We start from the raw sequence: 212,711 nt of genomic DNA, 5'->3' as shown, positions 1-212,711 counted from the left end.
TGGTCGTGGAGCGGCCCAGCCTACGGCACCTGGCCCGCTTCGGTTCAAGGAAATTGCACTTCAGGGTTGAATCCGCCGGGTTCAGCACAAGTGCAGCACCCCTACACCCCACTACCTTTCATGAAACATCAGAGTTCCAAAATGTCACTGGTGTCGAAATCACAATCACTGACATGGTGAAAGGCAGTCACCGAGTCCAGTTCGTGGACAGCTCAGAGGTGTTTGAGGTTCAGGAAGCGAAAGCACCACTGAGAATAAGAATTACTGAAAATAATTCTGAATATTTGAAAATGGAACTCTTCAGCCTAGTAGACGGGAAATGGACTGTCGTTAGCGATACAAATGTAGGCAAGGCATCAACGCAAATCCTGACGCGATACGGTGTAGTTCTTAACTTCTACACACATGGCGCCTGACCATCAACCCAATGAAGCGATGGCGCAATTACACCAAAGGGCATTGCTTCACCATGAAGCACAGCCGCTGTCCATGACGGTCTTCAGCGACAGCTTCGAGTAAGGGCGGCCGCGCGTGGCGCCGTATGCGTCACGCGCACCCTGCGAGGATGTCCTACCAGTCCAGCGCCAGACTCACCGCCAAGCTGCGGCCGGGGCGGGTGTAGAAGCCGATGGCCTCGTCGTCGGCTTCCACGCCGCGCACGCCGGACCAGTCCCAGTAGCGCCGGTCGGCCAGGTTCAGCAGGCCGGCATTGAGCCGGATGCCGGGGCGCAGTTCGGCCCAGACGTAGGCGTCCATGCGCAGATAGCCCGGCGGGGCGAATTGTTCGATCGTGGTGTGGTCGATGCGGTCCTTGCCTTGCACCGTCACGGCGGCCATTTCCGCGCCCCAGCGGCCGGAGCCGGCCTCGTAGCGCAGCCCCAGCGTGATGCGGGCCGGATCAACACTGTTCAGGGGCTGCTCGCGGCGCAGGTCATCACCTTCGGACCAGCTGCCGGCGGCATGCAGTTGCCAGCCTTCCAGCGTCGGCGAAAGCGCATCCAGATACCACAGCAGATCCGCTTCCACGCCGCGGATACGGGCGCGGTCGCGGTTCACCGACTGGAACACCAGGGTGCGCGTGACCGGATCAATGCCGAGATTGGCGCGCGATTCGATCAGGTCGCGGTAACGGTTTTCGTAGATCGAAACGCTGGCGCGCAGGTTGTCGCCGATATGGCGCCAGCCCAGTTCGAACCCATGGCTGCTTTCCGGGCGCAGGTCCGGGTTGGCGCGTACTTCGTAATTGAACACCGGCAGCAGCAGGCCGATGTTGACGTCACCAAACGGCGGCGCGCGGAAACCCCGCGCGTACTGCGCGAACAGGCTGTGCCCGCCGCCCAGGGTCCAGCGCAGCGCCAGCCGTGGCGTGACCCGGCTTTCGTCCACATCGACCGGGTTGTTGTCGGGGAAATCCTCCAGGAAGACCGCATCCGGATGCGCGCGCAGCCGGTACCACTCGGCGCGCACGCCGGGAATCAGCGCCAGACGCGGGCTGAACTGGATTTCGTCCTGCCAGAACAGCGCCAGGCTGTCGGCATCGGTATTGGGGAAGTCACGCACCGGCAGCGGCTCGCCCAGCACTACGGTGGTGGTGGCGCCACTGGCCAGATCGGTTTCCAGCCCGTCGCGCAGGCCCTCGTAGCGTTGCAGCGTCAGATCGATGCCGAACACCTGCCAATGATCGCCCCACGAGGTTTCCTGGCGCGACTGGCCCAGCAGGTTCAGGCCGACCGCATCGGCCTGGTATTCGAACCGGCGCCAGCGCAGCGATTCGTACGGCGTGGCGGCATCCGGCAGGCGGTACTGGTCGCTGTCCTGCTGCACCCAGGTGTCCTGCACATAGAGCTGGGCGCTGAGCGAATCCAGCCAGGCACGCTGCGGACGCCATTCGCCGGACAGGCTGATACGGTCGCGTTCCTGCCGGTCATCGGCGTCCAGCTGGTAGGTGGTGGCATAGCGGCCGGCACCAAAACGCAGCGAATTGACCGCGGTCTGGCGTGATTCGCGGCTGCTGTCGGCAGTCAGCACATAGCGCCCGGCATCGCCGGCATCATTCACCAGCTTGGCCAGCAGGCTGCGGCGCCGGTAATCGGCCGGATTGGGGCCGTCGGCCTCGCGCCAGGCACGGTTGTCGGCTTCGTGCCCGCTGCGCTGCCCGGCCACGACCATGCCCTGCCAGCGGCCGCTGCGGTCTGCACCGGCCCAGCTGCCGGCCAGTAAATGGCTCTCATCAAGCCCGTCATATCCCACGCGCAGGCCGAAATGATGTGCATCGCCGCTGCGCGCCAGCAGATCGGCCGGATCGCGCGTGGTGAACGCGACCACGCCGGCCAGCGCATCGCTGCCGTACAGCGTGGAGGCCGGGCCGCGCAGGATTTCGACCCGTTCGACCGCCTCCAGATCGACCAGATCCCGTCCGGCCGAGGCGAACTGGCCGATAGTGTAGGCATCGGCCAGCGGGATGCCATCGACCAGGACCCGCACCCGGTTGCCTTCCAGCCCACGGATCGAAAACCCGCGCGCGCCGAAGCGGTGTGCTTCGCCGGCAACACCGACACCGGGCACATAGCGCACCAGCCCGTCCAGGTTGTGCACCAGACGGCGATCCAGCTCTTCCCGTTCCACCTGCGCCACGCTGGCCACCACCTGGCTCAACGGTTCGGCCGCACGGCTGGCAACGACCACGACCGCATCCAGCACGGTCGGATCGGTGCTGCCTTCGGCATCGGCATGGGTTTCGGCGCTGGCGGGCTGCCAGGACAGGCTGAGGAAAAAAAGGACGGCTGCTGCAAGTAGGCGCGGTTTCATGGGGCTCGGACTCGGGGAACGCGGGAGGGATTCTGATAGGCTAGAAGTCTGGCCAGCGGCACCGGAAACGGCATTGACCTCGATCAACCGCGCCAGGTTGATTTAGATCATGGCAGGGATTTTCCACGGTACGGACAATCCTGTCGAAAGGTCAGAACCTTTTACCACCTCCAACCCGAGCAGGCATCCGACATGAAACGGACCACCCACTTGATCATCACCGCCCTGGCCCTTTGTGCCGGCATGGGTCTGGCGGCTTCCGCCAGCGCCCAGGAAAGCAAGGGCCAGGCCACCTATCTGCAGAACTGCGCCGCCTGCCACCAGCCGGATGGCAAGGGTCTGACCGGCGCCTTCCCACCACTGGCCGCTTCCGACTGGCTGGAAGACAAAAGCCCGGCCGATGTCGCCACCACGGTGCTGACCGGCCTGCAGGGTGAAATGGTCGTCAACAACCAGACCTACAACAGCGTGATGCCGGCCCAGACCCACCTGAGCGATGCGGAAATCGCCGAAACCATCACCTACGTGCTCAACAGCTGGGGCAACCCGGGCGGCAGCATTACGGCCGAGGAAGTCACCGCGCTGCGTGCCGCGCTGGCGGCGCCGACCGACCCGGCCCAGGGCGAACTGCATCCGGGCACCAGCCAGGCCCAGGTCGCCTATGAGGGTGCGCCCACCCTGCTCAGCGGGACGGCGGTCAAGCAGGTCCGCACCCCGGGCGCACCGGACATGACCGAAGAGGAGTTTGCACGGGCCGGAGAAATCTTCTTCCAGCGCTGTGCCGGCTGCCACGGCGTGCTGCGCAAGGGCGCCACCGGCAAGCCGCTGACGCCGGACCTGACCCAGCCACGCGGTACGGAATACCTTAAGGCGCTGATCAACTTCGGCTCACCCGGCGGCATGCCCAACTTCGGCACCGGCGGTGAGCTGAGCAGCGACGAAGTCGACCTGATGGCGCGCTTCCTGCAGCACACCCCACCCAACCCGCCGGAATGGGGACTGGCCGAAATGCGTGACAGCTGGAAGGTGCTGATCCCGGAAAGCGAACGCCCGACCCGCCAGATGAACACGTGGGATCTGGACAACATCTTCGCGGTGACGCTGCGTGATGCCGGCGAAATCGCGCTGATCGACGGCGACAGCAAGAAGATCATCAACATCATCAAGACCGGCTACGCGGTGCACATCTCGCGCGTCTCGCATTCGGGCCGCTACATCTACACCATCGGCCGCGACGGCAAGATCGACCTGATCGACCTGTGGCTGAAGGTTCCCGACCGCGTCGCCGAGATCAAGATCGGCCTGGAAGCACGCTCGGTGGAAACCTCCAAGTTCAAGGGTTTCGAGGACAAGCTGGCCGTGGCCGGCGCCTACTGGCCGCCGCAGTACGTGATCATGGACGGCCCCTCGCTGGAGCCGCTGAAAGTGGTCTCGACCCGCGGCATGACCGTGGACACGCAGGAATACCATCCCGAGCCGCGCGTGGCCGCGATCGTGGCCAGCCACGAGCACCCCGAGTTCATCATCAACGTCAAGGAAACCGGCCACATCCTGCTGGTGGACTATTCGGACCTGAACTCGCTCAAGACCACCACGCTGGAAGCCGCGCGCTACCTGCATGACGGTGGCTGGGACGCGAGCAAGCGCTACTTCCTGACGGCGGCCAACAACAGCGACAAGATCGCCGTGGTCGACTCGCGCGAGCAGAAGATGGCCGCCCTGATCGATGTGGAAAAGATCCCGCATCCGGGCCGTGGCGCCAACTTCACCCATCCCGAATACGGCCCGGTGTGGGCGACCTCGGCGCTGGGCAACGAGAACATCACGCTGATCGCCACCGATCCGGAAAACCACCCGCAGCACGCCTGGAAGGCGGTGGAAGTGCTGAAGGGCCAGGGTGGCGGCTCGCTGTTCGTCAAGACCCATCCGAACTCCACCAACCTGTGGGTCGACACCACGCTCAACCCGGACGCGGGCATGAGCCAGTCGATCGCGGTGTTCGACGTCAACAACCTCGACAAGGGCTTTGAAGTGCTGCCGATCGCCGAATGGGCCAACCTCGGCGAAGGCCCCAAGCGCGTGGTGCAGCCCGAGTACAACAAGGCCGGCGACGAAGTCTGGTTCTCGGTCTGGAACGGCAAGGACCAGCGCTCGGCCATCGTCGTGGTGGATGACAAGACCCGCAAGCTGAAGGCGGTGCTCGACGACGAACGCCTGGTCACCCCGACCGGCAAGTTCAACGTCTACAACACGGTCAAGGACGTCTACTGACCGCAGTTGCACGACGGGGCGGAGGCTACGGCTTCCGCCCCCTTTTTTTGTGTTGTCGCCGTCCGTGGCGGCAACCCCTCCTGGGCCATCGCTGACGCAACGTCAAGAACACGCTCCTGCTGCTCTTTGTTGCTGCCTTCCATCGCAGTGACAGCTGGTTTGTCCGCACCCGGATGCCACAACGGCAACCCAGGCCCGCAATGAAGCACTCTCATCTGCGGCCGCACCGCCGCAGCACTCCAACCATATGCACGGATCATGCGTTCCACTTGGTCGCAATGAACGCGGCTGCCAGCGGTCCGCCCTACTTCCCTTCCGACTCGGCTGCGAAGGCTGGTCTGGGCGGGTTCGATAGCTAGTGTTTCTCGCGACAGGAGCAGCGCAGGATGCGCCTCATTTCCGCACCAGGGCACGACACAAAGCAAGTACCGGAGTCGGCCTGACGTCGGCGCTTGACGATGATCAAGTTGCATGTCCGCGGATGCGCGCAGACTGAAACCACATTCATCCTGATATCGCCAGACCGGATTTCCCCTTCACCGCCACTTGCCAGGAGATGTCATGTACACGCTTCCCTTTCCGCGTCCGCACCGGCCCGGTTCCGCGCCCGGCGCGGGTGTCGTCCTCACGCTGGCGCTACTGCTGGCCTTGCCCGTTACCGCCCAAGCGGATCAGGGCTGGAACACCAGTGGCGACCTCCGCTTCGGCTATGTCAGCTCCGAAACCCGGCCCCGCAGTGGTACTAACTCCGATGCCGACAGCTTCCGTATCCGCGCGCGCTTCCGAATCGCCGGAGAGATGGGCGGCAACTGGCGTGCCAGCGCACGCGCAGCCGCACGGCTGGACACTGGACAGAGCAAGGATGAGTTCTGGCTGCGCACCTATGCGCCCACGGTTGCAGGACTTGAAAACGGCCAGGGCACAATCGATGAGGCCTATCTGGAATACCGCCCGGCCCAGTCGTCCTGGAGCCTGCGCATGGGTCGCTTCCAGGCTGCGTTCGGCATCAACGACATCATGAAGAAATCGCTGGACCAGAACGACAGCAGCAACTTCGACATCAGTTGGACCGACGGCCTCTGGTGGCAGTGGCGTGGGAACGACTGGACCACGCATGTGATCGCGCGCCACAACGATCGTCGCGGGCCCACCGGCACGCTGCGTCGGCCGCTGGATTTCACCGATAACGGTTCGCGTATCGGCCTGTTCGCGGCGGCGGAATCCAGGACTGCCATCGGCCCCGTGGTGCAGCGCATGGTCACGCTGACCTGGCTGCCATCGGCACTGCGCCCGAACGGCCTTGCCGATCCGGCGCTGCAGGACTACCTGGCGGTCACCGCCAAGGCGGCCGCCGAATGGCCGCTGGGTCAAGGAGGCACGACCTTCCGCCTCGGCGGCGAGCTCGGCCTGGCAGTCGACACGCCGCGCCGCGAGGCGATGAACACCGGCAGCGGCGACACCGATGCACTGTCCTGGCAAACGTCCTTCAGCTTCATGGACGTCCTGCCCGAGCACGACATCGGCATCGTCTACGGCCGCATCGCCGATGGCTGGCTGGTGTCGAGCGACTTCCGCCCCAACGATGAACTGCTGGAGGTGCGCTGGGTTTGGCAGGCAACACCAGCTTGGCAACTCGACGCGCGAATCCGCCGTCGCCAGGAAATCGACCTGTCCACGAGCGCCGCCCGCCCGCGTCGAGACGACGACCTGTACTTGCGCGCGACCTGGCGGTTCTGACCGGCAGCACCGCTCCGCGTGATGCAGCACAATGGAAAGATGGAAAGTACCCGTAGACCGGCTGCCCCCACGCCGGACCTGAGGAAATACGCCTGGCTGGCAATCGGCGCCGCCGTGCTGACGGTGCTGCTGAAGGCCAGCGCCTGGGCCATCACCGGCTCGGTGGGTCTGCTGTCAGATGCGGCCGAATCGATGGTCAATCTGGTGGCCGCCATCGTCGCGCTGGTTTCGCTGACCATCGCCGCCCGGCCGCCGGACGCCGGTCACCACTTCGGCCACACCAAGGCGGAATATTTCTCCGCCGCGCTGGAAGGGATCATGGTGTTCGTCGCGGCGGCGTCGATCATCTATCTGGCCATCGAGCGCCTGATCCATCCCCGTCCGCTGGAATCACTCGGCATCGGCCTGGCCATTTCGATGGTGGCCGCGGTGCTCAACGGCATCGTCGGGCGGATCCTGATCACGGTCGGTACCCGCCACCGCTCCATCACCCTGCGCGCCGACGGCAAGCACCTGATGACCGATGTCTACACCTCGGTCGGAGTGGTGATCGGCCTTGCACTGGCGTGGTTCACCGGCTGGAACTGGATGGACCCGGTGGTCGCGATCCTGGTGGGCCTGAACATCCTGGTCACCGGCTACAAGCTGATTTCCGAATCCACCGCCGGCCTGATGGACGCCTCGCTGTCGCCGGAAGACAACGCCCGGATCCAGGCCATCCTGGATGCCCATGCCAAACCGGGCGTGATCGGATTTCACGCTGTGCGCACACGCGAATCCGGCGCCCGCCAGTTCATGGAAATGCACATGCTGGTGCCCGGCGACTGGACCGTGCAGCGCGGCCACGATGCGATGGAAAACCTGATCGAAGAGATCGTGGCCCAGTTCCCGTCGATCCACGTGACCGGGCATCTGGAACCCATCGCCGATCCGCGCAGTTACGAGGACATGACGCTGTAGCAAGGCGCCTACGTTTTCTGCGCCGCCAACCGGAGCAGACACTCTGCCGCAGGCACGGCAATTCAGTACTGCATGTCGCCATGCCGACGCGGTGGCACGCACGCAGCCGGGGAAATCCGGTTTCTGCGCGCCTGCGCCGCCAACCTTCAGTACGCCGCATGCGGCAGTGACAGAACCGGCATTCATTCGCGCCCAGCCGCCACGACTTCCCCGCCGGCAGCAAGAAAACCTCCGGCCTCCCTCCCATCATTCCGGGCCATCGGAAAGCCGGCCCCGACGATGCCGCGCCACCAGCCTCCATGCAGCACGGTTGAGCCGTTTGCTGCACAGCAATACACTGACACGCCCCTTCCTGCCGCAGATTCGCCGATGCACGCGCATCCGGGCGATGGCCGGCACGTGTCCCGGAGCCTCCATGTCCATCATCTATCCGCCGCTGCGCGAGCAGTGGTTCGGCAATGTTCGCGGCGACATCCTGTCCGGCATCCTGGTCGCACTGGCGCTGATCCCCGAAGCGATCGCGTTCTCAATCATCGCCGGCGTTGATCCGAAGGTGGGCCTGTACGCCTCGTTCTGCATAGCCGTGGTCACCGCCATCGCCGGCGGTCGACCTGGCATGATTTCCGCCGCCACCGGCGCGATGGCGCTGGTGATGGTCGGCCTGGTACGCGACCACGGCCTGCAATACTTGCTGGCCGCCACCATCCTGGCCGGCGTGCTGCAGATTCTTGCCGGCGCGTTGCGGCTCAATACCCTGATGCGCTTCGTCTCGCGCTCGGTGGTGGTCGGCTTCGTCAACGCGCTGGCAATCCTGATCTTCCTGGCCCAGCTGCCGGAGCTGATCGGCATGCCGTTCGCGGTCTACGCGGTGTGCGCGGCCGGGCTGGCGATCATCTACCTGCTGCCACTGCTCACGCGCGCGGTGCCGTCGCCGTTGGTGGCGCTGATCGTGCTGACCGGGGTCAGCCTCTGGTTGGGCCTGGACATCCGCACCGTCGGCGACATGGGCGAACTGCCGGACACGCTGCCGGTGTTCCTGTTCCCGGACATCCCGCTGACGCTGGAAACACTGAAGATCATCCTGCCGGTCTCGGCCACGCTGGCGGTGGTCGGCCTGCTGGAGTCGCTGATGACCGCGCAGATCGTCGAGGACATGACCGACACCCCCACCAACCGCCGCCGCGAGTGCGCCGGGCAAGGCGCAGCCAACATCGTCGCCGGCCTGTTCGGCGGCATGGCCGGCTGCGCGATGATCGGGCAATCAGTGATCAACGTCAGCTCCGGCGGACGCGGTCGGCTGTCGTGTTTCGTGGCCGGCGTGGTGCTGTTGCTGCTGGTGGTCTACGCCTCGGACTGGGTCTCGAAGATCCCGATGGCGGCGCTGGTGGCGGTGATGATCATGGTCAGCATCGGCACCTTCCACTGGAAGAGCTTCATCGAGTTCAAGACCCACCCCAAGACCGCCAACCTGATCATGCTCGGCACCGTCATCGTCACCGTCGCGACCGGCGACCTGGCCAAAGGCGTGCTGACCGGTGTGCTGTTGACGGCGCTGTCCTTCACCCGCCGCGTCAGCGCGATGCTGCATGTCGAACACGAGGATGCCGAAGACGGCAGCCAGCGCATCTATCGGGTCAGGGGCCAGGTGTTCTTCGCCTGCGCGGTGCAGTTCACCAACAGCTTCGATTATCTGCACGCGCCGGCGCGCGTGGTCATCGACCTGACCGAAGCGCACTTCTGGGACACTACCGCCGTCGCCGCGCTGGACCGGGTGGTGCTGAAGCTGCGCAAGCACGGCACCCAGGTCCAGGTGATCGGTCTGAACCGCGCCAGCCAGTCGCTGGTCGACAAGCTCGGCACGCACGGGGAACAGGCACCGGGTTGACGCGCCTGCCCGGCACAAGCTGATTCAGGTCATGGCATCGCCGTGATGACGGGAGGACACTTGCGCCATGGCTACTCCAACCTCTACCCCGCCCCCGGTTTCCCTCCCTGCGATCCTGGCCGCCGCGCCGCACCGGTTGCTGTTCTTCATCGGTGCGTTGAACGTGCTGGCGGCGATGATCTGGTGGACGTTCTGGCTGTTTGATCCGATGCCGATGCCGGTGAACTGGGTACTGGGCGGCTGGCTGCACGGTTTCATCATCCAGTACCAGATGCTGCCCAGCTTCATGTTCGGTTTTTTGATCACGGTGTTCCCGCGCTGGATGGGGCAGCCGGAGCCCACGCGCTGGCATTATGTGCCGGTCGGGCTGGGGCTGCTGCTGGGTCAGGCGCTGTGTCTGTACGCGGCGTTTTCCGGCAGTTTGCTGGCGCTGCATCTGGGCGTGATTTCCACGCTGATGGGTTGGGGCCAGGGGCTGATGGTGCTGGGCCTGGGCGTGTGGCGCAACCGTTTCAAGACCTGGCATGCGGTCAGCTGCCTGGCCGCGCTGCTGCTGGGTTTCGTGGCGCTGGCACTGTTCATTGCCTATCTGCACACACTGGATCTGCGTTTTGGAAATGCGGCGATCAAACTCGGCGCGTTCGGCGTGCTGCTGCCGATCTACGCCACGGTGGCGCACCGGATGTTCCCGTTCTTCGCCGGCAATGTGGTCGCCGGCTATCGTGCGTGGAGGCCGATGTGGCTGCTGGCGGCACAATGGCCGCTGTGGCTCGGGCATGTGCTGCTGGAATTGACGCATCTGACCGCATGGCTGTGGCTGGTCGATCTGCCATTGCTGCTGCTGGCACTGCTGTGCCTGTGGCGCTGGTGGCCGCGCGGGCGCATGCCGGCGCTGCTGCGGGTGCTGTTCGTGGGCTACGCCTGGTTGCCTGTGGCGATGGTGCTGTACGTGGTGCAGAGCCTGTGGCTGTTGCTGGGCGGTGAACTGGTGCTGGGGCGCGCGCCGCTGCATGCGCTGGGCATCGGGCTGTTCGGCAGCCTGCTGGTGGCGATGGTGACGCGCGTGACCCAGGGCCATTCGGGCCGGCCGCTGGTGCTGGGCGGGGTCGCGCTGTTCGCCTTCCTCGGCATCCAGGTGGTGGCGGTGGTGCGGATCGTGTCCGAACTGCTGGTCTCGCCCTATCCGGGTTTCCAGCTGGCGGCGCTGGGCTGGCTGCTGGCCTTCACGCCGTGGGTGCTGCGTTCGGCCTGGATCTATCTGCGGCCACGCGCCGATGGTGCACGGGGATAAACGGCAATGATGGAGTTCTACCCACAGATCAAGGCGGTGCACGTGTACTGCGTGCTGCTCAGCGTGGCGCTGTTCTCGCTGCGCGGGTTGGCGATGATCGCCGGGCAGCGCTGGCCGCGCGCCAATCCGGTGCGCTGGCTGAGCTGGAGCATCGACACCACGCTGCTGACCGCAGCCCTGATGCTGGCCGCGATCCTGCCCGGCGCGCTGTTCGCCAATCATTGGCTGACGGTGAAGCTGGTGTTCCTGGTGGTCTATGTCGTACTCGGGCACCGCTGCCTGTCGGCCAGCACGTCGAAGCGGACGCGGCCGCTGTGGTTCATCGCCGCGCTGGCCTGCTACGGCTTCATGTACAGCGTGGCGCGCAGCCATCACCCGGCCGGCATCTTCTGGTCGCTGCTGGCCTGAGTGCGCGGCGGCCGGCGTGACGCCGGACACACCCAATGTTGCCCTGCCACTTGCCCCTCCCGGCACCTGGGCGCAGGATGGCGCCCGCAGGACGGTCGGCGGGCACCATCGCAATGCCGCCCACCTCCTGCCGGAGCCCACTGTGGCGGGACATTCCATGACGGAGGCATTCAATGAACATGAAACGGGGAGTCGGGCTGGCGCTGCTGGTCATCGGCGCGGTATTGGTCTACTTCGGCCTACAATCCACCGAATCACTGAGCGAAAGAGTGGTGGAAGGCGTCACCGGGCGCTACAGCGACGGCACCATGACCTATCTGATCGGCGGGGCCGCAGCGGCCGCCGTGGGCCTGGCTTTGCTGGTGTTCGGCAAGGGCCGCTGAACGGCCATTCCCCTCCGGCCGCTGCCCGGTGCCTGCCCTTGCCGCCACCGGGCAGCGGTTTCCGCTACTGCAGCTGAACGTCTTTGTTGCGATGCCGCAGCGCGGTTTCTACACTTCCGCACTTGACCCGCCCCACCGCTCCCGGAGCCGACCGTGCAACTGAACGTCCTCAAGGCCAAGATCCATCGCGCCAGCGTCACCCATGCCGAGCTTCACTACGAAGGCTCCTGCGCGATCGACGGCACCCTGCTGGATGCCAGCGGCATCCGCGAGTACGAGCAGATCCACATCTACGACGTCAACAACGGCGAACGTTTCGTCACCTACGCGATCCGGGCCGAAGAAGGCAGCGGCATCATCTCGGTGAACGGCGCGGCGGCACACAAGGCCGATGTCGGCGATCTGGTCATCATCTGCGCCTATGGCGTCATCGATGAGGCCGCGATGGCCGAACACCTGCCCACCCTGGTCTACGTGGATGCGCAGAACCGCATCACCCACACCAAGCACAGCATCCCGATCCAGGCCGCCTGACAGCGTCGCACCACGCCCGGCACACCGCCATGTACCCGCACTTCTCCTCACCCGCGCTTTGACATTTGCCCGGCCAGGCGGGGAAACCCGGCCCGGCCGGTAGCCTTTCACGGCGCCACCCGGGACAATGGCCAGCTGGAATTCCCTGCCCGGAGTACAGCCTCATGAACCGTGTTTCGCTGAGCCGCTTCCTGATCGAAGCGCAACGCAGCCCGTCCCCCATCAATGCCGACCTGCGCCTGCTGATCGAAGTCGTCGCGCGCGCCTGCAAGGCCATCTCGCTGGCGGTGAACAAGGGCGCGCTGGGCAATGTGCTGGGCGAGGCCGGCAGCGAAAACGTACAGGGCGAGGCGCAGAAGAAACTCGACGTGCTGTCCAACGAAATCCTGCTGGACGCGAACGAATGGGGCGGCCATCTGGCGGCGCTGGCATCCGAGGAAATGGACGACCCGCACCTGATCCCGAACCGCTACCCGAAGGGCAACTACCTGCTGGTGTTCGATCCGCTGGACGGAAGTTCCAACATCGATGTCAACGTCTCGATCGGCACGATCTTCTCGGTGCTGCGCTGCCCCGAAGGCGTCACCGACCCCAGCGCCGATGATTTCCTCCAGCCCGGCACGCGGCAGGTCGCGGCCGGCTACACCGTCTACGGCCCGAGCACGATTCTGGTGCTGACCCTGGGCAATGGCGTGCACCAGTTCACCCTGGACCGGGAAATCGGCAGCTTCGTGCTGACCCAGAGCGATCTGCGGATTCCCGAAGACACCTCCGAGTTCGCCATCAACATGAGCAACCAGCGCCACTGGGAAGCGCCGGTGCAGCGCTACATCGCCGAACTGCTGGCCGGGCGCGAAGGCCCGCGCGGGCGCGATTTCAACATGCGCTGGGTGGCCTCGATGGTCGCCGATGTACACCGCATCCTGACCCGTGGCGGCATTTTCATGTACCCGTTGGACGCCAAATGCCGCGACAAGGGCGGCAAGCTGCGCCTGCTGTACGAGGCCAACCCAATGGGCTTCATCGTGGAACAGGCCGGCGGCGCGGCCAGCACCGGGCGCGAACGCATCATGGAGGTACAGCCGCATACGCTGCACCAGCGCATCCCGGTGATCCTGGGTTCGAAGAACGAAGTCGAACGCGTCGCGGCCTATCACGCCGAAGGCTGAGCCGGGCTGTCGCGTGTTCCGCCGCCTGCACGGACGCCGTGCGGGCTGTGGAAAGATCACCCATGCTGCATGGCAGCAATTCCCGCATGTCACCGCACAAACGCCTGAACATTGCCGGAAAACGGCCGCAGCGCCGTTTTTCAAGCGCGGCTGAAGCCGGGGGTCGTGGGTTGTTTCACATCCTCGACGTTGGTCGAACTGAAATTGACCGGAAAAGGGCTTGACGCCGGGGATTCGGGCATAGACTCTGAAATTGCCGCAGTGCAATACGACCAGACACGGATCCTCCGCTCATGACCCAGCCCACCCTTCAGGCCTTTCTGGACGCCGTCGCCCGGCGCGATCCCAACCAGTTCGAATTCCAGCAGGCCGTGCGCGAGGTCATGGAAAGCCTGTGGCCCTTCATCGAGAAGAACCCGCAATACCGCGAGCACGGCCTGCTCGAACGGCTGGTGGAACCGGACCGCATCGTCCAGTTCCGCGTGGCCTGGGTCGATGATGCCGGCCACACCCGGATCAACCGCGCCTGGCGCGTGCAGCACAGCGCCGCGATCGGCCCGTACAAGGGCGGCATGCGCTTCCACCCGTCGGTGAACCTGTCGATCCTGAAATTCCTGGCCTTCGAGCAGACCTTCAAGAACGCCCTGACCACGCTGCCGATGGGTGGCGGCAAGGGCGGCTCGGATTTCGACCCGAAGGGCAAGAGCGACGGCGAGGTGATGCGTTTCTGCCAGGCGCTGATGTTCGAACTGCACCGCCATCTGGGGCCGGATACCGACGTGCCGGCCGGCGACATCGGCGTGGGCGCGCGCGAAGTGGGTTTCATGGCCGGCATGATGAAGAAGCTCAGCAACCACGCCGCCTGCGTCTTCACCGGCAAAGGGCTGGCCTACGGCGGCAGCCTGATGCGACCGGAAGCCACCGGCTTTGGCACGGTCTATTTCGTCGAACAGATGCTGCACCACGCGCGCCGCCAGACGCACGGCGCGCGCGTGCTGATTTCAGGCGCGGGCAACGTCGCGCAATACGCCGCGATCAAGGTGCTGGAACTGGGCGGCAAGGTGCTGACACTGTCCGATTCCGGCGGCACGCTGTACGCCCCCGACGGCTATGACGATGCCGCACTGGCCGAGGTGATGGAACTGAAAAACGCCCGCCGTGGCCGCCTCGCCGAACTGGCCGGCGACGCCCGCTTCCAGTATCTGGAAGGCAAGCGCCCCTGGCACATCCCGGCCGAGATCGCCCTGCCCTGCGCCACCCAGAACGAACTGGACCACGCCGACGCCTGCCTGCTGGTGGCCAATGGCGTGGTCTGCGTGGCCGAAGGTGCCAACATGCCCAGCACGCTGGAAGCGGTGGACGTGTTCCAGCACGCCGGCGTGCTGTACGCGCCGGGCAAGGCCAGCAACGCCGGCGGCGTCTCCACTTCCGGATTGGAAATGAGTCAGAACGCACTGCGCCTGTCCTGGACCCACGCCGAAGTCGACACCCGCCTGCATGCGATCATGAAGGAGATCCACGCCTTGTGCGTGCGCCACGGCAAGCGCGAGGATGGCAGCGTCAACTACGTGCAGGGCGCCAACATCGCCGGCTTCGTCAAGGTCGCCGACGCCATGCTGGCGCAGGGCGTGTGCTGAGCAGCCCTTCCATTTATTCGCGGCACCAAACCGTGGCCGCCACCCTTGCAGCGAGATTCCCGTGAACCTGATCCACACCCCCGTATCGCTCGGCGAACTGGCCGACAAGATCACCATCCTGCAGATCAAGGCCGAACGCATCGCCCAACCCGAACGCGTGGCGCACGTGCGCACCGAACTGGACGGCCTGCTGCCGCTGTGGGCCGGCGCCATCGTCGGCAAACCGGAACTGGAAGCGGTCAAGGACGAACTGAAAACCATCAACGCCCGCATGTGGGACATCCAGGACGGCCTGCGCGAACGCGAGAAAACCGGCACCTTCGACGACGAATTCATCCGCCTGGCGCGCGCCGTGATGACCACCAACGCCGCCCGCGTCAAACTCAAGAACGACATCAACCACCGCGCCGGCTCGGCCTTCATCGAGGAAAAACAGTACAAGGCGGAACCGGGAAACTGATTCAGCGGTAGGCCGCGCACAGCAAGGCGGTGGGTGTCACTTGGCTGCCGCTGCACCCAATGCACCCTTCTAGCTGCCCCGCACCGATGCATGCAAACCCTGTTGCGCCACCAGAAGAAACAGCCTACAAGCTGTAAATGGTGAATACAGTCACGGGTTTGTATTTATGAACCAATACACCGTCCACACGGCAGAGCAACTGCTCGCCTGCTGAAAGCCTTTCGCAAGGAAAGCGGGCTGACCCAGACACAGCTCGCAGCCAGCCTCGGGATCACGCAGCAGACACTGTCCGCACTCGAACGCAACGCTTGGAAGATGAGCGCCGAACGGCTGCTTCACCTGCTGAGCTTCCTTGGCGTGGAGATGGTGCTGCAAGCCAAACAAACTCCGCCCCACGACGCCTCCGGTAACGGAGCCAGCGGATGGTGACCGCCCGCACACAAAGGCCTTCACGCCGGGAAACGCTGGGCCTGTGGATGAACGGTGAGTTCGTCGGCACCTGGTGGATCGGGTCCGGCTCTGAGGATGTACTCGAATACCACGCGGACTGGAGAGCCTCCCCGCAAGGCCGCCCGCTGTCGCTCTCGCTACCGTTCACCCCGGGAACCACAACACATCGTGGTGAAGTGGTCCGGGCGTACTTCGACAACCTGTTGCCGGATAGTCAGGACATCCGTGCCCGGGCCGCAAGCCGTTTTCGCGCCCGCTCCACCGACGCTTTCGACCTGCTGGCGCAGATCGGACGGGATTGTGTCGGCGCATTGCAGATCCTGCCGGATGGCATGACACCGGAAAACGTGGGCACCGTGGAGGCAACGCCCCTGGCCGAACACGAGATCGCCGCCATCCTGCGAGGCACCGTGGCAACTCCCGCCTTAGGGAAGGTCTGAACAAGGCGTCATTCCGGCGAAAGCCGGAATCCAGATCTTCGGAAAGTTATTGGAAAATCTGGATCCTGGCTTTCGCCGGGATGACGTTATGAGGCTTGATCAGAGTTTCCTTAACAAGCAGATTCGCCCACGGGCGGAAAGATGCACCAAACCCGAAGGGCGACCTCGTGTCGGCCTTTGTCTTTTCTAGCGCATGCCAGTCTCACAGGATGAGACAACGATCCAATCCAGCAAAAAGCCTGGGCGACTTAATCGATACGAATCTGCAGCATCAAGCCGGAGCGCTGAATCGGGCAATGCTCCACAACCCACTGCATGGCCCGAATTTTTGCGGATGCGTGAATTGAGGTGTCACGTTCTCAGCCACCACCCATTCCCTCCACCATCCTCTCCGCCAATCTCCCATGCCGCAGCAGCGGAGTGGCCAGCGCTTGAGCTGTCGATGCCGGCACGCTCCACAGTTCCAGTGATTGCCGGGCACGCGAAAGTGCGGTGTAGAGGGTCTGGCGCACCAGCAGCGGGGAGTCCGGGGCCGGTGGCAGCAGTACCGCGACGTGGTCGTATTCGGAACCCTGGCTTTTATGCACGGTCAGCGCGAAGGCGTCCTCGTGTGGCGGCAGGGTGTAGGGGTCGAACAGGCGCAATGGCGGAGGCGCATCCGTGTGTTCGGAAGCCTGCGATGCGGCATCGGGTGGGCGTTCGAAGGCCACGCGCAGCAGGGTGTCGCCGTTGTTGTTCAACACCGGCACGCAGATCCCGACATCGCCGTTGTAGAGCCGGGCGGCCGGGTCGTTGCGGGTGATGATGACGGCGCGGCCCGGATACCAGTCGCGTCCGGCCCAGGCTGAAAGCGCATCCCATTGACGCAGCCGTGCGGCGATCAGCGCGTTGGCCTGCACCGCACCGAACGCGCCTTCACGCAGTGCACACAGCAGTTGTTGCCGGCCCAGCGTCTCCAGGCGCGACAGCAGCGCCGGATCGTCCGCCGCCAGCGGTGTGGTGATGTCCACGTCCGCCAGCACCTGTTGCAGGCTGCGACCCCATGTCGCGAGGCGGCGGCGCAGCGCTGCCACATCGGCCACGTGGCACATCTTCGCTGCCGGTCGACCGTTGCGGGCGGTGTGGGTGGCGGCCGCAGCGACGGCGGTATCGAAGGCCTCTGCATCGCCGCGCCGGACCGCTTCGTTGATCGGCACCAGCGTGATGTCGGCGCGGAAGCAGTGTGCGAGGCGCACCAGATCGCCGCGCGGATCGGTTTCCAGTGCGCGCACGATGTCCATCATGATCGAACCTGTGCCGACCGAGGTGAGCTGGTCGGCATCGCCCACCAGCACCAGCACCGCGTCCTCGCGCAGCGCGTCCAGCAGCGCGCGCAGCAGGCCCAGATCCAGCATCGAAGCCTCGTCCACCACCACGATGTCGGCCGGCAGCGGCTCATCGGCGCGGAAGGCGAATCCGCCGTGGCGTCCGCGACTGCCGAGCAACCGGTGCACGGTGCCCGATTCGGTGCCGAGCACGGCATCCAGATGCCTCTGCCAGGAGTCGGAGACAGGCTCTTCGCCGCCGCGCAGGCGTTCGGCACCTTCGCGCAGCGAGCCGCTGAGACGCTGCGCGGCCTTGCCTGTGGGCGCCGCGATGCGGATCTGCGGCAGGCCGCCGTGGCGCGCTTCGTGTTCGCGTGAAAGCCCCAGCAGCATGCGCAGCACGGTGGTGGTCTTGCCGGTGCCGGGGCCGCCGGTCAGCACCATCAGCGCACGTCCGGGTGCCTGCCGCACGGCGGCGCGCTGGCGTTCCTCCTCGTCCGTCCAGCTGCCGTTGAACAGTGCACGCAATTCATCATCGTGCAGCGGGCGAACCGGCTCCGACGCGGCCTGCCGCCGCCGTGCCAGCGCGCGCGCCACCGCGACTTCGGAACGGTGATTGCGCCGCAGATAGAAATGTCCGCCTTCCAGCACGAAGGGGCAATGCTGCGTGCCGTCGGCATCGCCCGGCGCAACCAGTGCGCTTTGCTCCAGAGCGGCACGCACCTGTGTGGCCACATCCGGATCCGCGTTTTCCGCCACTGTGGCCAGTTCCAGTGCGCTGTGGCCCTGGCCTTCGGCATGGCTGGCCCAGGCGGCGGTGTGGGCGGTGAGCGGATCGCCGCCGTGCGCCAGCACCCAGCGCCAAACCGCGCGATCCAGTTCGCGCCATTCCTCCGGCAAAGGGGATGACGGGGAAGGTTCGTGGAAACCGAAGTGTTCTCCAGCAACGTGCGTCTTCATGCTGCCTCCTGCCAGCGTGCGCCAAGGACGTTCTGCACCGCATCCAGCAGCGCGTCGCCGAAGCGATGCCGCCAGACGCCGCAGGGCGTGCCGTCCGGCAGTTGCAGCCCGACGGCGCGGACGAACAGGTACCAGCAGTCGCCCAGATGCTGTTCGCGGCAATAGTCCGTACCTAGCCTTTCGCGCAGATGGCGCTCCACCGCGACTGCGTACAGCAGCGCCTGGAAGCGGTAGCCGGTGCTGGCCATCTTGTTTTCCAGCGCGGCCGGCGCGTAGTCCTCAAGGCAGGCGCGCGCGCCGCTGGCGAGCTGGTTGCTCTTGTAGTCGAGCACGTGGAAGCGGCCATCGTGGGCGAATATCAGGTCGATCTTGCCGTTCATCAGGCCGGCCAGAATCTGCTCGCGCGGCGGCACCAGACCGGCTTCGCCATGCGCTTCGCAGGCCAGCCGCAGGGCGCGCAGGCTGGCACCATCAAGCACGTAGTTGAACTCCATTTCGGCACGCATCTCGTGTGCCGCAAGTGCGGCCAGACACGGCCCGCCAGCACCTGAGAGGCGGGTATCGAGCACGCTCTGCAGACGGGTTGTAAGGGCGGCGGCAAGGTCTTCGACATCGCCTTCGCGCGGGCGCACACCGTAGCGCTCCAGCGCCGCCCGCACATGGCCGGGCTGGGCATCGAGTGATAGCCCGGGCACACGGTCTTCGAAGATGGCATGCACCGCGTTGCCGAAGTCCGCACCGCCGATCATCGACAGGCTGTCCAGTTCGCGATGGAAGGTGCAGCTCGACGGGGTGGCCGGAAGTTCGTCCGGCAGGCTGTCCGCATCGTGTGTTTCATGCGGCGCGATCCGTTCAACCACAGCCTCGTCCGCCGCCGCCTCGTCCTCGCCGCCGATATGCGACTGGCCAGCACCGCTGAGCGTGGTGAAGCTGTGCCGCATCGGCAGCGGGCCGCGCGGCGCGGGTGGCAGCGGGCGCACGCTGCGCTGTTCGCCCGATGGCCGGGGTGGAATCCAGCGCAGTTCATCGTGTGCATCCCAGCCTTCGTGACGGGCGATGGTCGTCGGTTCGGCATCAGCATCGGGTGCGAGTGCGGCAAGGTCCAGCGTGTTCAGCGGTGCATCCGCAGGGCGTTTGACATCCGAAGACAAGGTCAGCACATGGCAGGCATGGATGGCGCGGGTCAACACCACGTACAGCATGCGGAAACGCTCCTCGAATTCCTGCTGTTTGACCCGTTCCTTGCCCGGCCCTTCCATCAGGTATTTGCGACCATCCTCGGGATCGGACAGCAGATGCGGCATGCTGCCAGCCTTATGGAATCGTTTGTGGTTCCACATCAGCGGCAGGAACACGACGCCGAATTCCAACCCCTTGCTGACGTGCAGGGTCATCAAGCGGACCCGTTCGGCATCCGATTCCAGTCGCAGTGCGCGCGTATCGGCGGCATCGGCATCATCGGCTCCGCCGTCCATCTGGTCGGCGAACCAGGCCATCAGCCGCTCGCCGCCGCCGCAGTCTTCCCAGGCTTCCTGCAGCAGTTCGCCCAGATGGCGCAGATCGGTCAGCATGCGCTCGCCGTCCACGCTTTGAAGCAGTCGCGCGGCCTGTTCCTCCAGCAGGCTGCCGACCACCGCCAGCGGCCCGCGCGTGCCCAGCAGTGCATGCAATGCGTGGAAGCGCGCGACCTTGCGGTCCCAGGCAGCGGCGTCATCGCGCAGTTGCTGGATCTCGCGCAGGCTGGCACCGAACAGGCGCGTGACCAGCGCCGCGCGCAGGCTGCCCGGATCGCCGGCATGCAGCACCGCGTGCAGCACCAGACGCAGATCGCGCGCGGTATCGGTATCGAACACGCTGGCCCGCGACACCGCCACGCAGGGCACGCCGCGCGCCTTCAGCAGCGCGCCCAGCCGGGCGATCTGGGCATGGCCGGGCAACAGCACCGCGATATCACCCGGCCGCAATGGCTTGCCATCAATGCGGTAACCGTTTTCCGACAGCGCCCATACGATCTGCCCGGCGCAGGTGTGCAGCGCGTGATCGGTGAGGTCGACGATGCCCTCGAGCGATGTCAGTTCATGCAGCACCAGCGCTTGTTCGACCGGCGCGCCATTGCTCGCATGTTGCAAGGGCTTCGCATCGCGGCGGCCGCTGGCCTGCACCGGCTCGTAACTGATCGAGGTGTTCGATTCTTTCGGCCCCAGGCGTGTGCCGGTGGCGGCGTAGAAAGCATTGACCGCCGCGACGTAAGCGCGGCTGGAACGGTGGTTGGTGTCCAGCGTCAGGCGGTCCTCGTCTGGCACGGCATCGCGCGCGCGCTCGTAGGCCTGCACATCGCCGCCACGGAAACGGTAGATCGACTGTTTCGGGTCGCCGATCATCACCAGCCGCCCGCGCGGCTTGCCTTCCGCATCGCGGTAGATCGCATCGAGGATGCCGAACTGCACCGGATCGGTATCCTGGAATTCGTCCACCAGCGCCACCGGCCACGCCGCGAACAAGGCATCGGCCAATGCCCGCCGGCCTTCGCGCGGCTCCAATGCGGCACGCACGCTGTGCAGCAACTGGTCAAAGGTGGACTGGTTGGCGGCATCCAGTCGCGACTGCATCGCGTGTTGGCACCAGTGCTGGGCGGCGGTGAGGAACTTTCGAAGCGGCAGGCTGCTGGCGAGATCCAGCGTGTGCGGTGGTATCGCATGAGCGATTCGCGTTGATTGTTCAACCAGACGCATCACCTCGGGGTGTGTCTTGCCGGGGCCGTTGACGCCTTTCATCCCGGTTGCTTCAGACAGCCCGGAGAGATGATCGACCAGCACCTGAGCCAAGCCATCGAAGGGCGCCTCCAGTGCATCAACCAATGCGATCCATGCTTTCTGGAGCTTGCCGCCGGCACGCAGCAGGCCCGGCTGATCCAGAACCGCGCGCAACGCGGCGCGCCAGCCGGAAACCTCGCCAACCACATCCTGCAGCGCAGCGATGACGGTCTCCGGCGACGACGCCTCCACCACCACATCCGGCTGCATCAGCACCGGCAGGTATTTGTCCAATTGGGCGCGGCTGACATCCGCTTCACGCGCCAAGGTGACCAGTTCATCCTCATCATCGCCCTGGCTGATGACCCGCCACAGGTCGTTCGCCAGCGCGGCCTGCAAGGTCTTGCCGTCGATCATGTCGCGCCCGTTGAACAGCGCGCCGGCGGCGAACGGGTGATCGGCGAGGATGCGCGAGCACAGCGAATGCAGCGTGGAAATCGGTGCGGCGTCGAAACCGGTCAGGGCCGCCTGCAGGCGCTGCACGTCGGTCTTCAGCACAGCGGCATCCGTGCGCCAGCGCTTGCGCAGCCAGGCGCGGTCGGTGGCTTCATCAGGCGCAGCCTCGATGCCCTGCCCTGCACCATGTGCGGCAGCTTCGGCCAGCGCCCACTGCAATTTGCTGCGCAGCCGCTCGGACAGTTCGGCGGCGGCGGCATTGGTGAAGGTGCTGACGATGATCTGCTGCGGTACGCGCTGTTCTTCCAGCAACAGGCGCAGGTACAGCGCGCTGATGGTCCAGGTCTTGCCGGTGCCGGCGCTGGCTTCGACCAGACTGCGGCCGGCGCCCGCCAGGGTCAGCGTGGTCCAGTTTGCGGGCGTGCTCATGCCTTGGCCTCCTGCGTGTTGGTGTCCGGATCGTCATGCTGTGGCGGCAGAAACGTATCCAGCCGGATCAGTTCATTGATGGTGCGGGCTTCATGCGCCAGCGCTGCCAGCGCCTTTCCTTCGGCATCGCTGTCGGCATCGCCGAAGACCAGATCGCCTTCCAGCATCGCGGCGTAGCCGGGGGCGTAATCGCGTTCGCCCACGCCGCCAAAATCCCTGACCCAGACACTGCGTACCGCCGATGCAATCGCCTCCTCGTTTTTCGCGTTGACCGCACTCCAGCCGGCTTTTGGATGGAAATACGAGCCGCCCTGCCGCGCGATATCCCAGCAGCGGACCAGTCCGCGCAGGCGGCGGCGCAGTTCGGCCTGCAATGCGGCGCGGGCCGGCGCATCGGCCTGGCAGTAGTGTTCATCCCAGGCATTGATGCGCTGCGCCAGATCGGGCTCGCCCTCGGCCAGCATCGTCAGGCGCACCGGCATTGCGTTCTGCGCGTAATGCAGGCGCAGCAGCGCCCAGTGCAGAAAGGCGGGAATCCGGTCCTTGAAGTCCAGATCGCCGGCACTCTTCAGCCGGGTTTTTTCATCGCCGGATTTGGGATAGGCGAACACCAGCTGCACGCCGCCGCCCTCAGGCATCGGAAACACATTGCGCACCTGGCCGCTGATGCGTTGCGGTGCATCGCCCTGCCCGTCTTCGTCATCCTCGCCCGGCAACCGCAGGGCCACATCCACCCGCAGCGTCTGCGCGGCAGTAGCCGAGGACACGGCAAAGCGTCGGCTTTCCTGTGCCTGCGCCCACAGCGCCTGCACCGCCTCGGCCTCGGCGGCCCATTGCACTTGTCCGGCCTCACCCAGCGGCAGCACGCCGCCATGCGCGACCCACGCCGGCGGCAATCCGTCCCACACCCAGTCCGGGTCGGCACATTTGCGCGGCAGCACATGCTGCAAAAAGACCCGGCGCGCGACCGTGTGGATGGCCGAAATGCCATCCTTCGGCTCATCCTCGGGCAGGCGCACGTTGCCGTCGAGGGCATCCAGCGACAGGCGCAGATGATCCCGCAGCAGCGCTCTGGCCGGATCGCGGAAATGGTTTTCCAGCGCGCGCAGCGGCACCGGATCGGGCAGCGGCTCGTGCAATGGCAGCGGCGCTTCGCGCAGGCCCGGCAGCGATTTGTCACCTGCGCCCCACATGCCGCCGAACGCCTGCGAATACGAGTACAGCGCCGGCTGGCCGGCATCGAAATAGCGCGCATCGAAAGGTTGCAGCGGATGCCGCACGATCCATGGCCGCAGCGCGTCCTCGTCGCCGGGCGTGATGCCGGCATGGTGTTCCAGTTCGGCCAGAAGTTCGGCCAGCGGCGCGGCCGGATTGCGCGGTTTGCCGTCGCGCACGCCCTGGCCAAGGAAGGACAGGTGCAGGCGCTTGCGCGCCGACATCACGGTTTCCAGGAACAGATAGCGGTCATCGCCGGGCACGTCACGATCACCGACCCGGCGGATGCGCGCCATCAGGTCGATGCCGCCATCGGAAGGCCGGCGCGGAAACGCGCCTTCGTCCAGACCCAGCACGCAGACCACGTCGAACGGGATCGCGCGCTGCGGCACCATGCCGCAGAAGGTCACACCACCCATCAGGAAGCGCTGGTGTTCCGGCGCGCCGGCGAGGGCTTCCTGCAACAGCTCGCGCACCACCGCAAGGCGCAGCAGCGGCTGCTCGTCGTTGACCGCCGGTTCGCCTGCGAGATTGGCGATGGCGCGGTGGATCACCGACAGCGCGGCGCGTGCATCGGTATCGGTGGGGTCGATCCGCATCAGCGCATCCACGCGTTCGCGCAGCAGCCGCGACCAGTCGGCGGCGGACTGTTCGACCTGGGCCAGATCGCGCCAGGCCTGCAACTGGCGCAGCAGATGGTCGAGGCTGCCGAGTGCGGCCGCGCCGGGGCCTTCGATGCCGCCCATCGGCAGTAGTTGGGTGCCATCGGGAAGCTGCACCGCGTCGGGGTCTTCCGCGCCCGGCACATCGGCCATCAGATAACCGGCCAGCATCCGGTCCAGCGCCCACGCGAAACTGAATTCGGGCCGCGCCGGCAGCGACAGCGCGCCCTTGTGCGCACCATCCAGCGCCCACGCGACGCGGCTGTTGCCGAGCCATTCGACCAGCGTGTCGGCCGCATCGGCATCCAGCGACAGCGCGCGGCGCACCTCGTCCACGGCCAGCAGATCGACCACTTCCGGTGCGGTGATGCGTGCTGCGCCGATCCCCAGCAAGGTGGTGAACACGGTGAACGACGGGTGGCTGCGCGCCACCGGCACATCGGCCAGGTGATACGGCAGCAGACGTTCGCGGGCCGAACCCGGTTCGCCGAACACGGCCGGGATCAGTGGCAGATAGGCCTGGATGTCCGGCGCCATCACCACGATGTCGCCGGCGCGCACGCCTTCGTGTTCGATCGCATCCAGCAGCGCATCGCGCAGCACTTCCAGTTCGCGCTGGCGGGTATGGCAGGCGTGTACGCGCAGGCTGGGATCGCGGCTGACGGACGTGTCCGTCACGTCTTCGGCCATCAGTTCGGGCTGCAACTGGCGGATGCTGTATTGCAGCCGTTGCAGGCGGTTTTCCGGCGGCGTGCCGGCCTCGTCCTGCCAGTGGCGGATGTCCTCGCGCAGTTCACCTTCGACCAGCGCTGCAAAAAAGTGCTGGCCCATGCGGCCCCAGCGCGCCAGCAGCGGGTGGCCCTGCTCGTGCCAGTCGAGCGCGTCCGGGTCTTCCAGCCGGGCGCGCTCGGTGGCGGTGAAGTCCTGCCACTTGGACGTTTCCGGCAACTGCCACTGTCCTTCCCGCTGGGCGCGATACAGGCCGCCCCAGTATTCGCGGCAGGGATCGGGCACATACAGGAACACCGCCGCGCTGCGCGCATACATCCGCAATACCGACAGTTCCGCCGGCGGCAGGTGCGCCAGCCCGAACACGTGCAGCGGCGGCAGCGCGACATCCGGTGCCGCCAGCTTCGTCGCCAGCTCACCGACGAGACGGCCGCGATGTTCGCCGAGCCGGCCGACGATGGCCTTCCACAATGGCGCAAGGCAGGCGCGTTCCAGATCGCGCAATGCGTCATCGGAAACCTGCGCCGTCGCGAAAAGCGGCTTGCCGGCTTCCCAGGCATCGAGCCAGTCGCCGCGGTAGACCAGATATTGTGAAAACACCCGCGCCAGCCGGTCCGCGAGCTGGAAACGCCGCAGTGCCCGTTCGTCCGTACTGCTGCCGCCTTGCAGATAGGCCAGCACGCGCGTATCGGCGATGCCGTGTGCTTCAGGCCGGCCGAGCATGTGGTGCAGAGTCCAGCGCAGGTGTCCGCGCCGGTACTGCGGCAATGCCACCGCACGTTCGCCCAGCAATTGCCGCGACAAGCCATCCAGCCAGCTGCTGGGCAGCAGCACATCGAGATTGGCGACGATGCGGCCGCTGCCGACCTTGCGCGCCAGCGCGCCGGTCAACCACTGCTTCATGCCCGGATGCGCCGCCACCACGGTCTGCGGCACGAGCGGATTCTGCGGCCGGGTTTCGTGCAGCAGCACCTGCAACGGTTCCAGCAGCGATTCCAGACGGCTGGCCCGCAGCAGGGTCAGGCCGGTGACGGTGGCATCGGTATCCAATACTTCATCCCCTATGTGGTGGTGCGGCTGGTACGGGCCGGAGGGTGCATGGCGCGATCAGGACGGCAGTATCCGTGCCGGTTGTCTCACCAGATGAGATTGTAGGCTGGCGACCGCATGCGCCTGCGACCGGCACTGGTCCGCTGTCACCGCATCGCCACCGGGCGCAACACCTGCACAAGAACAGGCTGAAAGCCACCCGCAACTGAAGTGCGGGCCTCGTCCAGCGGCCACCTGCATGTATTGATGCGACAATCAGGCAATGGACACCCGACCGGTCGAAGCCCCACTCCATCCGCGCCTGTTCCGGATCATCGCTTCCGGTGAAACCGTTTCCCGTGACAGGCAGCGGCCGTCATGAGCGCACAACTGGTCGATGCCTTCGGGCGGCGCTTCCCCTATCTGCGCCTGTCGCTGACCGAGGTCTGCAACTACCGGTGCAGCTATTGCCTGCCCAACGGCTATGCCGCCGATGGCCGGCCGCGCTTTCTGGAGCAGGACGAGATCGCCCGGCTGTTGCGCGCCTTCGCCGCGCTGGGCATGCGCAAGGTGCGCCTGACCGGCGGCGAACCCAGCGTGCGCAAGGATCTGCCATCGATCATCGAGACCGCAGCGGCCACGCCCGGTATCGAAAAGATCGCGCTCACCAGCAACGGCTGGAAGCTGCTGGACACGGTCGAAACCTGGCGGGCGGCGGGCCTGACCGCACTCAATGTGAGCCTGGATTCGCTTGATGCCGACCGTTTCCACGCCATCACCGGGCACATGCTGTTCGACAAGGTGTTCCAGGGCGTGGAGCGCGCGCTGACGCTGGGTTTCGATTCGGTCAAGCTCAATGCGGTGCTGATGCGCGGCGTCAACGACGACGAGTTGCCGGGCTGGTTCGACTACCTGCGCGAGCGCGACACCGCGATACGCTTCATCGAGCTGATGCAGACCGGCGACAACGCCGAGTTCTTCGCCCGCCACCATGTGCGTACCGAAGCGCTGGAACAGCAACTGCTCGACAGCGGCTGGGTGCTGCGCGAACGCGCGCCCGATGCCGGTCCGGCGCGCGAATACACCCACCCGGACTATCGCGGCCGGATCGGCATCATCGCGCCCTATTCGCGCGATTTCTGCACCGGCTGCAACCGCTTGCGGGTCACTGCGCGCGGTGATCTGAGGCTGTGCCTGTTCGGCAATTTCGGCACCCCGCTGCGACCGCTGCTCCAGTCCGACGACAGCCACGACGAACTGACCGCACGCATCGCCACCCAACTCGGCCTCAAGGCCGCCGGCCACGGCCTGCATCAGGGCGATACCGGCCTGACCCCGCACCTGGCATCGATCGGAGGATGAATCACCCCATGAGCACGGAACCTGCCGCCTTCCACATGGCCGACATCCGCAGCAAACGGCCCACGCGCCGGCGCGCGGTGGCGGTGGGCGAACTGCTGGCCGGGCCGCTGGCCTGGCCGATGATCGTCGAGCGCCGGCTGCCCAAGGGCGATGCGCTGGTCATGGCCGAAATCGCCGGCCTTCAGGGCGCCAAACAGGCCTCGGCGCTGATGCCGCTGTGCCATCCGCTGCCGCTGGAGCTGGTGCGCGTGCGCTGCGAGCCGATTCCCGAACGCCATGCCATCCGGGTCTATTGCGAATGCGCCACCGAGGCCCGCACCGGGGTGGAGATGGAAGCCCTGGCGGGCGCCAACGCTGCGCTGCTGACGCTGTACGACCTGAGCAAACCGGTGGAACCGGCACTGACGATCAGCGGCATCCGGCTGCTGTTCAAGGAAGGCGGCAAGAGCGGCCTGTGGCTCCATCCCGACGGCATGAGCGATGCCGAACGCGCGCATTACCGCCCGCGCGGGCCGGAACGCCTGGACGGCGTGCCCTGCGCGGTGCTCACCCTCAGCGACCGCGCCAGCCACGGCGAATACGAAGACCGCTCCGGGCCGGTACTGCACGACGGCCTGCGCGCGCTCGGCGCCGAACTGCGTGAAACCGACGTGCTGCCCGACGGCATCGAGCCACTGGCAACAAGGCTGCGGGCACTGGCCGCCGGCGGCGTGCGTCTGTGCCTGTGTACCGGCGGCACCGGCCTTGGCGCGCACGACCAGACCCCCGAAGCGCTGCGCCAGGTCGCCACGCGCCGGGTCGATGGCCTGGCGGAAATGATCCGCAGCCAAAGCGCCCTGCATACGCCGCTGGCCTGGCTGAGCCGGGCCGAAGCGGTGCTGGTGGACGACATGCTGGTACTGGCGCTGCCCGGCAGCCCACGTGCCGCCAGCCAAAGCATGAACATCCTGGCCCCGGTACTGGCGCACGCGCTGGCGATGATCGACGGAAAGCCGCACCCATGACCGCCTACTTCCAGGCGCTGGACACCATCGTCGGCCAGTGCACGCCACTGCCGGCCGAACGTATTCCGGCCTCCGACAGCCTCGGGCGGATTCTGGCCAGCGCCGTACTCAGTCCCGAAGACCTGCCGCCTTTCGCCAACTCGGCGATGGACGGCTTTGCACTGTACGCCGGCACGCAAACCCTGGCGGCCGGTACCGAATTCACGGTGGAAGGCAGCTGCGCCGCCGGCGATGGACAGGTGCGGGGTGGCGATGGCGCCTGGGAAATCATGACCGGCGCGCGGATGCCCGACGGCCTGGACACGATCGTGCCGGTGGAACAGGTCGACGTGCTGCAACACGATGCGCAGGGCCAGGCACAACGGATCCGGCTGAAGGCCGAAGTCAGGCCGGACCAGCACCTGCGCAAGCGCGGCGAAGACGTGCAGCGCGGGGAACAGGTGGCCGCACCGGGCCAGATGCTGCGCGCCGCGCATCTGGCGCTGCTGGCCGCGCTGGGCGTGGCGGCAGTGGATGTCGTCCGGCAACCCCGCGTGGCCGTGATCAACACCGGGCGCGAACTGGTCACTGATCCGGCACAAGCGCTGCAACCGGGCCAGATCCGTGAAAGCAACAGCCCGTTGCTGGCCGCACAACTGGCCGCAGCCGGTGCCGACGTGGTGTGGCAGCAGGTGGTCGGCGATGAGCCGCAGGAATTTAAGGCCGCCGTGCAGGCGGCACTGGCTGCGGGTGCGGAAGTGCTGGTCAGCACCGGCGCGGTGTCGATGGGTCGCTACGATTTCGTACCCGACACCCTGCGCGCGCTGGGCGCTAGGATCCATTTCCACAAGGTACGCATCCGGCCCGGCAAACCGCTGCTGTTCGCCACGCTGCCCGGTGGGCAGCTGTATTTCGGACTGCCCGGCAATCCGGCCTCCAGTGCGGTCGGGCTGCGGTTTTTCGTCGAACCTGCGCTGCGCAGGATGCTGGGGCTGGCGCCGGAGCAACCATTGCGGGTGCCGCTGACCACCCCGGCCGGCAAGCCGGTGCCGCTGCGCCGGTTCCTGAAGGCCCGCCTGACCTGCGACGGGCAGGGACAGCTGCAGGCGCAGGTATTGTCCGGCCAGGAATCGTTCAAGATCGCGCCGCTGCTGCGCAGCAATGCCTGGGTGGCGATCGATGAGGATGCCGGCGCAGTGCCGCTGGGCGCGCTGGTGGAAGTCCATGCCACCGGGCACCTGCAAGGGCTGCAACCGGAACTGTTGCTGGAGTGATGGCGTGATGAAGGTTGAAGTGAGTCTGTTCGGCGCATTCCGCGACCACGAGCCCGGCGCACAGGTGGTGCTGGAGCTGCCCGAAGGTGCACGGGTGGCCGAACTGCGCGCCGCCCTGCTCGACTATGCGCAGGCGCATTGGCCGGCGTTCCGTCCCGGCCTGTTGCAGCGTTCGGCGTTCGCCAGCGAAACCACCGTGCTGCGCGACAACGAACTATTGCCGGCCGATGGCCGCATGGCAGTGCTGCCGCCGGTGAGCGGAGGATGAGCATGTCCGGACAATCCACACATCATTGCGCGGTGGTCGATGCGGCGCAGGGAAAACTTGATCCGGCGGCGGCCATCGAATTCGTCTCCGATCCGGGTTTTGGCGGCATCGACATGTTCATCGGACGGATACGCAACCTCAATCACGGCAAGGTCGTCACCGGCATCAGCTACGACATGTTCGAGCCGCTGGCGCTGGCCGGCTTCCGCGCGATTGCCGAGCAGGTGCAGGCCGAGTTCGGCCCGCAGCTCAAGCTCTACATCGCCCATGCCAAGGGTCGGCTGGCGGTCGGTGATCTGGCGGTGGTGATCGCCGCCGGCACGCCGCACCGCGACGAAGCCTTCCGCGCCTGCCGCCAGGTGATCGAAGCGGTCAAGCACACCAGCCCGATCTGGAAGCAGGAACACTACGAGGACGGCGACAGCATCTGGAGCGAAGGCTGCTCGCTGTGCGAACCCCAGAATGCCGAAGACACCGCAGCGGCGCATCACGGGCATGAGCATCACTGACGCAGGCTGCACGGATGCAGGTTGGACCGGCGTGGTGCTGGCCGGTGGCCGCTCCTCGCGCATGGGCCGCGACAAGGCCCTGCTGCTGTGGCAGGGACAACCTCTGCTGCAACACATGCAATCGCTGCTGCAACAGGCCGGCGCGACGCGGGTCGTGATCAGCGGCGACTACCCCGGTTTTGATGCGATTCCCGACCAGACCAGTGAACTCGGCCCGCTCGGCGGCATCGCCAGCATCGCCTCAGCCCTGCCCGACGGCGTGCTGCTGCTGGTGCCGGTCGACATGCCGCTGCTGACGCCTCCGCTGCTGGCATCACTGGTCGCCGTCGAGGGCCGCTGCGTTTGCCATCCCGGCCACATTCTGCCGCTGCGCCTGCACCTGGACGACCACACCCGCGCATGGTTGCAACACGCCACGCAATTGCCGCAACGCGAACGCTCGGTACGCGCGATGCACGCCGCACTGGGAGGAATCCACGCCACGCTTCCAACCGATGGCGAACGCCAACTGGTCAACTGCAACACGCCCGATGAATGGGCTGGGCTGGCGGGTGAAGGCGCAGGTCACGGCTGAAGCCCGCAGCGTCTTCCACGGCGATGCGGCCGGCTTCAGATGACTGCGCCTTGGATGACTGAATGTTGGGGTTCGCATCCGCTCACCACCAACCTATGGGCGGATCGCGGTGGGGTGGTTATCGGCAGCCCTGACCGCGATGGGGGTTCTCTGCGACGCTTCGGCGCGACGCGGGCTGACGCAAGGAAACCCGCCACAACATTCGAAGGCACGGAGTCTGAGGCAAGTCGCATAGGTCGTGGTGAGCATCGCGAACCGCGACGGCGGGATGTTCGACGGCGCCAATATCTGGCGGCCGCGGCGGATGAGCCTCCCGGGCTTCGGATATCAGGCTCGCATCCGCCCAAGGGCCACCTCAACCCGCCACATCCCAGCCGATGAACGCCCAGCGCCGTGCCGGCAGCAGTACCGGGTCGGTATCGGCAATCTGATCGAACCAGCTGCGCAGACGCCTGCTTTCCTCTTCGTCCAATTCGCCCAGCGACCAGTTCACCAGCCGCAGCAACTGGCCGAAATCCCGCACCGGTTCCGGCTCGCCGCTCTGGATATAGTCGAGCCGGGGATGGATGCCCATCGCATGCAGAATGTTGATGGCGTAGATGTAATCCGGTGCGCCGACGGGATTCCGGCCCAGCAGCTGCGGGATTCGCGCATCCAGACGCTGGTTGCCCACGCGCTGGGTCAGGTAGACACGCTTGGCGGCCTTGGCGTTGAGCCGGACCAGCGCGGCGGCCAGATCCGCCACCTGGGTGGAACGCGAGGCGATCGCGATATCGCACACCGGAACATCCCGCCAATCGTCCTCCCAGGCGCACAGCCGTGCATCGATATTGCCGATGCCGCGTGCCTTCGCGTTTTCACGCAAGGCGCGGAGCATGCCGGAACTGAAATCCAGCGCGACCACCCGTTCCAGACGCTGCGCCAACGGCAATGCCAATGCACCCCAACCACAGCCGACATCGAGCACGCTGCGGCAATCGCTCAAGTCCATGCGCGCCAGGAACGCTTCGACGTAATCGCTGTGCGCCAGCGCATCCTTCGCCTTCGCGGCACGCGCATCCCACTGCGCAGCGGTCTTGCCCGAGCGGCCCGCCGCGGCCAGGTGCTCGCGGTACAGCTGGCCGAAATCGATGGCGTCGATGCCCATCAGCCGTTGTTCCGCGCGCGCTGCGCCGACCACTGTTCGAACCACGCCTGCAAGGCCTGTATCCGTGGCGGCAGTTCGGTACCGGTGCCGCCGGTGAAGCTGCGCCACTCTTCCAGATAGCGCGGGTTGATCACCGCCAGCACCGGGATCGAATCGGACAACAGCTCCAGCATCTCCGCGACCAACCCGCCGCCACTGGCTTCCAGCGTGCCGAAGCGGTTGACCATGACCAGATCCGCCCCCTCGGCACGCGCGCGGCGCAGCACGGCGCTGGCATCGGCCACGGCGGAAGGGCTCACGAGGCAGCCGCGCGCATTGGCTCCGCGCGGGTTCGAGATGTCGTAGCGGATGTTTTCATCGTCCAGATCGATGACCACCATCGGCCGGGGTTGGCCCGGTACGCGCGGTGGCTGGATCAGGCCGCGAACACGCCGACCGGACTGGCGCAGACTGGCCGCGAAGCGGGCCAGCAACGCATCGGCATCTTCGCTCCCATCCTGGACGACAACCGCGAAGGGCAGCTTGTTGCTGGTCGCCGCAGTGGGCGGGGCGGAAACGGAATCGGGCATGTCGGCAGGCAGGATATGAAGACGAGTGGATGGCGCGCAGCGGCATGGCACAGCCCCGGAGCCGGCCATGCGCGCATGCGGCTTCCCAGTGTAGCGGGACCGCTTGCCGTGCCAGCGTGGATGCCGGGCGTTACTGGGAGTCTGCTTGCCGGTGTCCGTCTTGCCGCGTAGCCTCGTTGCGGTGAACAGGAAACAGGACAACCGCCCCTCCATCGCAGGCTCGGCCACGCGCTCCATCGAACGCTGGCGCAACGGCGTGATGCAGCCGTTGCACGATCACGTTGCCGAGGAGGTTCCGGTCGCCTTCGTCTACAACGACACGCCGTTCGCGGTGATGATGGCCACGCCCGCGGATCTGGAGGATTTCGCGACCGGCTTTGCCTTGAGCGAGGGTATTGTCGAGCACGCCGCCGAAGTCGTGGTCGAAAGCATCGAACACCTGCTGGAAGGCATCGAAATCCGCCTGCGGATTCCCGAATCCCGCGCGCAGGCGCTGGAAAGCAGGCGACGCAGCATGAGCGGCCGCAGCGGCTGCGGCATCTGCGGCAGCGAACTGCTGGAGTCGGCACTGCGCAACCCAGCCCCGGTTTGCGCCGATATCCGCATCGACACCACCGCGCTGCAACACGCCCTGCGCGGCTTGCGTGCCGGGCAGAAGATCAATGCACTGACCGGCGCCACCCATGCCGCCGGCTGGGCCAGCCTGGAGGGCGAACTGCAACTGGTGCGCGAGGATGTGGGCCGCCACAACGCGCTCGACAAACTGATCGGCGCGATGCAGATGGCAGGGTTGCGGCCAGAGGAAGGCTTCCTCGTGGTCACCAGCCGCGCCAGCTACGAAATGGCGATGAAGGCCGCCAGTGTTGGCATCGCGCTGATGGCGGCGATCTCCGCCCCGACCGCATTGGCGATCTCGCTGGCGCAGCGCTGCCAGCTCACCCTGATCGGTTTCGCGCGCGACGATGGCCACGCCGTCTACACCCATGCGCAACGGCTGCTGCCAGCTTCCGCCGCGCCCGCCAACCGGAGTGAAACACCATGAGCCGCAGCCTGGTACGACCTTATGCTGGCCCCGCCGGCGGCTGGGATTCACTGAAAAGCGTGATCGCGCACCTGGGCGAGCAGGACATCCGGATCAAGGGCGCGCGCACCCTGCTGCACGCCAACCAGCCCGATGGTTTCGACTGCCCCGGCTGCGCCTGGCCGGACCGGGACCACACCTCCACCTTCGAGTTCTGCGAAAACGGCGCCAAGGCCGTCGCCGCTGAGGCCACAAGCCACCGCGCCGGCCCGGAATTGTTCGAGAAATACAGTGTCACGCGGCTTTCCGGCTACAGCGACCACTGGCTCGAACAACAAGGCCGGCTCACCCACCCGATGCGTTACGACGCCGCCAGCGACCACTACCTGCCGGTGAGCTGGGACGACGCCTTCGCGCTCATCGCCGAACATCTCAACGCCCTGGATTCACCCGACGAGGCGATCTTCTACACCTCCGGGCGCACCTCCAACGAAGCCGCCTTCCTGTACCAGTTGTTCGTGCGCCGCTACGGCACCAACAATTTTCCGGACTGCTCCAATATGTGCCACGAGTCTTCCGGCAGCGCGATGAAGAAGCAGATCGGCGTCGGCAAGGGCACGGTGTCGCTGCACGATTTCGAGAAGGCCGATGCGATCCTCATCTTCGGCCAGAACCCCGGCACCAATCACCCGCGCATGCTGGGCGAACTGCGCGATGCGGCAAAGCGCGGCTGCCGCATCGTCTCGTTCAATCCGCTGCGCGAGCGCGGACTGGAGCGCTTTGCCGATCCGCAGGACAAGCTGGAAATGGCGCGGCGCGGTTCGACCCGGATTTCCTCGGACTATCTGCAAGTGAAGATCGGCGGCGATCTGGCGGCGGTCAAGGGCATGATCAAGCATGTGCTCGAACGCGATGCCGAGGCCATTGCGCGCGGCGAAACCTCGCTGCTGGATCGGGACTTCATCGACCGCCACACCGCCGGCTTCGATGCCTTCGCCGCCGATGTGCATGCCGAAGACTGGGACACCATCGTCGAAGAATCCGGCCTCACCCAAGCGCAGATCCGCCATGCCGGCGACATCTACCTGCGCGCCGGACGCGTGATCGCCTGCTGGGGCATGGGCATCACCCAGCACAAACACTCGGTCGCCACGATCAACATGATCGTCAATCTGCTGTTGTTGCGCGGCAACCTTGGCCGTGAAGGCGCGGGTGCCTGCCCGGTACGCGGGCACAGCAATGTGCAGGGCGACCGCACGATGATGATCTGGGAAAAGCCGCCGGCGGCGTTCCTGGACCGGCTGCAACAGGTGTTCGGCTTCGAGCCGCCGCGCCGCGAAGGCTACGACACCATCGGTGCCATCGAAGCGATGCTCGACGGCCGCGCCAAGGTGTTCTTCGGCATGGGCGGCAATTTCGCCATCGCTACGCCGGACAGCGATGCCACCGCACGCGGGCTGCGGCGCTGCGATCTCACCGTCAACGTCACCACCAAACTCAACCGCAGTCATTTGATCCACGGCCGCGAGGCGCTGATCCTACCCTGCCTTGGGCGCACCGAAATCGACATGCAGGCCAGCGGCCCGCAAGCGGTGACGGTGGAGGATTCGATGAGCATGGTGCACCTGTCCTCGGGAATAAATCCGCCGGCTTCCGATGAACTGCTGTCCGAACCGGCGATCGTCGCGCGGCTGGCACAGGCCACCCTGATGGCACCGGCGCATCCGGATGTGGCGGCCGGACGCACTTCGCCCGATACAGGCGATGGGAAAGAAGACGCCGCAAAAAGCAGGCCCGGCGATATCCCGTGGTTGTGGCTGGTCGAGGATTACGACCGCATCCGCGACCTGATCGCAAAGACCTTCGACGATTTCCACGACTTCAACCAGCGCGTGCGGGTCCCGGGCGGGTTCCGCCTGCCCAACGCCGCAGGCGAACGGCGCTGGCTCACGCCCGAGGGCAAGGCCCAATTCATCGCCGCACCCGTGCCCACCGGCAACCCGATCCATCGCGCCCGCCAGAACGCCACGCAGCCGGTTTTCACACTGGCCACGATCCGTTCGCATGACCAGTACAACACTACGGTGTACGGTCTCAACGACCGTTATCGCGGTGTGTTCGGCGAGCGCCGCGTGCTGTTCATCCATGCCGGTGACATCGCCGCACTGGGCATGAAGGCCGGTGAGCGGGTGGATCTGGAAAGCCTCGGCGAGGATGGTGTGAAGCGCGTGGCGCGTCACTTCCTGCTGGTGGAATACGACATCCCGCGCGGTTGCCTGGCCGCGTATTACCCGGAAACCAACCCGCTGGTGCCGCTCTCCAGCTACGCCGATGAATCGCGTACGCCCACCTCCAAATCGGTGCCGGTGATCATCACGCCGCACGCCGCGGATGCCACCCGCGCGCTCCATTCCCGCGACATCCCCGCACGTGTCGACTGATGCCGCTCTCATCGCCGCGCTGCTCGCGCAACTGGCTCAGGCACCGGAAGGCGCCTCGCTGCCGCGCCTGTGCAAGCGTCTGGACGTGCGCATGAGCGTATTGCTGCGCACCCTGGCCTGGATCGGCGACGAGCATGTCGGCGGTGTGCGCGGGCCGGGCTGGGTGCGCACCCGCGAAGAAGGCGCACGCACGCTGGCGATACTGACCGCAGCCGGCCGCACGGTGGTGGACGGGTTGAAGACCGAAAACGGCGACATCGCTTGAGCGGCGGCGGCCTTCAGACTTTCTAGCGGACCCGGATGGCGGAAGGGAGTGGGAGTCGAACCCACCCGGGACAGGCTCGCTGCCCCAACAGGATTTGAAGTCCAGCCGCCCCACCGGAGACGATTCCCTTCCATTCGTGGCCGCGCGTCATCCGCTTCGGCCGACCCAGTTTGCCCGCTGGAAGCCCAGCTTGCCATCACCTGTTCCACACCCGGATGACGGCGTCTGCCATCATCGGGCAACGGCGTAGGGTGGCATCCGCCGTGCGTCAGAACAGGATCAATATTTCTGCGCCCGGCCCGGCGCCGGCTGGGCCGCTCGCGACCGGCTTCATGTGTCGATCTGTCACCTGTGGAATGACGTCACTCAGACACGCACCCGCCCTTCGGCCAGCTGCACCACCTGCTGGCCGAACATCCTCACATCCTCGGGGTCGTGGCTGATCAGCAGCAGCGGGATGCCGGTGTTGTCCAATACCGTTTCCAGTTCCTGCCGCAGAAGACCGCGCAAATCACGATCCAGCGCAGCGAAGGGTTCGTCCAGCAGCAGCGCCTGCGGCTGCGTCACCAGCGCCCGCGCCAAGGCCACGCGCTGCCGTTGTCCACCGGAAATCTGCGCCGGCAGGGAGTCGGCGAGATGGTCGATGCGGAAAGTCTGAAGCCACTGCTCCACCGCCTCGATGCGGGTGCCGCGCCGCGCATTCAGGCAGCGCTTGTTCAGACCGAAACCGACGTTCTGGCGCACATTCAAGTGCGGGAACAGCGCATAGTCCTGGAACACGTAGCCGATCCGGCGTTGCTGCGGCGGCAGCTCGATGTTCGCGCCGGCATCGAACAACGTCTGCCCATGCATCCGGATCGTGCCGCGCTCCGGGCGCAGCAATCCGGCGATGGCCTTCAGTGTCAGGCTCTTGCCCGCGCCGGAAGGGCCGAACAGCACCACGCGCGGCTGGGTGCAGGCCAGCGCCACCTGCAAGCGGAACTCGCGGCCGGCGGCGCGCAACTGACGCTCGATGTCCATTTCAAGCCACATCGTGCCTGCTCCCGCCAGAACGGCCGGCCAGTCGCGCCGCCAGCAGCAACACCGCGATGCAGACCAGCGAGGACACCAGCACCAGCAGGTTGGCGCGGCCATCGTTGCCGGCCTGCACCGCTTCGTAGATGGCGATGGACAGGGTCTGGGTCTGCCCCGGAATGCTGCCGGCCACCATGATGGTGGCGCCGAATTCGCCCATCGCGCGTGCGAATGCCAGCAGCAGGCCGGCAAGAATGCCGCGCCAGGCCAGCGGCAGGCTCACCCGGAAAAACAGTGCCACCTCGGATACGCCCAGGGTGCGCGCAGCCTGCTCCAGTTGCCGGTCAACGCCCTCGAACGCGGCACGCGCCGGCTTGAACACCAGCGGGAACGAGGCCACCGCCGCCGCGATCACCGCCGCCTGCCAGGTGAACACCAGATTGATGCCGAAGCTGTCCTGCAACCACGCTCCCAGCGGCCCGTTGCGACCCACCAGCACCAGCAGGTAATAGCCCAGCACCGTGGGCGGCAACACCAGTGGCAGGGTGAATACGGTATCCAGCAATTCACGGCCAGGAAAACGGCGTCGCGCCAGCAGCGCGCCGAACGCAACACCGAGCACGAGGTTGATCGCGGTGGCCCAGCCGGCCACCTTCAGCGACAACCACAGCGCGCTCCAGTCCAGATCCAGCATCGGATTAAGGATTGCCGAAACCGTGGCTGCGCAGGATGGTCTGACCCTGTTCCGAACGCACGAAGGCGATGAAGCGCCGCGCCTCCTCCGGCTCGCGGCTGGCCGCCACCATCGCCAGCGGATAGTGGATGCCGCCTTCGACCGGCACCTGAAACGCCGGCCGCACATGTTCGCGCACGGTGTGCGCATCGGTGGCATAGACGAAGCCGGCATCCACCTCGCCGCGCGTCACGTAGTTCAGCGCCTGACGCACGTTCTGGGTCAGGATCGCGCGCGATTGCAGCGCCTCCCACAGCCCGGCCTGTTCCAGCGCACCCTTCGCATAGCGGCCCGCCGGCACGCTGTCCGGATGACCGATGGCCACGCGCTTGAACCCGTCTCCGGTCAGTTCGTCCAACGCGGCCGGTACTGCTGTCGACGCCAGCGGCACCACCAGCCACAGGCTGTTGCTGGCGAACACGTGTCGCGTCTGCGGATCGATCAGGCCGTCGTGCTGCGCCCTGTCCATCGTGGCCTCGTCGGCGGAAGCCAGCACATCCACCGGCGCACCGCGCGCAATCTGCTGCAGCAGCACCCCGGACGCGGCAAGATTCAGATGCACCTGCGTGCCCGGATGCGCGTCCTGATAGGCACTCGCGATCTCGCGAAAACTCTCGGTCAGACTGGCGGCAGCGGAAACCGTCAGTTCGGCAGCAGCGGCCGGAAGCGCCAGCAGCACTGACAACAGCACCCAGAACCTTTTCATTTCACGATGACTCCCGAACAGCCCTGCGCCGGACTGCGCAGAAGCCGGTTACCGCGCTGGCGACCTGCCTGTGATTTCCTGCCGACCATCCGGCGGAACCGGGATTGCGTTGGCGCATTCCAGAACCTGATCCGCCGCCCTCGTTGCCGGCCCTGCCAAACACTCGGGAGCCAGGAATTTCCAAGCGATCATCATGGCAAAAAACCATGCCTGCCGCGAACGCGGCTGCCGGTATTGCCGACACGTCCCTGCCCCTTTCGGGGAGCACTTTCACCTTGCGTGCGTTGACCTTCACGGCTGAACCCGTCTGCGCCAGCAACACCGTGTATGCCACAGACCCGTGAGCCGGAATGAGCGGACCCGGAGCATCCCGAAGCGCCCTACCCATCAAACAAATCGCGCCGATGCGGGTTGATGCGGCGCAGATCGCCACGGCGCAGGGTGAGGCCGAGGCCGTCGAAGAAATCGAGGATCTGGATGGCGACCTTGCGGCCGTTGTCCATGCAATCGCGGAAGGCGGCAGCACCGAACCAGCCGTCATCGCTGCCGGCAGCCAGGTCTTTTGCGAAGCCGGCCATTTCGCGCACCACCTCGCGGGCGAAGAAGTGGTCGTGGGCGACCTGGTAGACCAAGCCCTGACGTTGCACCAATTTCAATATCCGGCGGATATCGCGTTCGTCGATGTCAAATTCATGAGCGAAATCGCGCACGCGCGGCGGGCGGAAACGGCCTTCGCCCAGCAGCCCGGGCTGGATCCGTTGCCAGACGAGAGCGTCGGCTTCGGCAAGCTGCACGACATGACCGGGCAGGCGCACGAAGGCACCATCCAGCACGATATGTCCAGCGTCGGCCTGTTGCTGCAGGAAGGCGAGGAAGGCGGGCTTGGTCAGACGCGGTTGCAGCAGCAAGCGCAGCTTTTCGCGCCCCAGACCGGCCAGATCGGGATGGGTTTCGTGGAAGTCGGCGAGCGTTGTACCCAGTTGCGTTTCCAACTCGGCCAAGTGCGCGACGGAAACGGCCAGTTCCTCGATCATCACTGCATTGCATTGCGCGCACAGGGCCGGGCCATCGTCCTGATCCAGCGCGCGATCACGCAGGAAAGCGGGCATGTCCACCGGCGCGACCGCCAGCAGGCCGGCCAGCGCGGTGGCAGGGTCGGTGTTGCGTGCCGCTTGCAGCCAGGCCAGCCGTTCCGGCGTGCCGCGCTTGCGCGCCGGGGCGCGCAGGTCGATGAAATGGCCGCCGCCGATACTGCGGCTGGCCGAGGTGTCGCGTAGTACGAAGCGGTCACCGACGCTGGCCGCGATCGGCCTTTCCAGCACGATCTGCACCAGCCCGGCCTGCCCCGGCTTCAGTTCGCCGGCCAGCGGCACGACCCGCGCCGGCACTTCGACCGCATGGCTGTGCAGATGCACCGGGAACCAAGTGGTGACCGGTTTGTTCTCGCTTCCCAGCACCCGCAGCACGGCATCGATACGGTCACTGGGCGCGTGCAGTGGCGGTGTCAGAATCAGGTCGCCGCGATGGATCGCATCCTTGCCGACGCCCTCGCCGGCCAGATTCAGGGCGCAGCGCTGGCCGGCCACGCCGGTATCGGACTTGAGGTTCTGTGCATGGATGCCGCGCACCCGCGCCGGCAAGCCGAGCGGGCTGATCATCACGCCGTCACCAACCGCAACCTTGCCCGACAGCACCGTGCCGGTGACCACGGTGCCGGTACCGGCCAGGGTGAAGCTGCGATCCACCGCGAAGCGGAACGGCCCGCTGGCTGCACGCGCCGGCAACTGTTGCGCAGCGCGGACCAGGGCGGCACGCAGCGCGTCGATGCCTTCGCCGGTGGTCGCCGATACCGGCATGATCGGCGCATCGGCCAATCCGGTGCCGGCCAGCGCTGCACGGATCTGCGCCTGCACCTGCGCACGCCGCCCGGAATCGGCGAGATCGGCCTTGGTCATCGCCACGATGCCGCCCGACAGGCCGAGCAGGTCGAGGATGGCCAGATGTTCCAGCGTCTGCGGCATTACTCCGTCGTCGGCGGCGACCACCAGCAGCGCGAAATCGATGCCGCCGGCACCGGCCAGCATGGTGCGCACCAGCCGTTCGTGGCCGGGCACATCCACGAAACCGGTGATGCCGCCTCCGCCAAGATCGGCATAGGCGAAACCCAGTTCGATGGTGATGCCGCGCGCCTTCTCCTCGCTCAGGCGGTCGCCGGCAATACCGGTCAGTGCCTTCACCAGCGCAGTTTTGCCGTGGTCGATATGGCCGGCGGTGCCGATGATCATGGGGCTGGTGTCCTGTTGCCGGTCAAATGTTGGCCAATGCTCCCGATCAGATGCTGGCAGCCGTCGGCTCCGCGCCGGTGGCGCTTGAGCCGACCTGCATTTTCCCGGTTTCCGGTGCGTACATCACAGGTCGGTTCAAGCCGCGTAGCGGTGGAACCCACATTTTGACCGGCATTCGTGTGATACCGGATGCCTGTCACGGTGTCAGCGCGCGCAGTGCGTCGAGCAGGGTCGCGTCGTCGTCGAGACAGCGCAGATCGAGGATCAGTGCGCCGTCGCGGATGTGGCCGATGACGGGCGTCGGCAGTGTGCGCAGCTGTGCCGAAAGACGGTCCGGCGCATCACCGCCTCCGCCGCTCAGGCGCAATCCGGCACTGGCAATGGTATCGACCGGCAATGCGCCGGAACCGGCCTGGCTGCGGCATTCGCAGACACTCACGCTGAAGCCATGCGCCGCCAGCAGCGCGCCCACCTGCGGTGCCAGACGTTCAGCCTGAGCCGCGATATCGGCCTGGCTGCGAGCCAGATGGCGCAATGTCGGCAGACGCTGCGTGAGCCGGTCCGGATCGCGGTACAGATGCAGTGTCGCTTCCAGCGCGGCGAGGCGGATCTTGTCCAGCCGCAGCGCGCGTTTGAGCGGGTTGCGGTTGATCGCCTCGACCAGTTCACGGCGACCGACGATGAAACCGGCCTGCGGCCCGCCGAGCAGCTTGTCGCCGGAGAAGGTCACCAGACCGGCGCCCTCGGCCACCGCTTCGGCCACGGTCGGCTCGCGGCGTAGGCCGTAGCGCGAAAGATCCAGCAGCGAGCCGGAGCCCAGATCATTGAGCAACGGCACGCCACCCTTGTGCGCAATCCTCGCCAGTTCCGGCGCGGGCACTTCGGCAGTGAAGCCTTCGATCCGGTAGTTGGACGTGTGCACCTTCAGGATCAGGCCGGTATCGGGGCCGAGTGCGGCTGTGTAATCGCGCGCATGGGTGCGGTTGGTGGTGCCGACTTCGACCAGTGTGACGCCGGCGCGGGCCATGATCTCGGGCAGCCGGAAGGCGCCGCCGATCTCGATCAGTTCGCCACGCGAGACGATGGTTTCGCGCCCGAGGCCGAAGGTGTTGAGCACCAGCAGCACCGCCGCGGCATTGTTGTTGACCACGGTGGCGTCTTCGGCGCCGGTCAACTCGCACAGCAGGCCGCGCAGGTGGTCGTCGCGCTCGCCGCGACCACCGCTGTCAAGATCGAACTCCAGCGCCAACGGATTGGCCATCGCGGCGGTTGCGGCCTGGCATGCCGCGTCGGCCAGCAGCGCGCGGCCCAGATTGGTGTGCAGCACGGTGCCCGTCAGGTTCAATACCGGCCGCAGCGACGCGCGCGCGGCAGCGGCCAGATCCTGTTGCAGCAGTGCCGGCAGCGCCACCGCTAGGGCATCGCCGTCTTCGCCAGCACGGATGGCTTCGCGCATGTGCTGCAGCCGGGCTCGCACGGCCTTCACCACCGCGCTGTGTCCGTGTGTCCGTACCAGCGCCTGCCCTGCTTCCGAGACAAGCACCTGATCGACGCTGGGCAGGTTGCGGAAGCCGGCCATCAGTATCCGACGATGAAGGGGTTGAAGCTGCCGCGCGTGAAGTCGGTATCGCGCATCAGCATGTCCAGACCGAGGCTGCCGACGTCGTCGGCGACCGGGTCCAGACTGGCATTCCTGACCTGGTAGAAGATCTTCACCCAGGACTTGCACTCGTTGCACAGCTCGGCCTTGACCGTGGCGTCATCGGTGCCGACCGAGCGGTAGCTGATGCCCTTGGTCGAGCCGCAGCACAGGCATTTGACCCGCACCTCGTTCCAGCGCGTGGCGCAGCAGCCGCAACTGGCGTAGCGGATGTTTTCGATGCCCTGCATGCCCATTACCGACGAGGTTGCCGGGCGGCCGCCGCAGGCCGGGCATACGCCAACAGACACCGGCACCAGTATCTCGGGATCAAGCGTTGCGGCCAGCCGTGACAGGTGCACCTGCACCGCCGCTGCAACGAAAAGGTGTGCAGCGGGAGCCTCGGTGGAAATGTTGTCTGCCAGCACGTTGCCGAGCAGCCATTGCCGGGTTTCGGTATCGGCACCGCGCACCGCGTCCAGCGCTTCCCGCGCGGCTGCGGGCATGTCCAGTTCCGCCGCGCCTTCCAGCAGCGCGTGCAGGGTATCGGCCAGGCCTGCGTCGTCGGCAAGCAGGCTGCGATTGATCGGCGGCATGCCGGCGCCAAGCGCCTTGGCGACCTGGTCCGCTGGCAATGGTTCCAGCGCCGGCAGGGTCGCGGCCAGGCGCGCTTGCAGGCGTGACAATTCGGCCAGGAAGCTCAGGTACGGTGCCAGTTCATTGCTTTCAGCCAGAAAGGCGAAACGGCGCGCGCGCGCCTGGAACAGCTTCACCGGCTCGGGCAGAAATGCCAGCGGCGGTTTCGGCACGCCGCCGATGAGGGTGGGGTCGGGTTGCAGATCTTCCATCATGACCTCGCCAATACACGAAAAACGCGGGCATCGTTCAGGACAACGATCCGGCATTGCCGGGTGCGGCCGGTTCGTCGAAGAAGGGGGATTCGTTGACGATGCCGCCCGCCGTGTCCGGCCACATGACCGGACACGGCCGACGGGAGTCATTCTGCGGGGCGGGTGGTGCCGCGTCCAGCCAGCTCGCGCAGCCACTTGCGATGGTGGCGGAACGCCCAGCCGCCGGTGACGGTGCCCCGGGTCATCGCCCGGATCGTGCCGCGGGTCCAGATCGCCGCGTAGACATGGATGACGAACACCAGGACCGAGCAGAACGCCGCCGCGGCATGGACGATCACCGCCACCCGGCGCGCCGGGATCGACGCCAGCCCCGGTGCAAAATCACGCCAGAGCGGAATGTACTGTTCCCAGATGATCACACCGCTCACGACCATGATCAGGATCAACCCGGCCATTGCCCAGAACACCAGCTTCTGGCCGGCGTTGTACTTGCCCAGTTCCGGCAGGTTTTCCTCGTTGCCGCGGATCACATCGCCGATCTTCCGGCTCCATTCGGCATCCTCGCGCACCGGCAGGTTGAGTCGCCACATCTGCACGAACAGGCCGAAGAAGCTGACCACCAGCACCAGGCCGATGATCGGATGCAGCCAGCGTGTGGTCTGGCCGCCGCCGAACAGGCCGGTCAGCCAGTACAGCGAAGGATGGAAGAACGCGAAGCCGGAAAGCAGCAGCAGGATCATGCAGGCAGCGGTGATCCAGTGGTTGATCCGGGTAAAGCCGCGATAACGATGCACCACCACCGGCTTTCGGCTGACCAGTTCGTCACCGGGCATCGAATGGATACGATTCTCCCTAGCCATTTTCTTGCTGGGCCGGCTCATGGCGTGTTCCTGCCGTCATTTGCACCCGATGCCTCGTCGCCGTCCGCATCCGCCTGGCTGGCGACCAGTGCTTCGGCTTCCTGCTCCTCCTGCGCACTGACCTTGTTGGCGCGCGCGAACAGCCCGTGCAGCGCGGCACCGGCCACGGCGGCGCCGGCGGCAAGCAGGCCTACGGTCTTGGCCGGGCCCTTCCAGGCTTCCACCGCTGGCGAGATTTGCGGATCGTCCGGCAGGCCGGCATACAGCGACGGCTTGTCGGCATGGTGCAGCACGTACATCACGTGGGTGCCGCCGACGCCCTGCGGATCGTACAGCCCGGCGTTGTTGTAGCCGCGCGACTTGAGATCCTCGATCCGGCCTTCCGCCTTGGCGATCATGTCCTCCTTGGGGCCGAAGCTGATGCACTCGGTCGGGCAGGCCTTGGCGCAGGCCGGACCCTGCCCCACCGCTACCCGGTCCGAGCACAGCGTGCACTTCTTCGACACGTGCGCGGTCTTGTGGATGCGCGGAATGTTGAACGGGCAGCCGGTGACGCAGTAGCCGCAACCGATGCAGTTGTCGGAAATGAAATCGACGATGCCGTTGGAGTACTGCACGATCGCGCCCGGCGCCGGGCAGGCCTTGAGGCAGCCCGGATCCGCACAATGCATGCAGCCGTCCTTGCGGATCAGCCATTCGAGGTCGCCGCTGTCCGGGTTCTCGTACTCGGTGTACCGCATCAGCGTGAACATGTCCGGAGTGAGATCGTGCGGGTTCTCGTAGACCCCGACGTTTTCCTCGATCTCCGGATGGGTGTCATTCCATTCGATGCAGGCGGTCTGGCAGGCCTTGCAACCGATGCACTTGGACACATCGATCAGCTTGGCGACCTGGGTCAGCTGCCGCTCGGGCGGCGGCAGGCTGGGTGTGGCCGAGGCCTTGACCACATCGCTGGCCAGCAGGTTGGAAGCCAGCGGCTGGACCGGCGGATTGGCCGCCGCCGTCATCGGCTGGGGGGCACGTTCGACACTCATACCGGCACCTCCTGCTGTGCTGCACGCTCGATATTGACCAGATAGGCCTTGAACTCGGGCGTGTTGATGTTGGCATCACCGACGAACGGGCCCAGCGAGTTGGAGCCGAAGCCCTTGCGTGCCGCACCCTTGAAACCCCAATGGATCGGGATGCCGACCACGTGCACGGTCTTGCCGTCGCAGATCAGCGGACGGATGCGCTTGGTCACAACCGCCTTGGCCCAGATCTGGTTGCGGGAGGACCAGACCCGCACGCGGTCACCCTTGGCGATGCCACGCTCGGCGGCAAGCTCCTCGCTGATCTCCACGAAGAACTCGGGCTGGTTCACCGCATTCACGCGATTGTGCTTGGTCCAGTAGTGGAAATGCTCGGTCAGCCGGTACGAGGTGGCCACGCACGGGAACTGGTCGCTGGTGCCCAGCCCGGCCAGATCGTCCGGGAAGATCCGGGCCACCGGGTTGCCGCGCATCCTGCGGTTGAACGGATTCTCGACCGGGCTTTCGAACGGCTCCATGTGCGTGGGGAACGGCCCGTCGCGCATCAGCTTGCGCGAGAAGAAGCGGCTGCTGCCCTCCGGGTTCATGATGAACGGGCCGACCTCATGCGGATGGGCGGTGGGCGCAATGTCCGGCACATCAGGCCCGACCCAGCGTTCGCCGTTCCATTCGACCAGCACCCGGGAAGGATCCCAGGGTTTGCCGTCGATATCGCAGGAGGCGCGGTTGTACAGCACCCGGCGATTGGCCGGCCATACGAACGCCCAGTTGGCGTGCACGCCCATGCCACTGGGGTCGCTGTTGTCGCGCCGCGCCATCATGTTGCCGTCCTCGGTCCAGCAGCCGGTGTAGATCCAGCAGCCGGCCATCGTCGAACCATCGGCGCGCAACTGGCCGAAGCCGGACAGTTGCTCACCCTTGGCCACCAGCAGCCTGGATGGATCGGCCGGATCGTACAGATCCTCCAGCGCGCGTCCGTTCAGTTCACGCGCCAGCTCGCTGGCATGCGGATGCAGTGGATCCTCGTATTCCCAGGCCAGGTTGAGGATCGGCTCGGGGCACACGCCGCCTTCTTCCTGGTACAGCTTGCGCACGCGCTGGAAGATGTTGGCCATGATCTCGTTGTCGGTCTTGGCCTTGCCCGGTGGCGTCGCGCCGGCCCAGTGCCATTGCAGCGCACGGCCCGAGCTCACCGTGGCGCCCTCGTCCTCGGCGAAGCAGGTGGTGGGAAGTTCCAGCACCTCGGTCTGGATCGAGGCGGTATCCACGTCGTTATAGATACCGTGGTTTTCCCAGAACGCGGCGGTTTCGGTTTCCAGCGGATCCATAACCACGATCAGCTTCACCTTCGAGAAGGCTTCGGTCAGCTTGGCCCGGTTGGGGAACGCGAGCAGCGGGTTGAAGCCCTGGAAGAAGTAGATGTTGATCTTGTCTTCGGTCGCCATATGGAACATGCGCATGGCGTCGTATTCAGGCACGTCGAGCTTGGGCAGCCAGTCGTAGCCCCAGTCGTTCTCGGCCGTCGCATGCTCGCCCCACAACGACTTCATGAAACTGACGAAGAATTTGTTGTAGTTCTGCCAGTAGCTCATCTGGTTCGGGCGCAACGGCTTGTTGCCCCGGGTCGAGATGTAGCTGTCGAAATCGGGCTCGCTTTCCTTCGGGATCGCCAGGTAGCCGGGGATCAGGTTCGACATCAGGCCGACGTCGGTCAGGCCCTGGATGTTGGAATGCCCACGCAACGCGTTCATGCCGCCGCCGGGCACACCGATGTTGCCCAGCAGCAGCTGCAGCATGGCCATGCCACGGATGTTCTGCGCACCCTTGGAATGCTGGGTCCAGCCGAGCGCGTACATCGAGGTCATCGTCTTCGTCGGGGAAGACGTTTCGCCGATCATTTCGCAGATCCTGAGGAAGCGGTCCTTCGGCGTGCCGCAGATGTTCTCGACGAATTCCGGCGTGTAGACATCGACGTGCTCGCGCAGCAGGTTCCACACGCAGCGCGGGTGTTCCATCGATGGATCGGTCAGGACGTAGCCGTCTTCACCGAACTGGTATTCCCAGCTTTCCTGGTTGTAGTTGCGGTTTTCCTCGTCATAGCCGGTGAACAGGCCGTCCTGCCAGCCGAAGTCCTCGCGCACCAGATACGAGGCATTGGTGTAGTTGCGCACGTACTGCCACTGCACCTTGTCGTTTTCCATGCACCAGCGGATCACCCCCATCAGGAAGGCGATGTCCGAGCCGGGACGGATCGGTGCGTAATAGTCGGCCACGGCAGCCGAGCGGTTGAAGCGCGGATCGACCACGATCAACTTGGCGCCACGGTTGTTCTTGGCTTCAGTTACCCACTTGAAACCACACGGGTGTGCTTCGGCGGCATTGCCGCCCATGATGATGACGAGGTCTGTGTTGCCGATGTCCGTCCATGAGTTGGTCATCGCGCCACGGCCAAAAGTTGGGCCCAAACTGGACACCGTGGGGCCGTGTCAAACCCTCGCCTGGTTGTCGAATCCGACAATTCCCATCGAGCGCACGGCCTTCCAGGTCAGCCATGCGGTTTCATTGGTGGTCGCCGACGCCGCCAGGAAGCCGGTCGAAGTCCAGCGGTTGACCGTCACGCCTTCCTCATTGCGCTCAATAAGGTTGGCATCGCGGTCGTCCTTGAGGGCGCGGGCGATCTTGTCGAAAGCCTCGTCCCAGGAGATCTCCTCGAACCGGTCAGAACCCGGACGGCGGATGCGCGGATGGGTCAGGCGGGTTTCGGCCTTGACGTAATCCTTGAGCGCCGCGCCCTTCGGGCAAAGCGTGCCACGGTTGGTCGGGTGATCCGCATCGCCTTCGATATGGATCAACTCAGCGTGCTCACCGGCGTTCAGATCGCCGCGCGAATACATGATGACGCCGCAGGCTACCGAGCAGTAGGTGCAGATGTTGCGGGTTTCGGTGGTGGTGGCGAGCTTGAATTCGCGCACATGGGCGGCGGTGGCAGCCTCGGCCGCTCCGAAACCCATCGCGCCAAGCGTGGTCGCTGCCGCCCCCGCGCCTGTCAGCTTCAAAAAGCTGCGGCGGGAAAGGTCCAGATTCATATCCAAGGTCTCCTCGGGCGTGCCTGTCGATGAGAGAGGTGCGTAGCGGCATGGTCCGCTGCACGCCCGTGTCCGTCAAGTTGGCGGGCTTCGACCAAAGTCTCACAAGCGGTCACCGGGCCTTTCCGCCCTGCTCCGCGTGTGGTCTCGCAGTTAAAGTGGAAATCTCCGACACAACAGCTATCAGGACTGCGCACCGTGACCGACGCCACCCGCGAACCCCGACTGACCTCACTGGCCCACGGTGGCGGCTGCGGCTGCAAGATTGCGCCCGGCGTGCTGGAGGACATCCTGCGCGGCATTGCCAGCCTGCCGGTGCCGCCGGACCTGCTGGTCGGTACCGAAACCTCGGACGATGCGGCGGTCTACCGCCTCAACGACCACCAGGCCATCGTCGCCACCACCGATTTCTTCATGCCGGTGGTGGACGATCCCGGCGACTTCGGACGGATCGCCGCCACCAATGCGATCAGCGACATCTATGCGATGGGCGGCACCCCTATCTTCGCGCTGGCGCTGGTCGGCATGCCGATCAATACGCTTTCGACCGCGACCATCGGCCGCATCCTCGATGGCGGCGCGCAGGCCTGCCGCAATGCCGGCATCCCGATCGCCGGCGGCCACTCGATCGATTCGGTCGAACCGATCTACGGCCTGGCCGCCATCGGCCTGCTCGACCCGGCCCACCTCAAGCGCAATGCCGGCGCGCAGCCCGGCGACCTGCTGGTGCTGGGCAAACCGCTCGGAGTCGGTATCTTCTCGGCAGCATTGAAAAAGGAAGCGCTGGACGCCGCCGGCTATGCGCGGATGATCGACTCCACCACCCGCCTGAACACGCCCGGCCCCGACCTGGCGCGATTGCCTGGCGTGCACGCGATGACCGACGTGACCGGCTTCGGCCTCGGCGGTCATGCCTGGGAAATGGCACGCGCATCCGGCCGCACACTGCATATCGATTGGCCGGCGGTGCCGCTGCTGGATGGCGCGCGAGCACTGGCCGACGCCGGATTCATCACCGGCGCCTCAGGCCGCAACTGGGCCAGCTATGGCACGCATATCCAGCTCGACGAACAGATCTCGGACATCGACCGCGCCCTGCTGTGCGACCCGCAAACCAGCGGCGGCCTGCTGGTGTCCTGCGCTGCGGACAGCCTCGACGAGGTGCTGGCGATCTTCCGCCGCCACGACTTCACCTCGGCCAGCGTCATCGGCAGGGTCGAAGCGGGCGAACCGGGTGTGGTGCTGACGGCCTGAGTCGGCAACACGACAGTGCGGCCGCGCGTTACGCGCCCCAGAGTGACCTGTGCGGACAGTGCTTCCTCATGGAAGAAGATGGGCACGACATCGCGATGCATGCGTAGGTCACTACAAACGACCGTATGAAATCACGGGACCCGAAATGGGCACGGGATGGGCACGAAATGGGCACGGTGCCCATTTCATGCTCTCCGGACGCTGCTCTCAGCGGAGAAAAACCAAAAAAAAGCCCATGAAATTCATGGGCTTGAAGATGGTGCCGGAACGCATTACGAATGCGGCACACGAATGATGCATGAAGATGTACTAATCGACATCACGTGACCTCATGTACCATGGTCAACAACTTAGACAGATAGGCGAATCTCATTCCGTTAGTACTTTTACGTATCTTAATTCATCATGAAATGTACTAGCCATACGCATCTGACCTGTCTACTATCATCAGCACCTGACCTACGCACACCAAGGTGCGACCACCATGGCACTCAAGGATCTAGGCCCTGCCTACATCGCACGCAGCGTGGCCGTAGCTCGGGGACTGAGCGATGAGCAGCACCAGTTGCTATGCCGATCACTCCAGTGCTTTCCAGTCCCTCGTGCTGACCACATCCCACTCTTGTTACACGCCATTTTGCGCCTAGCCGATGCGGTGCGTTGGTCGGGCGAGTTGCTCCCCAATAGCACGCTAGTCGAGCCCTTACGGGAGCTATTGGCTGCGATCGAGCGACACGACGGCCTATCACCACAGATTCGCCATGCGCGATACAACCGCCTTCGTTCGGAACTGGTAGGCGACTTCTTGCTATCGGCCACGTTGTGCAAGATTGATAGCTTTTCGCCGCATCGAGCTAGCCTTGACGCACTCCGCCTCGCTCTCGTCGCATGCACTTGGTTTTGGGCTAGCAGCGGCCAACCACGCGTATCCGCCGTAGCCGCGCTCGCCAGCGCCATCCGAGGCGCAACGAGGTCCGGCCTTGATCAAATGACATCCGATGGCCTTGCGGACGCTCGCAGCCTAGACGAGTTCATCCGTGCCTCATCCTCCATCTCAACCGGCAGCCATGCGGTGCTTCGCAAGGTTTGGCATGACCATTTCGAGCCCACTCTGCGCAAGGCATCCGCCGAATCAAAACCAACCCCGTCAGCCATACCGGATGCGCCGAAACCCAGAGGCAACCCAAAGCGCAAGACCAGTGAACCAGGTCCATTCGGCACATCAGAAGGTGACAATAATTTTCAGATCGTGTCGATCACACGCACGCCGCGTGGCGACACCCTTCCCCGCCCCACATCTGCGCCAAAGCTGTTGCCTGATGAGCCGGCCGACGAACTTACACCGCCGCTCACGCTGGCTGCGCTATCAAAGCGGCCTCGCGACCCAGACGCTCTAGCTGTCGCGATTTTTCAAGCGCAGCAGGCAACCCGCAGCAACAACCACCTTTTGTGCCCGGAGCATCCATCGGCCTTGCCCCTGGCAACCTACGCTCAAGTGATTGATGCCTGCATTAGCATCTGCAGCGATCCGAATGCAGCGCCTGATCTACGGCTCGGCAGTACCGCGCTCTTGGTGCAGGGACTCATGGGCCGCACAACAGCGACTCTTCCCGCAGTGGTCACTGTCCACGACGCAGATGCCCGCCATGACCCATACCGAATTGAGTGGCTCTCAGCCGCGGCAGGCGCCATACGTCTATCCACGTACTGGCAGGTGCCAAGGCCTAGCACCCTCCCTAGCTACTATCGGCCGACACCCGAGCAAGCGCAGCACCTTGAACCTGTGCAGGCGGACTTCACCCTGCAATTGATCCCGCCACTGCGTGACGCACTGATCGCCGCTGAGCCCGAACTCGCATCATTCGCCAGCACTTCGTCGCTGGACCTAGACGCAGCTGCGAGACTAGCTGCCAGCCATATACGCGTGCAGACCGGCCTATCCTTCACGCCCGGACGCTTACGCAACAGCCTCGCCCCACACCTAGTCGATTTTTGCGGAGATGTGGCGGTCGCCCAACTCCTCTGTGCGGACACCCTAGGACTTTCCACTGCACCGTTAGCCTACTACGCCCCACGCAAAGCAGCCTTGCGTGAAATCTTTTGGGGATACCAGACCACACTGCTTGGAACCAACTTCCCAAGACCTAGCTTGCCAACCGACGATGAGCGCATCGGCTCGCACCTTTTAGCCTCTACGGGCACAGCTCGTGGCATGGCACGAGCCGTTCCTTCCATCTTGCACCAAGGCATCGCCAATCTCATTGCAAGGGGCCGCGTCAGCGATGTGCACACGGCATTGGTGAACCAGCTAGCCGGCATGCTCGTTGCGGTAGCAACCCACCGCCCAACCGAGGCGCTCTTCAATCTCACCATTCACGACATCTGGATCGATGGAAATGTCGGAGCCGCCTTGTTCGCGGACAAGATCATCGATGCGGCCCATGACCCAAGATTGGTTGCTTTACCTCCGACACTGTGTCGACAACTTGAGGCTTACTTGGAGCACCTTTTCGGACTTGGTGAGCAATTTCCTGAATTGCGCCAGCATGTCCAGCACACCCTTGAGGGCACTGCACCACTGCTCTTTGCCGTAACGAAAGATCTACAGCCTGCGACTCTTGACTTGGGGCGGTGGAAGCAGTCGCTGCCTGCTGCTTGGCGTGATTTGCCTCTCAACTGGGGGCGTCATTGGGTGCGCACCCATGCGATCGAACAGGGTATCCACCCAGCGCTGGTCAGCATGCAGATGGGCCACTTGGAAGCAGTTGGCTACCCGTTTTCCGGATCGAGCCCGAGCGACCCCTGGGCATTTGTGGATGAAGTCGCCCATCAATGGGATCGCCTAGCAGCAATGCAGGGCTGGCGGGTAGTACAAGGTGCAGATTGCCAAGAAGCTTGGAAGGCGCGGATGCTGACGCCCCTCCGACCCTGGGCGGACACAATCACCCAAGCCGAAGCAAGACAGCGCACTATGAGCCAGCAATGGCGTGAAGTAATGCGTTCCCGCTTGCGAGCAATCCGCACAGAGGCGCTCGCCCACGTCCAAACCGATCCTGAGCTTGTCGCTGCAGGCATCATCGACCGGTACGCGGACAAGAGTCGCCGCACCCCACACGCCCTAACGCGGGCAGATTTCGAGCGTATCCGCAACCGCGTCTACGCAGACAGCGCAGTGGATACTGCCTGTGCAATTGCACGCGCGGACGCGGTATGCCGCATCGCTCGCGTTGTGAACCGACGTACTGGGCAGCAAGCCGAGACACCCGGCCCCATTGTCGAGGTTCGTCGTCCTTTGGACAACGCATTCATCCCCGGCATGGGTGAGGCCATGCGCCAAATCTATGCGCTACGTGGCCACTTTGGTACCACCAAGCCCGCCACCCAGGGTTGGCGCGACTTGAACAGCGCGTGCAGCCATGTTGCGCTTGCGATGATCATCTTTGGCCGGATCGAGTCACCATCCATGGTTCGGGGTGCCATTGTGCGGCGAGGGAGGCTGCGGCGTTCGGCGCGCCTCCAAGATCTCATCCTCGTACCTTTCGGTGATGCACCACACGAAGTAATCGCACTGCGTGGAGTTGCGGCCATTGCCTTCGCGCGTCTCGCCTTCCGCTACAAGGATCAGACAACTCCCGAGTGGTCGGTGGTGGACCAGTATCTGTTCAATCTCCTGCCATCGTGGGCTGTTGCCGGTCATGCGCCGCAAGGCAACAAGGTGCTGTCCGCTTTGTGTGAGACAGTCAGCGTCACAAATCGATTCGAACTGTCTCCTGCCGCCCGCTTGTCAATGCGCGAACATGGCGGCTCCACCTCCGCCAGCCAGATCGAGCAGCTCGCCTACATCGACCAAGATGCACCCGGGACGATTGACCGCTCCGAGGAGGCATCCGAGCCTGAGACTGCTTGCAATAGCGCCTCTCCCCCATCGGACCGCCGAGGCAATGCACGTACGCAGTACCTACGCCTGTGCGGCATCCTTCCTTCCCCAGAGCGCGATGCGATCCTGCCTGCCACACAAGAGCTGATTTCCGGAGCCAATGCCAACACTCCCGCCGCTCGTGCCAAGGTTGCAGCTGAGATCAATGCTCAACTGCAATGGAGTAATCCACAGAACTGCCTTCATCCCATCGTTAGAGCGCTGGCTGGCTGGACGCTCGACATGTTTGAACACGGGACTGCCCGCCGCACACGGCCCGCCATCTCAACCGTCCGCACCTACTTAACCCGCATCGGAGGAGTGCTGGTCAGTCTTCTAGGCAAAGCATCCACAGCCAACCTAGACGAGACAGCGCTCGAAGAGGCCTACCTGACTGTTATCGAAAGCAAGCCCGAATTGCAGCACGTTGCGGCGGCCGCCCTCTTGTCCTTTCACGCGTACGCAGTTCGGTGGCACGGGTTTCCAGAGCTGGACCTTTCCGAAATCCGGCTCTACCTCGGCAAGGACGCCGATGCATTGGCCGACGCGCGTCTGATCACACCTCAAGAGAGAGCTGAGATACTCAAGCGACTGGTCACGCAAGCACAGACAACCCACTCCCGCGACCCGGACAGCGCCAGATTGAGCCGACTTGCCGCGTATGCCATGCCACTGATAGCCCATGGTGGCTTGCGTCGGGGCGAGGCCTTCGGAATCCAGTTGCGTGATGTGGCCAAGGAGGGTGGAGACCTTGCCATTCACGTGCGGCCCAACCGGTCCCGAGCACTTAAGACATTGTCCGCACGGCGCGTTGTCAGACTTTCCAGTTCGATGGCACAACCGATGAACAACGACCTGTTCGACTGGGCTCAAACGGAGCGCAAACGCATCACAGGTAAGCGCGTGGAGTCAGCCTTTGTCTTTGCCCCTCGCCAACTGCCCCATGGCACCGATGCCTGGGCAGAGCTGCAGACCAATTGTCTGGAGGTATGCCGGGAAGTAACTGGGCTCCGACGGCCTCGACTGCATCACTTTCGCCACCTTGTCGCGATGCAGCTTGTAACGCCCATCTTCCTTCATAGCTTTGATCAGGACACCCTAGGACCAGAGACATTTCCCTCATTGTGCACTCCCATCAGCGGGTCGCTCGCACTGCCCCGCGACCTTCAGCGCCAAGTCATTAAACTTGGCCATGCAAGTCCCAGCACTACCCTGAAATCGTACTACCACCTACCGTGGCTGCTTGCCTCCCGCATAGACCGTCGAGACATCGATAGGTATCTCAACGTCCCAACCTTGGCGACGCTGATGGGACTATCGAGGCATGCGCTCTACGCGACCTCGAAGCGCAACCCAGAAAGAGCGCCCGCTTTAGCATGGCTCGATGTACAACTCGCGCCGAGAAGTCCGGGGACGATGACTCAATCGCAGCACCTAGCACCTGAGCCAGCAGCCGATGATGGGCCGGTCCTCCTGCGTACTAACTGGACGGCAGAGTCTCTTGGTCAATTGCTAACGGACGTCCACCACACGGGCTCCCTCGAACAGGCCCTCTTGGTTGCTGGAGGTGACCCAAACGATGCTGATGCGATCCGAAAAGGGCTCGCACCCATCGAAAACCGCTTGGGCAGGCGCCTCCTGAATGAGCACAGATTTGTCAGCGATCCAAGCAAACCCCGGCGCAGGTTGAAGCGCCTCAAGGCTGGCAAGAGTCTGGAGGTATTGTGGGACTGGTACGACAAAGACAGTACAGGGGTACGTAAGATCCTGATTGATATCGCGGCAGCGTGCGACCGCTATGGACTGCGGCACCATGGCGATCGCTTGGTAATCCCAGGACAAACTGATGCACTCCGCTCCATCCTTCTCCGCGCTGGCATCAGTGCCGCCCAAATTGTCGACGATGTCGACGACAGCGGTACCAACTATGTCCGACTGCTTAGACCCAACGTCGAGCACGCGGACAACTTGCGCTACCTCGGCCTTGAGCTAAAGCGTGTACTGGCCGTCATCAGGCTTGCATCCCGGATCATGATCAGGACTGATTGACCTGACGGCACCGGACCACCGCAACACCGGCTTGTATCGCTGCAACACCATCTGTGTCTCGAGATTCGGCCAGTCACGTAGTGACAAACGGAGGTCGGCACTGTCATCGGCCACTTGTCGCCAAGCGATAGCGTGTGCTATACGAAAACCAGCGCAGCATGATCCGTCACCTCTCTTGCAGGTACACGCCATGCGCCTGCCCCCAGAGGCGATAAGTCTGGGATTATTACTCGGCACCTATCCGTAGCGCCGAGCTCCAGCAATGCTGGATATCAGCAGTCCGTCACCGATCGGTGATGGACTGCGTCGGCAACCACGTTGCCGATTAAAAAAATCGCGAGCCCCCACTCGTGTCGCCAGCACTGCGACATTGAGATAACCAAGTACGACCTTGCTGGGGGCGCTCGTGACGGGCGGACTTGCCCCAATCGCATGTAGCTGTAAGTCACTGCCGCAGTGGACCGCTGCGTGCGCCTCAAGATCTAGGGCAGATGCCGATCATCAGCCCCCCCCCACCCACCCAAAGCCCCTCCCTTATCCAGCGAAGGCATACGCGCGTCGCCGCAGGCGGTGTACCTCCAACCATGTGTCGCAGATCGACGGCCCTCATCCATTACCCATGTGGAGAATCGAAAATGCATAAAATCTATCCACTCGATGCAAATCACCTACAGGATTCGCAGCACAACATGATCGCCGTGGCATCCGTAGCACCAACACGCGATCAGCGACCGCCTGCATCTTACCGAGATTGGCGGCAAGCGCTGACATCAACACATGCTATGGGCCAGCTCATCACCATTTTTTTCGGCCACCACTTGGGTGATGTCTATTACGTGAGCAGCGACCGGGTGCTAATTTTGACCCGTGCCGATCTATTAACCCCAGCCCCGATAGGGGCCGTATGCACGATACTCGATGGCTTTCAAAAATGGGCGCGAGCGAGACTAATTACCGTTACAGGGGATAGCTCCGACACAACCGATAACGATGGAAACCATTTCGCTATAGCACAACAGGTCGCAGCGCAGCTGGCCCACCAACATGGGATTACCACGATGGATGCGGCAACTATAGACACCAACTACATCGCATGGACAAAAAAGTGCGCACGAACCAGTAGCTATCAAATCACGGGGGGCACCGCGAAAGGACCACTGCTTACAGTTACGATGCCAGCACGCAACCAGCTGTTCCCCTCACTGATGGAAATTATTCCCGGCACCTGCTCCCCCCCGGATAAAAGATTCGCACAGAGCGTCCAACGAGGGAAGCTGATCATCCTGCGGTCCGGCAAAGTGGTATTTATTCCCAATGATGCATATAACAACCGAATCCAACCCGGCGACATACTGACTTACTCCGACGCAGACTCTCGCAACATCGGCACTTGTCGAATAATCACCGATTAAGGACAAAATGGACCAGAAAAAAATGAAAGGAAAGATTGAAATTCGCCTGAAAGGCCTTTCGATTCCAGCAGATCATGGCTTGATCACGAGCACGGAACTCGCTCGCTTGGCTGCCATGACTCCAATGGATATCATCCCAAAACTTAACCGCGCATACCCTTGCGCAAAAATCTGGATTGACAGTGGTCCCGATGCCACAGGCCCCATCTTTGCCGCTGGCTACGCGACAGTCTCATTTAAAGTGCTGACGAATAAACCACACGATCTGGATCAGATTCTCGCCAAGATCAGAAGAGAGACAAACTCCGAGGCCTCCTACTTCCCCGACGAGCTGAACTCCTCGACCCAAGCGCAAGCTGACTCTCTTGAGCGAAAGGCTCCGATCATGGACGTCGACCTCGGGGTGGCGGAGAACCATGCAGCGGAGCCAAGCGTACACTCGTGCGTTACGCTCAATTACACAACACAACCTGCGGAAACCGACCAACCAACAACACCAAAATCGACGCAGCATCCACGCCAGAAGCATGCGGAATCAGAGCCCAACACTCCACCGAGCACCCCCCAGAGACTCACCATCGAGACGAAAAGCCCAACTATCAATTCAGAATTATACTCAGATAACTTGAATAACGGATTACAAATCCAGCGCCCCATGTCCGCCCCATCCCTCTCGGGAACTGAAGACGCTAAGAATACTTCGAGCCTCGTACTGACAGCAGAGACATCTCCACGAGTAATTAGTGAACTTGTAGATCAGTGCTATGACGCTGTACTAATACAGCCCAGCAGCAGATCGCAGGCACCAATTATCGCCACCAGCAACGCCCTCCCAGAGATAAACTCACTTACGCCTGATGACGATGTGAGTATCTTGGCAGCGAGTTCTTCCGCATCTAGGCGACCGGTTGAAATAATTAGAAGGCTTAAAACTATCTAAAAGCAAGTACGGAATGAGGGCAGAACCAGACCAACCAATCTCCGGCCGAGTATTTCTAAAAATACACCAGTCGCGCAAACACCCCTAACAGCGACCTGATTAGCCCCATCCCTCAGCCGGCCGTCTCAGGATATGAGACGCCGCTGCGAGACGATGCCCCCGCCGAACACGCAGGAGGAGGGACATGGGCATCAATGTCGTGCAGTTCCAACACGGGTTGTCGATGAACGAGTTCATCCAACGCTATGGCACCGAGGCCAAGTGCTACCGGGCCTTGTATCAGTGGCGTTGGCCGCAGGGGTTTCGTTGCCCGAAGTGCGAGGGCCGAACCCGCTCGCGCTTCCGGCGTGGAGCGACGGTGTACTACCAATGCCGCGCCTGTCGCCATCAGACCACGCTGACCAGCGGCACCTTGCTCGCCTCCACCCGATTGCCGCTGACCACGTGGTTTCAGGCGATCTACCTGCTCACTGCGACCAAGACCAACATGGCGGCGCTGGAGCTCATGCGCCACCTGGGGGTGAACTACAAGGCCGCCTGGCGGCTCAAGCACAAGATCATGCAGGCCATGTTGGAGCGGGAAGAACCCAGGAAACTCAAGGGTTTCGTACAGATCGACGACGCCTACCTGGGCGGTGAGCGCAACGGTGGCAAGCCCGGGCGCGGATCGGAGAACAAGCAGCCCTTCCTCATCGCCGTACAGACGGACGAGAACCTAGAATACCCCGTCTTCGCCGTGATCGAACCTGTGAAGGCGTTCGACAACGCGTCGCTCCGGGACTGGATCGAGCGCCGGCTGGAACCGGAATGCGAGGTATATACCGATGGCCTGGCCTGTTTCCGGCAACTGGAAGAAGCCGGGCACGCACACACCACATTGGTCACCGGCGGTGGTCGCGCCGCGACGCAGGCCAAAGGCGCGTGTTGGGCGAATGTGGTGCTGGCCAACGCCAAGCGTGCCATCAGCGGCGTGTACCACGCGGTGCGTCAGGCCAAGTACGCGCGTCGCTACCTGGCCGAAGCTGCGTATCGCTTCAACCGCAGATTCCGCCTGCGCGACATGCTGCCACGGCTGGCGACGGCGCTGACGCGCTGCAAGCCTTGTCCGGAGCGGGTTCTGCGCTTGGCGAACAACTTTCATGGCTGAGGGATGGGGCTAATCAGGAGCCCTTATACCGCCCTACGCCACCAACCGATGCTCGTAGTACGGGTGCTGTCGGTCATCAAAGATCGCGTACAGCGCATCCAGGTTGGCCGGGTCCGGGTTCAGCCAGGCATCCACGTGCTCGGGCTTGATGTTGATGATGGTGCGGTCGTGCCCGGCAGCGGCGACTTCGGGTTCGGGCGCATCGGTGATCGCCGCGAACGAGTAGAGGTCGGGTTCTTCACCCTTCGGATCTCTCCACTGTGACCAGAGACAGGCGATCAGCATCGGCTCGCCGGTGCGTGGGGTGAAGGCCAGGACCTTGTTCTGCCCCTCCACTTCGACGTTCTCGAAGAACACGTCCGCGATTAGCAGGCCATGGGTGTGGCCGAACTGGTGCTTCCAGAAGCCTTTCAGATTGTCCCTGCGAGCGTTGTACGTGCCCGGGTAGCGCTTGTCGTAGCTGGAAGGTTTGCCTGCTGGGCGGCACTGGTAGCGCATTGGGCGTATCACACGCTGGCCGCCTTCGCTGACAAGTACATGGCAATAGTGGCCGGGGAAGATGCGGGTATCCGAAGGCATGGGTTCAGTGCGCTTGAGTGTGGCGATCCGGGCTTTGGCCTGGTCCACTTTGTTGCCACCGATGCGCACATCCTCCTGCGCCTTCTTCGTTATCCGGATCTTCAGTGTCCGCTCGGCATCTGCCACGCGGCGACGCTGGCGGAACATCTCCTGCTCCAGCGCTGTGACCTCGATTGCATCCCACTGTCGTATCAGGTCGGCGATCTCGGTCGGACCATCGCGCAGGAAGCCGATCTCCATCGCACGCGGAACCCTTGGGCGTCTGTCTCCGTCACCTGGGCCGCTTGCCTGCCAGAACAGACGCACGTAGTCCTTGATGTCCATGCTGGCGCCTGTCGTGCGCTGGAACTTCTTGTGCTCGGCGTGGACCTGGGCTGAGTAGCACATGGGCATGACTCCGGGTGCTGGGGGAGTTCTACGTTACCCGAAAGGGCTTGCGCCTTGGCTTTCGCGAGCCACGTGACGAACCTGTCGTCAGCGTCAGGCCTGTTCCGAGCTAGGAGGGTTCCTCGCCAGCAATGGCCTGGTCGAATACAGCTTGGTGTCCGCACGCGACCCGGGATACGGAGCGCTGGGTGCCTTCTCTACTGGAGCGGTGGTGACCTGTCCCATGGCTTCCAAGGCCTGGGTCATCCACGCCTCGACAAAACCGGCCTGCCGGTCTCCCTGCGCGTGTGCCCGGCGCGCATCGGCAAGCAAGGCAAGCATCTCGTCACGTTGACACAAAGACAGCAGGGTCGGGTCCATGGTCGGCTCCAGTGATCAGGGTCTGGGGCCATCATCTTCTTCATGGATGAGATTGGGCATCGGGGATGGTGGGAACGGCGGGTAGGAAAACTCTTAGCGGGGGCAAGAGAACGCTGGTAGTGTGCCGAGGCGGGGTCAGCACAACACCCTCATGCCCCGGCCGTACGCCTTGCGGGCGTGTGCCTAGGCTGGTGCAAGGTAGATCCGGCCTCGCACTTCTCATCACTTTCCTTTGCGCGTCTCAGCTTCTGAGACGGGACTGCCGGAGCATCTGCGTCATGACCATTGATGCCCACACTCACCCCGGTGCGGTCGCCCTGCTTCTAGGCAAAGCGCGCATTGACCCCCGACAAGTACGTCTACCCATCAGTGGGATCAGGGCCGCCTTGGGCTTTCCGTCACCGACGGAAGACTTCCAAGACGACGGCATTGATCTCAACGAATTGCTGATCAGCAACGCGCCGGCAACCTTTTTCTATCGGGCCGAGGGCGATTCCATGATGCTGGCGGGGATCTGTGATGGTGACATCCTGATTGTGGATCGTTCGGTGGAAGTACGAAGCGGTCAGCTGGTTCTGGCGACATGGGAGGGCAACCAACCCACATGCAAGCTTCTGAAGGTGGTTGGTGGCCGTATGGAGCTTCATTCGCGTAATCCTGACTACGCGAAGATCGTTCTGCCGGCGGAGACGGAGGTAGAGATGTTTGCCGTCACCGGTGTGGTCCGCATGCTTCATCCGCACCGGAAGCAGCCGAGGTAGTCGCGTGTACGCACTGGTGGATGGCAACAACTTCTACGCGAGCTGCGAACGGGTATTCCAGCCGGAGCTTCGTGGGCGGCCACTTGTTGTGTTGAGCAACAATGACGGCTGCTGTATTGCCCGCACCAATGAAGCCAAGGCGCTCGGTGTCCGAATGGGACAGCCGCTCCATCAGATTCCACAGGCCGTACGCAAGCAGCTAAGCATCCGGTCTGCCAACTTCACGCTGTACGGTGACATGAGTTCAAGGGTCGTGGCGATCCTTCGTGAAGCAGCGCCGCGTGTAGAGGTGTACTCGGTGGACGAGTCTTTCCTCGACCTTGCCGGCATCCAGGAGCGTGATGTTTTTGTGCGTGATCTCCGCAACCGGATCCATCGATGGACGGGGATCCCCAATTGCATTGGGGTTGGACCTACGAAGACGCTGGCCAAACTGGCGAACAAAGTCGCCAAGTCGGGTACAGGTGTGTTCGATGTGTCGGACCCCGTCCGATACGAGCAAGCACTGTCCACGTTTCCGGTAGGCGATGTTTGGGGCGTGGGGCCGAAGACTGCCGCCAAGTTGCACCAAATGGGCATCCAGACCGCGATGGATCTGCGTGATGCGCCACTGGACACCATCCAGTCGTGTTTGGGAGTGACGTTGGTGCGAACCGTGCGCGAATTGCAGGGGAAGCAGTGCATCAGCTTTGAAGAGGTTGAGGCCGATCGCCAACAGATCATGGTGAGCAGGACGTTTGGCACCCAAGTGGATTGCCCTGAGTCGATCGCACAGGCCTTGGCCACGTTTGCCACCCGAGCGTCGGAAAAGCTCCGATCGAGGGGGTTGGTTGCGGCTGCCATGGGGGTATTCGCCAGTACTGATGTATTCCGGGCTGAGCAACGCCAACATCACGCTCAACGCACAGTGAACCTGTACCTCCCGACCTCGGACACGCGACTGATCCTTACCTCACTTCGGGAGATCCTGCGGGGGCGCTTCCTTCGCCCAGGGTATGCGTACCGCAAGGCGGGTGTCTGGCTGATGGACTTGGCGCGTCCCGATAGCCTGCAAGGCGATCTCTTCTCACAGCCTACGGCAGGCGATGACCGGCTGATGGCGACGGTGGACATGATCAATCGCCGCTACGGGAGGGGTACAGCTGGCTTCGCTGCAAGTGCGCGGAAGACGGTTCCGACATGGGCGATGCGGCAAGAGCACCTGTCTTCTAGGTACACGACTTGTGTGGCTGAGTTGCCGGTAGCCAGGTGCTGAGGAATGGCTGGCAATCTACAACGAGCGACGTACCGGCGGGTTCTACCCCGAAATCACGGACGGTTGTGAGAGAGTGGAAAACTACAGATCTTGCCTTGCGACCCTTCGTCGGTGAACCCCTGGCTTGGTTAGGCGGCCACGCTTGGAAGGATCCGACTGACTCATTTAGTGCGCCGACACCTGCAGAACGCATCCAGCAACTTGGCTTCGGCCGGCATTTGGCAGGGCTTCCAGCACCCAGTGACAACCAAGCGGTTCCACAGTGGTGCTGTTGTTGGTCGAGGCTCTGATGGCACCTTAGATGGCGCCAGATGGTATCGCGCCGCCCAAACGGGTTCACAGTGAACCCGTTTGTGGTCGGAAGACCGTAGATTTTGGGTGCGCTGACTGGGTTCGTGTAGAGCAGACGGCGCACAGTGGGTGCTGTTAGTCCTCGCGGGGCGCACTTTGCGAGGGCTGGCAGCACGCTGGCGGCACCCAATGCGATCAGCGTTGAGTGACGCTGTTGCGAATCACGCCGGTTTGTCAAACGAATCCGCCATTTACTGCACTTTCCCAAGCCTCCTTCAGCTTCTGCAGGCGAAAACCCTTAAAACCAAAGCTATGTGCAATTGCAGCACGCTCCACAAGCTCCTTCTCTCCGGGCGAAAGTACGCCCTGCTCCATCTCCCAAGCAATCAAACGCTTCCATGTTCCATCAGCCCATAAGCCATATGCTTTCTGTGGCCATGAGACTGCCTTAACCTCTCTCGCGGCTTGCTTCTTGGCACGGGCCACGAACTCATCGCTGAGCACGATATCGGACTCTTGTATCCGGACCCAGCAAGCTTCTCTCTTGGCCCATTCTGTAACGAGTCGATTGCGAACCTGCTCCGCCGGGATGTCCTGAAGATAGGGCACAACCTCTTGGGCAACGCGAAGAGCCTCCTCCATAAAGTAGCTTGGGGCTGTTTGTACTCTCCATGCAGCTTCGAAGTCCATTGCACGACTAACCCCACTGAGTCGGTCAGCAATGAGGGCGATCGTATAGGTGACAACCTGTCGAAGCATGGAACCTGGATACCAGTCTTGGCTTGGTACCGCGCCATCCAAGGCACGCGTAAGAATGGCCTTACCAACAACAGACTTATAGTATTCATTGTCGAAAGCCTCCGGGGCCTTGGACCACTGGTCACCAATCATTTTTGCGAATGCAGCTGTATTCTTCTGTGCACCTGCGCATACGCTGTGAGGTACCGAACTCCACGTCACCTCATAACGTGCGATGTCCGTTTTCGTGACCCTCTGCTTGCGTGGATGAATAAGTTCCCAAGCCTTGGCTGCAAGTCCCCTCTTTCGCTTCAGCTCTACGTTGTAGCTACCTTGGGTCCGCTCAAAGAACCAGTAGCTTTCGACATCGCCCGCCTTAGCTGGGGGAGCCAATACTTGGCGGGAAATTGTCTCGATTCGCTTGAAGTATGGATGTCCTGCGAACAAATCGGAGGCTGATACAGCATTCTGCGCATTGGCAAAGCGCGCGATATCATGCACGGCCTCTTCAAAGCCCTCTTCAGGAAGCTGAGACAGCTTCATCTGCACAGACACTTGATCGAGTGGGTACCCAGCCTTTCTTGCCCAGTAAAGGGAGGCAGTGGTTTGGCCTCCATTGACAACCTGAAAATCAGTGGCCGAAGTGATCATGGTTAGCCCCGAATTGTTTGTCTCCAGTTCCAAGCCAGAAACGGTCGCCGTCAATCCGTTGTTGTAAGCGAAGAACATCGATGGGTTCTCCCGTAAAGTCTGACGAATACCCTTGTTGACCTTTCGCCCCTCACCTAAGAAGGCTCGAACGTTCTGTTCAAGGATTCGGCCGCCAAATCGGTCATAGAGACTGGCGAGGACGTTGCCAGGCATTACGCAAAGAAACGACTGGTACTCAGCACCCTCCGACAAAGCCGGCAACGCGGGGATCCCGGCCCCATACTCCTCAGAGAAGTTTATCGTGATCGCTTCCCGCCCAGAATTAGACATGTCGGCACGGGAGAGTCGTGCGATGTCCCAGATCTGAACTTCGATATCGTTGGCGCCAAGCTTGGGAGCTTGGATCCGCCCCAGCTTTGTTCCGATCGGTCGATCGGAGACAACGTAGATCTTGGCCTTAGTGAGTAGATCGTTCGAGAAGCTGAAAATCTCACGGGAGAGGGAATGCGCCTCATGGCTCTCATCCCAAAGGGATGCCACATCGCCGTAAACACTCCCTTGCAGAAAATTGTGAACTTGATCGATGAGGCTTCTCAGTTCGTCAGTCCTAAGCGGTTCGGGCTCTTCGGCACCGGAGTAGCTTGCAACGATCAGACTAAGTACGCCATCAGCTTCGGAAAGACTGTAGCCATCCAGCCTGACCTCGGACCGCTTCCACCATGCATGTGCCCTACAAAGACCGTAGTCAGTGAACTCTTCACCTGTCTGAAGGATTTCGCAGGCGCGCTCAATGAAACGGGTACGCTCATAGTCCGAAGCCGTGACGGCACCTGCTTGGATTTCGACCAAAAGATCGGCACGATAACGCTGAATCTCTTCTTCCATAGTCCCGCCCCCTAGCGGTTTTCAACCATCTCTGACAAGTCGACAGCGAATGATCCGAGCGATTGCAATCCAAGGACGTAGCTCCCGTCGATGATCCTAGGATCAGCCTCAGAGCGCGTGAACCGAGGAAAGCCATCGGTTACGACAAACGCAGAGATCGAATGGATGGCGAATTTATGGCGGTCATAGAGACGCGACGCAACGTAACCCCATTCAGCAAGCTTTCGCCGGGCATCCTCGAAGACTTGGCTTCCGCATGCCTCGGCATCATCAAGCAGCCCGATCACGAAATCGTTAAGCGACTTCCCACCATCCGCTTCACTGGCTGGAAGTAATTCGACCACAACGAGCCCAAGACCACCACTCTGGACCTCGAGTTGATCAAGTGATGAGATTCGCACTTGATTCCTAGCGCCAGCCACGCGGCTCTTGACTTCGATGGCGCAGCCATCGAGCACGAAGTCTTGGGCGTGTCGCATTGGCGCAACCCAAGCCGCAAGCGCAGACTCGAGCCCAAGCCTTCCGGCGAGTGGACCATGAAGCAGGGCCAGCTCGCCGACAAGGCCGCGCATCTCCTCATCGGACAGCTCATTCCCTTTGGCCAAGCCGAAGAGTGACTGCCAACGACGCAAACGACTGAACAGCCTCAGCGCCGATGTGCCCCGGTCTTCCGATTCGCCGGAGTAGGCCAACACGTCCTCACACAGCCTTAGGAATACGTCTCGATCCTCAGGCACCCGCAAGTGAAGGGAAACAGCGGCAGTCTGATCCGGCTCCTCACGAACAGCGATTCCAAGCCCCCTGAGCTTCGGAAGTTCAGCAGGCAAGCTGTCCAATGGCACCTGCTTCACAAGCAATGCCGGTGAGCCATCTGGATGGATCATCCAGAAGGTGGCGAGCGGATGTCCCACCACGGCGCGCCGACCTACCCATTCGCCTCCTTGGGGCGAGAGGGTGGTCCAGGGGTCACTCTTGGCTTTCGTCGTCATCATCGTCCCCCTCCGCATCCGGGTCGCCGTACATCTCACGGAATGCAATCACATTCGCGGTGTAGACCACCTTCTGCTCCACCTGTCCTTCCTGCAGCCCCGGGAAGCTGATTCCGTAGGCGGCGTGCCGCTCCGACTTCGGCGCATTCCCTTGCTGATGATCCACCTGCATATCCAGAAGGTGGATCATCAGCAAGGGGCGCTGGCGCACCTCACGATACATCCGGTCAGGAATACTCGCGTCTCCCTTTTCCGAACGCCAAGCCTCCTCGACGGCCTTCCGCTGACTGGGCGTCAACCCAGCCGCTTCCTGACCACGTGACGCAACACGGCGCTTGTTCTTCGAGACCGAAAGAGCAGTGTGCGCTCCCGCACCTCGCACATTCGCGGCGCGCCCCTGGAGGCCGACCTTGATGCCCGCGATATCGATCGTACTCGCCTCATCGGCACGAGAATTCGACGCCACCAAGACGTCCCACAGCTCGAACCCCCGCTTCTTCGCATAGTCGATGAGGGGAGTTGCGGCCATCTCCGGATTCCCCGGCGGCAGCACGAAGCCACCGATGAACTCCAGCACCTGATCCTGAGGCACGTCTTGGAATACTGTGGACGCCTTTGGACTAGGATCCTCCCGAAGAGGCAGGCGCGGAAGACCTAATTCGGCGAGACGCCGGATGAAGGCCCCGGCACGCTTCCAGTTACCTCCCACCGCTTCACCACGCGCGACAACAAGGGACGATTCGACAAGCCTAGCCGCCAAGCCTACCTTGCGCACGATCTCCTTGGCAGTGCGCATCTTGTTGCGCGCCGTCACGATGAGTGACCCCGGATGAGAACGCACAGCAAGGCCAAAGTCGATCGGCCGGAGTCCGTAACGCTCCATCTTGGCGATCTCGTCGCGAAGCTCCTCGCTGGCCGAAGCTATGTAGGCATACCAATCGAACGCATCGAACTTGATAAATAGCCTACAAAGGTCCTTGTAACCATCGCGATAGCCGAACCAACGCCCCATCTGAAGAAGCGTGTCATACATCTGAGTGTTTCTCAGGAAGTAGCTGACCGTCAGCCCTTCGAGCGTGAATCCTCGGGATAGCGAGTTTCCGCCCACAGCTATTACGTTCAGGCCTATATCCGCATATCTCCGATAGTCCAACGTGCCTGGACCCGATCTGGCATTAACCTCAACCACATGCACACTGGCCGCAGCCTGATGCAAGGCCTTCTGAATGCTCCCCCAAGACTCGTCAGTTGACAGTTCGTAATGCTCCAACCAAGACTCATGCAGCGACTTCATGATCGGATCACGAAGGGCGACGCTCTCTGAAAGCCGATGCCTGTTTTCAATGGCCGCCGCGACAGTATCCATACGCTGGCTGATCAAGGAAGCCACGCGACCCTGCACCCCGGTGAAGCGCGACACGTTCACCAGCATGGAGTGATGCTTGCCTCCCTGTCCACGTAGGATCCTTATCGCCTTGGATACCAGAAAGCAATTGATTGCATCCTCTAAGCTCTCTGGGAGCGAGTGGATCTGCACATCGATCTTGTGCTTTACCGGTAGCCACTCCTCGGCATCCTCTAGAATGACAGACAAGTTTTGAGCTGACTCCTTGTCGTCAAGGAAATAATCCATGGCGCCCACATAATTTGAAGGGGCGTCAAGACCTATGATGAAGTCCCTCGGAAACAGATCCTCCTTGTGCAGCTCGTCATCATTCTCCGGATCAACGAAGATGTTGGCGAATGGGGTCGCAGTGAACCCGATATATGTATTCCTTGTCGAGCTTGCAAGAAGCTGCCGGATAAGTGAGTTAATCGTATTGGGAAGACTGGGGTCCTTGGATGTGTTGATCGACGCATTGTCCGCCTCGTCGTCAATCACCAATATCGGCATGGTAAGCAAATCACCAGAGGAACTTGTGCTTCGCAACCAGTCAATGAGATTGGTGAGAATGGACTTGTTCTTTTTGATGACAAAAATTGCGGGATCTGAGAGACTATTGATCGAAATGCCAAGTCCATCTGCACGAGGCTTGGTAAAGTCATATGCGCGGCTCGTATAGGCAACCGCACTGAAGGACTGGTTGATGTTTCCAACCCCGAGCCAAGTGGCGTTGGTATTGCGGCCAAGCAGCTGATCCGAGTCACGCCCGACAAATCCCTCGTCGATTCGCTCCTGTGTCTGAGAACGCAAATTGCTGTACATCCCGGCGATAAGGATGATGAGCTTGTAGCCTGCGTCGGCCGCCTTGTTGATCAGTCCAATGTAGTTGGCGGTCTTTCCGCTTTGGACGTGTCCTACAACAAGCCCACGGCGACTCCATGCACCCTCCTCAACTGGATTTCCGGCCAAGTCGAGGGTTCTGTCTGAAATCTCATCAATCCGATCCACCACACGCTTTGGAAAGCCGGAGTGGACTCGCAGAAGGTCGTTGTAGCGGCGCCAGTACTTGAAGTTAATTTCGTGGCGTCGACCGTCAAGCCATGGTTTGTGACCGACACCTACGATGGCATGGGCGGGCCCGAGCCTAACCATGAACTCGTGCTCGAGCTGCTCTACTACTGCGTTGATCTGAGCTTGTGATGCCTTTTCGGGAAGTAGGGGCGGGCCCGCGTAGCGCTCGACCAGCTCTCGAACCTCTTCACGGGATTTGATGTCACTTGTGGACATGCCTGTCCGCGCAAACGCAAGGAGTACGTCTTGGGTCATGCGATCCTCACTGATCTTCAATATCTCGATACTTCTCTACGATTTCCCGCACCCGGCTGTCATCCTTGAACGGCACAGCACCCTTGATCTGGTTGTAGATGATCCCCGGAAGACGATCACTGTTCGGAGCCAAGACATCCATGTAGTCCAGAAGCAGCCGCTCCAGTTCCATCTCGTCAAGATTGCTCTGACGAACATTCTGAGGATGCGAACCGACGTCCGAGAACATCGCCTCGAGGGGAAGGCTTGCCTCGATCACCGCTAGGATCGATTCGACTTTCGAGAAATCCTCATCAGCTGCCCGGACTCCTTCGATTAGGGGATGTGTCCGATTGATCACATAACGGATATGTCCACGCTCCTCAATTCGGTCCCACATAGGAAGGGTCGCATCCTGAACTTGCTTGCGCCCGCGGTATGTGTACGGACGCTTGGCACTTTGCGTCATCCGCTCCACCAGCGGCCGGAGCCTTGATCTCACTGCTAACGGCGGGCGAATCCTCGATTTTCGGACGTCCACGCCCCAGAAGGAGTCCAACGATGTCGGAACATCCACACGAACGCGCAACAGCTTCGACATCTCCGACCGTTTGCCAAGGCCAAGCCAGGTGCCGCCGCTGATCAGCCTCTTCGCCCGGTAAATGTAGAGGCCTTGGGTCTCCGCCAAGGTCGAGCCGAGCGCCATTTTCTCTAGCTGGGAGGGTGTCAGCCTAGAGTGGTGTGGCAACGTGAATGCCTGTGCTGTGATCTGCGAATCACCAGCCTTGAGACGAGCGACTTCATGGCTGTCCGAAGTCGGGGACATATGGAGCGCGAATGGGTCGGCAGCCTCGATAGGGTAACCATTGATCGAGATCTCGATCGGCTCCAGATCGATGTCAAATGGCTCGGGCCTGATGTATCGATGGAAGATGAGGGCCAGATGTCGGCGTGCTTCCGCGAAGAGTTCATTCAACGCCACTGACAATCTGGTCGGGGAAGGATCCTCGGAATCGAGTCGATCAAGCGCTTGCCAGAGCACGAGCGTTCCTGTCGGCGGGAGCGATTCGATACCGGGAAGCTCTTCTATTTCACGGGGATCCAGCCTCTGAAGCAGCCATTCGTCAGCTTCCACAACACGGTCAAGATCCCACCGGCGCCCGTGTGCTTCACCATCCTTGCGACTGACAACCGTGAGCCTTCTGCACTGGGAGAACGACGCAGTCTTCAGGCCAAGACCGAAGCGCCCCAGATCCCCCTCTTCCCTAGAAGCTAGTGGACTCTTGCTTCCATGCCGCATCGCGGCAGTCAGCTCGTCTGCCCCCATCCCATGGCCGTCGTCAACGATTGCCATGTACGGCTGATTCTCGGCATCCAAGCCGTTGAGGATCTCGATTCTTCTGGCGCTTGCCGAGATGCTGTTGTCTAGGATATCCGCAAGGGCGCTGTCGAATGAATAGCCGATATCGCGCATCGACTCCAACAGCGTTCCTGCGCTTGGACGCAGTATCAACTCACGTTCTTGATTCACCATGCGATCCGCCCCCTACGGGATCACTTGACAGGATATTCCACACGACACCCGCAATCTGCCGGGCTATCACAGGCGGAACGGCGTTGCCAACCTGCACATACTGCTGCGTCCTGTTGCCAAGGAACAGGTAGTCGTCCGGGAAGGTCTGCAATCTCGCAGCTTCACGGACGGTTAGGCTGCGGCATTGCGACGGATCCCAATGAATGAATGCGTGGCCATCCTTGGAGAGGTGGCTGGTAACCGTATTGGATGGCTTGCCGCGCACCTGCACGCGGAAACGGTCTGCAAAGGCTCCCGTCTCCCAGTTGACGTGGTCGGGTGCCAGACGACTCGGAAACTCGCTGCTTTTCGGGGAGCGCTCGAAGCTCTCCGCAAAGGCCGCGCAAAACATGTACCGCCCAAGATCCGATTTCATATGGCCACGGGTTTCATGGTTCAGAACGACCGACTGTGCCGGTGATTTCAAGCTCTCAGCAAGCACACTTGTCTCACTGGTGTATCTGATGGCACGTCGAGGCAGCTTGTGATCTGGACTTAGGTTTTTTAAACGCTTGGAAACATCCGGGTGACTATTGCGGATGAGCTTCTCGACCCGGTCCCGCTCGGATTCCATCGCTTTCCGCCACTTTTCGGGGTCGTCCGCCTGACGGCTGAGCCCGCTTCGGAGCTTCGGCAGGCCTGCGAGCGCAGTCGCGATGGAGATCCTTTTGCCTTGGACGACGGCAAGTCCAGGGATAGTGCCGATTCCCGGATGCATCACGTCCTCGCGTACGCCCATGATGATGACCCTGTGGCGCGCCTGCGGTACTCCGTGATTCTCGCAGCGGATGATGAAGCCGGCCGGATCCTTGGCGACGAGTTGGGAGGTTCTCTCCCCTTCATTCACATGGATGGGGAGCAATACATAGCGCTGTCGACTTGTGCCTTGGTGGGGCGATGAGGCGAGTGCTGCGGATGGATCTTCGAGATCGCGCATGATGGCGCCAAACATCTCGCGATTCCCAACCTTCGAGGTAAGGATACCCTTGACGTTCTCCATAATGAATACGGCAGGCGCGAATTTAGCCAAGATTCCGAGGTACTGTTTGTACAGGAAATGCCGAGTATCGCCTTTCGTCCTGAACCCTTTGACGTTCTTCTGCCGCGCCCGCCCCACCAATGAGTACGCTTGACAGGGCGGTCCACCGATCAGGATCAGCTCGTCGTACTTGCTTCGCTCCGCGGCAATCCTGTCATTCAGGATCCGGTTGTGCTGCTCTTCGCCCAGAGTGAGGTTCAATGCCTCACGCTCAGCCTCCTCCCAAAAAGCTTTCCACTTACCGCTGCTAAAGTGGGATGCTGGAGATCCATTTTTTCCTCTCGCGACCAGCTCCAGATAGGCGAGATACTCTGGCGGAACCCGCCCTTCCTCACGCGTCAACAGGCGATAGAAGGCACGCAGACGGAGCGTCGAGTGTGCTGAAGGCTCCATCTCAGCGGAAACGGCAAGCTCGAATGGATGGCGGCCGGAGCCAATGGAAGTCTCGAAACTGCTGAACCCTTCGCCAAGGCCGCCCGGGCCCGCAAAGATGTCGATCACACCTATCCTGCATTTTTTATGCCTATGTGTTGCAGACAAGACTTAATTCTTCGTGTTGGTTGATGTGATGAGCACAGAGCTGGTCAGTTTTTGACCAGTCAGGCCGTAATCGACAAGTATATCGCCAGCCGCCTCAGGCTGCCTGTGGCCAAGGCAAAAACTAGGCACTTGATCCACTGCCTAGAACTGTATCAGCATGTCATCGAGATGAGGCGCCCGCTCCGTCACCACCAACTCCCGCGTCAACTCGCAACTCATCTGATCAAAGCCCTTGACGATTGCACGGATGGCCAAGGGGTATGGATTGTCACGCGGGCACCGCCTCCCACCCAGAACCTCCTCCATCAAAGCGCCGAGTAGTGGATCTTCGCTTCTGAGGGCAGCCAAGGCGGGCTGCAGGTAGTACAGGCCCCGTTCTCCGTGCTTCCTGAAGTCAGTTGGGTTCCGAAGTGCTTGATCTAAGCACCAAGGCTTGCCGTAGTCGTGCAAGAGGCCATACACAACACCGAGCTCTCGCCAAAACTGCGGGAGTCTCGTGGCGCTGGCAATACTGTCGGCTACCTCCAGACTATGTTCGGCCAGACCACCTGGGTATGCATGGTGGTAGCCGTTGGATGCTGGACAGGTCCAGAACTTCAGATGCACTTCTGGAGCAAGCAAAGCTGAGGCAGCAAAATTACGAAGCGAGGTAGCTGACAGACCATCGATCAGACCTGAGACTTCCTCCACTACACCCGGCACCGGACATAGAGTGTCAGGCAAGAGGTCCTGAAGCTTGTGGCAAGAGCGCGGATTGAAGCCCAGCAAAAGATCTTCACCTGAGTAAGTGCCATTGAGCAACAAGCTGACATCACCCACCCGGGCAAGGGGGCTCTTACCGGGCAGATCAATCCAGCTCAGCACTTGGTGCACTCCACCTCTATGGACGATGCGACAGACTCGATCAGACCCGGCTTCGGAAGCATCCAGTGGCTGGACAAACCCAGGTCGTGGCTGGACCAAGCATTCAATTGATGTCATCGACATAGCGAGCTCCTTTTCCGTCAGGCGATCTGGCGCGCAAGGGCGAGCAAGGCCGCAAGCTGATCGGGAGAGATTTTGTGGAGCAGGCTCTGATTGTCCGTTGCTCGGGCGTCGTCCTCTGCAGACGGAGAGGCGTCTGACGTGAGTTCACTTGACTGGCTGTCCTGTGACGAGGCCAAGTCGGATGCCTTGTGCGGCAGATCAGTTCCGATACGGCTATGGACCAGGCCGGCGAAAGCCTGCCCATCGTTCCGCGTGAGGTTTGGTACAAAGCGCGAGTAGACTTTGAACAGCATCTCGGTGGTTGAGTGACCCAGCATTCGAGCGATCCACTCCGGGCTCTCGCCGGCTGCCAACATCAACGTCGCGGCGGTATGACGCGTCTGATACGGGCGACGCTTTTTGAAGCCGAGGTAGCGCAGCAGTGGGTACCAGACTCGGTTGCTGAAGTTGTTTGTGTCGATCGGGTTCCCAGCCGAAGTGGTGAACACCCACTCACATCCCTGCTGCCGCTCGATCAACCGGTTCTCGATGGCCGTGCGCACCATGGGGAGCATGGCGATGTCACGCCATGAAGACTCACTCTTGAGAGCCTCCTGCTGTTCACCTCCAACCAAGGATTCGCGAACAAGGATCAGGTTGCGCTCGAGGTCAACGTGCTTCCATTGGAGACCGTTGATCTCTCCTGAGCGCATGCCTGTGAAAAAGCGCACCGTAAGGTAGTCCCGGTAGTCACTTCGTACCGTGTCGAGGATGCGCTGAACTTCTTCCAAGCTAAAGGGCTGAACCTCGGTCCGCGCTTGGCGCAGGGGCTTGATTCCACGGAAAGCAGGCACGAACTCGTGACGGTCGGCGGCCTCGTTCAGAACTTGGCGCAAAAAGCACATGATCTTGTTGATCCGAGCCGCGCTCAGCGTTTCCGACTTGCGTCCTGGACGCTTGGACAGCATGGCCCGGAATGCCATCACGTCGGCTTTTGTGATGATGTGGACTGGATGCTTTCCGAAGAATGGGAGCAGATCATTGTCCAGCACCGCGCGTACATCCTTGCAATGCGACTGCCTCCACTGAGGTGACATCTCCACGAACCAAAGATGAGCGAACTCAGCAAAGCTCGGAGTGTTGGGCTGCTGCAACGACGCGTCGTTCCCCTTAGCCGAAGCAGACACGTGAGGCGTCGAACTTGCGGACGAGTGCTCCAATTTCGGGCTGCTTGGGAAGTACAACGCGTACTCGAAGACGCCTTGATCAATGTCCTTCTGGATACGTCGCGCCAAAGCTTCCACACGCTTGCGATGCGTTGGCGTGTCGTTGAGGGCCGTCAGCTCGCGGTAACGCACCCCCCGATAACGGAAGTCGATCATCAACAGGCCACTGTCGGCCCGGGTACGAACACTAGCCATGGGCAACACCTCCGTTGGCCATCGGAATCAACCCAGCCTTGGGAAGCGAACTGACCATGGACGCCGGTGCTACTTCGGCCGAGGCCTTGCCGATGTCCTGCTGGATGGTCTCCCAGATGAAGAGCAGCTTCCGTCCGCCGAAGGGTCGGATGTAGTGGATGCCCTCCAGAAGGACCGAGTCCTTCAGTCGGTTGCGGATGGTCCGTGCGTCATAATGAATACGCTCGGAAAGTTGCTCTGTAGTGAGGTAGGTCTGACTCATAAACGAAGCTCCTGGATGCGATACAGATGGTTGCGAATCGAGTACGATTCACAACCCTCTTGTACCGCTCAAGCCTCATCCGGAAAGTTAGACCATGTTTTGTATCATCAACGATTCATACTCTATTCATTCGCCATGATCCGATTCAAATTGCGTGAGCGCATCGCCGACAAAGAGTTCCGCGAAGGTCGGCGCATCACCTTGGTAGAGGTTGCCGAAGCCACAGGCACAGGCCGCATCACCCTGTCGCGCATGCTTAAGCGCGGGGCAGTCATGCGTACCGATACGCTGGACAGGCTATGTGCCTACTTCGAGTGCGACCTGGACGACCTAGCTGAGTACCTGCCAGACGAAAGCTCACCCGACCCCTGACGAAGGGCCACCAATGCCTTCTATCAGGCTGGGCTCAGATGCACGATCAGCGCTCTGCCTGGGTGGTGGATGGGCACGAAATTGCGGTGTATGCGTAGGTCATTTTCAAACGACCGTATGAAATCACGGGACCCGAAATGGGCACGGGATGGGCACGAAATGGGCACGGTGCCCATTTCATGCTCTCCGGACGCTGCTCTCAGCGGAGAAAAACCAAAAAAAAGCCCATGAAATTCATGGGCTTGAAGATGGTGCCGGAAATAGGAATCGAACCTACGACCTACGCATTACGAATGCGCCGCTCTACCAACTGAGCTATTCCGGCGTAGCCGCGTATTGTAGGGCCGCCTGTGGGGCCGGTCAATCGACCAGGGTCAGGCGCAGCTCCTTGGGCAGCGCGAACACCATGCTTTCCACCTCGCCATCCAGTTCCTGCACCGAGTGCGAGCCGAGGCTGTCCAGACGCGCCAGCACGCCCTGCACCAGCACGTCCGGGGCCGAGGCGCCGGCGGTGACGCCGATGCGTTGCTTGCCGGTGAGCCACTCCGGGTGGATGTCGGCGGCATCGTCGATCAGATAGGCCTCGACGCCATCGCGTTGCGCCAGTTCGCGCAGGCGGTTGGAGTTGGAGCTGTTGGCCGAACCGACCACCAGCACCAGATCGCACTGCCGTGCCAGTTCGCGCACCGCGTCCTGGCGGTTCTGGGTGGCGTAGCAGATATCGTCGTGGCGTGGCCCCTGGATCGCCGGAAAGCGCGCGCGCAAGGCGGCGATCACAGCGCGGGTGTCGTCCACCGAGAGCGTGGTCTGCGTGGTGTATGCCACATTCTCCGGCTGCGCCAGCTGCAGGTGCGCGACATCCTCCACGTTTTCCACCAGATGGATATCTCCGGTGCCGGCTTCACGCCGCCACTGCCCCATCGTGCCTTCCACTTCCGGATGGCCGGCATGGCCGATCAGGATCACGTCGCGGCCGGCGCGGCAGTGGCGCGAGACTTCCATGTGCACCTTGGTGACCAGCGGGCAGGTGGCGTCGAACACCTTCAGGCCGCGACGCTGGGCTTCGGCACGCACCGCCTGCGAGACGCCATGCGCGCTGAAGATCACGGTGGCGTCGTCCGGCACTTCGTCCAGCTCCTCGACGAACACCGCGCCGCGCTGCTTCAGGTCATCGACGACGAAACGGTTGTGCACCACCTCGTGCCGCACATAGATCGGCGCGCCGAAGTTCTCGATCGCGCGCTTGACGATCTCGATCGCGCGGTCGACACCGGCACAGAAACCACGGGGATTGGCGAGAAGGACGTTCATGGTGCTCGGGAATGGGGATTCGGGATTGGGAAGTGGTTGAAAAGCAGGCTATCGGAACCCGAAGCCACCTCGGACTGTACCGGAAGCCGGCTTTACGATTCCCGATTCCCGGCTCCCGACTCCCGTGCACCCAAAACTCCCGCCAGCGCAATGCCGATGGCACCGACCACGATGGCCGAATCGGCGATGTTGAACGCCGGCCAGTGGCGTGCGCCCAGGTAGAAGTCGATGAAGTCGATGACGTGGCCGTGGATCAGGCGGTCGATCAGGTTGCCGATCGCGCCGCCGATCACCAGCGCATAGGGTGCGGCCTGGCGCCAGTCGCCGCGCGGGATGCGGTACAGCCACCACGTCAGAAGGCCACTGATGCCGACCGCCAGCACGGCGAAGAACCAGCGCTGCCAGCCGGAAGCGTCGGACAGGAAACTGAAGGCCGCGCCGGGGTTGTAGACCAGGGTCCAGTTCAACAGACCATCTATCACCGGCACCGACTGGTGCAGCGCCAGATGGCGCAGCGCCAGCACCTTGGTCCAGGCATCCAGCGAAATCACCAGCCCGGAAAGCGCAAGCCACGGCAGTGCGTTCGGGCCACGCAAGGTAACCGGCGTGGCGCGGGTATCATGCTCAGAAATGGCGGCGGTCCTCGCCAGCGCCATCGACGTTGACGATGCAGCGCCCGCACAGTTCCGGATGGTCGGCGTGCTGGCCGACACTCGGGCTGTAGTGCCAGCAACGCACGCACTTGGCCGCATCAGTGGCCTGCGCCACGATCCAGGCATCCATGTCTTCGACCTTCACCGCATCGGCAGGTCGCGCGTCGGCCGGCAGCAGGTTCAGCTGCGAAGTGATGAAGAAGAAGCACAGCTCGCCCGACACCGCTTGCAGGCGTTGCAGCAGCGACGGCTCCAGATACAGCGCCACTTCGGCGGCCAGCGAAGCACCGATCGCACCGCTGGCGCGCATCGGTTCCAGCACCGAGGTGACCGCTTCGCGCAGTTCCAGCAACGCGTCGAAATCGGCCGCCGACAGCGCCGCATCGGCAGGCAACCTGCCGATGTCCTGCCGCGTGGTGGCCAGCAGCACGCTCTCCTCGCGCTCGCCCGGCAGATGCTGCCAGGCCTCTTCGGCGGTGAAGCTCAGGATCGGCGCGATCAGGCGCGTCAACGCATCGGCGATGCGGAACATCGCGCTCTGCGCACTGCGCCGGCCGCGCGAATTTTCCTGCATCGTGTAGAGCCGGTCCTTGGTCACGTCCAGATAGATCGAGCCCAGATCGACGGTGCAGAAGTTGTTCAGCGCCTGCACGATGGCGGGGAAGTCGTAGCGTTCGTAGGCCGCCATGATCGTGGCCTGCAGATCGGCCATGCGCTGCACCGCCCACTGGTCCAGCAACAGCAGCTCGGTGTTCGGCAGCAACTGGGTTTCAGGGTCGAATCCATGCAAATTGCCGAGCAGGAAGCGCAGCGTGTTGCGGATGCGGCGATAGGCATCGGCATTGCGCTTCAGGATCGTCTGCGACAGCGACATCTCGTTGCGGTAGTCGGTGCTGGCGATCCACAGGCGCAGGATGTCGGCACCCAGCGTCTTGAGGATTTCCTGCGGCTCGATGCCGTTGCCCAGCGATTTGGACATCTTGCGGCCATGCTCATCGACGGTGAAACCGTGCGTGAGCACCTGCCGGTAGGGGGCGGCGCGATCCATCGCGATGGCGGTCAGCAGCGAACTCTGGAACCAGCCGCGATGCTGGTCCGAACCTTCCAGATACAGATCGGCCGGCTTGCCCAGCCCACGCGCGGCGAGCACGCCTTCATGCGTGACGCCCGAATCGAACCAGACATCGAGGATGTCGGTGACCTTTTCGTAGTGTTCGGCTTCATCGCCCAGCCAGTCGGCCGGATCCAGCGCATACCAGGCATCGATGCCTTCGGCTTCCACCAGATCCGCGGCGCGCTGCATCAGCGCCACGGTGTCGGGGTGCGGCTCGCCAGTGATGCGATGCGCGAACAGGGCGATCGGCACACCCCAGGTCCGCTGCCGGCTGATGCACCAGTCAGGCCGGCCTTCCACCATCGAACGGATGCGCGCTTCGCCCCATTCCGGGAACCAGCCACCGGCCTTGCCGATATCGGCAATCGCCTGCATCGCATCACTGCGCAGCCCGGCCTTGTCCATCGAAATGAACCACTGCGGCGTGGCGCGGAACGCCACCGGCGTGCGGTGCCGCCAGCAGTGCGGATAGCTGTGCTGGATCTTCTCGAACGCCAGCAACTGGCCGTTGTCGCGCAGCAGGTCGACGACGGCATCGTTGGCCTTCCAGATGAACTGGCCTTCGAAGATCGGCGTGCCCGGCAGATAGACACCGTTGCCGCCGACAGGATTGATCTGCGCCGCGCTGTAGGCATCGAGCAGGCCGTATTTCTGGCCGACGACGAAGTCTTCCTGACCATGACCGGGCGCGGTGTGGACCGCGCCGGTGCCGTCCTCGGCCGAAACATGGTCGCCGACGATGATCGGCACCTGGCGCTCGTCGTAGAACGGGTGTTGCAGCGGCTGGTTTTCCAGTGCTGTGCCGGTGGTTCGCGCCACGACCTGCGGTGCCTCGATGCCGTAACGCGTGGCGGCGGCTTCGACCAGATCGGCGGCCAGTACCAACCACAGCGGACGCCCCTCACGCGTTGCGCCGCGCACCAGCGCGTACTCCAGTTCCGGCCCGAGCGAGACTGCCAGCGAGGCCGGCAGCGTCCACGGCGTCGTGGTCCAGATCGGCACCGCAACGATGGCATCGGCGGGAAGATCGGTCACGCCGAACTTCGCCACCAGCGCGGTCGGATCGACCGCGTCATAGGCCACATCCACCGCCGACGAGGTCTTGTCGGCATATTCGATCTCGGCCTCGGCCAGCGCCGAGCCGCAGTCAAAGCACCAGTGCACCGGCTTCACGCCGCGCGCCAGATGACCGTTCCCGACGATCTTCGCCAGCGCGCGCAGTTCGGCCGCCTCGAAGCTGCGATCCAGGGTGCGATACGGATTGTCCCAGTCGCCGATCACGCCCAGGCGCTTGAAGTCGGCGCGCTGCAGGTCGATCTGCGCGTTCGCGTATTCGCGGCATTTTTCGCGGAAGGCCACCGCATCCAGCTTGACGCCGACCTTGCCGTGCTTTTTCTCCACCGCCAGTTCGATCGGCAGACCGTGGCAGTCCCAGCCGGGCACATACGGCGCATCGAAGCCGGCCAGCGAGCGCGACTTGACGATGATGTCCTTCAGGATCTTGTTGACCGCATGGCCCAGATGGATCGCGCCGTTGGCATAGGGCGGGCCGTCATGCAGCACGAAGCGCGGCTTGCCGGCGCGTTCGCTGCGCAGGCGCGCGTGGACATCGAGCTTCTGCCACTTTTCCAGCGTCGCAGGCTCGCGCTTGGGCAGGTCGCCGCGCATCGGGAAATCGGTGGCGGGCAGATGGATGGTGGCTTTGTAGTCGCGACTCACGGGCAGGCCTGCTCAGAATGCGGGTGGAAAAATGGAAAGCGCCGCCGCATCCCGCACGGCGGCCGCCCTGCTCTGCCCGCCATGCGGACCACCACCGGCACCGGCGTTGCGCGCACTGCCCGCCGCACATGGGCGAACGCCCTGTGCTTCACAGGACCGTCGGAAACAGTGACCGGCAGGTCACGATGCAGGATGCCAGACAAGCAGTCCGGAATATTCGGATCGCGGGCTGAAGGCAACGCCAGATTATAGCCATGGCGGCCCTGTTCCCGTAGTGGTTGGCGGGCTTCGGCTGTCACTCCTGGTGTCCAGGCCGCCGGCCACCGTGCATCCTGATGCAACGCCGCCAGGTACGGAAGCGACAGCAACACGGCCAGCCGTGCGTCAGGCCGTGCCGCAGTTCACAGTTCGTGCCCGTGCAGCGGCGGTGCCGCGTGGCTATGATCGTGGACGGTGGCACGGCTTGCACAAGGAGCCGCTTCACTTCCTGCATCCCCCCTACAATTCAGGAATCCTGTGTCAATGAAACTCCAAACCTTCACCCTGCCACTCATCATGGCCGTGGTCTTGACTCTTCTGGTCCCGCTCACCGGCCACGCCGCCGAGAAGAAGTGGGAATTCGCGATCGATTCGGCCGCCGAGTTCGAAGCCCAGGCCGTAGAGATCCGCAAGGAAATGCAGGACGGGCGTTACTCGCACCTGGCCGAACGCGACCGCGCGGCGGTCGATTCCGACCTGAACCGGGTCACCCGCCTGCTGATCAAGCGTGACGAAAACAATTCCAAGCTCGCCAAGCGTGACGAGGTGGAACTGATGAACGCACAGGAACGCATCAACGCCATCCTGATCGACAACGACGCGGACCGCATCATCTGCAAGCTGGAAGCCAAGGTCGGCACCCGCATGAAGTCCAAGAACTGCCTGACCGTGCGGGAATGGGCGATGGTCCAGTCCGCCGCCGACCGCACCGCGCGCGACATGCGGCATGCTGGTGGCGGGCTACCGCAACTTGGGCATGACCAGTGACACGGATCCACAAGCCGTAACCAGATCAGCCCTGGCTACCGCATTTCACGGCACCTCCCGCACAGCGGTGAGGTGCCGTCACGCGGTGCAGGCCGTTGCCAGTGAGCGCGCGACCCAGCCTTGATCCACCGCAATGGCTTCGTACCCTGCTTGCAAGCGCCCGGCGCCCGAGCCCTGGACCGCTCAGGACGAAGACTGCTGGAGTGAGGCCACCGCTGCCGCACCCAGCACGCGGCGCGCGTCATCGGCATCACGGTGGATCTGCTCGACCATCGTTTCCAGATCATCGAACTTCAGTTCCTCGCGCAGCTTGGCGACGAACTCCACTTCGATGCGACGCCCGTAAAGATCGCCTTCGAAATCAAACAGGTGGGCTTCCAGCAACGGCTCGCGGCCGTTTACCGTGGGCCGCGTGCCAAGACTGGAAACACTCGGCCACGGTGCGTCACCTACACCATGCACGCGGGTGGCATAGATGCCGCTGAGCGCGGGCCGCTTGCCACCGAATCGCAGGTTGGCGGTCGGATAGCCCAGCTGTCGCCCGAGTTGCGCGCCGCGCACCACGCGCCCGGCGATCGCATAGGGCCGGCCCAGCAGGCGTGCGGCCATGTCCAGTTCGCCGTCGACCAGCGCCTGGCGGATGCAGGAACTGGATACACGCTCGCCCTCCAGCATCACATCCTCGATGCCGTGGGTGCTGAATCCGGCGCTGGCGCCAACTTCACGCAGCAATTCCGGATCGCCGGCACGCTTGTGGCCAAAGCGGAAATCGCGCCCGACCCAGACTTCCCGCGCCGCCAGCCGCTGAATCAGCACGCGCTGGATGAACATCTCCGGCGCCATCGCCGTCATCGCGGCGTTGAAGCGCAGCAGGCCGATGACATCGGCACCCAGCCCGACCAGCCCTTCGACCTTGCCGCGTGGCAGCACCAGACGCGGCGGCTTTTCCCCGCGTGCGAAGAACTCGCGCGGCAGCGGCTCGAAACTCAGCACCGCCAGCGGCAGTCCACGATTTTTTGCCGCCTCGGCTGCCGCCCGGATCAACGCCTGATGGCCCAGATGCAGACCATCGAAAGCACCGATGCAGACCACGCTGCCCTGCGGGCACAGCGCGGGGCCGTCGATATCGCGGAAAAGTCGGGGAGCGGAGCCGGAACCGGTCACGGGTGGTCGTCGTGGATAGAGGACGGAAAGGAACGCCGCAGTATAGCGCTCCCCGCACCGCGCCTACGCGGCATGGCGCAGTTCGCGCACCCGCCACCCCAGCGCCAGCAGCACCGCGCCATAGGTCAGCGCACCCACGCCGATCGTGCCCAGCAGCCAGAGCCAGCGCGCCAGGCCGGACAATGCGCGCCAGTCCCACGGCCCATGCCGCAGCGCCAGCAGCATCACCACCATCGCAGCCCCGGCCAGCGCGATGCGCAGCAACACCCTTCCCCAGCCCGGCGCCGGTTGCCAGACGCCGGCACGGCGCACATAACGCCACAGCAGCACCGCGTTGGCGATGCCGGCCAACGCCGTCGCAGCCGCGATGCCGGCGTGCGCACCCGGCACTTCGTACCACCAAAGTGGCGTGGTGATCACCACGATCAGGCTGATATTGAGCACCACGGTGATGATCGCCGCGCGCATCGGGGTCTTGGTGTCCTGGCGTGCGTAGAACGCCGGCGCCAGCACCTTGGTCAGCATGAAGGCCGGGATCGCCAGACTCATCGCCGACAGGCTCAGCGCAGTCATCGCGCTGGCTCGGGCGTCGAATTCGCCGCGCTGGTAGATCGTCGCGGTCAGCGGTTCGGCCAGTGCCAGCAGGCCCAGCGCCGCCGGCACCGCACCCAGCAGCACGGTGCGCAGGCCCCAGTCGAGCGACGCACTGAAACCGGCGGCGTCGGTATCGGCATGGCGGCGCGACAGGTGCGGCAGGATCACTGTGCCCAGCGCGACGCCGAACAGCCCCAGCGGCAGTTCCACCAGCCGATCCGAGTAGTACAGATAGGCGCGGCTGCCTTCCACCAGCAGCGACGCGAAGATCGTGCCCACGATCAGGTTCAACTGCGCCACCGACGAGGAAAACAGCGTCGGCAGCATCAGTGTGAACACCCGCCGCACGCCCGGATGCCGGAAATCCAGCCGCAGCCGCGGGAACAGGCCGACCCGCCGCAGCGCCGGCCACAGCACCAGCATCTGGATCACGCCAGCGGCCAGCACACCCCAGGCCAGCGCCATGATCGGCCGCTCCAGATGCGAGGCCAGCCACAGCATCGCCGTGATCACCGCCAGGTTGTGCAACACTGGTGTCAGCGCCGGCAACGCAAAACGCTGGAAGCTGTTCAGCACACCGCCGGCAAAGGCCGTCATCGAGACGAAGAACAGGTACGGGAACACGATCCGCAGCATGTCCCCGGTCAGCGCCAGCTTGCCCGGTTCGGCCGCGAAACCCGGCGCCATCAGCATCGCGATCCACGCCGCCGCCAGCATTCCCACGCCGGTCACCAGCAGCAGCACCGCGCACAGCGCACCGGCGACATGGTCCACGAACGAACGCAGCGCCTGCTCATCTCCTTTCTGGCGCAGTTCCGACAGCACCGGCACGAAAGCCGAGGCGAACGAGCCTTCGGCGAAGATGCGGCGCAAATAGTTCGGCACCTGGTACGCCACGGTGAACGCATCCACCAGATTGCCGGCACCAAACAGCCGGGCCTGGAGCACGTCGCGCGCAAACCCGGCCAGGCGCGAGAGCAGCGTCATCGCCCCGAACACCGCAGTGGAGCGGAACAGGCCGCTTTCGCGTGTCATCGCGCACCTGCCAATTGACTTGACATCAGCAAATATCCATAATTGGCGGTCTTTCCCCCGATTCTGCCACCCGAATTCCCAGGAGCACTCCCTTGGCCAACATCAAGTCCTCGAAGAAGCGCGCTCGCCAGGCCGTCGTTCGCAATGCGCGCAACGCCAGCCAGCGCTCGATGCTGCGCACATCCGTGAAGAAAGTCCTCAAGGCCATCCAGGCCAATGACGCCACCGGCGCGCAGGAAGCCTACAAGATCGCCGAGCCGATCCTCGACCGCTATTCCGCCCGCGGCCTGATCCACAAGAACAAGGCCGCTCGTCACAAGAGCCGCCTGACCGCGCGCATCCGCGCGATCGCCGCCGCCTGACCGGCGCGACGCAGCATCGGGAACCCTGACAGGGCCGGCTTTTGCCGGCCTTGTTTTTGCCTGAAGGAAAAGGCGATCCGCGGGCCGAACCGGGGCCAGCCACTGACATTCGAGCCGCAACGGGCTTAGACCGCCGGGAAATCGGCGAGCCGTGGTCATCCGGGAATCACTGGTCATCGGGAAATCACACCGCTCCGGATAGTTGCGCGCACCCGGCCGCCTGCGTTCCGATACCAGACCCGTCCAGTTCGGGCGGAAATCGCGCATCGGCACAGCGTGTCGTTTCAGATCGGACGCAGGATTGACGACAGTCCGGACGCGATTCAGCGCGCGTCGTCTTCATCCGGCCCGGATGCCTCGGGCCCGTCCTGTGCCGGCTGCTCCGCTTGCACCTCCGGCACCTGGGTCGGCGCCGCTTCGGCAACAGCCTGGACTTCGCGGGCTTCAGCCCGGATCGTGTCCAATGCTTCCATCAGACGCAGGCACACCGCACGTGTTCCCTCCTTGGCGATCGCCGAGATCGCGAACGCAGGCGCCTCCCACTCCAGCGCAGCCAGCACCGCTGCCACCCGCTCCTCGCGCTCGTCTTCGGGCAGCAGGTCGATCTTGTTGAGCAACAGCCAGCGCGGCTTTTCCAGCAGCGCCGGATCAAAACGCGCCAGTTCGCCTTCGATCGTGCGCACTTCGGCAACGATGGTTTCAACCGGGTCGCAGTCCATTTCGAACGGTGCCGCGTCCACCACATGCAACAGGATGCGGGTGCGCTGCACGTGTTTGAGGAAGGTCACGCCCAGCCCGGCGCCCTCGGCCGCGCCTTCGATCAGGCCCGGGATGTCGGCCACCACGAAGCTGCGGTCACGCTCGATGCTGACCACGCCCAGGCTCGGATACAGCGTCGTGAACGGGTAATCGGCCACGCGCGGCGTCGCGGCGGAAACCGCGCGGATGAAGGTGCTCTTGCCGGCATTGGGAAAGCCCAGCATGCCCACATCGGCCAATAATTTGAGTTCCAGCCGCAGCTCGCGCTCATCGCCCTCGGTACCGGGCGTTGCACGACGCGGCGCGCGGTTGGTGGAACTCTTGAAGTGCATATTCCCCAAGCCACCGCGGCCGCCCTGCGCGACCTTGAAGCGCTGACCATGACGCACCAGATCGACGATGACCTCCTCGGTTGCGAGGTTGGTCACCACGGTCCCGACCGGCACCCGGATTTCCAGATCCTGACCGCCCTTGCCGTACATCTGGCGGCCCATGCCGTCCTGGCCGCGCTCGGCACGGAAACGGCGCTCGTGGCGGAAGTCGACCAGGGTGTTGAGGTTCTCGTCGGCCACCAGCCAGACGCTGCCGCCGTTGCCGCCATCACCACCATCCGGGCCGCCCTTCGGGATGAATTTCTCGCGCCGGAAGCTGACGCAGCCGTTGCCGCCGTTGCCGGCCTTTACCAGGATGTCTGCTTCGTCTACGAGTTTCATGGGGGCGGGGAATCGGAAATGGGAAATCGGGATTGGGACAAGCGTAGCGTGACGGCAGTGGAAACGGCACGGGACGGGGAAGCAGGGATCACAGCGTTCTTCGGGCACACCTTCTGCTTCGACCCGCCTCCCCTACCGTGAGTGGGAAGCAAATCCACGATTCCCGTCCCGCAAAAAACAAAACCCCGCCGAAGCGGGGCCTTGTGATGCGATCAGGCGATGGATCAGGCCGAAACCACACTGACCGTGCGACGGCTGTTCGGGCCCTTGGTCGAGAATTCGACCGTGCCATCGACCAGCGCGAACAGCGTGTGATCGCGGCCCAGGCCCACGCCCGGACCCGGATGGAACTGGGTGCCGCGCTGACGCACGATGATGTTGCCGGCCTCGATGGCCTGGCCACCGTAGATCTTCACGCCCAGATACTTGGGATTGGAATCGCGACCATTGCGGGTACTGCCGCCTGCCTTTTTATGTGCCATGACTGATGTCTCCTGCTACGTGATCAGCCGGCGATGCCGGTGATCTGGATTTCGGTGTAGTGCTGACGGTGGCCCATCTGCTTGCGATGGTGCTTGCGGCGGCGGAACTTGATGATGCGGATCTTGTCCGCGCGGCCGTGCGCCTTGACCGTGGCACTGACCTTCACGCCGGACAGATCGCCAACGCGCACATCCTCGCCGGTGCCCACGAGCAGCACCTGGTCGAAATCGACCGTGGCGCCGACTTCGGCGTCCAGCTTTTCGACCCGCAGCGTCTCACCTTCCATCACGCGATACTGCTTGCCACCAGTCACGATGACTGCATACGACATATCGATACCTCTGTAGTTATTCTGGGATATGCCCACCCGGCCAGCCGCAGGACCACACAGCACCGGATGGCGTCATCCCGGCACCGGACAGCCGGAAGATCGGCCACTGGCACGGGAAGACCGCCAATTTTCGCGCAAACGATGGGCCGCGTCAAACATCCCGGCAGCAACAGATGGTGCCGGCAAGCCCGTTTCCCTGCCCGGCCCTGAACGGATGCGCGCCGGCGCACTGCTAAAATCGCCGGTCGGCTTCAACAGGCTCCTGCATGGACACCATCCGCCTTCGCGGCGCGCGCACGCACAACCTCAAGAACATCGATCTGGAACTGCCGCGCGACCGGCTGATCGTGATCACCGGCCTGTCCGGCTCGGGCAAGTCCTCGCTGGCGTTCGACACGATCTACGCCGAAGGCCAGCGGCGCTATGTCGAATCGCTGTCCTCGTACGCGCGCCAGTTCCTCTCGGTGATGGAAAAGCCGGATCTGGACCATATCGAGGGGCTGTCGCCGGCGATCTCGATCGAGCAGAAATCCACCTCGCACAACCCGCGCTCCACGGTCGGCACGATCACCGAGGTCTACGACTATCTGCGGTTGCTGTACGCGCGGGTCGGCACGCCGCGCTGTCCGGAACATGATTTTGCGCTCGAAGCACAGACCGTCAGCCAGATGGTCGATGCGACCCTGGCACTGGATCCCGAGCGACGCTGGATGCTGCTGGCGTCGGTGATCCGAGAGCGCAAGGGCGAACACGTGCAGGTGTTCGAGCAACTGCGTGCGCAGGGGCTGGTGCGTGCGCGCGTTGATGGCGACGTGATCGAGCTGGACGATCCGCCCAAGCTGGCGCTGCGCGTCAAGCACACGATCGAAGCGGTGATCGACCGCTTCCGCCCGCGCGAGGACATCAAGCAGCGCCTGGCCGAATCCTTCGAGACGGCATTGCGCCTGGGCGATGGCCTGGCGCGCGTGGTCGACATGGACGATCCGCAGGCGCCGGAGCATCTGTTCTCCTCGCGCTATTCCTGCCCGGTCTGCGATTACGCGCTGCCGGAACTGGAACCGCGGTTGTTCTCGTTCAATGCGCCGATGGGTGCCTGCCCGAGCTGCGATGGTCTGGGCGTGAGCCAGTATTTCGATCCGGACCGGGTCGTCACGCATCCCGAACTGAGCCTGGCGGCCGGTGCGATCCGCGGCTGGGACCGGCGCAGTCACTACTACTTCCAGCTGATCGCCTCGCTTGCGCGGCACTACGACTTCGATATCGATACGCCGTGGCAGGAGCTGTCCAAAACAGCGCGCGAAGCGGTGCTGCACGGCAGCGGCAAGGATGCCATCGCGTTCACCCACATCACCGAGGCCGGCGGCCGCAGCCAGCGCAAGCATCGCTTCGAAGGCATCCTTCCGAACTTGGAGCGGCGCTATCGCGAAACCGAATCCTCGCAGGTGCGCGAGGAGCTTTCGCGCTTCATCAGCAACCGTCCCTGCCCGGAGTGCGAAGGCCAGCGCCTGAACCGCGCTGCACGCCATGTCTGGGTCGGCGACAGCACGCTACCGGCGCTGACCGCATTGCCAATCGACGCGGCCGACCGCTGGTTCGGCACGCTTGAACTGGACGGTTGGCGCGGCGAGATCGCGCAGCGCATCGTCAAGGAAATCCGCGAACGGCTGCGCTTCCTGGTCGATGTCGGGCTGGATTACCTGACCTTGGACCGCCAGGCCGACTCGCTCTCCGGCGGCGAAGCCCAGCGCATCCGGCTGGCCAGCCAGATCGGCGCGGGGCTGGTCGGCGTGATGTATGTGCTCGACGAGCCTTCCATCGGCCTGCATCAGCGCGACAACGAACGCCTGCTCGGCACGCTGACGCGGCTGCGCGATCTGGGCAATACCGTGATCGTGGTGGAACACGACGAAGACGCGATCCGGCTGGCCGACCACATCGTGGACATCGGCCCGGGTGCCGGCGTGCACGGTGGCGAGGTCGTGGCGCAGGGCCGGCTGGCCGACATCATCGCCAGCGAACGTTCGATCACCGGCCAGTTCTTTTCCGGCAAGCGTGGCATCGCGCTGCCACCCGAACGCAAGACGCCGCAGCCGGACCAGTGGCTGCACCTGCGCGGTGCGCACGGCAACAATCTGAAGGACGTGGATCTGGCGATTCCCGCCGGCCTGTTCACCTGCGTCACCGGTGTTTCCGGCTCGGGCAAGTCGACCCTGATCAACAGCACGCTGCACCCGATCGCCGCAGCCCAGCTCAATGGCGCCTCGACCCAGCCTTCACCCTATCGCGCGGTCGAGGGCATGGAACTGTTCGACAAGGTGGTCGACATCAACCAGGCGCCGATCGGCCGCACTCCGCGCAGCAACCCTGCCACCTATACCGGCCTGTTCACGCCGCTGCGCGAGCTGTTCGCGCAAATGCCCGAGGCGCGCGCGCGCGGCTACACGCCGGGGCGCTTCAGCTTCAACGTCAAGGGCGGGCGCTGCGAAGCCTGTCAGGGCGATGGCCTGATCAAGGTCGAGATGCACTTCCTGCCTGATGTCTACGTGCCCTGCGATGTCTGCGGCGGCAAGCGCTACAACCGCGAGACGCTGGACATCACCTACAAGGGCCACACCATCCACGATGTGCTGGATATGACGGTGGAGGATGCCTTCACGCTGTTCCAGCCGGTGCCGTCGATCGCCCGCAAGCTGGAAACACTGATACAGGTGGGCCTGTCCTACATCAAGCTCGGGCAGCCGGCGACCACACTTTCCGGCGGCGAAGCGCAGCGCGTGAAACTGTCCAAGGAGCTGTCGCGGCGCGACACCGGGCGCACACTCTACATCCTGGACGAGCCCACCACGGGCCTGCATTTCCACGACATCGAACAACTGCTCGCGGTCCTGCACCGCCTGCGCGATGACGGCAACACCGTGATCGTCATCGAACACAATCTGGACGTCATCAAGACCGCCGACTGGATCGTTGATCTTGGTCCGGAAGGCGGCCATCGCGGCGGCACCATCCTGGTCGCCGGCACCCCGGAAACCGTCGCCGCCACACCCGATTCGCACACCGGCCGCTTCCTCATGCCGCTGCTGCAACCCGCCGAACAAAAACGGAAAACCGCATGAGCCACACCACTTCACCGCCGTCCGCCTTCCAGTACCGCATCCCGGTGCGCTGGGGCGATCTGGACGCCTTCAATCACGTCAACAACGCCAACTACCTGCGCTATCTGGAAGAAGCCCGGGTGCAGTGGCTGCACACCCTGGCCGATGACTGGGGCGAAGTGACCGCAGCGCCGGTGATGGCTGCGGTGCAATTGAACTACCGCATGCCGATCAGCTGGCCGGGCGACGTCATCGTCACCCAATCTATCGCGCGCGTCGGCAGCACCAGCCTGACCATCGCCAACCGCATCGAATCGGCCGACGGCAGCGTGCTGCATGCCGATGGCGAAGTCGTGCTGGTCTGGATTGATCGTGCCAGCGGTCAGCCGGTACCGCTGCCCGATGTACTGCGCGCGGCGGGCAAGCAATAGCGCAGCCAACCGGCCGCGTGATTACAACGCCGCCGGCAGCACGCCGCGTTTGCGCACGATCAGCATCGCCAGTTCCAGCGATTGCTCGTAGTTCAGCCGCGGATCGACGGTGGAGCGGTAGGCGCGGGCCAGATCGGTTTCGGTCAGATCACGGGCGCCGCCAAGACATTCGGTGACGTTCTCGCCGGTCAGTTCCAGATGCACGCCGCCCAGGCGGGTGCCGGCGGCGGCGTGCAGGTCGAAGCCCAGCTCCAGCTCGCCCAGGATGTTCTCGAAACGCCGCGTCTTGACCCCGGCGTTGGTGCTTTCGGTGTTGCCATGCATCGGATCGGCCACCCACAGCACACGCCGGCCTTCACGTTTGACCACTTCCAGCAGCGGCGGCAGGCCCTTTTCGATATTGGCGCGGCCCATGCGATGGATCAGCGTCAGACGGCCGGGTTCATTGTCGGGGTCGAGGCGGTCGATCAGTTCGATCAGCTGGTCGGGCGTGACCGACGGCCCCACCTTGACCGCGATCGGGTTGCGCAGGCCGCGCATGTACTCGACATGCGCCCCATCGATTGCTGCGGTGCGCAAACCGATCCACGGGAAATGCGTGGACAGGTTGAACCAGCCCCACTGACGCGGCACCTGCCGGGTCAGGCATTCCTCGTAGGGCAGCAGCAGGGCCTCGTGCGAGGTGAAGAAATCGACCCGGTTGAGGTTGTGGATCGAGGTTCCCGAAAGCGTTTCCATGAAACGCACGCCGTCACCAATCGCGCTGATCATGTACTGGTAATCAGCTGCGCGCGGCGAATGCCGCATCCAGTCCAGATCCCAGTATTCGGGGTGATGCAGGTCGGCAAAGCCGCCTTCGATCAGCGCACGGACGAAGTTCATCGTCAGTGCCGAACGCGCGTGACCCTTGATCATGCGGCGCGGGTCGGGCTCGCGCGCTTCGGCCGTGAAAGACGGCGCGTTGACCAGATCACCGCGATAGCATGGCAATGTGACGCCATCGCGGGTTTCGGTATCGGCCGACCGCGGCTTGGCGTACTGCCCGGCGAAACGGCCCACGCGTACCACCGGCAGGCGCAGGCCGTGCACCAGCACCACGCTCATCTGCAGCAGCACCTTGAGCCGGTTGGAGATCAGCCCGGATTCGCAATCGGCGAAGCTCTCGGCACAATCGCCGCCCTGCAGCAGAAAGCGCTTGCCTTCCTGCGCTTCGGCCAGCTGCCGCTTGAGTTCGAAGATTTCCCACGAGGTGACCAGCGGCGGCAACGTCGCCAGTTCCGCCTTGGCTGCTTCAAGCGCCGCCTGGTCGCGATAACCGGGCTGCTGCAGTGCCGTACGTGATTGCCAGGACGTCGGAGACCAGTCGTCGGGCTGGCGAACGGGTTCAGGGCGGAATTCTGGAGCACTCATGCGGACGGCCGAAAATGATGCGGTGCACGATAATGCCACAGCACGCTGGCGGCTGCGCGTCTTCCCGTGTTCCCCTGCCCGCCCGGATCAGCGCCGGCGAAACCCGGCCCAGAGTGCGCCCGCGCCCAGCAACACATAGCAGATCAGCGTCCACGCCGGCATCGACAGGCCAACAAAGCTCCAGTCCACATTGGCGCATTCACCCGAACCGGTGAACACCATCGACAAGGTCTTGCTCAACGGAAACGCCTCCATCATGTACTCCAGCCCCGGGCCGCAGGCCGGCACATCGCCCGGCGGCAGACTCTGCAGCCAGACGTGGCGCCCGGCGATCCCGACCCCGACCATCGACACCAGAAACACCAGCACCCCATACACCTTGCGCCCCCAGCCCCTCGGTCCATGCAAGGCGCCAAGCAGAAACACCGCGCCCATCACCATGAACACCACACGCTGGAAGATGCACAGCGGACACGGGTCCAGGAACATCCGGTACTGCGCATACAACGCATAGCCCAGCAAGCCGGCACAGACCAGCACACCAGCAAGAAACTGCACACGGAACGACCAGGACAACGGATTCATCGGCACACTCGGAATTGAAGAAGGAAACGACCGCTGTTTGGACCCTGGCGGCGGGCAAAAGTGCCGCAGCGTCGTGGGCTTCCGCTCACAGCATGAAACGCAGGTCGAACACGTTCCACGCCAGCCAGCCCGACAGCACGATCCACCCCACCAGTGTAACCCGCTCGGCCCACGCCGCCTCCGGCCGCCGCAGCGCCAGGAACAATACGAAAGGCACAAGAGTGTAGCGCGTCTCGATCATCCACGAGGCGCCCACAAACAACAGCGAAAACGGCAACCACAACCAGCCCTGTGGCACGACATGGCGCTGGAACAGCAGGCCGCACAGGCCCGCCGTCGCCAACCCGCCGAACACCCACCAGGCCGCGCCACCAGTGGCAACCAGTTGCAGCCACTGGTTGCGCAAAATGTTGTCGGGGTTGAGGTTGTAGGGATGGCTGACCTTGAACAGCAGCACATACAATCCGAACGCGGCCAGCGGCAACAGCCGGAACCACCAGCATCCAGGCTGTCGCGCGCTCGTGACCAGACGCCTCCACCCGCCGCCATCTGCAACGGGAAGAGCAGCGCAGCGAGGGCTGCCAGATACACCGGATTGCCCGCATCCAGCCGCAGATCCGGATGGACGGCCCGGCTTTGTGCGGTCGAGTACGAGATCGAGCCATTCCACGCCCAGTACGCGAGGAAGCACAGCGTGGCCAACACATAGGGCCAGACAATCACGGATATCGAAGCGGCCCACTGGCCCCAGGCCCGGATCGAACCGCGATCAACCGCCCAGAGTCGTGCCACCCGGACCAGGGCCGGCCAGGCGGCCAGAACGGCGAGGAACACCACCCACAACACATGGTTCTGCCGCATCGCCATCGACGCCAGCAACAGCAACGCCGAAGTGCGATGCCGTGCATGGATCGTCGCCAGCAATGCTGCCAGCAGGAACATCAGCGCCGGCACATCGGTATAGGCCATGTAGCCATAGACGAACATCACCGGCAGGAAGAAGAACTGAGCGCTGGCGCGCTGCGCATCGGCCGGATGCAGGCGCAGCCGGATGCGATGGAACAGCAGCACGCAAACCACAAGCATCAAGGCGGTGACCACCCGCATCGGACCCAGTGCATCGCTTCCGAACGACCACAGCAACCCGGTCAGAAGCCAGTGGTAACCGGGCACATTCGTCAATGCGTCGGCGTAGACCCGGTAGTCGCCGTTGAGGAAGCGTTTGACCTGGGACCAGTGCACCACGTCGTCGAGAATGGGCGTACCCGGCAACACCAGCGCAAGCATCGCCAGCCAGACAACGCCAAGCGCGAGCCATCCGGACAACATGCGATTGCGGGTACTCATGGAAGCCATGGCCTAGAGCATGAAGTTGAGGTCGAACACATTCCACGCCAGCCAGCCCGACAGCACGATCCACCCCGCCAGTGTAACCCGCTCGGCCCACGCCGCCTCCGGCCGCCGCAGCGCCAGGAACAATACGAAAGGCACAAGGGTGTAGCGCGTCTCGATCATCCACGAGGCGCCCACGAACAACAGCGAGAACGGCAACCACAACCAGCCCTGTGGCACCACGTACCGGGCAAAGAGCAGGCCCACGCTGGCCCAGGCTGCTGCCAACCCGAACCCCCATCGCACCCAGGCATCGGTGGCCACCAGTTGCAGCCACTGGTTGCGCAGCGATACGCCCATCGGCCGGTTGTAGGGATGATCAACCTGGAACTGCCAGCCATACACAAACAGGACGACCAGCGGAACCAGCAGCCAAAGCCAACCCTGGCCGGAGCGCAAGCGCCTGATGGCACGCCCCCATCCGGCGGCCATGTGGAATGGAAACAGCATCGCCGCCAGCACCATCAGGAAGAAGGGGTTGCCGACATGCCAGCTCAGGTCCGGATGCGCCTTGGCCTGCGCACTGGAATAGGAAATCGAGCCATTCCAGAACCAGTAGCCCAGGAAGATAGCCACGCAGGCCAGATAGGGCCAGCCGATCACTGCCAGCTTTCGCCACTGTCGCCAGCTTTGCCAGCCACTGGCAGCAAGCACCGGCCAGGCCGCGTACAGCGCGAGGAACGCGGCCCACAGCACCTGGTTTTGCCGCATTGCCATCGAGCCGAGCAACAGCACTGCCGACAGTTTGTGCCGGCCCAGGATCGTGGCCAGCAATGCACCCAGCAGGAAGGCCAGTGCCGGCACATCGGTATAGGCCAGCCAGCCATAGACCAGCAGCACCGGCAGAAAGAACAACTGCGCAGTCGAGCGCAACGCATCCTCGGGATGCAATCGCTGCCGGATGCGGTACATCACCAGCAGGCATGCCAGCACGAACAATCCACCCACGGCCCGGATCCAGCCGATCGCATCGACCCCGATGGGCCACAGCAACGCAGTTACCAGCCAGTGATAACCCGGCACATTGGTCAGCCATTCATCGAAAACACGGAAGTCTCCGTGCAGGAAAAGCTGGATCTGCGGGGCATGCACGGCCTCATCACCGATCAGCGGCGCCGGCATCGCATACAGCAGCATCGCCAGCCAGGCCAGCGCCAGGGCAAACCCGCCAAGGATGCTGCGATGCTCAGGGGACGGAAGCTGCGTCATGGCTGGGCGTGGCAAGCCTCGCCATCCACGCTCATGCGGAAATACTTGTGCGACAGCTCCTGCTTGGGCTGGTCCCACTCACGCGTTTCCAGCCAATGGTTGATGGTCGCCACGTCGTACCAGTCCTTCGACCTGTGTGGATAACGGTTTAAGTAATCGTTTGCATAGAAGGCGAAGAACCCCAGCGCCAGCGACATCACCAGCAGCGGGGCCGCCTGCGGAAAGCGCTGCCGCAACTGTTCGACGCCCAGCAGTGCGGCAAGCAGGAAAGCCGGTGCGGCCAGCAGCGCCCGCAGTGCGTGCGGAGGCAACTGCCAGGTCAGTGCAGCCGGCAGCAGGCCGATCGGAATCAGCAGCAACACCCGGATCTCGGCATTCAACCGCCCACGCAGTGCCAGAAACACCAACGCCGCCAGCCCCAATGCTTCGGCCGGGCCGATCAGTCCGCCATAGCCGGTGCTGTGACGCAGGTTGGCGTCGCCCTGCAGCAACCAGAAGCGTGGGTCCAGATGCAGCGCGAAATTACGCAATGCAATACCGGGCACATCCCACAGCGATGCTCCGGTTTGTTCCAGATGGTACGAACTCCAGACCGCCAGGTAGTTGCTGCGGAACCAGAAATCCATATCGCCAATGGTATCCAGCAACGGCAGCAAACCCACGGCACCGCCACCGACAAGTGCCGCCCACTCGCGCCAGCCCCAGGAACGGAACGGCACCAACATCGCCAGCAGCGAGAGCGGAACAGCGACGCGGAAAGGTGGATAACCCAGCATCGCCAGGCTGGAGAACACGCCCAACCAGAACAGCATCGCAGGTGTACGTTCCCGGTACCAGCGGCACCAGCAGGCAAGCGCCACGCACCACATCGCCACCGCAAAAATCGGATCCCAATACACCCGGGAAAGCTGGAACAACCACGGCGAAGCAACCACCACGATCGCCGCCATCCCCCAGGGCAGCACGCCCCAGGGCACGCCCCTGCCCTGCCAGGCCTTCGCCGCAAACATCACGGCGATCAGGCCCAGCAGCCCCATCGTTGCGGCAAGCGCGCGGAACGCCGCGGGTGAATCCCCGAATACGTGGATCCAGCCTGCCGAAAGCCACAGGGTGACGGGCGTGACATAACCTGCGGCCAGCACCGGCGCAAACAGGCTGAAGCCCCCATCGGCGGCCAGTCCGGTTTCAGCCACGCACATCGCCTGCGCCGCGATCGCGGCCTCATCCAGATAGAAACCCGGCGGGGCACGATCCAGTGCATAAAAGCGCAGGCCCGCGAGCAGCAGGACGCACAGTCCAAGCAAGGCCGCAAGCACGAGCTGCAAAGGTCGTGAACGTCGCTCGTGATGCACGTCGGGGGAAGGCCTGCCTGAAGATCGCTTTATGCTAGCCCATACGACACAGGCCCCGGCATCTGCTGCGCGGGGCCTGTGGCATGTAACGTTGCAGGGCGGGACGGATTATTCGTCGTCGGCCGCCGTCTCGGCGCTGACACGCGGGCGATCCACCAGTTCGACATAGGCCATCGGCGCATTGTCGCCATCGCGGAAACCGCACTTGAGGATGCGCAGGTAGCCGCCCGGACGCGATTGGTAACGCGGTCCGAGTTCGACGAACAGCTTGCCGACCGCTTCCTTGTCGCGCAGGCGCGCAAAGGCCAGACGGCGGTTGGCCACGCCATCGACCTTGCCGATGGTGATCAGCGGCTCGGCCACGCGGCGCAGTTCCTTGGCCTTGGGCAGGGTGGTCTTGATCAGCTCGTGCTTGATCAACGAGGCCGCCATGTTGCGGAACATCGCTTCGCGGTGTGAGCTGGTGCGGTTGAACTTGCGACCGGATTTCTGGTGGCGCATGGTGATTGATCCTGTAAAGGTTGAAGCGGCTCTTTGCTGAAGCCTTCCTGGCGCAACATTGTTGGTCTTGTGGTGCCGATCCGGTCATCCATGTCCGGACCTGATGGCCGCAGGCGGACGGAGCCGCCTGCCTGCATGCCCGGTCTTAGCCGAGCATGCCCTGCTGGAGACCGGCCGGCGGCCAGTTTTCCAGTTTCATGCCGAGGGACAGGCCGCGCTGTGCCAGCACTTCCTTGATCTCGGTCAGCGACTTCTTGCCCAGGTTCGGGGTCTTCAGCAGTTCGACCTCGGTACGCTGGATCAGGTCACCGATGTAGTAGATATTCTCGGCCTTCAGGCAGTTGGCCGAACGCACCGTCAGCTCAAGATCGTCGATCGGACGCAACAGCACCGGATCGATGCCGGCGGTGCTGGGCTGCTTGGTGGTGCTGCGCTCGCGCTGGGTGAAGTCACCGAACACCGAGAGCTGATCGGTCAGGATGTCGGCTGCGGTACGTACCGCTTCCTCCGCATCGATCGTGCCATTGGTTTCAATGTTCAGCACCAGCTTGTCCAGGTCGGTGCGCTGTTCGACGCGAGCACTTTCCACGTCGTATGCGACCTGGCGCACCGGGGAGAACGAGGCATCCAGCACCAGCTTGCCGATGGCGCGGGTTTCCTCATCCGGACGGCGGCGGGCCGAAGCCGGCTGATAGCCGAAACCACGCTCGATCTTAAGCCGCATGCTCAGCGCGGTGTCCTTGGTCAGGTGGCAGATCAGGTGGTCCGGGTTCAGGATTTCGACATTGTGGTCAACCTGGATGTCACCTGCGGTGACCACGCCCGGGCCCTGCTTTTCCAGCGTCAGCACGGTCTGATCGACATTGTGCATGCGGATCGCCACGTCCTTGAGGTTCAGCAGGACTTCGAGCACGTCTTCCTGCAGGCCTTCGACCGTGGTGTACTCGTGCAGCACGCCGTCGATTTCGACTTCCGTCACGGCAAAGCCGGGGATCGAGGACAGCAGCACGCGACGCAGGGCGTTGCCAAGGGTATGGCCATAACCACGCTCGAGCGGCTCGATGATGACCCTGGCCCGGTTCGGGCCGAGGGTTTCGATGTTCGGGCCGCGCGGACGCAGCACCTGGGTAGCGGTAACTGACATTGCGCTTACTCCGATTACTTCGAGTACAGCTCGATGATGAGCGCCTCGTTGATGTCCGAGGGAAGGTCGGCGCGATCTGGCACCGCCTTGAACAGGCCGCTGAACTTCTTCGCGTCCACTTCGACCCAGTGCGGGGACAGATCCATTTCCTGCGACAGGGTCAGGGCTTCCTGCACCCGCAGCTGGCGCTGGCCACGCTCGGTCAGGGCGATCGCATCACCCGGACGCACCTGGTAGGACGGCAGGTTGACGATCTGGCCATTAACGGTCACACCGCGATGCGACACCAGCTGGCGTGCGGAAGGACGGGTGACGGCAAAGCCCATGCGGTAGACGACGTTGTCCAGACGGGTTTCCAGCAACTGCATCAGGTTGTCGCCGGTGTTGCCCTTCTTGGTGCTGGCCTTCTTGTAGTAGTTGCGGAACTGGCGCTCCAGCAGGCCGTAGATGCGCTTGACCTTCTGCTTTTCACGCAGCTGCAAGGCATAGTCCGACAGCTTGCCGCGCTTGGCGACCGCACCGTGCTGGCCGGGCTTCTGCTCCAGCTTGCACTTGGAATCCAGCGCACGCGCCGGGCTCTTGAGGGAAAGATCCGCGCCCTCGCGACGTGCGAGTTTGCAGGTAGGTCCAATATAACGTGCCATGGTATCGGCCTCCTTTAGACGCGGCGCTTCTTCGGCGGACGGCACCCGTTGTGCGGGATCGGCGTCACGTCGATGATGTTGGTGATCTTGTAGCCGACGTTGTTCAGCGAACGAACGGCGGACTCACGGCCCGGACCCGGGCCCTTGATCTGCACTTCCAGCGTCTTCAGACCGTAGTCCAACGCCGCCTTGCCGGCGCGCTCGGCGGCAACCTGCGCCGCGAACGGGGTGGACTTGCGCGAACCGCGGAAACCGGCGCCACCAGAGGTAGCCCAGGAAAGCGCGTTGCCCTGGCGGTCGGTAATGGTGACGATCGTGTTGTTGAAGGACGCATGCACATGCGCGATGCCGTCGGTAATGACGCGACGGATCTTCTTCTTCGGCTGTTTGGCCTGCTTGTTCATGTCTGGTCCTTACTTCCTGATCGCCTTGCGCGGACCCTTGCGGGTGCGGGCATTGGTCTTGGTGCGCTGGCCACGCATCGGCAGGCCACGACGATGACGCAGGCCGCGGTAGCAGCCCAGGTCCATCAGACGCTTGATGTTGATGCCGATTTCGCGGCGCAGGTCGCCCTCGACGATGTACTTGCCGACTTCGGCACGCAGGCGCTCGACGTCGCCCTCGGTGAGGTCACGAATCTTGATGCTGGATTCCACGCCAGCTGCTTGGCAGACAAGCTTGGAACGGGTTCGGCCAATGCCGTAGATGCTCTGCAACCCGACCCAGACATGCTTCTGGACAGGAAGGTTTACGCCCGCAATGCGCGCCATTACGCGTTCTCCGATGATTTCGTTGCTGTTTCCAGCCCAGTGAGCCGGAAATGATAACATGGCTTCGGGTTGTCATAAAGCCCAGATGCGAAACACGGCATCAGGACCCGGCCCGGGGAGTGTGCCCGGGCTCCAGCGACAGAACCGATCCTTGCCTGTCCGATACATCTGGACGGCGCACGCGCTACTCCCGCGCGGGCATGGGACCGGCCTTATCCGCGCGCGAAGCCGCCGCGCGAACCGCTCTTCAGATTGGACTTCTTCATCAGGCTCTCATACTGATGCGACATCAGATGGGCCTGGATCTGCGCGGTGAAGTCCATCACCACGACGACCACGATCAGCAGCGAGGTGCCGCCGAAATAGAACGGTACCGCCCACGCCATGCGCATGAACTCGGGCAGCAGACACACCGCCACCAGATAAAGCGCACCCCAGCCCGTGAGCCGGGTCAGCACACCATCGATGTAGTCGGCGGTGGCCTTGCCCGGACGGATGCCCGGGATCAGCGCGCCCGACTTCTTCAGGTTGTCGGCGGTTTCCTGCGAGTTGAACACCAGCGCGGTATAGAAGAACGTGAAACCCACGATCATCAGCGCATACAGCACCAGGTGCAGCGGCTCGCCCGGGGCCAGCGCTGCGGACAGGTTCTGCAGCCAGCGGGTTTCGCTGCCTTGAGCGAACCAGCTGGATGCGGTAGCTGGGAACATGATGATCGACGAGGCGAAGATCACCGGGATCACGCCGGACATGTTGAGCTTGAGCGGCAGGTGCGAGCTCTGGTTCATGTAGGCCTGGCGGCCGCCCTGGCGCCGCGCATAGTTCACCGTGATGCGGCGCTGGCCCATCTCCACGAACACCACGAACGCGGTGATCGCCAGCACCAGCACGAACACGGTCAATACCGCGAACGCACTCAGCTCGCCATTGCGGGTCAGCTCCAGCGTGCCGATCACGGCACTGGGCAGGCCGGCCACGATGCCGGCGAAGATGATCAGCGAGATGCCATTGCCGACACCGCGTTCGGTCACCTGCTCACCCAGCCACATCAGGAACATGGTACCGGCGGTCAGCGATATCACCGCCGTGAACAGGAAGCCCGGGCCCGGCGCCATCACGATGTCCATGCCGGTGCCACCGCCCTGCGACTGCAGCGCATAGGCCACGCCGTAGGACTGGAACACCGCCAGCAGGATCGTGCCGATACGGGTGTACTGGGTGATCTTGCGACGCCCGGATTCGCCTTCCTTCTTCAGTGCCTGGAGGCTCGGGAAAATCTGCGACGCCATCTGCACGATGATCGACGCGGAAATGTAGGGCATCACGTTCAACGCGAACAGGCTGAAACGCTCCAGCGCACCACCGGAGAACATGTTGAACATGTCCACGATGGTGCCCTGCTGCTGCTCCATGAAACGCAGCATCGCCTCCGAGTCCACGCCCGGCACCGGAAGATAGGTGCCAAGGCGGTAGATGATCAATGCGCCGAGCACGAACAGCAGGCGCTGGCGAAGTTCGGTGAACTTGCCAGAACCCACCAGGGCGGCGGCTGCTTTCGATGCCTGCGACAAGGGATTACTCCTCGATGCTGCCGCCGGCCGCCTCGATGGCGGCCCGCGCGCCTGCGGTCACTGCGATGCCCTTGAGCACGACCTTCTTGTCGATACCGCCCTTCAGGACGATCTTGGCGTACTTGGCGGTGGACGGAACCAGCTTGGCCGCACGCAGCGCAGCGAAATCGATCGTTTCCACATCCACCAGGGCCAGCTTGTAGAGCAGCACTTCGGCGGTTTCGTGCTTGATGCGCGAACGGAACCCGACCTTCGGCAGGCGCCGCTGCAGCGGCATCTGGCCGCCTTCGAAACCGGCCTTGATCTTGCCCTTGCCGCTGCGGGCGAACGAACCCTTGTGGCCACGGCCAGCGGTCTTGCCGAGGCCGGAGCCGATACCGCGGCCAACGCGGGTGCGTTCGCGGCGGGCGCCATCTGCTGGCTTGAGTGTATTAAGACGCATGGTGCGGACTCCTTGGATTACTGCTCAACGCGGACCAGGTAATACACCTGGTTGATCAGGCCGCGTACGGACGGGTTGTCCGGCAGCTCGCGCACATCATTAAGCTTGTTCAGGCCCAGCGCCTTCACCGACAGGCGGTGACGCTGCTGGGTGCCGGCCAGGCTCTTGACCAGACGGACCTTGACGGTCTTGGCGTTATCAGACATGGCTCAGTTCCTCCACGCTCTTGCCGCGCTTGGCCGCGACCTGGGCTGGCGACTGTACCGCCGACAGGCCCTTGATCGTGGCACGCACCAGATTGATCGGGTTACGCGAACCCACGGCCTTGGCCAGGATGTCCGTGACGCCGGCCGCTTCCAGCACGGCGCGCATCGCGCCACCGGCAATCACGCCGGTACCTTCGGAAGCCGGCTGCATGAACACGCGCGCGGCGCCGTGGTTGGCCTTGACCGGGTACCAGATGGTGCCGTTTTTCAGGTTGACGTCGACCAGACCGCGGCGTGCCGCTTCCATCGACTTCTGGATCGCGACCGGCACTTCACGCGCCTTGCCGTAACCGAAGCCCACCTTGCCATTGCCGTCGCCCACCACCGTCAATGCGGTGAAGGTGAACTGGCGGCCGCCCTTGACGGTCTTGGAGACGCGGTTGACAGCAACCAGCTTCTCCAGCATGCCGTCGCCGTTGTCGCGATCGTTCGTGCTCATGTGAATGTTTCCGTTGTTCAGTGATTACGGCTGTTGCCGCTTGTAGTTGTGGACTAACGCGCTGGGCGGACCCCGCCCATGAAACACCGGACAGGACAAGGTCCTGCCCGGAAATGCATCAGAACTTCAGGCCGGCCTCACGTGCCGCATCGGCCAACACCTGGATGCGACCATGATAGCGGTAACCGGAGCGGTCGAACGCGACCGACTCGATACCGGCCGCCTTGGCCTGCTCGGCGATCACGCGGCCGACCTTCGCGGCGGCGTCCCTGTTCTTGGTGCTGCCAAGGCCTTCCTTGACGGAAGTCTGCAGCGTGGAGGCCGATGCCAGCACCTTGGAACCATCGGCGGTGAAAACCTGGGCGTACAGATGCTGGCCGGTGCGCAGCACCGACAGACGCGGGACGCCGAGCTTGCGGATATGCGAACGCGTGGACTTGGCGCGGCGCAGACGAGCGATATTCTTGTTCATGACTGACCTTGAAAAGCTGAAGGGAGCGGATTTCCAGGAACACCGGAAGGTTCCGGTGAACCTGTAGAAGCGCTTAGGCCTTCTTGGCTTCCTTGATGTTGATCTTCTCGCCGGAATAACGCACGCCCTTGCCCTTGTAGGGCTCCGGCGGACGGAATGCACGGATCTTGGCGGCGACCTCGCCCACCTGCTGCTTGTCGGCACCCTTGACCAGGATCTCGGTCTGGGTCGGGACCTCGATGGTGATGCCCTCGGGTGCCGAGAACACGACCGGATGCGAGAAGCCCAGCGACAGGTTCAGATCCTTGCCCTGCATCGCAGCGCGGTAACCCACGCCGACCAGTTCCAGCTTGCGCTCGAACCCTTCACTGACACCGGTCACCATGTTGGCGATCAGGGTGCGGATGGTGCCGCTCAGCGCGACATGTTCAGGGCCGGCGGGCTGCATCGTCAGCTCGCTGTTCTCCACCTTCACATCGACGCCGGCAGGCTGGGCCACACTAAGAGTGCCCTTGGCGCCCTTGACGGTGAAACGACCGTCATCGGACTTGAACTCGACGCCTTTGGGGAGGACGACCGGCTTCTTGGCAATACGTGACATCGTCGGTTCCTCTTGGATCAGGCGACCAGGCAGATGACTTCGCCGCCCACACCCGCAGCGCGGGCCTGGTGGTCGGTCATGATGCCCTTGGACGTGGAAATGATGGCGATACCCAGGCCGCCGAGCACCTTCGGCAGATCGTTCTTGCCGCGGTAGGCGCGCAGGCTGGAACGCGAGGCGCGCTGCAGACGCTCGATCACGGGCTTGCCCTGGTAGTACTTGAGCGCGATTTCCAGCTCCGGCTTGGGGCCGGGATTGATGACGCGCGCGTCGGTAATATAGCCCTCGTCCTTCAGGACGTTGGCGATCGCCAGCTTGACCTTGGAAGAAGGCATCTTCACCGTGGTCTTGCCAACCGCTGCTGCGTTCTTGATACGCACCAGCATGTCGGCGATGGGATCAGTCATGCTCATTGTGTGTCACCTGTTGTGAGTAGCACCGATATCCGTAGATATGCGATTGGGGATTGTGGGATCGGGGATTCGTGAAAAGAACGCAGGAACAGCGGAAGGCTTTCGCTCTGCCCAATCCTGAATTTCGAATCCCGAATCCCTGCTTTTTACCAGCTGGCCTTGCGCAGGCCCGGCACATCGCCACGCATCGTGGCTTCGCGCAGCTTGTTGCGACCAAGACCGAACTTGCGGTAGACGCCACGCGGACGACCGGTCAGCTCGCAGCGGTTGCGCTGGCGCACCGGAGATGCGTCACGCGGCATCTTCTGCAGGCCGGCCTGGGCCTCCATCTTCTCGTCATAGGACGAGTTCGGGTTGGCGATGATCTTCTTCAGCTCGGCACGCTTGGCGGCGTACTTCTTAGCCAGCTTCTCGCGCTTGATTTCGCGATTCAGCATGCAGGTCTTGGCCATTGCGGTTCCTTGGGAATCAGTTGCGGAACGGGAAACCGTAGGCCTCAAGCAGGGCCTTGGCTTCTTCGTCGGTACGGGCGGTGGTGCTGATCGCGATATCCATGCCGCGGATCGCATCGATCTGGTCGAAGTCGATCTCGGGGAAGATGATCTGCTCCTTCACGCCCATATTGTAGTTGCCACGGCCGTCAAACGCACGCCCGGAGACACCACGGAAATCGCGCACGCGTGGCAGCGAGACGTTGACCAGACGGTCGAAGAACTCGTACATACGGTCGCGGCGCAGGGTGACCTTGCAGCCGATCGGCCAGCCGTCACGGATCTTGAACGAGGCCACGGAAACACGGGCCTTGGTCACGATCGGCCTCTGGCCGGCGATCTTGGCCATATCGGCGACGGCGTTCTCAAGCACCTTCTTGTTGCCCACCGCCTCGCCCACGCCCATGTTCAGCGTGATTTTGGACAGGCGCGGCACCTGCATGATGTTCTTGTAGCCAAAGCGCTCCATGAGCTTCGGGACTACCTGTTCCTTGTAGATCTTCTCAAGCCGGTTCATTGCAGCATTCCTCAGGCGTCGACCGCCTCATTGCTCGAGCGGAACACCCGGATACGGCGCCCATCCTCAAGCGTCTTGACACCAACGCGCTCGCCCTTGCCCGTCTTGGGGTTGAACACCTGCACGTTGGAAATATGGATCGAAGCTTCGCGCTCGATGATGCCGCCAGGCTGGTTGGCCTGCGGATTCGGCTTGGTGTGGCGCTTGACCAGATTGACGTTCGAAACGAACACCCGGTCGCCGGCTACACGAATCACGTCGCCCCGCTGGCCCTTGTTCTTGCCTGTGATGACGACCACCTGGTCGCCCTTGCGAATTCGGTTCATGACTTTCCTCGTCTACGCCTTACAGCACTTCAGGCGCGAGCGAGACGATCTTCATGAACTTCTCGCCACGCAGCTCACGTGTGACAGGTCCGAAGATGCGCGTGCCGATCGGCTCGTGCTTGTTGTTGAGCAGCACCACGGCATTGCCGTCGAAGCGGATCAGCGAACCATCGGCACGGCGCACGCCCTTGCGGGTACGCACCACGACCGCGTCGTAGACCTCGCCCTTCTTGACCTTGCCGCGCGGGATCGCGTCCTTGACGCTGACCTTGATGATGTCGCCGATACCGGCGTAGCGACGCTTGGAGCCGCCGAGCACCTTGATGCACATCAGCTCCTTGGCACCGGAGTTGTCTGCCGCATCGAGGAAGGATTGCATCTGGATCATGGCTGTTTCCTCCCAGGCTCAAACAGAGGCGCGCGAGACAATCTCGACCACGCGCCAGTTCTTGGTCTTGGACTGAGGACGGGTTTCCACCAGGCGCACGATGTCGCCTTCCTGGCAGCTGCCGTCCTCGTCATGGGCATGCAGCTTGGTGCTGCGCTTGATGTACTTGCCGTACAGCGAATGCTTGACCTGCCGCTCGACCAGGACGGTGACCGTCTTCTGCATCTTGTTGCTGACCACGCGGCCTTCGACCGTGCGTTTGATTTCAGTATTGTCGTTCATGTCCGGCGCCTTACTTGTTGGTGCCCAGCAGGGTCTTGATGCGGGCGATATCACGCCGAACATTGCGTACCTGATGGGTCTGGGTCAGCTGACCCGCACCCTTCTGCATGCGCAGGTTGAACTGCTCACGGCGCAATTCCAGCAACTGGGCAGAAAGGTCCGCAGAGGACTTGCCACGCAATTGTTTGATGTTCATTAGCGCACCGTCCGGGTTACAAAGGTGGTCTGCACCGAGAGCTTGGCGGCCGCCAGGCGGAACGCCTCGCGCGCAGCGTCTTCCGACACGCCCTCGATTTCATACAGCATGCGGCCAGGCTGGATCGGCGCGACCCAGTACTCGACCGGGCCCTTGCCCTTGCCCATACGCACTTCGATCGGCTTCTTGCTGATCGGCTTGTCCGGGAAGACGCGGATCCAAAGCTTGCCGCCGCGCTTGACGTGACGGCTGATCGTGCGGCGGGCCGCCTCGATCTGGCGCGCGGTCAATTCGCCACGGGTGGTGGCCTTGAGACCGAACTCGCCGAAGCTGACGGCGGCGCCGCTCCAGCTCAGGCCTTCATTGCGGCCCTTCTGGACCTTCCTGTATTTGGTTCGCTTGGGTTGCAGCATGGCTCATCCCTCACTTAGGCGACCGCGGGGCGCGTTCACTGCGCTCCGGACGGTCGTCCGTCTTTTCCTGGGCAATCTGGGTGTAATCGAACACCTCGCCCTTGTAGATCCAGACCTTGACACCGATGATGCCGTAGGTGGTGTTTGCTTCGGCAAAGCCGTAGTCGATGTCGGCACGCAGCGTGTGCAACGGCACGCGACCTTCGCGGTACCACTCCGAACGTGCGATTTCGGCACCGTTGAGGCGTCCGGCAACATTGACCCGGATGCCCAGGCCGCCCAGGCGCATCGCATTGCCGACCGCTCGTTTCATTGCGCGGCGGAACATGATGCGGCGCTCCAGCTGCTGCGCGATCGACTCGGCAACCAGCTGTGCGTCGAGCTCGGGCTTGCGCACTTCAGCCACGTTGATGTGGACGGGCACGCCCATCATCTTCGAGACGTCCTTGCGCAGCTTCTCGATATCCTCGCCCTTCTTGCCGATCACCACGCCCGGGCGGGCGGTGTGGATCGTGACACGTGCGGTCTTGGCCGGACGCTCGATCTGGATGCGGCTGATGCCGGCCTGCGCCAGCTTCTTGCGCAACATCTCGCGCACCTTCAGGTCCGCGGCCAGGTACTCGGCGTATTCACGCTTGTTTGCGTACCACTTGGAGTTCCAGTCCTTGGCGATGCCAAGACGGATTCCAGTCGGATGAACTTTGTGACCCATGGGAATTCCTGCGTCCGGTTACTTGGCCGTACCAACGACCACGGTGATGTGGCTGGTACGCTTGAGAATGCGCGAGCCACGGCCCTTGGCACGAGCGCGGAAACGCTTCAGCGTCGCGCCCTCGTCCACGAAGATGCGGGTGACCTTGAGCTCGTCGACATCGGCGCCGTCGTTGTTTTCGGCATTGGAGACCGCCGAAAGCAGGACCTTGCGGACCACGTGAGCCGCCTTCTTATCGCTGAACTGCAGCAGATCACTGGCGCGACCCACCGGCAGACCACGCACCTGGTCAGCGACCAGACGCACCTTCTGTGCGGAGATGCGCGCACCGCGCAGGATGGCTTGAGTTTCCATCGTCATGCTCCTCACTTGGACTTCTTGTCGCCGCTGTGTCCCTTGAACGTGCGGGTCACCGCGAACTCGCCGAGCTTGTGCCCGACCATGTTCTCGTTGATCAGCACGGGGACGTGCAGCCTGCCGTTGTGCACGGCGATGGTGAAACCCACCATCTCCGGCAACACCATCGAACGACGCGACCAGGTCTTGATCGGCCTCTTGCTGTTGGTGGCCGATGCCGCCTCGACCTTCTTGAGAAGGTGCAGGTCGACAAACGGGCCTTTCTTGAGTGAACGTGCCATGGCCTGATCCTGTTACTTGCGACGGCGCACGATGAGATGCTCGGTGCGCTTGTTGTTGCGGGTCTTGTAGCCCTTGGTCGGGACGCCCCAGGGAGTGACCGGATGCCGGCCACCGGAGGTACGGCCTTCACCACCGCCGTGCGGATGGTCGACCGGGTTCATCACCACGCCGCGAACCGAAGGACGGATACCGAGCCAACGGTTGGCGCCGGCCTTGCCGACCTTGCGCAGGCTGTGCTCGGAATTGCCGACTTCACCGATGGTGGCGCGGCAATCGGCCGGCACCTTGCGCATTTCGCCGGAACGAAGACGCAGCGTGGCGTAGCCCTGCTCACGCGCCACCAGCTGCGCCGAAGCGCCGGCCGAACGCGCGATCTGCGCCTTCTTGCCGGGACGCATCTCGATGCAATGCACCGTGCTGCCGACCGGAATGTTGCGCAGCGGCAAGGTATTGCCGGTCTTGATCGGCGCGTCGCGACCGGCCATCAGCTGGTCACCGACCGAAATGCCCTTGGGCGCGATGATGTAACGGCGTTCGCCGTCGGCGTAGCACAGCAGCGCGATGTGCGCGGTGCGGTTGGGATCGTATTCGATCCGCTCCACACGCGCCGGAATGCCTTCCTTGTCACGCTTGAAGTCGACGATGCGATAGTGCTGCTTGTGGCCACCACCGCGATGACGCGTGGTGATGCGGCCGGCGTTGTTGCGACCACCGGTGCGGCTCTGCGGCTCCAGCAAGGGTGCATATGGTGCCCCCTTGTGCAGATCCGGATTGACGACGCTGACCTTGGCGCGGCGGCCAGGCGAGGTCGGCTTGTGCTTGATCAATGCCATGGCGTGTACCTCAGGGCTTGGCCATCACGTCAATGCTCTGGCCCTCGGCCAGCTTGACGTAGGCTTTGCGCCAGTCGCCACGGCGGCCGGCACGGAAACGGAAGGTCTTGCGCTTGCCCTTCACGGTAAGCAGGTTGACGTCCTCGACCTTGACATCAAACAGCGTTTCCACTGCTTCCTTGACGTCGGCCTTGGTTGCCACCTGGGAAACCTCGAACACGTACTGGTTCGAGACTTCCTGAAGGCGCGCGGTTTTTTCGGAGATGTGCGGAGCGCGCAGCACGTCCAGAATCTTTTCACTGCTCATGCCAGCCACTCCTCGATCTTCTTGAGCGCCTCGACGGTGATGACGACGCTGTCGGCACCTACCAGCGAAACCGGATCCAGGCCCTGCACATCACGCACCTGGACATACGGAATATTGCGTGCGGCCAGGTACAGCGACGGATCGGCATCTTCGGTGACGATCAGCGGGCGCTTCTGCACATCCAGCTCCGCCAGACGCGCAGCCAGTGCCTTGGTCTTGTGGGTTTCGACGGCAAAACCGTCCACCACCTTGACCCGACCCTGACGCACCAGCTCGGACAGGATCGAGCTGATCGCGGCGCGGTACATCTTGCGGTTGACCTTCTGCGCGAAGCTGCGTGGCTTGGCCGCGAAAGTCGCACCACCGCCGACGAAGATCGGAGCCGTCAGCGCGCCGTGACGCGCACCGCCGCCCTTCTGTTTCTTGGACTTCTTGGTCGTGCCGCTGACTTCCGAGCGCGTCTTCTGCGCCTTGGTGCCGGCACGGGCGGCGTTGCGGTAGGCAACGACCACCTGATGCACCAGATCCTGGCTGAACGCGCGACCGAAGATCTCGTCGGAGACCGCCAGCGTGTCCTTGCTGTTGTTGATGGCAAGTTCCATTGTCATGCTCCCTTGCTCGACGGACGCACGATCACTTCACCGCCGGGCGCACCAGGCACCGCACCCTTGATCGCGATCAGGCCACGCTCGGCGTCGACCTTGACCACTTCCAGGCCCTGCGTGCTCTGCCTCACCGAGCCCATGTGGCCGGCCATCTTCTTGCCCGGGTAAACACGACCCGGGGTCTGACGCTGGCCGAGCGAACCGGGCGAGCGATGCGACAGCGAGTTGCCGTGGGTGGCGTCGCCCATGGTGAAGTTCCAGCGCTTGATGGTGCCCTGGAAGCCCTTGCCCTTGGTCGTGCCCTGCACGTCCACGGACTGCCCGACTTCAAAGATGTCGGCGCGGATCTCGCCACCCACCTCGTAGCCGTCCAGCGCATCCACGCGGAACTCCCACAAGCCACGACCTGCCTCGACCTTGGCCTTGGCATAGTGGCCGGCAAGCGGCTTGTTGATCAGCGCGGCACGCTTGCTGCCGGCGGTGACCTGGACGGCCTGGTAGCCGTCCGATTCCTGGGTCTTGATCTGGACGATGCGGTTAGGCGTCGCCTCGATCAGGGTCACCGGCACGGACTGGCCGTTCTCGGTGAAGATTCTGCTCATGCCGCACTTGCGGCCTACGATCCCGATGCTCATGGTGCTTGCCTCAGTACAACTTGATCTGGACGTCGACGCCGGCCGCGAGCTCGAGCTTCATCAAGGCATCCACGGTCTTGTCGTTCGGATCGACGATGTCGAGCACGCGCTTGTGCGTGCGGGTCTCATACTGGTCGCGTGCGTCCTTGTCGACGTGCGGCGACACCAGGATGGTGTAACGCTCAATCTTGGTCGGCAGCGGGATGGGGCCGCGCACCTGCGCGCCAGTCCGCTTGGCCGTTTCGACGATTTCGCTCGCAGAACGGTCGATCAAACGATGATCGAACGCCTTGAGCCGAATCCGAATCTTCTGGTCCGCCATGACCTATCCTTGAATGTCTTGAAAGAACGCCAGGGGCGGAAGCGAAAGTTCCGCCCCCCGTTGGGTTGATGACGCTTACTTGATGACCTTCGCCACCACGCCGGCGCCGACGGTGCGGCCACCTTCGCGGATAGCGAAACGCAGACCTTCGTCCATCGCGATCGGTGCGATCAGCGTCACCGTCATCTTCACGTTGTCGCCGGGCATCACCATCTCGACGCCTTCCGGCAACTCGCACGCACCGGTCACGTCCGTGGTGCGGAAGTAGAACTGCGGACGGTAGCCACGCAGGAACGGCGTGTGACGACCACCCTCGTCCTTGCTCAGCACGTACACCTCGGCTTCGAACTCGGTGTGAGGGTTGATCGAACCGGGCTTGGCCAGCACCTGGCCACGCTCCACGTCGTCGCGCTTGGTGCCGCGAAGAAGCAGCCCGGCATTATCACCTGCCTGACCCTGATCAAGCAACTTGCGGAACATCTCGATGCCCGTCACCGTGGTCTTCACGGTCGGACGGATGCCGACGATTTCCACTTCGTCACCCACCTTGATGATGCCGCGCTCGATACGACCGGTCACCACGGTGCCGCGGCCGGAGATCGAGAACACGTCTTCCACCGGCATCAGGAAGGTCTTGTCCACGTCACGCTGCGGCTCGGGAATCCAGGTATCCAGCGCGTCGACCAGCTTCAGGATCGCCGGCACGCCGATCTCGGACTGGTCGCCCTCCAGCGCCTTCAGTGCCGAACCGGACACGATCGGGGTGTCGTCGCCCGGGAAGTCGTACTTGGAGAGCAGCTCGCGCACTTCCATTTCGACCAGTTCCAGCAGTTCGGCATCGTCCACCATGTCGGCCTTGTTCAGGAACACGACGATGTACGGCACGCCAACCTGACGCGACAGCAGGATGTGCTCGCGGGTCTGCGGCATCGGGCCGTCGGCAGCCGAGCACACCAGGATCGCACCATCCATCTGCGCGGCACCGGTGATCATGTTCTTGACGTAGTCGGCGTGTCCCGGGCAATCCACGTGGGCGTAGTGACGGGTCGGGGATTCGTATTCCACGTGCGAGGTGGAGATCGTGATGCCGCGCGCCTTTTCTTCCGGCGCCTTGTCGATCGCGCTGTAGTCGCGGAATTCGCCGCCGAAACGCTCGGCTCCCACCTTCGTCAGTGCCGCCGTCAGCGTCGTCTTGCCGTGGTCCACGTGACCGATCGTGCCCACGTTCACGTGCGGCTTGGTGCGCTCGAACTTACCCTTGGCCATGATTGCTAAACCTCAAATTGTTAACTGGTTGATAACTTGCCTGACTGAACCGGAATATTCGGATCAGCCCTTCTTGATGACCTGCTCGGCGATGTTCGCCGGCGCTTCCGCGTAGTGGTCGAATTCCATCGTGTAGGTCGCACGCCCCTGCGACATCGAGCGCAGGCTGGTGGCGTAACCGAACATCTCGCCCAGCGGAACCATCGCGTTGATGATCTTGCCCGAGGGGCTGTCGTCCTGACCCTGCAGGATGCCGCGACGGCGGCTGACGTCGCCCATCACGTCGCCCAGATAATCCTCCGGACTGACGATTTCGACCTTCATCATCGGCTCCAGCAAAACCGGATCGGCCTTTGCGAAGCCCTGCTTGAATGCCATCGATGCTGCCAGCTTGAACGCCATTTCCGACGAGTCGACATCGTGGTACGAGCCGAACACCAGCTTGACCTTCACACCCACAACCGGGAAGCCAGCCAGCGGACCACTGGTGATGGTCTCGCGTATGCCCTTCTCGACCGACGGAATGAATTCCTTCGGAATCACGCCACCGGTGATGTCGTTGATGAACAGGAAGTCATCCTTGATCTCGGACGCATACTTTTCGCGGTCTTCGGCAGTGATCGGAGACATCTCGATCACGACATGGCCGTACTGGCCCTTGCCGCCAGACTGCTTGGCATGCTTGTAGTCGGACTTCACGTCGTGCGAACGGATCGTTTCGCGATAGGCCACCTGCGGCTTGCCGACATTGGCCTCGACATTGAATTCGCGCTTCATGCGATCAACGATGATGTCCAGGTGCAACTCGCCCATGCCGGCGATGATGGTCTGGCCGGACTCCTCGTCGGTACGGACGCGGAACGAAGGATCTTCCTGCGCCAGACGGCCCAGCGCGATGCCCATCTTTTCCTGATCGGACTTGGTCTTGGGCTCCACCGCCATTGAGATGACGGGCTCCGGGAAGACCATGCGCTCGAGCACGATCGGAGCATCCAGCGCGCACAGGGTGTCACCGGTGGTGACATCCTTCAGCCCCACCGCCGAGGCGATGTCGCCGGCCAGCACTTCCTTGATCTCTTCGCGGTTGTTGGAGTGCATCTGCAACAGACGGCCGATGCGCTCCTTCTTGCCTTTGACCGAGTTCAGCACCTGGTCGCCGGCATTCAGGGAGCCCGAATAGACGCGGAAGAAGGTCAGCGAACCCACGAATGGGTCGGTGATGATCTTGAACGCCAGCGCAGAGAACGGCGCCTTGTCGTCGGATTCGCGCGTCATCTCCTTGGATTCGTCATCCACGTCGACGCCCTTGACCGCAGGCACATCGACCGGCGACGGCAGCAGGCTGACCACGCCATCGAGCATGGCCTGGACGCCCTTGTTCTTGAACGCGGTACCACAGTACATCGGCACGATTTCGGTGCGCAGGGTGCGCTCACGCAGACCGTTGATGATTTCCTCTTCGGACAGATCACCCTCGTTGAGGTACTTGTCCATCAGCTCTTCGCTGGCTTCGGCGGCGGACTCGACCATGTAGGCGCGCGCCTCCTTGGCCTGCTCGACGAGGTCGGCCGGGATGTCGCGATACTCGAACGTCGTGCCCTGGGTAGCCGAATCCCAGTGGATCGCTTTCATCTTGATCAGGTCGACCACACCTTCGAAGTTGTCTTCGGCACCGATCGGCACCTGCATCGGCACCGGCGCGGCACCCAGGCGGGTCTTGAGCTGGTCACGCACCTTCAGGAAGTTGGCACCAGTGCGGTCCATCTTGTTGACGAACGCGATGCGCGGCACATGGTACTTGTTGGCCTGGCGCCACACCGTCTCGGACTGCGGCTGCACGCCACCGACCGCACACAGCACGAACACCGCACCATCGAGCACACGCAGCGAGCGCTCCACTTCAATCGTGAAGTCGACGTGCCCCGGGGTATCGATGATGTTGAAGCGATGCTCCGGCAGATCCTTGTTCATGCCGCGCCAGAAAGCGGTCGTCGCCGCCGACTGGATCGTGATGCCGCGTTCCTGCTCCTGCTCCATCCAGTCCATCGTGGCCGAGCCGTCATGCGTCTCGCCCAGCTTGTGGTTCTTGCCGGTGTAGAACAGGATGCGCTCGGACGTAGTGGTCTTGCCGGCATCGATGTGGGCCATGATGCCGAAGTTGCGATAGCGCTCGATGGGAGTGGTACGTGCCACGGGATATTCCTTGTATTACCAGCGGTAGTGGGCGAACGCCTTGTTCGCTTCCGCCATGCGGTGGGTTTCTTCACGCTTCTTGACGGCGCCGCCGCGGCTCTCGGCCGCATCCAGCAATTCACCAGCCAGCTTGCGCGGCATCGAGTTCTCGCCACGCTTGCGCGCGGACTCGATCACCCAGCGCATCGCCAAGGCGACGCGGCGGGAGGAGCGAACTTCGACGGGAACCTGGTAGGTGGCACCACCGACGCGGCGGGACTTGACCTCGACCGCTGGAGCGACGTTGCCCAACGCCTTCTCGACCAGTTCGAGCGGGTTGGCATTCTTCTCGCCGATGACATCCATTGCGCCATAGACGATCTTCTCAGCAATGGATTTCTTGCCGCTCTGCATCACCATGTTGATGAAACGGGCAACCGTCTGGCTGTCGTGCTTTGGATCGGACAAGATCGAACGGGTACCGGGCGAACCTTTACGGGACATGTGCGCACCTGAATTTGAAAAGAACTTGCGGAAACGGTGTTGCAGCGACCGCCAGCACGGCGGCCACACCAGACATCACTTCGGACGCTTGGCACCATACTTGGAGCGGGCCTGGCGACGCTTGGCGACACCGGAGGCATCAAGCGAACCACGCACGGTGTGGTAACGCACACCCGGCAGATCCTTGACGCGGCCACCACGAACCAGAACCACGGAGTGCTCCTGCAGGTTGTGGCCTTCGCCACCGATGTAGGAGATCACTTCGAAGCCATTGGTCAGGCGGACCTTGGCCACCTTGCGCAGAGCCGAGTTCGGCTTCTTCGGCGTGGTGGTGTAGACACGGGTACAGACGCCACGACGCTGCGGACACTCTTCCAGCGCCGGCGAGGCACTCTTGTAGGTCTTGGGACTGCGCGGCTTGCGAACCAGCTGATTGATCGTCGCCATTAGCGAAAAACCTTATATGAAGCAAAGGCGAGCCGTATACGGCCCGCCAAGACGGGGAAGTATAAATCAGACGAGCACGTGCCGTCAACGCGTGACGGCGTGTACTCCTGGCATTCCATGGCCCGAACACGAGGCGCATCCTGCGCCTCTTTTCGTTATGTCATCACCGGGAATCCCTCCCGGGCGAGCGATCAGTCGCCGACGGCTTCACCTGCGGTTTCAGCCGGAGCCGAAGCCGTGCGAAGAGCATCCAGATCGGATTCACTCAACTGAGCCCCGCTGCGGCGCTTGCTGTGGTAGGCAAGACCCGTACCTGCGGGAATCAAGCGGCCAACGATAACATTTTCCTTCAGACCGCGCAAGCTGTCGCGTGTGCCACGTACCGCAGCCTCGGTCAGCACACGGGTGGTTTCCTGGAAGGAGGCGGCCGAGATGAACGATTCGGTTGCCAGTGAGGCCTTGGTGATGCCCAGCAGCACCGGGGCGTACTGGATCGGCAGCTCGTTGCGGGCCAACAACTTCTCGTTGTCCTCGATCACGCGCTGACGCTCGGCCTGCTCACCGCGCAGGTAGTTGCTGTCGCCCTTGTCGACGACTTCAACCTTGCGCAGCATCTGGCGAATGATCGTCTCGATGTGCTTGTCGTTGATCTTCACGCCCTGCAGGCGGTAGACGTCCTGGATTTCCTTGGTCAGGTAGGAGGCCAGCTGCTCCACGCCCAGCAGGCGAAGGATGTCCTGTGGATTGGGCTCGCCATCGACCACGGTGTCGCCCTTGGTCACGCGCTCGCCTTCGAACACGATGATCTGGCGATACTTGGGAATCAGCTCCTCGTGCTCGTTGCCACCCTCGTCATCGGTAATGACCAGGCGCTGCTTGCCCTTGGTCTCCTTGCCGAAGCTGACGATGCCGGAAATCTCGGCAAGGATCGCCGGATCCTTCGGCTTGCGCGCCTCGAAAAGGTCGGCCACGCGCGGCAGACCACCGGTGATGTCGCGGGTCTTGGAGGCTTCCTGCGGAATGCGCGCCACCACGTCACCGACTTCCACTGCTGCGCCGTTCTGCAGCGTCAGCACCGCACGCGGCGGCAGCAGGTACTGCGCCGGCAGGTCGGTGCCTGGGATGGTGCAGTCGTTGCCATCGGCATCGACGATGCGCACGATCGGGCGCAGGTCCTTGCCGGCCGAGCCGCGACGCTTCGGATCGGTGACCTCGACGCTGGCCAGGCCGGTCAGCTCGTCGGTCTTCTCGATGATCGTGATGCCTTCGACGAAATCGATGAAGCGCACGAAACCAGCCACTTCCGACACGATCGGGTGGTTGTGCGGATCCCAGTTGGCCACGGTCTGACCAGCCTTGACGTCGTCGCCGTCCTTGGCGTTGAGCACCGCACCATAGGGCAGCTTGTAGCGCTCGCGCTCACGGCCCTGGGTATCGAGCACCGAGATTTCACCCGAGCGCGACACCGCCACCAGGTGGCCGGCATTGTGCGCAACGGTCTTGAGGTTGTTGAACTTCACCGTACCGGTGGTGCGCACCGAAACGCTGTCCACCGCAGCGGCACGCGAAGCGGCACCACCGATGTGGAAGGTACGCATCGTCAGCTGCGTGCCCGGCTCACCGATCGACTGCGCGGCGATGACACCCACCGCTTCGCCCTTGTTGACCAGATGGCCACGGGCCAGGTCGCGGCCGTAGCACAGCGCGCAGACGCCGAAGCTGGATTCGCAGGTGATGGTGGAGCGCACCTTCACCGACTGCACGCCGGAGTCCTCCAGCCGTGCGACCAGGCGTTCGTCCAGCAGCGTATTGCGGGTGACGATCGGATCCTCGTCATTGCCGGGAGCGTAGACGTCTTCGGCCACAACGCGGCCGAGCACACGGTCACGCAGCGGCTCGACGATGTCGCTGCCTTCCACGATCGGGGTCATGGTCAGGCCATTCACGGTCTGGCAGTCGTCTTCGGTGATGACCACGTCCTGGGCCACGTCCACCAGACGGCGGGTCAGGTAACCGGAGTTGGCGGTCTTCAGTGCGGTATCGGCCAGGCCCTTGCGCGCGCCGTGGGTCGAGTTGAAGTACTGCTGCACGTCGAGGCCCTCGCGGAAGTTCGCGATGATCGGGGTCTCGATGATGGAGCCGTCCGGCTTGGCCATCAGGCCGCGCATGCCGGCCAGCTGGCGGATCTGGGCCGCCGAACCACGCGCGCCGGAATCGGCCATGATGTAGAGCGAGTTCATCGACTTCTGGTCGACCTGCCTGCCTTCGGCGTCGGTCACCTGCTCGGTGCCGATGCCCTTCATCATCGCCGCGGCGATCTGTTCGTTGGTGCGCGACCAGATGTCCACAACCTTGTTGTAACGCTCGCCGGCGGTCACCAGGCCGGAGGCGTACTGCTGCTGGATTTCCAGCACTTCGGCTTCGGCTGTGGCCAGGATGTCCTTCTTTTCGTCCGGGATCAGCATGTCGTCGATACCGATCGACACGCCGGCACGGGTGGCGTAGCGGAAGCCGGTGTACATCAGCTTGTCGGCGAAGATCACCGACTCCTTGAGGCCCAGGATGCGGTAGCACTCGTTGATCAGGCCGCTGATGGCCTTCTTCTTCAGCTCGGTGTTGATCAGCTCGAAAGGCAGGCCTTCGGGCAGGATCTCGGCCAGCAGCGCGCGCCCGACCGTGGTGTCCACGATCGTGTTCATGTTGACCAGCTCGCCGTTTTCATCCTTTTCGGTGTGCGGGATGCGCACCTTGATCGCGGCATGCAGTTCGACCACGCGGTTGTCGTAGGCGCGCTTCACCTCGGACAGGTTGGCGAACACCATGCCCTCGCCCTTCTTGTTGATGAGCTGGCGGGTCATGTAATACAGGCCCAGCACCACGTCCTGCGATGGCACGATGATCGGCTCGCCGTTGGCCGGCGACAGGATGTTGTTGGTGGACATCATCAACGCGCGCGCTTCCAGCTGGGCTTCCAGTGAGAGCGGCACGTGCACGGCCATCTGGTCGCCGTCGAAGTCGGCGTTGAAGGCGGTACACACCAGCGGATGCAGCTGGATGGCCTTGCCTTCCACCAGCACCGGCTCGAACGCCTGGATGCCGAGGCGGTGCAGGGTCGGGGCGCGGTTCAGCAGCACCGGGTGCTCGCGGATGACTTCTTCCAGGATGTCCCAGACTTCGGCTTCTTCGCGCTCGACCAGCTTCTTGGCGGCCTTGATCGTCGTGGCCAGGCCGCGGCGCTGCAGCTTGGAGAAGATGAATGGCTTGAACAGCTCCAGTGCCATCTTCTTCGGCAGGCCACACTCGTGCAGGCGCAGGGTCGGGCCGACCACGATGACCGAACGGCCCGAGTAGTCGACGCGCTTGCCGAGCAGGTTCTGGCGGAAGCGGCCCTGCTTGCCCTTGATCATGTCGGCAAGGGACTTCAGCGGGCGCTTGTTGGTGCCGGTGATGGCACGGCCGCGACGGCCGTTGTCCAGCAGCGCGTCAACCGACTCCTGCAGCATGCGCTTTTCGTTGCGCACGATGATGTCCGGCGCCGACAGTTCCAGCAGGCGCTTGAGGCGGTTGTTGCGGTTGATGACGCGGCGGTACAGATCGTTCAGATCGGAGGTGGCGAAGCGGCCACCGTCCAGCGGCACCAGCGGGCGCAGGTCCGGCGGCAGCACGGGCAGCACGGTCATGACCATGTACTCGGGGCGGTTACCGGATTCCAGGAACGCCTCGACCAGCTTGATGCGCTTGGATAGACGCTTGAGTTTGGTTTCGCTGTTGGTGCTGGCAATGTCTTCCTTGAGTTGCAGCAGTTCGGCGTTCAGGTCGATCGACTTGAGCAGCTCGAACACGGCTTCGGCGCCCATGCGCGCGTCGAACTCGTCGCCGTGGTCCTGTACCGCCTGCAGATACTGTTCTTCGGTCAGCAGCTGGCCGCGCTCCAGTTCCAGCACGGTGCGCGGATCGATCACCACATAGGCTTCGAAGTACAGGATGCGCTCGATGTCGCGCAGCGTCATGTCCAGCATCAGGCCGATGCGCGACGGCAGCGACTTCAGGAACCAGATGTGCGCCACCGGCGTGGCCAGTTCGATATGCGCCATGCGCTCGCGCCGCACCTTGGCCAGGGTGACCTCGGTGCCGCACTTTTCACACACCACGCCACGGTGCTTCATACGCTTGTACTTGCCGCACAGGCATTCGTAGTCCTTCACCGGACCGAAAATCGCGGCACAGAACAGGCCGTCGCGCTCGGGTTTGAAGGTGCGGTAGTTGATCGTCTCCGGCTTCTTGACCTCGCCATAGGACCAGGAACGGATCAGGTCCGGCGAAGACAGGCCGATGCGGATGCCGTCGAAGTCCAGCGTCTGGCGCTGAGGATTGAACAGGTTGAGCAGATCTTTCATGACTTTCTCCGGGAATTGGGAGTCGAGAATCGGGAATGGTCAGAAGCGGGGAGCCGGGAGGTCAGGGTGGTCACCGCGCGCTGCGCGCGGCCACGATTCCCGGCTCCCGATTCCCCATTCCCTGCCCTCAGTTCTCTTCCAGCTCGATGTTGATCGCCAGCGAGCGGATTTCCTTGACCAGCACGTTGAACGATTCGGGCATGCCCGCCGTCATTTCGTGATTGCCGTCGACGATGTTCTTGTACATCTGGTTGCGGCCCTGCACGTCGTCGGACTTCACCGTCAGCATTTCCTGCAGGGTGTAGGCCGCGCCGTAGGCCTCCAGTGCCCAGACTTCCATCTCGCCGAAACGCTGGCCGCCGAACTGCGCCTTGCCGCCCAGCGGCTGCTGGGTGACGAGCGAGTACGGGCCGGTCGAGCGCGCGTGCATCTTGTCGTCGACCAGATGGTTCAGCTTGAGCATGTACATGTAGCCGACCGTGACCTTGCGGTCGAAGGCTTCGCCGGTGCGGCCGTCGTACAGCGTGGCCTGGCCGGATTCGGGCAGATCGGCCAGACGCAGCATGGCCTTGATCTCCGACTCCTCGGCACCGTCGAACACTGGCGTGGCCATCGGCACACCGTGGGTCAGGTTGCGCGCCAGGGTGTCGACCTCGGCATCGGACAGCTGTGCCAGATCTTCACGCTTATCGCCACGGACACCCAGATCGTGGTTGTAGATTTCGTCCAGGAAACCACGCACTTCGGCGATGTTGCGCTGCTCGTCGAGCATCCGCTGGATCTTCTCGCCCAAGCCCTTGGCGGCCCAGCCCAGATGCGTTTCCAGCACCTGCCCGATGTTCATGCGGCTCGGCACGCCGAGCGGGTTCAGCACGATGTCGACCGAGCGGCCGTCTTCCATGAACGGCATGTCCTCGACCGGCTTGATCATCGAGACCACACCCTTGTTGCCGTGACGGCCAGCCATCTTGTCGCCCGGTTGGATACGACGCTTCACGGCCAGGAACACCTTGACCATCTTCAGCACGCCTGGCGCCAGGTCGTCACCGGCGGTGATCTTGGCGCGCTTGTCGGCGAAGCGTTTCTCGAATTCCTTCTTGTGCGCCTCGATCTGCTTCTGCGCGTTCTCGATCGCTTCGGCCGCATCCTCGTCCTTCATCCGGATCGAGAACCACTCGTCCTTCTTCAGGCTGTCCAGATAGCTGTCGGTGATCTCGGACTTCTTCAGGCCGACCGGACCACCGTTGGCCATGCGGCCGACGATCTGCGAGCGCAGACGGTCGAAAATGGCGCCTTCCAGGATGCGGAACTGATCGTCGAAGTCCTTCTTGACGCGCTTGATCTCCATGTCTTCGATCTGGCGCGCACGCTTGTCCTTCTCGATACCGTCGCGGGTAAAGACCTGCACGTCGATGACGGTGCCGTCCATGCCCGGCGGCACGCGCAGCGAGCTGTCCTTAACGTCGGACGCCTTTTCGCCGAAGATCGCGCGCAAGAGCTTTTCTTCCGGAGTCAGCTGGGCCTCGCCCTTGGGCGTGACCTTGCCGACCAGGATGTCGCCGGCCTGCACTTCGGCGCCGATGTAGACCACGCCGGATTCGTCCAGGCGGTTCAGCGCCTGCTCGGAGACGTTCGGGATGTCGGCCGAGATTTCCTCCGGACCCAGCTTGGTGTCGCGCGCAACGCAGGTCAGCTCCTCGATGTGGATCGTGGTGTAGCGATCCTCGGTGACCACGCGCTCGGACAGCAGGATGGAGTCTTCGAAGTTGTAGCCGTTCCACGGCATGAACGCGACCAGCATGTTCTGACCCAGCGCCAGTTCACCGATGTCGGTGGACGGGCCGTCAGCCAGCACGTCGCCACGCGCCACTTCGTCGCCCACATTCACCAGCGGGCGCTGGTTGATGCAGGTGTTCTGGTTGGAGCGGGTGTACTTGGTCAGCGTGTAGATATCCACGCCGGCGTCGTTCTCGCCCACTTCGTCCTCGTGCGCACGCACTACGATGCGGCCGGCGTCGACCTGGTCGACCACGCCACCGCGCAGGGCGATCGCGTTGACGCCGGAGTCGCGCGCCACATAGCGCTCCATGCCGGTACCCACCAGCGGAGTCTGGGCACGCAGCGTCGGCACCGCCTGGCGCTGCATGTTGGCGCCCATCAGTGCGCGGTTGGCGTCGTCGTGCTCGATGAACGGCACCAGCGCCGCCGCAACCGACACGGTCTGCATCGGCGAGACGTCCATATAGCGGATTTCGCTTGCGGCACGCAGCAGCGATTCACCCTGGAAACGACAAGGCACGAAGGCATCGACGAAGCCGCCTTCGGGCGTCAGCAGCGAGTTGGCCTGCGCCACCGGGTACTCGGCCTCTTCGATCGCCGACAGGTATTCGATCTGGTCGGTGACCTTGCCGTCCACCACCTTGCGGTACGGGGTTTCCAGGAAACCGTACTTGTTGGTGCGGGCGTACACGGCCAACGAGTTGATCAGGCCGATGTTCGGGCCTTCCGGGGTTTCGATGGTGCAGACGCGACCGTAATGGGTCGGGTGCACGTCGCGCACTTCGAAGCCGGCGCGTTCGCGGGTCAGGCCGCCCGGGCCGAGCGCCGAGACGCGGCGCTTGTGGGTGACCTCCGACAGCGGGTTGTTCTGGTCCATGAACTGCGACAGCTGCGAGGAGCCAAAGAACTCCTTGACCGCCGCCGCGACCGGCTTGGCGTTGATCAGTTCCTGCGGAGTCAGGCCTTCGGATTCGGCCAGCGACAGGCGCTCACGCACCGCGCGTTCAACGCGGACCAGGCCGACGCGGAAGGTGTTCTCGGCCATCTCGCCGACCGAACGCACGCGACGGTTGCCCAGGTGGTCGATGTCATCGACGATGCCCTTGCCGTTGCGGATGTCGATCAGCACCTTCAGCACGGCCAGGATGTCTTCGTTGTCCAGGACGCCCGAGCCTTCCACTTCCTTGCGACCGACGCGACGGTTGAACTTCATCCGGCCCACGCCGGACAGGTCGTAACGGTCGAAGCTGAAGAACAGGTTCTGGAACAGGTTCTGTGCGGCATCCTTGGTGGGCGGCTCGCCCGGACGCATCATGCGGTAGATCTCGACCAGTGCTTCCAGCGGGGTGCGGGTCGGGTCGATGCGCAGCGTGTTGGAAATGTACGGACCACGATCCAGGTCGTTGACCCACAGCGTAGCGAGGCTTTCCACACCGGCCTTGCGCAGCAGTTCCAACTGCTCTTCGGTCAGTTCATCGTTGGCCTGGGCCAGCACTTCGCCGGTCTTGGCGTCGACGATGTCGTGCGCCAGGATGCGGCCAACCAGGTATTCATCCGGCACTTCCAGCGTCTTGATGCCCGACTGGTCCAGCTGCTTGACGTGGCGCGCGGTGATGCGCTTGCCGGCCTCGACGATGACCTTGTCACCGGCCACCACGTCGAAGTTCAGGGTTTCGCCGCGCAGACGCTCGGCCACCAGCGCCAGCTCGGCGCCTTCCTTGAGCAGGTTGAACTGGTTGGTCTCATAGAAGATCTCCAGCATCTGCTCGTTGGTGTAGTTCAGCGCACGCAGCAGGATCGTCACCGGCAGTTTGCGGCGACGGTCGATACGGGTGAACAGCGCGTCCTTCGGGTCGAACTCGAAGTCCAGCCAGGAACCGCGGTAGGGAATGATACGGGCGCTGTACAGCAGCTTGCCCGAGCTGTGCGTCTTGCCGCGGTCGTGGTCGAAGAACACGCCGGGCGAGCGGTGCAGCTGGGAAACAATGACGCGCTCGGTGCCGTTGATGATGAAGGTGCCGTTGTCGGTCATGAGCGGCATTTCGCCCATGTAGACCTCCTGCTCCTTCACATACTTGACCGCCTTGTTGCTGGCCGGGCTGTCCTTGTCGTAGATCACCAGGCGCACGGTCACGCGCAGCGGCGCGCCATAGGACAGGCCCCGGTTGCGGCATTCGCGCTCGTCGAACGGCGGCTCCCCGAGTTTGTAGCTGACATATTCCAGTGCCGCATTGCCGCTGTAGCTGGAAATCGGGAATACCGACTTCAGCGCGGCGTGCAGGCCTCGCTCATCGCGCTGGGCCGGCGCGATGTGCTCCTGGAGAAATTCACGATAGGAATCGACCTGGATTGCGAGCAGATAGGGCACCCCGAGAATCGAGGGACGCTTGCTGAAATCCTTGCGGATGCGCTTCTTTTCGGTGAACGAGTAGGTCATGATCGGGTACCGCCTCGACGTTGCTGCCGGCATGGGGCCGGCGGGAAAAAAACGGAATGCCTGATAACAGGGCCTGAGGATTGGGTCCGGCGCAGGACGCCTGGTTCAGTTCGGACCGGACAAGGCACCGGCGCCAATCCTCAAACCCTTGCAGCTACTAACGGACAAAGCCCGGGGGCTTTCGCCCCCAGGCTTCAGGCTTTGGCCGAAGCAGACAAACGACGCAAGGCGCCGCTTACTTGACTTCGACGGTGGCGCCAGCCGCTTCGAGATCTTTCTTGAACTTGTCGGCTTCTTCCTTGCTGACGCCTTCCTTCAGGACGCCGCCAGCTTCGGTCAGATCCTTGGCTTCCTTCAGGCCCAGACCGGTGATGGCACGCACGGCCTTGATGACGTCGACCTTCTTGTCGCCAGCGGACTTGAGCACGATGTTGAACTCGGTCTGCTCTTCAGCGGCAGGGCCGGCAGCGGCAGGACCGGCAGCCACGGCAACCGGGGCAGCGGCGGACACGCCAAACTTTTCTTCGATCGCCTTGACCAGGTCCATCACTTCGAGGAGGGACTTCTCGGCGATGGCGTCGACGATCTGTTCGTTGGACAGGGACATGTTGATTTACCTATTGGTGAGTTTCTGGGATGCGGCAGAAACCGCAGTTGTGTGATTAGGCCGTCTCGGCTTCGGCAGCAGCGGGGGCTTCTTCGCCACCACCCTGCTTGTCGGCCACCGCCTTGACCGCACGGGCGAACATGCTCGCCGGTTCGGCCAGCAGACGCGCCAGCATGGCCAGGGCCTGCTCGCGGGTCGGCAGCGATGCCAGCACGTCGACATGACTGGCCGGGTACATCTCGCCGCCCACGGCGACGACCTTCGGCTGCAGTTTGTCGTTGCCCTTGGCGAATTCCTTGATCAGGCGTCCGGCAGCGCCGGGCTCCTCGGTCGAGAATGCATACAGCAGTGGACCGACGAGTGCGTCCTTGACGCATTCGTATTCGGTACCGGCAATGGCGCGCGAGGCCAGGGTGTTCTTGACAACTTTCAGGAACACACCGGTTTCACGAGCCTTCTTGCGCATCGCGGTCATTTGTTCGACCGTGGTGCCCTTGTACTCGACAGCGATCAGGGAGTGGGCCTTGGCGGCGACGTCGGCCAGTTCGGCGACGACTTCCTTCTTCTGGGACAGATTGAGAGCCATAACACTCCTCCTGGTGAACTCCGCTCGCGGCTCCTGCCGCTCGCGGTCCTTGTCGGCATCCTTCCTGGACGCCGGGAATGCCGTGTGACATTCCTTGGTGGCCGTACTGGACCTGGAGAAGCCGGGCCGGAAAAACTCCGGACACGCGTCAACCAGAAAAACTCCAGAAGGCGACACCATCTGCGCAGGCCTGTCCGGACGGACGGATTAAGCGGACGCCCCGCCCTTGCGGGCAATGCGACCGCGCCTGCGGTCTTTGACGGCGCCCATGCATCACTGCATGGGGCCTTCAAAACATCTGGAACGGTGTTGCCACCGCTCCGTGTTGCGTCGGCTTCGTTCCCGTACCTGCCGCGCGCTGCGCGTGCCGCCCGGAACGAGGCCAACTGTCTTACTTGGCCAGCGCCAGGGTGTTCTGATCCACGACGATGCCCTTGCCCATCGTGCTGGACAGCGACACCTTCTGCAGATACTGGCCCTTGGCAGTGGCCGGCTTGGCCTTGACCAGGTCCGAAAGCAGCGCATTGAGGTTGGACTTCAGCGCTTCGATTTCGAAATCGGCCTTGCCGATGGTGCAATGAATGATGCCGGCCTTGTCGGTGCGGTAGCGCACCTGGCCGGCCTTGGCATTGCGAACGGCTTGTGCCGCGTCCGGGGAAACCGTGCCAACCTTGGGGTTGGGCATCAGGCCGCGAGGACCCAGCACAGTGCCGAGCTTGCCGACCACGCGCATCGCATCCGGCGTGGCAATGACCACGTCGTAGTTCAGATCGCCGCCCTGCATCTTCTCGGCCAGATCGTCCATGCCGACCACATCGGCACCGGCGGCCAAAGCCTCATCGGCCTTCGCACCCGGCGGGCAGAACACCGCCACGCGCACGCTCTTGCCGGTACCGGCCGGCAGCACGGTGGAACCGCGCACCTGCTGGTCGGACTTGCGTGCATCCACGCCCAGACGAACGGCCACGTCGATCGACTCGACGAACTTGACCTTGCTGTTGTCCTTCAGAATGCCCAGCGCCTCATCCAGCGGATAGGCCTTGCCCGGGACCACGGTGGCGTTGAGCGCCTTGAATCGCTTGCTGATCTTTGCCATGTCTTATCCCTCGACGCTCAGGCCCATGCTGCGTGCGCTGCCGGCGATGGTACGCACGGCGGCATCCAGCGATGCGGCGGTAAGATCAGGCTCCTTGGCCTTGGCGATTTCCTCGAGCTGGGCGCGGGTGATCTTGCCCACCTTTTCGGTGTTCGGACGCTTGGAGCCGGACTGCACACCCGTGGCCTTCTTCAGAAGGATCGTGGCCGGTGGCGTCTTGGTGATGAAGGTGAAGCTGCGGTCCGAATAGGCGGTAATGATCACCGGGATCGGCAGACCCGGCTCCATCTTCTGCGTGGCGGCGTTGAACGCCTTGCAGAATTCCATGATGTTCAGGCCGCGCTGGCCCAGGGCCGGACCGACCGGTGGGCTGGGGTTGGCCTGACCGGCCTTCACCTGCAATTTGATGTAACCGACAACTTTCTTTGCCATGTTCTTCTCCGGGTGCTAGCGCCTGGGCTTCAGGCTCCCCATCGGATCGGGAATCACGCGTCCCGACTTCGCGTTTTCTCCGATACCGCAACGTGCTGCAAAAGCCGCTGTCACGGCACCGCGCGACGCTGGCATCGGCCAGCCGCGTACTATAGCAAATCCTGCCCGCACCAACACCCCGCAGGGCGCAAGCGAGGCAATCAGGCCTTTTCGACCTGACTGAAATCCAGATCAACCGGGGTCGACCGGCCAAAGATGAGCACCGCCACACGCAGGCGGCTCTTCTCGTAGTTGACTTCCTCGACCGTACCGTTGAAATCGTTGAACGGCCCATCCACCACACGGACCATCTCGCCTGGCTCGAACAGCACCTTGGGACGCGGCTTTTCGACCCCGTCCTGCACGCGCTGCAGAATGGTGTCGGCCTCACTGTCCTTGATCGGCAGCGGACGATCCGCAGTGCCACCGATGAAGCCCATCACCTTGGAAGTTTCCTTCACCAGATGCCAGCTCTCGTCATCAATGCGCAGGCCACCGCCCTCGCCCGAGGTTTCGATCTGCACCAGCACGTAACCGGGGAAGAACTTGCGCTCGGACTTGCGCTTCTGGCCACCGCGCATCTCGACCACCTCTTCGGTGGGCACGAGCACATCGCCGAAGCGATCCTCCATGCCGGCACGGACAATGCGCTCCTTGAGCGCGCGTGCAACCTGGTGTTCAAAGCCCGAATAGGCGTGTACCACATACCAGCGCTTGGCCATTGCCGCCTCCGTCAGATCCGCAACAGGAGGCGCAGGCCACCAGAGATGAAGAAGTCGATGACGCCCAGCAGCAGACTCACTAGGACGACAACGATGAGCACCATGATCGTGGTGCGAATGGTTTCCTGCCGCGTGGGCCAGATCACCTTGCGCAGTTCGAAGCGCGCCTCGCCCAGATAGTCGCGTGCGACGCGGCCCTTGGCCGTCATCGCGAACACGGCAACTGCCGCGATCACTCCCACCAGCGGCAGCAATGCACGCAGCGGCGTGGCCCAGGCCGCAAACCAGTAAAAGCCGACGATGCCCGCCACCACGAGCAGCACAGCCACTACGTACTTGGCAACATCCCCGACTTGCGACGATTCGTGATTTTCAGCCTTCACATTCATCCGGATCTTTACGCGAAGTGGCACGCCAGGAGGGACTCGAACCCCCAACCTGCGGTTTTGGAGACCGCTGCTCTGCCAATTGAGCTACTGGCGTGTGAAACACTCAAGCGCAGGCGGATTCTTGACCCACCTGCGCCGGGATGGAAAACCCGTGATCAGGGCGGGATTCGCGCGCCGTCTGGCAGCTGCGAATCCCGGACCCGGAGCCCGGGAGCTCCCTGGATATTACTTGATGACCTTCGCCACCACGCCGGCGCCGACGGTGCGGCCACCTTCGCGGATAGCGAAACGCAGACCTTCGTCCATCGCGATCGGTGCGATCAGCGTCACCGTCATCTTCACGTTGTCGCCGGGCATCACCATCTCGACGCCTTCCGGCAACTCGCACGCACCGGTCACGTCCGTGGTGCGGAAGTAGAACTGCGGACGGTAGCCACGCAGGAACGGCGTGTGACGACCACCCTCGTCCTTGCTCAGCACGTACACCTCGGCTTCGAACTCGGTGTGCGGGTTGATCGAACCGGGCTTGGCCAGCACCTGGCCACGCTCCACGTCGTCGCGCTTGGTGCCGCGAAGAAGCAGCCCGGCATTATCACCTGCCTGACCCTGATCAAGCAACTTGCGGAACATCTCGATGCCCGTCACCGTGGTCTTCACGGTCGGACGGATGCCGACGATTTCCACCTCGTCACCCACCTTGATGATGCCGCGCTCGATGCGACCGGTCACCACGGTGCCACGGCCGGAGATCGAGAACACGTCTTCCACCGGCATCAGGAAGGTCTTGTCCACGTCGCGCTGCGGTTCGGGAATCCAGGTATCCAGTGCGTCGACCAGCTTCAGGATCGCCGGCACGCCGATCTCGGACTGGTCGCCTTCCAGCGCCTTCAGTGCCGAACCGGAAATGATCGGGGTGTCGTCGCCCGGGAAGTCGTACTTGGAGAGCAGCTCGCGCACTTCCATTTCGACCAGTTCCAGCAGTTCGGCATCGTCCACCATGTCGGCCTTGTTCAGGAACACGACGATGTACGGCACGCCAACCTGACGCGACAGCAGGATGTGCTCGCGGGTCTGCGGCATCGGGCCGTCGGCAGCCGAGCACACCAGGATCGCACCATCCATCTGCGCGGCACCGGTGATCATGTTCTTGACGTAGTCGGCGTGTCCCGGGCAATCCACGTGCGCGTAGTGACGGGTCGGGGACTCGTATTCCACATGCGAGGTGGAGATCGTGATGCCGCGCGCCTTTTCTTCCGGCGCCTTGTCGATCGCGCTGTAGTCGCGGAATTCGCCGCCGAAACGCTCGGCCCCCACCTTCGTCAGTGCTGCCGTCAGCGTCGTCTTGCCGTGGTCCACGTGACCGATCGTGCCCACGTTCACGTGCGGCTTGGTGCGCTCGAACTTACCCTTGGCCATGATTGCTTGATTCCGATGCGTTCTGGTTGGACAAAAAGCCACACCAACCGCTGGCTGGCATGGCCGGAATGGTGCTCATGACTGGAATCGAACCAGCGACCTCTTCCTTACCAAGGAAGTGCTCTACCGACTGAGCTACATGAGCAGATTTGAAACCCGGCCAACTCACGTCGACCGCTTGCCTGCCGTGGCCTGAGCCACCTCCGCAATCTGCGCCACAGCTGTGCTGTGGCCGGATGCGGGAACAAGTCCAATTGGAGCGGGAGACGGGAATCGAACCCGCACCATCAGCTTGGAAGGCTGAGGTTCTACCATTGAACTACTCCCGCACCTGCGGAACCTTCACGCCACACGCGCAAGCCACGTGGCGCCTTGAAATCTTGCTCCAACCGGACAGGCACAGGGCCTGGGCGATTGGTGGAGGGAGGTGGATTCGAACCACCGAAGGCGTAAGCCAGCAGATTTACAGTCTGCCCCCGTTGGCCGCTTGGGTATCCCTCCGAACGAGCCGCTTATTTTCTATCGGCTTGGCGCGGATGTCAATGCATTGCGCCGCTGGATTCCGCTTTTCCTGCCATCAGGCTTCAGACATTGAAGCGGAAGTGCAGCACATCGCCATCCTTGACAATGTAATCCTTGCCTTCCAGCCGCAGCCGCCCGGCTTCCTTGGCACCGGCCTCGCCCTTGTAGCGGATGAAGTCCTCGTAGGCGATGGTCTCGGCCCGGATGAAACCCTTTTCGAAGTCAGTATGGATCACAGCTGCGGCCTGCGGCGCGGTGGCGCCACGCTTGACCGTCCAGGCGCGCACTTCCTTGACCCCGGCGGTGTAGTAGGTCTGAAGCCCCAGCAAGGCATAGGCGGCGCGGATGACGCGGTCAAGGCCTGGCTCCTCCAGCCCCATGTCGGCCAGGAACACGTCGCGGTCCTCCTCGTCCAGCTGCGACAGTTCCTCCTCGATCGCGGCGCACACCGGCACCACCTGCGCGCCCTCACCCTCAGCCCGCGCGCGCACTGCATCCAGGTGCGGATTGTCCTGGAAGCCATCCTCGCGCACATTGGCGATGTACATCACCGGCTTGGCGGTGAGCAGGAACAGCTCACGCAACAGGCCGGCCTCATCGCTGGACAGGCCCATCGAGCGCACCGGCTGACCGTTATCCAGATGGGCACGCACCCGCACCAGCAAATCGCGCCGCACGATCGCGTCCTTGTCGCCGGCCTTGGAGGCGCGCTCGTAGCGGTTCAGCGCCTTCTCGACTGATTCAAGATCGGCCAGCGCCAGCTCGGTGTCGATCGTTTCGATGTCGGCGATCGGGTCGACCTTGCCGGCCACGTGCACGATGTCACCGTGTTCGAAGCAGCGCACGACATGCGCGATAGCGTCGGTTTCGCGGATGTTGGCCAGGAACTTGTTGCCCAGGCCTTCGCCCTTGCTGGCACCGGCCACCAGGCCGGCGATGTCGACGAACTCGACCGCGGTCGGGATCGTCTTCTGCGGCTTGACGATCTTGGCCAGCTCATCAAGACGCGGGTCCGGCACCGGCACCACACCGACGTTCGGATCGATCGTGCAGAAAGGGAAGTTCGCCGCCGCGATGCCGGCGCGGGTAAGCGCATTGAAAAGCGTGGACTTGCCGACGTTCGGAAGCCCCACGATGCCGCATTGGATGCCCATGTACTTGGATCCGGGATTGGTGATTCGGGATTCGGGATTCGGAAAAGCGCGCGCCTTGCCAAATCCCGAATCCCCAATCGCTAATCCCTGCTCGTATGCAGCCGCTTCATCGCCTCGTTGGTGTCACCGGCCATCAGCAGTGGCAGAACCGCCAGTGCATCGTCGATGGCGCGCAGGATCGATGCCTCGTCATCGCGGCCGGGCCGTCCCAGTACCCAGGGCGTCACCTTGTCCCTGTTGCCGGGATGGCCGATGCCAAGCCGCAAGCGGTGGAAGTGTCCATGCCCCAGGTGCGCAACGATGTCGCGCAGGCCGTTCTGTCCACCATGGCCGCCGTCGAACTTGAGCCGCGCGGTGCCCGGCGGCAGGTCCAGTTCATCGTGCGCGACCAGCATCTGCTCAGGCTCGATCTTGAAGTAGCGCAGTGCTGCGGCCACCGACTGGCCACTGCGGTTCATGAACGTGGCTGGCTTCAGCAACCAGACCGACGCACCCCCGATATCCAGCTTCGCCGCTTCGCCGTGCAGACGGCTTTCGATACCGAAACGCGCCTGCGCAGCCTGTGCCAGCGCATCGGCGAACCAGAAGCCGGCGTTGTGCCGGGTCTGGGCGTATTCGGCGCCGGGATTGCCCAACCCGACGATGAGACGGAATGCAGCCATGCGTTGCCCGCGTTGGCCCCGGGCATGGGTTCATGCCCGGGGCCGCGCGATCACTTCTGCTCGGCGTCCGCTTCGCCGTCCCCGCCTTCCGACCCGACTTCGTCGTCGGATTCAGCCTGACCCTTGAGCTTGCGCGCCACCACGATGGCCACGTCGTGATCCGGACCCAGTTTCAGGGACGGAATCTCCACACCCTCGGGCAGGGTGATCGCGGACAGGTGGATGACATCGCCTTCCTTCAGCTCCGACAGGTCGACCTCGATGTTCTCCGGCAGGTTGCCCGGCAGGCAGGACACTTCGACTTCGGTCAGCTCGTGCATGATCACCACGCCGCTGGACTTGCCGGCCGGCGAGTTTTCCTGGTTCATGTAGTGCAGCGGCACCTGCACGCGGATGGCCTCGTCGGCCATGACGCGCTGGAAGTCCAGATGCAGGATGCGGGCCTTGACCGGATGACGCTGCATATCGCGCAGCAGCACCTTCTGCACATCACCATTGAGGCTCAGATCCAGGATCGAGGAATAGAACCACTCGTTCTGCTGCGCCAGCCAGACATCGTTGTGCTCCAGCTGCACCGCAACCGGGCCCAGTTCGCCGCCATACACGATGGCCGGCACCTTGTCCGCGCGGCGCAGGCGGCGGCTCGCACCCCTTCCTGCATCTTCGCGGTGTTCAACCTTGATGACTTGAGACATTGTTGTCGTTTCCTGTTGTTGCAATGGTTCCGCCTCGCGGCGGGAAAGTGACTCGTCCGCGACCAGACGAGTCGAATGGATGGGAATGGGACGCGGGAATGGAGAGTCGGTGAGCAGCGCCCTGCGCCCCAACCCTTTCCTGTTCCCGACTTCCTGTTCCCGAAAAATCAATCCACGTAAAGCGAGCTGACCGATTCGCCGAATGCGATGCGACGGATGGTTTCCGCCAGCAGCTCGGCCACGCTGAGCTGGCGCACGCGCGAACAGGCGCGCGCAGCCTCACCCAGCGGGATGGTGTCGGTGACCACCAGTTCGTCCAGTTCCGATGCCTCCAGGTTGGTGATGGCCGGGCCGGACAGCACCGGGTGGGTGCAGTAGGCCACCACCTTGCGGGCGCCATTGGCCTTCAGCGCCGCCGCCGCCGCGCACAGGGTGCCGGCCGTATCGACGATGTCGTCCACCAGCACGCAGGTCTTGCCTTCGACGTCGCCGATGATGTTCATCACCGTGGCCACATTGGCCTTCGGGCGGCGCTTGTCGATGATCGCAAGGTCGGCGTCGTCCAGCCGTTTGGCCATCGCCCGGGCGCGCACCACGCCGCCCACGTCGGGCGACACCACGATCAGGTTGTGGGTGCCGTGGGTACGCCAGATATCGGCCAGCATCAGCGGCGAGGCATAGACGTTGTCGACCGGGAAATCGAAGAATCCCTGGATCTGGTCGGCGTGCAGGTCCACCGTCAGCACCCGGTCGGTGTGCACCGAAGAAAACATCTTCGCCACCACCTTGGCGGTGATCGGCACCCGCGCCGAACGCGGCCGGCGGTCCTGCCGTGCGTAGCCGAAATACGGCACCACGGCGGTGACGCTGGCGGCGCTGGCGCGCTTGAGCGCATCGATCAGCACCAGCAGCTCCATCAGGTTTTCCGCGCTGGGCGCGCAGGTGGGCTGGATCACGAACACTTCCTGCCGACGGACGTTTTCCTCGATCTCCACCTGGACTTCGCCATCGGAGAAGGTGCCAACCATCGCCTTGCCCAGGCGTACGCCCAGGTCACGGCATACCTCGCGTGCCAGCGCCCGGTTGGCGTTGCCCGAGAAGATCAGCAAACCGTTGGTATCCACGTCCACAGCGCACCTGACTGGCACCCGCCGGCGCCGTTTGGATCGAACTTGAGCCGGAGCCAGCGGTTGCCGGCCCGTGCCACCACCCGCCGCGACGGATGGCATCTGGTCTGGCTGGGGCGGCAGGATTCGAACCTGCGAATGCCGGGATCAAAACCCGGTGCCTTACCGCTTGGCGACGCCCCAGTGATCTTTGGTCTGGCAGCCCGGAAATCCGAAATGCCTGTGCAACGTCGGGCGTGCCCGCCATTGCGTGATTATCGCGGCAGCGCATATTGCGCCAGCCATGCATGCAGTGGTGACACGTCCACACCCTGCGCGATCCAGCTCCGCCAGCGCGGATCAAGCTGGGTCTGCACGCGGCGAGCGGCAGACGCATCGGCACAGGCCAGGAACAGGCCACCACCGGTTCCAGTGACCTGCGGCGTACCAAACGCTGCCAGCCGGTCGAGCGCGGAAGCGATCTGCGGGCTGCGGCAGCGCAGCACCGGCTCGAACACATTGCCGCGCACGGAACCTGAAACGAAGTCGGATATTGTCGCGGACGGTGCATCGCGGGTCAAATCAGGCGACGCGAAAAGTTCAGCCGTGGGCACGGTCACACCGACATCCACCAGCAGATAGGTGCGCGTCGGCAGCGGCAGTGGCGTCAGCAGCTCGCCGATGCCTTCGGCAAACGCGCTGCGGCCGTGCACGAACACCGGTACATCGGCACCCAGCGCCAGCCCGATCCGGGCCAGGGCTTCCAGCGGAAGTTCCAGCCGCCACAGATGATTCAGCGCCACCAGCACCGTCGCCGCATCCGAACTGCCGCCACCGAACCCGCCGCCTTGCGGAATGTGCTTTTCAATCGCGATATCCGCACCCAGCGCGCAACCGCTGGCCTGTTGCAGCGCCCGCGCCGCGCGCACCGCCAGATCCTGTTCTTCAGGCACTCCGGCTGCGCCCTGTTCGCGCCGGATCCGGCCGTCGGCACGGATCCTCAGCGCCACCTGATCGCCCCAGTCCAGCAACTGGAACACGGTTTGCAGACAGTGATAGCCGTCGGCGCGGCGGCCGGTAATATGCAGGAACAGGTTGAGCTTGGCCGGTGCCGGCCAATGGCTCCAACCGTCTTCTGTTGCTTGATTCACACCAAACCCCGCCGCCCTGCCCGCAGCGTGAGCGCCGGCCCCAGATGAAACCGGCATCGCGTTGGCATGTTCATGGCTGCGCCATCAGCTGCCACTGGTCCACCTGCAACCGCACCCGCTGTCCGCCGCGCTCGGCGAACACGCGCAGCGGCAGCACCGGATCGCCTTCATCTCCCCAGGCGCGGTAATCGATGGTCCAGCCGTGCTGGCGGATCTGTACCGGGCGCTGCGCCACATCGAAATCGACCTGCGCCGGCCCCTGCGCGCGGGCGCCGCGGGCCCAGGCGCGCAGGTCATCCAGCGGAATCGTCCAGCCGACGTATTCGGCCAGCAGGATTTCGGCACTGGCCGCCGTTTGCGGGCCGACATCCAGGCCTTCGATCCGGGCGAAACCCGGTGTGCCGACCAGCCGCCAGCTGCGCCGCGTGACCGGGGCGCGCAACGAAATCTCGAAGGTTTCGCCGTCCTGCACCCATTCGAGCCGCCCGCTGCCGCCATCACCATCGCTGGATACCGCGATCCGGCCCGACAGCCGCCAGCGATCCTGTTGCGCCAATGCGGCCTCGCGGCGCTGCTGCTGCGCCATGGCCGCTTCCTGATCCGGCGCCAGCGAAGGCCGTACCGGCGCACTGCACGCAACCAGCCCGGCCAGCAATACGGCCACCGCCATGACCCGCACCATCGCGATCATGGAACTATCATCTCCAGCGCACCACGCAGCGCGCGGTTGTCGGCGTCAATCTCCTGCCCAAGGCGCAGAATCGAACGCGCTTCATCGGCTTGCCCCAGCAGCCACAGCACGGTGGCCAAATGCGCCGCGATCTCAGCATCGCGTTGAAGTTCGAAAGCGCGTTTCAGATGCGGCAGGGCCTCGACATTGCGACCATGGCGGTGCAAGGCCCAGCCCAGACTGTCCAGGATTGGCGCCGAATCGGGTTTGAGCGCGATGGCCTGTTCGATCAGCTCCAGACCTTCATCGATCGCCTCGGTGCGGTCGACCAGGGTGTAACCCAGCGCATTGAGGAAATCCGCATCGTCCGGCGCTTCGGCCAGCAGCTGGCGAAGGTCGGCGACCGCTTCTTCGACCCGATCCATGCGCTCGAACGCCAGCGCGCGCGAATAACGCAGCATCAGATCATCCTCGAAGATCCCCAGGCCGCGGTTCAAGGCGTTCAGTTCGGCCACGCCATCACCGGCATTGCGCGCCAGCTCGGCCTCCAGCAGGTAGGCGTCGCGGATGATGTCGCCCCATTCGCTGTCACCGGCCTGCACCTGGCGCAGCAGCGCCTGGGCGGCGGCATGTTCACCCGATTTGTCCAGCAGCGCCGCGATGCGCAATTGCGCCTGATCGCGCTGCAAACCACCACGGATGCTGCGATACCAGGCCAATGCCGCCGGGTCGTCCTCGCGCATTTCCGCCAGTTGCCCGAGCAGGTACAGACGCGCTGGCGAAGCGGACTCGGGAGCAGTCTGTGCCACCGCCCGTTCATACAGCGCCGCCAGCCCGGCCTCGTCTTCGGCCCGCGCCAGATAAGCGGCACGCGAGCCCAGAACGCGATCGTCCTCAAGCCCGATATCCAGCGCGGCCGCAGCCGCCGCCGGATCGCCCAGGGCATCGAACTGCGCGGCGATCGTCAACCGTTCGGATGCGCCCAGATCCGGCAGCGCCAGTGCCGCTTGCAGCGCACGGCGCGCGTCTTCGTCGTCACCGCGACTGATCGCATCCTCGGCCCGCCACGCCAGCGCGCGCGGATCTTCCGGGAAGCCGGCGGCGGCGGCCTGTGCCAGTTCGCCATACAGCGAGCTGTCCTTGAGTCGCAGCGCAACCCCGCCGAATGCCAGCCAGGCTTCCATGCGCTGCGGCAATTGCCCCTGCTGCAACAGTTCACCCAGCAGGCGTGAGGCACGCTCGGGCTCCTGCGAGCCGGCCAGTGCCGCAGCCACCTGGCGCCAACCTTCCTCGCGTTGCAGCAGACGCGCCATCACCGTTCGGGCAGCGGCGTGGTCGCTTTCCAGCAGCGCCAGCCTCAGCCAGGCTGCATCCTGTGCCGGCTGTGAACTGGCCAGCATCTGCCAGCGCGCCAGCGCCTGCCGCACCTGCGCTGCGTCGCGGGCGGCCAGCGCCACCTGAACAGCACGTTCAGCCACTGCCGGGTCCGGGCTTTGCTCGGCGGCACGCACATAGGCCTGCGCGGCGCTGGTGTGCTGGCCCTGCTGCAGCGCGAACTCGCCTTCCAGCAAGGGTGCCAGCGCGTCGCCGTAATCGGCGGAAAACGCCATGCCGGGCGCGAACAGGGCCAGCAAGAGGTAAACTGGGAAGAATCGCATCGTATTCCGGGCTCGTGTGCGCCTTGCGCTTCTGCGGGTCCTCCCACAGATATCTGCACGGAAGTTTAACCCAAGCATTCCATGACCCTGCTCGCCCTTGGCCTGAACCACCAGACCGCTCCGGTATCGCTGCGTGAAAAGCTCGCGATCACGCCGAGCGCGCTCAGCGACGTGCTGGGCGACCTCACCAAGCAGCAAGGCGTGGTGGAAGCGGCGGTGCTGTCCACCTGCAACCGCACCGAGATCTATTGCCGGGTGGAAGCCGGTGCCGAGCACCTGCCCGAACACTGGCTGGCGCAATTCGGCCAACTGCGCCCGGACCAGCTCGACACCTACCTCTATCGCCACCGCGACGGTGAAGCCGTGCGGCACCTGTTCCGTGTCGCCACCGGGCTGGATTCGATGGTGCTGGGCGAGCCGCAGATCCTGGGACAGGTCAAGGAGGCCTGGCAGGCCGCACGCGCCAGTGGCGCGCTGAAAACCCCGCTGGACCGCCTGTTCCAGCAGACCTTTGCGGTTGCCAAGCGCGCCCGTACCGATACCCGCATCGGCGCGCATCCGGTGTCGGTGGCGTTCGCTGCGGTGCGGCTGGCGCAGCGCGTGTTTTCCGCGCTGGACCAGGCCACGGTGCTGCTGATCGGCGCCGGCGACACGATCGAACTGGCCGCGCGCCATCTGGCCGACCACAAGGTCAAGCGCCTGCTGGTCGCCAACCGCACCCTGGAACACGCGCAGGCGCTGGCCTCGCGCTTCGGCGGCGTGGCATTGCCGCTGGACGACCTGGAGCGTCATCTGGCCGAAGCCGACATCGTGCTGTCGGCCACCGCCAGCCGCGAACCGATCCTGCGCCGCGAAGCAGTGAAGCAGGCGCTGCGCCAGCGCCGTCACCGCCCGATGTTCCTGCTCGATCTGGCGGTCCCGCGTGATATCGAACCGGCCATTTCGGAACTGGACGACGTCTTCCTCTACAGCGTCGACGATCTGGAACAGGTCATCGACGAAAACCGCCGCTCGCGCCGCGAAGCCGCTGAACAGGCCGAAGCCATCATCGAATTGCAGGTGGAACACTACCTGTCGTGGTGGCGCGCCTCCGGCGAGCAGGACACGCTCAAGCAGCTGCGCCAATCCGGCGAAACCATCCGCGATGCGGTGCTGGCACGCGCCGGCGAGATGCTGGCCCAGGGCCGCAGCCCGCAGCAGGCGCTCGAATACCTGGCCCACACCCTGACCAACAAGCTGTTGCACGCACCCAGCGTCGCGCTGCGCCAGGCCGCACAGCAGGGCGACCGCGAACTGCTGCACGCCGCCGCGCGGTTATTCGACAGCAGCGACCGCGCCGCTTCCACCGACGCCAACCCGGACTCCGATGACGCCCAGCATCCGCCGCAAGCTCGACGCACTGGCTGAACGCCATGAAGAGGTCGGCCGCCTGCTGGCCGAACCTTCCATCAGCAACGACCAGAAACGTTTCCGCGAGCTGTCGCGCGAATACGCGCAACTGGATGACGTGGTCGCCGGCCTGCACGAATACGACGCCGCCCACGCCGCGCTGATCGCGGCGCAGGCGATGCGTGCCGATCCGGAACTGCGCGACTTGGCCGAGGAGGAAATCGCCCAGCAGAGCGCCCGACTGGAAGAACTGGACACCGAACTGAACCTGTTGCTGCTGCCGCGCGATCCACGCGACGATGCCAACCTGTTCCTGGAAATCCGTGCCGGTGCCGGTGGCGACGAAGCCGCGATCTTCGCCGGCGACCTGTTCCGCATGTACGCACGCTACGCCGAAACCCGCCGCTGGCAGGTCGAAATCCTCAGCACCAACCCGGGCGAACACGGCGGCTACAAGGAAATCGTCGCACGCATCGAAGGCCAGGGCGCCTATGCACAGCTGAAATTCGAGTCCGGCACCCACCGCGTGCAGCGCGTGCCGGAGACCGAATCTCAGGGCCGCATCCACACTTCGGCCGCGACCGTGGCGATCCTGCCGGAAATGGACGAGATCGACGACATCCAGCTGCGTGATGCGGACCTGAAGGTCGACACCTTCCGTGCCTCCGGTGCCGGTGGCCAGCACGTCAACAAGACCGACTCGGCAATCCGCATCACCCACCTGCCCAGCGGCATCGTGGTCGAATGCCAGGACGAGCGCAGCCAGCACAAGAACCGCGCCCGTGCACTGTCGCTGCTGAAAGCGCGACTGCTGGACGAGGAGCGCAGCAAACAGACCGCAGCGCAGGCCGAATCGCGCCGCCTGCAGGTCGGTTCCGGCGACCGCAGCCAGCGCATCCGCACCTACAACTTCCCGCAGGGCCGCATCACCGACCACCGCATCAATCTGACGCTGTACCGCCTGCCGGAAATCCTCGCCGGCGACCTGTCCGAACTGATCGACACCCTGCGCCGCGAACACCAGGCCGACGAACTGCGACTGGCCGGCGCGGCGGCCTGATTCGGGCCGCAACAATCACCTGAGTTGCAGCGCTTCCGCCGCGATCAGGCGATCAGGCGCGGTGATACGGATGGTTGGCCAGGATGCTGGCGGCGCGATACAGCTGTTCGGCCACAATCAGGCGCACCAGCATATGCGGTAGCGTGGCCGGGCCCAGCGCCCAGGATTCGTCGGCGGCGTCACGCACCTGCGCGGCATGGCCTTCCGGTCCGCCGATCAGGAAGGCCAGGTCCTGACCGTTGGCACGCCAGCGTTCCAGTCTGGCCGCCAGCTGTTCCGAACTGTGCGCGCTGCCATCCCCGTCCAGCATCACGATGCGCGCACCGCGCGGCACTGCGGCCAGTACCCGGGCACCTTCCTCCTGCATCGCACGCTGCGGATCGCGGCCCTTGCCGCGCAACCCGGGCGCCACTTCCACCAGATCCAGTGGCAGCCAGTGTGAAAGACGCTTGCGGTATTCGGCGAAACCCTCGGCGACCCAGCCCGGCGCACCTTCGCCAACCGCGATCAGACGTGCCTTCATGCCGACATTCCGGCCCGCAGTGGCTCAGGCCGGCAGCGAATGGCCATGCTCGCCGTCATCGCCCGGCGCAGCGCTCTGCTGGCCATCGCCCCAGAGGCGTTCAAGCATGTAGAGGTCACGCACGCGCGGCAGCATGATGTGGACCACGGCGTCGGCCAGATCCACCAGCACCCATTCCGCTTCCTTCTCGCCCTCGGTGCCGATCACCGGCAGGCCGGCCAGTCGCACGCGGCGCTGGACTTCATCGGCAATGGATTTGACGTGGCGGGTCGAAGTACCCGAGGCGATCACCATCCAGTCGGTGACACTGGTCTTGTCGTGCACGTCCAGCATCTGGATATCGAGCGCCTTGAGATTTTCCAGGGCGTCCCGGATTTCGCGCAGCAGGCGGTCGGAGGGCTCGGCGGCGGATTTGGCGGCGATGGGCTTCGGATTCAAACGGATCGACCTTGGATGTTCAGACTGGCCACGGCGGGCGGTATCCCCAGTATATCGCCCATCCGGGCCACTGCCAGCCGGACGATATGGCTGCCGGGTGCGGCTCGTATTCAGCTCTCACGACGGTAAAGCCCGTGCCTGGCGATGTAGTCGGCCACCGCATCGGGCACCCAGCCCGCCAGCGTCAGACCATCGGCACGACGCTGCCGCACATCGCTGGAAGATTGCGGCCAGTCACCGGGCGCCAGTTCTAACACCAGCCCGGCCGGCTGTTGGTGCAGGCGCGCCGGCTCGCGGCACTGGCGCCCGGCTATTTCGGCCTCCAGCGTTGCCGGCCTTGGCGCCGGGTGTGGCCGGCTGGCGACCACGATATGCGCCAGCCCGAACAGTTCGCGCCAGCGCTGCCAGCCCGGCAATCCGGCAAACGCATCGGCACCGACGATCATCGCCAGCGGCGCCTGCGGGCCGCGCTCGACACGCAGCTCGGCCAAGGTGTCAACGGTGAAACTGGGACCGTTGCGTTGCAGTTCGCGCGTGTCGATGCGCAACCGCGGCTGGTGCGCGATTGCCAGATCCAGCATCGCCACCCGCTGCGCAGCATTGGCATGTGCCGGTGCGCGGTGGCGCGGGTCGCCGGTTGGCACCAATGCGATGTCCGCATCCAGCACATCGCGCGCGTGGCAGGCCACGGCCAGATGACCGCAATGCACCGGATCGAACGCACCGCCGTAGATCGCGTACAGCGCCACGCGCTCAGTCCCGCAATGCGCGTGGTGCGGCGATGCCGGCGACCAAGCGCTCCATCTCCACCCAGGCATCGCCCTCGCCGCGGCCCTTGGAAATGCGCTCGACGCGCGCACAGGCGGCCAGCAGGCGCTCGAAATCCGGCAGCCGGCCGCGCCCCAGCGCACGCTTGAAGGCGGCTTCCTTGCTTTGCCACAGGCCGGCCTTCTGCATCGCCTGCGCCAGATTGCCACCGCGCGCCTGGGTGGTGGCCAGTTTCACCAGGATCATCAATTGCGAAGACATCCACGGCACCAACGCCGGCACCTGCGTGCCCTCGCCACGCAGCCCGGCCAGGATGCGCAGGGCGTGGGTGGCATCGCCGGCCAGCGCCGCCTCGACCAGACCAAACACGTCATAGCGTGCGCTGTCGGCCACCATCGCCTGCATCGTGGCAGCGTCCAGCGTGGCGCCCGGACACAGCAGGGCCAGCTTGTCGATCTCCTGCGCGGCGGCCAGCAGGTTGCCTTCGATCCGTTCGGCCAGCAGCGCGGTGGCCTGACTGTCGGCACGCAGGCCGCGCGCGGCCAGGCGCCGGCCGATCCAGCCCGGCATGTCATTCGGTTTCAGCGGCCACATCGGCACAAACCAGCCGTCCCGGTCCACCGCCTTGACCCAGGCCACTTCATGCGCCCGGCTCCACTGCGCGGCCTGCACCAGCAGCACGGTATCCGGCGCCGGATCCTGCGCGAAGGCGGCCAGCTTTTCGCCGCCCTGCTTGCCCGGCCTGCCGGTCGGCAGACGCACTTCGATCAGCCGGCGCGAGGAGAACAGCGACAGACTGGCGAGGCTGGCGGTCAGCTCACTCCAGTCGAAGCTGTTATCGATCTCGAACACGGTGCGTTCGGCATAACCCTGTTCGCGCGCGCGCTGGCGCACCGCGTCGGAAGTCTCCAGCAGCAGCAACGGCTCGGCGCTGGCCAGCAGCAGCACCGGCGGCAGCGGATCGCGCGCCAGCCGCTGTTCAAGTTGTGCCTGGGTCAGCGCCACCGGAGACTCACGGCGTGGCGACGGCGGCGCTGATGCGGCGCAGGATGGCCTGGGTCATGTCGCGCTCCAGCTCGGCCCGCACCACTTCTTCTTCGCCCGGCGTGCCCTGCGCCTGCAGGGTTTCGAACTGGTAGGCACGCTCCAGCTGGATGTCCTGCTTCGGCACGACGATCTCGCCGTCGGCATCGGTCAACTGCATCGTGACCTCGTAGCGCATGCTGAACTCCTGCACGCGGCCGGTACGCCCGACCGACAGCGGCCAGCGGCTCATCCGGTTGCGCGAGATATCCAGCACCGCGACCGGGCCCTGCGCTGCCTGCGCACGCGCCCCGGCACGTGCCAGCGCGTCCTCCAGATTGCGCTTCAACGGCGAATAGGCGTCGGCCACCTTGACCGTCACGCTCGACAGTTCCGGCGGCAGCTCCACCTCACCGCGCAGCTGGAAGCCGCAGGCGACCAAGAGCATAAGCAGCAGCGCCGCCAGCGCGTTGCGAAGAATCCCGCGTGACATCGTCATGCCTGTGCTCCGGTTGCGGTTTCGGCAAACACCTGTGCCGGCGAAGCGTAACCGGGCAGCGCGGTGATGCGCGATGTCCATTCCTGCAGCGGCGCCGGCAGTTGGGTGAACAGGCCCAGCGCCTGCGCATAGGGCAGCCAGGCGTGGCAGGCGATATCGGCGATGGTGGCGTGTTCCCCGACCAGAAACGGGCGCCGCGCCAGCACCCCGGCCAGATGCTCCAGATCCTTGCCGGCGCGCGCCTGGTACCAATCGGCAACGGCCGGCGGATGGCTGCTGAACTGACGGGCAGCGCAGAAATGGGCCAGGTTCAGGCCGATGCGTTCGGCTTCCCAGTACAGCCATTCACGCACCGCAAGGCGCTGGCTTTCATCGCCTTCCTGCAAGGCACTCTGGCGGCGCGAAAGGTATTCGCAGATAACGTTGGATTGGCAGATCGCCTGGCCATCGATGAGCAGCACCGGCACTTCGCCAAAACGCGCCAGCGCGCGGAACTCGGCCGGGCGCTGCTCGCGCGGGAGGGAAAGATCGACCAGCCGCAACTGGTACGGCATGCCGAGCAGGCGCAGCAGCAGCGCCGCCTTGTAGGCGTAGCCGGACAGCGGCGAGGCGTACAGCACGGCGGTTTCATCCCTGGGCAACACGTTCATCCGGCGCGCGCTCCGTTCACTTGGCCACGATGTTGACGATCTTGCCCGGCACTACGATCACCTTGGCCACGGCCTTGCCTTCCAGATACGACGCCACTGCCGGTTCGGCCAGCGCGGCGGCTTCGGCGTCCTCGCGCGAGGTGCCGACGGCCAGCTCGATCGTGGCGCGCAGCTTGCCGTTGACCTGCACCGCCACGGTCTGCGTGTCGCGCTGCAGCGCGTCCGGATCGACCTTCGGGAAAGGCTGGTCCTCAAGCAGGGTTTCGCCCTGCCCCAGCACCTGCCACAACGCGTGCGCGGCATGTGGGGTGATCGGGTTGAGCAACAGCAGCACGCAGCGCAGTGCCTCGTGTCGCAACGCGCGGCCATTGGCCGAATCGTCGTCGAACTTGCCCAGCGCATTGAGGAATTCCATCACCGCCGCGATCGCGGTGTTGAAGGCCAGGCGGCGGCCGTAGTCGTCGCTGACCTTCTGGATGGTTTCGTGCAACTGGCGGCGCAAGGTCTTCTGCGCAGGGGTCAGCGCGGAAAGATCCAGCGCACCGACCGCACCCTGCGCGGCATGACGGTGCACCTGGGCCCAGAGCCGGCGCAGGAAGCGGCTCATGCCCTCCACCCCGGCCTCGTTCCATTCCAGCGACAGTTCCGGCGGCGCCGCGAACATCGAGAACAGCCGCACCGTATCGGCACCGTACTTCTCGATCATCGATTGCGGATCCACGCCGTTGTTGCGCGACTTGGACATCTTCTCCACGCCGCCGACCGCCACCGGCTTGCCATCGGCGATCAGCGTGGCGCCCGAGATGCGGCCACGTTCGTCGCGCTCGACCACCACCTCGGACGGGTTGAACCAGTCCTTGGAACCATCCGGATTGACCCGGTAGAAGGTCTCGGCCACCACCATGCCCTGGCACAGCAGGTTCAGCGCCGGCTCGTCGCTCTGCACAAAGCCGGTGTCGCGCAACAGCTTGTGATAGAAGCGGAAATACAGCAGGTGCAGGATCGCATGCTCGATGCCGCCGATGTACTGGTCCACCGGCAACCAGTGGTTGGCGCGCGCATCGAGGATGTCGCTGGCGCCCGGACTGGTGTAGCGCGCGTGGTACCAACTGGACTCCATGAAGGTGTCGAAGGTGTCGGTCTCGCGCTCGGCCGCACCGCCGCAACCCGGGCAGGTGGTCTTGCGCCATTGCGGATCGGCCTTGATCGGCGACAGCACGCCGGAAAACGCCACGTCCTCGGGCAGCACCACCGGCAACTGGTCTTCGGGCACCGGCAACGCGCCACATTTTTCGCAATAGATCACCGGGATCGGGCAACCCCAGTAGCGCTGGCGGCTGACGCCCCAGTCGCGCAGGCGGAAATTGACCCGCTTCGCACCCTTTCCTTCCTGCTCGAAGCGCTCGGCCAGCGCGGCGAACGCGGCGGTGAAATCCATGCCGTCGTACTCGCCGGAATTCACCAGGATGCCGTGCTCGGTATAGGCGCCCTGCTCCTGGATCGAGCGTTCGAAACCCTCGATCACGCGCACCGCCTCATCGGTGCTGTAGACATCGACCGGCGCCGATTCACCCAGCGCAGCCTCCATCGGATCATCATTGCGCGCCACATCGCGCTGCACTTCGGCAATCGCTTCGGCCACCGCCGGACTGACCACCACCATCTTGATCGGCAGGTCGTACTTGTGCGCGAATTCCCAATCGCGTTCGTCGTGGCCTGGCACCGCCATCACCGCGCCGGTGCCGTAGCCCATCAGCACGAAGTTCGCGGCCCAGACCGGAATGCGTTCGCCGCTGACCGGATGGATCGCGTAGCGCCCGGTGAAGACGCCGCGCTTGTCCTGGGTTTCCAGATCAGCCGCGGTGGTGCCGCCCTGGCGGCATTCGCCAATGAAATAGCGCAGCTCGTCATAGCCTTCGGCGGCCGCCAGCGCGACCGGATGTTCAGCCGCGACGGACAGGAAGCTGACCCCCATCAAGGTATCCGGGCGCGTGGTGTAGACCCGGATTTCCTCGTCCGAATCTTCCAGCTTGAAGGCGATTTCCAGCCCTTCGGAACGCCCGATCCAGTTGCGCTGCATGGTCTTGACCGAATCCGGCCAGCCCGGCAGCGTGTCCAGCCCGTCCAGCAGTTCCTGCGCGTAATCGGTGATCTTCAGGAACCACTGCGGAATCTCGCGCTTTTCCACCAGCGCGCCGGAACGCCAGCCGCGCCCGTCGATGACCTGTTCGTTGGCCAGCACGGTCTGGTCGACCGGATCCCAGTTCACCACCGAATTCTTGCGGTACGCCAGACCCTTCTTCATCAGGCGCACGAACATGCGCTGCTCGTGCACGTAGTACTCCGGCGTGCAGGTGGTGACCTCGCGCGACCAGTCGTAGACGAAACCCAGGCGCTTGAGCTGGCCGCGCATGTGGTCGATGTTGTCGTAGGTCCAGCGCGCCGGCGGGATGTTGTTCCTGATCGCCGCGTTCTCGGCCGGCAGACCGAAGGCATCCCAGCCCATCGGCTGCAGCACGTTCTTGCCGAGCATGCGCTGGTAGCGGCTGATCACATCGCCGATCGTGTAGTTGCGCACATGCCCCATGTGCATCGAGCCGCTGGGGTACATGAACATCGACAGGCAATAGAACTTCTCCCGGCCATCATCCTCGGTGACCTCGAAGGCGCGGGTATCGGACCAGAACTGCTGCGCGGCGGCTTCAACCGCCTTCGGATCGTAGGTTTCGTGCATGACTGGGAGCGGCAATGGCAATGCGCCAGCGTACCGCAGCGGCGTGATTCAGCTCAATCGGGATGACTTTGGGACGGGGCAAAGATCACGTCCGCACAGACGATTTCGCGCATCACTGACCTGCTTCAACTGAAGGAAAACCAAGGTGACTGAAGGGATGGCGCAGGCCGGATCTTCACTTGCCCCCCGTGGTCCATTGGAGCAGGCGTAGGTCGGATCAAGCCGCGAAGCGGCGGATCCGACACCTCGATGTCGAGCAACCAACCTTCGGCTGCTGAAAAGCAGTTCGCATCTGTGGCGCTTGATCCGACGGCGCGCCCTGGCCGCGATGGGACTTGCCCACGATCTTCATGCATCACATCGCGGGCAAGCCCGCTTCCACGAAAGCAGGTCTTGCTGATTCCTGCAGGTTGGCGTTGAGCGAAGCGGGACCCAAGGGCCGGTGGCCGTGAAGCCACAGACAAACTCACCCCCGCCGCACGGCATGGATACGTTCGATCAATGCGCGTGTGACCGGGTCGGCGGCGGATTTTTGCGGGTCGGCCAAGGCCTGCATCAGGCCGGTGGCCAGGGTTTTGCCCAGTTCCACGCCCCATTGGTCGAAGGGATTGATGCCCCAGACCGTGGCCTGCACGTAGACGCTGTGTTCGTACAGCGCCAGCAGCGCGCCCAGCGCCTCGGGCGTGAGTTCGTCCAGCAGCAGCATGGTCGAGGGACGATTGCCCGGATAGCTCTTCTGCAGATCGTCACTGCGCGCGCCGTTGGCCAGCACCTCGGCCTGTGCCAGCAGGTTCGACAGCAGCGCCTGGCGCTGTTCCGGATAGGCATTGGAAGCACGCACCACGCCGATGAAGTCCATCGGTACGGTGTCGGTACCCTGATGCAGGGCCTGGAAGAAGGAATGCTGCACATCGGTTCCGGCGCCGCCCCAGATCACCGGGCTGGTGCTGCACGCAAGCGCCCGCCCGTCCTGCGTGGCGGACTTGCCCAGACTTTCCATCACCAGTTGCTGCAGATAATCGGGAAGGCGGGCCAGACGCTCGTCGTAGGGCAATACCGCGTGGGTGGCGTAACCCATCGCATCCCGGTTCCAGACCGCGAGCAGGCCGTGGCGGATCGCCAGATTCCGGGCCGCCGGGGTCTGGCGCACATGTGCGTCCATCATCGCCGCACCGGCCAGCAGCTGTTCGAAACGCTCCATGCCCAACGCCGCCGCCACTGAAAAGCCGACCGCCGACCACAGCGAATAGCGCCCGCCGACCCAGTCCCACAGTGGCAGCACATGCGCCGGATCAACCCCGAACTCCACTGCACGCGCGGTGTTGGCGGTAACCGCGTACAAACGCGTCCCGCTGCCAAGCCAATCGCGCAATACGCTTCCGTTGAGCAGGGTTTCCTGCGTGCCGAAGCTCTTGGACACCAGCACGGCGGCAGTGCGCGCCGGATCCAGCCCGCGCAGCACATGCGCCACCGCACTGCCGTCGGCGGTGCTGAGGAAATGCACGCGGAAGCGGCCCGGATCCCGTTCGCGCAGGGCATCCAGCGCCAGCCGTGGGCCGAGATCCGAACCGCCGATGCCGATATTGACGATGTCGGTGACCTGCGAGGCCTCCAGTTTCTCCAGCAGCGCACCCATCTGCCGACGCGTTTGCAACGCCTGCTGGTACGCGGCCTTCGCCGCCGCGCCCGCCCCCAGATCCGAGCGCAGCGCGGTGTGCAGGGCCGGGCGGTTTTCCGAGCGGTTCACTGGCTCGCCATCGAACAGCGCGGCAATCGCGCCTTCCACGCCACGTGATGCTGCGGTTTCCAGCAACGCCGCCGCTGCTGCGGCATCGACCCGCTGGCGTGCAAAACAGGCATGGATCGGGCCGACCTGGAGCGTGGCGGTCTCCAAGCGGGCAGGATCAAGACGGTTCAGCTCGGCGATATCGGCATCGGCCATGCGGGCCGCGTGCGGGGTCAGGCGTTCCAGCCAGTCTTCACTGCGCATGCTCAGAACTCCGCGCCGGACCAGCAGGAAGCGGCGGGATGCGGAAATGGGCGCTTGGGGAAGGACATGACGGCTCCGTTGTGTGGCGAAAAGACAACAGCCTGCTGAGCTGAACGCTCTTCCATGCTAACAAACGCCCGGACGGGCGCTGTGACAACACGGAGGAAACCAATCAAACCACTGATTCCAATGGATATTTCACCAAAAACACGAATCATGCAGGCAAAAAAAACCCCGTCGGGAAGTATCCGACGGGGTGTTAACGGAGTGACGATTACCCAAAAATGCGCCCTGCATTACCTTCCAGTGGTGCGCGGATCGCTGCACTGATCCGGAAGGCGTGGCCAATCTACCACAGCGTTTGCGGAAAAGCTACACCTGCCCTGCCGGCTCTTCGGGGTCGCCCCAATCAGGCATCGAATTCCAGATTGTCGATCAGCCGCGTGCGTCCCAGCCGGGCCGCGATCAGCGCCACCAGTCCATCGCGTTCGCCTTGCTGCGGCGTCGCAAGATCCTGGCTGCGGCGCAGTTGCGCGTAGTCCACATCGAAACCGGCCTCATCCAGATGCGCAACCGCATCCTGCTCGATGGCTGACAGTGGCTGGCCCTGCTGCCAGGCCGAGCGCATCGCCAGCAGGGTGCGGTGAATCTGCGGTGCGATCGCACGCTCTTCCGCCGACAGATACTGGTTGCGCGAACTCAGCGCCAGCCCGTCAGCTTCGCGCTGGATCGCGGCCGGCAGGATCGTGATCGGCAACGACAGTTCGCGCACCATGTACTGGATCACGCGCAACTGCTGGAAATCCTTGCGCCCGAACACCGCCACATCCGGCTCCACCATGTTGAACAGGCGCAACACCACCGTGGCCACGCCATCGAAATGCCCCGGCCGCGCGGCGCCATCCAGCTCGGCGGTCAGACCCGGCACCCGCACCTGCACGCAGTGCCCGGCACCGAACGGATACATCTGCTCCACCGTGGGCAGGAACAGCAGATCGCAGCCCGCCACCACCAGCCCGCGCGCATCGGCTTCCGGAGTGCGTGGATAGCGGGAAAAGTCCTCGTTCGGGCCGAACTGTGTGGGATTGACGAAAACGCTGGTCACCACGCGCTGCGCATGGCGCCGCGCCAGTTCCACCAATGCGAAATGACCGGCGTGCAGATTGCCCATCGTCGGCACGAACGCGATACGTTCGCCGGCAGCGCGCCAGGCGGCGACCTGCTCCCGCAGCGCCTCTATCTTGTCGAACTGCTGCATGGCGTCAATCGAAACCGTGTTCAGGCGCCGGGAAACTGCCATCGGCCACGGCTGCGACAAAGGCCGCGAATGCGTCCTGGATGCTGCCGGCGCCGGCCAGGAAATCCTTGACGAAACGCGGCGTGCGATGCCGCCCGCGCAGGCCCAGCATGTCATGCATCACCAGCACCTGACCGCTGCAGTCGGCACCGGCACCGATGCCGATGGTCGGGATGTCCAGCGCGGCGGTGATTTCACCGGCCAGCGCGCGCGGCACGCATTCGAGCACGAGCAGGTCGGCACCGGCTTCCTGCACCGCCAGCGCGTCGCTGCGCAAGCGCTGCGCGGCCACCGCCTCGCGCCCCTGCACCTTGTAGCCGCCCAGCTTCATCACCGATTGCGGGGTCAGGCCGAGATGGGCGCAGACCGGCACATCGCGTTCGGACAGGAAGCGGATCGTCTCCAGCATCGGTCCGGCGCCTTCCAGCTTGACCATCGCCGCGCCACCTTCGGCCATCAGCCGGCGCGCGGCATCCAGCGCCCGCTCGGGCGTGGCATAGGTCAGGAACGGCAGGTCGGCGATCAGCAGCGCGCGCTGCAATCCGCGTGCGACGTTGCGGCTGTGGTAGACCACGTCGTCCAGCGTCACCGGCAGGGTGCTGTCGTGGCCCTGCACCACCATGCCCAGCGAGTCACCGATCAGCACGGTATCCACGCCGGCGCGGTCCATCGTGATCGCGAAGCTGGCGTCATAGCAGGTCAGCATCGAAATGCGGCGGCCCTCGGCCTTCATCTGGCACAACGCCGGCACCGTCACCGGGGGCGTGCGCGCGGGTTCTGTGGTCATGTCATGGTTCTCCTGAAAGAGGCGCTTCCGGCAGGACTTCAACACCCTGCCGCCCGATGCGCGCCAGTAGTCCGCCGACCGTGCCATGGCGACCCAGTTCCAGCCCGGGCTCAAGCTCGGCCAGCGGCACCAGCACGAACGCACGCTCATGCATGCGCGGGTGTGGAAGCTGCAATTGTGCCGTGTCGCAGCAGGTTTCACCGAACAGCAGCAGATCCAGATCCAGCACGCGCGGGCCCCAGCGTTCGCAGCGCTCGCGCCCGGCCTGTTGTTCGATGCGTAGCAGCACGTCCAGCAAGGCCTGCGGCGAAAGCGTGGTGTGCAACTGCGCCACCGCGTTCACGAAGTGCGGCTGCTCGGTCACGCCCCAGGGCGCGGTGCGGTAATACGAAGACACCCGCTGCAACGTGATGCCCGGCTCGGCGGCCAAAGTGCGCAGCGCCTGATCCAACTGGCGCCGGGGATCCGCCAGATTGCTGCCCAGCCCGATCCAGGCCGATGTGGCGGCCGGACTCATGCGATCGGACTCATTCAGCCGGCACGGCCGGTTTGCGTGAACGGCGACGCCGGCGTGGCGACCGCGTTGCCGCTTCCCCGCTTCCTTCCTGGGCATCGGCAGCCGTGATTTTTTCCGTTGCCTTGGGCTGGCGACGGGCTGGCGTCTTGCCCGGCAGGCTCGCGGCCAACTCATCCGGCGTCATGCCCTGCGCCCGCTGCCACCACAGGTATTCCTCCTGCAATTCCGGCACGGCGCTGGCGCGCAGTTCAAGGAAGTCGAAGGCGGCGCGGAAGCGCGGATGCGCAAGCAGCCGGAACACACGCTTGCGTTGCTGGCGCTGGGAAAAGCGCGACTGCATCCACCAGATCTCATGCATCGGCTGACTGAAACGGCGTGGAATCGCGATGCGGCTGGTCTGGCGCAGCGTTACCCGATCGGCGGCGCGCTGCTCGGCCACGGCCAGATCGTGACCCTGCTGCAACAGCGTTTGCAGATCCTGCGCATAGGCAGGCCACAACAGCGCGGCGAACAGGAAGGCCGGCGTCACGCTGCGATCTTCAGCAATACGCGCATCACTGTTGCGCAACGCCTTCATCACCAGCTCGCGGCACAGGCCGCTGGCATCCAGCTCCAGCGCCGCAGCGGTATCGGGCAGCAGTGCCGGCAGCAGCCGGTAGTGCTCCAGCAGTTCGAATCCACGCGCCCCATGCCCGGCCAGGAACAGCTTCAGCGATTCATCGAACAAGCGCGCATTGGACGCCTCGCCCAACAGCGGCGCCAATTCCGGCACAGGTTTGGCGCTGGCCGGCTCGATGCTGAAATCCAGCTTCGCCGCCAGCCGCACCGCACGCAGCATCCGCACCGGGTCTTCGCGATAACGCCGCTCCGGATCGCCGATCAGGCGCAGCACGCGTGCCATCACGTCGTCGTAGCCGCCGACGTAATCCAGCACTGAAAAGTCGGCGATCGCGTAGTACAAGGCGTTGGCGGTGAAATCACGCCGCACCGCGTCTTCCTCGATGCTGCCGTAGATGTTGTCGCGCACCAGCCGGCCGTTGTCGATCTCACGCTGGCCCGAGCCGTCATCGCTGTTGGAGCGGAAGGTGGCGACCTCGATGATCTCGCTGCCGAACATCACGTGCGCCAGACGGAAGCGCCGGCCGATCAGGCGGCAATTGCGGAACAGCTGCTTGACCTGTTCAGGCGTGGCATCGGTGGCCACGTCGTAGTCCTTGGGCTGCTCGCCCAGCAGCAGGTCGCGCACCGCGCCGCCCACCAGATACGCACCGAAACCGGCTTCATTGAGTCGATACAGAACCCTCAGCGCATTGGGGCTGATGTTCTTGCGGGAGATGCAATGCTGATCGCGCGTGATGGTGCGCAGCGTGGGTGAGCTCGGAGGCACGTGTTCTTCTTGATATAGGAAAAGCCCGATTGCCTGCGGCAAGGGTGACACCTATAATACGCGTTCGGCTTCACGCTGCTCAACGCGCTCCCTTCGTCTAGTGGTCCAGGACATCGCCCTCTCAAGGCGGGAACACGAGTTCGAACCTCGTAGGGAGCGCCACTACACCCTGGATACCGAGTCCCGATGCCCTTCGTCGTCACCGAGAACTGCATCCGTTGCAAATACACGGATTGCGTCGAGGTCTGCCCTGTCGACTGCTTTCATGCCGGCCCGAACTTTCTGGTCATCGATCCGGATGAATGCATCGACTGCACCCTGTGCGAGCCCGAGTGCCCGGCCAACGCGATCTTCCCTGAAGACGACGTGCCGGCCGGCCAGGAGCACTTCATCGCGCTGAACGCGGAGCTTTCCAGGGAATGGCCGGTGCTCAACACCCGCCAGGACCCGCTGCCCGACGCGGCCGAATGGGACGGCAAGCCGGACAAGCTGAAGCATCTGAAGCGCTGAGGCTGGCGATTGCCCCGCATCGGACGGGCGGTTCTACGCACCGAGTTCGTAACCGATACCCGTGTAGAACACGCTCACGCGCCCAACTGCGGATCGATCTCCGCCAATAGCGCGCCCAGCGCATCGCCATTGAGCTTGCGCTTGAAATCAACCTTGACGCCGTGCTGTTCTCTCAGCGCAGAGAAGAACGCTTCCGCACTCGCGATCTTCCAGCGTTCGCGCTCGGGCACGTCCGCGAAGGTGTCGTACCCCTTGGTTTCCACCACAAGGAAAAGGGCGTTCGGCTTGCCTTCTACCTTCAGTACGTAGCCGAAATCAGGGTTGTACTCGCCAAGCGGTGTTGGGATCTTCACGCGTGGCAACTTGGCGAATACCGTGATCGCTGTCCGGCTAGATTCGTCCGTAGTCGTCCTTTCGATCTGGCTATCCACCGGTATCATGGGCGTGTCGTACAACGACTTGTCCAGCACCGCCGGATTGTTGATCGCATGGCTTTCGCTGCCGGCCAGCGCCGCCGGGATCGTATCGAGAAGTCGCCCTTCGCGATCGGTCAACGCAGTCTGCACCCGAATCTCGCGCAGCGCGTAGCTCACTTTGTTGACCACCAGCGCATGGACGGCGCGGATGATCAGATCCCGCAACTGCGCTAGTGCCCGGTTTTCGTTCAGACGGATCATCGCGAATGTCTCCGGGCGCAGGCGGCGCAGGATTTCGGAGACGGTGCGTACCGACAGACGCGTGCTGTTCGCGAGTTCGCGCACGAACCCCACCAAGGTGAATACGGAATAGGAAAGCGTCCTGTAGTCGGCTTCCTCGGTACGCACACCTTCCACACGCTGCACGTCGCGGCTGCGGCTCACGCTGACCGCCAGCGGCTTCACGTCGAGGCTGGCCTCGATGATCGTCACCGCGCTTTCGATCAGGTCAGCACTGTCCAACTTGTAGTGCAGCACCGCATCGCGATTGATGTTTTCCCAGAGCTCGCGGAAATGCTCGAAGCGCTCCGCATTGATCGTCAGCATCGGCGGAGCCAAATTGCGCTTCTCCTTGACCTGTCCGCTGCCCTCGTAATAGCGGTCCAGGTAATCGAGCATGTTGTCCGCACTCTGCTCCGGCAGGTTGGGAACCCCCTTCAGTGCGGCAACGATCACCTCGCGCTGCGCCTGATACTGCGCTCGCTGCCACAGCAAGGTCGCCTGGCCACTGTCGTCGTCCAGTGCGATCAGGCCGATGGCCTCCAACGCGTCCAGCACCTTGTTGGCCTGTCGCGTGCTGGTGGCGACGTTGTAGTCGGCCAGCACCTTGTCGTCGAAGACCGCGGACACGCGCCGCAGGCTGCCGGCGCTGATCTCGCTCTGGATCGCACGGACAAAGTCGCCTTCACTTGCCGGCACCACCACGATCAGATCGTTGATGGCATCGAAAGCAGGGTCTTCACTGCTGATGCGCTCCAGCTGCTGATTCACCGCCAGCCGCAGGCCGCGTCCGATCTGTTGCAGCTTGCTGATGCGGGAGTTGCCCGGTGCCAGTTTGCACAGGGTGAACACGTTCGGGTTGTCCCAGCCTTCCTGCAACGCCCACATCGAGAACACGAAGCGCAGATCGGTATCGAAGGACAGCAGGGATTCCTTTTCCTTTAGGATCAGCCGGATTGCCTCTTCCTCGCCCTTCTCGCTGTGCGAACGGGCGAAGTAGCCCTTGTGCACGCGGCCGATATCGCCTGTGCTGCGCTCCAGATAGGCGCGATACGCGGGGTCCAGATCGTCGCGGCCGAGCATGGCCGCCAGCTGGCTGCGGTAGTGCTGCTCGAACAGCTTGCGCACCGTCGCCGGCCGCTCGCCATCGGGCAGGTACTTGTGGACAGCGTCGATGAAGAACAGCGTCAGCGCCTTGATACCCTGCGCGAACAGCTGTGGTTCGCGTTCAAAATGGTTGGATACCGCGCGCGCAATGAGCTGCGACTGCACCTCCTCGGCCAGCATGCCGTAGCCGATCGGCACTTCCAGCGGCAAGGCCAGGCCATTGGTGAACAGCAGTTCGCGGCGGGTGATCCTTTCCACTACATGGCCATCGAGGAAGGCCAGCCCGGTGGCTTGGCCCAGGTTGCCGCCCTTGTGCAGTGTGACCGTGTCCGGCTTGCCATTCGCTTTGTGGTAGCGCACCGTCGCGCCGCGATCCCTCGCGGTGCCGGTCACCGCAGTCAAGGTGAGGGTTTCGGCCATATCCGCGCCGGTGCCCACGGTGTCCACGGTGATGCCCTTGACCAATCGCTGGCGGAACGCCTCCAGGCTGTCCAGCGTGTAGACCAGGTTGATGTATTCGTCGCGCTTGTAAGTGGCGCCAAACCGCAGCGTCATCAAAGGCTTGAAGTGGGACAGGTACTCCTGTGTACGCGCGCCTTCGAAGCGGTGCGGCTCGTCGATGATCAGCACCGGACGCAGCTGTGCCAGACCTTCCATGTAGCTGCGTGCCTTGCCGAACAAGTTGGCTTCCACCCCACGCCTGTGGATCACGCGACTGTCGCCGGCAAAACTCTGGTAGGTGGACACCATGACGTGGATACCGCGGTTGGCGCCGTGGATGAAACCGGACACCGCCTTGTCCGAGTAATTCACCACGCTGATCTTCTGGTTGTCATACTCGCGGGCGAAGAACGCGGCGGTGGTTTGCAGACTTTTCAGCGTGCCCTGGCGGATGGCGTTGCTGGGCACCAGCACGATGAACTTGGACAACCCGTATCTGCGGTGCAGCCGGTGGATCGTCTCGATGAAGGTGAAGGTCTTGCCGGTGCCGGTTTCCATCAGCACGTCAAGCTGCAGTGCTGGCATGCCGGTGGATGACACCTGCACCTGTCCGGCCTCGATCCGCTGCTCCGCACGCAATCGCTCGATATTGGCGCGCAGCGTCGGCGCCGCATCCAGCGGATTCCAGACCGGATTGGCGAACGCATTGACGGGCGCCGCAAAGTGCACATCGGCAAACACCTGCTCGATCGCGTCCACCGCGTCGGCCTGGTGTTGCAGGCGCAGGTACTGGAATTGCGCGGCCATCGCGTCAGCCCCGCAGCCGCAGCTTGTCTTCGGACATGTCCAGCGTTTCCAGAACCGTCTTCAGGCCCAGCAGCAGGTTGTCGTCGGCCAGCCAGGGCGCGTAGGCACTGATTGCATGGATCGGGCGACCGGCAGCCCTAGCCTCGCGCAGTACATCGCGCAGGCGTTCCACCGGCTGCGGCTGCAGCCAGAACAGCACGTCATCGGCCCGGTACAGCGCGCCGTCCTCCAGCGTTTCCAACTGCGCGGACAGCGGCAGGCCCTCGGCCAGCAGCAGGTTGGCGAGTACCCGCGGTATGAGTTGGGGCTGTGGCGTGGCGATGCGCAGCTGCAGCTCGGCGAGATCGTCCTGCGTGGCCTCGGCCAGCGTGCGTGACAGCACCAGCGCGTCCGGGTCTTCGACCAGCTCGTAGACGCGGAAGCCGGTGTCCAGCTGCGGATGCTCGGCGGCCAGTGCGGCGCCGGCGCGACGGATGCGCTCGGCGGTGATTTCGAAGATGGTGGCGTCCGGCTTGTCCAGCGTTTCCGTCACGAAGGCATGGGCGTCCTTCTGCTTCCTCGGATCGATGGGTTCGGGCAATTGCACGAGGATGAACGTGCGGGTACCACCATCTTCAGCGTTCAGGCGCATCACCGCTTCGGCGGTGGTGCCGGAGCCGGCGAAGAAATCGAGGATGAGGGCTGACTTGTCCTGCGGCGTGGCGTAGCGGATCAGCCTGGCGATCTCGTCGGTGTCTTTCGGGTTGTTGAAGATCTTGCTGCTGCCCATCAAGTCGCGCAGCGCGCGAACGGCTACTTGCGACTGCTTGTAGAAATAGCTGCCGCGAACCTGTGTGGCCAGTTCGTCCTGCTCCTGCTCCTGCTCATCCTCGTCGGAGTCTGGCTCCAATTCTTCAAGAATCGGCCGTATGTGCGCTTTGCGGAAAGGTGGTTCGGAGTGGTCCTCACGGAACGCGACAAGCCCCAGCTTGATCTGGCGCTGCATTTCATCTGAATCCGAGTAAATCCACCCGCGCTCCGGAACTTTGCACGGCAAGCCGGTGACGGGATGCAGAACGTCGTATCGCGGGCCGCCTCCACCGGGCCATGAGATGTCACGGTCGCGCCACGGGCCATGCTTGTCGATGCGCTTGTAGCGGCTCCATTTCTTCGACGGATGACCTTTGGGTAGTGCGGAATACCACGCCTGAATCGCCTGCTCGATGGCCGCGTCGTCTTCGCCATGTTTTGCACGCAGTTCCAGATAGCGATCCCAGATTTCGCGTGCGCCGGGCTTTTCCTCACGCCATACGGTTTTCTCGGCGCGCAGATGGGCCTGCGATTTCGCGTACACCAGCATGTACTCGTGCCCGTTCGAGAAGAATTTGGCGTCGTTCTTGCGACCTTTCTCCCAGATCAGGTTCGACAGGAAGTTCTCGGGCTGAAACACCTCATCGCACAGCAGCTTCAACTGCGCCTGCTCGTTGTCGTCGATGCTGATAAAGATCACGCCATCGTCAGTCAGCAGGTCCTTCGCCAGCAGCAAGCGCGGATACATGAAGCTCAGCCAGCCGCTGTGGGTGCGCGCACCATAGATGTTCTGCACGTATTCCAGCGCGTCGGCGCTGTAGCCCAGCGCCTTCAGGATGTCGGTCTGCCGGGCGCTGAAATCGTCGCGATAGATGAAGGCGTCGCTCTGGGTGTTGTACGGCGGATCGATGTAGATCAGCTTCACCTGCCCGAAATAGCTCTGCCGCAGCAGGCGCAGCGCATCCAGGTTGTCGCCCTTGAGCAGCACGTTGCCGGTGGTGTCCCAGTCCTTGCTGTCAGCGGGCAGCGGCTGCAGGATGCGCTCGGGCGGCACGAAGGCGCTGTGGTAGGCCTCGCGCTTGCCGGCCCAGCGCAGTTCGTAGCCGTCCTCCTCCACCCGCACACCGGCCGGGTTGGCCGGGTCCAGCGCCTGCTGGATGGCCGCAGCGCTGACGGTGATGTGGCCGTGTTCGTCGGTCTGCACGGCGGCAGGAAACAGCTCGCGCAGCAGTTCCAGTTTCTGCGCGGCAGGGCTGGGCATTCCCAGGAAAGGTTTGGCTTGGGGCGCTTTGGTCATGGCGTTCGGCAAATCAGGAGCTTGGTCATGGATGGACGATACATGCCATCGGAGCGATATCGACATGCGCCGCGACGCGGTCCGCGGGTTTCCAATCTGGAATCACCCCTTGCCCTTTAACCGGAAAGGATGGCGCGCAGGGCCGGACAAGAGCGTTGTTTGACGAGCCGCAGGATAAGGCCGCCCCGCCCCCACCTCACCGGCGTGCATAGCGGTGTATGGCCGCAGGAGCACGGCCTTGCCGCTCAAACGCACTGCGCCCCGAAGGGAGAGAGCAGGCGTTCGCTCTCTCAGCCCAAACGCTGGCGCAGCAGGCCCAACAGCTTGCCGCCGGCGCCGGAAGAAAGCTCGCGACCTTCGGTGCTGGCCGCCGCCACGCGCGCGTTTTCGCCTTCTGGCGAAATGCGGATCAGGAAGGTTTCGCCTTCGTAGCTGACGGTGTAGACGGTCAGCAACTGGGAACGCTCGTTGATCGAAACGCCATCGATGCGGCCCAGTGCGATACCAACGCGCTCATACGCGCCAGCGGCGCTGTCGGCCAGGGTGAAGGCCTGGCTCGGGGCCGCTGCCTGTGGCGTTGAAACACCCACTTGCGGCACCTGCAGGCCGGTATCGGAGCGCGGCGCATTCATTTCCGGTGGAATTTCCAGCGGACGCGCTTCCGGGCTCAGTTCGTAGCCGGTCTTGCCGCGCATCCAGCTGCATGCCGGCATCGACAACAGCGCGAACACCACCGCGCCCAGGATCAGGCTTTGCCCGACTTTCGTGTTGCTGTTCATCTGGAAACTCACTTCATCAAAGGTGGGGTCGGCGCCTACTGCGCAGGAGCGTGGCGGGCTTCGAGCCGGGCGATGCGCTCCAGCGTCGCGTGGGCGGCGGCACGGTGGCGCGAGGATAATGGCAGCAACGGCAGGCGCAAACTGTCCTGGCACAGACCAAGCCCGGCCAGTATCGCCTTGACCGGGATCGGATTGGGTTCCAGCGCCATCGCCGCGTACAGCGGCGCCAGCTCGGCATCCAGCGCCTGCGCGGCTTCTGTCTGGCCGGCACGCACCAGATCGCCCATCGCGGTGAACGCGGCCGGCACCACATTGGCCACCACCGAAATCACACCATCGGCACCGGCCAGTTGCGCGGCACAGGCGGTGCCGTCATCGCCGGTGAACAGCGCGAACTGCGGGCCACGCAGCGGCAGCAGCGCACGGATGCGCTCGATATCGGCCACAGCTTCCTTGATACCGGCGATGTTCGGGTGCGGCGCCAGTGCGGCGACGGTTTCCGGCAGCAGGTCGACGCCGGTGCGCGGCGGCACGTTGTAGAGCACCACCGGGCGCTCGACCGCGTCGGCGACGGCTTCGAAATGCCGCAGCAGGCCGTCCTGCGTGGGCCGGACATAAGGCGGCGTGACCACCAGCAGCGCATCGGCGCCAGCGTCACAGGCGAGGCGACATTGATCAATGGTGCGGGCAGTCCCGGAAAGTCCAGCGCCGGCCACTACCGGCACGCGTCCGCCCACCTGTTCCACCGCTGCACGGATCAGCTCCACGAATTCGGTATCGGACAGCATCGCCGCCTCGCCGGTGGAACCGGCCACGATCAGCCCCTGGATGCCGCCGGCCAGTTGGGCTTCCAACAGCCCGTGCCAAGCCCCCGGATCGAGGGCACCGGATGCGGTGAACGGAGTTGCCAGCGCGGTGATGCTGCCGTGCAATTGCAAAGGGATGGCCGTCGGGAAGGTGGTCGGGGATGTTACTTGCGGGCGCGAAGCACGGGCAAGTATGCTGGCCGGGCGGTTGTCCGCGCTTCAGCGCCACCGCAGCCGATCATCCCCTTGCGCCCTCGCGCGCCCTTGTCGGAATGTCGCCTTGACCGACCCGCAGCAACGCCCCAACACCAACGAAAACTACCTGCTGATCAACGCGTTTGCGACCCACCCGGATTCGCCCCTGCTGGCGATCTCGCGCCGCATCACCGACAGCGGCTGCAACCTGGTGGATGCGCGCCTGTCCACGGTCGGGCGCGATGTCTCGGTGCTGGCGCTGGCGATGGGCTCGTGGGACGCGGTGGCCAAGCTGGAATCCGGCCTGACCCGGCTCGAACGCGAGGACGGCTACCGCCTGGTGTGGTACCGCACCGGACCCAAGCCGCCGCAGAGCAATCTGCTTCCGTACATGGTGGAAGTGATCGCGGCCGACAAGCCCGGCATCCTGTTCCAGCTGGCCGATTTCTTTGATCGCCAGGGCATCACGATCGAAAGCCTGTACAGCTCGCGCTACCGTGCGATGCAGACCGGCGCGAACATGTTCTCGGCACAGCTCACCGTCGGCATCCCGGCCAGCATGCATATCGCGGTGCTGCGCGATGACTTCCTGGAGTTCTGCGACCATCTGAATCTGGACGCGATCCTGGACCCGATGAAATTCTGATCCGACAGGGCACCTTCTGATGACCGATACGCCACAGACGCTTCCCGATCTTTCCTTCACCTTATCCGACGGCAGCCAGGCCAGCTTTTCCGATTACGCCGGGCGCTGGCTGGTGCTGTATTTCTACCCGAAGGACAACACCCCCGGCTGCACCACCGAAGCCGGCGATTTTCGCGATCTTCATGCTGATTTCGAGAAGGCCGGCGCCACGATCCTGGGGGTGTCGCGCGATTCGGTGAAGTCGCACCAGAACTTCATCGCCAAGCAATCGCTGCCGTTCGCATTGATCTCCGATGCCGACGAAGCCGTGTGCAACGCCTTCGGCGTGATCCAGGAAAAGAACATGTACGGGCGCAAGGTGATGGGCATCGTGCGCAGCACCTTCCTGTTCGATCCGCAGCAACGGCTGGTGCAGGCCTGGCCGAAGGTCAAGGTGCCCGGCCACGCGCAGGCGGTGCTCGACGCGCTCAGCGCGCATACTTCCTCCTGACTTCCCTCACGGACAACCCGATGACCTCGAACCGGCGCATCTATGCCCTGGACACCAATGTCCTGATGCACGACCCCACCGCGCTGTTCAAGTTCGAGGAGCACGACGTGTTCCTGCCGATGACGGTGCTGGAGGAACTGGACGCCAACAAGAAGGGCATGTCCGAATCCAGCCGCAACGCGCGCCAGGTCAGCCGCTTCATCAATGAGCTGATCGAAGCCAATGGCGCCGCCCACGTCACCTCCGGCCTGCGCCTGCAACGCCCGCAGGGCCTGCAATTGCGCACCGTGGAGAACATCGGCTCGCTGCTGTTCCAGACGCGCGCGCCGGACACCACGCGCAACTTCGGCAAGGTCGCCCCGGACAACCAGATCCTGACAGCGATCCTGGCGCTGCGTGATGAACACCCCGGGCGCGAAGTCGTGCTGGTGTCCAAGGACATCAACCTGCGGATCAAGGCGCACATCGCCGATCTGCCGGCCGAGGACTACGAGAACGACCGCGCGCTGGACGATTTCAACCTGCTCTACACCGGCGCCAGCGCACTGCCGGAAGGTTTCTGGGACAAGCACGGGCAGGAGCTGCGTTCCTGGACCGAACGCGGCCACACCTTCTACGAGGTCACCCGCCAGCCGGACGAACCTTGGCACCCCAACCAGTTCCTCTACCTGCCCGGCGACGAAGGGCTGGAAGTGCGCGTGGCGCGCATCGACGGCGATCAGGCGACACTTCAGGTCATCAACGATTTCCACAGCCACGGCCACCAGGTCTGGGGCATCAGCGCGCGCAACCGCGAGCAGAACTTCGCGCTCAACGCACTGATGGATCCGGACGTGGACTTCGTCACGCTGCTGGGTACCGCCGGCACCGGCAAGACCCTGCTGGCGCTGGCCGCCGGCCTGGCGCAGACGATGGACCAGCAGATCTACCGCGAGATCATCATGACCCGCGCCACGGTCAACGTCGGCGAGGACATCGGCTTCCTGCCCGGCACCGAGGAGGAAAAGATGACGCCGTGGATGGGCGCGCTGACCGACAACCTCGAAGTGTTGACCCAGACTCCGCAGGAAGGCGGCGCCTGGGGCCGCGCCGCGACCAACGATCTGCTCGCCAGCCGGATCAAGATCCGCGCCATGAACTTCATGCGCGGCCGCACCTTCCTGAACCGCTACGTCATCATCGACGAGGCCCAGAATCTGTCGCCCAAGCAGATGAAGACGCTGCTGACCCGCGCCGGCCCCGGCACCAAGATGGTGTGCCTGGGCAACGTCGAACAGATCGACACGCCGTATCTGACCGAAACCACCTCCGGGCTGACCTACGCGGTGGATCGCTTCAAGCACTGGCCGCACAGCGCGCATATCACGCTGCGCCGTGGCGAACGCTCCCGCCTGGCGGATTTCGCCTCCGAAGCGCTGTAAGCGACGGGTCTTCTCCTGACCTGATCGAGGGCCGGCACCGGAAGGCACCGGCCCTCGTTCTTCGCATCCGCCACATTTCGCCCTGCCTGCCCCGGCATTGGCGCTGCGGAACGCGTACGCGGGGCAGCGGATGCCAGCAGCACCATGATTTGCATGCCGCTGCGGGATAGCCGGACACGCCACACCATCACACTCGACACGGCTGACTTCCGGCACACATCCGGCCATCTATGGCGTGTTATCTTATAACAGTTAAGTTATCTTATAACACTCTCTGTTCCCGCCCGAATCCGGAATTCCCATGTCGCATCGCCTCCATCCCCTGAGCCTGGCCGTTTCCCTGTCGCTGTGCTGCGCCGTCACGGCCACTGCCGCCCACGGCAGCGCCGATGCCCTTTCCGATACGGCACTGGACGCCGCCGACCCGGCCCGCCTGAGCACCATCGTGGTCTCGGCGCTGGGCGTGGGCGAAGATGAAACCCAGGTCGCCGCGCCGTTCAGCCTCGTCGAAGGCGAAGCCATCCTGCAAAAGGGTGAAGGCACACTCGGCGATGCGCTCAACGGCCTGCCCGGCGTGCACTCGGATACCTTCGGCGGCGGCGCCAGCCGTCCGGTGATCCGCGGCCAGGGTGCACCGCGCGTGAAAGTGCTCAGCGATGGCGCTTCGCTGCTGGATGCCTCGGACATCTCGCCCGACCACGCCGTCAGCGCTGATCCGCTGTTGCTGCAGCGGGTCGAAGTACTGCGCGGCCCGGCCACGCTGCTGTATGGCAGCGGCGCGGTCGGCGGCGTGGTGAACCTGCTGGACAACAAGATCCCTTCCGAACTGCCCGACGACGGCTTTGACGGTATCGTCACGATCCGTGGCAACACCGTAGCCAACGAAAAGGCCGGCGCCGCCGCGCTGACCAGCGGCATCGGCCGCAATCTGGCGCTGCATGCCGAATTCTCAACCCACGAAACCGACGACTATCGCGCCCCTCGCTGGCAGGAGCGGCGTGTGGACGGCAGTTTTTCGGATTCCACCAATGCCGCGTTCGGCCTGTCCTGGATCACCGATACCGGCTACATCGGCCTGGCCTATTCGATCCGTGACGATGACTACGGCCTGCCCGGCCACAGCCACGAATACGAGGACTGCCACCCGCACGGCGCCAGCCTGCACTGCGGCGGTCACGGCCATGATCACGACCACGGACATGACCATGACCACGATCATGGGCACGAACATGAGCACGGCGATGTGCCCGTCATCGATCTGGAAAGCAAGCGCTTTGACCTGCGCGGCGAGGTCAACGATCCGTTCATCGGCATCCGCCGCATCCGCTTCCGCGCCAGCCATACCGACTATTTTCACCACGAGATCGACCACGGCCAGATCGCCACCACGTTCCGCAACACCGGCCACGAGGAGCGCATCGAAGTGCAACACGAGCCGCTACGCAACTGGTCCGGCATCTTCGGCATCCAGCATTCGGATACCCGTTTCAGTGCCGATGGCGTCGAAGCCTTCCTGCCGACGGTGGACACGCGCAACACCGGCCTGTTCCTGGTCGAGCATCTGGATCTGAGCGAGCAATGGCATTTCGAAGCCGGTACCCGGCACGAATGGCTCAAGCACGACCCGCGCAATGATCCGCGCGCGCGGCCCGCTTACGACGAATCGGCCACATCATTCTCCGGCGCCGCGATCTGGAGCTTCGCGCCGGACACCTCGCTGAGCCTGTCGCTGGCGCGTTCCGAACGCCTGCCGCATGCGCAGGAGCTGTACGCGCGCGGCATCCATCTGGCCACCAACACCTGGGAATGCGGCCTGCTACCGCATGCCCTCACCTGCGGTGGCGCCGACAACGATGCCGCGCTGACCACCGAAACCTCGCGCAATGCCGAGCTGACGCTGCGCCGCACCACCGGTCCGCTGACCTACAGCGTGGGCGCCTTCATCAACCACATGGATGACTACATCCATGCCCGCACGCTGGATCAGCACGAGGACTTCCGCCTGATCAAGTACAGCCAGCGCGATGCCAGATTCACCGGCCTGGAGGCCGAAATCGGCTACCAGTTCTCCGAACAGGTCAGCGGCGCGCTGTTCACCGACCAGGTACGGGCCAAGTTCGACGATGACGGCAGCTACCTGCCGCGCATTCCGGCCTCGCGCCTGGGTGGGCGCTTGAATGCCGACTGGGGCGCGTTCGGTGGCGAGGTCGAGTATTACGCCGTGGCCGCGCAGGAACGTATCGCCGACTACGAAACCCGCACCCCGGCCTACAACATGTTGAACCTGAGCCTGCGCTACTCGTTCGGAAGTGAAAAGCAGGCCAGCCTCTTCCTGCGCGGCAGCAACCTGCTGGACGAGGAAATCTGGAACCACGCCTCGTTCCTGGCCGATGTGGTGCCGCTGCCCGGCCGCAACTTCTCGATGGGCCTGAGTTACCGTTTCTGAGCAGCGCACATCTGGGTAACCGGATCGCGGGCAAGTCCGCTTTTACGAAAGCCGGGCTTCCCCCGCTTTCCGGGTTGGCGAGCGCACCACACTCCGGTGCTTCCCGGGGTTGGGATTCGCGTTCGCTCACCGCCAACCTATGAAGTGATCGCGGCGGGATGCAGGTGGGGCCGAGCACTGATTTTCCGACGCCATAACGCCGCGTGGCCGCACAGGGCGGCCACGCGGGAAACAGATTCGTGCAGTGATGCGTCAGCTCACGGACGGCGTGCCAGCTCGGCGTCGTCGCGCACCTTCGGAATCAGGTCTTCCTTGCTCGCGCCCATCCAGTACAGCAGCGGACAGGCGATGAAGATCGAGGACAAGGTGCCGACGACGATGCCGAACATCTGCGATTCGGCCATGCCCTTCAGCGAGTCGCCGCCGTACAGGTACAGCGCCAACACCGTCAGCAGCGCCACCACCGAGGTGATCACGGTACGCGACAGGGTCTGGTTGACCGAGCGGTTGAGGATCTCGGCTGTGTTCAGCTTGTGCAGCGATTTGAAGTTCTCGCGCACGCGGTCGAACACCACGATGGTGTCGTTGATCGAGTACCCCATCACCGACATCACGCCGGCCATCACGGTCAGGTCGAACTCGCGCTGGCTCAGTGCGAACAGGCCGGTGGTGGCGATCAGGTCGAACGCGGTGGTGACGATGGCCGCGACCGCGAACTTCCACTCGAATCGCATCGAGATGTAGATCACGAAGCCCAGCATCACGAACACCGATGCCAGAATGCCGTTCTGCGCCAGCTCCTTGCCGACCTGCGGCCCGACGAAGTCGCTGCGCACCAGCGTGGCCGGGTTTTCCGGCGTGCTCAATGTGGTCAGCACCGCATCACCGGTCTGGGTGATGTTGGCCGCGTCCTCGCTGGACTGGAGCCGGACCATCACGTCCATTTCCGAACCGAAGGCCTGCACCACGGCACCGGCATATCCGGCGGCATCGAGCTTGTCGCGCAGTTCGTCCAGATCGGCCGGGTGCTCGAAGGTCAACTCGGCCACGGTGCCGCCGGTGAAGTCCAGCGCATAGTTCAGTCCCTTCGTGCCGAGCAGCACGAAGGTGCCGACCAGCATGAAGATGGCGAGCGCCATCGCCACATGGCGCAGACGCAGGAAATTGATGTTGCTGTCGATGGGAATGATGTTCACGTCGGTCGCCTCCCGTCAGACCAGTACGCGCTTGATCTTGCGGCGGCCGCCGTAGATCAGGGTGGCGACACCGCGCGACACGGAGACGGCGGTGTAGATCGAAGTCAGGATGCCCAGGCACAGCGTCACGGCGAAGCCCTTGACCGGGCCGGTACCGAAGGCGAACAGCGCCACGCCGGCCAGCAGTGCAGTGACGTTGGCGTCCCAGATCGTGCCGGAAGCCTTGTCGTAGCCTTCGGCGATGGCCGCTTGCGGAGGCAATCCTCGTCGCAATTCCTCGCGTATGCGTTCGTTGATCAGCACGTTGGCGTCGACCGACAGGCCCACCGTCAACGCGATGCCGGCCAGGCCAGGCAAGGTCAACGTGGCACCGATCAGCGACATCGCCGCAACCACCAGCAGCAGGTTGAACATCAGCGCGATGTTGGTAACGATGCCGAACATCTTGTAGTAGAAGATGAAGAAGACCAGCACGAAGATGAAGGCGTAGCTCACCGCCGTCCAACCGCGTTCGATGTTCTCCTTGCCCAGGCTCGGGCCGATGATGCGCTCTTCCACGATGTCCACCGGCGCGGCCAGCGAACCGGCGCGCAACAGCAGCGCCAGTTCCGCCGCCTCGCTGGAACTGCCCAGTCCGGTGGTCTGGAACTTGCGGCCGAACACGCCGTTGATGCGTGCGTAATTGATGACTTCCTCGGTCACGCGCGTGGTGCGGATTTCCTCACCGTCCACGATGCGGCTTTCGGGCAGGCGCTCGATGTAGACCACGCCCATGAAGCGGCCGACGTTGTCGCGGGTGAACTCGTTCATGCGCGCGCCGGCGGCCGCGTTGAGCGTCACCGACACCATCGGCGAGCCGGACTGCGGATCAAAGCCCGAACGGGCGTCCACCAGCTGGTCGCCGGACGCGATGATGCGGCGCGACAGCAGGATCGGACGATTGGTGCCGCGCTCGTAGTACAGCCGCGCATCGGACGGAATACGGCCGGACTGGGCCGCATCGAAGGCATTGCCATCGACCGCAGCGCGGTATTCCAGCGTCGCGGTGGCGCCAAGGATCTTCTTGGCCTGGGCGGTGTCCTGCACGCCGGGCAGCTGCACCACGATACGGTTGGTGCCCTGGCGCTGCACCACCGGATCGGCCACGCCCAGCTCGTTGATACGGTTGCGCAGCGTACCGATGTTCTGTTCGACGGCGTTGTCGATGATGGTCTTGAGTTCGGTCTCGCGCAGTTGCGCCATCAGCACGCCGGGTTCGCTGCCATCCTCGATCAGCAGCTGCGGCACTTCCCGCCCGATCAGGCCGGCCACGGCGTTGCGGTCGGAGGCCTCGCGCAGGCGGATCAGGATGCCATTGGCAGTGCGATCCACCGCCGAGTAGCCGATACGGTTGTCACGCAACAGCGCGCGGATGTCGTCAACGAAACCGACTTCACGGGTTTCCAGCGCGGCCTTCTGGTCCACTTCCATCAGGAAGTGCACGCCACCTTGCAGGTCCAGACCCAGCAGCATCGGGTCGGCACCGATGCGGGTCAGCCAGTCCGGCACGGTGGAAGCCAGGTTCAGCGCCACCACATAACCCTGCCCGACTTCACCACGGATGGTGTCGGCGGCGCGGATCTGGGTGTTGGGGTCGGCCAGGCGCACCAGCAGGTTGTTGTTGTCGAACTCGATCGCCTTGAACTCGATCTGGCTGCGTTCGAGCACCCCATGCACCCGCTCCTTCAGCGCTTCGTCCACGACCCCGCCACGGGTGGCGCTGATCTGGACGGCAGTGTCCTGCGGGAACAGGTTGGGCAACGAGTAGATCGTGGCGATGATCAGGACCAGCACCGCCACCACATATTTCCAGCGTGCGTATTCGAGCATGCGAGCTACACCAGGGAACGGAGCCAACCGGGGCGGCTACCGCCCCGGGGCTCGGAAACGGAAGGGAATGGCGTTCAGGACGCCTTGAGCGTGCCCTTGGGCAGGACAGCGGCGATCGCGTTCTTCTGCACGCGGATGACGACCTTGTCGGCGATCTCGATCGCCAGGAAGCTGTCGCCGACCTCGTCCACGCGGCCCAGAATGCCGCCGTTGGTGACCACTTCATCACCCTTGGCGATGGCCGCGACCATGTTGCGGTGATCCTTGGCACGCTTCATCTGCGGACGGATCACGAAGAAGAAGAACACCGCCACGAACACCAGCATCATGACCAGCGGCGACCACGGCGACTGCGGCGCCGCTCCGGCGGCCTGGGCGTAGGCGGAAGAAATCAGGAAATCCATCGGCAAGCTCGCTCTGTATCCGGGAAATGCGGGCCGGTCGCCCGCGCAGACCGCGCATTATGCCATGCACGAAGTCCCTGTATGGGTGTGGTCGCAGATGAACACAAGGGCAATCGGCGGTCTTTTTCCCGCCCGTTCCGGCGTGCCGGGCAGTATTACCGCAGGCCCGCAGCCGGCCTGCAGCTCGACACACCGGCGCCGGGGCGGGATCATCGGGCGCCGCCACTGCCGTCCCGTGGAGCCCGAACATGATGACCGATTCCGCCTTCGACATCTGCCTGATCAATGCCCGTCTCGCCACACTTGATGGCGATGCCGGCTACGGCCTGATCGACGATGGCGCCATCGCCTGTCGCTACGGAATGATCGTCTTCGCCGGCCCGATGAGTGCACTGCCGCCGCATGCGCTGGATGCCGACCAGGTGCTGGACTGCGGCGGCGCACTGGTGACCCCGGCACTGATCGACTGCCATACCCATCTGGTGTTCGGCGGCAACCGCGCCGGTGAATTCGAGCAGCGCCTTGAAGGTGTCAGCTACGAGGACATCGCGCGTGCCGGCGGCGGCATCGCCTCCAGCGTGCGTGCCACCCGCGCCGCCAGCGAGGACGAACTGCTGGCATCGGCCCTGCCCCGCGCCCGTGCGCTGATGCGTGATGGCGTGGCCACGCTGGAAATCAAATCCGGCTACGGCCTGGAGCACGACACCGAACTGCGCATGCTGCGCGTGGCGCGCCGGCTGGGCCAGGTGCTGGGAATCACGGTGAAGACCACCTTCCTGGCCGCGCATGCACTGCCGCCCGAATACGCCGACCGCCCCGACGACTACATCACTTTCATCTGCAACGAACTGCTGCCCGACGCTGCTGCGCAAGGGTTGGTGGATGCGGTGGATGCGTTCTGCGAGCGCATCGCCTTCACCCCGGAACAGACCGCGCGCGTGTTCGAAACCGCGCGTGCGCTCGGCTTGCCGGTGAAACTGCATGCCGACCAGCTCAGCGACTCGGGCGGCGGCGCGCTGGCGGCGCTCTTCGACGGGCTTTCCGCCGACCATGTCGAACACACCAGCCAGGCCAGCGTGGAAGCCATGGCGCAGCGCGGCACCGTGGCGGTGCTGCTGCCCGGCGCCTTCCTGTGCCTGCGCGAAACGAAATTGCCGCCGATCGAGGCCTTCCGCCGCCATCGCGTACCGATGGCGGTGGCCACCGATGCCAACCCCGGCACCTCGCCGTTGCTGAGCCTGCGTCTGGCGATGGCGCTGGCCTGCATCCAGTTCCGCCTGACTCCGGAAGAAGCCCTGCGTGGCGCCACCTGCCACGCCGCCCGCGCCCTCGGTTTGAATGATCGCGGTCGCCTTGTTGCCGGCCAGCGCGCGGATCTTGCGCTCTGGCAGGTCCACGAACCGGCCGAACTTTGCTATTGGCTTGCTGGTGATCTGTTGAAGCAATTGGTGATCGCCGGCCACCCTCTTGGCTGAATCCATCAGCCAGCGACTGCCATGCCCTGACCCGCAAAACAGAACGCCCCGCGATGCGGGGCGTTGCAGGCGACCATCGAAGGCCGGTTCAGGCCCGTTTGCGGGCTGCCGTCTTCTTTGCCACGGCTGTCTTCGGAGTAGCCGCTTCCGGGCTCACGCTGGACGCGCGGCGCGGACGGGTCTTGCCATAGCTGGAGTTGTAGCGCTTGCCCTTGGTGGTTCGCTTGTCACCCTTGCCCATGTGGTTCTCCTTGAGTTGAGCCAATCGTTTGCCAGTGCATCAAACGCACGGGCGCTTAGGTTAACACCACGATCCGCCGCAGCCCTTTGGTCTGCCACGGCCGGGCCGGAGTCTGCCGGGGCCGGCTACGCCGCACCGGACGGCAGTGCCACCCGGTGACTCAAACGGAAGTTCAGGAAGTGCGCAGCCGCGATCATCAGACCGCCGCCCACCATCATCACCGCATGCCAGGCCGAGTGATCGTGCAGCGCGGTGAAGCTGTTGGCCCAGACCAGCGCCAGTCCCGGCAGCAGCAAGGCCCAGGCACCGAAAGCGCGGTGACGGCGATAACCCAGCGCCAGCGTGGTCACGCCCAGCACGGTGGCGAACACCACGAACGCCTGATCGATATCGACCAGATCCAGCGCCCCCAGCCCGAGCATCGGCAGCAGCGCCAGCACCAGCGGCAACAACGCGCAATGCACTGCGCACACCAGCGAGGCCCACATGCCGATGCGGTCACCGGTGTGCTGGAGTCGTTGCGCCTGTGCGGAGGGGCGGATTGCTGCCATGGGAAGGAATGTCTGGGCCAGATTGAAACACTATAACATGCCCTTTCACGATTCCCGACAGATTCCTGCCTTCAGCCTCTACCGCACGCCGCAATCCAGGCCGACGCGCGCCTCAGCCCGTTGCCGGCAGCAGCGGCGGCCGGCTCGGAAACGCATGCCGCAGGATGCGCCACACCACCTGTCCGAACTGGCGCGGCAGCGAACCGGTGTTGTAATGCTGGCCGTAGCGGGCACAGATTTCCCGCACCTCGCGCGCCATCGCCGCGTAGCGGTTGGCCGGCACGTCGGGATAGAAATGGTGTTCGATCTGATAGCTCAGATTGCCGGTGAACAGGTCCAGCCAGCGCCCGCCGCTGAGATTGGAGGAGCCGCGCAGCTGGCGCAGATACCAGTGCCCGCGGCTTTCGTTGCGGATGCATTCCTTCGGGAAGGTTTCCGCATCGGCGGTGAAGTGGCCGCAGAAGATCACCACATAGGTCCAGACATTGCGGATCACATTGGCCGCCATGTTGCCCAGCAGCACCGGCAGGAAGAACGGCCCGGCCAGCAGCGGGAACAGCAGGTAGTCCTTGCCCAGCTTGCGCCCGGCCTTGAGCAGCACCGGCCGCGCCTGGCGGACCAGCTTCGCCGTCGTGGTGCGGCCGGCCAGCCAGCGCCCGAGCTTGAGGTTCTGGATCGCCACGCCCCACTGGAACACCAGCGCGAACACCACCGCGATCAGCGGCTGGAACAGGTAGAACGGGCGCCAGCGCTGTTCCGGGAAGATGCGCAGCAGGCCGTAACCGATGTCATCGTCCAGCCCGCGCACATTGGTATAGGTGTGGTGGCGGAAATTGTGTGTCTCGCGCCAGTTCTGGCTGGTGGCGACGATGTCCCATTCGTAGCTGCGCCCTTGCAACTGCGGGTCGCCCATCCAGTCGTACTGGCCGTGGATCACGTTGTGCCCCACTTCCATGTTTTCCAGGATCTTTGAGGCCGCCAGCAGCAGCACGCCGATGCTCCACGCCGGCCACAGCAGCGTCGGCACGAAGGCACCGACGAACAGCAGCGCACGGCCACCGAGCGCACACCAGCGCACTGCGGCGATCACGCGCCGGATGTAGTTGGCATCGTGCTGGCCGAGGCTGGCGACGGTGCGATGGCGAAGATCGTCCAGTTCCTGTCCGAAACGGGCGAGTTCTTCGGGGCCGAGTGCCCGGCTGCGGTTGCTCATCGGAATCACTTTCACAGGTCGAGGACCAGATCGCTGCCGGCACGGTTGATGCACAGGCGCAACGCCGGTACGGGTTCGGATTCGGTTTGTCCAGTGTGGACATCGTGGGTCAGGCCGGAGCGCTTGCCGCAGGCACAGCTGTTGCAGATGCCCATGCGGCAGCCGGAGTCGGGCCGGATGCCGGCCGCTTCCAGTGCCGCCAGCAAGGTCTGGCCACGCGGCAGACGCAAGGTCAGTCCACGCCGCGCCAGGGTCACGTCGACTTCGCCATCGGCCGCCTCGGCAAGGACCGGCGGAGTGAAGGCTTCCGCCTGGAACGATGCGGCCACCGGCTCCAACAGGGTCTGTGCGGTCTGGATGAAACCCGCCGGGCCGCAGGCCATGACCGGCCGCCCCGACACATCGCCCACCAGCTGTTGCAGCAGCGCGGCATCGAGCCGGCCATGGGCGATGGTGTCATCGGTCACCTGCTCGCGCGTGGTGACGTGGTGCACATGCAGTCCAGGGTGCACCGCCGCCAGTTCGCGTAATTCCTGCTCAAACCACAGATCGCTGCGGCGCTGCGCCCAATGCACCAGATCCAGCCGCGGCGGCATGCCGCGTTCGGCCAGCGCCTGGATCAGGCTGTAAAGCGGGGTGATGCCGCTGCCGGCAGCCAGCATCAGCCAGTGCCCATGCGGTTCCTTCGACGTGTTCATTTGGCCGAATGCCGTGCCCAGTTCCAGCACATCGCCCACGCGCACGCGCTCGCACAGGTGGCGGCTGACGCGGCCGTCTTCGACCGCCTTGACGCTGATCGTCATGCGGCCGTCTTCCAGACTGTGCGGGCTGTAGCAACGGGTCAGGCGGCGACCGTCGATTTCCACGGTCAGATTGATGTGCTGGCCGGGCTGCGGACGCGGGCAATGGCGGTTGCAGCGCAGCACCAGGGTCACGGCACCGGGGCCGGGCTGATGGCGTGCAATCACGCGCGCCAATGGCCGCTGCCACGACCAGAGGCGATTGAAGCGGGACACCCAGAAGTCGAAAACCGCCGGAGAAACCAGCAGGTCTGCGACAGGGCGAAAGGCACGGCGGAGCAGGCCGCCGGAGGTCTGTGAATCGGGCATGCGCGGCACGATACCGACCGGATATGCAGTTGTCTATACGGTTGTATATTTTTATATATCGGCGCGTCAGGCAGCGCCTGTCCGGTGCGCGGAGCACGCCACGGGCGACGCCGGCAGGCCGATGGTAGGATGCCGCAGCATCCCGGCTTCCTTTCCAGATTCCATTCCGTGCCCGAGCCCTCCCTGCCCGCCGGCCCTGGCCGCAGACCCACGATCACCCGCGAAGATCTGATCGCTGCCGCGCTGGCACTGCTCGGACCGCACCGCAGTGTGTCCACGCTGAGCCTGCGCGAAGTCGCGCGCGCCGCGCAGATCGCGCCGAACAGTTTCTACCGCCATTTCCGCGACATCGACGAACTGGCCGTGGCGATGATCGAACGCGCCGGCAGTTCGCTGCGCACCATCATCGGCCAGGCCCGCCACCGTGCCAGCCCGGAACGCAGCGTGGTGCGCAGTTCGGTCGAAACCTTCTTCGAGCAACTGCGCGCCGACGACAAGCTGCTGCATCTGCTGCTGCGCGAAGGCACGGCCGGTTCACAGGCCTTCAAGCAGGCGGTCGAGGACCAGCTGTGCTTCTTCGAAGAAGAACTCTGCGTGGATCTGGTGCGGCTGGCGGCGGCTTCGAACCTGCCGCTGCACGAGCCGGCGCTGGTGGCGCGCGCGATCACGCGGCTGGTGTTTGCGGTCGGCACGATCGCGATGGACCTGCCGCCGGCACGCGATCAGGAACTGATCAGCGAGCTGACCACGATGGTGCGGATGATCGTCAACGGCTCACGCTCGATGATGGGCGCAGCGGAAGGTTGAAGCTGGGAAATCGGGATTGTGAAGTTTGGGACGCGGAAGATTGCTCCCTCTCCCCTGCTTGCCGGGGAGAGGGCTGGGGTGAGGGGGCTTTTCACGGCAGCAACAAGCCAATGCACTCGGCGCCCGCCCCACTCCCAAAGAGAGACTGTTGCTTGTAAACACCCTCATTGACTGAAGCCAGCAATCAGCCGTCGTCGAGTTCGTCTTCCAGTTCATCATCAAGTGCACGCGCGTCCGGATCGTCGTCGTAGCGCGGTCCGTCCTCGTCCACGACACCCGGATTGCCGCGCTCGGCCTGGCGCACGACTTCCTGTTCGCTGGCCTCCTCGCCAACATGGAACACCGCGAAGCCCGGCAACACCACCTGGTTGCGCGCCATGCCGATCACGTGCCCGCGCACCGGCGACACCAGTTCGCGCTCGATATTGTTGATCGGGTCGATCACCACGCCCATCACCTGCCCGGGCTCGACCGCCTCGCCCAGTTCGACATGACCCAGCAGCAGGCCGCCGGCATCGGCCCGCACCCAGGTCGATTCGTAGAAGATCGGCTGCGGTTCGTCCCAGGCCGGCAGGTGGCGGGTCATGCCAAGCTTGTGCATCAGGGTGTGGATGGCCTGCTCGCCGTGTTCGATTTCCTCCGGCTCCAGTTCGCCCGGGCCACCAACTTCAAACGTCACCGCCGGGATGCCGGCCAGGCTGGCGGCGGTACGCAGCATGCCGCGCGAGCCGCGACTGTGCAGCACCGTGGTGGCACCGAAACCGCGGGTGAATTCGCGCACATCCTCACGGCTCAGGTCGGCGCGCACCTGCGGCAGGTTGCGCCGGTCGAACGAGCCGGTATGCAGATCCACCAGCGCATCGCAGTGACTCATCACTTCGGTGAAAAAGCTGTGCGCGATACGCGAGGCGATACTGCCGTAGCGGCTGCCGGGGAAAAAGCGGTTCAGGTCGCGCCGATCCGGCAAGTAGCGGGAATTGCGCGAGAAACCGAACAGGTTCACGATCGGCACCGCCACCAGGGTGCCGCCCAGATCACCGGGCTCGACCTCGTTGACCACGCGTCGCGCGATCTCGACTCCGTTCAGCTCATCGCCGTGCACGCCGGCGGTCAGGCACAGCACCGGGCCAGGGCGCACCCCGTGCACCACCACCACCGGGCTGACCACTTCGCCACCGGAAAAGCTCATGCCGGCGTTCCACTCCAACCGCGCACGCTTGCCCGGCAACACACTGGCACCAAGAATCTCGAACGGCCCCACCAGCACCGGGCCGATGAAGTGCGCCGAAGCCGGATCGCCAGCCGGAACCAGCGCCGGCGGCCCAACAAATCCTGTTTCCCCGTGGGTGGCATCGCCGTTGCCGGCGTCGGTGCCGTCCTGCGCCTGCGCCAACGGCAGGCAGAAGGCGGCGCTCAACAGCAGCAGCATGCGCAGGCGGTCGAGCATGGCTTTTCCGGTATCGCGGCAGTCCGGCACGCAAGCCCCCCGCGTCAGGCCGTCTGGCTGCAACGGGCGCAGCGGCCGTGGACTTCCAGCGTCTGCGCCTTGGGCTGGAAACCCAGCGCGCGCGCCTGTTCGGCCAGCAACTCGGCGACCCGTTCGTCTTCCATTTCCACCGCCCGACCGCAGCCATCGCAGATCAGGAACGGCACCGAATGGTGCAAGCGCGGCTGGTGGCAGCCGACGTAGGCGTTGATCGATTCGAGCTTGTGGATGAAGCCGTTTTCCAGCAGGAAATCCAGCGCCCGGTAGACCGTGGGCGGAGCCGCCGGGCCGCGTTCGTCGCGCATCTGGTCGAGCAGGTCATAGGCTTTCACCGGCAATCCGGCGTCGGCTACCAGGCACAGCACGCGCTCACGCAGAGGCGTCAGGCGCAAACCACGTTCTTCGCATATCGCGGCAACTTCGCGGACGAAGCCGTCACGATCATGGACGTGGTGTTCCGGATTCTCACAGCGTTGGTGCAGATGCGGACTCATCGTGGCGATCATAGCATCGCGGCCCGGACAGCCGCCGTCCGGGCCTGAATCAAACCCGCCCGGTTATCCAGGCAGCATGCCCGATTCGACGATCTGCAACGCCTTTTCCAGACGTTTGACCGCGCCTTCCTGCCCGCACAGGAAAATGGTGTGGTCGATCGACGGCGACACCTGCGAGCCTGTCATCGCCACCCGCATCGGCTGCGCCACCTTGCCCAGACCCACACCCTGGGCTTCGGCACACGCGCGCAGCGCCGCATCCACGCTGGTCACATTCCATTCCTCAAGCCCGGACAGGCGCGTGTGCATGTCGCGCAGGATCGCGCCAGCCGGCAACAGGTGCTTGCTGACCGCGGCCTGGTCCCATTGCTCGATGCCCAGGTACCAGACGCGTGCGCGCTCGGCCATTTCCTTCAGCGTCTGCACGCGTTCGCGCAACGCCACGACCACGTCGGCCGGGTCCGGTCCGGTTTCAGGATCGATGCCGTTCTGGCGCAGGTGCCAGAGCAGATGCGGCACGATTTCCAGCGGCTCGTCGGTCTTCAGGTAGTGCTGGTTGATCCAGGCCAGTTTCTCGAAATCGAAACGCGAGGCGGCCTTGTTGACATCTTCGACCCGGAACAGCTCGATCATCTGCTCGCGCGAGAAAATCTCCTGATCGCCATGCGACCAGCCCAGGCGCACGATGTAGTTCAGCAGCGCGTGCGGCAGATAGCCATCATCGCGGTACTGCATCACACCGACCGCGCCGTGCCGCTTGGACAGCTTGGCGCCGTCCGGTCCGTGGATCATCGGCAGGTGCGCAAAGCTTGGCGGAGTCGCACCCAGCGCGTGGTAGATGTTGATCTGGCGCGGGGTGTTGTTGATGTGGTCGTCACCGCGGATCACGTCGGTGATGCCCATGTCGATGTCGTCCACCACCACCGCGAAGTTGTAGGTCGGGTGGTCGTCCGAACGCCAGATGATCAGATCATCCAGTTCCTCGTTGCTCCATTCGATGCGGCCACGTACCTTGTCTTCGAACACGACGCTGCCATCGGCCGGGTTCCTGAAGCGGATCACGCGGTTGGGGTCTTCGCGCAGTGGCTCGTTGCGGTCGCGGTACCAGCCGTTGTAGCGCGGCTTGCGACCCTCGGCCATGGCCTGCTCACGCATCGCCTCGATTTCCTCCTTGGATTCGTAGGCGTAATAGGCCTTGCCGGCGCGCACCAGTTCCTCGGCGGCCTGGCGGTAACGGTCCATTCGCAGGGTCTGGTAGAACGGGCCTTCGTCGTGCTCCAGCCCCAGCCAGCGCATGCCTTCCAGGATCGCATCGACTGCTTCCTGGCTGGAACGCTCGCGGTCGGTGTCTTCGATCCGCAGCACGAAATGACCGCCACGGCGGCGCGCTTCCAGCCAGCAGTACAACGCGGTGCGGGCGCCGCCAATGTGGAGGAAGCCGGTGGGGCTGGGGGCAAAACGGGTACGACAGGTCATCGACACACAACCGGAATGGATCAGGGGGCGGCGATTCTACCCCAGCACCGACCGGCTTCCGTACGCGACAGGCGCAGCAACGCGCCCTGCACAGCAAAACGGCCGGGAAAGCCCGGCCGTTCTGGTGGATATCAGTGCAGCAGGAAGGCCGGTTATTCGGCGGCGGCCTTCTGAGGCGCCGCCGGCGCGCTCTGGTAGATCAGATACGGCTCGGCCTGGTGGTTGATGACCGATTCGTCCACCACCACCTTGGCCACATCTTCCAGCGACGGCAGTTCGTACATCGTATCCAGCAGCACCGATTCCAAGATCGTGCGCAGGCCACGCGCGCCGGTCTTGCGCGCCAATGCCTTCTGCGCCAGTGCCTGGAGCGCGTCGGGCCGGAATTCCAGCTCCACGCCTTCCATCTCGAACAGCTTGCGGAACTGCTTGGTGATCGCGTTCTTGGGCTCGGTCAGGATGCGGATCAGCGCGGCCTCGTCCAGTTCCTCCAGCGTCGCCACCACCGGCAGACGGCCGATGAATTCGGGGATCAGGCCGAAGCGGATCAGATCCTCGGGTTCGACCTTGGCCAGCAACTGGCCGATATTGGCCTTCTGCTGCTTGCTCTGCACATCGGCACCGAAGCCGATACCACCGCCGTCCAGGGTGCGCTGCTGGATGATCTTTTCCAGCCCGGCAAACGCGCCGCCGCAGATGAACAGCACGTTCTTGGTATCCACCTGCAGGAATTCCTGCTGCGGATGCTTGCGCCCGCCCTGAGGCGGCACGCTGGCGACGGTGCCTTCGATCAGCTTCAGTAGTGCCTGCTGCACGCCTTCACCGGAAACATCGCGGGTGATCGAGGGGTTCTCGCTCTTGCGCGAAATCTTGTCGATCTCGTCGATGTAGACGATACCTTGCTGCGCCTTCTCGACATCGTAGTCGCACTTTTGCAGCAGCTTCTGGATGATGTTCTCCACGTCCTCACCGACGTAGCCGGCTTCGGTCAGCGTGGTCGCATCGGCGATCGTGAACGGCACGTTCAGCAGACGCGCCAGCGTTTCGGCCAGCAGCGTCTTGCCCGAACCGGTCGGGCCGACCAGCAGGATGTTGGACTTGGAAAGTTCGACTTCGTCGTTCTTCTGGCGGCTTTCGATGCGCTTGTAGTGGTTGTAGACCGCCACCGACAGCGCCTTCTTGGCACGCGCCTGGCCGACCACGTACTGGTCGAGCACATCCATGATCTCGCGCGGCTTGGGCAGATGGGTGCGCGAGGTCGCGGCCTTCTCTTCCAGTTCCTCGCGGATGATGTCGTTGCACAGCTCAACACATTCGTCGCAAATGAACACCGATGGACCGGCGATCAATTTGCGTACTTCGTGCTGGCTCTTGCCGCAGAACGAGCAGTAGAGAATCTTGCCGTTGTCCCCGCCGCGTCCTTGCCGTTCTTCAGTCATGCCTGGATTTGTCCTGCGATCACATTGTTACCGGCCCGAGAATAGCTCAGGCCCGGGGCCGCGCCTAGCCGGCGCCCGGGCCTGCGCGCTGCAATACGCCGTATGGCGTCAACCGGGCTTGACGGATTCTTCCGGCCGGCGCTCGAGCACTTCGTCGATCAGGCCGTAGGTCTTGGCGTCCTGTGCATTGAAGAACAGGTCGCGCTCCACATCACGCTCGATGCGCTCCAGCGGCTGTCCGGTGTTGGCCGCGAACTCCTCATTCAGGCGCCGGCGCAGATAGAGGATCTCACGTGCTTGGATCTCGATGTCGGTGGCCTGGCCCTGCGCGCCGCCGTGCGGCTGATGGATCATCACGCGCGAGTTGGGCAACGCGAAACGCTTGCCCTTGGTGCCGGCCGCCAGCAGGAACGAGCCCATGCTGGCCGCCTGGCCGACCACCATCGTGCTGATGTCCGGCTTCAGGAAGCGCATCGTGTCGTAGATCGCAAGACCAGCAGTGACCACGCCGCCAGGGCTGTTGATGTACAGGTTGATGTCCTTGTCCGGGTTTTCCGATTCCAGGAACAGCATCTGCGCGATCACCAGATTGGCGACGTAGTCATCGATCGGGCCGACCAGGAAGATCACCCGCTCCTTCAGCAGGCGCGAGTAGATGTCGTAGGCGCGTTCGCCGCGGCTGGTCTGTTCGACCACCATCGGCACCAGGTTCAGGCCCTGTATGTTCATTGGATCGGTTCTCCCGGGAAAGACCGCCACCTCAGGCGGCGGCAGCAGGCTGCATCACTTCCTCGAAGCTCAGCGTCGTGGTGCTGGCATCGGCGTGGTCGGCGATCCAGTCGATGACCTGGTCCTCGATCACGCGGCTGCGCAGACCTTCCAGAAGCTGGGGGTCGCGACGGTAGAGTTCAATGACCTGCTCGGGTTCTTCGTAGGTGGAAGCGATGGTCTCCATCATTTCCTGCAGGCGTGCCGAATCCAGACGGATGTTGTTCTGGCGCGCCAGTTCACCCAGCAGCACGGCGGCGGCGACGCGCTGACGCGCCTGCCCCATGTATGGCTCGAACGGCACTTCCTTCGGCACCTGCTGACCACGCTGGCGGGCCTGTTCGGCAGCCTGCTGCGCCAGGCCACGGGCCTCGGCTTCGACCATGCGGCCGGGCAGTTCCAGATCCGGATGCGCGGCCAGCAGCTTGTCAACCACATCAGCCTTCAGGCGCAGCATCAGTGCACCGCGCAGCTCACGCTCCAGATTGGCGCGCACTTCAGCGCGGAACTTTTCCGGGCCACCGTCGTTGATGCCGAACGCAGCGAAGAATTCGTCGTCCAGTTCCGGCAGGCGCGCTTCGGAGACCCGCACCACCTTGATCGCCAGCTTCGCGGTCTTGTCGGCCAGCGCCGGATTGCGGTAGCCGGCTGGGAACGTGGCTTCGATCTCGCGTTCGTCGCCGGGCGCAAGTCCGACCAGTTGGTCTTCCAGTTCGGCCAGGATGCCGCCCGAACCCAGGATCGTGCCAGAACGGTCCACGCCTTCGGCCGGAATGCGGCCTTCATCGGTGGTGGCGACCGATTCGAACATCACCAGGTCGCCCTTGACGGCGGCGCGTTCGACTTCGGCCCAGCTGCGGCGCTGCTGGCGCAGGGTTTCGATCATGCGGTCGATATCGGCATCGACCACTTCGGCCACCGGCCGGGTGATCTTCAACGCCGACACGTCGATGGTGCCGATTTCCGGCATCACTTCGAAGGTGGCGACGTACTTGAACTGGCCATCCTCCGGCACGCCGCTGGTTTCAATCGAGGGCTGCACTGCCGGGCGCAGCTTCTCCTGCTGCACCGCCTGGCTGAAGGAACGCTGGATCAGCTCGCCCACGGCCTCGTTGCGCACCTGCGCGCCGTAGCGCTGCTCGATCACCTTGCCGGGCACCTTGCCGGGACGGAAGCCCTTCAGGCGGACGGTGCGCGACAGCTCGCCAAGACGCTGGCGGATGGTGCCTTCCAGTTGGTCTGCGGGCACGCTGACGGTCAGCTTGCGGCCCAGAGTGCCGAGGTTTTCGATCGAAACTTGCATTGTCACTCCTCAAAGGATTTCGCGCCGCCGCCCACCACAGGGCCACGGCACCGGAAATTTGGCCCGCCATGATGCCTTCCGCCGCCGCGCCGCGCCACTGCCGGCACAGTCGGAAGGACAACAGACGGTGGTGCGAAAGGAGAGACTCGAACTCTCACGGGTTGCCCCACTGGAACCTAAATCCAGCGCGTCTACCAGTTCCGCCACTCTCGCGAACAACCATCCGCCCACACCATCGCGCCACACCGGCCTGGCCGGTGAGGCATGCCATGGGGCGACGAAGCCGGGGGGAGGGAGAAGATGGTGGGCCGTGTAGGATTCGAACCTACGACCAATTGATTAAGAGTCAACTGCTCTACCAGCTGAGCTAACGGCCCATCTTTTCGTGCTGCCGCCTGGGCGGCTTCGACCCGGCATTATGCCGTAATCGAGGGGTGGGGTGGAAGACGGGACTCGAACCCGCGACCCTCGGAATCACAATCCGATGCTCTAACCAACTGAGCTACATCCACCACAAGCAATACCTGGTCCGAAGACCGGTTCCGCTGGCGCGCCCGACAGGAATCGAACCTGTAACCCCCGGCTTAGAAGGCCGGTGCTCTATCCGGTTGAGCTACGGGCGCATCATTGCGAATGATAACGCACGCGGCCGGTGGATCGAGCCTGAGTTGGATCAGTCGGACAAACAGGACCGTGGTCGGGGCAGAGGGATTCGAACTCTCGACATCCAGCTCCCAAAGCTGGCGCTCTACCAGGCTGAGCTATACCCCGAAGGCCGGCCCTGCTTCGCCGTGACAACGTCGCCACGAAACAGCCGCTCATCATACGGCTCCGCCCCGGCTACGTCAACGCATCCGGATCAGAACTCGTAGCCCAGCGACAACCACACGCGACCATCGGCCAGATGACGTTCGCCCAGCGACTCGGCCAGCACATCGTCGTAGCCGGAAGTGTCACTGTAGGCCAGCTTCAGCGCGACATTGCCGAAGCTGCGCGCCAGCCAGACTTCGTAATCGTTGTAGCTGCCGCCCAGCTCGGGGCCGAGGTCGTAATGCCCGGCGGTGGCACCCAGCATCAGACCCGAAGCGCCCAGTTCCCACTCGCCGCCCAGCTGCCAGTACCAGGCCGAACTGCCCAGGTTCACGGTGTCGTCCGAATAGACCACGGTGGCGCTGTAGTTGCCGCCGAAACCCAGCGTTGCCGCGAATTCGTTGAAGTCCGCATCGAAATCCTCTTTCGAGCCCGGATAGGCGATGCGGGTGTAGTTCAGGTCCAGCGTCAGGGTCTCGCTGAGCTGGCCGCTCCAGCCCAGGTAGGCATTGACCTCGTAGTCGATGCCGTCATCGTAATCGGCACCGGACGGGATGAAATCCACGCCGGACAGGAAGGCGCCGACGTAGAAGCCGGATTCATGTTCTGTCGCCAGCTCCAGCTGCCAGGTCGGGTCTTCCTGGCTCTGCGACACGCCGCGCCAGACGTAGTCGCTGACGACCCAGGCACCGCCGCTGACCGTCCAGGGTGCTTCATCCTGGGCCAGGGCGGGAGCAGCGGCAAACGCCAGCGCGGCGGCAAGCGCGATTCGGGACAGGGAAGGCATCAGGGGTTTTCCGGCGGAATGGGATGAAAAAGCCCGCGTACATTAACCGAAGGAATCGGCTTGGCAGTAGCACTTTCCGCGCCCGCCGCCGGGCTCATCCAGCCGCACCCAGCTCGCGCAGCAGCCAGGCGCGGGCGATACGCCATTCGCGTTGCACGGTACGCACTGAAATCGCGAGCAGCTCGGCAGTTTCCTCCTGCGACAACCCAGCGAAAAAGCGCAGTTCCACGATCCGCGCCTGACGCGCATCGAGCCGCTCCAGCGTGTTCAAGGCCTGGTCCAGAGCCTCGGGCTGATCATCGATCGGCAATTCCCCGGCGATGCGGGTCAGCGTGACCTGTTCGCCCAGGCCCTGACGCCGGCGCGCCTGGCGCTGTCGCGCGGTGTCGATCAGCACGCGCCGCATGGTGCGGGCGGCCAGGCCCAGCATGTGTTGCCGGTTGAGGACTTCCGGGGGCCGCAACGCGCCGAACAGGCGCAGGAAGCATTCGTTGACCAGTTCCGTCGCGCTGAACGTGCGCGGGTTGCGTTCGGCCCGCAACTGCGCGGCGGCCAGCTCATGCATGGCCGAATACAGCGCACGCACGACCTGATCGCGCGCATGGCTGTCGCCGGCATTGAACGCTGGCATCAGGGCGGTGATTTCGGCATTCATCGCACCGTCTCCGCTGTCTGCGCCGGAGCCTGATGCGCGGCAAGCAGGGTTGGAAAGCTGCCGGCCAGCGCGTCCCGCTCTTTCTCCCAACGCTGCGCCAGCGTCTTGTCGCCACGCCTGCTGGCGATATCGGCCAGCAGTTGCAGCGCAGTGGCATGACCGCGCACCGCCATCGGCGCGCCCAGTGCAGCGCGTTCACGTGCCAGCGCCATGTGGCTGCGGAGCAGCGAAAACGCCTCATCGCTGCGCCCGGCCTGATCCAGCGCCCGGGCCAACGAGGCCTGAACGCTGACATAGGCATCCGGCGCGATATCACGGTAATCGCGCACGATCAGTTCGGCGCGCTGGTAAGCCTGCAGGGCGTCGTCGTGGGCACCGAGCGTGCGCAACGAATGGCCCAGATAACTCAGCAACATGCCGACATTGAGGGTCGGCTCGCCGAGGATGTTCTCGTAATCCCGCACCTGCTGGCGGAACGCCTCGGTCGCGGCGGCCGGATCACTGCGCATGCGCACCACGGCGGAAACGAAACGGAACCAGATCAGGGCCGGATCCTGCGGGCCGTACATCGCCTGGGCCTGCCGCAAGGCACGATCGGCCACCGCAATGCCGGCGTCGCTTTCACCCAGCATCACATGCGCCATCGCCCGCACCGCCAGAGCCTGGATGGTCAGTTCCGGTTCCAGGCGTGCTTCCAGTTGCGCAAGGATCGCATCCAGTTCGGCTGCCACGTCGGCGGTCGGGATGTCGCGTTCGTTCAGATGTCCGAACAACAGATTGATGCGCACCCGCAGGATGTCATGCAGATGATCGCCCGGCGCACGTTGCAGCAGTTCGACGGCGCGGCTGCCGGCCTCATGCGCGGCGGGATAGTTCAGCAGCAGCGACTGCGCCCGGCCCAGCGCCGCCCAGGCGGCGCCCAGATCGCCCGGATCGGCATCCTCGCCCCACAAGCGCAACGCCTGTTGCAGCAGCGGCACGGCACGATCGGTCAGATCCAGCGCGTTGTAGCTGCGGGCGATGGAGACCAGCATGGCCGCCTTCACATCCGCTGCAAGGTCATCACGCGCCACGGTCCGGGCGGCGCCATGATCCAGCAGTTCGGCCACGGTCAGCCGCCTGCCCCGGGTACGGGTGGGATCAGCGCTCTCGAACAGATCGCGCGAAAACGCCAGCAGCGCCTGCGCCCTGTCGCGCGCGCGCTCGGCCTGGCGCAGATGGTTCTGGCGGTCCAGCGCGAATCCTGTCAGCAGCAGCAGCACGGCCGCCAGCAAGGCGACGGAGCGGCGCTGGCGCCACAGCCCCCGGCGCAACCGGTACCAGCGCTGTCCACGGCGCGCATGGACCGGTCTTCCATCCAGATGGCGCCCGATATCGTCCATCAGGTCGGCCACGCTGGCGTAACGCTCGCCCGGCGAGGCACGCAAGGCCTTCATCACGATCGCATCGACATCGGCGTGAATCCGCCCGCATCCTGCGGGATTGGCGCGATCCGCGACCTGGCTGGGCCGCGGCAGACGATCAGCGGTGACCGCATCGGTCCACTGCAGCGGTGCATCGCCGTGTTCGAGCGGACGCCGCCCGGCCACCAGCTCGTACAGCACCAGCCCCAGCTGCCAGACATCGCTGGCGGTACCCAAGGGCCGATTGTGCAGCTGTTCGGGGCTGGCATAGGCCCAGGTCATCGCCACCGTGGCGGTGTCGGCACGCAGCTCACCGTCCCGGTCGGCGAGTCGGGCGATGCCGAAATCCAGCAGCTTCGGCTCGCCGCCACCATCGACCAGGATGTTGGCCGGCTTGATGTCGCGGTGGATGACCAGGCTGGCATGCGCATGGCGGACCGCATCGCAGACCTTCAGGAACAACCCGAGCCGGGCGGCCAGACCCAGGCGCCGGTGCCGGCACCAGTGATCGATGCGCTCGCCGTCGACGTATTCCATCGCCAGAAAGGGCCGGCCATCAGCAAACCGTCCTGCATCCAGCAGCCGGGCGATATTGGCGTGCCCGAGCGAGGCCAGGATGCGGCATTCGGATTCGAAGCGGCGCAGACGGGAGTGGCTCGGCGCCCCGGCACTGTCCAGCAGCTTGAGTGCGACCGCCTGCGTGGCGCCGCCGACCTCCCGCTGGGCCAGATAGACCACCCCCATGCCGCCCTGCCCGATACGTCGCACCAGACGGTAGCCGCTGGTCTGCAACGCCTGCGCGGTTTCGCCGCTGTAGTCGGGCGCCGGCGCGGGCTGCGAGTGCAGCGGGCCGACCGGTCCATCGGTCCCCGTGGACAGCGCCTGCAACTGCCAGAGCACTTCGGCCCGCAACAGCGCATCGCCATCACAGGCCTGTTCCAGCGCTTCGCTACGTGCGCCCTCGGGCTGGCCGTCGAGCCATTCGACCAGTGCCTTGGCCTTCAGATAACGGGCATGTTCGGACTGCGTCATGGCTTCGCGCCCCCCGGCCGCCTTCCCCTCCCGCACAAGCGGAATCCTCACCAATTATATCCATGGCGGCTCTTGCCGCCGTGATACGCAATGAAGGGAAAAGGCGCTGTCGCGCACGCGCACGAGGCACGCCCGCTTTTTCCACGTCGCAAGAGGTGAACCATGAACCCGCGTTGTCATCCCTTTCTCCGCTTCTGTCTGATCCTGCTGTTGCTTTGCGGCAGCACGCCCGTGTTGGCGGCGATCTGCCGGGTTGCTCCCGCGGGAGCAGGTGACGGCAGCGACTGGTCCCAGCCTGCGTCGCTGCAGGGCGCACTGGCCACCTACACCTGCACCGACATCTGGGTGGCGCAGGGCACGTACACACCGGATGGCGGCAGCGGTGACCGCAATGCGCATTTCGCGATCACCCGCGAACTGCGTCTGATTGGCGGCTTTGCCGGGTACGAAACCAGCATCGAGGAGCGCGCCAGCAGTGATCCGACACTGACCGTGCTGTCCGGCGAAATCGGGGATCCGGACGATGATGCAGACAACAGCCACCGGATCGTGCTGCTGGATGCAAGCCAGAGGCTGGGCGGCTTCACCGCCGCCACCGTGATCGACGGCTTCACCCTGCGCGGTGCCCGCAGCGCAAACAACTACCCGGATCACATGGGGGCGGCGCTGTTCTGCTTTTCCGACCGCGCCAACCGGCCCTGCTCCCCGCAGCTCAAGCGCCTGCACTTCATCGACAACCACGCACTGCATGGCGGTGCGCTGGGGTTGCGTACCGAGTGCTGCCTGGCACCGATCGGCGGGGTGGTGGCAATGACCATTTCCGACAGCGTGTTCACCGGCAACCGGGCGCAGCTCAATGGCGGCGCGATCTATGCCCGCACCAGCTCCAGCCCCAGCCGGATCGAACTGGTTATCGAGCGCAGCACGTTCGCGGACAACACCGCGCACTTCGACCAGGAGATCGGCCCCGGCGGCGGAGCCATTTATGTCGATGCCGGCTCACAGGGCGGCGTCATCGACCTGTTCATCCAGAACAGCACCTTCACCGGCAACTCGGTACAGGGCTACTACGGACGGGGCGGGGCGATCTACAACCGGGGTGTAGGTGGGCCTTCTAACGTGCGGCTGGACCAGGTCACCTTTTCCGGCAACACGGCCACCTTCGCTGGCAGCCTCGACTATGCCAGCCAGGCGATCTACACCATGGGCAGCCGCGCTACCACGCTGGTGGAACGTTCGATCGTGGCCGATGCCGCTCCGTTTGTAGCCGGCACGGTCGCTCCGGATATCGTACTGAACCAGACCGTGGTGCCAGTCGGCGCACCCTGCCCGGCGTACGCCACCTGCACCGACACGATCGAGGGCGATCCCCTGCTTGGCCCCTTGCAGCAGGCTATCGGCAGCACACCAACGCTGCTGCCGGGCACCGCCGGCGTGGCGATCGATGCGGTCGACTGCGGCGACGCCGCCACCGACCAGCGCGGCGTGGAGCGCCCCCAGGGCCTGCGCTGTGATGCCGGAGCGGTGGAGCAGCGCGTCCGCGTCCTGACGCTGGAACTGGAAGGCGATGGCAGCATTGCGGTCTGGCAGGCGGAGGAAGGCAGCCGGGCGGACTGTGACAGCGCGGATGCGCCATGCACCTACGTTCTCGGAGAACACGACGCTCCGGCTCCGGTCATCACCTTGTCGCTGACAGCTGCCGCCGGCTGGAGCTTCGGCCATTGGGACGGCGACTGCAGCGCGGTTCCCGGCAGTCCGCTGCAGGCGCAGCTGACACTGGACGGGAACCGGTCCTGCACGGCCCATCTCGTGCCTCCCGCCCACGTCATCACGCTGCTCACCGACCCGGCGGGCATGGGCTCGATCCAGCTGCCGGCCGGCACCGATCCGGATGCGGTTCCACAGGGCACCGTGCTGGAATTGCTGGCCACGCCTGCGCCCGGCTGGGACGTGGCCGATCCGACCCTTTATCCACCGCTGCTGGATTGCGGCAGCGCGCAGGACATCCAGCCGCAAGCGGACGGCAGCCTGCGTTTTTCCACCCCGCCGATCATGCAGGACTGCACCATCACCGCGCGCTTTGCCAACCAGCCGCCCGGCTTCACCGCTTCCGGCAGCGAGGTTGTGGCCGTGGTGAACAGCACGCCGGTAAACTTCGCGCAATGGGCCACCGGCATCCGCAGCGGTACCACCGATGATCCGGACCAGAGCGTGCAGTTCCAGCTCACCCGGGTCGAAACCTTGCCGGCCGGCGCGCAGCTTTTCGCTCCAGGGGGCGAGCCTGTGGTCGAGGCAGACGGTACGCTGCACTTCATCCCCGGCGCCGACCCCGGCAGCGCGCTGTTCCAGGTGCGGCTGCGTGATGACGCCGGCAGCGCGAACGGCGGCACCGACACCTCGGCGCCGGTGATGCTGCTGGTGCGTCTGGTCTTGGCCAGTACCGATCTTTCCGTCCATGCCGAGGTGCCGGACACCTTCAATTTCCCCGGCGACCAGGTCGCCTTCGCGCTGCGCGTGGAAAACGGCGGGCCGCACGATGCGCAACAGGCCCGCGTGCAGTGGAATCCGCCGCCGGAACTGTCCGGCATCGAATGGATCTGCGAGCCGCAAGGCAGCGCCAGCTGTGCCGCGACGGGCAGCGGCGGCATCGACGAACCTATCGACATCCCGGCCAACGGCAGCCTGGGCTATCTGATCCAGGCCACCCTGCCCGCGCCCGCGCCGCAGCTCATCGAAAACCATGCCTCCGTCAGCCCCGCCCCCGACCAGGCCGACCCGGATCCGGGCGATGACAGCGTCATCTGGCAGCTGCGCGTCGACGGCCTGCTGCGCGACGGCTTCGAGCACGACATGCCCTGACGGCGGTGCATTGGCGGCCCGGCAACACCCTGCCGGGCCGCTTCAGTCGTTGACAGCCCCCGGCATCCTCCTGAACATGCTGCGCAGCGGCACCGGGCCGCACTGTTCGGGACTCCCAAGATGAAACTCAAGCCACTCAAGGCCGCGCCGCTGGCGGCTGCCCTGCTGACACTCGCGGCCTGCGGCGACAAGGCACAGGATGCGGCCACGCCCACGGTGCCGGGCGCCGAAGCCCGGGTGCTGCATGTCTACAACTGGTCCGACTATGTGGCCGAGGACACCATCGAGCGCTTCCAGCAGGCCAGCGGCATCCGCGTGGTCTACGACGTGTACGACTCCAATGAGATGCTGGAAACCAAACTGACCACCGGCAGCTCCGGCTACGACGTGGTGTTCCCGTCGGCGCGCCCGTTTGCGCAGCGCCAGATCGCCGCCGGCATCTATGCGCCGCTGGACAAGGACAAGCTGCCGAATCTCTCCAATATCGATTCCACCCAGCTCGACGCGCTGGCCGACGTGGATCCGGGCCATGCGCACGTGGTGCCGTACATGTGGGGCACCACTGGTCTGGGCATCAATGTGGCCAAGGTCAGGGAAGCGCTGGGCGAAGACGCGCAGCTGGATTCGTGGGCGTTGCTGTTCGATCCAGCCAATGCTGAAAAACTGGCGCGCTGCGGCATCAGCGTGCTGGACGATGACCAGGAAACCTTCTCCGCCGCACTGATCTGGCTGGGCCAGGATCCGAACTCGCGTGATCGCGCGCAACTGGAGGCGGTGCGCGAGGCCTATGCGCCGATCCGGCCGTCGATCCGCTATTTCAACTCCTCCAAGTACATCGACGACCTGGCCAATGGCGACCTGTGCCTGGCGATGGGCTATTCGGGTGACGTGCTGCAGGCGCGCGACCGGGCCGAAGAAGCCGGCAACGGGGTGGAAATCGCCTACATCATCCCGAAGGAAGGCGCAGTGCGCTGGTTCGATCTGATGGCGATCCCGAAGGACGCGCCGCACCCGGACAACGCCCATGCCTTCATCGATTTCCTGCTGCAGCCGGAAGTGATCGCGCAGATCACCGATTACGTCGGCTATGCCAATCCCAACACCGCCGCGACCGCGCTGCTGGATGCGGAAATCGCCTCCGATCCGGGCGTATATCCGCCGCAGGAGGTGCTGGAAAAGCTGATCGATCCGGCCTCGCTGCCCGAAGCCCTGCAACGCGAACGGGTCCGCACCTGGACCTCGATCAAGAGCGGGCGCTGAGCGCCCGCCTCCACCCTGCCCATCCAGCTGCCGGGAGCTTTTCCTGATGTCCAATCCCCTCCGTCGTCCTACGCCGGTGGCGCCGTGGCAGGACCCGGCGGCGCAGCCTTTCCTGCGCATCCAGAACGTCACCAAGACCTACGGCAAGGTCTACGCCTGCGATGATGTCTCACTGGACATCTACCAGGGCGAACTGTTCGCCCTGCTTGGCGGTTCGGGCTCGGGCAAGAGCACGCTGCTGCGCATCCTGGCCGGGCTGGTGAAGCCGGATCGCGGCAGCATCCTGATCGATGGCGTGGATATTTCGGCGCTGCCGCCGTACGAGCGGCCGGTGAACATGATGTTCCAGAGCTATGCGCTGTTTCCGCATATGACGGTGGAGCAGAACATCGCCTTCGGCCTGAAGCAGGACCGGCTGCCAGCCGCGGAAGTGCGTGAGCGCGTGGCGCACATGCTGGAACTGGTGAAGATGCCGGATCTGGGCAAGCGCAAGCCGGACCAGCTATCCGGCGGCCAGCGCCAGCGCGTGGCACTGGCGCGCTCGCTGGCCAAGCAGCCCAAGCTGTTGCTGCTGGACGAACCGCTGGGCGCGCTGGACCGCAAGTTGCGCGAACACACCCAGTTCGAGCTGATGAACATCCAGGAGCGCGTCGGTACGACCTTTGTGCTGGTCACGCACGACCAGGAGGAAGCCATGACCATGGCCTCGCGCCTGGCGGTGATGAATGCCGGCATGATCGAACAGGTCTCCACCCCGGCCGGCCTGTACGAATACCCGGCCACGCGCTTCGTGGCCGAGTTCATCGGTTCCACCAACCTGATCGAAGGCCGCATCGCGTCGCAGAACGAGGAGGCCGGCACGGTGCAGGTCTATTGCGATGTGCTGGATGCCGAAATCCAGGCGCGCCATGCCGATCCGCTGCCGGTCGGCACGCCGGTGACGATTTCGGTGCGGCCGGAAAAGATCGATGTGCACGAAGCACCGCCGCAGGCCGACAACGTCGCGGTCGGCCAGGTGGTGGAGATCGCCTATCTGGGTGATGTCTCGATCTATCAGGTCAAGACCGCCAGCGGCGCCGTGTTGCGGGTGCAGGAAACCCACGTGGAGCGCAGTTCCGAACCGCATTACGACTGGGACGACACACTGTACCTGTCCTGGAGCGCCGCCTCGGCCGTGGTGCTGGCCGGATGAGCGCCAGCGGCGGCGGCCTGGGCGGCTTCTGGAACCAGGTCGTACACAACCTGTTCCGCTGGTTCGGCACGATCGGGCACGAGTTCGGCAGCCGTCGTGGCCGCCTGTTCGTGATCGGCGTGCCGATGCTGTGGCTCGGGCTGTTCTTCCTGGTGCCGTTCTTGATCGTCATGAAGATCAGCCTGTCCAGCGCGCTGTTCGGCCAGTCGCCGCCGTATTCGGCACTGCTGGATCTGAGCCAGGAAGGTAGCCTGTCGATCCGCCTGGGCTGGGCCAACTACACCGCGCTGCTGAAGGACAGCCTCTACCTTCAGGCCTATCTGAACTCGCTGCTCTTTGCCGGGGTGTCGACTGCCGCCGCGCTGGTGATCGGCTACCCGATCGCCTACGGCATCGCGCGCGCGCCGGCGCTGTGGCGCATGGCGCTGCTGGTGGGCGTGATCCTGCCGTTCTGGACCAGCTCGCTGCTGCGCACCTATGCGATGAGCGGCATCCTGAAAACCAATGGCCTGATCAACCAGTTCCTGCTGTGGCTGGGCGTGATCGAGCAGCCGCTGGAGCTGCTCTACACCAATCTGGCGGTGTACATCGGCATCGTCTACAACTACCTGCCGTTCATGATCCTGCCGCTGGCGGCGAACCTGATGCGGATGGATTTCACCCTGCTGGAGGCCGCCGAGGATCTGGGCGCGCGGCCGTGGAATGCCTTCCTGCGGATCACCTTGCCGCTGTCGCTGCCGGGCATGATTGCAGGCTCCATGCTGGTGTTCATTCCGGCCGTGGGCGAGTTCGTGATCCCGGACATCCTTGGCGGGCCGGATGCGATCACCATCGGCCGCGTGCTGTGGACCGAGTTCTTCACCAACCGCGACTGGCCACTGGCCTCGGCGGTGGCGGTGGCGATGCTGCTGCTGATCGTGCTGCCGACGCTGATCTTCGAATACGTCGAAAACAAGCGCGAACAACGCGAGGCCGGCCGATGAACCGCAAGCCGTGGATCCTCTACACCGCGATGGCCTTCGGCTATGCGTTCCTGTACGCGCCGATCGTGTCGCTGATCGTGTTCTCGTTCAACAAGTCGCGGCTGGTGACGGTGTGGGGCGGATTTTCGACCGAATGGTACGGGCGGCTGTTCCAGAACGAACAGATCCTCTCGGCCGCGTGGCGCAGCTTCCTGATCGCTTCCACCAGTGCCACCTTCGCGGTACTGGTGGGCACCACCGCCGGCCTGGCGCTGGCGCGCTTCGGGCGTTTTCCCGGGCGCGGGCTGTTGTCGCTGATGAACTCGGCGCCGCTGGTGATGCCCGAGGTGATGCTGGGACTGTCGGCGCTGCTGCTGTTCGTCAGCATGCAGCAGCTGATCGGCTGGCCGGTGCGCGGCATGACCACGATCACGCTGGCCCACATCACCTTCACCGCCTGCTACGTCACCGTGGTGGTGCGCTCGCGCCTGACGATGATGGACGACAGCCTGGAAGAGGCTGCGATGGATCTGGGCGCGCGGCCGTGGAAGGTGTTTTTCCTGATCACGCTGCCGCTGATCGCGCCGGCATTGCTGGCCGGCTGGCTGCTGGCCTTCACCCTGTCGCTGGATGATCTGGTGATCGCCAGCTTCACCTCCGGCCCGGGCGCCAGCACGCTGCCGATGCTGATCTATTCCAAGGTGAAACTCGGTGTGACCCCAGAAATCAACGCGCTGGCCACGCTGATCGTGATGGTGGTGATGGTGGCGGTCACCATCGCCGGCATCCTGCTGCACCGCCAGCAGAAGTCCGCCGCGCGTTGAACCGCGCGGCGGTGAGCGGGGCCGGAACTTCCGCCGCTAGCCCGGATACTTCATGAGGGGCGCGGATGATCGCGAGGGATTTTGTGCCGCTCGCAAGGCGCAACGACTCCCGGTGGCAGGCCCCACCGGGGGGAGGAGCAACGCAGCGAGCGGTGCAAAAGACCCGTGAGCGCCGCGTCAGCAGAAAAGTGCACGGGACACGTCATCCAAAGCGGGAACATGGATCAAATGGCAATCTGGTGAGGTTTGCCAGGCACTTTTCTGCGATCTCATGAAAATATCCGGGCTAGCGCCGCTTTCAGCGGATTGAACGCGGCACGATCGCGCGCGAGCGGCTCCGACTGAACACGAACACCGTGGCCGGCGGCACATTGCGCAGCACGGTTTGGCCGCGTACCGCATGCAGGCCCAGTTCGTCGAGGATATCGCGCGGCACCGGACAGGTCGGGCCGTAGGTGAACTGGATGAAACGGCCACCCGGATTCAGGCACTGGAACGACGCAGCCAGGATGTCCTTCTGCAGGCTGCGCGGCATCGACAGCAAGCCGAGGCTGGAAATCACCGCGTCGGCCAGGCCGCCTTCGGCAAAGCCGCTGGCAGCCGCTTCGGCGGCCAGATCACGTGCATCGGCACAACGGATGCGCACCTGCGGGAAGACGTCTTCCAGATAGCGCGCCAGCTCCGGGTTCAGCTCGAACACCAGCAGATCCTGCGGCGCGATATCGCGCTCCAGAATCGCGCGCGTCATGACGCCGGTGCCGGCGCCCAGTTCGATCACGCGCTGCGCCTCGGGCGGGATTTCGGCCACCATCGCGCGCACCAGGCGCACCCCGGAAGGCGAAATGGCGGCGGTGGAAATCGGGTGGCGCAGCCATTGCCGGAAGAATTGCCAACGCTCGTTGCCGTCGTTCCACAGCCGCTGGAGTTGTGTCTGCATGCGTGCCTTGTCTGGTGCGCCAAAACATCCGCCGTTGCCAAGTTCCGGGCCGCAACCGGTGCGGCTGCGATCCCGGGCAGTCGGCCCGGCGGTGCCTAGCATGGCGCCCGGATACGGGCATCGGCAATAGCCCGTTCGGCCTGCCTGCGCCGGAATCGCATCACACAAGCGCCACAGCCCGCATCGCCGCGAACTCCGGCGCGCACGGATCAGCGCGGGCGGATCTCCCAGGCGCCGTGGATGCGCGGATCGCGCGAGAAATCCGGGTCCAGCGTGGATGCCCGGATATCGCGCACGTCGAACTCCTCCAGCAGCGCCGGATCCATGCGGAAGCGGCGGAAGTTGTTGGAAAAGATCAGCACGCCATGCGCGCTCAGCCGCGCGACGCAGGCCCGGATCAGCGTCGCATGCTCACGCTGCACATCGAAATCCGCCGCCCGCGCCGAGTTGGAAAACGTCGGCGGATCACAGAACACCAGGTCATAGCGCCCGCGTTCGGCCGCCAGCCACTGCATCACATCGGCCTGCACCAGGCGATGTTCCTGCCCGGCCAGACCGTTGCGCGCCAGATTCTGCGCAGCCCATTCCAGATAGGTGGCCGACAGGTCCACGCTGGTGGTGCTGCGCGCCCCGCCGATGCCGGCCTGCACGCTGGCCGCGCCGGTGTAGCTGAACAGGTTCAGCACATGCCGGCCCTGCGCTTCCCGCGCCAGCCGCAGGCGCAGCGGGCGGTGGTCCAGGAACAGGCCGGTATCCAGATAGTCGAACAGGTTCACGCGCAGCTGCGCGCCGCCCTCGCGCACCCACAGGAAGCGGCCGCGCGCATCGAAACGGCCGTATTTGCTGCCGCCTTTGCCGCGCTGCCGGGTTTTCACCGCGATGCGCGAACGCGGCAGTTCGAACACCGCCATCGCCGCGTGCACCAGATCGGTCAGGCGCTGGCGCGCGACATCCTCGGGAATCGAAGCCGGCGCCTGGTATTCCTGCACATGCAGCCAGATTTCCGGCGGCGATTGCGGGCTTTCTTCCGGAACACCGCGGTAGACATCGATCGCGGCGGCGTATTCGGGTAGGTCGGCATCATAGGCACGGAAGCATTCCACGCCTTCGCGCTCGCGCCACTTGCGCAGCGCACGCAGGTTCTTGCGCAGCCGGTTGGCAACCATCTGCGCGCCCTCGCCCAGCGGCCGTTCCGTCACCACCGGCGCGCCGCTTGCCGGCGGCTGGATATCGTCGATGCGCAAAAGCTCACACGCCAGCGCGCCGTTGTGCAGCGCATAGCGCTTTTCCGGCCGCAGACCGAGCGCGCGCGACAGCTCGCCATCGGCCACCAGAATCGCCGCGCGCCAGCCGGAAAAGCTGTGTTTCAGGGCTTCGCCCAACTTCCGGTAGAGCGCGGCATCGGCTGCCAGACGCTCGTCATAGGGCGGATTGCAGACCACCAGACCGGGCGTGGCGGCTGCCGGCGCCTGCAACTGCGCCACCTCGCGGCATTCGATCGACACCACATCGGCCAGCCCGGCCTGGGCAAGATTGGCGCGGCTGATCGCCACCGCTTCCGGATCCAGATCGAAACCGAAAAAGCGCGCCGTCAGCGCCGCCCGGCCACGTTCGGCACGCGCCTGCGCTTCATCCAGCAGACGCTGCCACAGCGCCGCATCGTGGCCGCGCCAGTACTGGAAACCGAACAGTTCGCGCTCCAGCCCCGGCGCCACATCCGCGCTCATCAGCGCCGCCTCGATCAGCAAGGTGCCCGAGCCGCACATCGGATCCACCAGCGCGCCGCCCTGCGCACTGATCGCCGGCCACTGCCCGCGCAGCAGCACCGCGCAGGCCAGGGTTTCCTTCAACGGCGCCGCCACCTGCACGCCGCGCCAACCGCGCCGGTGCAGGCTTTCGCCAGCCAGATCGATGAACACGGCGGCGATGTTGCGGCGCAGGCTCAGGCTGATGCGCAGATCCGGCTGCTCGGTATCGACCGAAGGCCGCAACCCGGTACGTTCGCGGAACTGGTCCACGACCGCATCCTTGACCTTCTGCGCGGCGTAGCGGGCGTGGTCCAGATGCGAGGCGTGCAGATTGGCATGCACCGCCAGCGTGCCGTGTTCGGACAGATGCTCGGACCAGTCGATCTGCTGCACACCGGCATACAGCGCGGCCTCATCGGTGGCGGGAAACTCCGACAGGCGCAGCAGCACGCGGCTGGCCAGGCGCGACCACAGGCAGGCGCGATAGCCGGTTTCCAGCGTGCCGGAAAAATGCACCCCGGCCAGCGCTTCGCGCACCTGCTCGGCACCCAGCCCGCGCAATTCCTCGACCAGCAGGTATTCCAACCCCTTGGCGCAGGGCGCGAAGAAGGTCAGCGGCGCGCTCATGCCAGCACCTGCAGAAAGCGGCCGAACTCGGCTGCCACCTCGTCCACATGGTTTTCCAGCCGATGGTTGTCAGCCAGCATCAGCAGGCGATCCGCACGCGTCTGGCACCAACGCACCACGTCGCTGGGTGGAATCAGCTCATCGTGCCAGGCGTGCACCACCCAGGTCGGCACACGCGCCGCCTGTAACGGCACCGCAGGCTCGGGCAGATGCACCGGCGGCACCATCAGGAACAGGCCGTCACAGGCTTCCTGCAACGACGCCAGCGCACTGGTGTAGGCGCCGAGACTGGAACCGGCCAGCACCAGCAAGCCGCGATTGCCGGCCTCGCGCCAGCGCCGCACCCGCGCCAGCAGGCGCCCGACCCGTAACGGCAGATCCGCCGGTTCCCCGCCCGCATCCAGATCCGAATAATCCGGCCGCTCATGGGTCCAGCCCAGCGCCCCGGCCACCCGCGCCAGCGCCGACACGCGAGCAGCGGACGGACTGCTGTTGAGCCCATGCGAAAGGATGCAATGGCCGGTCATGGCATGGCTCCGAGAAGAAAGGCGCGAACGCGCGGCGCCCCACACCTCACGGCATCGCGCGATGCGCAACACCCGGTGGAACCGCGCAGAAAGGGCGCGGATGGTAGCACGCGGCCGCCTGCGGCCTGATTGGCGCAGGCGTGGAGAAGGCGTCACGCCATCGACTGGAACCGGCCGGACCGGCCATCACCCGGCAACGCGAGGACAAGGTCGAAACGCATCGTCCTGTCACCTCAATTGCCGATCAGGCTCTGCGCCGGGATACCGAGGTTGCGGTGCAGTTTCCGGATCATTCCAAGCGTCAGCCCGTGCTTGCGGTTCAGGACTTCGTAGACCCGGTTCGGCTGGCCGATGGAAGGAACCAGATCCTTGACCGTCAACCCGGCCTGCTCCATCCGGAACCTGATCGCCTCCACCGGATCAGGCGGTGGCACCGGATGATGCCGGGCTTCCCAGGCTTCGATCAGCGTCACCAGCGCATCGAAATACGCTCCTTCCGCACTGTCCGGATCAGGGTCGGCATCGACGTATCGCTCGGCCTGTTTCAGCGCTGCACGGTAGTCCGCCTCGGTGCGGATCGGGGTCAATGTGTAGTGCGTGTCGGCCATGGTTTCAACTCCACGGTATCGACGTCGATCTGGTCGTATTCCTGATGCGTGCCCACGAACTTCACGAACACCACCTTCATGCCGCAGGCAATCGCGACCACGACGCGATAGTCATTGCCCTTGATGTTGGACACTACGCGCCGGCCCTTGAGAATGCTGGCATTGTCGAACGATCCTTTCACTGCGACCGGCTGGTCCCGGCACGCGGCACGAACCTCGTCGGCCCAGGCACGCAAGGCCTGTTCGGAGTCCGGATGCCGCTGCCAGCAGGCAAGCAGGGTGGAAAGGGCGGTCAGTTTCACCGGACACATGTTGATCCCATATTGGGACCAGTGCAGCAGGCGCGGACTTTCTCCGGGACGGCATGGCGCCTCGCCCTTTGCCGATGGACTGCAACGGCGCCACCTCGTTCCGCTGGCTGGCCTTCCCCACATCAATTACTGTCGGCGAAGATTCCATGCAGCCGCACACACCGCCACGTCCGATACCGGCGCCTCCCATGTCCACGTCCTCCGCCGTCCCGATCAACGACTGGCCGCTGCCCTACGTGGCGGCGCTGGAAACGCGTGCGCTGGCTGATATCGACCTGGTGGTGATCCACTGCACCGAACTGCCGGATCTGGCCACCGCGCGCGAGTACGGGGAAAAGGTGCTGTACGCCTCGGGCAGCGGCAACAGCGGGCATTACTACATCGATCGCGATGGCGCGCTGCACCGCTTCGTGCCGGAAAACCGCGTGGCGCACCATGTGCGCAGCTTCAATCCGCGTTCGATCGGGATCGAACTGGTCAATCGCGGCCGCTGGCCGGACTGGCTGTATTCCCGCCACCAGGCGATGGACGAGCCCTACCCCGAGGTGCAGATCGCGGCGCTGATCGCGCTGCTGCGGGATCTGGCCGCCAGGCTGCCGGGCCTGGCGCTGATCGCCGGGCACGAGGATCTGGATACCGCGCAGGTGCCGGCTACCGACAACCCGGCCGTGCTGGTCCCGCGCAAGCGTGATCCGGGCCCGCTGTTCCCCTGGCCGCAAGTGCTTGAAGCGGTGCCGCTGCGACGCCTGCTACCGGATGCAGCCAGCCCCTGACGGCGGCGTGCAGCGGGGCTTCCGTATAATCGCCGGTCCACACTCTGCGGAAGCGCCGCCTTGCACGAAAAAGTCGCCGAACTGCTCGATCTGCTGCACCTGGAGCGCATCGAAGACAACATCTTCCGTGGCCAGAGCCGCGATATCGGCACCCGTTTCGTGTTCGGCGGGCAGGTGCTGGGGCAGGCGCTGAGCGCGACCCAGCACACGGTCGACCCGACCCGCCACGCCAATTCGCTGCACGCCTATTTCCTGCGCGCCGGCGACATCGATCATCCGATCATCTACCAGGTCGACAAGACCCGCGACGGCGGCAGCTTCTCGGTGCGGCGCGTGACCGCGATCCAGCACGGGCAACCGATCTTCGTGATGTCGGCCAGTTTCCACCGGCCCGAGCCCGGGCTGGAACACCAGATCTCGCCGCCCGACGTGCCCAAACCCGAAGACCTGCCGGAGCAGCAGTCGCTGCCGCCTGACGAACTGGCGAAACTGCCAGCCAAGACCCAGCGCTGGCTGGCACGCCAGGGCGCGTTCGAGTTCCGCCATGTCTACCCGCGCAATGAGCTGGCGCCGACCAAACGCCCGCCTTCACAGCAGGTCTGGTTTCGCTTGACGAATCGCATCGACGATACGCCCGCCCTGCACCAGGCCCTGCTGGCCTACGCCTCGGATTTCCATCTGGTCGGCACCAGCACGCTGCCGCATGCCATTTCCTATCTGCAACCCAATGTGCGCATGGCCAGCCTCGATCACGCGCTGTGGTTCCACCGCCCGCTGCGCGTCGACGAATGGCTGCTGTATTCCTGCGACAGCCCTTCGATGCAGGACAGCCGTGGCCTGTCCCGCGGCAGCATCTACACCCGCGACGGCGTGCTGGTGGCCTCCACCGCGCAGGAAGGCATGATCCGCGTCAGCCAGGCGGGCGACTGAAATGCGCCAGGTTTTCAGTTCGCTGCGGCTGGAGAATGTCGAAGGCGTGGCCGCGCTGCTCAACGAACACGGCATCGAAACCTGGATCAGCCAGTCCCGCTCCTACAAGGGCAACCGCCGCCGGACTTTCTCCTACGCCGACAACGCCAAGGACAAACCCACGCCGGCCGCGGTCTGGGTGGTGCACGCCGAAGACCAACCCAAGGCGCGCGCCCTGTTGCGCGAAGCCGGCCTGATGGAAACCACGCGCACCAGCTATCTGCCGGAACACGCCAGTGCGCCGCCGCCGGTGACACGCGGCCCGGTCAACCATGCCGCCCGCATCCGCATGGTGATGCTGGCCGCGGTCGTGGTGCTGGCCACCTTCACCAGCGCGCGCCAGTGCAATTCCCCCGGCAGCGTGGCGCCGCCATCGCAGCCACCGGCACCGGTGCAGACACCCGATGAGGATATTGAACGTCACATCGTGCCGGTGGACACGTCATTGCGCTGACCTTCACCACACCCAAGGCTGAACATGAGCAGCTCCGACGCCCTGATCCTGCTGATCGACCAGCACCTGCCTGCCGCCCAGGCGGGCGATGCCGCCGCGTTCGGCAAGATCGTCAGCGGCTGCCAGAACGGCATCACCGCGATCGCGCTGGCGATCACGCGCGACGTGCCGGCCAGCGAGGACATCGCGCAGGACGCCTTCATCAGCGCCTGGCGCAACTTGGCGCGGCTGCGCAATCCGGCCAGCTTCCTGCCGTGGCTGCGCCAGATCACCCGCAACCTCTCGCACGACCATCTGCGCCGGCGCCGCAACGAGCGCCGCTATGACGGCGAGCTGGAAGACATCCTGGCCGTGGTCGCAGACCCCACGCCGGACCACCCCGAACGTCTGGCACGCCAGCAGGAAGAGGCCGTCGTCGCCAACCTGATCGACGAATTGCCCGAAGACACGCGCGAAATCCTGCTGATCTACTACCGCGAAGGCCAATCCTCCAAGCAGGTCGCCAGCCTGCTCGGGATGCAGGACGCCGCCGTGCGCAAGCGCCTGTCGCGCGCGCGCCAGAGCCTGCGTTCGGACCTGCTCGAACGCCTTGGCGATGTCGCCAGGGCCACCGCGCCGGGGCTGGCCTTCACCGCGATCGTCGTGGGCGGCCTGAGTGTCAGCCAGACCGCAGCGGCGGCAGCCGGCGCCGGTCTGGCCGGCCATCTGGCGGGGAAATCCGCATCCGCTGTCGGTGTGCTCGGTCGCGGTGCGAGCAGCCTGCCCGGTGGTGTGGGCGGCGGCGCCGGACGCCTGCTGGTGGGCGCTGCCGGCGGCATCGTGTTTGCATTGATCGTCGGCGTGGCAGCGGTGTTTTTCGGCGTGCGCCGCCACTGGATCACCTCCACCGACCATCAGGAACGGCGCGAACTGGCCTGGTTCGCCGCCGCCGGCCTGCTGGTGGTGCTGCTGTTCACCACGCTGATGGGTGCAGCGGTGCTGACCCAGTCCAGCCTGCTACCGACGCTGAGCCTGGTCGGCATGATGGGCGTGCTGGGCGGCATGAATCTGGTCTGGCTGCCGCGCATCCTGGCGCGCCGGCATGAACGCGAAGCCGCACGCGATCCCACCACCGCCGCCGACAACCGCCGCGCCGAACGCCGCATGGCCTGGGCCGGCATGCTGCTGGGCATGTTGCTGGGCGCCAGCGGGCTGCTGTTCGGCTGGATGAGCAACGCGCCGATGTAAACGCGCCGGCGGTGCTGTCGGCATCCGCGCTTCGGGTGGGAACAGACTCACCTGCGATCAGGTGATCGGAACTGGTCGGAAATACCTGCCGCAATTGACACCATCCTGCGGGAAACATGCGGCAGGCATTGCAACCGCAGGACCGGTTCGTGGCATCGTGTGGCGGTCCCCACCGCCACCGGAGCCTTGCCATGTTGCTGCGTATTTCGGGTTTTCTTGTCGCCTGCCTGCTCGCGTCCACTTCAGCGTGGGCGGCCTGGCACGAACAAGCGGTGGAATGGTCGCTGGACGGCGAAGTTTTCAGCGGCGTGCTGGTCTATGACGACAGCTCATCGCAGCCGCGCCCAGGCCTGCTGATGGTGCCCAATTGGATGGGCGTCAACGCATCGGCAGTCGAACGCGCGCGCGAAATCGCCGGCCAGCGCTACGTGGTGCTGGTGGCCGACGTCTACGGCAAGGACGTGCGTCCGGCCAATGCGCAGGAAGCCGGCGCACAGGCCAGAAAGATGTACGCTGACCGCGAAACACTGCGCGCCCGCGCCACCAAGGCGCTGGACGTACTGCGCGGCAACGACGCCGGCGCACCGCTGGATACCGGCCGGATCGGCGCATTCGGTTTCTGTTTCGGCGGCACCACGGTGCTGGAAATGGCGCGTGCCGGCGCCGAGGTGGCCGGCGTGGTGTCACTGCACGGCGGCCTTGCCACCGATCTTCCCGCCGCCAGCACGCCGGCCGCGTCGATCCTGGTGCTGAACGGCGCCGCCGACGCTGCGGTGACGGCCGACGAGATCACCGGCTTCCAGCAGGAAATGGACAAGGTGCAGGCCGACTGGCAGTTCGTGAACTACGCCGGCGCGGTGCATTGCTTTGCCGAAGCCAGCGCCGCCTCACCGCCGAACTGCGTGTACCACCCGCTGGCGGCCAAGCGCGCACGCACGGCGCTGCACAGCTTCTTCGATGAAGTAATGGCTGGTGAGTAACCCGATGGCCGATGAGCAGCCCGGGTAAGGCGCCGCCGCACACGGGTTTGGCTTTCCCGATAATTCCGGCCCCGGGTGCGGCTATGCCTTACCCGGGCCACGCGGTTTTTCAACGCGGCACAGGCTTGCCCTGCTCGGCCAGGGTCAGTGCGACCTTGTTGCGCAGATAGGCCGGTTGCAGATGTTCGGGGGCCACGGCTTCGCCACGGGCGAAGGCGGTCAGCGCCAGTTCCGCGACATCGGCGGCGCGGGGCAGCGCTTCGGCCTCGCTGCGCACCAGCTGTGCCGCCAGAGTCTTCACCAGCACTGCATTTTCCGCCGCGAAACCAGTGCCCACGCCCACGCGCGGGAACGCATCGGGTAGCGTCACGGCAGTGGGTGCCAGCACGCGTTCTTCACCCTGTCGCTGCCATTGCCCGCCGGCATCACGCAGATAATCGGCCAGATACACCTCGCCCATGCGCGCGTCGATCGCGGCCAGCACGCCGGTCCGTGCATCGCCGACTGCATCCAGTTCGCGCATCGCCGGGCGTGCCAGTACGTCCAGCGTGGATACACCGATGGCGGGACGGTCCAACGCCAGTGCCAGTCCCTGCACCATCGCCACCGCCAGCCGCACGCCGGTGAAGGCGCCGGGCCCGCGGCTGCAGGCGATGGCATCCAGTTGCGTGCGTGCGATACCGGCCTCCGCCAGCAATTCCCCGACCCACGCCAGGGTCAGTTCGGCGTGGCGGCGCGGGGCGATTTCGTGTCGCTCAAGTACGCGGCCATCGAAATGCAGCGCGACCGAACAGGCCTCGGTGGAGGTTTCCAGCGCCAGCAGTTTCATGTGGCACCACACACGGTTGCAGAGTGAAAATCATGCAGGCAGGTGGCGGCTGACATCGAATGGACTCGTCGGACGGGAATCATGGAAAAGGGATGGTAGCGCGGCAGCGGCGCCGGCCAAGGAGCATCTGGATAAGACGTCATTTCAGCCTGACCAGCTTCGCTGTTGAAAGCCGCCGGGCTGACGCAATGAGATTTGATCAGACATCCGCTAACTGCGTGCCAGCCGCGCGTCGCGCAGCAGCGCCAGCACCCGCTCCAGCTTCCGGGTACGGGTGAAGGGCGGCAGGCTGGCGAGGAAGCTGCGGCCGTAACTCTTCGAAATCAGGCGCGTATCGCAGAGCATCAGCACGCCGCGATCGGCATGGGTGCGGATCAGGCGGCCGGCGCCCTGCTTCAGCGCGATCACCGCATTGGGCAGTTGCCAGTCGCGGAACGGGTTGCCGCCGCGCCGGCGGATCGCTTCCAGCCGCGCGTCCAGCACCGGATCGTCGGGCGCGGCAAAGGGCAGTTTGTCGATCACCACGATCTGCAGCGCATCACCAGCCACATCGACACCTTCCCAGAAGCTGGCCGCGCCCAGCAGCACGCCGTTGCCGGCGGCGCGGAACTGTTCCAGCAGCAAGTGGCGCGGCGCGCTGCCCTGCACGAACAGCGGAAATTCGCGCAGATCACTCAGCACTTCTGCCGCCTGGCGCAGCGCGCGGTGCGAGGTGAACAGCATGAACGCGCGCCCATCGGACGCATCCAGCAGCGGCAGCGCGGCCTCCACCACGGCCTGCACATGGCCGGCGGTATTGGGCTCGGGCAGATCCTGCGGCACGTAGACCATGGCCTGCCGGGCATAGTCGAACGGGCTGGGTTCCAGCAGTGTGCGCGGCGATTCCATGCCCATCTGCGCGGCCAGATGTTCGAAGCGGCCATCGACCGCCAGCGTGGCGGAGGTGTGGATCCACGCGGCACCGGATGCGGCGCGGAAATCGCGCAGCGGGGTCGAGACATCCAGCGGCGTCTGGTGCATCTGGAAGCCGCGCGCGCTCAGTTCGTACCAGCGCACCTCGCCGATGCCCTTGGCATCCAGGATGCGCGCCGCGCATTCGAGCAGATCCTCGCCGCGCTCGTGGCAGGTCTTGAAGCCGACACTGCGCTCGGAAAACGCATCCAGCACCGACACCAGCGCTGAAAGCGCGGCACGCAGCGTGGCGATGTGTTCGTGCAATTCCGGGTTCGCATCCAGCGCGGCGATGGTGCCGCGCGCAGGGAACTGTTCCAGCGCCAGACGCAGTTCGCGCAGCGCCTGCTCCAGTTCCCGCGCCGGGCCCTGCACCTCGGCCAGCGCACCACTGACGCTGGCACATTCAGCCACCGCTTCGCGCGCCAGATCCGACAGCTGGCGCGAGGAAAAGGTATGACCGAAGAACTGCGCCGCCAGCTCCGGCAACTGGTGCGCCTCGTCCAGCACGAAGGTCTGCGCACCGGGCAGGATTTCGCCGAAGCCCTCGCGCTTGAGCGCCTGGTCGGCGAACAGCAGGTGATGGTTGACCACCACCAGATCCGCCTCCTGCGCCGCCTGTCGCGCCTTGACTACGAAACATTCGGCGTGGAACGGGCATTCGGTGCCCAGGCAGTTGTCGGCGGTGGAAGTCACCTGCGGCCACAGCGGCGAATCCTCGGCCACGAAATCCACGCCGGCCAGATCACCGCTGGCACTGCCGCCGGCCCAGGCGCTGAGCTTGACCAACTGCGCGGCGGTTTCACGCGATGTGAACAGGTCATCGCTGCGGGCGCGTTCCAGCCGGTACCAGCACAGGTAATTGGCGCGGCCCTTGAGCAGCGCGGTCTTCAGCCGCACGCCCAGCGCGCTGCGCACGCGCGGCAGATCGCGATGGAAAAGCTGGTCCTGCAGCGCGCGGGTGCCGGTGGAAATGATGGTGCGGCGCCCGGAGAGCAGCGTCGGCACCAGATAGGCGTAGGTCTTGCCGGTGCCGGTGCCGGCCTCGGCGATCAGCTCGTCCTGCGCCAGGATGGTCTGCGCCACGGCCTCGGCCATGCGCTGCTGCGGCGGACGCGGCACATAGCCTTCAATCGCCCGCGCCAGCGCGCCCTCCTCGCCGAGCGCGTCGGCCGTGGCCTGCAGCAGCGAAGACATTCAGCCCGCCACAACCGGTTCGCCGGCGCGGCTCACATCCGCACCGGTGGCTCGTGCGTGCAGCGCGCCAGCTGTTCGGCAGCAGCTTGGGCGGCGGCCGGGTAATCGGTCCATTCGCGCACCAGCCGCACCGTGGTCCAGTTGCGCCGGCACAATGCGCCCAGCCGCGGTCCCTGTTCCCAGGAGGCGTTGGCCAGTTCCACCGCGACGTTGTAATCGCCCTGCACCAGCGCCAGTTCGGCGCGCCATTGCAGCAGCTCGGGATCGCCCGGGCTCAGCGCCAGGGCCTGCTCCAATGCGGCGTCGGCGCTGGCCCAGTCGCGTGCTGTTTCATGCTGCGCGGCGGCCTGGCGCAGGTCGGCGATCACCGGATCGCGCAGTGGCTGCACTTCCAACGTGTCCTTCGCATCGGCCCCGGCGGCGCGCACCACGGCCAGCACGTCCAGTTCCGGCGCGGGCGGCTTCTTCGTCATGGCCTGCTGCGTGGGCGGCGGGCCGGAGCAGCCGGCCAGCGCAACGCCAGCGGCGATCAGGCCGCCGGCGATGCTGCGTGAAAACATCCGTGTCATCGTTCCTCTCCTGCGCCGAACCACTGGCGCAGGCGCGCCAGGCGGCAATTGCGGAATTGTTCGGGAAGAAAACCGGCGACGAACACATGACGCTGCGCGCCCGGGCATTCGGCATCGGTCAGCGCGAATTCTTCCGCATCCAGCCAGCCCCATTCCAGTCCGTCTTCATCGACCTTCAGCGGCAGGTTGGGCAGGCGCCGGAACAGATCGGCCCAGACCCGCATCGCGCCGGTGGAGCCGTACAGGCCGGTGGGCTGGTTTTCGTCGTTGCCGATCCAGACCACGGCCAGGTGCGCACCGGTATAGCCGGCAAACCAGCTGTCACGGCTGTCGTTGCTGGTGCCGGTCTTGCCGGCCGGCGACAGCCAGGTCAGGCCCGAATCGGCCAGGCCGCGCGCGGTGCCTTCGCGCACCGCTTCCTGCAACGCGATCGACACCAGACGCGCGGCGATGGTGTCACCGCGTTGCGGCGGTGAAGGCGTGGCGTCGTAGCGTTGCAGCGGCTGGCCACGGGTATCGAGCACACCGCGCACCGCGCGCAACGGTTGCAGCTGCCCGCCCGAGGCGATGAACTGGTAGGCCTGCGTCATCTGCAGCGGCGACAGGTCCACCGCGCCCAGCAGCAGCGAGGGATGCGGCGCGGCATTGATCGCCGCCACCACATCAAGCAGGCGCGCCAGCCGCTCCACGCCGATATCCACGCCGATCCGCACCGTGGCCTGGTTGTAGGAGCGCACCAGCGCTTCCTGCAAGGTGACCCGGCCGTGGCTGCGGTTGTCGGCGTTTTCCGGGGTCCAGCTGCGGTTGCCGGGCAGACGCAGCGTGATCGGCGCATCGTCCACGCGCGTGGCCAGTGCATAGCGTCCCGGCTGCGCCAGCGCCAGCAGATAGACGAAGGGTTTGAGCAGTGAACCGACCTGCCGGCGTGCGTCCAGCGCGCGGTTGAAACCGTGATCGCCCGGATCGCGCGCACCGACCAGCGCGAGGATTTCGCCCTGGGTGGTATCGGTCAGCACCAGCGCGGCCTGCAAGGGTGGGCGGCCTTTCTGCTCGAGCGTCTTCAATTGCCCGGCAACCGCGGTTTCCGCCGCATTCTGGGCCGACGGCGAGAGCGTGGTCAGCACTGTCAGGCCGGCACCGCGCAGCGCTTCGGTCGAGTAATCGCGCTGCAACTGGTCGCGCACCAGCGCCAGAAAAGCCGGATAGCGGTTGCGCGACAGACTGCCGTCGCGCACCACGCCCAGCGGCCGGGCGCTGGCAGTTTCGAGCGTGGAGACGTTGATCAGGCCGGTGTCGTACATCAGGCGAAGCACCAGATTGCGCCGTTGCAAGGCGGCTTCCGGACGCCGGCGCGGATCGTGCGCCGAAGGGCCTCGGATCATGCCGACCAGCAGCGCAATGTCCTGTTCGGACAACTGCTCCAGTTCACGCCCGAACCAGAAATCGGCCGCCGCCGCAATGCCATGCACCGCCTGCCCGCCCTGCTGGCCGAGATAGACCTGGTTGACGTAGGCCTCCAGGATCGTGCGCTTGTCGAAGCGCGCCTCGATGATCAGCGCGTACAGGATTTCCCGCAGTTTGCGCCCGAGCCGTTGCTCGCGCGTCAGGTACAGATTGCGCACCAGCTGCTGGGTCAGGGTGCTGGCGCCCTGCCGCACCTCACCATGGCGCAGATTGACGAAGGCCGCGCGCAGCATGCCTTTCAGGTCAATGCCGATGTGATGCTTGAAATCGCGGTCTTCGACCGCCTGCAGCGTGGTCAGGAACAGCTCCGGCACGTCATCGAGCCGCACCAGGCGGCGCTCTTCCTGTTTTTCGCCATACAACGTGGCGATCCGCGCCGGGTCCAGCCGTACCCGTGATACCGCGCGCTCGCCCACGCGCACCGCCCGCACCCGCCCCCCGCCGAGCGTGACTTCGACCCGTTGCGCCGGCCAGCTGCCTTCCAGATCGGTGAATCCGCGGGTGGCGATGAAAAAGCGTTCGCCCTGGCGCAGATAGCTGCCGGGGCGTCGTCCCTGGTCATCGGCGACGTAGCGCGCCGCGGCCAGTTCCACTTCCAGCGCCTCGGGCAACATCGCACGCTCGGGCGCCAGCTCCAGCGGCTGCGCCAGCACCCGCGTGGGCACCTGCCAGGTCAGCCGGCCGAAGGCTTCACGTACCTGCCGATCAGCCACCCAGACATACGGACCGAGGAATCCCAGCGCCAGGCCGATCAGCAGCAGCGCCAACGGCAACAGGCGCCGGAACCACACCCGCCAGCGCGAGGGGGCATCGGATTTCTTTGTGCGAGGTGCAGCCAAGACAGGACCGGGGAAACTCACGGGCCGCACAGTGTATCGGACCCGGCTGGCGGCAATGGGGCGCTTGCGGGGATAATTGCCGGCCCTGTCCTGACGGCATATCCGCCGGGTGCCCGGAGCCTGTGAAAAAATCGCCCATCTTCTGCGGATGCCTCCGAACGGCCCCGGCGGCGACGCGCTACGCTCACCCTGCGCTCATGGGTTCACCCGAACTTCCCTGTTCCCACGTAGCGCAGTTTGCCGGGAACGCCCGCAGGCACCCTCGCACCGGCTGCCCCGCGCCCCGATGCGGGGACGGTCGAATTTGTCACAGGCTCTGACTTGAACCTCCAGACTCCCGCTTCCCCGATCCTGTGCCTGTATCCGGCTGCCGCCACGGCAGACCAGCCCCCTTCGATCCCGCCGCAGGCACGGGAACTGAACCTGACCCTGTTCCAGCCCGCAGCCACTGATGCCGCCAATCCGGCCTGGGCCGCGTTGCGTGCCTGCGCGCTGGCCCACCCCGGCCGCGATGTGGTGCTGCTGGCCGCCGATGCGCCGCTTCCGCCCAACGCGCTGGCGCGCCTGCTGGCCGCCGTCGATGCTGCGTACCAGGTGCATTCGCCCTCCTCCAACGGCCATCCGGCGCTGGATCCGTTCATCCATGCGGCGCGTCCGGCCAATGGCGACGATGCCGATGCCTGCCTGTTCATGCTGTCCGAACGTGAATTGGTGCCGGTACGGCACTGGCTGCCGGCACTGAGCCACTGGCGCGGCGACGCGCTGGCGCAGTTGCCGGCCGAACTGCCGGCCGATGGCGAACTGCCGCCCGGCTGGCAAGGCGCCCGCCTTGATCATCTGTATGTCGGCGCTTCACAGGTCATGGACGCACCGAAGCTGCGACCGGACACCGCCCTGCTGGCCCAGGACACGCGTCTGGCCGCATTGGAAGGCCGCATTCCGGTCGCCGCCGGGCGCGATGACGTGCCGGTGATGCTGCATCTGCTGCACGGCTGGGGCGGCGGCGTGCAGCGTTTCGTCGAAGACCTGATGCGCGCCGACACCGGCCACCGCCACCTGGCACTGGTCGCACGCGGCACGCCTTCGCACCGCTGCCCGGGCGAAGTGCTGGAACTGTACGACGACCTGCGCGCCGCACCGCTGCTGCGCTGGCCGCTGACGCTGGGCATCGAGGCCACGGCGCTGGCCTCGCACGAATACGACACCGCGCTCGGGCACGTGCTGGTGCGCCACCGCGTTTCGCAGGTACTGGTGTCCTCGCTGATCGGGCATGGCCTGGGTGCGCTGCGCACCGGCCTGCCCACCGCGCTGGTCTGCCACGACTACTACCCGCTGTGGCCTTCGCTGCACGTCGATTTCGGTGATCGGAACCGGGATTTCTCGGTACAGGCGATGGCCGCCGATCTGGCCCGGCCCGATGCCGACTCGCCCTTCGGTGAAACCCGCGCCGAAGCCTGGCAGGCGCTGCGCGACGCCCATGTCGCGGCGCTGCTGGCCGCCAACGCGACATTGATCGCGCCCAGCCACAGCGTGCGCGACAACATCCAGCGCATCGAACCGCGCCTGTCCACGCTGCCATGGCACGTGATCCCGCACGGACTGGCGGACTGGCCAGCGCCGGTGCCTGCGCGCGCGGTGCCGCAGCGCGATCTTCTGCGCGTGCTGGTGCTGGGCCGCATCAACGGCGGCAAGGGCGAAGACCTGCTCGCCGAACTGGTGACGCAGCCGCCGCCGGATGTGGAACTGGTGCTGCTGGGCGCCGGCCGTGCCGGAATGCGTTTCTTCGGCCAGCCCGGCGTGCATGTGCGGATGGACTACGAGCACGCTCAGCTACCGGAACTGATCGCGCAGCTGGCACCGGATCTGGCGCTGATCGCGGCCAGCGTCGCGGAAACCTTCAGCTATGCACTGTCCGAACTGTGGAGCCTGGAGGTTCCGGTGCTGGCCACCCGCATCGGCAGCCTCGGCGAACGCATCGACGATGGCAAAACCGGCCTGCTGGTGGCAGCCGATGCCGCTGCGATCGCCACGCGCCTGCGCGAGCTTCAAAGCAACCGCAGCATCCTGCAACGGCTGCGCAGCCCGGCTCCCGACTCACTCGCACAGATGGCGGCCGCCTATGCCAAAGCCCTGCCCGTCGCAGCTCCGGTCAACACATGGCCAACCGTAGCGCCCACCGATCCGATCCAGTCCAGCCGCCGCAACACCCTGGCCAACGCCCGCACCCAGGCCGAAACCGCGCTGCTGGCAAGCCGTGCGCTGATCGAAGAACAGCAGACCGAACTGGTGCAGCGCGCCGACTGGGCCGCCGCATTGCAAGCACAGCTGGACGAACGCACCGAATGGGCGCAGCGGATGGAGGCGGATATCGAACAGGCGCGCGCCGACTTCATGCAGCTGGACCAGCAGTTCGAGGAGCGCACACATTGGGCGCTGTCGTTGCAGGATGAGCTGGCCGACAGCCGCGAAGAATCCCGCCAACTCGGTGTACTGCTCCAATCCGCCGTCACCCACGGCGATGCGATGCAGCGCGACCGCGATGCGATCCTGGCCAGCCGCTCCTGGCGTCTGACCCGCCCGTTGCGCTACGCCCAGCGGCAACTTTCCCAGACCCTGGCGCGCCTGCGTTTCCGCTGGCAGCGGCTGTTGTCCTTGCGCCACCGGATGTCCAACAGCCTGCGCACGCGCGGCCTGCGCGGCACGCTGGACCGCGCCCGTCAGGAACTGCGCCCGGCGGTGCAGACCACCCCGATCGCGCTGCCTGCCGCGATCGATGCTGCCAGCCTCGTGCTGCCGGCCTCGGAAACACCGCTGGTCAGCATCGTGATCCCGGTCTACAACCACCTGGATGCCACCCTGGTCTGCCTGCAATCGCTGGCGCAGACGAAGAACCGCAGCGCGCACGAAATCATCCTGGTCGACGACTGCTCCAGCGACGATTCGGCCACGGTGCTGCCCGGCGTGAAGGGCCTGCGCTACCAGCGCAATGTGCAGAACACCGGCTTCATCGGCGCCTGCAACGCCGGCGCGGCGAATGCGCGCGGGCAGTTCGTCGTGTTCCTCAACAACGACACCGCAGTGCAGGACGGCTGGCTGGATGCGCTGATCGACACCTTCAAGCAGCACCGCGATGTCGGCCTGGTCGGGGCCAAGCTGGTGTATCCGGATGGCCGTCTGCAGGAAGCCGGCGGCATCGTGTTTTCCGATGGCTCGGGCTGGAACTACGGCCGTTTCGACGACCCGGCCAAGCCCGAATACAACTTCGTGCGCGAGGTCGACTACTGCTCGGGCGCGGCGATTGCACTGCGCACCGACCTGTTCCGCCAATTTGGCGGCTTTGATCCGTATTACGCCCCGGCCTATTACGAAGACACCGATCTGGCGATGAAGGTGCGCGCCGCCGGCCTGCGCGTGCTGTACCAGCCGGCCTCGGTGGTGGTGCATTTCGAAGGCATCAGTTCGGGCACCGACACCGGCAGCGGCACCAAGCGCTACCAGGTGGTCAACAAGGAAAAGTTCTTCGAACGCTGGAAGGAGGCGCTCGCCCGCCACCCCAACCCGGCCCACACCACGCCTGCCGACATCGTGCTGGCGCGCCAGCACCGCGCACGCAAGCACGTGCTGGTGATCGATGCGACCACGCCGCAGCCGGACCACGATTCAGGCTCGCTGCGGCTGTGCAATATCCTGCGGCTTCTGTGCGAGGACGGCCACGCGGTGACCTTCTTCGCCGACAACCGTGCCTTCGTGGAGCCTTATTCGCGCCAGTTGCAGCAGCTGGGCGTGGAAGTGCTGTGGCATCCGCATTTGTCCGATCCGGTCATCTGGTTCGCGCAGAACGGCAAGCGGCTGGACCTGGTGATCGTCTCGCGCCACTACATCGCCTCCAGCTACGTTGATCTGGTGCGGCTGCATGCACCGCGCGCGACGCTGGCCTTCGATACCGTGGATCTGCACTATCTGCGCGAACAGCGCGCCGCCGAGCTGGCCGGCAGCGCCGAGCTGGCCCGCACCGCCGCCGAGACGCGGGAAAAGGAACTGGCGCTGATCCATGCCAGCGACGTGACCTTGGTGGTGAGCCCGGTGGAGAAGGAGCTGCTGGCACGTGAGGCGCCGGGCGCGCGGGTCGAGATCCTGTCCAATGTGCACGAAGTGTTCGGGCGTCGGCGCGGGTTCGACGAGCGCAGCGGCCTGATGTTCGTCGGCGGCTACCAGCACCCGCCCAATGTCGATGCCGCGATCTGGTTTGCACGCGAGATCCTGCCGCTGGTACGGGCCGAACTGCCGCAGGTGGAGTTCCACCTGATCGGCAGCAAGGCGCCGGCCGAAGTGAAGGCGCTGGGCGAACTGCCGGGCGTGGTGTTCCACGGCTTCGTGCCGGAGATCGAACCGTTCATGGATGATTGCCGGCTGGCGGTGGCGCCGCTGCGCTACGGTGCCGGGGTCAAGGGCAAGGTCAATATGAGCATGAGCTACGGCCAACCGGTGGTGGCCACGCCGATCGCGGTCGAAGGCATGTTTGCCGAAGCCGGGCGCGACGTGCTGGTGGCGGAAACACCGGAAGACTTCGCCGCGCACGTGGTCCGCGCCTATCAGGATCCGGAACTGTGGACGCAGCTGTCCGATCACGGCCTGGCCAATGTCGCCCGGCACTTCTCGTTCGACTCGGCCCGTCAGGGGCTGCGGATGCTGCTTTGAAGCCGGGATTGGGGATTCGGCATTCAGGATTGGGAAAAGCCAGAGGCGCGCCACACTCCAGCTCTGCGGCCTTCAACGGTCGAATGTCCGGTCACCCCCAAACCCCGCCTCGCATCAGTCAACCGCCGCGCGCGTGCTCCAGCCGCGCCTGGATCGCCGGCAGGTCGGTATTGGAAGGGTCCAGTTCACGCGCCTGATCGAAGGCATCCGCGGCCCGCGCGATCTCCCCGGCACCCAGACGCTCGCTGGCATAGGCCAGCCAGCTGCGCGCCAGGCGTTGCCGTGCTGGCAGCAGGCGGCTGTCGGTGGGTGCGATCACGCCCATTGCTTCTAACGCATCGCGTGCCGCGCCAAGACGATTGCCGGTCATTGCGGCCTCGAAACGGACCAGGATCCGGTCCGGCAGGCCCGCCAGACCGGCACGCGCCTGCGCATGATCCGGCTGCTGGCGCAGTACCGCGCGATACAGGTCGTAGGCGCTTTCTCCGGGCGGCACAAGGAAGTTGCCGGCCGCGGCGGCGGTGTCGGCCCGCTGCAGCAGCGTCTCCAGCGAAGCATCAGTTTCCGTGACCGGGCGTGACGCCAGCATCTGGGTGCGGCGTTCGCGCACATCCTCCATGCGCTGGGCGGTGGCTGCCACGGCCATCAGTTCCGGCGCCAGCGTGCGGGCGGCGGCGATCAGTTCGCCGGCGTCCTCGAAATGGTAGTCATCGATCCGGCGTCCAGCTTGGGCCAGCAGTGCGCTGGCGACCGCTCGCACGCCTTCGCGCGCCCGGGCATGGTTGGGATCCTGCGCCAGGACAGCCTGATAGATGTCCAGCGCGTTGGGCTGTTGCGGCGGCCGCAACTGGCCGCGCGCCAGCAGCGCATCGGCCTCTTCCAGACGGGTGTCGGCATGGCTGGCGCGCAGCTGGCGGGCCTGCGCCAGCGCCGCATGCGCCTCGGGCAAGCCCAGATGCGCCGGATCCACTGCCGCAACCCGCTCGATGCGCTGCGCGGCCAGCTCGATATTGTCCAGTTCCAGCGCCCGATGTGCCTGTGCCAGCAACTGCGACAACACTTCGCGCAGCCCGGCAGCGGCCACGGCGTTGCCTGGATCGGCCGCCAGCGCCTGGCGGTAAAGTGCAATGGCACTGTCGCCACCGCCATCCAGCTGTCCGGCAGCCGCGGCCTCCCGGGCCTGCCCGATCAACTCCAGCAGCGTGTCTTCCTGCCCCTGCAAGGCATGCAACTGGCGTTGCAGTTCGGCCAGATCGGCGCTGGGCAGCACCAGACCTTCGGCCTGCGCCAGAAGCGCCTGTGTCGGCGCCGGATCGCCCTGTGCCAGCGCCTCCCGGGCGCGCTGCAGCAGGCGCCGGCCGACCTCCATCAGGCCCTGCCGCGCCGTCTGGCTGTCCGGATCCTGCGCCAGCACCGCCAGATACAGCTCGCGCGCACCCTGTCCGTCGGCTCTGCTCAGATGGCCTTGTTCCAATGCCTGCGCAGCCTCGAACAGCATCGCATTCATCCGGGTCTGGGGCAGGCGCTGACGCAGGCTGTCCTGGAAGGCGTACAGCAGGCTGCCAGCCAACAGGACCAGTACCAGTAGCACCAGCACGCCACGCCAGCGGCGACCGGAAGTGGCGATCGCACGGCGCGGACGCGATGGAGTGCGCAACACCTCGTCGATCCGTCCGAGTGTGGGTTCGTCCTGCGTGGCCACGGCGTCAGGTGCCACCTCGATCTGCGGCACCGCCACGGTCGGGCGCCCTTCCATCACTTCCTGCTGCAACTGCTGGATCGCCGCCACCACCGCATGGCCACGCTGGAAACGCTGCGCCGGATCCTTGGCCAGCATCCGGTCCAGCAGCGGCTGGTAGGCCGCCAGTCCGTCCGGCAGGCGCGGCAACGGCGAGGTGATGTGCATGATGCCGATCGCCAGCGAATCGGCGGCCTGGTACGGCACCCGCCCGACCAGCAACTCGTACAGCACCACGCCCAGGCTGTAGAGGTCGGCGCGTGCATCCAGTTTCTGCCCGCGCGCCTGCTCCGGGCTCATGTAATGCGGCGTGCCGACGATGGTGCCGGTGCGCGTCATGCGGCTGGCATCGCTGGCATGCGCGATGCCGAAATCGGTCAGCACCGCGTTGCCGTCCTCGCGCAACAAGATATTGTCCGGCTTGATGTCCCGGTGCACGATGCCGCGCTCGCCGGCGTAATCCAGCGCGCTGGCAATCTGGCTGGCCACGCGCAGCGCGAAAGCCGGTGGCCGTGGTGTGC

At 64.4% G+C, this 212,711-nt stretch carries 182 protein-coding genes, 13 tRNA genes and 2 pseudogenes (1 of these 197 cut by a window edge); 57 read left to right on the top strand and 140 right to left on the bottom strand.

What is annotated here, in order from left to right; all coding sequences use genetic code 11:
* Positions 1 to 416, top strand: a 416-nt coding sequence (locus WDB66_RS05365) for a hypothetical protein (protein ID WP_339397499.1), incomplete at its 5' end; no start/stop codon positions are given.
* Positions 417 to 570: 154 nt separating this feature from the next.
* Here WDB66_RS05365 and WDB66_RS05360 read toward each other — a convergent pair.
* A complete protein-coding gene (locus WDB66_RS05360) occupies positions 571 to 2,808 on the bottom strand; it encodes a TonB-dependent hemoglobin/transferrin/lactoferrin family receptor (RefSeq protein ID WP_339397498.1) in 2,238 nt (745 codons plus the stop codon).
* A gap of 192 nt (positions 2,809 to 3,000) precedes the next feature.
* Between WDB66_RS05360 and WDB66_RS05355 the strand changes: the two genes are divergently transcribed.
* The 13 genes from WDB66_RS05355 (at position 3,001) to WDB66_RS05300 (ending at position 16,433) form a co-directional block, all read left to right on the top strand.
* Positions 3,001 to 5,079 carry a cytochrome D1 domain-containing protein gene (locus WDB66_RS05355; RefSeq protein ID WP_339397497.1) on the top strand — a complete coding sequence of 693 codons (2,079 nt, stop codon included), beginning with the start codon at positions 3,001 to 3,003 and terminating at the stop codon, positions 5,077 to 5,079.
* Positions 5,080 to 5,640: 561 nt separating this feature from the next.
* On the top strand, positions 5,641 to 6,816 hold the full coding sequence (locus WDB66_RS05350) for a putative porin (protein ID WP_339397496.1): 1,176 nt from the start codon (positions 5,641 to 5,643) through the stop codon (positions 6,814 to 6,816).
* 39 nt (positions 6,817 to 6,855) lie between these two features.
* Positions 6,856 to 7,776 (top strand): cation diffusion facilitator family transporter, encoded by a 921-nt coding sequence (locus tag WDB66_RS05345; protein WP_339397495.1) that lies wholly within the window; start codon positions 6,856 to 6,858, stop codon positions 7,774 to 7,776.
* Positions 7,777 to 8,191: 415 nt separating this feature from the next.
* Complete coding sequence (locus tag WDB66_RS05340; protein WP_339397494.1) at positions 8,192 to 9,661, top strand: SulP family inorganic anion transporter; 1,470 nt, start codon at positions 8,192 to 8,194, stop codon at positions 9,659 to 9,661.
* A gap of 67 nt (positions 9,662 to 9,728) precedes the next feature.
* Positions 9,729 to 10,952, top strand: a complete 1,224-nt coding sequence (locus tag WDB66_RS05335) for an NnrS family protein (RefSeq protein ID WP_339397492.1) — start codon at positions 9,729 to 9,731, stop codon at positions 10,950 to 10,952.
* Between the two features lie 6 nt (positions 10,953 to 10,958).
* Positions 10,959 to 11,360 carry a SirB2 family protein gene (locus WDB66_RS05330; RefSeq protein WP_339397491.1) on the top strand — a complete coding sequence of 134 codons (402 nt, stop codon included), beginning with the start codon at positions 10,959 to 10,961 and terminating at the stop codon, positions 11,358 to 11,360.
* 173 nt (positions 11,361 to 11,533) lie between these two features.
* Positions 11,534 to 11,743, top strand: coding sequence for a DUF3185 family protein (locus WDB66_RS05325; RefSeq protein ID WP_339397490.1), 210 nt, complete (start codon positions 11,534 to 11,536; stop codon positions 11,741 to 11,743).
* A gap of 153 nt (positions 11,744 to 11,896) precedes the next feature.
* Positions 11,897 to 12,277, top strand: a complete 381-nt coding sequence (gene panD, locus WDB66_RS05320) for an aspartate 1-decarboxylase (RefSeq protein WP_339397489.1) — start codon at positions 11,897 to 11,899, stop codon at positions 12,275 to 12,277.
* A 164-nt stretch (positions 12,278 to 12,441) separates the two neighbouring features.
* On the top strand, positions 12,442 to 13,446 hold the full coding sequence (locus WDB66_RS05315) for a class 1 fructose-bisphosphatase (protein WP_339397488.1): 1,005 nt from the start codon (positions 12,442 to 12,444) through the stop codon (positions 13,444 to 13,446).
* 293 nt (positions 13,447 to 13,739) lie between these two features.
* A complete protein-coding gene (gene gdhA, locus WDB66_RS05310) occupies positions 13,740 to 15,083 on the top strand; it encodes an NADP-specific glutamate dehydrogenase (RefSeq protein WP_339397487.1) in 1,344 nt (447 codons plus the stop codon).
* Between the two features lie 61 nt (positions 15,084 to 15,144).
* Positions 15,145 to 15,543, top strand: a complete 399-nt coding sequence (locus tag WDB66_RS05305) for a DUF6165 family protein (RefSeq protein WP_339397486.1) — start codon at positions 15,145 to 15,147, stop codon at positions 15,541 to 15,543.
* 144 nt (positions 15,544 to 15,687) lie between these two features.
* The gene (locus WDB66_RS15195; protein WP_489670821.1) at positions 15,688 to 15,972 is read left to right on the top strand and encodes a helix-turn-helix domain-containing protein; all 285 of its coding nucleotides are present in this window, start codon (positions 15,688 to 15,690) and stop codon (positions 15,970 to 15,972) included.
* Positions 15,966 to 16,433 (top strand): HipA N-terminal domain-containing protein, encoded by a 468-nt coding sequence (locus tag WDB66_RS05300; RefSeq protein WP_339397485.1) that lies wholly within the window; start codon positions 15,966 to 15,968, stop codon positions 16,431 to 16,433. The genes WDB66_RS15195 and WDB66_RS05300 overlap by 7 nt, the downstream gene beginning before the upstream one ends.
* A 359-nt stretch (positions 16,434 to 16,792) precedes the next feature.
* Here WDB66_RS05300 and recD read toward each other — a convergent pair whose 3' ends face one another.
* The 3 genes from recD to recC are packed head-to-tail and all read right to left on the bottom strand — an operon-like array spanning position 16,793 to position 25,991.
* Positions 16,793 to 18,697, bottom strand: a complete 1,905-nt coding sequence (gene recD, locus WDB66_RS05295; RefSeq protein WP_339397484.1) for an exodeoxyribonuclease V subunit alpha — start codon at positions 18,695 to 18,697, stop codon at positions 16,793 to 16,795.
* The gene (locus tag WDB66_RS05290; protein WP_339397483.1) at positions 18,694 to 22,335 is read right to left on the bottom strand and encodes a UvrD-helicase domain-containing protein; all 3,642 of its coding nucleotides are present in this window, start codon (positions 22,333 to 22,335) and stop codon (positions 18,694 to 18,696) included. Before WDB66_RS05290 ends, recD begins: the two co-directional genes overlap by 4 nt.
* Complete coding sequence (recC, locus tag WDB66_RS05285; RefSeq protein ID WP_339397482.1) at positions 22,332 to 25,991, bottom strand: exodeoxyribonuclease V subunit gamma; 3,660 nt, start codon at positions 25,989 to 25,991, stop codon at positions 22,332 to 22,334. The genes WDB66_RS05290 and recC overlap by 4 nt, the downstream gene beginning before the upstream one ends.
* 357 nt (positions 25,992 to 26,348) lie before the next feature.
* Between recC and moaA the strand changes: the two genes are divergently transcribed.
* Genes moaA through mobA form a run of 6 tightly spaced genes read left to right on the top strand, consistent with a single transcriptional unit; the run spans position 26,349 to position 30,940 of the window.
* The gene (moaA, locus tag WDB66_RS05280) at positions 26,349 to 27,332 is read left to right on the top strand and encodes a GTP 3',8-cyclase MoaA (protein ID WP_339397481.1); all 984 of its coding nucleotides are present in this window, start codon (positions 26,349 to 26,351) and stop codon (positions 27,330 to 27,332) included.
* 8 nt (positions 27,333 to 27,340) lie between these two features.
* Entirely contained in the window at positions 27,341 to 28,336 is a 996-nt protein-coding gene (gene moaCB / locus WDB66_RS05275) for a bifunctional molybdenum cofactor biosynthesis protein MoaC/MoaB (protein ID WP_339397480.1), read from the top strand.
* Positions 28,333 to 29,589 (top strand): molybdopterin molybdotransferase MoeA, encoded by a 1,257-nt coding sequence (locus WDB66_RS05270; RefSeq protein ID WP_339397479.1) that lies wholly within the window; start codon positions 28,333 to 28,335, stop codon positions 29,587 to 29,589. Before moaCB ends, WDB66_RS05270 begins: the two co-directional genes overlap by 4 nt.
* Positions 29,590 to 29,596: 7 nt before the next feature.
* Positions 29,597 to 29,857, top strand: coding sequence for a MoaD/ThiS family protein (locus WDB66_RS05265; protein WP_339397478.1), 261 nt, complete (start codon positions 29,597 to 29,599; stop codon positions 29,855 to 29,857).
* A 2-nt stretch (positions 29,858 to 29,859) separates the two neighbouring features.
* On the top strand, positions 29,860 to 30,366 hold the full coding sequence (locus tag WDB66_RS05260; RefSeq protein ID WP_339397477.1) for a molybdenum cofactor biosynthesis protein MoaE: 507 nt from the start codon (positions 29,860 to 29,862) through the stop codon (positions 30,364 to 30,366).
* Positions 30,353 to 30,940 carry a molybdenum cofactor guanylyltransferase gene (mobA, locus tag WDB66_RS05255; RefSeq protein ID WP_339397476.1) on the top strand — a complete coding sequence of 196 codons (588 nt, stop codon included), beginning with the start codon at positions 30,353 to 30,355 and terminating at the stop codon, positions 30,938 to 30,940. Before WDB66_RS05260 ends, mobA begins: the two co-directional genes overlap by 14 nt.
* Before the next feature lie 355 nt (positions 30,941 to 31,295).
* Here the strand turns inward: mobA and WDB66_RS05250 are convergent, their stop codons facing one another.
* Positions 31,296 to 32,087 carry a class I SAM-dependent methyltransferase gene (locus tag WDB66_RS05250; RefSeq protein ID WP_339397475.1) on the bottom strand — a complete coding sequence of 264 codons (792 nt, stop codon included), beginning with the start codon at positions 32,085 to 32,087 and terminating at the stop codon, positions 31,296 to 31,298.
* Entirely contained in the window at positions 32,087 to 32,656 is a 570-nt protein-coding gene (locus WDB66_RS05245; RefSeq protein ID WP_339397474.1) for a DUF2478 domain-containing protein, read from the bottom strand. The genes WDB66_RS05250 and WDB66_RS05245 overlap by 1 nt, the downstream gene beginning before the upstream one ends.
* Positions 32,657 to 32,915: 259 nt before the next feature.
* Here WDB66_RS05245 and fdhD point away from each other — a divergent pair, with 259 nt between their 5' ends.
* Genes fdhD through WDB66_RS05230 form a run of 3 tightly spaced genes read left to right on the top strand, consistent with a single transcriptional unit; the run spans position 32,916 to position 36,383 of the window.
* The gene (gene fdhD, locus WDB66_RS05240; RefSeq protein WP_339397512.1) at positions 32,916 to 33,698 is read left to right on the top strand and encodes a formate dehydrogenase accessory sulfurtransferase FdhD; all 783 of its coding nucleotides are present in this window, start codon (positions 32,916 to 32,918) and stop codon (positions 33,696 to 33,698) included.
* Positions 33,695 to 36,118 carry an FdhF/YdeP family oxidoreductase gene (locus tag WDB66_RS05235; protein ID WP_339397473.1) on the top strand — a complete coding sequence of 808 codons (2,424 nt, stop codon included), beginning with the start codon at positions 33,695 to 33,697 and terminating at the stop codon, positions 36,116 to 36,118. Before fdhD ends, WDB66_RS05235 begins: the two co-directional genes overlap by 4 nt.
* Entirely contained in the window at positions 36,108 to 36,383 is a 276-nt protein-coding gene (locus tag WDB66_RS05230; RefSeq protein ID WP_339397472.1) for a hypothetical protein, read from the top strand. Before WDB66_RS05235 ends, WDB66_RS05230 begins: the two co-directional genes overlap by 11 nt.
* Before the next feature lie 36 nt (positions 36,384 to 36,419).
* Here the strand turns inward: WDB66_RS05230 and WDB66_RS05225 are convergent.
* From WDB66_RS05225 to fdnG, 10 genes are all read right to left on the bottom strand, one after another.
* Positions 36,420 to 36,515: transfer RNA gene (locus tag WDB66_RS05225), tRNA-Sec, on the bottom strand.
* Positions 36,516 to 36,749: 234 nt separating this feature from the next.
* The gene (locus WDB66_RS05220; RefSeq protein ID WP_339397471.1) at positions 36,750 to 37,415 is read right to left on the bottom strand and encodes an ATP-binding cassette domain-containing protein; all 666 of its coding nucleotides are present in this window, start codon (positions 37,413 to 37,415) and stop codon (positions 36,750 to 36,752) included.
* The gene (gene modB, locus WDB66_RS05215) at positions 37,405 to 38,088 is read right to left on the bottom strand and encodes a molybdate ABC transporter permease subunit (protein WP_339397511.1); all 684 of its coding nucleotides are present in this window, start codon (positions 38,086 to 38,088) and stop codon (positions 37,405 to 37,407) included. Before modB ends, WDB66_RS05220 begins: the two co-directional genes overlap by 11 nt.
* Before the next feature lie 7 nt (positions 38,089 to 38,095).
* Positions 38,096 to 38,836 carry a molybdate ABC transporter substrate-binding protein gene (gene modA / locus WDB66_RS05210; RefSeq protein ID WP_339397470.1) on the bottom strand — a complete coding sequence of 247 codons (741 nt, stop codon included), beginning with the start codon at positions 38,834 to 38,836 and terminating at the stop codon, positions 38,096 to 38,098.
* 380 nt (positions 38,837 to 39,216) lie between these two features.
* Positions 39,217 to 41,121: a selenocysteine-specific translation elongation factor gene (gene selB / locus WDB66_RS05205; RefSeq protein ID WP_339397469.1), complete on the bottom strand. Its 1,905-nt coding sequence runs from the start codon at positions 41,119 to 41,121 to the stop codon at positions 39,217 to 39,219.
* Between the two features lie 196 nt (positions 41,122 to 41,317).
* Positions 41,318 to 42,700 carry an L-seryl-tRNA(Sec) selenium transferase gene (selA, locus tag WDB66_RS05200; protein WP_339397468.1) on the bottom strand — a complete coding sequence of 461 codons (1,383 nt, stop codon included), beginning with the start codon at positions 42,698 to 42,700 and terminating at the stop codon, positions 41,318 to 41,320.
* Positions 42,700 to 43,611 (bottom strand): formate dehydrogenase accessory protein FdhE, encoded by a 912-nt coding sequence (gene fdhE / locus WDB66_RS05195; RefSeq protein WP_339397467.1) that lies wholly within the window; start codon positions 43,609 to 43,611, stop codon positions 42,700 to 42,702. The genes selA and fdhE overlap by 1 nt, the downstream gene beginning before the upstream one ends.
* A gap of 146 nt (positions 43,612 to 43,757) precedes the next feature.
* Complete coding sequence (locus WDB66_RS05190) at positions 43,758 to 44,492, bottom strand: formate dehydrogenase subunit gamma (RefSeq protein WP_339397466.1); 735 nt, start codon at positions 44,490 to 44,492, stop codon at positions 43,758 to 43,760.
* Complete coding sequence (gene fdxH, locus WDB66_RS05185) at positions 44,489 to 45,478, bottom strand: formate dehydrogenase subunit beta (protein ID WP_339397510.1); 990 nt, start codon at positions 45,476 to 45,478, stop codon at positions 44,489 to 44,491. The genes WDB66_RS05190 and fdxH overlap by 4 nt, the downstream gene beginning before the upstream one ends.
* Positions 45,479 to 45,501: 23 nt before the next feature.
* Positions 45,502 to 48,588, bottom strand: a complete 3,087-nt coding sequence (gene fdnG, locus WDB66_RS05180; RefSeq protein WP_339397465.1) for a formate dehydrogenase-N subunit alpha — start codon at positions 48,586 to 48,588, stop codon at positions 45,502 to 45,504.
* Positions 48,589 to 48,786: 198 nt separating this feature from the next.
* On the opposite strand from fdnG, the gene selD reads away from it, so the two are divergent.
* From selD to WDB66_RS05155, 5 genes are all read left to right on the top strand, one after another.
* Positions 48,787 to 49,842: a selenide, water dikinase SelD gene (gene selD / locus WDB66_RS05175; protein ID WP_339397464.1), complete on the top strand. Its 1,056-nt coding sequence runs from the start codon at positions 48,787 to 48,789 to the stop codon at positions 49,840 to 49,842.
* A 988-nt stretch (positions 49,843 to 50,830) separates the two neighbouring features.
* Positions 50,831 to 55,807 (top strand): hypothetical protein, encoded by a 4,977-nt coding sequence (locus WDB66_RS05170; RefSeq protein WP_339397463.1) that lies wholly within the window; start codon positions 50,831 to 50,833, stop codon positions 55,805 to 55,807.
* A gap of 635 nt (positions 55,808 to 56,442) precedes the next feature.
* On the top strand, positions 56,443 to 57,219 hold the full coding sequence (locus tag WDB66_RS05165; protein ID WP_339397462.1) for a hypothetical protein: 777 nt from the start codon (positions 56,443 to 56,445) through the stop codon (positions 57,217 to 57,219).
* Between the two features lie 22 nt (positions 57,220 to 57,241).
* On the top strand, positions 57,242 to 58,159 hold the full coding sequence (locus WDB66_RS05160; RefSeq protein WP_339397461.1) for a hypothetical protein: 918 nt from the start codon (positions 57,242 to 57,244) through the stop codon (positions 58,157 to 58,159).
* A 184-nt stretch (positions 58,160 to 58,343) separates the two neighbouring features.
* Positions 58,344 to 59,306 (top strand): IS1595 family transposase, encoded by a 963-nt coding sequence (locus WDB66_RS05155; protein WP_339397460.1) that lies wholly within the window; start codon positions 58,344 to 58,346, stop codon positions 59,304 to 59,306.
* Between the two features lie 33 nt (positions 59,307 to 59,339).
* Here the strand turns inward: WDB66_RS05155 and WDB66_RS05150 are convergent, their stop codons facing one another.
* Both WDB66_RS05150 and WDB66_RS05145 read right to left on the bottom strand, forming a co-directional pair.
* Entirely contained in the window at positions 59,340 to 60,272 is a 933-nt protein-coding gene (locus WDB66_RS05150; RefSeq protein ID WP_339397459.1) for an SOS response-associated peptidase family protein, read from the bottom strand.
* Positions 60,273 to 60,365: 93 nt separating this feature from the next.
* Complete coding sequence (locus WDB66_RS05145) at positions 60,366 to 60,632, bottom strand: hypothetical protein (protein WP_339397458.1); 267 nt, start codon at positions 60,630 to 60,632, stop codon at positions 60,366 to 60,368.
* A 278-nt stretch (positions 60,633 to 60,910) separates the two neighbouring features.
* Here WDB66_RS05145 and WDB66_RS05140 point away from each other — a divergent pair, with 278 nt between their 5' ends.
* Entirely contained in the window at positions 60,911 to 61,393 is a 483-nt protein-coding gene (locus WDB66_RS05140; protein ID WP_339397457.1) for a LexA family protein, read from the top strand.
* A gap of 4 nt (positions 61,394 to 61,397) precedes the next feature.
* Positions 61,398 to 62,648, top strand: coding sequence for a Y-family DNA polymerase (locus WDB66_RS05135; RefSeq protein WP_339397456.1), 1,251 nt, complete (start codon positions 61,398 to 61,400; stop codon positions 62,646 to 62,648).
* A gap of 525 nt (positions 62,649 to 63,173) precedes the next feature.
* Here WDB66_RS05135 and WDB66_RS05130 read toward each other — a convergent pair.
* The 8 genes from WDB66_RS05130 to WDB66_RS05095 form a co-directional block, all read right to left on the bottom strand.
* Positions 63,174 to 65,213 (bottom strand): AIPR family protein, encoded by a 2,040-nt coding sequence (locus WDB66_RS05130; RefSeq protein WP_339397455.1) that lies wholly within the window; start codon positions 65,211 to 65,213, stop codon positions 63,174 to 63,176.
* Positions 65,214 to 65,224: 11 nt separating this feature from the next.
* Positions 65,225 to 66,202, bottom strand: coding sequence for a PD-(D/E)XK motif protein (locus tag WDB66_RS05125; protein ID WP_339397454.1), 978 nt, complete (start codon positions 66,200 to 66,202; stop codon positions 65,225 to 65,227).
* Positions 66,180 to 68,912, bottom strand: coding sequence for a Z1 domain-containing protein (locus tag WDB66_RS05120; protein WP_339397453.1), 2,733 nt, complete (start codon positions 68,910 to 68,912; stop codon positions 66,180 to 66,182). The genes WDB66_RS05125 and WDB66_RS05120 overlap by 23 nt, the downstream gene beginning before the upstream one ends.
* 7 nt (positions 68,913 to 68,919) lie before the next feature.
* Entirely contained in the window at positions 68,920 to 70,422 is a 1,503-nt protein-coding gene (locus WDB66_RS05115) for an ATP-binding protein (protein ID WP_339397452.1), read from the bottom strand.
* Positions 70,406 to 72,004: a DNA cytosine methyltransferase gene (locus WDB66_RS05110; protein WP_339397451.1), complete on the bottom strand. Its 1,599-nt coding sequence runs from the start codon at positions 72,002 to 72,004 to the stop codon at positions 70,406 to 70,408. Before WDB66_RS05110 ends, WDB66_RS05115 begins: the two co-directional genes overlap by 17 nt.
* A 180-nt stretch (positions 72,005 to 72,184) precedes the next feature.
* Positions 72,185 to 72,907, bottom strand: coding sequence for an HD domain-containing protein (locus tag WDB66_RS05105; RefSeq protein ID WP_339397450.1), 723 nt, complete (start codon positions 72,905 to 72,907; stop codon positions 72,185 to 72,187).
* Positions 72,908 to 73,047: 140 nt separating this feature from the next.
* Positions 73,048 to 74,430: an Arm DNA-binding domain-containing protein gene (locus WDB66_RS05100; RefSeq protein WP_339397448.1), complete on the bottom strand. Its 1,383-nt coding sequence runs from the start codon at positions 74,428 to 74,430 to the stop codon at positions 73,048 to 73,050.
* Complete coding sequence (locus WDB66_RS05095; RefSeq protein WP_339397447.1) at positions 74,423 to 74,692, bottom strand: hypothetical protein; 270 nt, start codon at positions 74,690 to 74,692, stop codon at positions 74,423 to 74,425. The genes WDB66_RS05100 and WDB66_RS05095 overlap by 8 nt, the downstream gene beginning before the upstream one ends.
* Positions 74,693 to 74,827: 135 nt before the next feature.
* Here WDB66_RS05095 and WDB66_RS05090 point away from each other — a divergent pair, with 135 nt between their 5' ends.
* Entirely contained in the window at positions 74,828 to 75,064 is a 237-nt protein-coding gene (locus WDB66_RS05090) for a helix-turn-helix domain-containing protein (RefSeq protein WP_339397446.1), read from the top strand.
* 249 nt (positions 75,065 to 75,313) lie between these two features.
* Here WDB66_RS05090 and WDB66_RS05085 read toward each other — a convergent pair.
* The 4 genes from WDB66_RS05085 to ileS form a co-directional block, all read right to left on the bottom strand.
* Positions 75,314 to 75,389: transfer RNA gene (locus WDB66_RS05085), tRNA-Thr, on the bottom strand.
* Between the two features lie 35 nt (positions 75,390 to 75,424).
* On the bottom strand, positions 75,425 to 76,375 hold the full coding sequence (gene ispH, locus WDB66_RS05080; protein WP_339397445.1) for a 4-hydroxy-3-methylbut-2-enyl diphosphate reductase: 951 nt from the start codon (positions 76,373 to 76,375) through the stop codon (positions 75,425 to 75,427).
* Between the two features lie 92 nt (positions 76,376 to 76,467).
* A complete protein-coding gene (gene lspA, locus WDB66_RS05075; RefSeq protein WP_339397444.1) occupies positions 76,468 to 77,031 on the bottom strand; it encodes a signal peptidase II in 564 nt (187 codons plus the stop codon).
* Positions 77,000 to 79,861, bottom strand: coding sequence for an isoleucine--tRNA ligase (ileS, locus tag WDB66_RS05070; RefSeq protein ID WP_339397443.1), 2,862 nt, complete (start codon positions 79,859 to 79,861; stop codon positions 77,000 to 77,002). Before ileS ends, lspA begins: the two co-directional genes overlap by 32 nt.
* A gap of 522 nt (positions 79,862 to 80,383) precedes the next feature.
* Here ileS and WDB66_RS05065 point away from each other — a divergent pair.
* A complete protein-coding gene (locus tag WDB66_RS05065) occupies positions 80,384 to 80,887 on the top strand; it encodes a hypothetical protein (protein ID WP_339397442.1) in 504 nt (167 codons plus the stop codon).
* Positions 80,888 to 81,070: 183 nt separating this feature from the next.
* Here WDB66_RS05065 and WDB66_RS05060 read toward each other — a convergent pair whose 3' ends face one another.
* Together WDB66_RS05060 and murJ are read right to left on the bottom strand one after the other, a co-directional pair.
* A complete protein-coding gene (locus WDB66_RS05060; RefSeq protein WP_339397441.1) occupies positions 81,071 to 82,051 on the bottom strand; it encodes a bifunctional riboflavin kinase/FAD synthetase in 981 nt (326 codons plus the stop codon).
* Positions 82,052 to 82,114: 63 nt separating this feature from the next.
* Positions 82,115 to 83,680 carry a murein biosynthesis integral membrane protein MurJ gene (gene murJ / locus WDB66_RS05055; protein ID WP_339397440.1) on the bottom strand — a complete coding sequence of 522 codons (1,566 nt, stop codon included), beginning with the start codon at positions 83,678 to 83,680 and terminating at the stop codon, positions 82,115 to 82,117.
* A 92-nt stretch (positions 83,681 to 83,772) separates the two neighbouring features.
* On the opposite strand from murJ, the gene rpsT reads away from it, so the two are divergent.
* Positions 83,773 to 84,042: a 30S ribosomal protein S20 gene (rpsT, locus tag WDB66_RS05050; RefSeq protein ID WP_339397438.1), complete on the top strand. Its 270-nt coding sequence runs from the start codon at positions 83,773 to 83,775 to the stop codon at positions 84,040 to 84,042.
* Between the two features lie 323 nt (positions 84,043 to 84,365).
* Here rpsT and obgE read toward each other — a convergent pair whose 3' ends face one another.
* The 3 genes from obgE to rplU form a co-directional block, all read right to left on the bottom strand.
* Complete coding sequence (obgE, locus tag WDB66_RS05045; protein WP_339397437.1) at positions 84,366 to 85,514, bottom strand: GTPase ObgE; 1,149 nt, start codon at positions 85,512 to 85,514, stop codon at positions 84,366 to 84,368.
* 224 nt (positions 85,515 to 85,738) lie between these two features.
* Positions 85,739 to 85,996, bottom strand: coding sequence for a 50S ribosomal protein L27 (gene rpmA / locus WDB66_RS05040; protein WP_339397436.1), 258 nt, complete (start codon positions 85,994 to 85,996; stop codon positions 85,739 to 85,741).
* A gap of 23 nt (positions 85,997 to 86,019) precedes the next feature.
* Positions 86,020 to 86,328, bottom strand: a complete 309-nt coding sequence (gene rplU / locus WDB66_RS05035; RefSeq protein WP_339397435.1) for a 50S ribosomal protein L21 — start codon at positions 86,326 to 86,328, stop codon at positions 86,020 to 86,022.
* A gap of 266 nt (positions 86,329 to 86,594) precedes the next feature.
* Between rplU and uvrA the strand changes: the two genes are divergently transcribed.
* Positions 86,595 to 89,444 carry an excinuclease ABC subunit UvrA gene (gene uvrA, locus WDB66_RS05030; RefSeq protein ID WP_339397434.1) on the top strand — a complete coding sequence of 950 codons (2,850 nt, stop codon included), beginning with the start codon at positions 86,595 to 86,597 and terminating at the stop codon, positions 89,442 to 89,444.
* On the top strand, positions 89,441 to 89,854 hold the full coding sequence (locus WDB66_RS05025; protein ID WP_339397433.1) for an acyl-CoA thioesterase: 414 nt from the start codon (positions 89,441 to 89,443) through the stop codon (positions 89,852 to 89,854). The genes uvrA and WDB66_RS05025 overlap by 4 nt, the downstream gene beginning before the upstream one ends.
* Before the next feature lie 21 nt (positions 89,855 to 89,875).
* On the opposite strand, the gene WDB66_RS05020 is transcribed toward WDB66_RS05025, so the two are convergent.
* The 58 genes from WDB66_RS05020 to WDB66_RS04735 all read right to left on the bottom strand — a co-directional run bounded on the left by WDB66_RS05020 (position 89,876) and on the right by WDB66_RS04735 (position 135,638).
* Positions 89,876 to 91,264 (bottom strand): class II 3-deoxy-7-phosphoheptulonate synthase, encoded by a 1,389-nt coding sequence (locus WDB66_RS05020; RefSeq protein ID WP_339397432.1) that lies wholly within the window; start codon positions 91,262 to 91,264, stop codon positions 89,876 to 89,878.
* A gap of 87 nt (positions 91,265 to 91,351) precedes the next feature.
* Positions 91,352 to 91,849, bottom strand: coding sequence for a disulfide bond formation protein B (locus WDB66_RS05015; RefSeq protein ID WP_339397431.1), 498 nt, complete (start codon positions 91,847 to 91,849; stop codon positions 91,352 to 91,354).
* A gap of 85 nt (positions 91,850 to 91,934) precedes the next feature.
* Positions 91,935 to 92,090, bottom strand: coding sequence for a hypothetical protein (locus tag WDB66_RS05010; RefSeq protein ID WP_339397430.1), 156 nt, complete (start codon positions 92,088 to 92,090; stop codon positions 91,935 to 91,937).
* Positions 92,087 to 93,196, bottom strand: a complete 1,110-nt coding sequence (locus tag WDB66_RS05005) for a Dol-P-Glc:Glc(2)Man(9)GlcNAc(2)-PP-Dol alpha-1,2-glucosyltransferase (RefSeq protein ID WP_339397429.1) — start codon at positions 93,194 to 93,196, stop codon at positions 92,087 to 92,089. The genes WDB66_RS05010 and WDB66_RS05005 overlap by 4 nt, the downstream gene beginning before the upstream one ends.
* Before the next feature lie 12 nt (positions 93,197 to 93,208).
* Positions 93,209 to 94,450: a Dol-P-Glc:Glc(2)Man(9)GlcNAc(2)-PP-Dol alpha-1,2-glucosyltransferase gene (locus WDB66_RS05000; RefSeq protein WP_339397428.1), complete on the bottom strand. Its 1,242-nt coding sequence runs from the start codon at positions 94,448 to 94,450 to the stop codon at positions 93,209 to 93,211.
* Positions 94,447 to 95,754 (bottom strand): ArnT family glycosyltransferase, encoded by a 1,308-nt coding sequence (locus WDB66_RS04995; protein ID WP_339397427.1) that lies wholly within the window; start codon positions 95,752 to 95,754, stop codon positions 94,447 to 94,449. Before WDB66_RS04995 ends, WDB66_RS05000 begins: the two co-directional genes overlap by 4 nt.
* 156 nt (positions 95,755 to 95,910) lie before the next feature.
* On the bottom strand, positions 95,911 to 96,303 hold the full coding sequence (gene rplQ, locus WDB66_RS04990; protein WP_339397426.1) for a 50S ribosomal protein L17: 393 nt from the start codon (positions 96,301 to 96,303) through the stop codon (positions 95,911 to 95,913).
* 145 nt (positions 96,304 to 96,448) lie between these two features.
* A complete protein-coding gene (locus WDB66_RS04985; protein WP_339397425.1) occupies positions 96,449 to 97,447 on the bottom strand; it encodes a DNA-directed RNA polymerase subunit alpha in 999 nt (332 codons plus the stop codon).
* 14 nt (positions 97,448 to 97,461) lie between these two features.
* Positions 97,462 to 98,091, bottom strand: a complete 630-nt coding sequence (gene rpsD / locus WDB66_RS04980) for a 30S ribosomal protein S4 (RefSeq protein WP_339397424.1) — start codon at positions 98,089 to 98,091, stop codon at positions 97,462 to 97,464.
* A 14-nt stretch (positions 98,092 to 98,105) separates the two neighbouring features.
* Entirely contained in the window at positions 98,106 to 98,495 is a 390-nt protein-coding gene (gene rpsK, locus WDB66_RS04975; protein ID WP_339397423.1) for a 30S ribosomal protein S11, read from the bottom strand.
* A gap of 9 nt (positions 98,496 to 98,504) precedes the next feature.
* Positions 98,505 to 98,861, bottom strand: coding sequence for a 30S ribosomal protein S13 (gene rpsM / locus WDB66_RS04970; RefSeq protein ID WP_339397422.1), 357 nt, complete (start codon positions 98,859 to 98,861; stop codon positions 98,505 to 98,507).
* A gap of 212 nt (positions 98,862 to 99,073) precedes the next feature.
* Positions 99,074 to 100,432 (bottom strand): preprotein translocase subunit SecY, encoded by a 1,359-nt coding sequence (secY, locus tag WDB66_RS04965; protein WP_489670818.1) that lies wholly within the window; start codon positions 100,430 to 100,432, stop codon positions 99,074 to 99,076.
* A 4-nt stretch (positions 100,433 to 100,436) separates the two neighbouring features.
* Positions 100,437 to 100,874 (bottom strand): 50S ribosomal protein L15, encoded by a 438-nt coding sequence (gene rplO / locus WDB66_RS04960; protein WP_339397421.1) that lies wholly within the window; start codon positions 100,872 to 100,874, stop codon positions 100,437 to 100,439.
* Between the two features lie 17 nt (positions 100,875 to 100,891).
* On the bottom strand, positions 100,892 to 101,080 hold the full coding sequence (gene rpmD, locus WDB66_RS04955) for a 50S ribosomal protein L30 (RefSeq protein ID WP_339397420.1): 189 nt from the start codon (positions 101,078 to 101,080) through the stop codon (positions 100,892 to 100,894).
* A complete protein-coding gene (gene rpsE / locus WDB66_RS04950; protein WP_487931575.1) occupies positions 101,073 to 101,579 on the bottom strand; it encodes a 30S ribosomal protein S5 in 507 nt (168 codons plus the stop codon). Before rpsE ends, rpmD begins: the two co-directional genes overlap by 8 nt.
* Positions 101,580 to 101,697: 118 nt before the next feature.
* A complete protein-coding gene (gene rplR / locus WDB66_RS04945; RefSeq protein ID WP_339397419.1) occupies positions 101,698 to 102,051 on the bottom strand; it encodes a 50S ribosomal protein L18 in 354 nt (117 codons plus the stop codon).
* 73 nt (positions 102,052 to 102,124) lie between these two features.
* A complete protein-coding gene (gene rplF, locus WDB66_RS04940; protein WP_339397418.1) occupies positions 102,125 to 102,652 on the bottom strand; it encodes a 50S ribosomal protein L6 in 528 nt (175 codons plus the stop codon).
* A 17-nt stretch (positions 102,653 to 102,669) separates the two neighbouring features.
* Positions 102,670 to 103,065 (bottom strand): 30S ribosomal protein S8, encoded by a 396-nt coding sequence (gene rpsH / locus WDB66_RS04935; protein WP_339397417.1) that lies wholly within the window; start codon positions 103,063 to 103,065, stop codon positions 102,670 to 102,672.
* A 146-nt stretch (positions 103,066 to 103,211) separates the two neighbouring features.
* Positions 103,212 to 103,517, bottom strand: a complete 306-nt coding sequence (gene rpsN, locus WDB66_RS04930; protein ID WP_339397416.1) for a 30S ribosomal protein S14 — start codon at positions 103,515 to 103,517, stop codon at positions 103,212 to 103,214.
* A gap of 16 nt (positions 103,518 to 103,533) precedes the next feature.
* Positions 103,534 to 104,073 carry a 50S ribosomal protein L5 gene (gene rplE, locus WDB66_RS04925; RefSeq protein WP_339397415.1) on the bottom strand — a complete coding sequence of 180 codons (540 nt, stop codon included), beginning with the start codon at positions 104,071 to 104,073 and terminating at the stop codon, positions 103,534 to 103,536.
* 11 nt (positions 104,074 to 104,084) lie between these two features.
* Entirely contained in the window at positions 104,085 to 104,399 is a 315-nt protein-coding gene (gene rplX / locus WDB66_RS04920) for a 50S ribosomal protein L24 (protein ID WP_339397414.1), read from the bottom strand.
* 19 nt (positions 104,400 to 104,418) lie between these two features.
* On the bottom strand, positions 104,419 to 104,787 hold the full coding sequence (rplN, locus tag WDB66_RS04915) for a 50S ribosomal protein L14 (RefSeq protein ID WP_339397413.1): 369 nt from the start codon (positions 104,785 to 104,787) through the stop codon (positions 104,419 to 104,421).
* An 18-nt stretch (positions 104,788 to 104,805) separates the two neighbouring features.
* Complete coding sequence (gene rpsQ / locus WDB66_RS04910; protein ID WP_339397412.1) at positions 104,806 to 105,069, bottom strand: 30S ribosomal protein S17; 264 nt, start codon at positions 105,067 to 105,069, stop codon at positions 104,806 to 104,808.
* 10 nt (positions 105,070 to 105,079) lie between these two features.
* Complete coding sequence (gene rpmC / locus WDB66_RS04905) at positions 105,080 to 105,265, bottom strand: 50S ribosomal protein L29 (protein WP_339397411.1); 186 nt, start codon at positions 105,263 to 105,265, stop codon at positions 105,080 to 105,082.
* Positions 105,265 to 105,678 carry a 50S ribosomal protein L16 gene (rplP, locus tag WDB66_RS04900; RefSeq protein WP_339397410.1) on the bottom strand — a complete coding sequence of 138 codons (414 nt, stop codon included), beginning with the start codon at positions 105,676 to 105,678 and terminating at the stop codon, positions 105,265 to 105,267. Before rplP ends, rpmC begins: the two co-directional genes overlap by 1 nt.
* 10 nt (positions 105,679 to 105,688) lie before the next feature.
* Positions 105,689 to 106,390, bottom strand: coding sequence for a 30S ribosomal protein S3 (rpsC, locus tag WDB66_RS04895; RefSeq protein ID WP_339397409.1), 702 nt, complete (start codon positions 106,388 to 106,390; stop codon positions 105,689 to 105,691).
* An 18-nt stretch (positions 106,391 to 106,408) separates the two neighbouring features.
* Positions 106,409 to 106,744, bottom strand: coding sequence for a 50S ribosomal protein L22 (gene rplV, locus WDB66_RS04890; RefSeq protein WP_339397408.1), 336 nt, complete (start codon positions 106,742 to 106,744; stop codon positions 106,409 to 106,411).
* A gap of 11 nt (positions 106,745 to 106,755) precedes the next feature.
* Positions 106,756 to 107,028, bottom strand: coding sequence for a 30S ribosomal protein S19 (gene rpsS / locus WDB66_RS04885; RefSeq protein WP_339397407.1), 273 nt, complete (start codon positions 107,026 to 107,028; stop codon positions 106,756 to 106,758).
* 12 nt (positions 107,029 to 107,040) lie between these two features.
* Positions 107,041 to 107,862 (bottom strand): 50S ribosomal protein L2, encoded by an 822-nt coding sequence (rplB, locus tag WDB66_RS04880; RefSeq protein WP_339397406.1) that lies wholly within the window; start codon positions 107,860 to 107,862, stop codon positions 107,041 to 107,043.
* A gap of 10 nt (positions 107,863 to 107,872) precedes the next feature.
* The gene (gene rplW, locus WDB66_RS04875) at positions 107,873 to 108,169 is read right to left on the bottom strand and encodes a 50S ribosomal protein L23 (RefSeq protein WP_339397405.1); all 297 of its coding nucleotides are present in this window, start codon (positions 108,167 to 108,169) and stop codon (positions 107,873 to 107,875) included.
* Positions 108,166 to 108,777, bottom strand: coding sequence for a 50S ribosomal protein L4 (gene rplD / locus WDB66_RS04870; RefSeq protein ID WP_489670817.1), 612 nt, complete (start codon positions 108,775 to 108,777; stop codon positions 108,166 to 108,168). Before rplD ends, rplW begins: the two co-directional genes overlap by 4 nt.
* The gene (gene rplC / locus WDB66_RS04865; RefSeq protein ID WP_339397403.1) at positions 108,774 to 109,409 is read right to left on the bottom strand and encodes a 50S ribosomal protein L3; all 636 of its coding nucleotides are present in this window, start codon (positions 109,407 to 109,409) and stop codon (positions 108,774 to 108,776) included. Before rplC ends, rplD begins: the two co-directional genes overlap by 4 nt.
* A 10-nt stretch (positions 109,410 to 109,419) precedes the next feature.
* Complete coding sequence (gene rpsJ, locus WDB66_RS04860; protein ID WP_183962309.1) at positions 109,420 to 109,731, bottom strand: 30S ribosomal protein S10; 312 nt, start codon at positions 109,729 to 109,731, stop codon at positions 109,420 to 109,422.
* Between the two features lie 75 nt (positions 109,732 to 109,806).
* On the bottom strand, positions 109,807 to 110,997 hold the full coding sequence (tuf, locus tag WDB66_RS04855; RefSeq protein WP_339397402.1) for an elongation factor Tu: 1,191 nt from the start codon (positions 110,995 to 110,997) through the stop codon (positions 109,807 to 109,809).
* A 63-nt stretch (positions 110,998 to 111,060) separates the two neighbouring features.
* Complete coding sequence (gene fusA / locus WDB66_RS04850) at positions 111,061 to 113,190, bottom strand: elongation factor G (RefSeq protein ID WP_339397401.1); 2,130 nt, start codon at positions 113,188 to 113,190, stop codon at positions 111,061 to 111,063.
* 15 nt (positions 113,191 to 113,205) lie between these two features.
* A complete protein-coding gene (gene rpsG / locus WDB66_RS04845) occupies positions 113,206 to 113,673 on the bottom strand; it encodes a 30S ribosomal protein S7 (RefSeq protein ID WP_339397400.1) in 468 nt (155 codons plus the stop codon).
* Positions 113,674 to 113,748: 75 nt separating this feature from the next.
* The gene (gene rpsL / locus WDB66_RS04840) at positions 113,749 to 114,120 is read right to left on the bottom strand and encodes a 30S ribosomal protein S12 (RefSeq protein ID WP_339397399.1); all 372 of its coding nucleotides are present in this window, start codon (positions 114,118 to 114,120) and stop codon (positions 113,749 to 113,751) included.
* 191 nt (positions 114,121 to 114,311) lie between these two features.
* A complete protein-coding gene (gene rpoC, locus WDB66_RS04835) occupies positions 114,312 to 118,517 on the bottom strand; it encodes a DNA-directed RNA polymerase subunit beta' (RefSeq protein ID WP_339397398.1) in 4,206 nt (1,401 codons plus the stop codon).
* A 127-nt stretch (positions 118,518 to 118,644) separates the two neighbouring features.
* Complete coding sequence (gene rpoB, locus WDB66_RS04830) at positions 118,645 to 122,736, bottom strand: DNA-directed RNA polymerase subunit beta (protein ID WP_339397508.1); 4,092 nt, start codon at positions 122,734 to 122,736, stop codon at positions 118,645 to 118,647.
* A gap of 232 nt (positions 122,737 to 122,968) precedes the next feature.
* On the bottom strand, positions 122,969 to 123,340 hold the full coding sequence (gene rplL / locus WDB66_RS04825; RefSeq protein WP_339397397.1) for a 50S ribosomal protein L7/L12: 372 nt from the start codon (positions 123,338 to 123,340) through the stop codon (positions 122,969 to 122,971).
* A 55-nt stretch (positions 123,341 to 123,395) separates the two neighbouring features.
* Positions 123,396 to 123,926, bottom strand: coding sequence for a 50S ribosomal protein L10 (gene rplJ, locus WDB66_RS04820; protein ID WP_339397396.1), 531 nt, complete (start codon positions 123,924 to 123,926; stop codon positions 123,396 to 123,398).
* Between the two features lie 391 nt (positions 123,927 to 124,317).
* Positions 124,318 to 125,022, bottom strand: a complete 705-nt coding sequence (gene rplA, locus WDB66_RS04815) for a 50S ribosomal protein L1 (RefSeq protein ID WP_339397395.1) — start codon at positions 125,020 to 125,022, stop codon at positions 124,318 to 124,320.
* 3 nt (positions 125,023 to 125,025) lie between these two features.
* On the bottom strand, positions 125,026 to 125,454 hold the full coding sequence (gene rplK, locus WDB66_RS04810) for a 50S ribosomal protein L11 (protein WP_339397394.1): 429 nt from the start codon (positions 125,452 to 125,454) through the stop codon (positions 125,026 to 125,028).
* Positions 125,455 to 125,654: 200 nt separating this feature from the next.
* Positions 125,655 to 126,215: a transcription termination/antitermination protein NusG gene (nusG, locus tag WDB66_RS04805; RefSeq protein ID WP_339397393.1), complete on the bottom strand. Its 561-nt coding sequence runs from the start codon at positions 126,213 to 126,215 to the stop codon at positions 125,655 to 125,657.
* Between the two features lie 11 nt (positions 126,216 to 126,226).
* The gene (gene secE / locus WDB66_RS04800) at positions 126,227 to 126,604 is read right to left on the bottom strand and encodes a preprotein translocase subunit SecE (protein WP_339397392.1); all 378 of its coding nucleotides are present in this window, start codon (positions 126,602 to 126,604) and stop codon (positions 126,227 to 126,229) included.
* Positions 126,605 to 126,622: 18 nt separating this feature from the next.
* Positions 126,623 to 126,698: transfer RNA gene (locus WDB66_RS04795), tRNA-Trp, on the bottom strand.
* Positions 126,699 to 126,829: 131 nt separating this feature from the next.
* Positions 126,830 to 128,020 carry an elongation factor Tu gene (tuf, locus tag WDB66_RS04790; RefSeq protein ID WP_339397391.1) on the bottom strand — a complete coding sequence of 397 codons (1,191 nt, stop codon included), beginning with the start codon at positions 128,018 to 128,020 and terminating at the stop codon, positions 126,830 to 126,832.
* Positions 128,021 to 128,089: 69 nt separating this feature from the next.
* Positions 128,090 to 128,165, bottom strand: a tRNA-Thr gene (locus WDB66_RS04785).
* A 110-nt stretch (positions 128,166 to 128,275) separates the two neighbouring features.
* Positions 128,276 to 128,349 (bottom strand) — tRNA-Gly (locus WDB66_RS04780).
* Between the two features lie 86 nt (positions 128,350 to 128,435).
* Positions 128,436 to 128,521 (bottom strand) — tRNA-Tyr (locus WDB66_RS04775).
* An 83-nt stretch (positions 128,522 to 128,604) separates the two neighbouring features.
* Positions 128,605 to 129,696: a redox-regulated ATPase YchF gene (gene ychF / locus WDB66_RS04770; RefSeq protein WP_339397390.1), complete on the bottom strand. Its 1,092-nt coding sequence runs from the start codon at positions 129,694 to 129,696 to the stop codon at positions 128,605 to 128,607.
* Positions 129,697 to 129,776: 80 nt separating this feature from the next.
* A complete protein-coding gene (gene pth / locus WDB66_RS04765; RefSeq protein ID WP_339397389.1) occupies positions 129,777 to 130,358 on the bottom strand; it encodes an aminoacyl-tRNA hydrolase in 582 nt (193 codons plus the stop codon).
* Positions 130,359 to 130,408: 50 nt separating this feature from the next.
* Entirely contained in the window at positions 130,409 to 131,053 is a 645-nt protein-coding gene (locus WDB66_RS04760) for a 50S ribosomal protein L25/general stress protein Ctc (protein WP_339397388.1), read from the bottom strand.
* 167 nt (positions 131,054 to 131,220) lie between these two features.
* Positions 131,221 to 132,177 carry a ribose-phosphate diphosphokinase gene (locus tag WDB66_RS04755; RefSeq protein WP_339397387.1) on the bottom strand — a complete coding sequence of 319 codons (957 nt, stop codon included), beginning with the start codon at positions 132,175 to 132,177 and terminating at the stop codon, positions 131,221 to 131,223.
* Between the two features lie 111 nt (positions 132,178 to 132,288).
* Positions 132,289 to 132,363, bottom strand: a tRNA-Gln gene (locus WDB66_RS04750).
* Between the two features lie 71 nt (positions 132,364 to 132,434).
* Positions 132,435 to 133,310: a 4-(cytidine 5'-diphospho)-2-C-methyl-D-erythritol kinase gene (gene ispE, locus WDB66_RS04745; RefSeq protein ID WP_339397386.1), complete on the bottom strand. Its 876-nt coding sequence runs from the start codon at positions 133,308 to 133,310 to the stop codon at positions 132,435 to 132,437.
* A 70-nt stretch (positions 133,311 to 133,380) separates the two neighbouring features.
* Complete coding sequence (gene lolB / locus WDB66_RS04740) at positions 133,381 to 134,001, bottom strand: lipoprotein insertase outer membrane protein LolB (RefSeq protein ID WP_339397385.1); 621 nt, start codon at positions 133,999 to 134,001, stop codon at positions 133,381 to 133,383.
* Positions 133,998 to 135,638: a tetratricopeptide repeat protein gene (locus WDB66_RS04735; protein ID WP_339397384.1), complete on the bottom strand. Its 1,641-nt coding sequence runs from the start codon at positions 135,636 to 135,638 to the stop codon at positions 133,998 to 134,000. The genes lolB and WDB66_RS04735 overlap by 4 nt, the downstream gene beginning before the upstream one ends.
* An 81-nt stretch (positions 135,639 to 135,719) precedes the next feature.
* On the opposite strand from WDB66_RS04735, the gene hemA reads away from it, so the two are divergent.
* Positions 135,720 to 137,045, top strand: coding sequence for a glutamyl-tRNA reductase (hemA, locus tag WDB66_RS04730; protein WP_339397383.1), 1,326 nt, complete (start codon positions 135,720 to 135,722; stop codon positions 137,043 to 137,045).
* Positions 137,005 to 138,087, top strand: coding sequence for a peptide chain release factor 1 (prfA, locus tag WDB66_RS04725; RefSeq protein WP_339397382.1), 1,083 nt, complete (start codon positions 137,005 to 137,007; stop codon positions 138,085 to 138,087). Before hemA ends, prfA begins: the two co-directional genes overlap by 41 nt.
* Before the next feature lie 52 nt (positions 138,088 to 138,139).
* Here the strand turns inward: prfA and rlmH are convergent, their stop codons facing one another.
* The 12 genes and pseudogenes from rlmH to pcnB all read right to left on the bottom strand — a co-directional run bounded on the left by rlmH (position 138,140) and on the right by pcnB (position 150,700).
* Positions 138,140 to 138,610: a 23S rRNA (pseudouridine(1915)-N(3))-methyltransferase RlmH gene (gene rlmH, locus WDB66_RS04720; protein WP_339397381.1), complete on the bottom strand. Its 471-nt coding sequence runs from the start codon at positions 138,608 to 138,610 to the stop codon at positions 138,140 to 138,142.
* A 24-nt stretch (positions 138,611 to 138,634) separates the two neighbouring features.
* A pseudogene (rsfS, locus tag WDB66_RS04715) lies at positions 138,635 to 139,044 on the bottom strand (ribosome silencing factor).
* A 114-nt stretch (positions 139,045 to 139,158) separates the two neighbouring features.
* Positions 139,159 to 139,797, bottom strand: a complete 639-nt coding sequence (gene nadD / locus WDB66_RS04710) for a nicotinate-nucleotide adenylyltransferase (protein WP_339397380.1) — start codon at positions 139,795 to 139,797, stop codon at positions 139,159 to 139,161.
* A gap of 4 nt (positions 139,798 to 139,801) precedes the next feature.
* On the bottom strand, positions 139,802 to 140,821 hold the full coding sequence (holA, locus tag WDB66_RS04705; protein ID WP_489670816.1) for a DNA polymerase III subunit delta: 1,020 nt from the start codon (positions 140,819 to 140,821) through the stop codon (positions 139,802 to 139,804).
* 7 nt (positions 140,822 to 140,828) lie between these two features.
* Positions 140,829 to 141,338 (bottom strand): LPS-assembly lipoprotein LptE, encoded by a 510-nt coding sequence (locus WDB66_RS04700; RefSeq protein ID WP_339397379.1) that lies wholly within the window; start codon positions 141,336 to 141,338, stop codon positions 140,829 to 140,831.
* On the bottom strand, positions 141,335 to 141,988 hold the full coding sequence (locus WDB66_RS04695; RefSeq protein ID WP_339397378.1) for a glutathione S-transferase family protein: 654 nt from the start codon (positions 141,986 to 141,988) through the stop codon (positions 141,335 to 141,337). The genes WDB66_RS04700 and WDB66_RS04695 overlap by 4 nt, the downstream gene beginning before the upstream one ends.
* Positions 141,989 to 142,004: 16 nt before the next feature.
* Positions 142,005 to 144,722: a leucine--tRNA ligase gene (leuS, locus tag WDB66_RS04690; RefSeq protein WP_339397377.1), complete on the bottom strand. Its 2,718-nt coding sequence runs from the start codon at positions 144,720 to 144,722 to the stop codon at positions 142,005 to 142,007.
* A 466-nt stretch (positions 144,723 to 145,188) separates the two neighbouring features.
* Complete coding sequence (gene pgi, locus WDB66_RS04685) at positions 145,189 to 146,712, bottom strand: glucose-6-phosphate isomerase (RefSeq protein WP_339397376.1); 1,524 nt, start codon at positions 146,710 to 146,712, stop codon at positions 145,189 to 145,191.
* Between the two features lie 409 nt (positions 146,713 to 147,121).
* Positions 147,122 to 147,970: a pantoate--beta-alanine ligase gene (gene panC, locus WDB66_RS04680; RefSeq protein ID WP_339397375.1), complete on the bottom strand. Its 849-nt coding sequence runs from the start codon at positions 147,968 to 147,970 to the stop codon at positions 147,122 to 147,124.
* Between the two features lie 4 nt (positions 147,971 to 147,974).
* On the bottom strand, positions 147,975 to 148,796 hold the full coding sequence (panB, locus tag WDB66_RS04675) for a 3-methyl-2-oxobutanoate hydroxymethyltransferase (protein WP_339397374.1): 822 nt from the start codon (positions 148,794 to 148,796) through the stop codon (positions 147,975 to 147,977).
* 1 nt (position 148,797) lies between these two features.
* Positions 148,798 to 149,313: a 2-amino-4-hydroxy-6-hydroxymethyldihydropteridine diphosphokinase gene (gene folK, locus WDB66_RS04670; RefSeq protein WP_339397373.1), complete on the bottom strand. Its 516-nt coding sequence runs from the start codon at positions 149,311 to 149,313 to the stop codon at positions 148,798 to 148,800.
* Positions 149,314 to 149,323: 10 nt separating this feature from the next.
* Positions 149,324 to 150,700, bottom strand: a complete 1,377-nt coding sequence (pcnB, locus tag WDB66_RS04665) for a polynucleotide adenylyltransferase PcnB (protein ID WP_339397372.1) — start codon at positions 150,698 to 150,700, stop codon at positions 149,324 to 149,326.
* Positions 150,701 to 150,786: 86 nt separating this feature from the next.
* On the opposite strand from pcnB, the gene WDB66_RS04660 reads away from it, so the two are divergent.
* A tRNA-Glu gene (locus WDB66_RS04660) sits at positions 150,787 to 150,862 on the top strand.
* 24 nt (positions 150,863 to 150,886) lie between these two features.
* Positions 150,887 to 151,210 (top strand): ferredoxin FdxA, encoded by a 324-nt coding sequence (gene fdxA, locus WDB66_RS04655; protein WP_339397371.1) that lies wholly within the window; start codon positions 150,887 to 150,889, stop codon positions 151,208 to 151,210.
* A 74-nt stretch (positions 151,211 to 151,284) separates the two neighbouring features.
* Here the strand turns inward: fdxA and WDB66_RS04650 are convergent, their stop codons facing one another.
* From WDB66_RS04650 to dapA, 4 genes are all read right to left on the bottom strand, one after another.
* Complete coding sequence (locus tag WDB66_RS04650; protein ID WP_339397370.1) at positions 151,285 to 154,260, bottom strand: restriction endonuclease; 2,976 nt, start codon at positions 154,258 to 154,260, stop codon at positions 151,285 to 151,287.
* Between the two features lie 4 nt (positions 154,261 to 154,264).
* Positions 154,265 to 156,346, bottom strand: coding sequence for a site-specific DNA-methyltransferase (locus WDB66_RS04645; RefSeq protein ID WP_339397369.1), 2,082 nt, complete (start codon positions 156,344 to 156,346; stop codon positions 154,265 to 154,267).
* A 290-nt stretch (positions 156,347 to 156,636) separates the two neighbouring features.
* Entirely contained in the window at positions 156,637 to 157,125 is a 489-nt protein-coding gene (locus WDB66_RS04640) for a hypothetical protein (protein ID WP_339397368.1), read from the bottom strand.
* A gap of 35 nt (positions 157,126 to 157,160) precedes the next feature.
* Positions 157,161 to 158,063: a 4-hydroxy-tetrahydrodipicolinate synthase gene (dapA, locus tag WDB66_RS04635; RefSeq protein WP_339397367.1), complete on the bottom strand. Its 903-nt coding sequence runs from the start codon at positions 158,061 to 158,063 to the stop codon at positions 157,161 to 157,163.
* Between the two features lie 148 nt (positions 158,064 to 158,211).
* Here dapA and WDB66_RS04630 point away from each other — a divergent pair, with 148 nt between their 5' ends.
* The 4 genes from WDB66_RS04630 (at position 158,212) to WDB66_RS04615 (ending at position 163,129) form a co-directional block, all read left to right on the top strand.
* On the top strand, positions 158,212 to 158,772 hold the full coding sequence (locus tag WDB66_RS04630) for a glycine cleavage system transcriptional repressor (protein WP_339397366.1): 561 nt from the start codon (positions 158,212 to 158,214) through the stop codon (positions 158,770 to 158,772).
* Between the two features lie 19 nt (positions 158,773 to 158,791).
* On the top strand, positions 158,792 to 159,262 hold the full coding sequence (locus WDB66_RS04625) for a peroxiredoxin (RefSeq protein ID WP_339397365.1): 471 nt from the start codon (positions 158,792 to 158,794) through the stop codon (positions 159,260 to 159,262).
* A gap of 20 nt (positions 159,263 to 159,282) precedes the next feature.
* Positions 159,283 to 160,683, top strand: a complete 1,401-nt coding sequence (locus WDB66_RS04620; protein WP_339397364.1) for a PhoH family protein — start codon at positions 159,283 to 159,285, stop codon at positions 160,681 to 160,683.
* Positions 160,684 to 160,984: 301 nt separating this feature from the next.
* Positions 160,985 to 163,129, top strand: coding sequence for a TonB-dependent receptor domain-containing protein (locus WDB66_RS04615; protein WP_339397363.1), 2,145 nt, complete (start codon positions 160,985 to 160,987; stop codon positions 163,127 to 163,129).
* Positions 163,130 to 163,386: 257 nt separating this feature from the next.
* Here the strand turns inward: WDB66_RS04615 and secF are convergent, their stop codons facing one another.
* From secF to yajC, 3 genes are all read right to left on the bottom strand, one after another.
* Entirely contained in the window at positions 163,387 to 164,325 is a 939-nt protein-coding gene (gene secF, locus WDB66_RS04610) for a protein translocase subunit SecF (RefSeq protein ID WP_339397362.1), read from the bottom strand.
* A gap of 15 nt (positions 164,326 to 164,340) precedes the next feature.
* Entirely contained in the window at positions 164,341 to 166,194 is a 1,854-nt protein-coding gene (secD, locus tag WDB66_RS04605; protein WP_339397361.1) for a protein translocase subunit SecD, read from the bottom strand.
* A 74-nt stretch (positions 166,195 to 166,268) separates the two neighbouring features.
* A complete protein-coding gene (gene yajC, locus WDB66_RS04600; RefSeq protein WP_339397360.1) occupies positions 166,269 to 166,598 on the bottom strand; it encodes a preprotein translocase subunit YajC in 330 nt (109 codons plus the stop codon).
* 251 nt (positions 166,599 to 166,849) lie between these two features.
* Between yajC and hutI the strand changes: the two genes are divergently transcribed.
* A complete protein-coding gene (hutI, locus tag WDB66_RS04595; protein WP_339397506.1) occupies positions 166,850 to 168,073 on the top strand; it encodes an imidazolonepropionase in 1,224 nt (407 codons plus the stop codon).
* A gap of 88 nt (positions 168,074 to 168,161) precedes the next feature.
* Here the strand turns inward: hutI and WDB66_RS04590 are convergent, their stop codons facing one another.
* From WDB66_RS04590 to WDB66_RS04575, 4 genes are all read right to left on the bottom strand, one after another.
* A complete protein-coding gene (locus WDB66_RS04590; RefSeq protein WP_339397359.1) occupies positions 168,162 to 168,314 on the bottom strand; it encodes a 30S ribosomal protein THX in 153 nt (50 codons plus the stop codon).
* 125 nt (positions 168,315 to 168,439) lie between these two features.
* Positions 168,440 to 168,865 (bottom strand): MerC domain-containing protein, encoded by a 426-nt coding sequence (locus tag WDB66_RS04585; RefSeq protein WP_339397358.1) that lies wholly within the window; start codon positions 168,863 to 168,865, stop codon positions 168,440 to 168,442.
* Between the two features lie 112 nt (positions 168,866 to 168,977).
* Entirely contained in the window at positions 168,978 to 170,078 is a 1,101-nt protein-coding gene (locus WDB66_RS04580; RefSeq protein WP_339397357.1) for a fatty acid desaturase family protein, read from the bottom strand.
* An 11-nt stretch (positions 170,079 to 170,089) separates the two neighbouring features.
* Entirely contained in the window at positions 170,090 to 171,187 is a 1,098-nt protein-coding gene (locus tag WDB66_RS04575) for a ferredoxin reductase (protein WP_339397356.1), read from the bottom strand.
* Positions 171,188 to 171,316: 129 nt separating this feature from the next.
* On the opposite strand from WDB66_RS04575, the gene fabR reads away from it, so the two are divergent.
* On the top strand, positions 171,317 to 171,994 hold the full coding sequence (gene fabR / locus WDB66_RS04570; RefSeq protein ID WP_489670815.1) for an HTH-type transcriptional repressor FabR: 678 nt from the start codon (positions 171,317 to 171,319) through the stop codon (positions 171,992 to 171,994).
* A gap of 184 nt (positions 171,995 to 172,178) precedes the next feature.
* On the opposite strand, the gene WDB66_RS04565 is transcribed toward fabR, so the two are convergent.
* The 14 genes from WDB66_RS04565 to WDB66_RS04500 form a co-directional block, all read right to left on the bottom strand.
* Complete coding sequence (locus tag WDB66_RS04565; protein WP_339397354.1) at positions 172,179 to 173,441, bottom strand: succinylglutamate desuccinylase/aspartoacylase family protein; 1,263 nt, start codon at positions 173,439 to 173,441, stop codon at positions 172,179 to 172,181.
* A 44-nt stretch (positions 173,442 to 173,485) separates the two neighbouring features.
* On the bottom strand, positions 173,486 to 173,974 hold the full coding sequence (locus tag WDB66_RS04560) for a transcriptional repressor (RefSeq protein WP_339397353.1): 489 nt from the start codon (positions 173,972 to 173,974) through the stop codon (positions 173,486 to 173,488).
* A 63-nt stretch (positions 173,975 to 174,037) separates the two neighbouring features.
* On the bottom strand, positions 174,038 to 175,450 hold the full coding sequence (gene gltX, locus WDB66_RS04555) for a glutamate--tRNA ligase (protein ID WP_339397352.1): 1,413 nt from the start codon (positions 175,448 to 175,450) through the stop codon (positions 174,038 to 174,040).
* Positions 175,451 to 175,602: 152 nt separating this feature from the next.
* Positions 175,603 to 176,889 (bottom strand): ATP-dependent Clp protease ATP-binding subunit ClpX, encoded by a 1,287-nt coding sequence (gene clpX, locus WDB66_RS04550; RefSeq protein ID WP_339397351.1) that lies wholly within the window; start codon positions 176,887 to 176,889, stop codon positions 175,603 to 175,605.
* A 108-nt stretch (positions 176,890 to 176,997) separates the two neighbouring features.
* Positions 176,998 to 177,618, bottom strand: coding sequence for an ATP-dependent Clp endopeptidase proteolytic subunit ClpP (gene clpP / locus WDB66_RS04545; RefSeq protein ID WP_339397350.1), 621 nt, complete (start codon positions 177,616 to 177,618; stop codon positions 176,998 to 177,000).
* A gap of 31 nt (positions 177,619 to 177,649) precedes the next feature.
* The gene (gene tig / locus WDB66_RS04540; RefSeq protein ID WP_339397349.1) at positions 177,650 to 178,960 is read right to left on the bottom strand and encodes a trigger factor; all 1,311 of its coding nucleotides are present in this window, start codon (positions 178,958 to 178,960) and stop codon (positions 177,650 to 177,652) included.
* Between the two features lie 128 nt (positions 178,961 to 179,088).
* A tRNA-Leu gene (locus WDB66_RS04535) sits at positions 179,089 to 179,173 on the bottom strand.
* Between the two features lie 88 nt (positions 179,174 to 179,261).
* Positions 179,262 to 179,337: transfer RNA gene (locus WDB66_RS04530), tRNA-Lys, on the bottom strand.
* A 58-nt stretch (positions 179,338 to 179,395) separates the two neighbouring features.
* A tRNA-His gene (locus tag WDB66_RS04525) sits at positions 179,396 to 179,472 on the bottom strand.
* 34 nt (positions 179,473 to 179,506) lie between these two features.
* Positions 179,507 to 179,583: transfer RNA gene (locus tag WDB66_RS04520), tRNA-Arg, on the bottom strand.
* Between the two features lie 71 nt (positions 179,584 to 179,654).
* Positions 179,655 to 179,731, bottom strand: a tRNA-Pro gene (locus WDB66_RS04515).
* Between the two features lie 88 nt (positions 179,732 to 179,819).
* On the bottom strand, positions 179,820 to 180,557 hold the full coding sequence (locus WDB66_RS04510) for a TorF family putative porin (RefSeq protein WP_339397348.1): 738 nt from the start codon (positions 180,555 to 180,557) through the stop codon (positions 179,820 to 179,822).
* 94 nt (positions 180,558 to 180,651) lie between these two features.
* Entirely contained in the window at positions 180,652 to 181,212 is a 561-nt protein-coding gene (locus WDB66_RS04505) for an ECF-type sigma factor (protein ID WP_339397347.1), read from the bottom strand.
* Positions 181,209 to 183,647 carry a protein kinase domain-containing protein gene (locus WDB66_RS04500; protein WP_339397346.1) on the bottom strand — a complete coding sequence of 813 codons (2,439 nt, stop codon included), beginning with the start codon at positions 183,645 to 183,647 and terminating at the stop codon, positions 181,209 to 181,211. The genes WDB66_RS04505 and WDB66_RS04500 overlap by 4 nt, the downstream gene beginning before the upstream one ends.
* A gap of 162 nt (positions 183,648 to 183,809) precedes the next feature.
* On the opposite strand from WDB66_RS04500, the gene WDB66_RS04495 reads away from it, so the two are divergent.
* The 5 genes from WDB66_RS04495 to WDB66_RS04475 all read left to right on the top strand — a co-directional run bounded on the left by WDB66_RS04495 (position 183,810) and on the right by WDB66_RS04475 (position 190,744).
* On the top strand, positions 183,810 to 186,506 hold the full coding sequence (locus WDB66_RS04495; protein WP_339397345.1) for a choice-of-anchor Q domain-containing protein: 2,697 nt from the start codon (positions 183,810 to 183,812) through the stop codon (positions 186,504 to 186,506).
* Positions 186,507 to 186,626: 120 nt separating this feature from the next.
* On the top strand, positions 186,627 to 187,766 hold the full coding sequence (locus WDB66_RS04490) for a polyamine ABC transporter substrate-binding protein (RefSeq protein WP_339397344.1): 1,140 nt from the start codon (positions 186,627 to 186,629) through the stop codon (positions 187,764 to 187,766).
* 46 nt (positions 187,767 to 187,812) lie between these two features.
* Positions 187,813 to 188,958 (top strand): ABC transporter ATP-binding protein, encoded by a 1,146-nt coding sequence (locus WDB66_RS04485; protein ID WP_489670814.1) that lies wholly within the window; start codon positions 187,813 to 187,815, stop codon positions 188,956 to 188,958.
* Positions 188,959 to 189,083: 125 nt separating this feature from the next.
* Positions 189,084 to 189,941 carry an ABC transporter permease subunit gene (locus WDB66_RS04480; protein WP_339397504.1) on the top strand — a complete coding sequence of 286 codons (858 nt, stop codon included), beginning with the start codon at positions 189,084 to 189,086 and terminating at the stop codon, positions 189,939 to 189,941.
* Entirely contained in the window at positions 189,938 to 190,744 is an 807-nt protein-coding gene (locus tag WDB66_RS04475) for an ABC transporter permease subunit (protein WP_339397343.1), read from the top strand. Before WDB66_RS04480 ends, WDB66_RS04475 begins: the two co-directional genes overlap by 4 nt.
* A 298-nt stretch (positions 190,745 to 191,042) precedes the next feature.
* Here WDB66_RS04475 and WDB66_RS04470 read toward each other — a convergent pair whose 3' ends face one another.
* The 5 genes from WDB66_RS04470 to WDB66_RS04450 form a co-directional block, all read right to left on the bottom strand.
* A complete protein-coding gene (locus WDB66_RS04470; RefSeq protein ID WP_339397342.1) occupies positions 191,043 to 191,681 on the bottom strand; it encodes a class I SAM-dependent methyltransferase in 639 nt (212 codons plus the stop codon).
* 209 nt (positions 191,682 to 191,890) lie between these two features.
* Positions 191,891 to 194,044, bottom strand: coding sequence for a bifunctional 23S rRNA (guanine(2069)-N(7))-methyltransferase RlmK/23S rRNA (guanine(2445)-N(2))-methyltransferase RlmL (gene rlmKL, locus WDB66_RS04465; RefSeq protein ID WP_339397503.1), 2,154 nt, complete (start codon positions 194,042 to 194,044; stop codon positions 191,891 to 191,893).
* A gap of 8 nt (positions 194,045 to 194,052) precedes the next feature.
* Positions 194,053 to 194,583 carry an alpha/beta hydrolase gene (locus tag WDB66_RS04460; protein ID WP_339397341.1) on the bottom strand — a complete coding sequence of 177 codons (531 nt, stop codon included), beginning with the start codon at positions 194,581 to 194,583 and terminating at the stop codon, positions 194,053 to 194,055.
* Between the two features lie 233 nt (positions 194,584 to 194,816).
* Positions 194,817 to 195,191 (bottom strand): helix-turn-helix domain-containing protein, encoded by a 375-nt coding sequence (locus WDB66_RS04455; protein ID WP_339397340.1) that lies wholly within the window; start codon positions 195,189 to 195,191, stop codon positions 194,817 to 194,819.
* Positions 195,167 to 195,493: a type II toxin-antitoxin system HigB family toxin gene (locus WDB66_RS04450; RefSeq protein ID WP_339397339.1), complete on the bottom strand. Its 327-nt coding sequence runs from the start codon at positions 195,491 to 195,493 to the stop codon at positions 195,167 to 195,169. The genes WDB66_RS04455 and WDB66_RS04450 overlap by 25 nt, the downstream gene beginning before the upstream one ends.
* 197 nt (positions 195,494 to 195,690) lie before the next feature.
* Between WDB66_RS04450 and WDB66_RS04445 the strand changes: the two genes are divergently transcribed.
* The 5 genes from WDB66_RS04445 to WDB66_RS04425 all read left to right on the top strand — a co-directional run bounded on the left by WDB66_RS04445 (position 195,691) and on the right by WDB66_RS04425 (position 199,905).
* A complete protein-coding gene (locus WDB66_RS04445; RefSeq protein ID WP_339397338.1) occupies positions 195,691 to 196,275 on the top strand; it encodes an N-acetylmuramoyl-L-alanine amidase in 585 nt (194 codons plus the stop codon).
* 60 nt (positions 196,276 to 196,335) lie between these two features.
* Entirely contained in the window at positions 196,336 to 197,205 is an 870-nt protein-coding gene (gene tesB, locus WDB66_RS04440; RefSeq protein ID WP_339397337.1) for an acyl-CoA thioesterase II, read from the top strand.
* A 1-nt stretch (position 197,206) separates the two neighbouring features.
* Positions 197,207 to 197,698, top strand: a complete 492-nt coding sequence (locus tag WDB66_RS04435; RefSeq protein ID WP_339397336.1) for a putative signal transducing protein — start codon at positions 197,207 to 197,209, stop codon at positions 197,696 to 197,698.
* 24 nt (positions 197,699 to 197,722) lie between these two features.
* On the top strand, positions 197,723 to 198,925 hold the full coding sequence (locus tag WDB66_RS04430; RefSeq protein ID WP_339397335.1) for an RNA polymerase sigma factor: 1,203 nt from the start codon (positions 197,723 to 197,725) through the stop codon (positions 198,923 to 198,925).
* Between the two features lie 191 nt (positions 198,926 to 199,116).
* Entirely contained in the window at positions 199,117 to 199,905 is a 789-nt protein-coding gene (locus WDB66_RS04425; protein WP_339397334.1) for a dienelactone hydrolase family protein, read from the top strand.
* A gap of 109 nt (positions 199,906 to 200,014) precedes the next feature.
* Here WDB66_RS04425 and tsaB read toward each other — a convergent pair whose 3' ends face one another.
* The 4 genes from tsaB to mrcB form a co-directional block, all read right to left on the bottom strand.
* Positions 200,015 to 200,734, bottom strand: coding sequence for a tRNA (adenosine(37)-N6)-threonylcarbamoyltransferase complex dimerization subunit type 1 TsaB (gene tsaB, locus WDB66_RS04420; protein ID WP_339397333.1), 720 nt, complete (start codon positions 200,732 to 200,734; stop codon positions 200,015 to 200,017).
* Positions 200,735 to 200,944: 210 nt separating this feature from the next.
* Positions 200,945 to 202,882 (bottom strand): DNA repair helicase YoaA, encoded by a 1,938-nt coding sequence (gene yoaA, locus WDB66_RS04415; RefSeq protein ID WP_339397332.1) that lies wholly within the window; start codon positions 202,880 to 202,882, stop codon positions 200,945 to 200,947.
* 32 nt (positions 202,883 to 202,914) lie between these two features.
* Positions 202,915 to 203,451 carry a tetratricopeptide repeat protein gene (locus tag WDB66_RS04410; RefSeq protein ID WP_339397331.1) on the bottom strand — a complete coding sequence of 179 codons (537 nt, stop codon included), beginning with the start codon at positions 203,449 to 203,451 and terminating at the stop codon, positions 202,915 to 202,917.
* Positions 203,448 to 205,754: a penicillin-binding protein 1B gene (gene mrcB, locus WDB66_RS04405; protein ID WP_339397329.1), complete on the bottom strand. Its 2,307-nt coding sequence runs from the start codon at positions 205,752 to 205,754 to the stop codon at positions 203,448 to 203,450. The genes WDB66_RS04410 and mrcB overlap by 4 nt, the downstream gene beginning before the upstream one ends.
* Positions 205,755 to 206,444: 690 nt before the next feature.
* Here mrcB and WDB66_RS04400 point away from each other — a divergent pair.
* Positions 206,445 to 207,821: pseudogene (locus WDB66_RS04400) on the top strand (glycosyltransferase); the annotation flags it as partial.
* Positions 207,822 to 208,430: 609 nt separating this feature from the next.
* On the top strand, positions 208,431 to 210,452 hold the full coding sequence (locus WDB66_RS04395; RefSeq protein WP_489670820.1) for a glycosyltransferase: 2,022 nt from the start codon (positions 208,431 to 208,433) through the stop codon (positions 210,450 to 210,452).
* Positions 210,453 to 210,570: 118 nt separating this feature from the next.
* On the opposite strand, the gene WDB66_RS04390 is transcribed toward WDB66_RS04395, so the two are convergent.
* Positions 210,571 to 212,711: the 3' portion of a protein kinase domain-containing protein gene (locus tag WDB66_RS04390; RefSeq protein ID WP_339397328.1), read on the bottom strand. It continues 262 nt past the right edge of the window; 2,141 of the gene's 2,403 nt are visible here — the last part of the coding sequence; its start codon lies off the right edge, out of view; its stop codon occupies positions 210,571 to 210,573.

Source organism: Denitratimonas organivorans (assembly GCF_037478135.1).
GTDB lineage: Bacteria > Pseudomonadota > Gammaproteobacteria > Xanthomonadales > Xanthomonadaceae > Denitratimonas.
The sequence above is the reverse complement of the archived record's forward strand: the minus strand, read 5'-3'. Positions and strand labels throughout refer to the sequence as shown.

What these genes read in the sequence shown, in the direction of transcription:
- WDB66_RS04645 (WP_339397369.1), bottom strand. Translation starts at nt 156,346, where the DNA reads ATGACCAAAGCGCCCCAAGCCAAACCTTTCCTGGGAATGCCCAGCCCT.
- tsaB (WP_339397333.1), bottom strand. Translation starts at nt 200,734, where the DNA reads ATGAAACTGCTGGCGCTGGAAACCTCCACCGAGGCCTGTTCGGTCGCG.
- WDB66_RS05300 (WP_339397485.1), top strand. Translation starts at nt 15,966, where the DNA reads ATGGTGACCGCCCGCACACAAAGGCCTTCACGCCGGGAAACGCTGGGC.
- fdxH (WP_339397510.1), bottom strand. Translation starts at nt 45,478, where the DNA reads ATGACGGCGGCGGCCAATCCGCCGGTCCAGCCGCTGGCTTCCAACCTG.
- rpsM (WP_339397422.1), bottom strand. Translation starts at nt 98,861, where the DNA reads ATGGCGCGCATTGCGGGCGTAAACCTTCCTGTCCAGAAGCATGTCTGG.
- tuf (WP_339397391.1), bottom strand. Translation starts at nt 128,020, where the DNA reads ATGGCCAAGGGTAAGTTCGAGCGCACCAAGCCGCACGTGAACGTGGGC.
- WDB66_RS05290 (WP_339397483.1), bottom strand. Translation starts at nt 22,335, where the DNA reads ATGAGCACGCCCGCAAACTGGACCACGCTGACCCTGGCGGGCGCCGGC.
- rplV (WP_339397408.1), bottom strand. Translation starts at nt 106,744, where the DNA reads ATGGAAACTCAAGCCATCCTGCGCGGTGCGCGCATCTCCGCACAGAAG.
- rplQ (WP_339397426.1), bottom strand. Translation starts at nt 96,303, where the DNA reads ATGCGCCACCAGAAATCCGGTCGCAAGTTCAACCGCACCAGCTCACAC.
- ychF (WP_339397390.1), bottom strand. Translation starts at nt 129,696, where the DNA reads ATGGGCATCCAATGCGGCATCGTGGGGCTTCCGAACGTCGGCAAGTCC.
- leuS (WP_339397377.1), bottom strand. Translation starts at nt 144,722, where the DNA reads ATGCACGAAACCTACGATCCGAAGGCGGTTGAAGCCGCCGCGCAGCAG.
- prfA (WP_339397382.1), top strand. Translation starts at nt 137,005, where the DNA reads ATGACGCCCAGCATCCGCCGCAAGCTCGACGCACTGGCTGAACGCCAT.
- secD (WP_339397361.1), bottom strand. Translation starts at nt 166,194, where the DNA reads ATGCTCGAATACGCACGCTGGAAATATGTGGTGGCGGTGCTGGTCCTG.
- WDB66_RS04435 (WP_339397336.1), top strand. Translation starts at nt 197,207, where the DNA reads ATGCGCCAGGTTTTCAGTTCGCTGCGGCTGGAGAATGTCGAAGGCGTG.
- WDB66_RS04480 (WP_339397504.1), top strand. Translation starts at nt 189,084, where the DNA reads ATGCTGTGGCTCGGGCTGTTCTTCCTGGTGCCGTTCTTGATCGTCATG.
- panB (WP_339397374.1), bottom strand. Translation starts at nt 148,796, where the DNA reads ATGACCACAGAACCCGCGCGCACGCCCCCGGTGACGGTGCCGGCGTTG.
- rplB (WP_339397406.1), bottom strand. Translation starts at nt 107,862, where the DNA reads ATGGCATTGATCAAGCACAAGCCGACCTCGCCTGGCCGCCGCGCCAAG.
- WDB66_RS05100 (WP_339397448.1), bottom strand. Translation starts at nt 74,430, where the DNA reads ATGGCTAGTGTTCGTACCCGGGCCGACAGTGGCCTGTTGATGATCGAC.
- WDB66_RS05265 (WP_339397478.1), top strand. Translation starts at nt 29,597, where the DNA reads ATGAAGGTTGAAGTGAGTCTGTTCGGCGCATTCCGCGACCACGAGCCC.
- WDB66_RS05245 (WP_339397474.1), bottom strand. Translation starts at nt 32,656, where the DNA reads ATGCCCGATTCCGTTTCCGCCCCGCCCACTGCGGCGACCAGCAACAAG.
- WDB66_RS05355 (WP_339397497.1), top strand. Translation starts at nt 3,001, where the DNA reads ATGAAACGGACCACCCACTTGATCATCACCGCCCTGGCCCTTTGTGCC.
- rpsH (WP_339397417.1), bottom strand. Translation starts at nt 103,065, where the DNA reads ATGAGCATGACTGATCCCATCGCCGACATGCTGGTGCGTATCAAGAAC.
- WDB66_RS05130 (WP_339397455.1), bottom strand. Translation starts at nt 65,213, where the DNA reads ATGGAAGAAGAGATTCAGCGTTATCGTGCCGATCTTTTGGTCGAAATC.
- WDB66_RS04560 (WP_339397353.1), bottom strand. Translation starts at nt 173,974, where the DNA reads ATGAGTCCGCATCTGCACCAACGCTGTGAGAATCCGGAACACCACGTC.
- WDB66_RS05250 (WP_339397475.1), bottom strand. Translation starts at nt 32,087, where the DNA reads ATGGGCATCGACGCCATCGATTTCGGCCAGCTGTACCGCGAGCACCTG.
- lspA (WP_339397444.1), bottom strand. Translation starts at nt 77,031, where the DNA reads ATGGCGCTGGCGAGGACCGCCGCCATTTCTGAGCATGATACCCGCGCC.
- WDB66_RS05150 (WP_339397459.1), bottom strand. Translation starts at nt 60,272, where the DNA reads ATGTGCTACTCAGCCCAGGTCCACGCCGAGCACAAGAAGTTCCAGCGC.
- tig (WP_339397349.1), bottom strand. Translation starts at nt 178,960, where the DNA reads ATGCAAGTTTCGATCGAAAACCTCGGCACTCTGGGCCGCAAGCTGACC.
- WDB66_RS04565 (WP_339397354.1), bottom strand. Translation starts at nt 173,441, where the DNA reads ATGCTCGACCGCCTGCGCATGCTGCTGCTGTTGAGCGCCGCCTTCTGC.
- WDB66_RS05015 (WP_339397431.1), bottom strand. Translation starts at nt 91,849, where the DNA reads ATGAATCCGTTGTCCTGGTCGTTCCGTGTGCAGTTTCTTGCTGGTGTG.
- moaA (WP_339397481.1), top strand. Translation starts at nt 26,349, where the DNA reads ATGAGCGCACAACTGGTCGATGCCTTCGGGCGGCGCTTCCCCTATCTG.
- WDB66_RS05340 (WP_339397494.1), top strand. Translation starts at nt 8,192, where the DNA reads ATGTCCATCATCTATCCGCCGCTGCGCGAGCAGTGGTTCGGCAATGTT.
- WDB66_RS05315 (WP_339397488.1), top strand. Translation starts at nt 12,442, where the DNA reads ATGAACCGTGTTTCGCTGAGCCGCTTCCTGATCGAAGCGCAACGCAGC.
- WDB66_RS05325 (WP_339397490.1), top strand. Translation starts at nt 11,534, where the DNA reads ATGAACATGAAACGGGGAGTCGGGCTGGCGCTGCTGGTCATCGGCGCG.
- rpsS (WP_339397407.1), bottom strand. Translation starts at nt 107,028, where the DNA reads ATGGCACGTTCACTCAAGAAAGGCCCGTTTGTCGACCTGCACCTTCTC.
- rplD (WP_489670817.1), bottom strand. Translation starts at nt 108,777, where the DNA reads ATGACAATGGAACTTGCCATCAACAACAGCAAGGACACGCTGGCGGTC.
- WDB66_RS05350 (WP_339397496.1), top strand. Translation starts at nt 5,641, where the DNA reads ATGTACACGCTTCCCTTTCCGCGTCCGCACCGGCCCGGTTCCGCGCCC.
- rplL (WP_339397397.1), bottom strand. Translation starts at nt 123,340, where the DNA reads ATGTCCCTGTCCAACGAACAGATCGTCGACGCCATCGCCGAGAAGTCC.
- WDB66_RS04580 (WP_339397357.1), bottom strand. Translation starts at nt 170,078, where the DNA reads ATGAGCAACCGCAGCCGGGCACTCGGCCCCGAAGAACTCGCCCGTTTC.
- clpX (WP_339397351.1), bottom strand. Translation starts at nt 176,889, where the DNA reads ATGACTGAAGAACGGCAAGGACGCGGCGGGGACAACGGCAAGATTCTC.
- WDB66_RS05235 (WP_339397473.1), top strand. Translation starts at nt 33,695, where the DNA reads ATGAGCCGCAGCCTGGTACGACCTTATGCTGGCCCCGCCGGCGGCTGG.
- rplJ (WP_339397396.1), bottom strand. Translation starts at nt 123,926, where the DNA reads ATGGCTCTCAATCTGTCCCAGAAGAAGGAAGTCGTCGCCGAACTGGCC.
- WDB66_RS05330 (WP_339397491.1), top strand. Translation starts at nt 10,959, where the DNA reads ATGATGGAGTTCTACCCACAGATCAAGGCGGTGCACGTGTACTGCGTG.
- WDB66_RS04455 (WP_339397340.1), bottom strand. Translation starts at nt 195,191, where the DNA reads ATGGCCGACACGCACTACACATTGACCCCGATCCGCACCGAGGCGGAC.
- WDB66_RS04695 (WP_339397378.1), bottom strand. Translation starts at nt 141,988, where the DNA reads ATGAACGTGTTGCCCAGGGATGAAACCGCCGTGCTGTACGCCTCGCCG.
- WDB66_RS05005 (WP_339397429.1), bottom strand. Translation starts at nt 93,196, where the DNA reads ATGAGTACCCGCAATCGCATGTTGTCCGGATGGCTCGCGCTTGGCGTT.
- clpP (WP_339397350.1), bottom strand. Translation starts at nt 177,618, where the DNA reads ATGAACATACAGGGCCTGAACCTGGTGCCGATGGTGGTCGAACAGACC.
- yoaA (WP_339397332.1), bottom strand. Translation starts at nt 202,882, where the DNA reads ATGTCTTCGCTGCTGCAGGCCACGGCCGACGCGCTCGGCGAGGAGGGC.
- WDB66_RS05120 (WP_339397453.1), bottom strand. Translation starts at nt 68,912, where the DNA reads ATGACCCAAGACGTACTCCTTGCGTTTGCGCGGACAGGCATGTCCACA.
- WDB66_RS05000 (WP_339397428.1), bottom strand. Translation starts at nt 94,450, where the DNA reads ATGACGCAGCTTCCGTCCCCTGAGCATCGCAGCATCCTTGGCGGGTTT.
- moaCB (WP_339397480.1), top strand. Translation starts at nt 27,341, where the DNA reads ATGAGCACGGAACCTGCCGCCTTCCACATGGCCGACATCCGCAGCAAA.
- rplW (WP_339397405.1), bottom strand. Translation starts at nt 108,169, where the DNA reads ATGAGCAGTGAAAAGATTCTGGACGTGCTGCGCGCTCCGCACATCTCC.
- WDB66_RS05140 (WP_339397457.1), top strand. Translation starts at nt 60,911, where the DNA reads ATGACCATTGATGCCCACACTCACCCCGGTGCGGTCGCCCTGCTTCTA.
- recD (WP_339397484.1), bottom strand. Translation starts at nt 18,697, where the DNA reads ATGAAGACGCACGTTGCTGGAGAACACTTCGGTTTCCACGAACCTTCC.
- WDB66_RS05190 (WP_339397466.1), bottom strand. Translation starts at nt 44,492, where the DNA reads ATGAGCCGGCCCAGCAAGAAAATGGCTAGGGAGAATCGTATCCATTCG.
- selB (WP_339397469.1), bottom strand. Translation starts at nt 41,121, where the DNA reads ATGATCATCGGCACCGCCGGCCATATCGACCACGGCAAAACTGCGCTG.
- rpsQ (WP_339397412.1), bottom strand. Translation starts at nt 105,069, where the DNA reads ATGAACGACAATACTGAAATCAAACGCACGGTCGAAGGCCGCGTGGTC.
- WDB66_RS04625 (WP_339397365.1), top strand. Translation starts at nt 158,792, where the DNA reads ATGACCGATACGCCACAGACGCTTCCCGATCTTTCCTTCACCTTATCC.
- mobA (WP_339397476.1), top strand. Translation starts at nt 30,353, where the DNA reads ATGAGCATCACTGACGCAGGCTGCACGGATGCAGGTTGGACCGGCGTG.
- fabR (WP_489670815.1), top strand. Translation starts at nt 171,317, where the DNA reads ATGCCGCAGCATCCCGGCTTCCTTTCCAGATTCCATTCCGTGCCCGAG.
- WDB66_RS04585 (WP_339397358.1), bottom strand. Translation starts at nt 168,865, where the DNA reads ATGGCAGCAATCCGCCCCTCCGCACAGGCGCAACGACTCCAGCACACC.
- WDB66_RS04615 (WP_339397363.1), top strand. Translation starts at nt 160,985, where the DNA reads ATGTCGCATCGCCTCCATCCCCTGAGCCTGGCCGTTTCCCTGTCGCTG.
- WDB66_RS05260 (WP_339397477.1), top strand. Translation starts at nt 29,860, where the DNA reads ATGTCCGGACAATCCACACATCATTGCGCGGTGGTCGATGCGGCGCAG.
- hemA (WP_339397383.1), top strand. Translation starts at nt 135,720, where the DNA reads ATGACCCTGCTCGCCCTTGGCCTGAACCACCAGACCGCTCCGGTATCG.
- rplU (WP_339397435.1), bottom strand. Translation starts at nt 86,328, where the DNA reads ATGTCGTATGCAGTCATCGTGACTGGTGGCAAGCAGTATCGCGTGATG.
- rpsD (WP_339397424.1), bottom strand. Translation starts at nt 98,091, where the DNA reads ATGGCACGTTATATTGGACCTACCTGCAAACTCGCACGTCGCGAGGGC.
- fdhD (WP_339397512.1), top strand. Translation starts at nt 32,916, where the DNA reads ATGCAGCCGTTGCACGATCACGTTGCCGAGGAGGTTCCGGTCGCCTTC.
- WDB66_RS05145 (WP_339397458.1), bottom strand. Translation starts at nt 60,632, where the DNA reads ATGGACCCGACCCTGCTGTCTTTGTGTCAACGTGACGAGATGCTTGCC.
- panC (WP_339397375.1), bottom strand. Translation starts at nt 147,970, where the DNA reads ATGCAGCAGTTCGACAAGATAGAGGCGCTGCGGGAGCAGGTCGCCGCC.
- ispH (WP_339397445.1), bottom strand. Translation starts at nt 76,375, where the DNA reads ATGAACGTCCTTCTCGCCAATCCCCGTGGTTTCTGTGCCGGTGTCGAC.
- WDB66_RS04620 (WP_339397364.1), top strand. Translation starts at nt 159,283, where the DNA reads ATGACCTCGAACCGGCGCATCTATGCCCTGGACACCAATGTCCTGATG.
- gltX (WP_339397352.1), bottom strand. Translation starts at nt 175,450, where the DNA reads ATGACCTGTCGTACCCGTTTTGCCCCCAGCCCCACCGGCTTCCTCCAC.
- rpsL (WP_339397399.1), bottom strand. Translation starts at nt 114,120, where the DNA reads ATGGCGACGATCAATCAGCTGGTTCGCAAGCCGCGCAGTCCCAAGACC.
- gdhA (WP_339397487.1), top strand. Translation starts at nt 13,740, where the DNA reads ATGACCCAGCCCACCCTTCAGGCCTTTCTGGACGCCGTCGCCCGGCGC.
- WDB66_RS04500 (WP_339397346.1), bottom strand. Translation starts at nt 183,647, where the DNA reads ATGACGCAGTCCGAACATGCCCGTTATCTGAAGGCCAAGGCACTGGTC.
- folK (WP_339397373.1), bottom strand. Translation starts at nt 149,313, where the DNA reads ATGAGTCCGGCCGCCACATCGGCCTGGATCGGGCTGGGCAGCAATCTG.
- rplK (WP_339397394.1), bottom strand. Translation starts at nt 125,454, where the DNA reads ATGGCAAAGAAAGTTGTCGGTTACATCAAATTGCAGGTGAAGGCCGGT.
- rplE (WP_339397415.1), bottom strand. Translation starts at nt 104,073, where the DNA reads ATGAACCGGCTTGAGAAGATCTACAAGGAACAGGTAGTCCCGAAGCTC.
- WDB66_RS05155 (WP_339397460.1), top strand. Translation starts at nt 58,344, where the DNA reads ATGGGCATCAATGTCGTGCAGTTCCAACACGGGTTGTCGATGAACGAG.
- WDB66_RS04505 (WP_339397347.1), bottom strand. Translation starts at nt 181,212, where the DNA reads ATGAATGCCGAAATCACCGCCCTGATGCCAGCGTTCAATGCCGGCGAC.
- rpsJ (WP_183962309.1), bottom strand. Translation starts at nt 109,731, where the DNA reads ATGGCGGACCAGAAGATTCGGATTCGGCTCAAGGCGTTCGATCATCGT.
- WDB66_RS04650 (WP_339397370.1), bottom strand. Translation starts at nt 154,260, where the DNA reads ATGGCCGCGCAATTCCAGTACCTGCGCCTGCAACACCAGGCCGACGCG.
- WDB66_RS05025 (WP_339397433.1), top strand. Translation starts at nt 89,441, where the DNA reads ATGAGCCACACCACTTCACCGCCGTCCGCCTTCCAGTACCGCATCCCG.
- WDB66_RS04475 (WP_339397343.1), top strand. Translation starts at nt 189,938, where the DNA reads ATGAACCGCAAGCCGTGGATCCTCTACACCGCGATGGCCTTCGGCTAT.
- hutI (WP_339397506.1), top strand. Translation starts at nt 166,850, where the DNA reads ATGACCGATTCCGCCTTCGACATCTGCCTGATCAATGCCCGTCTCGCC.
- WDB66_RS04760 (WP_339397388.1), bottom strand. Translation starts at nt 131,053, where the DNA reads ATGTCTCAAGTCATCAAGGTTGAACACCGCGAAGATGCAGGAAGGGGT.
- uvrA (WP_339397434.1), top strand. Translation starts at nt 86,595, where the DNA reads ATGGACACCATCCGCCTTCGCGGCGCGCGCACGCACAACCTCAAGAAC.
- WDB66_RS05220 (WP_339397471.1), bottom strand. Translation starts at nt 37,415, where the DNA reads ATGTGGCTTGAAATGGACATCGAGCGTCAGTTGCGCGCCGCCGGCCGC.
- WDB66_RS05160 (WP_339397461.1), top strand. Translation starts at nt 57,242, where the DNA reads ATGAAAGGAAAGATTGAAATTCGCCTGAAAGGCCTTTCGATTCCAGCA.
- rplA (WP_339397395.1), bottom strand. Translation starts at nt 125,022, where the DNA reads ATGGCAAAGATCAGCAAGCGATTCAAGGCGCTCAACGCCACCGTGGTC.
- WDB66_RS05335 (WP_339397492.1), top strand. Translation starts at nt 9,729, where the DNA reads ATGGCTACTCCAACCTCTACCCCGCCCCCGGTTTCCCTCCCTGCGATC.
- WDB66_RS05360 (WP_339397498.1), bottom strand. Translation starts at nt 2,808, where the DNA reads ATGAAACCGCGCCTACTTGCAGCAGCCGTCCTTTTTTTCCTCAGCCTG.
- WDB66_RS04460 (WP_339397341.1), bottom strand. Translation starts at nt 194,583, where the DNA reads ATGACCGGCCATTGCATCCTTTCGCATGGGCTCAACAGCAGTCCGTCC.
- rpmC (WP_339397411.1), bottom strand. Translation starts at nt 105,265, where the DNA reads ATGAACATCAAACAATTGCGTGGCAAGTCCTCTGCGGACCTTTCTGCC.
- WDB66_RS04495 (WP_339397345.1), top strand. Translation starts at nt 183,810, where the DNA reads ATGAACCCGCGTTGTCATCCCTTTCTCCGCTTCTGTCTGATCCTGCTG.
- WDB66_RS05020 (WP_339397432.1), bottom strand. Translation starts at nt 91,264, where the DNA reads ATGAGTGCTCCAGAATTCCGCCCTGAACCCGTTCGCCAGCCCGACGAC.
- lolB (WP_339397385.1), bottom strand. Translation starts at nt 134,001, where the DNA reads ATGATCGCGATGGTGCGGGTCATGGCGGTGGCCGTATTGCTGGCCGGG.
- WDB66_RS05165 (WP_339397462.1), top strand. Translation starts at nt 56,443, where the DNA reads ATGCATAAAATCTATCCACTCGATGCAAATCACCTACAGGATTCGCAG.
- rplN (WP_339397413.1), bottom strand. Translation starts at nt 104,787, where the DNA reads ATGATCCAGATGCAATCCTTCCTCGATGCGGCAGACAACTCCGGTGCC.
- tuf (WP_339397402.1), bottom strand. Translation starts at nt 110,997, where the DNA reads ATGGCCAAGGGTAAGTTCGAGCGCACCAAGCCGCACGTGAACGTGGGC.
- rplX (WP_339397414.1), bottom strand. Translation starts at nt 104,399, where the DNA reads ATGAACCGAATTCGCAAGGGCGACCAGGTGGTCGTCATCACAGGCAAG.
- rpsK (WP_339397423.1), bottom strand. Translation starts at nt 98,495, where the DNA reads ATGAACAAGCAGGCCAAACAGCCGAAGAAGAAGATCCGTCGCGTCATT.
- WDB66_RS05270 (WP_339397479.1), top strand. Translation starts at nt 28,333, where the DNA reads ATGACCGCCTACTTCCAGGCGCTGGACACCATCGTCGGCCAGTGCACG.
- WDB66_RS04510 (WP_339397348.1), bottom strand. Translation starts at nt 180,557, where the DNA reads ATGCCTTCCCTGTCCCGAATCGCGCTTGCCGCCGCGCTGGCGTTTGCC.
- rpmA (WP_339397436.1), bottom strand. Translation starts at nt 85,996, where the DNA reads ATGGCACATAAAAAGGCAGGCGGCAGTACCCGCAATGGTCGCGATTCC.
- modA (WP_339397470.1), bottom strand. Translation starts at nt 38,836, where the DNA reads ATGAAAAGGTTCTGGGTGCTGTTGTCAGTGCTGCTGGCGCTTCCGGCC.
- rpmD (WP_339397420.1), bottom strand. Translation starts at nt 101,080, where the DNA reads ATGTCTGATAACGCCAAGACCGTCAAGGTCCGTCTGGTCAAGAGCCTG.
- rpsC (WP_339397409.1), bottom strand. Translation starts at nt 106,390, where the DNA reads ATGGGTCACAAAGTTCATCCGACTGGAATCCGTCTTGGCATCGCCAAG.
- rpsE (WP_487931575.1), bottom strand. Translation starts at nt 101,579, where the DNA reads ATGAGCACGAACGATCGCGACAACGGCGACGGCATGCTGGAGAAGCTG.
- WDB66_RS04590 (WP_339397359.1), bottom strand. Translation starts at nt 168,314, where the DNA reads ATGGGCAAGGGTGACAAGCGAACCACCAAGGGCAAGCGCTACAACTCC.
- WDB66_RS04575 (WP_339397356.1), bottom strand. Translation starts at nt 171,187, where the DNA reads ATGCCCGATTCACAGACCTCCGGCGGCCTGCTCCGCCGTGCCTTTCGC.
- rplO (WP_339397421.1), bottom strand. Translation starts at nt 100,874, where the DNA reads ATGCGTCTTAATACACTCAAGCCAGCAGATGGCGCCCGCCGCGAACGC.
- WDB66_RS05090 (WP_339397446.1), top strand. Translation starts at nt 74,828, where the DNA reads ATGATCCGATTCAAATTGCGTGAGCGCATCGCCGACAAAGAGTTCCGC.
- rplR (WP_339397419.1), bottom strand. Translation starts at nt 102,051, where the DNA reads ATGAACAAGAATATCGCTCGTCTGCGCCGCGCCAAGTCCACGCGTTCG.
- fdxA (WP_339397371.1), top strand. Translation starts at nt 150,887, where the DNA reads ATGCCCTTCGTCGTCACCGAGAACTGCATCCGTTGCAAATACACGGAT.
- WDB66_RS04640 (WP_339397368.1), bottom strand. Translation starts at nt 157,125, where the DNA reads ATGAACAGCAACACGAAAGTCGGGCAAAGCCTGATCCTGGGCGCGGTG.
- rplF (WP_339397418.1), bottom strand. Translation starts at nt 102,652, where the DNA reads ATGTCACGTATTGCCAAGAAGCCGGTCGTCCTCCCCAAAGGCGTCGAG.
- WDB66_RS04425 (WP_339397334.1), top strand. Translation starts at nt 199,117, where the DNA reads ATGTTGCTGCGTATTTCGGGTTTTCTTGTCGCCTGCCTGCTCGCGTCC.
- WDB66_RS05010 (WP_339397430.1), bottom strand. Translation starts at nt 92,090, where the DNA reads ATGATCGAGACGCGCTACACTCTTGTGCCTTTCGTATTGTTCCTGGCG.
- WDB66_RS04470 (WP_339397342.1), bottom strand. Translation starts at nt 191,681, where the DNA reads ATGCAGACACAACTCCAGCGGCTGTGGAACGACGGCAACGAGCGTTGG.
- fdhE (WP_339397467.1), bottom strand. Translation starts at nt 43,611, where the DNA reads ATGATGGAAGATCTGCAACCCGACCCCACCCTCATCGGCGGCGTGCCG.
- rplP (WP_339397410.1), bottom strand. Translation starts at nt 105,678, where the DNA reads ATGCTGCAACCCAAGCGAACCAAATACAGGAAGGTCCAGAAGGGCCGC.
- obgE (WP_339397437.1), bottom strand. Translation starts at nt 85,514, where the DNA reads ATGAAACTCGTAGACGAAGCAGACATCCTGGTAAAGGCCGGCAACGGC.
- secE (WP_339397392.1), bottom strand. Translation starts at nt 126,604, where the DNA reads ATGAATGTGAAGGCTGAAAATCACGAATCGTCGCAAGTCGGGGATGTT.
- rpsG (WP_339397400.1), bottom strand. Translation starts at nt 113,673, where the DNA reads ATGTCCCGTAAAGGTTCGCCCGGTACCCGTTCGATCTTGTCCGATCCA.
- WDB66_RS04735 (WP_339397384.1), bottom strand. Translation starts at nt 135,638, where the DNA reads ATGCGATTCTTCCCAGTTTACCTCTTGCTGGCCCTGTTCGCGCCCGGC.
- WDB66_RS04985 (WP_339397425.1), bottom strand. Translation starts at nt 97,447, where the DNA reads ATGTCAGTTACCGCTACCCAGGTGCTGCGTCCGCGCGGCCCGAACATC.
- selA (WP_339397468.1), bottom strand. Translation starts at nt 42,700, where the DNA reads ATGGCCGGCTTCCGCAACCTGCCCAGCGTCGATCAGGTGCTTGTCTCG.
- nusG (WP_339397393.1), bottom strand. Translation starts at nt 126,215, where the DNA reads ATGGCCAAGCGCTGGTATGTGGTACACGCCTATTCGGGCTTTGAACAC.
- WDB66_RS05065 (WP_339397442.1), top strand. Translation starts at nt 80,384, where the DNA reads ATGAAACTCCAAACCTTCACCCTGCCACTCATCATGGCCGTGGTCTTG.
- rpsN (WP_339397416.1), bottom strand. Translation starts at nt 103,517, where the DNA reads ATGGCCAAGACCTGCATGCTGAATCGCGAAATCAAGCGCGAGAAGCTG.
- rplC (WP_339397403.1), bottom strand. Translation starts at nt 109,409, where the DNA reads ATGAGCATCGGGATCGTAGGCCGCAAGTGCGGCATGAGCAGAATCTTC.
- murJ (WP_339397440.1), bottom strand. Translation starts at nt 83,680, where the DNA reads ATGACACGCGAAAGCGGCCTGTTCCGCTCCACTGCGGTGTTCGGGGCG.
- WDB66_RS04410 (WP_339397331.1), bottom strand. Translation starts at nt 203,451, where the DNA reads ATGACACGGATGTTTTCACGCAGCATCGCCGGCGGCCTGATCGCCGCT.
- yajC (WP_339397360.1), bottom strand. Translation starts at nt 166,598, where the DNA reads ATGGATTTCCTGATTTCTTCCGCCTACGCCCAGGCCGCCGGAGCGGCG.
- WDB66_RS04445 (WP_339397338.1), top strand. Translation starts at nt 195,691, where the DNA reads ATGTCCACGTCCTCCGCCGTCCCGATCAACGACTGGCCGCTGCCCTAC.
- rlmH (WP_339397381.1), bottom strand. Translation starts at nt 138,610, where the DNA reads ATGAAGGCACGTCTGATCGCGGTTGGCGAAGGTGCGCCGGGCTGGGTC.
- WDB66_RS05095 (WP_339397447.1), bottom strand. Translation starts at nt 74,692, where the DNA reads ATGAGTCAGACCTACCTCACTACAGAGCAACTTTCCGAGCGTATTCAT.
- pth (WP_339397389.1), bottom strand. Translation starts at nt 130,358, where the DNA reads ATGGCTGCATTCCGTCTCATCGTCGGGTTGGGCAATCCCGGCGCCGAA.
- WDB66_RS04490 (WP_339397344.1), top strand. Translation starts at nt 186,627, where the DNA reads ATGAAACTCAAGCCACTCAAGGCCGCGCCGCTGGCGGCTGCCCTGCTG.
- WDB66_RS04700 (WP_339397379.1), bottom strand. Translation starts at nt 141,338, where the DNA reads ATGACGATGTCACGCGGGATTCTTCGCAACGCGCTGGCGGCGCTGCTG.
- WDB66_RS05125 (WP_339397454.1), bottom strand. Translation starts at nt 66,202, where the DNA reads ATGACGACGAAAGCCAAGAGTGACCCCTGGACCACCCTCTCGCCCCAA.
- WDB66_RS05345 (WP_339397495.1), top strand. Translation starts at nt 6,856, where the DNA reads ATGGAAAGTACCCGTAGACCGGCTGCCCCCACGCCGGACCTGAGGAAA.
- WDB66_RS04430 (WP_339397335.1), top strand. Translation starts at nt 197,723, where the DNA reads ATGAGCAGCTCCGACGCCCTGATCCTGCTGATCGACCAGCACCTGCCT.
- pgi (WP_339397376.1), bottom strand. Translation starts at nt 146,712, where the DNA reads ATGCGCAGTGAAGACTGGCTGGAACGCCTGACCCCGCACGCGGCCCGC.
- rpoC (WP_339397398.1), bottom strand. Translation starts at nt 118,517, where the DNA reads ATGAAAGATCTGCTCAACCTGTTCAATCCTCAGCGCCAGACGCTGGAC.
- WDB66_RS05170 (WP_339397463.1), top strand. Translation starts at nt 50,831, where the DNA reads ATGACATCCGATGGCCTTGCGGACGCTCGCAGCCTAGACGAGTTCATC.
- WDB66_RS04485 (WP_489670814.1), top strand. Translation starts at nt 187,813, where the DNA reads ATGTCCAATCCCCTCCGTCGTCCTACGCCGGTGGCGCCGTGGCAGGAC.